We start from the raw sequence: 230,686 nt of genomic DNA on the forward strand, positions 1-230,686 counted from the left end.
ACAAGTCAGTCAAATGAAAAGCCGGATATATGTCAGCAACCAATACCTCATCATTGTTTACCCTTGCAATCTGGGAGGTGTTCATATATGTCCCGTTATTTCAACTGTTATTTCCTCAGTCAAACGGTTGACGTCATTTTTATACGCTTGCTAGGCTTTCTTTAGCTCAGAACAAGATTGCCCATTTAATTGGCTTTCTATTAGGAAGTTAATTTTTTTCTTTAACCATAAGGGGCCAAAATCAGCAATGTCGTTATGCTTCGCTTTGAGGATTTTTACGATACACCCATTAAATTTTTCTTGCTCTTTATCTGTTAGTAAAACACCCCTATCAGCAGGAAAATCACTAGCTCTAATAGAAAATACTTGAATATTTTTATTTCTAGGTAACGGTACACGCCTATGATCTAACGTTATAATTTTTCGAATATAAGCTTTCTCTTCATTACCTAGCCACGCTGAAATATCACCGCCATTAGAGTGACCAATTAGCGTTAGGGCTTCAAAGTTGTATTTATTGAAACGCTCACTCATTGCGTTTTTTAAGAAGTCTAATGTTTGGGCTCCACGACTCCAGTTTTCACTTCGTGTTTCAAATAGATTACCCGAAACTGATAAAGCAGGGTCATTAGGCAACTCATGTCCTACAGCAATGACTAAATATCCTAATTGATTAAATTGATTTGAAATAAACGTATATTTTAAATGAGATATGCCATAGCCAGCACTCAGAAAAGCAACTGGACATTTTGTTTTAGTCGTACATTTTTCGATATCGCCTGGAAATGAGATTTCAATTGGAATGGCTCTATCTCTAGATTTATCGTAGATAGTTTCTGCATTTACACTGTTCATCCAACACGCAATAAAAATTACGATTCCTTGTAGATACTTCATGACTCTCCTAAAAGCCGAACACTTTTTTCAGTAATTAATAAGATCTTGCGAGTATTGCTGCAAACTCTTGTTATGTTATACAGTCAATTCTTTACTAAGTTGTTCAATTATTTTCCACGCACACTTATCAGCATTTTCAATACAACCATCATTAGAAGTTACTGCAATAACCGTATCAATATCCGGCAAGATAACCAACAGTGCATACCACAAATTATTTGAGCCGTTGTGCCATAACCCTGAGCCAGCAGTTAATCCTTTCGGAAGCTCATCAACCCAACCGCATGCATAATTATCCATAATTGGATTGTGTAGGCGCTGAAAAGATTTTCTTGTAAGTAGTGTCCCTTTCCCTTTTGCTCCTAGAAGATGCTCGTTTGCATACAACGCCAGGTCCTCTAGGGATAAATGTATCGAACCTGCAGGCCCTATGATTGGTGAGTTATCATCTTGAGTGCCTGCAGCAAACTTAATACCGAATAAATTGTGATGCCCCTGAGGTTGGCTGAGTTTTTTTTCTTTATCTTGAGGCGGACCAAAACCACCACTATGTATTTTTAGCGGAGTAAAAACCTCCTGTCTGATGAGGGACTCCCACGATACACCAGTCACCTTTTCTGCCATAGCTCCAGCAATTGTGTATCCGATATTCGAATACATGAAAGTAGTACCTGGAGCGTTTTTGGGTACCTTTCCCAATATCTTTAAAACGGCACGCTCCCTTGCATTAAACCTATCTATACCTTCAATAGGTTTTTTGAAAGAGTCAAAATATGAAAAGTTAGACGGAGCTCCAGAGGTATGTGTGAGTAGTTGCTCTAAAGTAACATTTTGCCACTCTACATGAATCAAGTTAATATCGGAATACACTTCCTTTACAGATGTACTCCAGCCTAACTTCCCCCTCTCGATCAAACGAGCGATCATCGTAGCCGTAAATGACTTTGTAACAGAACCAATATGCCACTGATCTTTTTCAGACAAAGAAACTTTACTTCCTTTTTTACGCTCACCGCTTACAGAAGGGCCAATTATCTCTCCACTTTTAATAATTACCGCACCAAGACCAATTAACTCAGAGGATTCCCTTTGGACGTTAACTAGTCTAGTCAATAATAGTTCCATATCTTGCAAGTTTTTCATTACACATACCGTTTGAACGAAACGGCGGCTGCTAAGCTGCCGTCTAATTTAAGTGACTTGTTAGCAGTTCAGTTCTGTAATATGCCACATTTCGCCAGATGGCCCCCACATATAAATAACTTTACCCCAACGCTCTTCTTTAATGGGCTCATACTTTATGTTTAAGCTTTCAACATTCTCGATAGATCTAAGTGTGTCTTCGATGTTCGGGACTGACAGTTGAAACATGAAATTATTTTCTTGATTAGCATTATCGCTTGGGTATAGAAAAAACGTACATGTATCATTGCTTATCATTGTCAATTCACTTGTGGAGTCATTGCTTTTGAAGCCCAATGCCTCGTAAAATGACTTAGATAGGGTCAAATTCTTGACTGGAATAAATGGACGAATATCTCTTGTCTTCATGGTTGACTCCTTACAAACAGCTAACGCTTTGCTCAAAATTCTGCATGTTTTTTGTGCTGATATTTTGCTGTAACTTGTTAACTTTAACGATCATAACTCTAATACCATTGGGTAATAGGTAATTCCATTTTTCTGTTGACGAACATCAGTTAGTCGAAAACCAAACGACTTGTATACGGGAATCGCTACAGTTGACGATTTCACCCAATATCCACTCTTATTTCCCATTTTAAAACAATGCTCTTTGGCGGCTAGCCATAATTCCCTAGATATCCCCATATTTCTAAAAGAAGGATCTACAAAAAGTTGATCGAGTTTCTCATGCTCATGCATCGTTATTATGCCTACAATCCTGTCATCTTTGATGAAACACAAGGTCAAATAATTATCATCAAGAATTCTACTCTTTATTGCTGGCAGTTCATTCGGTTTATAAAATAGCTTTACACCTTCTTCATCAAAATCAGGGTTACTTTCAGGTTCTACTGCTCGCACAATTAAAGAGCGGATCTCTGTTACATCTTGAACATGTGCTTTTCGAATATTCATAAATGACTTATTAAGTTAACGCCCAGCTAAAACGCGCGCTTTTCAGCGTCACTTTTGAGTGGTTTGTTATGTCTTTCTTTATTGCTGGTTATCTCTGTCTTTTTGCCCAGAAAATCTTGAAAAAGGTTGCTATGTGCGCTGTATGAAAGAGAGTCGTCTCTTTCCATATATCCCGCAATCCAATCGAGTAGCATTGGCAGATTGTCATCTTGTGCTTCTTTGGATTCGTATTTATGAGGTTCCCATGGCCTGTTCCTCGCATTTTCCTGGCAGAGTTGGGTTGATAGATTCATAAAAATCGCTTCGTTTGCGAACGGCTTCACCAACTCGAGTAAATCCGCGTAGCAGCCCTCCACAACCCACTCATTACTTTTGCTAATGAAAGTCTGAATCTGTTCATGCGCCTGCTCTATCGGTTGCCGTTTGGGCGGATCCGACGGAAGCCAGGCCAGGATATCTAAATCGAGGTGGGCTAATCCTTCATCTCGAAGTTCTTTTGCCAATGTAGACTTTCCTGAACCCGAGTTCCCAAAAACAATTATTTTTCTCACAGATTCTCCGTTCTCGATTTAGACATAACGACTCAATAACCGGAAGCGTTGTGGCGAAGTTAATTGACTTGTTAAATGTATGACCACACCGCACCTATTATAAGCAGAACAATTATTACTACCTGAATTTTGTTGGCTTTACTTTGCTCAGTTTTAGCTTCAGGTGTATCAGTTACCCCTTCTTTATAATCAAAGCCACCTTTATCAAGCTCATCATTGAATATGATGAGACCATTAACTAAAACAGCGATCATTACAAGTAACGTTGCCGTTAGCCAGTTAAACCCCGTGAAGTACTGGATGCCAAAACCAATTAGGAGGCATACAGAAATCATTATTGCTGTTGGCTTTAGGTCAATGCTATTCACCTGCTGGTACATTTAACGCCGCTATAAACCGCGCGACGCTAGTAGCGTCGCGCGACCGAAGGGAGCGAATTTAATGGCCTTGTTATATCGCATGAGCTTCTAAAAAGTAAGCTTTATGAACAAAATCCCATTCCGGCTCTTTTTCCAGATACTTGGCGAGAAATTCAACATTGCACTCTTTTATTGGATAGCAATCAAACATTGGGCTTTCACTGTTTGGTTCACCGAACTCTATTTGGAATTCCTTTAGCTCAAAAGACCCAAGGTCATACTCGGCAATTAACTCATCCGTCTCTTCTGAAAACTCAGAGATGTATCTCCTAACTTTAAACTCCATATCGATCATGTTGTTGCCATATAACGTCTGGTTTCCTCTTGCGAGTGATTTCAGTCGCGAGCGATAAACCCATAGGAATATTGGGGCGGTAACTAAGAAACAGAACAACCACACCCTAAAACCAATCCAATAACTTCCATACTCCAGGCCTTTGATCACGCCGATAAAGAGGCAACCAAAGAAGGGAAGTGCCAAGGCATAAGCCAGTACTTGTATGAATTGCCGCCTGTACATTCTTGTTGCTTAGTTTTCAACAACTGATTGTATTCAGTAAATCACAATTAAATTCAAACATTTGTTTATATTTTACTGAGTTGTTTATTGTTTTCAGATACTCACCTAACTCTGTTAAGAAGTCAACGCTGTAACTCCTTAGCTTTGCTGCCTATAAACCCTGACTCACTTTTCAACCCCCTTCTAAATCAATAGCTTACAGATTCAAAGCGTCGTAAATACAAAAAAGCTAAGTTTATGTGTTTAGTCAGGAACAGAATAAGTACGCTGCAATATTCAAGTGCGGTAGCGCCCTTTAGAAAACGTTGAAAGAACTTGAACCTACACTTTAGTGAAAAGCTAGAGCGTTATCGAATGACAATTGTGTGATGTAAACTTTCCAGTTTAACTAATTATATTCCTGTACACTTCTTGATTATTACGCTCTTTACTTTTTATTTATTCGCTGTCTTCAGTTTGCTCCATCTCTTCTTTTTCAATTTTCTTTTCCAATAAATATTGCTGACCTTTTGTGAGTAGAATACCCAGCGATAACAAGCCAAATATAATTAACGATAAGGTCGGTAAAATAAAACAGGCGGCAAGCAATAACCAACCCGCGTGAATCAAATAACTGCCAACAATCTGCTCAACTTTTGGCTCGCTAATAATAACCGGCTGCCAGACAAAAAAGCCTTCCGCACCAAGCAACAGCAGGCTACCAATCATCCAGATGCCAAAGCCAAAGGCATTAAAACTCGCGATGCTCAACATTAAAATCGCCAGTATGCGAATAATACTCAGCACAATGGGATCGAGCTTAGTGGTTAATGCACTGTCTTTACTGATAAAAGCCATTAATGGATAGAGTAAAATAAAGCCGGCCGTTAGCGCTCCACCAAGCAGGGTAAGTAACCAATAGCCTGCTGCCATGGCCAATGACGAAATAAAAATACCTAATAAGCAAAGCAAAGCGCCCTGACTTTTAAGGAAATTTAAATTTTCAAGCTTAGGTAATAAACGAGAATAAGTTTTGCAGAGAACCGGTTTATCAAGGGTATTCAGGTCAATTTCATTCACCGTCTGCAAGGCTTGAAGTTGTTCCAGTGTTTCCAGATCTCGATTGTTTTCAATAACCACCCAGCTTTCATTTTTACTGGCAATCACCAAACCGCGCCCTGCTCGAGTTAATGCAGCCTGTATTCGGTTCCAGCTAAGCGGTCGATTTTGCGACACTTTTTCGATCAGTTTAAAAATAATCGCGCCACACTTATAAACACCAACATCATAACCGGTTGATGCGCGCGACTCTTGAGAACGCACCGCCGTTTGAGCCGACTCACTCGACGATTTACCGTTATTACCTACCAGACTGTAGTCAATTTTAAAAATGCTATTTTTATCAATTTGGGGGTGTTCTTTTCCGGTATACACAAAGGAAAGGACTTGATGACTGGTAACAGGATGCTTAACCATGGACTTGATCATACTTGCCGACATAATCCGGTTTACGGGCCAATATATAAAAGCCTCTTTCATATAGGGCTCGGCCACCATAATGCTTTTGCGGTTGCCAATACGCTCTGCGTCAACTTCAAGAAATGTTGGGTTGTAGCCATACTTCATGGCTGTGCGAGCAATACCTGCACGGGCGCTCGACTCTACTTCAAGTAAAACAAACACAGAGGTTACGCCAGCCTGGCTCATGGCCTCAAAATGCTGCTCGAGCAAAGGCCGTCCATTGACAGAAATCAGTAGTTTTTCACTGCCCGGTGTGATCAGCTGTTTTAAGTTTACAGTAGTGTCTAGTATACATTTCATGGTTCAATCTCCTGAGCACTGGAAGATACCACAGTGAATTATTCTATTTTGTGATTAAGTGCCAAGATTGTTTGTTCAACAGCAAACTTACTAATACTCAGGCTGTTGAATATACAACCTGAGATTAGCAACTGTCTTAGTGTGCAATCACAACATTGATGAGCTTTTCACGAAGTGAAGTTAACTCTTCAGATTTCATACCCCGTATCGCCGTGGCATAGCCGTAATATTCCGTGGCTCGATCGTAATTTCGATTATCGATAGCTTTATCCGCTAATGATTCGTAACGTTTATCCGGCTGCTGCAATAACTCATTTAGCTTATTACCAATATCAGTGGCGACAGCACTCGACAGCTTTTCCATAATCTCGATATCAGAAGGCAACTCGGGACGTTTAAACTCAAGTTTAAACTCACCAATGCTAACACCCTCATTACCTTCACCATCAAACGTCTGTTTTGAACGAGCTGATTCATTAATTAAAACCTGACCGGACTTTTGATCAATTAATCGATAGTTCACGGATAAAATTCCGGTCTTTCGAACATGAGTGGTACTAAAGGTCACATCTTCTTTTTTCTCGGTAATTAAAAACTCGGGTGGTGCAGGTTCTTTTGAATTATCGTCTTTCCATTCGGCATAAGCTGGATTTGGTTTTTTAATTGTTTCTGTGGTGACACGCATGGTCTTTTTGCTGTCACTGGACTCGGAATCAACTCCTGCCTGTAAAATATCCCCTTCAAGAGTTAACAGTCGTCCTGGTGATGACGTATCGGCTTCGGAAAGTTGTTTTGCTGAAACCAGTGCCACGTCACCGGTCATTTTATCAAACACCCAGCTGTACACCTGCTTTGCTACTGACTTACCGGCACTGTGATGGGTGCCCGTTTGTGAAAAATCCTGTACCAACATGGACGTAGCGGCGTACTCAACTATATTTTTTCTCGCCTGTTGAAGTGTTGTTTGAAGCTTTGGAAATTCAGGATTGAATTTATTTATAATTTCCAGATAAGCAATTTGTTCACCGTACTCGTTATTCGATTGTTTAACGGCGGCGAAATTAAGCAGTTTATTAAGATAATCTTGCTCAGCCTGATGTTGCGGTGGCTGTCCCATTATTGAGCGAATTTCTCGAGCTTTTAAAAAGTTTTTATAAGCGCCTTTTAATGCACCTTGCGATGAGTTTTGTAAAGCTCTATTAATAAAAAATTCATTTAACAATTGAATACTGCTGGCTAAGCTTGGTTTTACCTGCTCGAATAATGGTGACTTGGCAATTCGTCGTAACTCACTGAGAGCCAGCTCGGGCTTAGAATCTTCAAGTGCCTTTCGAAAAGATGTTTCGAAACCTTCCTGCTCAGAGATAGCCAGTTTTTCCATGGCTTCAACATTATCCGGATCAAGCCCTAGTACTTTTCTTAAAAAACTCGCCGCATGAGTGTATTTTCGATTGGATAATGCAGCATCTGCCTCGACCATCCAGTTGACAATGGTTTGTTCTTTTTCTGCGATGTAACTTTGATAATGCTGACTTTCTTTACCAGCAATGTTCGCCGCTATGCTCATGGCATTAATGCGTCTAACTTTATCGTCAACCGGCAATTTACTCACAGCCACCAACTGCTTGGATAATGCATCTTGAGCCATGGTTGACTCTGTCGTCAGTTTTTGTCGTGTTTCATTATACCTTGCCATGTCCCATTTTTTCATGGCTTCGGCTTTCTGCTTCAAAGAGTCAATTAATGATAGAGAAACAACCTGGGATGGCAGTCGATTGTCTTCCAATGTTTGATAAATATCACTTTGTAAATCTGCAGCTAACTGACGACCAATCTGATTCGATAATGTTTGCAACGAAGTTTTTGATGACCCACTGGCAACAGCCAGATCAGACTGCACTTTTTGATAAAGCTGAATCAAGGTGCCATTATTGCGTGCATCGGAAATCTGTTGCTGCGTTATAACCGGCTTTTTCGGGCCGCAGCCAGCCACTAACACAGATAATAAAATAGCACCTAATATATTTCGCTTGTTATGCGGCATAGTAAACCTCAATAAAGTTAGCAGTGGTTTTATTCTAGTTTTGATCCGTACCATCGTCTTCGGGCTTTTGTTCGGAGTCATCATCTTTAGCTTGTTTTGGTTTTTGAGCTTTCTGCTCAGGATCTGTCTTTTTAAGTTCTGTTTTTTCCGGCTCTGATTTTTTAGAGTCGGTCTTTTTAGAATTCGTGTTTTCAGAATCTTGCTTATTAGCATCATTGTTAACCGGCTCACTCTGTTCTGGCTTTTGGAGAACCGCTTGTCCTTGTTCAGTGTTGCCAGTTTCTTGAGCCGTTTTATCATCATTATTATCTGCAGTCATCGAATCAGTTTGTGTTGCAGTTTCTGCTGGCGATAATGATTTTGATGAAGGCGTATCACTGTTGGATTGTTCTGGCTGTAGCTCTATATCTAACTCTGAAATTTGCTGAGTAAACAGTGGAATATTGTCGCTGTCAGGAAAGTACTGTTTTAGTTTAGACAACCAGCTGTTTGCTGCAAGCTTGTCATTATTCTGTATGGCAGACTTTACCAAACCAGACAGTTTATCGTTAACCAGAGTAATGCCTTCTTTTGCTCTTTGGTTATCAGGATCAATGGCCAATACTTCTTTATATTTCGACAATGCATTATCGCTTTCGGGCTCAACAAGCCGATTTTCTGCGTAGGCACTGCGCGCTGAATTTAACTTGGAATTAAGCTTTAATTGAACCAATGGATCCGCCAGCATTTTTTGTCGTTCGGCTTCTTGCTGCTTTTTTTTCTGTTCGACGGCGGCAATTTTTCGCGCTTCATCCACCTGCTTTTTAATCAGCTTGTATTGATCTTTAAGTTCCGTCAGCTGTTCGCTTTTACCACTGATAGACTCGAGTTTATTAATGTTACTTAAAGCTAATTCCGGGTTTTTATTCAACAGCGCTTGCTGAGCCAACTTTGTGTACTTTTGCTCTATATTATTTAAACCCTGTAATGCCATTTCGTTTTGGCTATCGAGGGCTAGTACGGCGTTAAAATAATGATAAGCACTGGTTTGTTCTGGCGTGGTTAAACGATTTTCTTGCATCGCCTGTTCGGCCTGTTTTAACAAAGAATCAATGCGGGCTGCTTTTTCACTGACGGCAACCTGATTTTCCTGTTGCTGTTTAAACTGTGCGTATTGTTTTTGCAACGGTGCTAATACAGCATGTTCTGGTGCAGTTGCTTCAATCACCGAGACATACTGTTGATAACTGGCTTCATCATTGTTATTTAATGCATCCTTTGCATAATTGGCCGCTCTTTCAATGGCGTTTTGTTTGCCAGCAATGGCTTTTTGATTGGTTTCATCCAGTACCAACACACGAACATAATTCTGCAACAAGTTTCTTATTTGCGCCGGATCAAGATCGGTTAGAGGCTCCAGTGTATCGGCTTCAATTAATAACTGAGCAATTTGCTTTTGTTTCGCCTCTTCCTCTGCATCGGATATGGCGTTTTGTTGATCGTTCGATTGATTGGTTTGTGTTTCTGCAACAACATCTTTGCTGGTTTTATTACTATCGGCTTGTGTTGTTTCAGCCGATGACGGAGTGGATGGCTTTTGCGTTGAAGACGGTTGTGTTTGACCGGTTACCTGAAAGTACAGTTCTGTTGCTTTCGGCAACCATAATGCTTTTTGATAGTAGGCTGCGGCTGATGCAATCACCAAAACACCGATTACCCAGGGCCAACGGGAGGTTTTCTTCGATTCACGGCGGTTTTGATTTGAATATATTCGTTCATCAGCCACTATGTCATCGTCGTGATCAAAAATAGCGGTGTGATCATCGTCTCGACTGGCACGCATTTCGGCCGATGAGGTGTGTTGGGATTGTGTGATATCACCCGATAAAAAACGATCTATCTCACTGGCAAGTTTTTCACCATCATCAAATCGATCCTCCGCTTTTTTTGCCAACAGCCGATCCAGCAACCACTGATAATGTTTTTGCCGTGCCGATAATCTTGGAATAGGTTTAGTCACATGCTGCAAACAAACGGCAACCGAATCTTCACCATCAAAAGGAACTTTTTGAGTCAGCATTTCGTAAAGAATAATGCCGAGACTGTAAATATCCGATCGGCCGTCGAGTTTTCGACCGCGACACTGCTCAGGGCTCATATACTGGGGCGTGCCAATTAATTTGCCCTGCTGGGTCATTTGAGTCGAGGAGTTGGACGCTTTAGCGATACCAAAGTCTGTTAATACCGGCTCGCCGTCATCTCGAAACAAGATGTTTTCAGACTTTACGTCGCGGTGGATGTAACCTTTATCGTGAGCATAATGCAGCGCTTTGGCGACTTTCTGGATCACCACAAGAGCTTCTTTGGCTTTTATGCCTTGTGTAATGCGCGAGCGGAGGTCGGTTTCGGGCAAGTATTCCATCGCCAGGTAGTAAAACCCATCGTGCTCACCAACATCAAAAACGGTCACAATGCCCGGATGACGCAGTTTTGCGACAATTTTGGCTTCGCGGATAAACCGCTCACCAAAACTCGGATCCGCCGCCAACGCAGGCGACATAACCTTTAACGCAATTTCGCGCTCAAAGCCTTCCTGAATGGCCAGATAAACAGTAGCCTGGCCGCCAACACCTAATGTTTTTATTATTTTATAGCCAGGAATGCTAATTGCGCTCACTCACCAATACCCCAATACCCGAGTTATCATTATTTATACGGCTTAACGACCTATTATTCACTTCATAATAATAGATCTTGTTACAAAGTTATAGCAACTAATTGAATTATAAATGGTTTATAGCCGCAGAGATTTGATCAAAAAGAGAACGGCGATAAAGCTTAAATAAAGAAGAAAAAGCCCCAGAGCCGTCACTTAGGGGCATTAATAGGCATTATGACTCGTCCAGTCGGTTCACTAGTCGCTAGTCTTGTCTTGCTGTTTAGCGCTATCTGGCTTTTCTACCTTTTCTGACGGTTTGTGTTTGTCATAAAGCTTGGTCGCCCGATCATGAAAGGCTTCTGGCGACTCCGGCTCCGCCCAGAATACCGAAGGCGGCAACAATAAGCTGTCATAAAGCGGATAGCCGCGGAATCGTTGAGCATCAAATATTGGCGGTAGTAGATAGATTAGTACAACACCCCAGGCAAGCGTGTTTGACCAGATGATCCGGATCCCCGGTTTTTGTGGCAACGACAGGTAAAAGTTACTCCACAATAAAATCGAAAAAATAGCGCCATTAATAAAATAACGGATCTCCGTTAACCAGAGACCATACTGGCCATTGTAAGCCAGTATTTTCATCAGCATGGGTAACCATTGCAATAACATGGCCGCACATAAGGTAACGGCCAGCTGACTGTTAAACCGGCTTTCATGGCGAAGAACCCTTCCTCCCAATGACCAGACGGACGCCCAACCTAAAATGATCAACATTTCATAGACCATTTCATTAATCAGTTTTGATGTCGCCAAATCACGATAATTATTCATCACGGAAAACTGCCATTCGGCAAACAAAAATACACCAATTAACGACATTAAAATCCACGGCGAGCTGATGGTATGAAACACATCTTCCACCGAGTGCAATGGCCAGGCTTTTTCAACCGGATGATCTTCATTCCAGACACTGATATAACTTCGACCCAATAATAAAGTATCGCCTGAGTCTATGATCGAGCCATCGGGAATTTTCTTTCGGCTCTGCGAACGCACACCATTGCAACTGTCGAGATCATGTATTTGCCATTGCCCATTGTCATTTAATACCAGTTCCATATGGTAAGGCGAAACGTGAGGCTCGCTTAATATAATATCGTTATCCAGTGCTCGGCCAATAGTGATCTTTGATTGTGCTTTAAAACGATAACGCTGCAAAACTTTGCGGGAACGATTTATTTCTTCAACAACCAGATTCATTGTACTTGCTCCATAAATCGTTTAAGAAATTGTTCCGCCTGTTTTTGCTCGATACCTGAAATGGTGTAGTGACTGACTAATGCTTTTTGTTGCAAGTTCACCGTGGAGGATAAAAATAAAACATCATACAAACCCGGAAACTGCTTGTATTCACGAACACAATAAATGGTTTTACTGATGTGCTTAGAATTATCCGACTGAACAAATTCATCATCGCATGAGAACTCGGTAACATGTTCTTCTCCGGCCATATTGCCAGCACTGGCACTGGCAAAAGAATCGTTTAACATTTTATAAAACTGCCAGTTGGATAACTTTTCCGATTCATACCAGAAAAATTCCATTTCAATAATCCCGGTATAAAAATCGGGTGCGATATAAATATACTCGGAGTTCTTACAGCGTCGATACACTTCATTAAACTGTTCTTCGCGGCGTTTATTCGACTCACCCCAACAACTGATAAATCCCGTCAACTCGCCAATAACCTGTGCATCACCTAATGCCATGGGTTGCCACTGACCTTCAAACAGTCGCTGCATTAATAAGTTTTGATTGGTTTTTAATTGATCGTAAGCCTGTTCCGATAAGCTTTCTTCTGAAGATTTTCCGGTTTCAAGTAATTGCTTTAACTTATCAAGCGGCACCAGAAAACTGATTTGATTACCCGAGGTAGCGACATTAACCCCTATCACCTCCCCTTTATTATTAATAACAGGTCCGCCACTCATGCCAGGATTAACCGATCCCGAAAATAAAATTCGGCCATAATAGGAATGCGCCGTGCGGCCATTAAAGGTACCCGGAACTACCGTCATCCCCAAGTCTCGCGGATTGCCGAGAGAAAATATTTGCTCGCCTTTTTGAGGCTCACTGATAGCCAATGATAAAAAATCTTTTGAAATGGGACTGTCTAATTTAACCAGTGCCAGATCGTTAACCACATCAATAGAGATCACATCAATCGGTATTTTTTTCTTATCAAATGTTAAGGCTTCAAGATAATACTCATCAGGGTGCAAAATGTATTTAGACACCACATGATAATTGGTAGCGATAGTTCCTTCGCTATCTATGGCAAAACCAGACCCTATGGATGCTTTACTGCCCGAAGCAATATCGATGGTTCTAATTTGAAATAAACGATCCTGATAACTTTGAAATAACTGACTGGCATCCTGAGTCGACTGAGCCAATAATCCATTTGAAGAAACCAAAGCCATTAATAACAAGCCGCCCGTCAATCGTCGCAATTGTAAACGACATAACTGCTGAGCAACTTGCTGAAAGGACAGCGGACACAACTTTTGAAACCGTTGCGTTAAAAATGATAGTTCACGTTGTAATTGTCTCAACACCTAGGTCCTAAATTAAACTTATCTTTGTTAAGCAAAAGAATTGCCGCTTGTATTTAACACTGTATCATCAAGTGCAGCATTTAAGAGAGCTGCAAGCTAAATAATAACAATGCGCTACTACACATTTTGCCCGGCGACCCAGCCAGATGACCAGGCCCATTGAAAATTATATCCACCCAGATGACCGGTAACATCCACCGCTTCACCAATAAAAAACAAACCGGGAATATCGTTGCACATCATGGTTTTCGATGACAAGGAGTGAGTATCGATCCCACCCAGTGTCACTTCTGCTGTTTTATACCCTTCGGTAGCCTCAGGATACACTGTAAAATTATTCAGTGTATTGCCAATGGCTTCCAGCTCTTTATCACCCAGTTCAGCCATGACTTTATTATCGTCTGTATTTAACTTCAACCAGCTTGTCACCATATGAGCCGCCAGCCGTTTACTGAATAACTGGGACAACACGGTTTTTAGCTGAGACTTGGCCATCTGTTGCTTTTGTTGTTTTAACCAACTGGCCAAATCCATCTCTGGGGCTAAATTAAGAGTGATACTTTCACCGGGCTGCCAATAGGACGAGATCTGCAAAATGGCAGGCCCACTAAGCCCTTTGTGCGTGAGCAACACCGCTTCTTTAAAACTCTGGGCATGATTAGAGGCAATGGCATCAAAGCTGTTACCGGATAACTCTGCGGACTGTTTTTGCCATCGGGAATTCATCACAAATGGCACCAGCGCTGCTGAAGTCGGTAACACCGGAAGACCAAATTGCTCGGCTATCTGATAACCAAATCCGTGTGGACCCATTGATGGAATACTAAGGCCTCCTGTGGCAACCACAACTGCTCCGGCCGATAAAGAACGCTGGTTTACTGAGACGGAAAAGCCCGATGGCATCGCTTCGAGCGCTGTAACTTTCGACTCCAACTCAATAATGACGTTATGCTGATGGCACTCTTTGAGCAACAATTGAACAATGTCTTTCGAACTGTTATCACAAAACAACTGACCCAGTGTTTTTTCATGGTAAGCCACACCGTGCTGATTCACCAAGTCGATAAAATCCCACTGGGTGTATTGGCTTAGCGCCGATTTGCAAAAATGAGGGTTCGCCGATAGAAAGTTCTCAGGCTCGGTGTACATATTGGTAAAGTTGCAACGTCCACCGCCCGACATAAGAATTTTTCGGCCCACTTTTCGGGCGTGCTCAACCAGCAACACCGATTTATTGCGTTTTGCGGCTGTGATTGCGCACATCAATCCCGCTGCGCCGGCACCAATTATAATGACATCGTAGTTTTTCATTGAAACAACTGATTAACAACTAAGGCGTGGAGAATAAATCAAACCCAAGGGTGTCACAAGTGATCGGCTTATCAATCTAACTCGACTAACGACTTTTCTAATACATTTATTCTGAAATATGGCGTTTTAAAATCACTTATTATCCGAAACCAAGTCATAATATTCTGGATCAAAACGTAAAAAAGAGAGAGTGCTAAAAAGCATAACCTCCAGACGAGTATGTCCAGAGGTTATACGATAAGCATGAATTTAACTGGCAAAAATATTCTGCTGATACAAAGGCAGCTCTCTAAAGCGTTTACCAGTAGCCGCAAATATTGCATTACAGATGGCCGGCGCTATCGGTGGTACACCCGGCTCACCAACACCACCGGGAGGTTCATTGTTAATCAGCACATCCACATGAATATTTGGCACATCGGTTATTCTGGCAACACGATAATTATGGAAGTTTGATTGCTCAACCATGCCGTTTTCAGAAGTGATCTCACCGTATTTAACAATTGAAATACCAAATATTGCCGCACCTTCCATTTGTGAACGTACCCGCTCAAGGTTGACCACGGTGCCACTGTCAGACACCATCCAGATATTTTCCAGCTTAACTTTATTGTCTTTTGTTTTGCTCACTTCAACCACTGTGGCCACATAACTGGCAAAACTTCGGTGTGCAGAAATGCCCATAAAATGATTGTCTTTGCGTTTATTATCCCAGCCAGAATTTTCTGCGGCTTTTCGGATAACGCCTTTCAACCGGGCCGTATCAATTGGGTACTGTTTTATGTCTTCACCATAGTTACCATACTCAGCCTGTTCGGATAAATCGATATGACGATCGTCACCGATCATTTCCAGCAGAAAATCTTTTGGATCTTTATTTAAGTGATGGGCCAACTCATCGACAAAACTGCCGGCAGCAAAAATATGATTAACATTGGTGACAGAACGCAGCCAACCAATTCTATGATGCGCATCGGCTTCTCCACTGGCGCAGCGCACATTTGGAATATTATATGGCATATCAATCAGTCCTAAATTGGCTTCTGAGGTGATATGTTTTGCTTTTGCATTAAAGGTAGATCCAATGGGCGGTTCAGCCACATGATGCTGCCACGCAGTCACTTTTTGATCATCAATCGCGGCCGTTAATTGCTGATAACTTTCAGCATGATAATAACCGTGTTGAACTTCATCTTCTCGTGTCCAGATTACTTTTACCGGATACCCCTGTTTTTTTGCAAGAATAGCCGCTTCTACCAGAAAGTCGGGTTTTGATTTACGACCAAAACCACCGCCCAACAAGGTTACGTAAATCTTTACTTTATCTGGCTCAATGCCAGTCATCTGAGACACAGTACGTTGACTTGATTGAGGCGTTTGTGTGCAGGCCCAAACATGCATAATGCCATCTTTAAATTCTGCCGTTGCCATGGGCGGCTCCATCGGAGCATGGATCAAAGCCGGCGTATAATACTCGGCATGAATACGCTGTTTGGTATTGCCTAATGCAGCAGTTGTATCGCCTTTGTTTCTTAACACATTGGATGCCGTCTTACTGCTTTCTTTTAATGCCTGTTTTTGCTTTTTTGAACTGTGCTCACGGTGTTCGCTCCAGTCCCAGGTAATTTTTAATTTTTTGCGCGCTTCAGTGGCCGCCCAGGTATTATCAGCAATAACCGCAATGCCCCCTAAAGGTTTAAAAAATGGCGGTTCGGTCATATTATCAAGTTGAACAATATCCACCACGCCTTTTACTTTTTTTGCTTCCGTTGCATCAAACGATTTTACTTTGCTGGCAATCACTGGCGGTCGTGCAATTACCGCAACTTTCATTCCTTCTCTTTGAATATCAATACCAAAGGATGTGTTACCCATGGCAATGTCTTTACCATCGACTAGAGCAACCTGTTTATCCTGATTGATAAAATTAAATTGCTCGGGAGATTTAAAACTCAGGGATTCTTTTTTCGGAACTTCAAGATCCATGGCGTCATCAACCAGTTCACCAAAACTAAGTTTTCGATTGGAGTTTGAATGAACAATAAAAGAATTTTTCGCCACACACTCATTCACCGCAACCTTCCATTTTTTTGCGGCAGCCTGAGTCAACATGGTTCGTGCGCTAGCAGCGGCCTCTCTTAGTGGAGTAAAAAACCGGCGAACGGAACGTGAACCGTCAGTATTCTGACTACCGTACTTTGAATCACCCAGTGCTTGCTCCACAGCAATGTTATTCCAGTCCACTTCGAGCTCATCCGCCACAATCATGGGTAAACTGGTGCGTATGCCCTGCCCCATTTCAGAGCGATGTACGATGACGGTCACCGTATTATCTTTAGCAATTTTTAAATAAACGCTAGGACTGAAAACATTATCGGCAGCTGGTTTATCGGCCCATTTCATGGGAACGGCGCTTACTGCGGGTAACTGCAATCCTAATACGAGTGATCCTGTGCCAATGCCCAGGTTTCGAAGAAATGAGCGACGACTCACATTAAACAGATCATTTCGCTGTTTAAGTTGCTCCTGTAGGTACTCTGCATCGGTCTGGTTTATCTGTTCAAAGTAATTCATATTATCACCTTACCTGGAAAATGTGTTTGAGAAAGAGCTATGAGTTAACTGGCCGATTGTTTTTTGGCGGCCTGATGAATCGCTTCTCGAATTCTGGGATAGGTACCACAGCGACAAATATTTCCTTGCATTGCAGAATCAATATCGCCATCACTGGGGCTGGCATTTTTCGCCAATAATGCTGCAGCACTCATCATTTGTCCTGACTGACAATAACCGCACTGGGGAACATTTAAATCTTGCCAGGCTTGTTGCACAGGATGATCGCCTTGTTCGGAAAGACCTTCAATTGTCGTCACTGACTTATTTTTGGCTGCTGATACAGGTAATGTACAAGAACGCGTCGGCTCACCGTCCAGATGCACGGTGCAGGCGCCACATAACGACATGCCACAACCGTACTTTGTGCCTGTCATATTCAATACATCACGCAGGGCCCACAACAACGGCATTTCGGGCGCCACATCAAGCTGATGCTTTTTACCATTAATGGTTAAGGTTATCATAATGCTGTTCCTTGTTTGGCTTGATAATGATTAATTTGATTGAGATCTCCTGGCTTGTCGAGATCGAATTCTGCTTCAGGAAAAGGTTGCTGTATTACCCTTGAAGTATGGTTCTTTAATATTGAGTAAGCACCGCGTGTACCGCTCAATGCTTGAAGTTCGGGATAATAATGTTCAGGAAATATAACCGGTGGGCCAACACGATTGTTGTATTGCGATACCAGAATATAATGACTTTGTTGTGACCATCGAATAACAAAATCAAATAAAGATTGTTGTGTAAGACGCCATTGATCCGCCAACACCAGTAGACAGGCATTAATGGTTTTTGTTGACGTTAAAGGTCGTTCTGTTCGGTTTCGATGCAACCTTTTACTGACACTTAAATGATTATATCTCTGATCATCTGCAATGGTTTTTACTCCACAGGCAATCGAGCTGCCTAATCCAGATTGCCAATTATCGTTGTATACTGGTGTTACTTCATCAAAAGAGACTGAGTCGTATAGCTTATGTTGATCAAAACCGGTCACGCAATAAAGCTTGCTTGAAAACAGATTGTTTTCATCGGATTGTTTTAATTGCTGTTGCAAGCCTTTTAAATTATCAAAGCATCGCGCTAGCAACGCTTTATTATCAATAGATACCAGCTGTTTATTTTGGCCTAAACGTGATGAGTTTCCTGCAGCCAACACCATGATTGACAAGTGCTTATGAAACACACTTGAATCAAACAAATGATTTGGCTTATTAAACGTCATTCATCAACCTCTTGGGTGTTGCAAGTTTTACTTAAATGTCTGGTTGATTCTGCTAGCTTTTTATCGTACAGATCTTTACCAAGAGACTCTTTATCAGAAGGCTCTTTTTCAAGTAACTCTTTTTTAGAAAACTCTTTTTCAGGCAATTCTTTTTCAGATAAAGCTTTATCAAATAAGCCCATAAAAGGTTGTTTGCTGTAAAAGTGTTGCTGTAACTGAGCAACTACAGACAATGCGATAGACGCAGGAGAATTGGCATTAATATCCAGTCCTACCGGACCAAATAGACGACGGTTATATTTGCTTTCTATATTGCTTTCTATATCACACTCTAAATCCTCTACTTCATTAATAGAATCTAGCAGTTTTAACTTACGCTTAACCGGGCCTAATAAACCTATGTAGTCCAGATTGGATTTTAGCGCGGCTGTTAAATAATGTTTATCGTATTCAAGGTGATGACTCATGATCACCACTGCGTCCATTTTATTCATAAAAGAAGCAGAAATTGAGTGCGGCTTAATCAACTGCTTATCAATGGCATTAAAACAAGATTGGTTTAAGTAACCTTTACGATGGTCCCAGATACATAATTGCCACCCCAGCTCTTTAACCAGATTAATAAAGGGTAAAACATCAGGGCCAGCGCCACAAATTAATAAGTTAATCGGTGAACGTATTGGGATCAGAAGATCTTGGTTTTCATTAGGTTGATTGTCATTGTCTGAGGTTTTGCTGGCATTACCCTGACTCACATGATTTTCAGAACGCTTACTATTATTGCGATGACCGGTACTTGAATGCTTAAATGACGCAACACGAATACTTTTTCCAGATTTAATTAATTCACACTGTTGACTGGATAGTTTATCGAGTCGATTTATATCGGTTTCAATGCTTAAGGGTTTAACTGTTTTGCTATAAGGCGAGAGGGGTAATAGCCCTAAGTTTTGTTGACTGATAAATTCAAGCAAATCAGCAAAATTAAGATGATTGTTCTCAGGGGTTAATGGCTGCAGCAAAATATCAATCGCACCTTCACAACCTAAACCCAAGCCCCAAAGCTCGTCAGATTCGTTTCTTAAGTCGTAACGAATAACCTTCTGTTGCAAATTGGCTAAGCACTCAAGCCCATGAAGCCGAATATCTTCTTCAAGACAGCCGCCACTTAATAGCCCAAAACTGGTTTGCTCGGTGATCAACATCATGGCACCGGATTTGCGATAGGTGCTACCTTCAGTATTAATAATGGTCGCCAGTACGTAGCGATGTTCGGGGTTAAATACTCGTTTAAACAGCAACCAGTCCTGATTCATCTTGTACTCTCAGATATAAAAAGCAAAAAAGGCAAAGGTTTAGCACTAAAATATTGAAGTACACTAGGCATTGTTAACACCTAACTGTTGCTGAAATTGTGGTTCTAATTGTGGCTGTATTGATTTTAAAATGTTTTGCAGTGCCTGCCAGGGTAGTCGAGCGCATTGTGCACGCACCGGATATTGTTTTATTAATGAGAGCGCCGACAGCTCGGAAGGAAAATCAACTTGATTCTGCAAAGCGTCATTAAATTGACCTATAGTGCGTTTCACTTCTGTTAATGTTTTTTGCTCAAGTGATTGACACATGATTGATGCTGACGCTCGGCAGATAGCGCAACATTCACCAGAAAACTCTAATAAAGCAATTTTTGTAGAAACGAGATCAGAAGCTGAGGTTATATTTATGCCAAGCGTGATCTCATCACCACAAAAATGATTCTCCTGGGTTGATAAATAATCAGCATTCAATTGCTCAGTCCAGCCAACCGGATGCCGGTTATGCTGCTTAAGCTGTTCATTATAGAGCTGATGTTCCATTATTGTTGTTTCATTATGCTTGTTAAATACCGTATTTTGATTCGTTATATTAGGAAAAGCACAAGAGTTTTAGGCACTCAATAAAACTAACAGGATAAGCGTGCTTTAGCAAATGCTGTTACTGGACAAAACATTAGCATTAATCAGCCTTACACCCTCTTGATATCCAGTAACAATTTATTTCGACAGTTTTGGTTAATACAAAGTTTTCACTATTATAACAACACTATGAACACACAGAGTTTCGACCCGCTTCTTTACTTCGATACAATGCGCTGTCAGCCTTTGCCAGAAGCTCATCCAGCGACATATCGGATGAATAACCGGAAACACCAAAACTGGCCGTAAGTTTATTTACCTGACGTACTCTGATTGCCTCTATACACACTCGTAGCTTTTCAGCCAGCCTCAGCGTTTGATCCACTGATGTGCCTGGACAAATGATCAAAAACTCTTCACCGCCCCAGCGACCATATATATCGGTTTCTCGTATATTTTCCTGAATCACTTTGGCCACTTCAACCAATGCCACATCGCCCACCTGATGACCATAACTGTCATTAATTTGTTTGAAATGATCGATATCGACCATTATCACAGACAAGTAACTCTTGTAACGATTAGCACGCTGCACCTCATGCTTTAATGACTTATCCAGATAATTACGATTAAACACCTTGGTTAAGCCATCGGTAATGGACTGATATTTTAATAAACGGTTCTTGTCTTCCAGCAACTGCTGAGTATTAATCAGTTTTTTATGGGTTTGTTTGAGTTGCTTATTGGTTTTATCCAGTACACTGTTATAACGCTTAAGTTCGCGACTCCTTAACCAGTAGAAAAAACCGAAGCATAATGCTGAAGCACCTATAATCTCCTTATAATACACCTCCATAACACCAGACTCATGAAACATTAAAATAGAGTTCTCTGGCAATTGAGAAGGCTTTATTCCCCAACGCTGAGTCTCACGATAATCAAAAAAATGGTCATGAAAGACAGTCTTTTCAGGAATAATCATCGTCTTGGTCAAAAAATCATTGGCTAACATTTTAGCCACCTGTTCACCTACCCGCTCACCACTGAGCATATAGCCGCCTACAACGCCACTTCCGACCAACGATGTCCAGAAGCTATAAACTGGCACGGAGGCACTATCGCTCAAAACCTCTGCGACACGATAAGGCTTGTAATAAGTTCCCTGACTGTCCTGAAATACAAGTGCATAAACAATAATATAATTGGAAGGCAGTTTTGATGCTTTATCGGACAACTGTTTAATGGTTAAACCGGACCACTGTTCAATTTTTCGATTAGTCTTATGCAATTGGCCAATAATCATATTGACTCGTCGAATTGCTTCTTTGCCATCACCTGAAACGATCACTATGTTTTTATCAGGGTGTATTGTATTTAATAAGGGAGCGATGCCGGAATAATCAAAGTTTACCGGAACTAATGCCTCGACAGCGTTGCTGTTTTCAAATTCAAATTCAGGGTTAACAACAATCTTCTTGCTGCCAAACTCAGAAAAGTACGCCTGATTATCCAAATAAAATCGCGTGGCGTATTCGCTTTCAAAAACAATATAATCAAAATGATAGCCTCGGTATTTTTCTGAAATATAATCCTTTACCACCCCAGGGTTATCCAGCGTATTCAGTCGAGAGCCATCAAGGTATTCGTAGTAAAAATCAGTATCGATATTTTGAAAGCTAAAGTGTTTGTCAATACCCTGCTCAATTTCTTTTTGCCACGGCAAATCTTTATGCCATGAAAAGATCCATAATATATTAAGCGACTTTTTGCTATGAGAAATATCGGAGGCTAAAGCAGAGACAGGTGAAAACACACTTACTAATAAATAAAGTAAGAATAATCCTTTAAAGATTGACCCTTTACAATTTTCCATCTTGCTCCATTACTCATTGAAAGTAGATGACAGCAGTATCACATGATAAGCCTTTGGTTATTTAACTTGATCGCTTAGTTAATTTGACTATTTATTTAATTTGGTTAATCAATAGTCACCAAGCCGACATTTAGCCTTCACGAGATAATCTCATTTAATTATAACCACTTTGCACAGCAATTTGTAATTATCGATAAACTGATTGTATAAAGTATTAAGAGTAGTGTAATAAACCTAATATCGCTGACATTATTTTAATGTTAACAACCAAGTTTTTTATACACTTATAGACTTAACAGAAACCTACTTATAGTGTAACGTAACAATGAGACGGTTTATTCCTATGTAAATTATCATGGTTGAGCAGTTGAAATCCTCTGCAAATAAAATACACTGACCCAATAATATTTAACATTTCGATGGACATACTTAGAGGTTAGTTAATGAAGTACCTACATTCCATGATTCGTACCACCAATCCAGAAGCATCATTAAAATTTTACTGTGATGGTCTGGGTCTTAAATTAATTAAACAAAAAGACTACCCGGATGCTAAATTTAGCCTGTACTTTGTTGGAGAGTCAGATAACGGACCTATGGTTGAACTAACCCATAATCACGATGATCGCTCCTATAAAAATGGCGATCAATTTGGTCATCTGGCTTATGAAGTGGAGGATATCTATCAAATTTGTGAGCACTTATCATCCATGGGCATTACAATTTTAAGACCTCCTAGAGATGGCCGAATGGCCTTTGTTAAAGATCCCAACGGTATTTCAATTGAGCTATTACAAAAAGGTGAAGCACTCGAACAAAAGTCACCTTGGAAAGACATGGAAAGTCAGGGAAGCTGGTAAGACTATAATTTTTTAATACTGCATGACTAGATGCTTACAACTTTTCAGTGGTAACAATGCGTTAGTTTAAAACACTTAGCTTTTTACTCATCTGAAGCTTCAGATGAGTAAAAACTGTATCCATTTTTGCCGGCTCGTTTTGCTGTATACATGGCTTTATCTGAATGGCGCGATAACGTTGAGTAATCGGAGCCATCTTTAGGGTATATTGCAATGCCAATACTAAATGTCGCATCTATTTTTTGACGACTAATTTCAATAGGCTGATTTAATGCCTTTAATAATTGCTCCGCAACAGCTTTTGCATCAGACTTTGATTTAATATCGGGGATCCACACGGCAAACTCATCACCACCAAGTCGACAAATAGTATTCATGCCGCGTATTGCAGCCGTCATGCGCTGCGCAATTTCATACAACAGATGATCGCCTGCGGAATGACCGTAAGAATCATTAACTGACTTAAAATCATCCAGATCTAGAAATAGCATGCCATGACAATCACTAAAACCCGAATCCATTAAACTGCGATTGACAATGGCTTGAAACCGGGTGCGATTTGGCAGTCCTGTTAAAGAATCATAATTGGCCAGACGTTCTAAACGTTGCATAGCAATGGCCTGCTCGGTTATGTCTTTTATGGCTAAAATAATTGATGGTTTAAGATTAAGCGTGGAGTAATGACAGTGTATATCCACAAACTTTTCACTTTCCTGATGAAACAATCGAACATTTAACAGTTCGGATTTTTTCTGCTGAATCGCTTGCTCAATCAATACACATTCTTCAGAATTGAATAGCTGAGACAAATTAGCGCCCAAAATATCGTCAATGGAACGGCTTAATAGTTTTTCCGTTGCAGGATTAGCACTCATGACACGATCATCCTGTAAGGTAATAATTGCATCAAAGGTTGCATTACTCAGTTCACGCCAGCGCAGCTCACTTTCTTGCAATGTTTTTTCCACACGCTTGCGTTCTTCTATTTCTCGAGTGAGTTGCTCAACATTATCAGACAACTGCATCTGCATACCTTCCAGACGACGCGCATAAGCCAGCAACCTCTGTCGCATGGATGAGCGAAAAACAGCCTCCTCCTCACCCTGCCCAAATAACAAGTCTTTATCCACCTGAAAAGCCAACTGCTCATCGGCTACAGTAACTTCCGGGTGGTTTTCAAGATAATCTTGTATCTTTTGCTCAATTGAATCCGGTTGCGCCATTATAAACAGGCAATCATCACTGCCCTGGGAACGACATGTCAGCTCTCTTGCTTCAAGTGGTATATTAAAGCTTTGTTGACACCAGCCACTGGAATAACCAGCATTCATGATGCACACAGGATGATCTACGCTGCTGTCAGATGAGAGCCAGGCATCGCATTCAAACGAATAGGGATGCTTATAGATTAAACAAAAATTATCATCAGGACTTGGGTTTGACTCTTCTAGAATATTTACCGATGCCCAGCCTGAATAAGCAAAATGCACGGGACCTGCGGATAACTTTTCAACCGGATCACTCAACCCCATGGTTGAATGAAAATTTTTCGCATCGGAACGCCCAACCGCATGAGCCAACTCATACAGCAGACTGGACGAAAATAAATCTGCATCTTGCTGACTGTCTTCACCAAATATTTTTCGCACCAATTGAAAAAATTCAACAGAAAATGCAGCGCCACGTACCAGTACATAACGAGAACCATGAATGTCGATGGTGCCTTTTGTCGGCGAGGCATATTGCTCACTGAAAAACGCCTTTACCTGTTTTTCTGCTTGTTCGAATAACGCTTCGTACGCGCTTGGTACTTTGACCGTTTTTGGCATCGAACTACTCCATACATTTACAAGCTAAACCAGTTGTCGCTACTCTTCTGAATGAGTTAAGTATAGCCTCGTCATAAAATAGTTAAATAGCTTTCACTTAAGTGTCATAAATAAATGACAGTATTGGCGGCTAAATTAGCTAAAGATACATTTATTATGACAACCTATAAATTATTATTAACATCAATAATATCGCTGGCCCTTTTATCATGCAGCAACGAGCAGCAGCAAATACTAGCTGATGCCACGGGTTTGCCTGGTGTAGAATTAACCGACAGAGTGGCTATCAATGAAAAACAACTGCTTAATGCCGAAGCCACCGTTCCTCCCATGTGTTATACAAAAACCGAGCAAAAGCACAACCCTTGCTATGTCTGTCATCAAGCCTATCCGGAAAGCAATAATGCTAAGTCGCAATACCGTTACAACAAACTGAGTGACTTTGGCTTACAGGGTGGTTACCTGTTCTCGGAAGAAGGCACACAAAATCACTGGAGTAATCTGTTTATTGATCGCGAACAATGGGTCAATAATATTTCCGATAGTGCAATCATTGAATACACCAATCAGGATAACTACAGTGACCTGGCCAATCGGCTAAAAAAAATGGGCTGGCAAGGATACGTGCCCGATCTTAACAACTATCAAGATCCGGCATTGGCATTTGATGATAAAGGCTTTGCTAAAGACAACAGTGGCTGGGTTGCGTTTAACTATAAACCTCTGCCAAGTACATTCTGGCCCACCAATGGCGCAACGGACGATGTACTGATTCGCCTGCCTGCTAAGTTTCGTCAAAATAAACAACAGAACAATGAAGCCATCTACCACCTGAACCTGTCCTTGCTAGAACTCAACATCAAGCAGTTACCGACCATTTCCATCTACCCAATCAATGAAAAGCTTTTGAATCGCGATATTAATGATGATGGCATGCTATCAGAAATGGTCCAGACGCTGTCCAGGCAACCTCATTACTTTGGTGATGCCACCAATATTTCGGTTACGCCACAACAATTCCCCAAAGGAACCGAGCTGATGCATTCGCTACGTTATTTAGGGATAGATGAACAAGACAATATAACCGTTTCGCGACGCATAAAAGAATTACGTTATATGAAAAAATTCAAGTTATTGTCAGAGGCGGATATCGACAACCGTTTTCGTCGTGAGCGAAAAGAAAAAGTTGAAGAAGAACTGCCTTACTTTGTTAATCATAGAGACGAAGGATTTGAAAATGGCTATGGTTGGAAAGTTCATGCCTTTATCGAAGATTACAACGGAGAATTACGCCCACAATCCTTTGAGGAAAGAATGTTTTGTATGGGCTGTCATAGCGCGGTGGGAACCACCATTGATCATACTTTTTCAATGGCCCGTAAAGTCACTGGTGCTAAAGGCTGGGGGTATATCAATCTGAAAGGCATGAAAGATGCCCCTTCGATTAGTGAGCCAGGCGGTGAAATTTTAAATTATTTAAAACGCGTCAGTGGCGGTAATGAATTTCGCGCCAACCAGGAAATTCAACAAAAATGGTTTAACGATGACGGTTCATTAAAACTTGATGAAATTTCTTCATCGGATGTTTATCAGTTAATTACGCCTTCCAAAGAACGGGCATTAAAACTAAACAAAGCCTACACCCATATTGTAAGGCACCAGTCCTACATATATGGCCGAGATCCAAATATCAAACCTTTAAAAAACGTGCATAAAAAAGTAGATGAATCACAAGCTCCGCTTAATATTGATGCCCGTATTTCTGGCTGGGACATTCGTCTTGACTGGAATACGCCAGCTAAAACGAGCACAAAAAATCATCCTGATAAGTACGCTAAAAACAGTAAGCCATCACAAAAGTGACATGCTTCCGTCAAAAAATGTTAGCAAATCGTTTATAAATTTTTCATTTAACAAGATTAGAGTTTAACCCTCAACTCAAATAACGATACAAATGGATACTAAAATGAATTCAACCAAAAAATACACTTTAAGGTCAGCCGCCTTTTCCCGTTCAATTATGTCAATTGCAGTAGCATCAGCTTTGGTGTTAACAGGCTGTGCAGATGATGGCTCAACTGGTCCTCAAGGTCCACAGGGACCAACAGGGGCACAAGGTCCAACAGGTGACAATGGCAACGATTTAACCGCTGTAAAAAAGCTGACACGTATTGCCACGGTACCTACTGGTGCAGAAGTCACCGGAATGTATAAAACCGATAATGGTGAGTTATTTTTTAATGTTCAACACCCTTCCGACGACTTACCCGCTCCTGAAAACAATGCTGCCGTTGGTGTAATTACCGGACTGGATTTCGATAACCTTGATCCCCGACTGGAATCCATTGCAGTACCAACACCGGGTTCTGCAGAAGCACAAACCACTCAGGTTGTTGCTGGTAGTTATCAGGTGCTTGGTCGTGCCGACGACACATTGGGTGGAGCCGTACCATTTGGACTTGGCGGTATCATCAACGCTGCCAATGACACTGAGTTAAAGCAGTCGCAGGATCCTGACTTTAATGCCTTTATTCCATCCAATGCCGATGGCAGCTCAGGCTTTCTGTTTACCGCATGGGAAGATCGCCCAGGCTCAATGACACGCCTTGCCGTTGATCGCATGGACGATGGCAGCTGGAATGTTACAGACGGTATGAACGTAGATTTTTCACCGGTTGACGGAACACTTATCAATTGTTTTGGCAGTGTTTCGCCCTGGGGTACACCTCTCACTTCAGAAGAAAACTACGAAGCAGAAAATACCGCAAACTGGAATAATGTCATGTACACCTCCGGATACCCCAGTTATAACGACGTCAGTTTGCTAAAAGAATATCTGGGCAATCAATTTCCTAATCCCTATAACTACGGTTACATTGTTGAAATAACCAACCCAGCCGCCGACACACCAGTACCGGTTAAACACTTTACTCTGGGACGAATGGCCCATGAAAATGCCGTGGTCATGCCCGATCAAAAAACCGTTTACCTGACCGATGATGGCACCGATAAAGGCTTCTATAAATTTATTGCCGATACCGCCGGTGATTTAAACTCAGGTACCATTTACGCAGCAAAAGTAACACAGGATGCCACCAGTGATGTAGCGCGCGCCGGCTTTGATATTGACTGGATTGAACTGGGCAGCGCCAGCAATACCGAGATTGCTGGCTGGATTAGCGAGTACGATGGCATTGACGAAACAGACTATGTTGACGGACAAACCAATTACATCACCGATCAGGAAATTAGTGATTGGGCAACCAGCAATACCGGTGATGACCGCTACGCATTTCTGGAAACCTTAAAAGCTGCTGAAGCGAAAGGTGCAACTACCGAATTTAGAAAAATGGAAGGCATCATTATTAATTACAATGGCGCTGCCAACAAAACAGTGCCCTTTATGTACGCTGCCATGTCAGCAATTGAACGTGGCATGTCCGATGCCGAAGGCGATATTCAACTGGAAGAAAACAAATGCGGTGTGGTTTACCGCTTTGGGCTAGAAGCCGACTACAACGTAACACGAATGGATCCGGCTGTTGTTGGTGGCCCCTACGATGCCGATGCTGCAGAAAATCGCTGCTCGGTGGATTCCATATCCAATCCAGACAATTTACTGGTCCTGAACGATGGCCGCGTGGTTATTGGCGAAGACACCAGCAAACATGAAAATAATATGATTTGGGTTTACAACCCACAAGGCGAATAATTTTATAAATTAACTCGTTATTTCAAAAAAGGACTGCCATGCAGTCCTTTTTTTATTAGTGGAATTGATCTTATTCTATTTTAAATCGCTTAACCGTATCTCGTAATTCGGAAGAAATTTTATTCAAGTTGTTGGAGTCTTGATCCATAAGCCCAGAATGTTCAACCATCATTTCGGTCAGTCGATGGATCGAACCCAGATTTTTCTCGATTGATGAAGCAAGTTCTTCCTGCTCAAAAGTAGCGCCAGAAATATCTTGATTGACCTGCTTAACCTGTTCAACCGCTTCATTAATTTGATTAATAGCTTCTAAAACAAGTTGCACTTGCTTCTCACCTTTATCACTCATGCTGTCGGTTGTTTCCATTGAAGCTTTTACCTGCGCAGCCCCTGACTGAAGTTTTTCAATCGTGGTTTGAATATGATCCGTAGACTCCTGAGTTCGTGTAGCCAGTACACGAACTTCATCAGCTACAACGGCAAAGCCTCTGCCCTGCTCACCTGCTCGGGCGGCCTCAATGGCAGCATTAAGCGCCAGTAAATTGGTTTGTTCGGCAATATTTTTTATCACATCCAGTACAGCGCCAATTTGCTCAACGTCTTCATTTAAACTGGTAACCGCTTCGGTTGCATTGGTGATTGACTGGGAAACATCGCTGATCACCTGTTGAGTTTTATTCGAGTTTTGTGAAACTATGTCCACCGACTCACTGACCTGATTAACAACTTCATCAGCGGTTTGGGCATGGTGCTTGATACTGCCACTGACACTCATCATCTGCGAAACAGATTTAGAAACGTCATCCATTTGCCCCTGCTCCTGGATCACTTCCTGATTCAATTTGGAGGCCGTAGCAGCAACGCGGTCGGCCGTTTCGCTTACTTGATCGGAAGAGTGAGAGGCTCTGGCTATCAGCTCCTGAATGCGATCAGCAAAGCGATTGAACTGGGTTGCCATTTCGCCCACCTCATCATTTGATACCACTTTTAATCGCTTGGTTAAATCGCCGTCACCATGAGCAACTTCTTCCATGGTTTGTGCAATTTGTTTAACGGGTTTGATGATTCGCTGAGAAACCAGAAAGGTAATGGCCGTCAGTGCAACAATAATCATTAATATGGTCACTATGGAATAAAACTTTGCCGTGGCAATGGGTTCTTCGACTAAGTCTTGCGGCACTAAAATACCCACGGTCCAGTCAATGTAAGGCACATCTGAAGTAATAGGAACATAAAATACCTGATACTGCTGTCCATCCCAGGTCAAATTGAATCCGGAACCTTGTGGGTTCTTTTCAATTTCGCTGGATAATTTAGAAAAGCCCTGTGTCTCACTAAAAACACTATCCAGTTCAGCCAGTGGCTGATTTAATTCAAGCTCTACACCATCTGATGGGAAATATGCAATTTGTTGACTTTCATTTAATAAAAACGCCCGGCCCTGATCCTGGTATCGAATCTGCCCAATTAAATCACCAACGGTTGTGATTAAAATATCCACACCACCAATTCCAACCAATTTCCCTGACTGGTTGTAAACCGGCATCTGCAATACCGAGGAAACAGTTTTATCCGTAGCATCCACCTGTGGGGATGTAAGGTATAAGCGATCTTGAGCGATGGCTTCGTGCCACCAGGGGCGCTTATTGGTAAAGTAACCTTTCGAAATATCACCCGCTTCCGGACCATCTTCTGCCACACCAACCCGACCTTGATCATAAAAATACTCAAAGGTATTGGCTGATCCGACAAAAATGGATTTAATACTTGGGTCACTGCTGACCACTTGCTTAAAGGCATCATTCATTTGCTGATAGGTTTGATCGTTCGTTAATGATTTACCTCGCTGGGTATAATCAGTAAGCCAACGCGTTAAACGAGGATCATTTAAAAAGGTAAGCGGTACTCTGGCTCGCTCACTAAAAAAACCCTTCACTTCCTGAGCCTTTAATTTAATTAACTCTGCTACCTGAGCTTCGGTTTTTTCTCTTGTTAACTCAGAAATGTGCTGGGTTACAAAATAGCCGGCAATGGCCAGAAACAGAGTCAGAGCGCCAGAAATGGACAGAATGAGTTTTCGTTGAAGTGAGCCTTTGAGCTGCATAGATACCTTGCCTACGTTTCTTTTTTTAATAAGTCTAGACAATTTATCGGAAAATGCCGAACCAACTTTAGTAGAAAAATCAGTTCTTTAGTTATCGAATGACTTTTTTATCCTGCAAAGACTCTATTTCTTCTTCTGAATACCCCATAGAGAGCAGTAATTGCCGAGTATCTTCACCTAAAGTCGGCGGGGCTTTAACATAGTTGACCGGTGTTGCGGAAAACTTGACCGGATTAGCCACCTGCTTAACCTTCTCTCCTGAGTTATGCGGTAACTCAAACAGCATTCCTCTTGAAAGAACTTGAGTATTTTGAAACACCTGCTCAATATTATTAATTGGCGCACAGGGCACACTGACGTCGTTTAATCGCTGCAACCAGAACTCACTGGATTGCTCAAATAAACGGGCAGCAATTAACGGGATCAATGAGTCACGGTGCACAACACGCTGCTGGTTGGTTGAAAATTCTGATCGGTCAGAGAGTTCTGACAAATTCACTGCCATGCAAAAACGTTGAAACTGAGCATCGTTACCCACTGCAACCATTATGTGGCCGTCCTGAGTTACAAATGACTGGTAAGGAACAATATTGGGATGCTCGGTTCCCTGCCGCTGCGGCACCTCACCACCAACCAGATAATTCATATTCTGATTGGCAAGCCAGGCAACCTGTGTGTCGAGCAAAGCCAAATCAATATACTGCCCTTGCCCGCTTTGAGTCCTATAATATAGAGCCGATGTAATTGCTGTAACAGCGTATAGGCCGGTCATTAAATCTGACACAGCCACACCCACTTTCTGTGGCCCGGCACCGGGTTTTCCGTCACGCTCCCCGGTAATACTCATAAGGCCACCCATGGCCTGAATGATGGCATCGTAACCGGGTTGATTGGCCATGGGGCCGGTTTGCCCAAATCCGGTAATGGAACAATAAATCAAACTCGGAAATTCATTTTTAAGAGAGTGATAATCAAGCCCGTATTTTTTTAATCCGCCGACTTTAAAGTTTTCAACCAGAACATCGCAATCTTTCAGTAGTTGTTTTATTACCGCCTGACCAGCTGGCTTTGTAATATCAATCGCAATAGAAGCCTTACCGCGATTAGCCGACAAGTAATAAGCCGATTCTTCTGTATCCTGCTCTTGATGATCGTTTAAATAAGGAGGCCCCCAGCGACGTGTGTCGTCACCACCATTCGGATGCTCAACTTTAATAACCTCGGCACCATAATCCGCTAACATCTGCGTTGCCCAAGGACCTGCCAAAATACGACTTAAATCCAGAACACGAATACCCTTTAAAGGACCCGACATAAATTACGATTACCCAGTTAAAAACATACACAGACAAACAATAAAAGAAACGCTTGTAGAAAGAAACATTCACGCATAAAAAACAATGAAACTGGCTAGTGTCACCACAAAAGCCTACGCTATCGACATTGTTACAGAAACCGTTGCCACAGGTGCAGTTATTTCAATAGAAATAAGCCTGTCAAAAACTCATTGCTTTGTCTGGCAGCACGAAGCACACTGAACGATGGAGGGATCTATGAAAAACAATAAATCAACCTCGTTCGGACTCGCCATTACCACGTCACTGGTTATAGGGACTATGATTGGCTCTGGTATTTTTCTGTTACCAGCATCGCTCGCGGCCTATGGTGGTATTGGATTATTTGGCTGGCTGTTTTCTGCACTAGGGGCAATCTGTTTAGCCTGGGTGTTCGCCAAACTCAGTCAGTGGCAGCCCGGATTAGGTGGACCCTATCATTATACCCGGATAGGAATCGGAGAGTTTCCGGCCTTTCTTGTCGCCTGGGGCTACTGGATTTCAATTTGGACGGGCAACGCAGCCATCGCAATGGCTGCGGTTTCTTACAGTAAATTATTGTACCCACCACTTGCCGAATCGACGATGATGTCGACAAGTCTTGCATTGGCTTTTATCTGGTTGTTCGCGTCCATTAATTTACTTGGCGTACGAGAAGCCGGTTTAACGCAATTGCTCACCACCTGTTTTAAAGCGATCCCACTGATTGCTTTTGGCCTGATTGGAATATTTTTTATTGATATTGAACAGATAACTTTTGAGACAACCACAACTGAGTCACTGCCCGGCTCAATTATCGCCGCTGCTGCATTATGGTTATGGGCTTTCTTGGGCATAGAGTCAGCCAGTATTCCAGCCGACAATATTAGAGAGCCGAAGAAAACCATTCCCCGTGCGACGATTATCGGAGTATTACTGGTAGCGATTGTTTACCTGCTTGGATTTGTTGTGGTGTTGGGCGTTATCCCTGCTGAACAACTGGCGAAATCGGATGGCCCATTTGCCGATGCTTCGACGATTATTTGGGGAAGTTGGGCAGGCATTGCCATGACGTTTGTTGCGCTTGTCAGTACATTAGGTGCGCTTAATGGTTTAATTTTAATGGGCGGTCAAATGCCATTAGCGGCAGCAAGAGATAAATTATTCCCTAAGTTATTTGGCCGACTCAATCGTCGCTCTACACCTAGTTTAGGTATTATTCTTTCTGCCTTATTAACGTCAACACTGATTTTAACCACCGTCAGTAAAAATTTATTAGGGATTTTCAACTTTGCCATTTTATTATCAACAACCTCCATCTTAATCCCTTATGTGTTTTGTTCAGCCGCCGCTTTTCGATTTCAGGAATCTGGCAAACAAAAATTTAAAGCAGTATCCTTAATCATTATTACACTGGCTTTTCTTTTTTCACTTTGGGCTTTAGCAGGTGCAGGACAAGAAGCCGTCTACTGGGGATTCATCTTGATGCTTTTGGGCATACCCGTGTACACAGGATTAAAGATTGCTTCGGATAAACAATCACAACCGGATAACGAATAAGCATACCAGAGAAAATCATGCCAAATACAACCTTTCAAACCGATGTTGGTAAGATCAAACGAATACTATTAAAGCACGTAAAAGATGCATTTCGTAATGAACAACAAATTGAGCAAGAATGGAAAGCACTGCATTTTCTTGATAAACCGGATAGAAACAATGCCATTCGTGAATACGATGCACTTTGTGATCTGTTAACGGGATTTGGAATTGAGCTTGAGTTTTTGCCTGAAACCGAAAACACCACACTGGATAGTCTATACCCAAGAGACAATGCACTGGCAACCAATGGCGGAATGATTTTGTGTACAATGGGTAAACAAAACCGTCAAACGGAGCCTGAACATCACAATACTTTTTATGCTCAAACTCAAACCAATGTATTGGGTGAAATAACATCGCCCGGCTCGGTAGAAGGTGGTGATGTCGCCTGGTTACAAAACAATGTTCTTGCGGTTGCCAATGGCTATCGAACCAATCCTGCCGGCATTGCACAGTTAAAACAAATGGTTTCACCATTAGTGTCAGACTTTATTGAAGTGCCACTGCCGCATTTTCGAGGGCCGTCGGATGTTTTTCATTTAATGTCGATCATTAGTCCCATCGCCGATGATCTTGCGGTTGTTTATTCACCATTAATGCCGGTTCCATTTCGACAATATTTACTGGATACCGGTGTAAGGCTCGTAGAAGTACCCGAACAAGAATACGACAGTCAGGGCTGTAATGTGTTAGCGGTAGCCCCGGGTGTATGTGTTGCGGTTGAAGGTAACCCAATCACCCATCAGCGACTTCTTGATGCCGGAGCCGAGGTTCATACCTTTAAAGGAAAAGACATTTGCGAAAAAGGTTGTGGCGGTCCGACTTGCCTTACCCGACCATTGGAACGAGAAGTCTCTTGAGACTTTTATCATAGGTTTAATTAAAATGTGAAGAACACTGTATGTTAAAGAAGATTACTGTATTTTGAAAAAGAGCAGCTTATGTCGAAACGGTTAAACCAATACTTTGCAGCAACCACTCTGGAGCAAGCCGTTACATTACACGCGGAACTGTATCGTGGCGCCCAAGCATTTGATCTGGATAAAGACGCTATTTTCCTGCGCAGTTGGCAATGTATTGGCCATGTTTCACAATTTAAAAACAATGGCGATGTGATCGTTACCGAAGTTGTCGGCAAACCGGTTGTAATAGTAAAAGATCACGATGGATGTTTAAAAGCGTATTACAATGTTTGCAAACATCGAGCCGGTCCATTGGTATTGTATAATGGCAATATAAACGTTTTTAGCTGTAAATATCATGGCTGGACATATCGATTAAATGGTGAGTTGCGGACCGCCCCAGAAATGTCTGACACTCCTAATTTTTCCGCCTGTGATATTCATCTCGATAAAGTAAACATTGACACTTGGCAGGGTTTTGTTTTTATCAACTTATCGAATAACCCTTTGCCACTATCAAGGTACTTTTCAGGCATAGACTCGACTATCCAACCTATTAAATTAACCGAGATGCAGTTTCACCACCGAGATGAATACAAGGTAAACTGTAACTGGAAAGTGTATATGGATAATTATCTGGAAGGTTATCATTTACCTCATGTTCATCCCGGACTCAATAAACTTCTTGACTACAAGAGCTACACCACTGAACTATTCGACTGGTACTCTTATCAACAGAGTCCGTTAGAAAATACCAATAATTTTTATGGTGAAGGATCAGCTCATTACTTTTGTGTCTACCCAAACTTGATGCTCAATATTTTACCCGGTCGATGTCAGCTAAACATCATTGTTCCGACCGCTCCAAATCAATGCAAAGTATTTTTCGATTACTATTATACTGATTTGGCATCGACCAAAACCCAATCAATGATAAAACAAGATTTGGCGTTTAGTGATGAAGTGCAAGATGAAGATATAAGGATCTGCGAACAGGTACAATGCGGATTAGAGTCAGGTGCTTATCATCAAGGTCGACTCTGTGTTAAACGAGAACAAGGCGTATGGCATTTTCAGGAGTTATTGCGAAAAGCGTATCGTGAATTTGATAATTAACTAAATAAAACAGGGTAGTCATTATTAATGAGCTACCCTGTTAATAAGAAAAGTAGTACAGATTTTATCTTCTTATCGTTTACTCCGGCTTTTTAAACAACAAAGTGATTCTAGTCGACTCGCCGGTTTCCATCATTTGTTGTTTCAGCTCAGGATTTTCTTTGCTGGTGACCAATGATGGCGGTAGACGCCAAACCATATCTTTTTCAGTTGGGTTGTCTTTAGGATTTATATTCACATTACTGACGTCTACAAACTCAAACCCTGCATTGGTGATGCGTTCAATCAAAAAGGACTTTTTCAAATACCCATTTTGACCACCTGCCCACTCATCGGAGTGTGACTCAGGTGCCATATGTTGAACCACACCCAGTACGCCACCGGGTTTAAGTACCGCATGGGCTTCATCCAGTGCTGTGGTTAAATACTGACCCTGTTGTTCAAATCGTTTTAAATTATGCAGTGCGCGAATAAACAAAACTGCATCGGCGGTTTGTTTCATGTCATCTGGCATGGCGCCAAACTGAAACGCCGATAATTTGGCGCTGTCTTCACTGCGCCACTTTTCGGCACCGGCAACCCAATCTTTTACCCAAGTCTTTTTCGATGCAATAAACTCATCATCAAAAAATCCAAACAGTGGAAACATATCTGCCGCGTAGTCAGCGCCAATCAAAGTGCCACTTTCACCTAAATAAGGCAGCAGAATTTTACTGTACCAGCCGCCACCGGGCAAAGCTTCTACCACGGTCATACCGGGCTCTATGCCAAAAAAGGTTAAGGTTTGTTGAGGGTTTCTGGCAGCGTAACGATCTTTGACAGATTCAGGTTGCTTAGCCAGAATAGACGCAAGTTTTTGCTCACTGCTGGTTACTTCGTCTGGATTATTTTTAGTCTCAGTTTCTGATTTTTGTTCGGCTGCTTTAAGCGAATGCGTTTTTTCAGTTTTTTCTACCTTGCTCGTTTTCTCTGCCTTGCTAGCTTGCGCCGCATGATCACTGGACTCTTTATCACACCCGGCCAGTAACATTAATGAGGTGGCTGCTACGGATGTTAGTAATCGTTTTGAACCCTTAAACATTTTTATATCAATATTCATCTGTCCCTCCTGCTTTGCAGTATCAGTTTTTTATATCTCTGGTTTATAACTCTGGTTTATAACTCTGGTTTACAAGCTCATCATAGTATCGGTTGTAATTAAACCTAGTGTCTATTGATTATCTTTAATTTGTCGTGCTTATGTTTATTAATCTAATGCGCTTATTGTTGAGTCTTAAAAACCATTGTCGTTTTTAACTAAATAGTTTCGTTTTTAACTAAAGTAGTTGTTTTCAACTAAATAGTTTCGTTTTCAATTAAATCATGCTCAGCCTTGATACTCCGTGACGGATCCCTCACCATTAGCTGATGCCTGTTCTGTATAATTGTTAGAAAGTACAATTTAATACAGGATGTTAAATGTTAACCGCTGTTGCCTGATTTCAAACAAAACTCAAGCTTAAGCAGTCTCACTCAGATAAACAAAAAAGACAACTCTCTATGATAACAAACTCAGGATTTGCTCTGGTAAAAAGCGATAACGAAAAAACGCCGTTTAAACAACGCATCGATTATATCGACAAACCCATGCCCGAATTACAATCAGGCGAGGTGTTAGTGAAAGTGATGGCGGCGCCAGTTAACCCATCGGATTTGGTCTATTTAATGGGTAAGTATGGCGTGCCTCCGGTTGAAGGCGCCTACGCAGGCTTTGAAGCTTGCGGTATTGTCGAAAAAGCCAATGCCGGATGGTTTGGCCGATATTTAACTGGTAAGCGAGTGGCTGTGTTTGCTACGCCTGGCAAAGACGGTGTCTGGGCAAAATACGCCGCGGTTAAAGCGACTGCCTGTATGCCAGTACGAAAAGAGCTTTCCGATGCACAGGCCTCTACCCTACTGGTCAACCCGGCTACGTCTGTGTGCCTTGTCGAACGGGCCATTCAACTGGGTGCCAAGGCTGTGGTGCTGAATGCCGCAGCCAGTCAGGTGGGTAAAGGAGTGATCCGCTACGCACAACAAGTGGGCATCAAAACCATCGCCACGGTTCGTTCAGAATCAAATCGCGCCATACTGCAAGAAATGGGCGCAACAGAGGTGTTACTGACCACCGACGAACAGTATAAAGAGCAGTTAAAACAGGCGACTCAACAATATCACGCCACCGTATTACTTGACGCAGTAGCAGACTCCGACACCGCAATACTGTTAAATAATATGCCTGCACGATCCACTGCCATCGTTTATGGCCGACTGGCCGATACACACAAACGCTATGGCGGCACTTACGGTGTTAGTGATGTTATTTTTAGAGACGTTAAAGTGGAAGGATTCTGGCTCGCTCACTATATAAGACGGGCTGGCGCGTTAAAAACCTGGATGCTTGGCCGTAAAGTGCAACGCCTATTTGCCGAAGGCGTCTTCGACACAGATATCTATGGTCAATTCAACAACCTTGAATTTCCCGAAGTCATCGATCATTATGCGCAACACAAAAGCGATGGCAAAGTCATTTTATTACCCCATGCGGTATAATACGCCCTAATTTAAAATTGAAATGCTCGGGAGTACAGCAAAGCACATGAGTTTATTACCCCATATTGAAGTCGAAACAAATCCTTCTCCTGATGCCAGTGTGATCTGGTTACATGGCCTTGGTGCCGATGGCAATGACTTTAAACCCATAGTGCCAGAGTTAAAATTGCCACAAAGTGCAGCGGTTCGCTTTATCTTTCCTCATGCGCCTTCCATGCCGGTTACTATCAATAATGGTTTTGTTATGCCTGCCTGGTATGACATTACCGATATGAGTATTGATCGCAAAGTTGACGAACCACAACTCAGGCAATCTGCATCGGAAGTGGTTAAGTTTATTGTTAACGAAGTTGAACGGGGTATTAGCCACGAACGCATTGTTATTGCTGGCTTTTCACAGGGCGGTGCAGTGGCACTGGAAACCCTGTTAAGTTACCCAAGTAAATTAGCAGGGCTACTGGCTATGTCCACTTATTTTGCCACCAAAGACAGTATCAAATGGCACAATGCCAATCAGAGCACACCGGTAGAAATACATCACGGCATTTATGATCCTGTGGTTCCCGTCGCACTGGGTCAAACCACCTATCAGCAGCTTACCTCTAAGGGGTATAAGACGGAATTTAAAACCTACCCGATGGAGCATTCCGTTTGCCCCCAACAAATAGGCGATATCTCTCGCTGGTTAAGCAAGGTTCTTTCGTTATAAAGTTCTTTTTAATAAAGAGTCATCTTTCATAAACAACCTTCGCGTTTAACCAGGTTTTGAGCAGCTCTTATAAAGGCGGTGACAATGAAGCAACCCTCTTCTCAACTCGACCAGGCCTATCAATTGTTAACGAGTGAAGACGATGGTCGCGTTTGTCGGGATATTCCCGAATCCGCCTGTGAGCACCAACCGCGAAACTTTATTTTGCATATTCTGTCGCTCGCGGCAACCAAGTCCAGTGATGGCTTAATTGATCCAAAACTAATACTCAGCTGGTTGCTGGCCCAACTTGGTGCCTCTGCATTAATCATAGGGCAACTGGTTCCGGTACGTGAAGCAGGAGCTTTGTTGCCACAACTGTTTACCTCGGAATGGATCCGCAAACGGCCGCAACGAAAATGGGTTTGGGCAGCAGGCTCATTTGTTCAAGGATTGTGTGTAGCCGGAATGGTCATTTGCTGTTTTACATTAACCGATGATCGTGCCGGTCTGGCCATTTTAATTCTCCTGGCGATTCTGGCAGTGGCTCGCAGTTTTTGTTCGGTCAGTTATAAAGACGTGTTAGGCAAAACCGTATCAAAATCTACCCGCGGTACGGCCACAGGAACAGCAGGCACTATTGCGTCGGCATCGGTTATTTTATTTGCCAGCCTGCTCACGTTTAATATTATTCCGTTATCGATTTTTACATTATCCATCACGCTTTCTATCGCCTCAGGTCTCTGGTTAATCGCCGCAGCATTATTTACCCAATTAAATGAATCTTCTGGCGCAACCGATGGCGGTGAAAACGCAACGCGCGGTTTACGCGACAGATTGTCACTGATAGTCGCGGATAAACAATTGTTTCGTTTTATCACTGTTCGTGCATTGCTGGTATCAACAGCTCTTGCGCCACCCTTTATGTTACTAACCGGTACCGCCACAAAAACAAATGCCAATCAGCAATCATTAACGGCCTTAACCCAGTCGGGTACGGAAGGTTTTCTGTCTCAACTTGGATTATTAATCTTGGCTTCTTCTCTTGCCGGCTTTTCAAGCAGTTACATTTGGGGACGACTGGCGGATAAATCGAGTCGAAATGCGTTAATTGTCTCGGCATTAATCGCCGGGCTGACATTAGCGAGCACCGCTATTATTCACATAACTCAACCAGTCTGGTTAACCACTGTCTGGCTTCTGCCGATTTTATTATTTTTATTAATGATTGCTTATCAGGGTGTTCGACTGGCCCGCTCCACTCATCTGGTGGATATGGCGCACCACACACAACGCGCCAATTACACAGCGGTTTCCAATACCGTTATTGGTATCGTTCTGTTGCTGGGTGGTTTATTTGGTGTACTGGCCGAATTGTTTGGCGTTACGCTGGTAATAGGATTATTTGCGGCCATGAGTTTTATTGCCGCTGCGTTAGCCGTTAAACTGAAAAACGTTCAGTCGTGACAACAAGTTACAAAGATTACATTTAATTTAAAAGTTTAACTTTGATTAACGCTGCAGCTGGTTGTTGAATTTGTGTCTTTAACATATCGCATCTAATCAGTTATCCAAATCTACTCAAATGGCCGCGCCTGTTTTTCAGGATCTAAAATCGACTCCAGTTCTTTGCGCGAGATGTCGGTTTTTTCTTCGGCAACATCAATTACTGATCGATTTTCCTTTTGCGCAGTTTTCGCGATTTCGGCGGCTTTTTCATAACCTATTCGTGTATTCAGTGCGGTGGCTAAAATGGGATTCTTTGACAACTGTGCTTGCAAACGATTGTTATTCACGGTGATATCCACCAGTGCTTTATCGGCCAGAGCGTTTAGAGCATCGGCAATCAATTCCGATGACGCAATGGATTTATCGGCGATCAGTGGCAACATCACATTTAACTGAAAGTTACCCGACTGATTGGCGATGGTAAGACTGGTATCATTGCCCATTACTTCGGCCATCATCATGGCGACGCTTTCGGGAATTACCGGATTCACTTTGCCGGGCATAATGGACGAACCCGGCTGTAAAGCTTTTAACTGAATTTCAGCCAGTCCCACATTGGGTCCGGAGTTCATCCAGCGCAAATCGTTGGCAATTTTCATCAACACGGTTGCCAGCACTTTCAATTGCCCATGCACTTCAAGTGCGGGATCTTGCGCACTAATACGGCTGGCTAAATTGGCACAAGGTTTTATTGGCAACGCCAACTGCTCGGCTAAATGCTCAGCGGCCTTATCGGCAAAATCTTTGTGCCGATTTATTCCGGTTCCAATGGCCGTGCCGCCCAATGGAATTTCGGCAAGACGCGACAGTGAACTGACCAAACGTTCACGGCTTTCACTGATCTGATGTCGCCAGGTTAAAAACTCATCGGCCAGCGATAACGGCATGGCATCCATCAAATGCGTACGACCGGTTTTAATCACCGAATGATGCTTTTTGCTAAGTTCGCTCAGTTGATTAAGCAGATTATCAATGGCAGGAAATACACGTTCCACAACCGTTACCAGCAAAGCCAGTTGAACAGTGGTTGGGATCACATCATTGCTGCTTTGACCGTAATTCACATGATCATTGGGATGAACGGTGGCCTTATTTTTGTCACTGTTGGAGGATTGTTCGATCCGCTGTTTAGCCAAGGAAGCAATCACCTCGTTCATATTCATATTTGAACTGGTGCCTGAACCGGTTTGAAACACCGAAACTGGAAACTGATCCATGTGTTTACCTGAAATGATGGCATCACACGCAGCGATAATCGCCTGAGATTGTTCATGACTGATACAGTCCAAATTGGCATTTGCCCGTGCCGCAGCCTTCTTTACCTGAGCCAGACAAACGATAAACGGCACCGGTAATGGCCTGTTTTGTCTAAACATCTGATTTTTCTGGGAATAATCGAAATTATCTATCGCTCGTTGTGTTTGAGCGCCATAAAGGGCATCAACAGGGACTTTAACCTCGCCCAGACTGTCACTTTCTTTACGATAATCAGTCATTTCCATCTCCTAAAGCCGGCTCAGGTGGTTGAGAATCCGGTCAAACTTATCTACTCTGATATAGATAGACCGAACAATTAATGTCGCTGTATTGGCAGTTGTTAACCAAGGGATAGATAGACAATACCCTTTTTTATTTTTTACCGCTGCCAGATTTATTAATACATCGCAGAATAAATAACGAAGTGCAACGTTAAATCATTTCCTTTTAAATGACATTAATTTAAAAGGCTACTTTTAAAAGTAAACTTGGAGATTATCATGGCAAAGCAATTGCGAGACGTCAAAACGATTTCACAAGGTGATCAGTCCATTAAAATGATCAGCTTCGATAAAATTGCCAAGCAATACAATCTGGATCGCCTGCCCTACTCGATTAAAATTTTGCTGGAAAACCTGTTACGCCACGAAGAAGACCCCTTTGTCTCCAGTGATGATATTGAGCAATTAGCCAAATGGGATACCGACAATCCGGCCGATCATGAAATTGCCTTTGTGCCTGCACGGGTAATTTTGCAGGACTTTACCGGAGTACCGGCCATTGTTGATTTAGCGGCAATGCGAAACGCCATGAAACGACTGGGCGGCAAAGCGGAAAAAATCAATCCGTTTAATCCGGTTGAACTGGTTATTGATCACTCGGTGATGGTGGATCACTTTGCCACCGCCGACTCGTTTGAAAAAAATACCAAAATAGAAATAGAACGCAACGCTGAGCGTTATCAGTTTTTAAAATGGGGTCAGTCAGCGTTTAGTAATTTTAAAGTGGTACCGCCCGGACGCGGCATCGTGCATCAGGTTAATCTGGAGTATCTGGCGCGCTGTGTATTTAACGTCGAAAAAGACGGTGAGCGCTGGGCTTACCCCGACACATTAGTCGGTACCGACTCCCACACCACCATGATTAATGGTCTTGGCATACTCGGTTGGGGTGTTGGTGGTATTGAAGCCGAAGCCGCCATGCTTGGCCAGCCCGTAACCATGCTGATCCCGAAAGTGGTAGGCTTTAAACTCACCGGAAAACTCAAAACCGGCGTCACCGCAACCGATATGGTATTAACCATTACCGAACGTTTAAGAGAACATGGGGTTGTCGGTAAATTTGTTGAATTTTATGGTCCGGGCTTAAAACACTTAAGCACCGCAGACCGAGCCACTATTTCTAATATGGCTCCCGAATACGGCGCTACTTGCGGTATCTTCCCACTGGATGAAGAGAGCAATCGATACCTAAAACTCACCGGTCGCGACGATGAACATATTAAAATGGTCGAGTCATACGCCAAAAACCTGGGGATCTGGCACGATGACGACACCCCGGAAGCCAGCTTCCATGAAGATATCGAGTTTGATTTATCGTCTATTGTTCCTTCCATTGCAGGCCCTAAACGCCCGCAAGATCGCATCGCCCTGTCGGATGCTGCCAGAAAATTTGAAGACTGGCTTGAAGAGCGCATCAGCTTAATCGAATTACCCGAGCAAAGTGACTTTGCCGCCGAAGGTGGCAGTGCCGCTGATGATAACGCCAATAAACTGTCTCATCAGGGTGTCAGTGTTGATTTTAACGATCACAAATTTGAATTATCGCCCGGTGCGGTTGTGATTGCGGCGATTACCAGTTGTACCAATACCTCAAACCCTTCGGTTATGGTTGCAGCTGGTTTAATGGCGAAAAAAGCCCGCGAAAAAGGACTTATGACCAAGCCCTGGGTGAAAACCTCATTTGCCCCCGGTTCTCAGGTGGTTACAGAATACCTTAAAAATGCTGGCTTAATGGATGAACTCGACGGACTTGGGTTTAATCTGGTGGGTTATGGCTGCACAACCTGTATTGGTAACTCAGGTCCATTGCCCGAACCCATCGAACAGGCCATTCGCATTGGTAAATTGCCAGTCTGCTCGGTACTGTCGGGTAATCGAAACTTTGAAGGCCGTATTCATTCTGATATCGCCGCTAACTATCTAGCATCGCCACCTCTGGTTGTTGCCTATGCTCTTGCCGGTAATATGCAAATGGACATTACCAAAGAGCCGCTCGGTAATGATGACAAAGGCAATCCGGTTTATTTAAAAGATATCTGGCCCGATGAAAAAGAAATCAAAAAGATTGCCGATGAGTTTGTGTCGCAAAACCTGTTCAGTGAAAAGTACGCCGATGTCTACACCGGCAATAAAGTCTGGGATGATCTAAAAGTCTCTGACGACACTATTTATGACTGGCCTGACTCAAGCTACATCAAGCACCCACCCTTCTTTACCGAAATGGACAAAGAGACCTCGGACATAGAGCCGATTAAAAATGCACGTTGTCTGGTAAAAGTGGGCGACAGTATTACCACCGACCACATCTCCCCTGCTGGCGCCATTGCCGAGCATAGTCCGGCTGGCGAATACCTTAAATCGCTCGATATAGACGTTAAAGATTTTAATTCCTATGGCTCACGTCGTGGTAATCACGAAGTGATGATGCGCGGAACCTTTGCCAATGTCAGACTGAAAAACAAACTGGCACCGGGCACCGAAGGCAGCCATACCACGCACTATCCTTCCGGTGATGAAATTTCTATTTTTGATGCCGCGCAAAAATATCAGAACGATAAGGTCGCTTCCGTAGTGATTGCCGGTAAAGAATACGGCACCGGCTCGAGTCGTGACTGGGCAGCCAAAGGACCCAGCCTGTTAGGTATTCGGGCAGTAATGGCCGAATCTTACGAGCGTATACATCGTTCCAACTTAATTGGTATGGGCATTTTGCCATTGCAATTTAAAAATGGTGAAGGTGCCGATAAGTACGATTTAAAAGGTGATGAGTGTTTTTCTATTCCGGCTATTAAATCTGGCGATAAAACCGTTACGGTTTCAGTAACCGACGATGACGGCAACGAAAAACAATCCATTGAAATGATCATTCGTATCGATACCGAAAATGAATTTCAATACTTTTCAAATGGCGGCATTCTGCACTACGTTATTCGAAACTTACTGAATAAATAACCCAGAGTATCAACGCCCCTCTAAACTTAAGCCTAAGTTTAGAGGGGCGTTCAAATAATTTTTTTTAAATTCCCCCTCCACTGTAACAAACCATAAGTTAATCACTATATCTTGGTTTCAAGTATTTTAAACATCGGTGATTCCATTACCATCATTAGACTTGGTAAACTGGTAATATTAGATTATTCGTTTTTAATAACACAGATTATTTAACATAAAGAGATTTTATGACTGAACAAAACGAAACCCTGTTAAACCTGCGCGTGATCACACCCGACGATTACCCCGAGTTAGCAGCGCTAATGGATATGGTGTATCCGGATATTGGCGGCGCCTGGCCAAAAGCAACCATTCAGGCATTGGTGAATGCGTTTCCCGATGGACAGGTTTGCATAGAAGACAACGGCAAGCTGGTCGCTGCGGCATTAACCATTAAAGTGGATTACAATCGTTATGCCTCCAAACATACCTACAAAGATATTGTCAGTGATAAAGAAATTGCCAAACACAACGATCGCGGCGATGCACTCTACGGGCTGGATGTCTTTGTCCATCCAGAATATCGGGGATCTCGACTGGGCCGACGGCTTTACGAAGCAAGACGCGAACTTTGCCGCGCATTAAATTTAAAAGCCATATTAGCGGGCGGACGAATTCCTGGCTATCGCGATCACGCAAACTTATCGGTGAACGAATACATCGACAAAGTAAAGCGCAAAGAATTATACGATCCCATTTTATCGTTTCAGCTGGCCAATGACTTCGATATCAAACGTTTAATGCACCAATACCTGCCCGAAGATAAAAAGTCAAAAGGCTTTGCCACTCTGTTGGAATGGGACAATATTTTTTATGAAGAAGATACGGTTTCCATTCACGAAGCGGAAAAATCCATTGTTCGAATTGGGGTTGTGCAATGGCAAATGAGCACCGCTCGTTCCTTAGAAGATTTATTAAGTCAGGCCGAGTTCTTTATTGCTTCATTGGCCGACTATCAATCTGACTTTGCACTGTTTCCCGAATTTTTTAGTGCGCCACTGATGGGACTTGCACCGGAAAAATCACCGGTGGAAGCCATCAAGTTTCTTGCAGAATTCAGCGAAGACATTCGCAATCGCTTTTCACAGCTTGCTGTCACCTACAACATTAATATCATTGCTGGCAGCTTGCCGGTGCAGGAAAAAAACCGGCTGTATAATGTGTCCTACCTGTGTCATCGCGATGGCAGCATCGATGAGCAATATAAAATTCACATTACGCCACACGAAAAACGCGACTGGGTACTTGATGGCGGCGATACCATAAAAGTCATTGAAACCGATGCCGGTAAAGTGGGTATTTTAATCTGTTACGACAGTGAATTTCCTGAACTGGGAAGACTGCTCGCCGAACAAGATGTGCAAATTCTGTTTGTGCCCTTTTGGGTGGATACCAAAAATGGATACCTTCGTGTTCGTACCTGCGCACAGGCCAGAGCGATTGAAAATGAATGCTATGTCGCCATCGCAGGCAGCGTTGGTAACTTGCCCCGGGTTGATAATGTGGCCATTCAATACGCTCAGTCCGCAGTATTCTCCCCATCGGATGTTTACTTCCCACATGATGCCATCATTGCTGAAGCCACGGCTAATGCAGAAATGATGATATACGCCGATGTCGACCTCAATAAGCTAAAGCTGTTGAATACCGAAGGATCGGTCAATAACCTTAAAGATCGTCGTCTGGATATGTATCAGGTAAAAACTTTAAATAAATAGCCCTTTTTTACTTCAAAATCGAGAAAAAAAAGCGGCTTTATAGCCGCTTTTTACTAATATCATCTAAACCCTTCCTTGTTCACAATTTCATCAAAAATCAATAACATAACTTGTACTTTCAGGGCCTATGGCATATACCTTATAAATGAATAAAGTCCGTTTATAAGTTAGAGCGTGTTTATCTTTGGTTCTTTGAGATGCAGCCAGGGCAATCCGAAAGGATTTGAATCAAATTAAGCGTAAAAGTCGAGTCAAGTTATGAAGGATAAAGATAAAAACAGTAAAGTAGCTGACAAATCTTTTGCGGGTAAAAGCGTTTCGGATAAAGTAGACGCCACTCAAGAATCGCCAACTGATTATCCACACACTAATGAATTACAATCATTAACCGATAACTTTGAAAAAAAAATCCCGAGCTACCTAGATCGAATTAATGAAACCTGGGGCAGCCTGAACTATGTTCAATGGGATCCGGCAGTAGCAAAGTCTCTTCAACTGTTTTGCCATCGTATGACCGGAAGTTTGGCCACTTATGGCTTTACCGAGTTGAGCAACAAGGTTGAATCCATAGCAACTTTGCTGCAACAGGTATTGGATGATCGGCAAAAACTGACCGAAGATTTTTTCGACTCGATTAACCAGATCATTAAAAAACTTGAATTTACACCTGCCTCTCAAGAAAACCATAAATCTATCACACCGGCTAAAGCACAATCACAAATGGCGAAAGATAAACGCCCAATTATTATTGTCGATGACGATGAAGACACGGCACTCTACGTGCAAGAATTATTGCGTCAGTTTGGTTACCAATGTCATTATTGCTTAAGCATTAAAAACTTGATGGAAACAGTTAAATCCATTGAACCCAGCGTCGTTGTTATGGATATTAATTTTCCAGAAGGCAGATTTGCTGGCATTAAGGCCATTAAATACCTTAGGGACTCGCTCGGCTTTCGAGTTCCAGTCATTATGCATTCCGCTCGTGGCGATATTAAAGTGCGAATACAGGCCTCACACTATGGCTGTGACGGTTTTTTAAGTAAGCCGGTTAACTCGGAAGAATTAATTGCTGCTATTGACAAGGTTGTTGATATCAGTGGCTTCCATGATCGCCGGGTATTAATCATTGATGATGATCGCACCATTGCCATGTATTACCGCGCGGTGCTAAAAAAAATGGGAATTGAAACCAAACATATTGCCGATCCCATGAACTCAATTAAAGCCATCAGTGAATACCAACCACATTTAATCCTGCTGGATAATATGATGCCGGGCATTACCGGTGTAGAGCTGGCAAAACTGTTAAAACAGGATCCCCGACTGATGACCACAGGCATTCTGTTTATATCCGCGGATCATGACTTAACCCTATCCGATAAAGCTTTTTCACTGGGTGCAGACGGTTTTTTGCAGAAGCCGGTTTCTCAGGAGCAACTTAGTAATGCGGTTAGAGATTACCTAATCGCCAATCGCCGTAAAACAGCAAAGCTGGAACACATTGTAAAAACCAGTCATCGAACTCGACTAAGTACCCAAAATTATTTTTATACTCAGGCAGAAACTTTATTACTGCACGATCACAACAATTATCACGCACTGTTAATGATCACAATAGAAGGGTTTGACCGATATACTCGAGCAGTAGGAATGGCCAAAGCAAGCTTATTAATGGAAGATATCGCTTCCCATTTAAGTGATAAAATCAACTTGGCATTTAATAACAAAACCATAGCAACCCGACTTGGTGACAGCAGCTTTATTATATTAGTCACCCAAAAACATCTACATGATATTTTGGCTCAATGTGACAGTTTGATTAAAGAAGTTAATCTATTTTTCAAATCCTTGTCCGGCGATAAAGCTGATTGTCATATTAAATCTTCCGTGGCTCCGACAACGGAAGGACAAGATTCCATTGAATCACTTATATCTCGCTGCGAAAAGCAACTACAACATGCAAACAAAACAAACGTTAATATTTGCGATGAACCACTGATTGATAATCAAGCAAATAAATTATCAAGCACAGATTTATCCAATATTGAACAACTCTTAATGCAAAAGCAGTACTCACTGGTCTTTCAACCTATTTTATCCATAAACGCCCATCAAAAAGGTCAATACATTGTTGACTCTTTTGTCAGGTTGTCCGATCAGAAAAGCAAATATTATTCTCCGGCCCAGTTTTTTCCATTAATTAAGGATAAAACTCAGTTTACACAATTGGACAGGTACGTTATAGAGACGGTTATCGAACAGTTAAGTACAATGAACAAGTCCGTTCAACGAGAAGTATTTATTCAAGCACACCTAAGTGATTATGCGCTTAATAATCGCGACACCCTGCTTTGGATAAGCAACAGTTTACGCAACAAACGAATTTTAAATCCGGCCACTTTAGTTTTTGAGCTGTCTGAAAAAAGTGTACTCAGGTACAGTGATGCGGCTCAATATTTTTCTGAAAAAGTGCATCTGCTTGGTTGTCATGTCGCCATTAATGGCTTTGGAGAATCTAATAAATCCTATGCTTTACTGGATAAAATAAAACCAAACTCTATAAAGTTTAAAGCCGATATGCTGTGTCAAAAGTCGGCTAAAGACACCTCGCAATTGAAAGTACTTTCTGACTCAATAAGCAAAGCTCAGGAACAAAACATTCAGGTCATAGCCACCAATGTAGAAGATGCCAGCATGTTAAGTGAGCTGTATTCAAAAGGTATATATTTATTTCAGGGCTACTTTATAACCCGCCCCGCTGAAACCATTAATCTGGAATCAATTGAATCCTTCGATATTTAAAATATAAAGACACTTTTTATATTTTAATCTTTTTTACTTAACAAATACTTTCTTTCCGATAATTTTAAATGCGGGGGTTCCGCGTATCAGGGTGTCTCTGGCAAAAACCGTATCACATTCAGCACATGTCGCCGGATTAACCGTAAAATCCTTTGTAATGCGTTCTTTAAAACACTTGATCAAAGCACCTTTCCCACCTTTACGATATGTATAAAGCTGAGTTTTGCAGTGACTGCAATAGATATCAACAGTACGAGTGGGCCCTTTTTTATTTGGCTTTGCCATTTCTCCTCAATTTTTGTCACTATAAACGCCGCCGATGATAAACACTCTAGTGCAATCGTTCAATCACTTCCGGGTGATTTAAAAATTGATGTAACTCATCCTGCGCATTTCCAAATAAAGTTGCATTGCTGGCCAATACTCGTAAGGCTTCAGAGACATTATCTTTTTCGTCGTTGGTTTGATTCAATTGTTGAGCCTGTTTTTTATCGTTAGTTTTAATAAATGAACGAATAAAATCCATATCGATTAATCGCCCGGGACAGGTTTTTGAGGTTTTGTATTGAGCAGCCAGTTTATTTCGACTAATTAAATCATTCACTTCACGATGCCCAATTACAGAGTTCAGCGGTATTGAATAGTCCGTCATTAAGCGATGAACCAAATCCAGCAAGGTTAATAACTGGGCATTGGTAAACTTCTCCTTATCGCCATGACCAACGCAACATATGCCAATGGAGCGATTATTTAATCCTAAGGTATGAGCCCCCCGTTGACTGAGAGATCTGCCTGACTCTAACGTGCCATCTTTTTTGTTATCATGTCGATCATTAAGTATAACGAAATGATAACCAATACCATCCCAGCCTCGAGCTTTATGCCATTGATCGATCTTAGCGGCGTCACAATTGCGGCCGGAATAGGCTGCAGTATGGATAACAATATAAGATGGGACAAACGCATCATGACTCATAATAACCTCCTGTTATTAAACCTATAATTTATAAAGAATAATTAGAGTGAGTTATTTAGAAAGCTTGATATTAAGTATTCCTTACAATTTAAAATCTTCAGAAAAAACTGCTTGTGATACATGCAACAAATTTTGTTAAGCTTCTGCTTTCCTTACTTCTGCATTCTATCCAATGTTAACTTTAGCCAATATTAACTTTAGTCAATCACAGGACTAATACCATCTAATATTTGAGATAATGAGGTATCCATCGCCAAGGGAAGTTACTGAATAAAACGATAAGTTTTATTCAGTCGTCTTTTGATAATAAACACAGGGTGTATCACCCAATGGATCTTTGTGCAGGTACTTTTTTACAAAATCCATCCCTAGTTTTTTCATAATATGAATCGAGCCCAAGTTATTTTCATCGGCAACGGCTGAAAAATACTGAATGTCTTTATCAACGCTTAAGGTGTTCATAATCTGAGTGGCGGCTTCTGTGGCATAACCTTTACCCCAATGTGCTCTAAAAAATCGCCAGCCCAGTTCAAGATTATGATGTTCTGGCTGTTTCGAAAAAAACTGCATAGGTCGAACCAGTATCCAGCCAATAAACTCATTGTTTGGTTGTAAACCAACTCGCCACATCCCCCATCCTTTGGCAAAGTTGGTATAACTCATCAACCTTGGCATATAAACGGTTTCAATCTCTTCTCGTGAACTGGGTTTACCACCATTAATATAGCGCATCACTTCGGGATCTTGATCCAGCTGATAAAAACTGTCGACGTCTTTATCGGTCATTAGCCGATAACAAAGCCGTTCTGAAGGCATTATGTTTACTTCGTTTTGCTGGGTCACTGTAATATCCTTGATATAAAATATTTGCTTTCTATGCGTTGCACTTTGGAGTTGAATCTGCGCAATATAAATGCGAAAACTCTCATTAAAAACATTGTATCCATTAGTGCTAAAGTTGTCCCACATAAAATCATTACTGTCTCAAATAAAACCATTATTGTCTCAACTAAAAAATCAAGGCTGTCTCAAAATAGCCTTTCAAACTTACTATCTGCGTCTTTTACTTCTATAGAAAGCGTTAAACCGCCATCACATTATTTCAGATTAGGTGATTTCCCCTATCCGTTTTAAGGGTAATTACTCTTTCTCTTTTAGCCAAAATTCATAAGGATAGACAGCGCAAATGTTCTGCTCATGGCTACCGTAATTATATTAACGATAAACCTCGGTAAACAATACTGTGTCATTACAGTCGAGTTTCAACTTTCCTTGTTTTAACCGGGCGTGTTTGACTTGTCGTATTTTAACCAGAAAAGAGCAGAGCATTCTGGGAGCTAATCAAGCTAATCCATCAATAATAATGACAGGACCAAATTCATGAAACACAAAATACTGCACGCTGCCGTTGCCATGGCCTTAACCGTTCCATTGGCAGCTGTATCGGTTAATGCCAAACCAGCGGATCAATCGTCATTAAATTCCAAACTCACCGAAATGGAGTCTTTAACCGATCTGAACAAACATCGTATTCCAACCATAAACCAGCTTCAGGCCAATGATCTTTCTTTAGTACAGGCAACGGCTAGCCAACTGGCGGCAATAGATTCATTTAAACAGGTCAACCCATCGGCGCATATCAAACTGAATGCTGCAACCGGTACCATCGATTCATTGCACGGTATTGCCATAAGCACACAGGGTTCAACCCCGGAACAAGCTGCTAAAAATTTTTTACAGGATCATGCAGCATTGTTTGAAGGTTTATCCCTTAATCAATTAACAATCAATACCGGTAAGACCCGCTCAGCATTGGGTGGAGACCTGGTTCGCTTTGATCAAACCATTGACGGTATAAAAGTAATGAACAGTGGTTTGGGCATTATTATTGACGGTAATAATCGTGTTCGTGCAGTGATGGGCCCTTATCAAAAGAATTTAAACCTGAACACCGAGCCCGGTGTCAGTAGTGCCGCCGCCATTAGTGCTGCTGAAAATAATTTGACCAGTCATCAAAGAAACCTCTCCGCTGACGCCTTAGCCACTTTGCAACCGGCCTACGATCTTATTGGTGACAAACTGGGTGTATTTAAAACACCGATGCCTGAACTGGCTATTGTGCCAACCAAAAACGGTTCCAGATTAGCCTGGCAATTTATCTATTACTCTCAAAATCCTTTTGGTGTATTTAAATACGCCATCGATGCCAATACAGGCGATGTACTATACCGAGAAGATCAGGTGCGCACTGCTGAAGAATCAGAGCCAACGGATCAGTTTGCGGATTACTTCCCAACCTTTCCACCTATAACACCTGCCTTACAAAATGACTGCGCCATTGTTGATGCCAATGGGGGCGAAACCGGTCGTCCATTAGGAATGGAACGAATCAAGCTTCGCAAGTTTGATGACAGCAATCGGGCCACTGGTGCTAACGGAACATTAACCGGTACCCACGCTCATATCGAAAATGCATTGCCTACCAAATTACCTTTTGCACAGGCAGCTGCAGGAACCTATTACTTCGGTCAGGATAATCAACCGGTAGAAGGCCGCCCTGATGAGCGCAACCATTTATCTGAGCCAGCAGAGCACATCGATGGCATCAGTCAGTTTATCTACATCACCAGCCTGCTTGAATACCTCGATTACATTCATAAAGAAGGCGATGCCGTGCACAGCCGTGGTATCGGTTCCGGATCATTTCCAGATCAATACCCTAATGAATCCGTCCCTCTGTTAGGTGTGGTACATATACCGAATGTGCTGGCGCCGCCCGAAGACACTTCCGATCCTGAGTTTGTCAATAAGCTGCTTGGGCTGGATAACGCGTTTGCAGTTCCTCTGTCACAAGAAATCGCTGGCGAAGAAGTAGTGGTTAACCCTACGTTCTACGGTCATGGTTATGTGTTTAATGATCTGGCGGTCGACTTTAGTGTACCGATCCATGAAGGAACCCATGCCACCATCACCCCTATTGCCGGCTTTGAAGGCAGTCCGGAAGGTCCGGCACTGAATGAAGGTCAGGCCGATTTATGGGCGTACACCATAGGTGAAACGCCTGATCTGGGAACCTACCCGGTCAACTCCTGTGACTTAAGAGATTTAATCGCCAGCAGCGGCGGCGATCCAGACTCCTTTGAATTCATCCGTAGCGGTCAAAGCCAACTGCGTTACTCGCAACTGGGTACCCGCGATAATACATTTGAAGAACACAGAGACGGAGAAATTTACGCCGGAGCCATGTGGGATTTACGGGAAATCATGACCAGCATGTACCCGCAACAACAATTTAACCGCCCTAATGCAGTGACTGGCGAGCCTACCGACCCGGCCAGCCTGGGTAAAGAAATCTGGGAGCGTGTTTTCCTTGGTTCCATGTATGTTCTGGGTGTGAGTGCGCCAGATACCTTTGTTAAAACCCGTGACGCAACCTTGATCGCAGACGCTATTCTTTATCCGGAAAACCCGGTGGATATAAACTCAAAAGGACAGCACCATGCGTTAATTGAGCGCGTATTTGCAGCGCGAGAAATAGGCATCAATGCCGAAGCCCCTCTGGGCGGCGTGCAAGTTATTTCCAGCGCCATGAGTGAGTTTACCGCCAATCAGCCAGCCCCTGCGACACCGCAAAATGTGGTTGCCGATATTGTGGATCAAGACTCCATTAATGTCAGCTGGGATAAAGTGGATAACGCCATTGGTTACCAAGTCCTGAAACGCAAAGGCAACAATCCGGCACGTTTGTTCCCGGGTGTTGACGGTCGTGAATATATCGACGGCGATGCTTCGTTCAGCGGTTACACCCATGTGGAGTTTGTTACCGGAGCAGACACCACCCAGTATACCGATAAGGGTCAAGGATTTGGCCGAGGTGCCGGTCAGGGCATCGAAGCACTGGATTTCCAATATGTGGTTCGCGCCTTTGCCTTTAACAGTAATGATCAGGTGGGCTTTTCCGATCTATCAGGTACAGCAAAAACGGCGTTAGCCCGTGAAGATGTGACCGATCGGTTCGATACGGATATCAGTAATGTTTCATTTACTGGTGGTCAGTTTGCTTTTGATCAACTGCTTAACAACATCAGCAATCAGGATGTATACGGGCCCATCCACTTTGATATTGTCAGCATTAGCAGCAGCAATGTCACTGCCAGCAACGCCGATAATGGCGGTAGTGGTCAGTCTGGCGATAACGCTCGTTATACTTACGATGAATCGGTAGCAGCCGGTGCAGCTTCAGGCACTCGTTACTTGTCATTTAATAACCCGATGTCAGAACTGTTTACCTTTCAAGCCAAAATTTCAGGTCAACTGGAAGGTCAGGCAACACCCGCCACGGGCAGTCAGACAGCAACTGACACTTCCGAGGCAACCGATCGAGAAGTGGTGTTTCACAATATTGAACAACGTACCGGTCTGGTAGTGATAGGTTCCACCGATCAATATCTGGTGGACGGGGTTGATTATGTTGATGTTAACTTTACCGCTTTAGCCAGTGCCAAAAACGTTATCGCAACCTTATCGGCGGATCCCGATGTGGGCGGTGCCTACCCTGACCTTGATTTTGAATTAAGAGACAGTGATGGCAATGTTATGGCCACCTCTGGAAATCTTGGTCCAAATGAACAAGTGGGCGGTGTGATTGTTCCTGGTGAAAACTACACGCTTCGTGTTGTTGGCTGGGCCAACGGTCCTACACAGTTCACCGTAGTCATTGATCAAACGGTATCTGATGCCGCCGACGCTAACGACGGTTCCGAAAGTAACGCATCATCCACAACCGATGGGTTATTGATGGAGTTTATGGTTAATCCATTAACCGGTGAAGTAACCTCACAAATCTTGTAAAAGAAAGTACAAACATTGTTATCGATTTCAATGAATCTTTAACAATGACAGCTAAAAAAACGCCCGCAACTGCGGGCGTTTTTTGTCTAGATGATAATAACGTTTATCAATATTCTGACGATTACTTTCCTGTCTGACTTGCTGAAGGATCTGACTTGTTTTTCACATGCATATCCAGCCAGCGATCTTGCTCCCACAATAAATGCAAAATACTTTCTTTCGCACGATACCCATGACTCTCTTTTGGTAGCATAACCAGTCGTACAGGAGCACCTAAGCCTTTAAGTGCATTAAAATAGCGTTCACTTTGCAAAGGATAGGTACCCGAATTATTATCCGCCTTGCCATGGATCAATAACATGGGTGTTTTCATTTTATCCGCGTGCATAAAAGGTGACATAGTGTAATAAACCTCGGGTGCATCCCAGTAAGAACGTTCTTCTGACTGAAAGCCAAATGGCGTTAAGGTTCGATTGTAGGCACCACTTCTGGCAATACCCGCGGCAAAAAGATCAGAATGCGACAACAGGTTAGCCACCATAAAGGCACCGTAACTGTGACCGCCCACAGCAACGCGCTCTCGATCAATCAAACCTAAATTATCCACCGCATCAATGGCTGCTTTAGCATTCGCCACTAACTGGCTGCGGAAGCTGTCATTCGGTTCCTCTTCGCCTTCACCTACTATAGGAAACGCTGCATCATCGAGTACCACATAACCTTTGCTCACCCAGTAGATTGGCGAGCCCCAGTATGGGTAGGTAAACTCATTTGGGTTTTGGGTATTTTGTCCGGCGGTGGATTTATCTTTATACTCTCTTGGGTATGCCCAAAGAATCATCGGATAACGTTTGCCCTTTTGATAATCCGTAGGCAGATACAATGTACCGGACAGGGGTAATCCGTCGTCCCGTTTGTATTCAAGAACGCGCTTTTCAACATTTTGTAAACTTTTAAACGGATTTTCAAAGTGAGTCACTTGCGTTAATTGTTCATCGGCCTTATTAGATCGGTTAAGCTTTCTAAAGTAATAGTTAGGGTACTCACTTTTCGACTCAATTCTTGTCACAAGACGATCATTTTCAACATCAAAATCGATCAGATCCTCCAGCTTGTTGTCATAGGTCGACTGATACAAACGCGTTTTATCCTGAGTTTCCAGATTTAACTTATCCAAAAAGGGAAACTGTCCATTTTTGGTAAACCCATCACCTAATAAATAAACCGAACCTTCTCGCATATCCAGAACACTACGTCCTAATGCATTGCGCGTCATAACAAAATTACCCGGATCGCTGTAACGATCCTGATAATTACGATCATTAATTACCTTGGGTGTTTGCGAATTATCCGAAGGGTTAAACAGATAGGTTTTTAAGTTACGGGTATTCCACCAGTAATCCATTGCAATGGCTTTTGAATCATTGCCCCACATAATGGTGTAAAATCGATTGTTTGTTTTCAATAAGGTTTCAGGCTCACCATCAAAGGGTGCTGCCAATGAAAACACTTCATCTCTAAACTCAACGTCTACTTTAGGATCACCTTTATCCAGTGCTTTAACATAAACCAGTGTGGCAGGCTTATCATTGCGCCACTGAATATTTCGTTTGTGGGTAACCGTGGACATAAACCCTTTCGGTAATACTTCCGCTAAAGGCGCCTGTTCGATCACTCTTACCGGCTTTCCTAATTTGCTGTACACCTGAGTAACCGAAGGAAAACGGCTGTAAGTAACAAGGTAGGAAAAGGGTTTTTCAATGGTATTCACCAGAACATAGTCACCATTGGGTGATAAACTGACATTGGTGTACATGGCTGCAGGTAACCATTTTTCCGAATCCCCATCAATCGAAACCTTGTGCAGTTCAGAAAGCGCCAGCTGCTCAAAATTAAACTCATCGTCTTTATTTTTTAATAAATCCTGATAAGTTCTATTTTGTGCTTTTTCGCCCTTACTAACAGAAATTGTCGGCCCTTTAGGAATGGCTTGTGCCGTATCAATTAACGGCTTTCTATTTGAGGCCAGTGTTTTAATCAGCATTGATTCACTGTCAGCAAACCAGTTAATCACATCCCTTAAATTAGCATTTAACTTTGCTTCGGTAAGTTGCTTTGCTTTGGCGTCTTTTACGTTCAACAACCAAAGCTCTACCCCTTTCTCACTAGTGTGGGTCATTGCCATATATTGTTGATTCGGTGACCAGGTCAAATTGGTCAGCCGAGGATTTTCAGGTAATCCGGATACTTGAGTAAGCTCACCATTACCAGCCAAGGACTTCACCATTATATTTTTATAATAATTGATACGACTGCCAATATTTGTTTTCGGATCTATGCGTAATCCAGCCAGTCGCATTTCCTGTTGTGATAATTCTTCAATGGTTTTAAAACTGTCGCGGTATAAAAAAACCATGGTGCTTTTACTGTCGTCCAGTATCACTCGTGGCGCTAATTTAACATCCACCAAGTCCAGTATTTCTTTTGGTGGCTTCTGATAACCTTGTGATGTTGTTTTGGCGATAACAAATGCCGAAGACACTGTCATCAGCAACAGATAGAAACTCAATAAAATTCGATTCATTGATTTTATTCCTTTCAATAGTTAATGCATTAAACTTGCTTGTTGAAAAATCAATCAGTACGGAGCAAATTTAGTTTAAGTTGTATTGTGTTCAATCGGCAAATAAAGTAGCGAGATATAATTGGAGGGTCAAGCTTAATAGCGTTAATACTGGTTAGATGACTGAACAATCTAGGTTATTTAATGAAATGTTGGTTTGCCTATTTACATCATCATTTAGTTGTATACTTAAAGTATCTACCGGTACACCCCATATCTATTAGAGTTTTTCTGTTTCTGTTAATGTTTCTGTTAAAGGCTCCGCAGTATGGCCAGAAGCCACTGTTGTCCCTATGGCAGACGTGGTATTCTTTTGCTCACCCTACCATTAGCTTTAAATTTATATGAATAATCAATGCGTTGGCTGTAAGCGAGAAGTGTCGTGGGGGCAAAAGAACTGCCCTTTTTGCGGCGCAACACAAAATCACTTTCGTCATTACTTTAAAGTAACTTTAGTGGTTGCAGTACTGATTGCCGTGGGCGCGATTGCCGGGTTTCAATATTTTAAGATAAAAGCCTCTCAACATAATCAGGCCATTACCGCACAATTGGAATCTCGCCTGGCTGAATCCTCTCTGCAAATCGAGCAGTTGCAATCGCAAGTGACCAGTTTAAATAAACAGCAACAACAAGCAGAGCAACAATTGCAACAAGCGAAACAAGCTTCTTCGGAAAATGCTTCAGAGTCTGAACAACGAGCCAATGAATTGCAACAAAAGCTAACCAGTACAGAGCAAGAGCTCGAAAAACAACAAGGCCGGGCCAACTGGTTAAGTCGTGAAAATGGTCGACTTAAAACTGAGCTCGACAGCCTGAAAGCTCAAGTTGAAAACTTGCAGCAGCAAGCGCAGCAAAACAGTAATCCGCCGGTTAATAATACCCCGCCCGTCAACAACCCTTCTTCGGCCACTCAAAACTCGAATGGAACCACCCCTGCCGATCAGGACGACGACACAACGTCGAATCCTGATGACGATCAGCCAACAGACAATGACTAAAGAAACAATCGCTAAATATTGGTTAGCGAAGAAGGAGATGAGCAACTGAAACGCCTTCTCGAAACGATAGCCTATGAGTTCAGTTTCGGTTAAGGGCTAACGACTAAACTCATGTTAATGAAGCATTCTTTAATCAAACTCTTAACATTTAGAATTGTCGTTTTGTTGCTGACAACAGTTACCATCGGCTGCAGCCAAAAGCACTCACGATTAACAAACAATTCAACTCACAATTCTTCGTCTCAGAATCCGTCCTCTCACAGCGCTTCATCACAGCAGAATATTAATCCCAACAGGCGTCAAGCCATTAAACAACTGGATGCGTTTTTTCAACGCTGGATTGGTGTTCCCTATGCCATTGGCGGGTTAAGCCGTGCCGGTGTCGATTGTTCCGGTTGGGCAAAACTGGCCTACGCCAATGCCTTTGGCAAGCGTTTACCGCGTACCACGGCCCGACAGGTAACTACCGGCAACTGGATTGCCCGTTCGAACTTACAATGGGGTGATTTGGTATTTTTTAAGACTGGCGTAAAGGTTCGCCACGTTGGGATTTATATTGGTAATGATCAATTTATGCACGCTTCGACCAGTGTAGGGGTTACCGTCTCGAAACTCAGTAACCCCTACTGGCACTCGCGCTACTGGATGGCGCGGCGCCATAACTTTTAACAGACTGTTCAAACGAACTCTTCTAACAGACTGCTCTAAACTGGCTGGCAATAATTAACTTTAAAACTCAACCTTTACCGCGGCAGACACGCGTTTTGCTTTAGCCACGGCTTCTTCAATGGTGACATCTCGCGCCAGTGCCACGCCCATTCGGCGGCGTCCATTAATTTCTGGTTTTCCAAACAAACGGATTTGTGTATTGTCTTCTACCAAGGCATCGTTTAGCCCAGCAAACGAAGTTTGAGTGGATTGGCCGGTGGGTAAAATCACACTGGAAGCGGAAGGCCCATGTTGCACAATATTGGGAATCGGTAGCCCCAGAATCGCTCGAACATGTAACGCAAATTGTGACAAATCTTGCGAGATTAACGTCACCATGCCGGTATCGTGAGGTCTGGGTGACACTTCGCTAAAGAAAACGTTATCACCTTTTATAAACAGCTCAACACCAAAAATACCACGTCCAGTTTCGTTACATCCAGTATCACCACGTCCTTTATCTCTACATAATGCATCAGTAACTTTTGCTGCAATCGCTTGAGACGCTTGTAACGCTTTTGGGCTCATGGCACAGGGTTGCCACGACTGACGGTAATCGCCATCTTCCTGTACATGACCAATGGGCTCACAAAAACTGATGCCATTAACGTGTTTAACGGTTAACAAGGTAATTTCATAATCGAAATCCACAAAGCCTTCGATGATTACTTTGCCTTTACCCGCTCGTCCGCCTTCTTGCGCATAATTCCAGGCCGCATCTATGTCTGACTCGGTTTTAATCACACTTTGACCTTTGCCCGATGAACTCATAATGGGTTTTACCACACAGGGCATACCAATGGTTTCCACCGCTTTGACAAAGGATTCTTTTTCATCGGCAAAAGCATAGGCTGATGTTGGAATGCCCAATTCTTCCGCTGCCAGCGTTCTTATGCCTTCACGATTCATGGTCAATTGCGTAGCGCGAGCAGTGGGAACTATGGTCACCCCTTCTTGCTCCAGCTCGGCTAAGGTATCGGTGGCAATGGCTTCTATTTCTGGCACAACAAAATGCGGTTGTTCTTGCTCAATAACTTTTCGAAGCGCGTTACCGTCCAGCATATCCACCACATGACTGCGATCGGCAACTTGCATGCCTGGCGCATGGTCGTAACGATCCACGGCAATCACTTCGACACCTAGTCGTTGTAATTCAATAATGACTTCCTTACCTAACTCTCCGGCGCCACAAAGCAACACACGGGTTGCCGTAGATGAAAATGGAGTGCCTATGCTGGTCATAAAGTATCCTGTTTTAATATCTACTAAATTTGCTGGAATTATACGGTTTTAGCGCTAACTTACCAATTGTTCGATGACCCATTGCGCGGTTACATACAAAACCAACCTTCGTCAAATTGACGAATAGTTAACAACTTTACGCAAATCCTTCCAACAAAAACAGATGAAACGCGAAACATGATTTCGCCTTTAAATCTCTTTATGTAAGCGACAGTCGCGACCTAAGCAGCAAGTTACTATAATCAGCTATTTCTGGCACAACATTCGCACTGTTATTCGAAATGTACTGATCCGTTAACCAATTATTGAATAATTTGAACCATTGAGGAATAAATAATGAAATCTTATATGACTGTCATGCTTATAAGTGCAACGGTGCTTCTAATACCAAACACTGTACAGTCCAATAATCATCAAGCATCCCTGTATCAACAGTTACTTAACATGGATCAAATACTGTTTGAGCAGAGTTTTAATCGGTGCAAACAAGACGTCCTTGAACCTGTTATTGCAGAAGATTTCGAGTTTTATCACGATGTGGCCGGTGTACAAAATCGCGCCGAATTTTTAAAAGCCGTTGAAAAGAATATATGCTCAACGCCTGACAGAAAACCCATTCGTAAACTCGTAAGCGACAGCCTTAAAGTGTTCCCACTAAAGAACAACGGAAAACTCTACGGCGCCATCCAACAAGGCGAACATGAATTCTTTATAAAAGAACCGAATAAAGCACTGTATAAAACTTCAGTCGCGCGTTTTACTCATCTCTGGGTGTTAACAGATGATCAATGGCAACTGAAACGTGTATTAAGTTACGATCATCAGAGTCCTGAATAAAAGTAAAAAAATATCATTAGTGGAGATAAGCGTATTGCAAAATTAAAATCCGCCGTAATTTATAACAAACAGAGTTATTAAGCTGTAGATTTTCGAGATAATTTATAAGCTGACAACCTTAGTTTTAGCTGCTATCTTGAAACAGAATTAAACCAATCTTCCATAAAGATTTAAACATCTATACTAAGCTAAAATAAAAACTAATCCATACGATTAAAAAATGGAACTGACACATTATTTTATTAAGGAAAGTTATCACGAATACAATAGCCTCTAGAAATCTTAATCTATTAATTACCCATGACTAAGAAGTGGTGCAAGTTTTATTTCGATATACACGAAGACGCTTAATAACTAAAACACCAAGCCCCATAACATTAAGTGAAGGAAAACTATAATGAACAAATTAAATTTCAAGTCAACAGAAGACGGCATTCATTACCTGCTTGATACGGCAACAGAAAAAGAATGGGGTTATATTGTTGAATCTCTTAATACAGCTAGAGATAAAGCGTCTGAAAGTTTAAACCAAAACCTGTATGACTCTTTAGAGTGGCCAACAAACCAGCAGGCATATATCAACTACTTAAATCAGTTTGTACTTTGGATCCCTCAACAAAGCGGCGGAGCTGCATGGCAAGATCCAACAACATTACATAGCCAGGAAGTATATGATCGACTCTGCCATTATTATTACCTAGTCGATCAAAAAACATCTATTGGCGTTCTGGCACAAAACATACCTTGGTTCAGTCAATTTCTTGTATCTTATGCCAACCTCTGGGGTAAATTTTTAAATACTCCAGAGTCTTTTAATAGCACTATTTTAAAATCATTTATTCAATTTTCACCACAATACAGAATTGAAGATTCTATGAATGATGGCATCCCTAATGCTAACTGGAATACATTTAATGAGTTTTTTGCCAGAGAATTAAACCCTTATTTACGACCAATTGATAACCCTGGTAACAATAAAACCGTGGTTATGCCTGCCGACTGTACTTACAGAAAAAAATATAACATCAGAGCAGATTCAACTATTGAAGAAATAGTTATCAAGCAAACCCATACTTATGCCAATATTGCCCAGTTACTTGAAGGCAGTGAATACGCTCAAAGTTTCGCGAATGGAACCTTTATACATTATTTTCTTGCTCCCTACTCCTATCATCGTTTTCATGCACCGGTATCGGGTGTAGTACAAGACTGCCGAGCTGTTCAAGGGCTAACCTTTTTACAAGTTGAGATTCATGAAGACGGGCCAAAGAAAGGCCAGTTTAATGCGCCCGACGATGCTGAGAATGGTTATGAGTTTTTACAGGCGAGAGGTATTTTAACTATTGACACCACTAATTCACCCGATGGTGACATAGGCGTTGTTGCAGTGATCCCGGTCGGGATGTGTCAGGTATCGTCAGTACATATGCAAGCTCTATCCGGAAAAAACATTAATAAGGGTGATAAGTTTGGTTACTTCATGTTTGGTGGTTCAGATATTATTATGCTCTTCCAGGAAGGAAAACAACCAGTTCTTAATGAACAGACATCTTATCGCCACTATGGAACTTCAACAGCTATATCACCAAGTTATGTAGTCGCTAAATCTAAGTGGCAAAATACAAATATTAAAATCACATCCGGCAATCCTGCAACAATTTCCTACATTAACGGTGAGTGGACTGCAAACCCTAATGACAACAATGGCAAGCTTTATGGGCCTAATGGTAACCCCAATTATATTAAAGCTAAACCAGGATACACTATGCCGAATGAAAATGAAGGCGCCCTTATCGGAAAAGTAGGAGACAGTATTTTTCTTGTAGGAGAGAGTTGCACCATCCCGTCAAATCTGACCGGTGATTTAGAATTATGCATTAACGATGATTTAAATGGCGAATACGGTGCTGGCTTTACAGATAACCTAGGAATTATGGTTGTCCAAGTAAGTATTGGATAGTCCGTGAATCAAAGTTATGCGCAAAGTAATTAAACGAGTAACCGGAGGCTTTGGCCTCTGGCACTACCCATAGATGGATTAAGTATTGCTGCATTAACTGCATTCACTACCTCCATGTAGTTCAGCCAAAAAGAAGGCACAAATTCGTCGGGAACGAATTTGAACAGCGTTAGCTGGCCTGAAAGGTGGAGGGCAGGATGCCCGGAATAAAAGGCCCTACGCTCCAACAATTAAGCCCTGCGGGTTCCTCAAAATCATTCATACCTGTCAACACACCGTTATTGACAGCCTTCCATGGCTGATAATAACTTCCACTGGCGTCCATGCCAGTGGATGTGTGCGGCATGAATGATTTTGAGCTTAATTGAGTCACTCTAAAGCCAGAAGCACCAATTATGACAAAGTTATACTGTCTGTTTGCTTAGAACTATTTTGATTGGCACTGTAATAGCAAGTCTAAATTTTTACAAATAAATATGTTAACACCAAGCGACTTTGTCGTGCTCTAATTACCAGGCGATTCTGTCGTAATCGCTAATTACCAAGGGAATTTGACGGTTATCTTTAACCGTGCTTTTTAAATAGTTATTTGAGTATTTAAAGGGTGCTAAGGATGATCATGATGAATTCCAAAGCTCAGTTGGCTGTTGATGTTATTGCCAAAGTAGCTGAAGGTCGCTTAACCATTGCCAATACCACTAAACTTCTTAATAAATCTAGACGTACCATTGAACGTTATCTTCAGAAATATCGAAAAATAGGAGTTCAATTCATTGTTCATGGCAATACAGGTAAAGCTCCTGCTAATAGAACGCCAGACCAGTTAAAGCAAACAGTGCAGCAACTTATTCGTGAGAAATATTATGATCTTAACCTACTTCATCTTGCTGACACGCTAGAAACTAATGAACATATTGTTGTAAAACGAGAAACACTAAGAGGTTGGGCTCATGATATCCATCATGTAAAACGAGCTAAACGTAGGAGGAGTCGAGTGCATAAGCGCAGAGAGCGGATGGAAGCTGCTGGCTTAATGCTACAAATGGACGGTAGTCCACACCGTTGGTTTGGGAATAAGAAGTCTTGTTTGATCGCTGCGATAGACGATGCAACGAGCGAGCTATTTGCAGAGTTCTTTCCGTCGGAAACAACAGAAATAAGTCCGGCGGGTGTTCGCTATATCTGGTTAAGGGAAAAAATGAATACTGCTGCACTAAGGTTGGCAAAATTAGAACTGCTTCCCAAGTCGGCGTGAGTTGCCAACTTGGGTTGAGGCTGCTAGTGTTGGTACGACAAAGTCGCTCGGTAATTATACCGTCAGACCCCCTTGGTAATCACATTTTTACAAATAAATATTACACATTATATCCAATCCACTTGGGTTATCAATACCCTGCTATACTGGATTATCTTTAAGCTCAAACAAATTCTTTTGTATTAAATTCAAGATATCTATATCAAACTCAACTGCGATTGCCTAGTGGCTATTGAAATATGGCTTACACATGTGACGGTGATGGACTGACAGTGTTAAACTTAATACCACAGTTTATGATCGTAAAATTCACCCGTGTTCGGCATAAACCCCTATGCATTATTTTAATCCCAAAGCGTTTTTAACGCTCACTAGCTCAGTTGTTCGTCAAAATTGAGTGCTTTTATAAATTCGGTTTTATCTTCTGGTGAAACCAAAACCCGCTTACCATTACTGTAGGTAATTAGCAGTCTGTCGAATGACAACGCAGGCCCAGATATCGGGCTTGAAGATTCACGAAGATCTTTTATGTCGTTTAGTGGTATTCGCCACCGAAAAGGACCACTTTTAATCACTAATATTTCTTGATCGACACAGTAACGAGTCGATACTGCGAGCCAAACAGGTAAACCACTCCCCAATAGCACAACAAAAACAGCCACTAGTAAGGATTCTATGGTGAATGAATCAAAAGCGATAAAACTGGCTGTAGCGAAACAAAATAACGCCGAGAACACTAATATAATCATTATCGATAAATCAACTTTTGAATCAAACTGTTTCATGTGCCCCTCTACTATTAACGTTTGTTTTTAGTGAAGTCTATGATCAATCGAAAAAGTTTTCAAAATGCTTCAGTTCGATTGAATCAATATAAGCTGTTGCTGTGGCTGAATTAAATATTCGGCGCCCGACTCGGTAATTACAGCCATCTCTTCCACCGAGATGGTTTTAAATGTTCCATCGTTGCGCTGCCAACTGTGGAAGCCATCAAAAGCAAACACCATTCCGGCTTTCAGCGTTTTATGGGCAGCCGGTCGCACCGTGGCCCCGCGAGAGCCACCCAGATTAGGCCCGGTATCGTGAGCCACATACCCTACCGGATGACCAGTGCTCCACATAACAGGCTCTGATCCATTTTGTTTCATCAGTTTGCTTTGTGCGGCGTCAACATCTATTCCACGCACACCCGGCTTCATGGCTTTAAACGCTGCCTTACCGCCTTCTCGAGCGCTTAACCAATAATGCTTAATATCCTCTGGCGCTTCGGTTTCTCCCGCAGCAAGCACGTAAGCAAATCGTTGTATATCACTGATCCAGCGATCATACAGCTTGATACCAAAGTCAATCTGGATCACATCACCCGGCATAATCACTTTATCCGTTGCGTGTGAATGTCCGCGATCCGGCCCCGAATTAACATTTGGGTTTTGATCCGGTGCCCAGGCATCGCCCACACCGTGCTGTTTCATTTTAGTTTTTAAAAACGCGGCCAGAACCGCATCGGTGGTTTTACCTGGCACAACGGTTTTATAAGCTTCAATTTGCCACTGAGCGGTTAGCTTTGCCGCCTCGCGCATAATCTCAACTTCTGCAGGTAATTTAATAGATAACCACTCATACACCACGTCATCAGCCGACACCAAACGCTTCGAAAAGCTATTACCAAGTGCTTTCTCTAACGTCATACGCTGGGTGTAGCTCAAACCATCAGCCTGAGCATTATTTGGCGAAGAATTAATGGCAATACGCTCAAAGTTTTGTTGTTTCATAAATTCAGCCACTTTTTCAATCGCCGACTCACCACGGGGGACTGCTATCACTTTATCGTGGATATTCAGTTCAGACAGCGCTTTTGATTCACTCGAAGGTGAATACACCAGAGAATGAAAACCTTTGTCGTTTTGATAGAACAAATACGCCGCAGATGCCCCGGCATTTTCACACCCAATATGATCCGCCAATGGATCATTATTATTTTCCCGACAAACAATTAACCAGGCATCAACCTCGGCAGCTTTCAAAGCATTGGGCAGTAACTGATTAAGCCGTTGTTTACGGATCTCCGGCCAGGGGTTGGTTTTATTGACGAACGATTGCGCCATTGCATTAACGGTCAGTATTGTAAGTCCGAGAATAGATAAATGTTTGAGTAACTTTTCCATACTACTTTGGCGATTAAACATTCTTATGCCCTGTGAATTTTTATTAATCTATAAAAAGCTAAGAGTCTTTCCTGTAACTTTTAAAAAAATTAGTGAGATAGAATTTCTAAAAAAGATTACTTAATGGTTTATCTCTAGCAATACTTAATAGTAGTGCTCTAGAAAACCTTTATCCCATCAAACTAGTTTGCAATAACCGTATTATGACAGTCATATTTATACTACTAAGCCTTCTGAGTACTATGAGGTTTATTCATAATGTATTGCTTAAACACATACCCCCATGGCATCGCAATGATAGGTAATACCACAAGCACGAATGGAAAAATCATACCGTCTGTCGTTTCACCGGACAAGTTACCTGCTTGCCAAAGTGGTAGGGCAACTAAAAAAAGCCAAATAACTTTATAAACAATTTCTAACAGTAGAATTGGTATCATTTGCACTGTCCGAAAAACTCCTAATAAAGCAAATAAACTAAAAGCACCCCAAACGCTCCAGTCCATAGCATCACTTGGATCCCATGTTTTATCATAGGTAAAAATATGTCCCCAGACATCTTTACCGAGGAATATTGCCATCAGTATGTAAACAATTCGCATAGCATAAATATTAATTGGTCGAATACCCTTATATTTATTTTGTTCTGGCTTAAATACATAGCTAAAAATTTTCATAGTTCTTCTCACTTAAGCTTTATTGTTTAACTATCGGCAATGTTATTTGCGAGGGATACTTTGGTGAGTGATAAATAACATTGTTGGCCACAACCGCTTCGATGGCCAGAGCATTATTTTCTCCGGTATTTAAATTTCTCATATACTGGGGAAATTTACTCGACGACACTTCAACCCGAATACGGTGGCCTTTTTTGAACACATTACTGGTGGTTAATGGCGTAAAGTTAATGCTATAAACTTTTCCTTTTTCCATTAACTCAGGCTTATCAAACCCATTACGGAATTTTGCGCGATGAATGGTATCGTCCACATTAAACGCTCTACCATCTGGGTAAACATCCACCAGTTTAATAGTAAAGTCGGTGTCTTTTGCGCTTGAGCTAACAAACAATTTAGCAACAATATCACCGGTTACTTCCGTATCCTGCTTTAATGGTTCCGAGGTGTATACTAATACATCATGTCGCGCTTCAATGGCGCGCTGATCGAACGAGCCGCCTTTCGATAGACCACCGCTACAACACACACTGCCGCCAAGTGATGGAACTGGGTTCATCGGATCGTAGGTAAATTCATCCTGATTACTTTTACTAGGCACAGACGATGTTAATTTTCCATCACCAAACAAACTATTGGCCGACTCCTGACTGCTTAAATAAAAAGTTTGATACTCCACCTGTTTCGGCGGCCATGTTTCTGATTCCTGCCATTTATTCTCACCCATGGTGAAGTACTTTACTTTCGAATGATTTTTCTTAAAGTCACTTTTATCAGACTTCATCCAGTAATCAAACCATTCAATAATAGACTCATTAACATCCAGTTTAACGCGCCCCATATTTCGTTCGCCCACTATCAAATCTTGATGCTTTGGAATACGCCAAAATGAGCAGTGCAGTGTGGGTGCCACTATCGCGTATTGATTCTCTCTAACTTCTTTATCACTTGCGTTATTGCTCACATGATTAAACAGCTCCATGTTCGGACCAATAGAAACATCGTACCAACTGTTTAACCATAATGCGGGAACGCCAAAATCTTCATTGTCGTGATATAAGCCACCTTTAAACCAGTCGGGATGATTGGGCTCGCGCACGGCAAAATCTTTAAAGGGTCCCTTATTGCCAGCTATGTCATCAAACCATTCCACCATAGGTAAATTTTGCGTTTGTTTTTTCCAATCGATTTTTGGCATTTTGGCGGCTAAATCGTAACTGTAACGCAATCGGTTCAAATCCTGCTCCGACATGTCTTTAGGAAATCTTGGATAAACATCTTGCTGTACCGAATACAGCCAGGTGGCAAACAAGGTTTGAAACACGCCGCCTTTGTACCAGTTACCCTGCTCCTGAAACCGTCCAACTCGCCCTATTCCGGCACCCGCTGCTGCAGGCACCATCGCTTTATGAGCCGGATGATCTTGAGCCGCTAGCGCCAGTTGCCACTCAGCCGACGAAGAACAACCAACCGTGCCAACCTGTTTATCGGACCAGCCCTGTTTTGCGATCCAGTCCAATGTATCCACACCATCGGTGCGAGGGTTGCCTAAAATTTCCCAGTCGCCTTCGGAATAATATCGGCCCCGTTCGTTTTGCACGACAAATGCATAGCCATTATCCACGGCCAATTCAGCAAACTTTAACGTTGTGCCATTTAAAGCGTTTTCGTTATACGGAGTCTTCCAGAAAATAGCCGGAACTTTATCAGCACGTTCTTTCGGTAAATACACATCGGTTGCTAAGCGGACACCATCACGCATTTCAATCATTTGCGAACGATAAACATCGGCTTTATTAGTAAAAGCATAATAACTGTCGCAAGCTTTTTTATCTTTATGCACAACATTGGGTAGGTCACAGGTACTGGCGTTTGCCAATAGCGGTGTTAAACAGAAAACAAACAAGCTTCCCAATAAGCGGAATCGTTTTAACATGGTCAATATCCCTAAGTTTTTTATTTTTAATTGTAAATAATATTGTTATATCGTGAGAAATCAGAATTTCTGGATTAACAATGACGGATTAACACTGTTGAACCAACAATGCCGGCTCAACATTATTGAATAAACAGTACCGAACCCGTTTTTTATAAGTGCTACTCTTATACTAGCCCTATGATATTTTGGCAAGCCGACCACTATACAACCTTGCTTTCAGCCTCATGTAATTTCTAATTAAATCAATCTTTGAAAGGCTTGTTTTAAAACATACCATTAAGTTTATCCAGTCACTGGGTTTCATTGGCAACCATGGATCCCCAACCATCGTATGACACAGAAAAATGCTGCGATAAAATGGTCATTAACACACTGGTCTTAGATACGTTATGAAACTCGGTACAATCAATGCTGGTGCACTCAAGCAAGTAATAGTGCTCGTCCTCTGGCTGAAACAGTTTTATATTTGAAAAGTCCATTTTTATCAGACAATCTGCCAGTTTTTCTAATGCCTCTTTTGAATCAGCAGTAAAACTGTGATCGATTAATCGCACCAACTGATCGTCATCCCCCGCTTGTTTAAGTTTATTCAAAGTTGCTTTGTCCAACTCGACACGTTCGTCAATTAATTGCATGGTGTTTAAAGCCTTATAAAGAAGAGGTTTTGATTTGTAACAAATTATTGAGGTTTCATTTGGAATTATCATAATGCATCAATTTATCGTTAACCAACTTTGTTTTTGATATCAAAGATCCTAGAGCGTGTTTATCTTTCGTTCTAGTAACACAAAAAATAATCAATATTTACCGTAACTCTAACCTTGATGTACAAATTACAAACAGCCTTTAAATACGATGCCCTGAACCGATAAACGCCTGGCTAATTTCGCCTTAATTTAATAATGATGGTAGAATTTTCGCTTTTTGTAACCTTAGGCGATTATAAATGACCAGAGAATCAGTGCCTTCAGAGCATAAGAGCGGTTGGTTTAACCGTTTTTTATCGACTGTCGAATTTTTAGGCAATCTGCTGCCCCATCCCATTACCCTATTTGCGTTATTTTGCTTATTTATTATTGTTTTCAGCGGCATAGCCGACTGGATTGGCCTAAGCGCAATCGATCCCAGACCAGAAGGATCATCCGGTCGTGATCCAGATGGCGTCATAGAAGTGGTCAGTTTGCTAAACGCTGAAGGACTGCAAAAAATTGTGACGGGGCTGGTCACCAACTTTACCGGATTTGCTCCTTTAGGCACCGTTCTTGTGGCCCTGTTAGGGGTGAGTGTTGCCGAGCATTCAGGTTTATTATCGGCGGCTCTGCGCCGTATGGTTATGGGTGCTTCCAAACGGTTAGTCACCTTTATGATTGTTTTTTCGGCAATCCTGTCGAATACCGCTTCCGAGCTTGGCTATGTGGTACTTATTCCACTCGCTGCAATGATCTTTCATAGCCTGGGTCGGCATCCTTTAGCGGGTCTGGCCGCTGCCTTTGCCGGTGTGTCTGGCGGCTACAGCGCAAACTTGTTGCTCGGTACTATTGATCCACTACTCGCGGGTATCACCACCCCTGCCGCGCAATTAATCGCGCCAGAGTACGAAGTCGGACCCGAGGCCAACTGGTATTTCATGATGATCTCGACGCTTTTGATTGCCCTGCTGGGTACGGTGATCACGGAAAAAGTGGTTGAGCCCAGATTAGGACCCTATAACGATTCGGAAGCCAGTGAGCCACTTAATGTTCATATTGAACAATTGTCACCCATTGAACGCAAAGGATTAAAGTACGCTGGTTTTACCTTTTTAGCTCTTGGGTTGTTATTGGCACTCACCATTGTTCCTGAAAATGGCATTTTAAGAGATCCCGAAACGGGACTGGTAAAAGGTTCACCATTTTTAAAAGGTATTGTGGCCTTTATTTTTGTTACCTTTGCGATCCCTGGTTTTGTTTACGGCAAAGTTGTCGGCACCATGAGAAATGATCGCGATGTTATTGATGCCATGAGCAAAAGCATGAGCTCACTGGGTATGTACATTGTACTGGTATTTTTTGCGGCGCAATTTGTTGCCTTTTTCAAATGGACTAATTTAGGCACCATTTTGGCGATCAACGGAGCAGAACTTTTACAGGCCATGAGTTTGACCGGCCCAGAAGTATTCATCGCCTTTATCTTAATGTGCGCACTGATCAACTTAACCCTTGGATCATCCTCAGCACAATGGGCAGCCACAGCACCAATTTTTGTTCCCATGCTGATGTTAATTGGTTACGCGCCAGAAACCATTCAGGCAGCCTATCGAATAGGCGACTCGGTAACCAACTTAATAACACCCATGATGAGTTATTTTGGTTTAATACTGGCCGTTGCTACCAAGTATAAAAAGGATATGGGAATAGGCACACTGATTGCCACCATGCTGCCCTACAGTCTCGCGTTTTTAGCTGGCTGGATAATTCTATTTTATGTTTGGGTATTTGCCTTTGGCTTACCGGTAGGCCCAGGCGCTGAAATTTATTATCAGCCTTAGTTTTTTAGATGAGTTAAATAGATTCCTGTTTTTCCGTGTTAGATTTTTTATAGGGTAAAGCAGGAATCTAAGTTTTTTTGGTTAGGTTAGATTCAAATAGAAGCAAGTGTACTCGGGATATAAATCAACCGTTACTTACACTAAGAAGATGTGCCTGTAGTATCTATGGCTCCCACCAAAGACCTTTTAAGCTTGCTTAAATGACTTACCAGCGTGTTCGTTCATCGGTGAAAAAATACGCTGCCATAATAACGGGTATCAACCAAACCAATATAATTTGTATTACTTTCTGAATCCAAGTCTAAACTCTTAGATAAAACGAATATCTACTTTGGCTAAAAAATGTAAGACATAAAAGTCAACTGTAAATTAATCGTTTAAATGACATGTTATTAACTTTTACAATTGCTTGTTTCTTATAAGTCAACACCTTTTATGTCTATGTTTTTTATCTTAAGTTTAGTCAGAGCAACAGATATAAATGCTTTATCCACAAGTAATGCAACGAGACATTTAGCAAAATATGTTTCTGGAATCAAAAAACCGCTGATGCTACCAACAGCGGCTTTAAACTTTCAAAAACAACTTGCGTTAAAACTTTACTGACGACTTACATCTGGCTTAATTTTGTAAGCCATCGCATAAAGTACCGGCACCACTATAAGTGTAAGGATGGTAGCAAAACCTAAACCAAACATAATAGTTACCGCCATGGATTTAAAAAACACATCAAACAATAACGGAACCATACCGAGAATGGTGGTAATGGCTGCCATAGCCACCGGCCGCACACGGCTGACGCCAGAATCGATAACCGCCTGATAAGCCGGTTTTCCGGAGTCCAGCTCTATATTAATTTGATCCACCAGTACAATGCCGTTTTTAATAAGCATACCGGATAAACTCAGTAAGCCAAGTAGCGCCATAAAACCAAACGCCGCGTTCATGGCGAGTAAACCTGCAGCAACACCAATGATTGCCAGTGGCACTGTTGCCCAAATGACCAGAGGTGCGCGTATGGCGTTAAACAAAAACACTGTGATCATAAACATCACCAGATAACCCAGCGGCAGCGAACCAAAAATCGCTTTTTGTGCTTTAGAAGCCGACTCAAACTCACCGCCCCACTCCAGTGCGTATCCTCGCGGCAATTCAATGGACTCAATCGGTTTTTTAATCCGCGACAACACCTGCGCGGCGGTTTCATCACCCAGTACATTATGATCCGCTTGAACGGTTAAGGTGCGTTTTCGATCGCGCCTTAAAATGAGTGCGTTTTCCCAGGCCACTTCAAACTCACTGACCACCTGAGTGATGGGAATATAAACATTCAACACGGGACTGAAAATCTGCAACTCGTCCAGACTATCCACTGATAAACGTTCCTGCTCTGGTGCTCGAGCAATGATCGGCAGCATGTCGGTGCCTTCGCGATAGAGGCCAACCTGTTTGCCCGAGAAATTGGTGAGTAACAATTGATCAAGATCCGACTTGCTGATACCAAGCCTACGAGCTACAGATTCATTAAACTTTGGTCGAATAACTTTGGTTTTTTCCTGCCAGTCGTGTCGCACATTATACGCGCCGTGATCGGCTTTCATAATGGCTTCTGCTTGTTGCGCCAAATCACGTAAAACGGAAGGCTCCGGGCCACTAAACCTTGCTGCAATTTTCGCATCGGTCGATGGGCCTATTTCCATAGGTTTAACTTTCACCATGGCATTTAAAAACTGTTCTTTGGCAAATGCCCGAACATCGGCCATGGTGGTTTTTACCTGATCGCGATTGTTAACCCGAACAATAAGCTGTCCAAAACCTTTATAAGTTTTTTGCGGCGCGTAAGTCAGCATAAAACGGGGCGCGCCCTGACCAACCGTTGAAGACACTTCTTCCACTTGCGGTTGATTCAGCAGATACGCCTGCAATCGACTTAAATCATTTTGTGTTTCACGAATATCCGATCCTTGATAGCGCCAGAAATCAACGTAAAACATGGGTGTGTTCGATGCCGGAAAAAATGCCTGCTTAACATTGCCAAAACCAATAACCGATACCACTAATAGCACCAGCATGGTCAACATAGTGATCGCTCTGTGCTGCATGCACCAGTGCAATAACTGTCGGTACATTTGAAATAAAATACCTTGGTATGGATCATCCCCTGTTGAATGACTTTTTTCTTCTGAAGAAGCCGTTTGCTTTTTGCTTTGTTCTTTAAAAAGTAAATCAGCAAAAAATGGCGTTAGTGTAATGGCCGTGATCCAGCTTAATAATAATGAAATCAACAACACATAAAATAAGCTGCCGGCAAATTCGCCGGTTGCATCGGCCGATAAACCAATGGGCGCAAAAGCGGTGATCGCTATAATGGTTGCACCAAGTAATGGCCATTTGGTTTGTGTAACAATAGCAACCGATGCTTCTACTTTTGTTTTGCCTTTTTTCAAGCCCACCAAAATACCTTCGGTGATCACAATGGCATTATCCACCAGCATTCCCAGTGCAATGATCAAAGCGCCTAAAGAAATGCGTTGCAGATCGATGGCAAAAAACTTCATAAAAATAAAGCTGCCAAGAACGGTTAATAACAAAATTAAACCAATCAATAATCCGCTGCGTAAACCCATAAACAGCAACAACACCACAATGACAATGGCAACCGCTTGAGCCAGGCTAACAATAAAGCCCGAAACAGAATTTTCCACTTCTTTCGGTTGTTGATAAACGGGATTTATGGTCATGCCCACAGGTCTTAAATATTCCAGTTCATCCAGTCGTTTATCAATGGCGTAACCCACATCCACCACATTCACGCCACTGGCAAATGAGACGCCTACAAACAACGCTTTGTGATTGTTGTAACTGACAATGTGATCGGGAACTTCAACGTACTCTTTACTCACCGTTGCCACATCACCCAGATAGATCAGTTTGCTGTCGCCCGGCTTTGATATTAATAAAGTTTCCAGTTCTTTAACGTCTTTAAACTCACCTGTGGGATGAAAACGAATCGACTCGGATCCCACTTTTACCCGACCGGCATTCGACACGGTATTTTGAGTAGCGAGTAACTGGAAGATGCGATCGAACGAAATACCGTAAGCCGACATTTGCTGACTGGAAACTTCCACCACCACTTGCTCCTGACGATTGCCGGCAACCGTTACCTTGCCAACGCCCGGCACCAACACCAGTTCGCGTTTTAAATAATCCACATAATCGTTCAATTCTTCGAAGTTATAGCCTTCACCAGTAATGGCATAGAGCACACCGAACACATCACCAAAATCATCGTACACCAACGGCTGACCAACCCCACTTGGCAGTTGGCGCGATTGATCGTTTACTTTTCGTCTTAACTCATCCCAAATTTGTCGCAGCTCCTGCTTGCGGTAGGTGCTTTTCATTTCGACAATAATTTGCGACAAACCATTGGATGAAATGGACTGAACAAAATCCACGTAGGGTAACGATTGAATGGCGTTTTCGATGGGAAAGGTAACTTCTTCTTCCACCTGCTCCGGACTTGCCCCCGGATAACTGGTGATCACCATCGCCTGTTTAATGGTAAATTCGGGATCTTCCAACTGTCCCAAATTTAAGTAACTGATACTGCCGCCGACCAATAAAATTAATGCCATCATCCAGCTGATGACTTTTTTATCCATCGACCATTCTGCAACACTCATTTAAAGACCCCGCTCTTTATTCCAGGGTTTTACTTTCATGCCTTCTTTTAGAGAATGAACACCAGCTGTCACCACCTGATCGCCAACTTCGACGCCGGTTAAAATTTCAACGCCCTGTTGATGCACCTGACCCAGAGTGACTTTGTGCAATGACACCTGTTGACTGTCACTGTCGTACTTCCAGACATAGCCTTCATCGTTTGAGGTTGTTTGCCCTTCTGGAGCAAATACCGCTTCAACGGGCAACACTATCTGGCTTGCTTTGGTATCGGTAATTTGACTTAAATCAATATGCACCTGCGCCGACATACCCGGCAATACGTTTATTTGTTCTGGAGAGGGCAACGAGAAAACCACTTTATAGGTCAGCGTTATCGGATCGGCCTGTGTATCCCATTCTTTTACCGTTAACAGAAACGGCTTATCTGGCAAAGCATCAAAAGTAACACTGGGCTGATAATTAGAGCCGCGTTTTACCCGCGCAAAAATATGTTCCGGCACCTGAATGCTAATATCCACCCGATCACGATTCATTAATCGTAGGATGTTTTCCTTCGCCTGAATATTTTCACGATTTTTAACGTAGGTTTTAGAGATGGAACCGGCATACGGCGCTCTAAGTTCGGTGTGCTTTAAATCGGATTCGGCGCTATCCAGCTCTGCCTGGGCAATAAGCAAATTGGCTTTTGCTTCATCAAGCTGAGCCTGTGACGCCAGATTCTTTTCTTCTAGCACCTTTGCCCGCTCATACTGGGCTTTGGCCAGCTCAAAGCGTGCTTTACGATCATTTAAGCGAATTTTAAAATCTTCATCGTCGAGCCGCACCAATAACTGCCCTTCTTTTACCTGCTCACCGGGTTTAACCAAAAACGCTTCTATTTCACCGCTCACACGAAACGCCAGCGTCGCTCCCTGATTCGCCTCAACAGTGGCGGGAAACTTACGGATGGCCGTGTCCGACTGATTGGTTACCTGAATAATTTTGGCAGGACGAATAACTGGCTCAGGCGCTGTTTGTTCAGCAGGCTCGCAGGCCATGAGTAATGACACTAACGCGATAGGCGCTGTCTTTATAAACAATCGCATCATAAAAACTTTCTTCATTAGGAGAGCGGAAGGCATGGGGTTCATTATTAACCTCAATTCAAGACTGGATTTTGATTGCGGATCATACTCGCATATCTGCTAAAATAATATTTAACTTATATTTACATCTCATTAAATATTATTTATATAGTAAGCATTATTTATACAATAAGTACCAACTGCTAACGCTTATCAGTACAGGGTTAAGGGTTATGAGTACAGGGTTAAGAGTACACGGATAAGCATACATTGAGTATTTCGTACCCTCCCGATACTCGACAAAAACAGGATAACGACCAGTGAATGTCGAACAACTTAAGATCCTTCATTACATTGTAGAAGATGGCAGCCTGAAAGCCGCATCTGATCGTATGAGCAAAACTCAACCGGCACTGTCCATCGCACTAAAAAAACTTGAAGCCGATGTAGGCTTTGCCATTGTTGATCGCAGTGACTATCGATTAAAGCTCACCGCACAGGGCAGCCTGTTTTACCGGCAAGCAAAGCAGGTACTGCGCGATATGGACAGACTGACCACTCTGAGCGATCAACTGGCACAAGGTGATGAACCCGAATTGACCATTTTGTTTGAACTTGCCTGCCCGCCATCACTCTATCTGGATGCCTTTTTAAAAACCCAGCAGCGGTTTACCGCCACTCAATTTAACTTCAACAGTGGTATTCGCTTTTCGTCCATTGAGTCGGTGCAACAAAATAATGCGCAACTGGGCATTGGCCCCTGGTTTCATATTTTTCATTCCAGTGGCGATTTTCAGACGCTGTCTCTTGGACACTACCATCTGGTGGTAGCAGCCTCGCCCAGATTACTCAGCGGCCAGTCGTCCCATCACTTATCAAAACTGAGCCAGTATCCCATTATCACAACACGAGAGAGCGAGCTTAATTTTGATAATGAAAAACTCTCCGCTTTTAAATCCGGCAGCCAGCAGTGTCGTGTTACCGATCCGGAAACCGCCCGGCGCCTGATGCTCAATCATATGGGCTGGGGAATGATACCGAAACATTACATAGAGCAGGATCTGCAGGAAAAGCGATTGATTCAACTTGAATTAAAAGATTTTGAATCGGAATTCAGTGGTGAAATAAGAGCCTTTCGACGCAACGATAAAACGCACGGCCCGGTTGCCGAATACCTGTGGCAAATGCTAAAAGACAACACAGATTAATGATCCACTAAAAGTTGATACCCCATTAAAGGGTAAAGCCCCGGTAAACAGGATTACAAAACACCATGACATTATTTTTGCTTTCTGGCGCTGCCGTCAGTCTGACGGCCTTACTCATCGCCGATGCCGTAAAACAGCCAAAACTATCCGCAGTTTTAAAAGTTGTCACTTCAGCATTACTGGTGATTTACTGTTTTCATATCTACTTTCAGCAACCATCAACCTATGGGGTATTGATTGTTATTGCCATTACTCTGGGTGCGCTGGGCGATGTGTGTTTAATATCAAAACAGAAACTCTGGTTTGTCATTGGTTTATCCGTATTTTTGCTCGGTCATCTGGTATTTATTGCTGCGTTTTTACAGTACGACTTTAATCCTGCAGAAAGCATGGCCGGTATGATTGGTATTGGCATAGCCATGTACGCGGTGTTTAATCACATCAAAAGCAAGCTGGAAACAACGGCCATGAAAGCCGCGGTGATAATTTATATGCTGACCATCGCCATAATGGCAGCGATAGCCTTAAGCATTCGTGTGGAGGGTGAGCACACCTTAATCGGTTTAGGCGCTATTTTATTTCTGCTGTCGGACTATTTTGTTGCCAATAATCGATTTAATAAAACCAGACTCTACAACCGTGCAATCGGTTTACCGCTCTACTACTCGGCTCAATTTATACTCGCAACCACTATTATCACGCTACAAACCAATAGCCGTTGGCTGCCAGTGTAAATAGCCAATAGCTGATACTCCCCAGGACGGCTGTTTGCTAGAGTGCTTTTGTGCATTTTTTGCTCATCTACAGCAAGAATAAGCACAACCACAAGGAAGGTTTAAGCATATATAAGTGGTTTTGCTCACCTTAAAACCTATTAATGGCATTAATTTAACCTGGAGGGATCCCATGAAAAAAGTCGTGACTTTAATTTTTGTACTTTTACTGTGCGCGTGCGGTGGCTCAGGCGGCAGCACCTCAAACGATGATCCACCTGAAAACAATACGCCACAAAATAATTGGGACAATATGAACTGGGACGACGGAGAATGGGCATGATTATGAATATTGATTTTAATAAGGATAAACCAACAAAGTCCTACAAAGCACTGATAGGCGGTCTAATAGTCGCCACTTTTGGCCACAACATTGCCACGGCTTCTGAACTTACCATTCCAAACAGCTTTACCGCAGGCACTCCTGCCAGAGCATCGGAAGTAAACCAAAACTTCGATGCCACGGCTACTGCAGTAAATGATAACGACTCTCGTATTACAACACTGAGTGGCAATCTTGAGACAACTAATACCACCATCACTGATAACATAAGTCGTATAGCAGCGTTAGAAGCTGCCCTTACCGCGTTAACGCAACGTGTCGATGAGTTTGAGAGTAGTCAGCAAAATGTTATGTTTTCATCCGACACACATTACGCAACCGACTTGGTGTTTTTATCAAACGATGCCGACGGCTCTTTTATAATTCCGGTTACAAACGGGAATCAATCTGAATCCAGCGTGATAGCCACCAATTACGAATATCACCCGATGCCTGGGCTGGATACCGTCAGCTTCAACGTGGCCGAAGATGATACTACCGTTATTATAGAAACTAGCGGAGAAGCTTATCTATCACAGTGGAATGCCTACAGCAGATTAAGTGTTGCCATCCAGATCGACGGCATTATTCCGACATTGGGCGCACAGAAAACCTTACGCATGGTCACCGATGATAATATCTCCAGCGGCGGCAGTTCTTGGACTGTTCGATATCCCGTTCAAATGGATGCTGGTGATCACACTTTTTCTGTCATGCTTAAGGCAGGCAGCCAAAATCAAAGCAGTGTTGGGGTTGATGGTCGATCCATCGAAGGCCATAACGGCAGAATTAAGGCAACTGTTATGCAAGTGCATACCGGTAGCGAATGATAATGCCTGATTTAAATTTTCGATGATTGTAAGTTTAGAAGAATGAAATTCAGCGGTGTGCTCTGTCCGTAATTAATAGTTCCTTATTAATCAACACCGCTGCTTTCGATATCCATACTAAGAAAATGAGCCGATGAATGCTTTCAAAATACGGCCAAATCATTGCAAAAATCGGTCAAATTCAACAAAAACAACCCAGATTGCTTAATTTTTGTTCGCTTCAATATAGTTTTTTGGTGTTAAGCCAAAGTAGGCTTTAAAGCAGGTACTAAAATAACTGCCCGACGAGAAGCCAACATCAAAAGCAACTTCAGAAGCAGAATGATCCTGTTTTAACTTTTCTGCGGCTATTTTCAGTCTATAATTTCTCAGGTATTCGCTAAACGACTGGTTAAGTAATGACCGAACTTTACGTTGCAGTTGTTTTTCACTCATATGCAATGCTGCTGCCGCAACAGGCATTTGTAACTGGCTGTCATGGTAATGATCAGCAACATAACTTTCGAGGGAATGAATAAACTGTCGGTCTTTTTCTGGTACACCAGCCAAATGCTTTTGGCTAGCATTTAAGCCTTCAGCCGCAGTTCCCTGGGTAGAAACAGCAGCAGACGCCTTTAGTCGCTCACTTAATAATTGACGAATACTTAACAAGTTACGGCAACGGGCAATCAGTTCCTGATGTTCAAAAGGCTTGGCGATAAATTCGTCAATATCACTTTGCCAAGCTTTGTGTCGCGTGTCTATATCGCTCTTCGCTGTCAGCAAAATGATCGGTATATGCGAGGTTCGCATATCGGTTCTAAGGGTTCTTGCCACTTCAATGCCATCTTTATGGGGCATCATTAAATCGCTAATGATCAAATCGGGCACCTGCTCCAACGCTATAGCGGTTCCTTCGAGCCCATCTTTAGCCGTTAAACAATGAAAGTCTCCTTCCAATATATCGACAATAAAACGCCTGAGCTCATTATTGTCCTCAATAACCAGAACCTGAGGCCGGGACTCTTGCGCACCGACTGAACGACTCTCGTCTACTGACTGAAGATCAATTGAACCCGATTCAATTGAATTTGATTTGGTAGATGCTGGTTTTTCTTCAACAAAGTCAGTCATCGTATCGGCTGTAACTAATCCTGGCCTGGAACCCATTTCATCCAGTGAACCGTGCTTCCCATTTAAACTTATCGCGCTAACTGCATTATCATTGTAAGTGGCAAGAGGAAGAGTCACCTTAATCAGGCAGCCACCAAGCGATGAACTACGACTGATGTCGACTTCACCCTGCAGCGACTCAACGGTTTCTTTAACCAATGCCAGTCCAAGACCAGTACCTTCTTTATCCTGATGTTGTTCGAGCCGTGTAAATCGCTCAAACACTTTTGAGCGCTCAGCTTGCGGGATCCCTTCACCCGAGTCTTCTACGGTTAACAACACATCATCTTTAATGACTTGAATCTCCAGATGTACATCACCGCCTTCTGGTGTGTACTTAATGGCATTCGATAACAAGTTATACAGCAAGATCTCTATGGACTCTTTGGTAGCCAGAACACAAACACTTGATGAGCAACTGGCTTTCATATTAATTTTTTTCGATTCTGCCAAGGAGTGAAATTGTTCCACCGCCAACTGTGCAAAACTCGAAAGCTCTATAGTGACTAACGATGTATCACCTTTCATTTCGAGCCGGGCAATTTCCAGCGACTGTTCAACCAGATGATGCAATCGTTGAGCATTGGTGAGAACGGAATGCAACAGAGTAGTCGCCAGCTTCCCTTTAGGTTCGCTCAAATAGGCTTTAATCGGGCTTATTATCAAAGTGAGCGGTGTTCGTATTTCATGACTGATATTGGCGAACATTTTATTTTTACGATCCAGCAACTGTTCAATGGTTAACTTCTGTTGCTGCACCTCTTCTGTTCTTAATGAAATTTCATGTTCAAGTTTTTCAGCGCGTTTTTCCAACGTTCGAGTGCGCAATCGAACAATGCCATACACCATGGCTAAAATTGAAATCACATAAATACAGTAAGCCCACCAGGTTAACCAAAATGGTGTTTCAACAGAGAATCTTAGTTTTGTATTTGCCACCCAAGGGCCACCATTAAAAGAAGCTTGCGCTTCAAATAAATAATCATCAGGCGGCAAACTGACAAAGGTAACTTCGTACTTTTCTTTAGTTGCTGTCTGCCAGTCATCTTTATAGCCCTTTAATCGATACCTAAACTTAATATGAACATCATCGTAATAATTAGGATTCGTCAACTTGAGTTTAACCAACTCATGCTCATAAGGAACAAGTTGTTGTACATTGGCCGTATTATTATAGTTATCCGGATTTATATCATTTGTTAGCCTCAGCTTTTCATCATCAACCTTAAAATCCCTTAAGTAAATAAACTGGTTTTGAATGGGCGTATTAAGAATATCGAGATCGACATGGGCAATGCCATTGCCGTAGGCTAATGCGAAGGTATTGTTATCGAAAAAAACGGGTTTTGAGAAATAATCCACATGACCAAAACTATAAGGTCTCAAGTCTATTGAAATATACTGGTTGTTCTTTAAAGAGTAAAAATCCAGCTTGGAGTCAAAAGGAGAGAGGTAATAGCCATCAAGTTCATAAACTTGTCTCAACTTAGCTATACTATCTCGTAGATAGGTCAGAGCATTCCCATCGTATAAAAAAAACTCACTATTAGTGTTAACCAAATAGTTACCTGACCTCAATTTGAGCACCCCTAAGCACCCACCAGTTTTTCTTAACTCTGAGTTAAAAGCTGAGCTTGACTCTAATTTACCCGAGTTTCTAAACACAAATTTACCGCTAAAATCACAACCAACTGCACCATCAGATTCAAAATCATCAGCAAGCATAAATAGAGCATTGTTTTTCTCTAAGTTTAAAAACAAACGAGCATCTTTTTTGGTTTTCAAGTCATATTTAAATAATTCCCCATCTGAATTATAGATAACGCCATCATCAACAACCTTTACAAAAAACAAAACCTCCCTTAATAGCTGATGATTTTCAACCTTATTACTTTGAATGTTTTCCTCAATTAGCAAGCTTTCATCTAAAACTGAAGTATAGAAAAATGATTGATCAGAACTTGTATATTTTGTCGTCGAATCATGAGTATTGATTTGGACAACGTCCCCATTCTCTTCAAGTTCCAACAAGTGCTCGCGAGATAGAATATAGATTCGACCATCGTCTTTCTGCATCAACAATGAGAAAAGCTGATAATTATTTGACTTATATAACACAACGCTTTGCATAAACGGAGAGATATACTGAACTCCTTCACTATGCAAAAACAAAAGTCCACCAGATATATCAGAAATGAATTTTCGACCAGATCGGATTTTTTTAAATGCTGATTTATTCTCAATAAAGTATCGACTAACAGTTTTTCTTTTAGGATCAAATACACATACACCAGAAAATTGAGAAGCAAACCAAACAAGCTCACCTATAGCTATTGCATCCTCAACCTTTCCTATACAACCATCCTCGCCACCAAGTAAACTAACACTACTTAAATCACTGACAAGACCATACAATATTTCGTAACTTGAAAAAAAATAATTCTGTCCGTTTACCTGCTCAAAATGATAAAACGTTTTATCTGATACCTTTTTAAACTTCCTATCATCGGTTAGTACATACAAACCCTGTCTGGTGGCAAAATACACTTCATCACCCAACAACCCAAAGTGAATAACAGACTCGTTTAACTCATATTCTTTTTTAAGAATATTTTTCTTTTGATCGATTTTAAATACTATATTTTCGTGTACAGCATAATAATCACCTTCTACCTTAGACAGTTGAGTCACTTTAACTTTATCTGAGTAATTGATTTCATCTAACCTCTCTTCATCAATAAAATACTGATACACTCCCATGCTCGTACCAATATAAATACTTTCTTCATCGTAAGAGTATTCAAAATCCCAAATAATTAGTGAGTTAAACTCAGGATGTTTTTTCGAGTTGAATTTATTTAAATCATTATTATCGTAATAGAAGAGACCTGATTGAGATGCTAACCATAATCGTCCTGTTTTATCTTGAACAGCATCGAGATAGCTTTCATCATCCAAATACTTTCCTTGAATCTTAGAATAATTCAAAGGCATGGCACCCGCTTTTGCCACAATCAATAGGAAAAATAGGAATATGAGCTTTATAAAACTAAATAAACTTCTTTTCATTTTTCGAAAGTGTTGCTCGCACTGTTCCTTTCATAAGCAAAAATAATTATGCAGGCACTCTATCAGATGTTCATTGAGACAGAAATATAAAGTTAAACACCTTTAGCTGGCCGATAAAGGTGTGTTAATAATTGTTTAAAGTTCTAACCCAACTCGATAAAGCACCTGATCGTGATATCCCGTGGTTATGGCCTTGGCGCCAGCGAGTTCATCATCCAGCTCGGGATCGCCTGTATCAACAATAAGCGGCCGACCATTGAGTGCTTTAAGTTTGGCTTTAGTCGCAATGATGTGGATATTATGCCAACCGACATGTCGAATCAGTTTGGCCGAAATCTGTTGGTTTCCGCGTCCTAAAATATGTCCCTGACCACCTATCAATGTCAGTATTACCTGCAGCTCATTTCCTTGCTCAACAAGATCGAGTAAATCGGCTGCGGAAACATCAGCAGCAATCAACTCATTATTCCGTATTAAATCGACACCCAGTAATGTATTGGCAAGCCCAAGTTGCTCCATCACCACTGCACAGGTTGATCCGGAACCAATGGCGTAATAAATATCGGGTTCCATATTTTCAATCACATCGGCTGCAATATCATCCAGTACCAGCGCTTCAACTTCTTTGCCGCCTTCCTTGGTGGCCTGAATAAATTGCAATGCATCGGGCACTCGCATGCTGCCAAAATTTTTCGCGCGAACCGTGCCCGCACGGAACGCCTGCTCATCAATGTCCATTACCGAGGCTTCCTTTAGCGACAACAATTGGCCAGAAACCAGTTGCTCAATGACGTGCCCCGCCGCTCTGGGCGTTACAGCGTAAACGCCAGAATGAATTTTACAGCCTGCCGGAATGCCTAACACCGGAATATCAAGATCCAGCGCCGCAAAAACATCTCGAGCTGTACCATCACCGCCGGCAAATAAAATAGTATCAACGCCTTGCTGCTCAAATAGCTTAACCACGCGTTGCGTATCGCTGGCGCTGCTTGGCTGCTCAATATCTACTAATACAGTTGGATGAAAACCACAGGCTTTTGCACTATTCTCGCCCATTTCTCCGGAAGCCGTGACTAATTCGATTCGCTTGGCAACCTGATTACTGATTGCTGATAGCGCCTGCTCCGCACGGATGGCCGCCAGCTTTTGAGCGCCTCGCTTGAGTGCTTCATCTCGAATTTCTTCACCATCGCTGCCTTTTAACGCAACACTGCCGCCAATACCGGCAAAAGGATTTACCAGAAGTCCTAACTTAAAAGTTGCCGACACTTACACTTGCTCCAGCAGTTGATGAGTTAAAAGAGGTTGTTTGCCCTGACGAAATACGCCTAACAGCGCCTCAAATAATTGTTGAGCACGCTCCGGCAGGCCATTGTGCCAGTATTCTTGCAACTGGGCGACTACCGCCTGGTGAAACGACTCGGAAGGTTTAGCTTGTTGCCCTAGATTATCGGCCGACAGATGAAAGCGATGACAACAGGCAATGGCCAATGCCCATTCGACGGCTTGTGGCTTCACTTCAACTTGCTCAAACAGTGCCTGCTGTTGGTTGCTGCGACCATCCGGCTCATACCAATAACCAAAGTCATCCTGCAGACGACGTTGTTTTCCGGCAATACACCAGTGTGCGATCTCATGCAATGCACTGGAGAGGTAATCGTGACGAGACATAATTTGCGCCGGATGATGGGCATCAGCGGCTTTATAAAAGGGTTCTTCAGCGCCGTAAACCAGACAGGTGTTTAAAGACGGCATAAAGAGGTCATCAAACAGTGTTTTGATCTGCTTTAATTTGTCGATTTCACTCATTGACGGCCCAATAACCCCTTTGTGCTTAAAAAGCTGACCATTTTAATTCAATCGACAAAAAATAGCAGCCAGATATTGAAACAATTGCTCGTAAAAACATCAGCTTATGGGGTCTAAAATCAAGCTACATTTTGGCTATCAAAAAGTGCCAAATATCTCAATAAAAATAATTTATTTTCGTCAATCTGTCCAAAAAGCCCATATATTCAAAGATATAGCGAAGTTTGTGCAGGACAGCACCATATCTAGTGTATTTTTTTGTTTGTCAGAGAAAAAATCTTGCTATATATTGTGTTCATCTCTTGGAAATCCACCATATCTAGTGAAAATTTTATTCAAAATGACTAACGGGTTTTCCACAAAAAGCACTCAATTTATTAACAGATTTATACACAAGGCGAAGGGACGTAACCACTATGACTGCGCTAAAAAAACAAATAGAAGCTAGTAACTTTGATATTGAACTCCAGACCACTTCTGTGGATATCTGGGACACCAAATATCGACTAAAAGCCAAAGACGGAAAGCCAGTTGATCATACCATTGATGAAACCTATCAACGTGTTGCTCAGGCATTGTCTCAAGTAGAAGCAAAAGACAAGCAAGAAGAATGTTACGAGCAGTTTTTATGGGCATTACGCCACGGCGTGATCCCTGCGGGTCGAATTATGTCGAATGCTGGTGCTTTGGCTCATAAGCCAGCTACTTCAACCATTAACTGTACCGTATCGGGCACCATCACTGATTCCATGGATGGCATTTTAGAGAAAGTACACGAAGCCGGTTTAACCCTTAAAGCGGGTTGCGGCATCGGCTACGAATACTCCACCTTACGTCCAAAGAATGCTTATGTATCGGGCGCTGGCGCTTACACCTCGGGCCCACTGTCGTTTATGGATATCTACGATAAAATGTGTTTTACCGTTTCCAGTGCAGGCGGTCGCCGTGGTGCTCAAATGGCTACCTTTGAAGTGGGCCATCCTGATGTGATGGACTTTATCCGTGCAAAACGTGAAAACGGTCGACTGCGTCAATTTAACCTGTCGCTATTGATCACCAATGAATTCATGCAGGCGGTAATTAACGATACCGACTGGCCGCTGGCATTCCCTATGACAGAAAAAGAAGCCGAAGCCGATAATGTTGATCTAAAAAATGAAGAACAGGTTATCTGGCGTGAGTGGCCGGTTAAAGACGGTTACATTACCGATAAGCAAGGATTAGTCGCCTGCCGCATCCAAAAAACCGTGCGGGCGAAAAACTTGTGGAACATGATTATGTCGGCCACTTACGACTACGCTGAGCCCGGCTTTATTTTGATTGATGAAGTGAACGAAAAGAATAACAACTGGTTCTGCGAAAACATTCGCGCAACCAATCCATGCGGTGAACAGCCATTACCCCCTTACGGTTCCTGCTTATTGGGTTCGGTTAACCTCACCAAATTTGTAAAACATCCTTTTACTGACAAAGCCGAATTTGACTGGCCTAAGTTCCGCAAAGCGGTCAACATTTTCACTCGTATGCTCGACAATGTTGTAGAAATTAATGGCTTGCCTCTTGAAGGTCAGCGCAATGAAATTTTAAGCAAGCGTCGTCATGGCATGGGATACCTAGGCTTAGGTTCAACACTCACCATGCTGTGTCAAAAGTACGGTTCCGACGAATCCGTTGAATTCACCGAACAAGTAACCAAAGAACTGGCAATGGAAGGCTGGCGTGCCGCATTGGAGCTGGCAAAAGAAAAAGGCGCCGCCCCTATTATGGATGACGACTTTAAAGTCACCGGCGAAATGTTACGCAAACGTCCAGAAATGAAAAAAGACGGCATTAAAGTTGGCGATAAAATTAAAGGCAAAGTATTGCACGCAAAATACAGCCGCTATATGCAGCAAGTGGCAGCGGAAGATCCCGAGTTGGTAGAGCAGCTGGCCGAAGTGGGCGCACGTTTTACTCACCACTCATCAATTGCTCCTACCGGTACTATTTCACTGTCGTTGGCGAATAACGCCAGTAACGGTATTGAGCCAAGTTTTGCGCACCACTATTCTCGAAACGTTATTCGCGAGCGTAAAAAATCGAAAGAAAAAGTTGATGTGTTTTCGTTTGAATTATTGGCGTACCGCGCCCTGGTTAATTCAAAAGCGATGCCGTTTACCGACAAAGACGAAGAGCGTTTACCGGAATACTTTATTACCTCCGATGATATTAAACCTAAGCAACACGTTGATATTCAAGCGGCTGCTCAAAAATGGATCGACTCATCCATTTCGAAAACCGCCAATGTACCAACGGACTTCGATTACGAAGACTTTAAAGATATTTATTTGTACGCCTATAACAAATGTTTAAAAGGTTGCACCACATTCCGATTTAATCCGGAAGTATTCCAGGGCGTACTGGTTAAAGAACAAGATCTGGAAAACACCACTTATCAATTTACATTAGAAGATGGCAGCACTCTCGAAGTGAAAGGCAACGAAGAAATTGAATACGACGGTGAAACACATACCGCCGCCAATTTATTCGACGCCTTGAAAGAAGGCTACTACGGTAAACTTTAATCAAACATAAGATTTCGAGAGAAGGAAATAATCATGTCACACAAAATCGAAAAACCCATCGTAGACTTTAAGGTCAAAAAAGACGATGCAGAAAGCAAAGACGTTGCACCAGCGGCTCAAGAAACCAAAAGTGCAGAAATCGTACAAATGCATGAAAGTGTTGAACGTCCGGAAATGTTACTGGGCTCAACCTATAAAATTAAAACGCCACTTTCTGAGCATGCGTTGTATGTGACCATTAACGATATGGTTTTAAACCCGGGAACAGAGCACGAACTGCGTCGTCCATTTGAGATTTTCATCAACTCAAAAAATATGGATCACTTTCAATGGGTGGTTGCATTAACACGAGTTGTTTCTGCAGTATTTCGCAAAGGCGGCGACTGCACTTTCCTGGCGGAAGAACTGAAAGCGGTATTCGATCCTAAAGGCGGTTACTTTAAACGCGGCGGCCGCTTTATGCCGTCACTGGTTGCGGAAATCGGCGAAGCCATTGAATCTCATTTAAAAATGATTGGCCTGTTAAAAGACGACAGTCTCGACGAGCATCAAAAAGCGCTAATCGCTGAGAAAAAGCAGCAGTTTGAAGACGCCCAGTCCAAAATCACACATCCCGACTCTGAATTTCCAGAAGGCGCGCAGTTGTGTAACAAGTGCATGGTAAAAGCTTCAATTATGATGGACGGTTGCATGACCTGCCTGAATTGCGGCGATTCCAAGTGCGGTTAAGAGTCTAAAGAAAAGGAACCTACTTAATAATAAGACTTCTTCAATTTCTTACTAATTCCCCAATAAAATCCCTTGTAAGCTTAAGGGGCTTTATTGGGGAAGTTGGATCTAAAAAATGCTTCTTTAGCCTTTTACTTCCTTGCTACCTAATAACAACCTTCACATGATTAAACAAAAAATAATTGAATAAGTATCCATAAAGTAGGGCAAGCAATTACAGCTCTTGAGCTTGAATTAGGTTAACCAATAAAAATTTTATTCTATCCAAAGCTAATCTGTTTTAAACTCAAAAAGCTTTAAGTCGCCTTGCATCGCCCCATACTCACTAGAAACAACGCTTTGAAAGTCATCTGAGAAACTAAATCTTTTCCCACTAAAAACTGCATTTCTAATTATGATAGATTGAAACTTACCGTCTAAATCATACCGATAAATCCCACTCTCTTCCAATAAACCTCTTTCAATATAAATAGCGTCACCATGCAATTGCCACCAAGGATAATCTTGTCTTGGCTCTTGAGTTATCACTGGCTCTGTTGAATTGAGCAGGATATTTTTTCGCCATACTCCTTTATCATGATATTTTGTAAAAAATAACTGTTGATGATTATCATCAAACTTTCCGTAGAACCCACCTGAATAGGTTAGCCGTTGTAAATTGTCACCATCTCTATCAATTGCCCAGATTTCCCAGTCACCACTTTTATTACTACCAAAGGTAATTAGGTTTTCGCTAGTACTAAACACTGGAAACATGAGCAATGATTCTGATTCAAAAATCATCCTAAATGTATTTTCCTCAAAATCGAATACCCATATTTGGTTTCTATCGAGCTCCCAAGCAATTAATTGTTTATTCTGAGCGGACCAATCCAATGAGAAAAAACTATAATCATTCATAACGTCTGTCAATTGACGAATGATTTCGCCATTAGCCTTAGCAATCCAGATTTGTTGCTTGCCAGTACGATCGGACACAAAAGCTATCTGTTTTTGGCCGGTGAGATAAATTGGTGCTCGATCTAAACTATCTGTATCTTCAAGCTTTCGATTTTTTCCTTCTTGGACACTATATGTCATGAGGTCAGCTTGCAGCAGCTTTTCTACGACAACTACCTTCCCGGAATTCGTATCAGCAATCGCTTGATCTATATTATTGCCTACAAAAACTGACTTAGTGATTAATTTATCTAAATCCAGTGTAGATATCGAGTTTTTACTTGCGAGTAATAAGCTTCGTTCCTTTTCTAACCAAGAAACTGATTTCGTACCCCATACATTAAGGGGTATTTCTTCTAGGTTTTTGCTTTTGGGATCAAGAACAAATAGTTGTTGTTTGTAAGGACTTTTACGTAAAAACGCAACTTTTCCATTTTGTTTGTTAACATCAAAATAAGTGTCACCCCAACTTGAAGAGGCCGGAAATGTAATCGGAGTAGAAGTACCTACATTTAAATTTACTTTAACAATCTGATTAGGCGCTTCAACCGCTGCTTCTTGTGCTATAAATATTGTAGAGTTTTCTGCCCCCCACTTAAAACTAACTGGAGGAAGCTTTGGATCGCATTCATACAAAGTAGTAGGTATAAATTTCTTATCTTTAATATCATCAACAGAAAGTTGAAAGATTGCACAAGAATCATCAGATGACTTTATAAAACCAATAGATTGTGAGTCAGGAGAGAATGCAGGAGAAAATAAATTAGAAGAATCTGAATCAACCTTCCAACTAACTTCATGGCTAATAGATTTTACGTAAAGGTCAGCATATGCGGTTTCTGGTTTTTTAGACAGATACACCAAGTATTTACCGTCACTCGAAATATCAACATCGTACTCGTATCCTTTCTCGTGAGTCAGCTTAACAACCGGGCTTAGTTTCTTTGATTGTCCGTCCCAAGCCATATTGTATTGGAATATAGTAAAAGCTATGGCAATAAGGAAAACTACTCCCATCAACCAAGTTAGCTTTTCACGATAAGCGAGAACAATTCCTAAATCCGTTCTTAAGTCTTTCGCAGCTATTTTTGTAACAGGTTGAAGTAAACGGTAGCCTTTCTTATGAATAGTTTCAATTAACTGTGAATTCTTCGCATCATCACCTAGTATCTTTCTCAGTTGAGCAATTATTCTGTTTACCGAGGAATCACCAACAATTGCACCTCTCCAAGCTTCCTCAATCAGTTGCTCCCGTGATACAACTAATCCATCACTTTTTAACAAGACAGCGAGCACAGCCATCGCTTGAGGCTCTAGATTAACCAACTTTTGATTAGACCTTAGTTGATTACTTTCCGTACAAATCGACCACTTATTAAATTTGTAAACATGCGACATATATAAACTGATAATTGTTTTTATTAAGGCCATGATACCGAATATTGTCAATTATCACGAGCCTCATAACACTATCCGAACAAAATCCGAACATTATCGTAACGACTCCTTTTAGTAATTTGCTGAGAATATAACTTGCTGATATTTATGAGCTTTTAATTCTCATAACTATTTCAAACCCAAAAACGTAAATATAAACTGAAGGGGAAACCATGAAAACATTAAGATATTTGATAGTTACATTATTGCTCTCAAATTTACTAACCATTTCGGCAGTTCTAGCAGCTGTGCCAAACACAACTAAATCAGCTAATAAGGAAGCAAATGAAGTAGTACAAAAGTGGCTAAGTTCCTGGGATAACAAACAGTATGATAAAGGTAGAAAATATGTTTCAAAGAGTATGACTAAAGCGGTGTCATTCAATGATATTAAATCAACTCTGACTCAACGCCGGGCAGTGCTGGGAAGTGTTGCAAGCCGAAAACTCGTCAAGGTAATTCCTCATAAGAAAATTTACAGTTTTCCTGAAGCGAATTACATAGCATTTATCTTTGAGTCTGAGTACTCAAATAACGAATCAGTAAGGGAACTAGTGCGTGTGATAAACGAAAACGGTCGATGGCTCATATTTAGTGATTTAATGCTCAAAGAAGGCCAATATGATTAGATAATTAAATTAAACATTAAGAAAGCAAAGCTCTAATACTGATTCTTTGCTTTCTTACTTTTTTGTGAACGTCCGCTTTCGAGTGGCACTTTATGAAATATGCGATTAGCGACCGGCTGCAATGTGATGTTTTGGGACTTTTACTCCCCCTAAAACATCTCTTTACTTGTGATCTTAAGTATTAAACTCACCGGCTATCCTATAAAGTTTTCCTTTCAGATCAAAAATCTCCATTTGATATATTCAGTTTTCCTCGAAAATAGGCTATAATCTAACCGTTTTATCAGTCAATCTAATCAGTACCATTAATTTAGTACCTCAAGAAAAGTCAAAGTAATCAGTCAACATGCCAGCTCATATTGTTAAAGTCGTTCCAGCTCGTCTGGATAAAGATTGTATGGAAGTTACCCTGCGTCTATTACCGGGTAAAATTGGCCAGTGGATAGGTCGTAAAGAAAAAACCATTACCTATAAAGGTCAGGGTAACGATTGGTATCGCTATCCCTGTTACACCCCTGCTTCGGGCAAAATGGCGAAGTTTTTAAAATCGATATACCGAGGATGGGAATATCGGCACATCCAGTACCGATTTAAACAGAGTGTCCGTAAAGCGGGCTAAAGTTTTCTAGTCCTGTTTTATAACTTAACTTTCTCTAAGCTAACTTTATTTTAATTCTTCCGAACTGATTTCTCTGCGCAACTCTTTTGATCAGGGCGTGATGGACTTTGCCTGGTATTAAAAATACTGAATTGTTTTGCTCTCTATAAAGAGACGTTAAGTACCTATGAAAAACGACTCTCTACAAAAAGACATTGGCTCACTAGAAAGACGCTTGCTGCAATTGCTCTTTCGTTAACAGAAAGACGCCGTCACCACCGCGTTCAAACTCCAGCCATTGAAACTCAACGTCCGGATAGGCTTCTTGCAGTGCAGGCCAACTGTTGCCGACCTCAACCACCAGAACCCCCTGCTCCGATAAATAATCGTTCGCCTGTCGCAGAATCTTTCGGGTCAAGTCCAGACCATCAATCCCACTGCTTAACCCCAGTTCAGGCTCTTTACGAAACTCTTCCGGGATATCCGCCATATCTTCTGCATCTACATACGGCGGATTGGATACAATAATGTCAAACGGCTGCTGAGGAATACTGTCAAAACAATCGCTCTGTAATAATCCCATTTGTTCCTGCAATCCATGTTGCTCAATATTAAATTCGGCAACTTCAAGGGCATCGGTTGAAATATCACTGGCTGCCACAAAGGCCTCTTCAAAATAGGTTGCGCAAGCAATGGCAATACAGCCGCTGCCCGTGCATAAATCCAGAATCGAATGTACCTGAGCAGGATCAATAAACGGCGCAAACTGATTTTCGATCAGTTCGGCAATGGGCGAACGGGGAACCAATACTCGCTCATCCACATAAAAGGGTAACTGACAAAAATAGGCCTGATTGGTCAAATACGCCAGAGGGATTCTATCGTTGATCCTTGCTTGTAAGCGTTCCGTAATCAGCTGTTTTTCAACCTCCGTCAGACGGGCATGATAGAGTTGATCGGGCAAATCAAACGGTAAATGCAAAGATTGCAGCACCAGCGCCACTGACTCATCCCAGGGATTATCGGTACCATGGCCTAAGAATACATCGGACTGCTGCAATTGGCTGGTGCACCAGCGAAGCCAGTCCGTAATAGTCTGTAACTGGGATCTGGCGTCGGCACAGGTTGTATTCTCTAACATTATTTAATGTCCTGTTTCATGTCGCTGTTTAGAGAGCCGTCATGACTTGCGGCAATTGAGTCAGGCTTTTTCTCATTGGTAATGTTCTGAGGCAAATCACTCACAATTTCAGGCTCCAGTAGTGATTGCATCTGATCTCGAACAGCATCCGATAAGGCTTTTCGGGACTCAATAGTATACTCGCTGGCATCAATCGCATTACCAACTCGAAACTCAATGGTCTGGTTAAAATTCATCCGAAAACGTTTGGCTGGCAATACCCGATGAATGTCCTTAATGGCAACCGGAATGATCAAAGCCTGGGTTTGTATCGCCAGATGCATGCCGCCTTTTTTAAAGGGTAATAGTTGACCATCCGCAGAACGGGTTCCTTCGGGAGCAACCCAGAGCATGATGCCATCTTCCATTTTTGCTTTAGCCAGTAACAAATCCTGCCGGGCCTGTTCTTTATTTTGCCGGTTAATTGAAATAAATTCGCTTAATCGCATTGCCCGACCAAATAGCGGGATTTGAAATAACTCTTTTTTCGCCAGCATCCGCAAACTACCAGGGATCGCAAGAAAACTGACCGGAATATCATAGGCACTGGAATGACTGCACATAACGATGCAGGGGCGGCTTTCATCACGCTCAAAGTTGCCTTTAACCACCACCTTCAGGTTGATAAGGGAAATCAGTCGGCTCGACCACTGACGGATCACCCGATCGATGGTCGGTCTGGGGTTTGATGAGCTCATCACAACAACAATGGCTTTAAAACTGTAATAAAACGTAATTGCCCATGAACTAATTGTAATCAGTAAGGTTCGAATCAACCCGGCCCGTTGGCCTCGGCTTTTGCTCAAAGAAAGGTTTGAATGTTCCAAAGTGGTGGATCTCAACTCACAAATAAGGTCGCGATTTTACAATCAATCCAGTTAGATTGCCACGCGACAAATAGCTCAAACACCAAGGTGCTAATGATCAGGCGAATAAATGGCTGCCAGTTGCCAATCCCCGTCATCCGCTTTAATGCATTTGACGATTTGAGCTGTTTGATAACCAGCCACTCTTTCATCGCCGGTTAATTGCTTGGTTAATCGCCCGACCAGTGGCATATGGCTCACTAACATTAACTGTTTCGACTCAGTCGCGTTAATCAGTTCAACTAACATATCTGGGTCACTGTCGGGCGTTAATAATGGCTCTTCTATGGCGTGGATCGGCTTTTGCTGTAAATGCTCAGTCAATTGTTCACAGGTCTGTTGAGCGCGAACAAATGGGCTGAACCAGATATCAAGCGGAAACTCCAAATCAAGCTTTTTCGCCACTGAAGCAACCTGCTCAGTGCCAGACTGACTTAATTGACGTTCTCTATCACTTGGTGCATCCCATTCAGCATTACCATGACGCATGATCCACAGGCTTCTCATATTAGAGCTCCTTTAAAAAGTCTCTGACTAATATTTGCCCTTCGGTTGATAAACGAGGACCGAATTCCTTAACCAGCCGCGCAGAAGCAAAGCTGGCTAATTGACCGGCTTTTTCAAAACTTAAGCCGTGGGTAATTCCAAATAAAAAGGCTCCGGCAAACAAATCACCCGCACCATTGGTGTCAACGGCATCAACCTTATGGGCGGCAACTTCTATTTTGCTCTCACCATCCCAGATAACAGCCCCTTTGGCGCCATTGGTTATTGCAAATGTTTTTGCGTGATTTTTAAGCGCTTCGAAGGCATCTTCCAGAGATTCTTGTTCGGTGAACATTAAAGCTTCATCGTGATTACAGAACAAAAGATCGATATTGTCACCCAACATTTCTTTTAAGCCATGATGAAAGAACTTCACCATATTGGGATCGGACAAGGATAAGGCAGTTTTGACCTGATTATTTTCGGCAAACTGACGAGTGGCAATGGCTGCCTCTCTGGCCGAATCCGTGCTGACAAGATAACCTTCTATGTACAACCATTCCGAGTCGGCTAATGCCTGTTCATCAACCTGTTGATAACCCAGTTCGCCGGTTATGCCTAAGTGCGTATTCATGGTTCTGTCTGCATCAGGTGTCACCATTACCAGACATTTACCCGTAACGCCTGATTCCAGCGTCATATTATTCAAATTTGAAACCACACCTTCCTGCTCAAGATCCTGAGCATAAAACCGGCCGGTTTCATCATCAGCAATTTTGCAACTGTAATAACAATGCGCACCCAGTTTTGCAGCACCAATGACTGTATTAGCCGCCGAGCCACCACAGGCACGGTTATGGTGCTGACCGGGCAAAGCATCGAGCAAATAAGCCTGACGTTGTTCATCCACAAGTGTCATGACACCCTTTTCTATCGCCAGATTTTGCAGCTCTTCATCGGTAACTTCTATTTCAATATCAACCAATGCGTTGCCAATACCATAAATGTGATATTTCTTCATGCTTATGTGCCTTGTTATTCCGCCAATGTGTTAAAATCTGGCCTATATTTTTAAAACTTAACGCGCATTAAACAGGCTGAGCCTAATAATTTCAAGCTATGACGACTTTATTTGTTGAACAACTGACCGTAATTGATTTTTCATACTTTGATCCTGATCGAGGAATTGTTGGTGAAAGCTGGATACTCGATGTCGAACTGGATGGCTCTCTTGATGATAATGGAATGGTATTTGACTTTACCCATGTAAAAAAACAAATCAAACAGTATGTTGATCAACTGATCGATCATAAGTTTGTTGTTGCCAATCATTATAAAAACCTTAAAACACAACTGGAATCGGATCAGTTAACCTTGGAGTTACACACCAACAACAAGGATTATTATTGTCACAAATCACCTGTACAAGCCGTCACCTTTGTACCGGCCGAAACTATTTCAATCGAAACGGTATTACCCTTTTTACAAGACAGCATTAAATCCATTTTACCCGCCAATGTTCACGACCTTAGAATTCGTTTAAAAGAAGAGTCTATCGAAGGCGCTTTTTATCATTACTCTCATGGACTTAAAAAACATTTTGGCGATTGCCAACGGATCGCTCATGGTCATCGTTCAAAAATTATTGTTCATCGTAATAATAAACGTGATGAAAGTCTCGAGCAAAAAATAGCCGAAGAGTGGCGAGATATTTATCTTATTACCGAAGGTGATATAACCTCACGGCAAAATCTAAATGAAAAGCCCTATGTAACCTTAGGCTATTTAGCCAATCAGGGAAGCTTTGAGTTAACATTACCAGAAGACGTTTGTGATACGCTGGAAACAGATTCAACCGTCGAACTTATTGCTGAGCATCTCGCCCAAAAGCTCAAACAGGAAAATCCAACGGATACCTTTTCTGTTCGAGCATTTGAAGGTGTTAAAAAAGGCGCTATTGCAAAAGCCTAGAGCGTGTTTATCTTTCATTATTTGAGATGCAGGTGGTTATTTTATGGCACAACAAGGTAGAGGGAGTGGTGAATAGTTATTCTCCACTTTGTCTCCTGAGTCGTTCTACCTCCTACGTCCTGTAATCGTATTTGAATGACCGATAACGCAGTTGTGCCATAAAATAACCCCTGCCCGAAGGGTTGAGGCTAAAATTAAGCCACTCTTTGTTGAGAATTTCTTATTTAGAATAACTAAACCTTAAAATTCACGCCTCGATTGGCTTAATTTTAACTCTCAACATCTCAAAGAATGAAAGATAAACACGCTCTAAATATCAAACTCACTCCAAATTGGACAATGATCAGATGGTTTTTCCATTGCCCGAATATCATAATCTATTTCGGAAGCTATACATTTATCGTACAAGCCTTTGGTCGCAACAATTAAATCAATTCTTAACCCTCGTCTTGGATCATCATCAAATCCTCGGCTACGATAATCAAACCAGCTATAACGATCGGAAACATCAGCATGATGTTTTCGGAAAGTGTCATAAAAACCCTTCGACAATAAAGAGTTCAGCCACTCTCTTTCTTCAGGTAAAAAGCTGCACTTTCCGGTTCTTAACCAACGCTTTCGATTGGCATCACCAATACCTATGTCAATATCCTGATGCGAAATATTGAAATCACCAAGTATTACAAATTCATCGCAATCAAGTTCACCCACCATGGCATTCAAATCTTTATAATACTTTTCCTTCGCTGGAAACTTTGTTTCATGGGCTCGATTTTCACCTTGTGGGAAATACCCATTAAACACGCCAATGGTTTTTCCATTGACCTCATAAAAAGTAGTAATAGCGCGACGTTGAGCATCAGTCCCGTCGGCTTTAAACCCTTTAAGGACATTAACCGGTTTTTGTCGAGAAAAAGTTGCCACACCGTAATGACCTTTCTGACCATGAAAATCCACGTGATAACCAAGGTTTGAAACTGCATCAAGTGGAAAATCCTCATCGGATACTTTGGTTTCCTGTAAACAAATAACATCCGGATCGAGTCGTTCTATAACGGCTTCAAGCTGGTGAATACGTGCTCTTAAACTGTTTATATTAAAAGATACCAGTTTCAAAATTGTTCCTCTTCTTTCTCTGTATAAATACTTAATTGATAGTCAAGTTAATTAAAGCCATTTTTTAACTAAAGCCACTTTACTTGAGCTGACTCAAGAGAATCCGACGCGATCAATTGACAGGTATTCTTTTCTGCCGGGGGCAACTTAACATTATGTACCATAAGTTCATCTCGCCGAAACGCATGAATGGTGATTTCATCGGCAACCTTATATTGACTGATACATGACTCTATTGAAGCTGCGTCAACTTTAATACCATCAATCGCGATAACAATATCGCCAGTGGACAGCCCTGCCAAATGCGCGGTACCACCATGATACACACTGACAAGCTCTGCACCCAGTGGATTAGACTTAACAGTGGCCGCAAGATTAACATCTGAGCCAGGCTCTTTGGCCGTCATGTTTTTATAACTGCTGGTTGTGTACCACTCAAGGTTTACACCTGCCAGATTCAAGCAATTGTCTAATGGCAACTCTTTGGTTGAATAGACAGCATCATTAAAAAATTCTTTCAGATCTAACCCAAACTCGTCAGTGATAATCTGCTCAAGCGCCTGCTCTTTTAGGCCAATTTGTTTTACCCCATAATTATTCCACAGATATTGCATAACATGATCCAGACAATGTTTATTGTTGGATGCTTGACGAATTAATATATCCAGACAAAGGGCTATCAACTTACCTTTGGCATAATAACTGACAATGGCATTTGGGGCGTTTTGATCCTGCTTATAAAACCTTGTCCAGGCATCAAAACTTGATTCTGCAGCCGACTGCAATAAACGTCCACTTCCACGATGAACACGAGTGACTATTTCAGACACTAACTGTAAGTATTGCTTTTGATCAATAACACCCGACATATAGGCAACTCGATCTTCATAGTAAGAGGTAAAACCTTCAAAAATCCAGAGCTGCTGAGTATAGGACTCACTTTGCAAACCATAAGGCATAAATGCTTCTGGCTTTATCTGCTTGATGTTCCAGGTGTGAAAGTATTCATGACTGCACAGGGTTAAGAAGCCAATATAATCATCTGTCATTTTTGTCATATTGGCCGTTGGTAAATCTTGACGACTGCAATGCAAAGCAGTTGAACTGCGATGTTCCAGTCCGCCATACCCATTACCCAGCACAGTGACTAAAAAAACATACTTTTTAACACAGCCCGGTAACTCACCGAACAAGTTAATTTGCCACTCACAGATCTTTTTCAAATCCGCCGCCAGTCTATCTAAATCGGCGTTATGTTTACCATACAAAGCAACCTGATGAGGCACACCTTTTACGTCAAATTCACAAGTTGTTAACTCTGCAATTTCAACAGGGTGGTCAATTAATGTTGAATAATCTTCACAGCAATAATAACCCCATAAATTATCATCAATAGGGTTAACTTTGGAATCAGAGTACTCTGGCATGGATGTGGCTATTGACCATTTTTTTGCGTATTCAAACGCAGGTCGATAAATCATTAGCGCACAAGGACTGTCCGATAACTCAACAGGCTCAAGAAACAAACTGGTACCATTAAAAAATGTGTGAGTTTGATCAAGATGAGCACCTCGCACTGACAAGTCCCAGGCATAAACCAATATATCGACAGAAATCAAACCCGGTGTATTTAATACTTGCCACTTAGACTTGGATAGTTTTTTTATTTCAAGATCGGAACCACTGCTATCCTTTGCAGATATAGATACGATATTTCTGGCAAAATCACGGATCATATAACTACCAGGGATCCAGTCGGGCAATTGCAACAACTGATATTTTTTTGCGTCCGATAACGTTAAACGGACTCTAAATATATGAGCCGCAGCATCTTCAATCCACACCTGATAACACACAGGAAATTCTGTAACCAATTTTTTATTTGTCATAAATCTCTATCTATAAAATCTTATTGAGTAATGTAGTTTCAATCCACTTTAAATCGATTGTTTTTCAATAACTCTTTAAACTTGGACAGCTCACAAGGTCGACTAAAATAGTAACCCTGTGCATAATCACAGTCATGTGAACGCAGATAATTCAATTGAGTTTCAGTTTCTACACCTTCCGCAACAACCTTCATCCCAAGGCTTTTAGCTAAAGCCATAATGGCATTAACTACTTTTTCTTCCGTAGAGGTATCAACAATATCGGATATAAATTCTTTATCAATTTTTAGCTCATCAATATAAAACCTTTTTAAATAACTTAGCGATGAATACCCTGTGCCGAAGTCATCTACCGAAATGGTTAAACCAATCTCTTTTAATTGCTTTATGACTTCTGATGTCTGGCTTGCATTAGTCATCAACAAACTTTCTGTAATTTCAATTTTAAGTTGTGACGGTACAATCTTATACCGTTCCAAACATTCTCGAATGCTACTCACAAAGCCTTCATGCATTAACTGGCGAACTGATACATTAACTGCAATAGTAATATTGGCATTGTTAAAACCATTTAACTCCTTACAAACGGTTTCTATTACAAAGCGACCAATTTCAATAATATAACCAGTCTCTTCAGCCAAAGGTATAAAATCACTTGGGTAGACTTCACCAAGTGAAGCATTATGCCAACGAATTAAAGCTTCTGCAGATACGATGGACTGAGTTTGAACATCAACAATAGGTTGGAAAAGCACTACAAATTCATCATTTTTAACAGCGTCTCTTAAGTATTGCTCAATATTCAGTCGGTGAATTAAGTTGCTGTGCATTTCATCCTGATAAAAATAATATGCGCCTTTTCCCTGATTTTTTGCATAATACATAGCTGTGTCAGAGTATTTCATAAGTGACTCAGGCTCATCTGAGTCTTTAGGAAACTGACTGATACCAATACTGCAACTGATAACCACTTGAGTTTGTCCGAGATCAATCGGTTGTTCTAACAGTTCCAATATTTTATCCGCAACAACCGATAACTGTTGTTCAGACTCATATTCTTCAATTATCAATAAAAACTCATCGCCACTGAGTCGGGCCAGTGTATCTTCACTGCGAATACAGGCACTAATAATTTCTGCGGCTTTCTTTAATAAATGGTCCCCCACCTGGTGTCCAAACGAATCATTTACTTTTTTAAAACCGTCCAAATCGATAAACATAACGGCTATCTTATGAACATGCCGACGTGCTAAAGCTATAGCGTGTTGTAATCTGTCTGAAAATAAATTTCTATTAGGTAAGCCCGTTAAAGAGTCGTAACGCGCCAGGTAGCTTAACTTTTCTTCAGCCATCCGTTTTTCAGTGATATTGGAAAATATCAACACACTTAAATGTTCTTCCAGCTCATCATCATCAATATGAAAGGCTTCCAGCGAGCAGAGTATATTCTTGCGCTTTCGGTTACACATCCAGAACTCACCAAACCAGGTGCCTTTGCTTTCAATATCGCGCCACAGTTTCCTGTAGAATTCACTCGAATGTTTATCGGATCGCAAGCTGTCTAAATTACTTTGCTTTACATCTTCAAGACTGTAGCCGGTAATTCGACAAAAAGCAGGGTTAACAAAGGTGACTTCACGATCTTTATCCAATACAACGACAGCTTCCGTCATGCTTCGGATAATTTCGTTAGACAACACACTTTCTAACTGTGCACGTTTTAAATGAGTAATATCAGTATAGGTGCCTGTAGCACGAATAATTTCACCCGATTTATCATACTCTATGACTTTCCCTTTATCGTGGATCCACCGCCATCGACCTGAGTCCGACATAACACGATACTGCACATCAAACTCATCCTTGTCCTTTAAAAAACGTTTTCGCTCTTGCTGCACACTCACTTTATCTTTCTCATGAACAATATTATCAATAAAATCGAAACGAGATGAGTCAGTAGTGTCATTAAATAAATGCTTAACATTAAAACGAAATACTTTATCTTGTGCTTTTATCCAATCCCACAAGCCTTGTTCACTTGCGGTTAAAGCCATCTTTAGCCGATCTTCACTGGACTTTACTCGCTCAAAGGTAAGCTTTCTTAATCGCCTGCGACGCACTTCCTGATAAACAATGATCGACAGAAAAACGATAACTATTAATGCATATATAAGTTTTGCCCATAGAGTCTGATAAACACTTGGAATGATAATTAACTCAAGTTGATTTTTAGCTGCCTGCCAATCACCACCATCCACTTTTGCTTGCAATTCAAATGAGTAACTATCAGGCTCAAGACCTGCAAGAACCACATCATCAGAACCACTGATATGAACCCAGGGCTGTTCATTTAATTTATAGCGAAATACCGTATTTACATTAGGACTTAAGTGACTACTACTGAAACTTAAGTTAATGACATTTTCATCGTTATGAAAATATTGTTTACCTTCAGGAAAATAAATGGTTTTAGAGAAATTTTCACCAAATCCCAACCTCGTAATCCAGACAGGTTTACGAATAGAATCACTACTACCCATTTCCGATAGCCAGGTTATTCCTCTGACGCCACCAAAATACAAAGCATCTTTTGACTGAAACTTCGAAGCACCATTAAACTCCAATTGGCCAAGGCTATTCACGTTATCGTAATTGATAATGGTGTTTTCATTACGATCCAGCACGCTAAGTCCACGATTAGTTGATAACCAGAAATAACGATTGGCTAATAAACTTACAGAATAAATCGTATTATCAGATAGCCCATCTTTTTTAGTATAAAACCTTATATCGTCAAGGTTTAAATTTTTCACTTTTAACTGAGCCAGACCTGAATGAGTACCAATAAAAAACTCATCGTCATTCACCGGAATTATGTCTCGGATAATTGTGTTATCCATAAGTTTATTAAAATCACTTAATATAAGCTGCTTATCATTAACTTGAAGCTGTGTCAGCCATAAGGATTTAAGCGTTCCAATCCATAACCTTTGATGTTTATCAACCAATACCTTAATTAACATAGTGGGCTGTAGAGTTAAGGTACTTGATTGTCCATTTACCTTTTGCTCACTTACTTTTTGTGAACTTTCATTTTCAGACGACTCACCACTTAGATAAAGTTGTTGTTCAATTTGTTCTGTAAGGCTATTTAAAACCAACAAGCCTTGAGAGTTGGTAGCAATGATTAGATAGTGCTTAAACGTAGAAAGCGAGCGGATAAAAACATTATTCTTTTTTAACCCATGATTCTCTTCTAAACTATTATTCTCTTCTAATCTACTATTGTTTAAATCCGATAACGTTAAATTTACTTTGCTGACCGTTGACTTTGACTTGTCGTATAAATACAAACCATCTCTTGCACCTATCCAGATACTGTTTTCATCTTTATTTTCAAAGGCCATAATGCCCGACATAGGTACAGTCGCAAGACGCTTCTTACTTCGTTTATCCAGTTTAACTAAGCCATCGTTAGCACCAACGATTAGGTTATTGCTATCTTCAATAATCGCTCTTATATTATTAAACCCAGCTTGTTCCGGTGCTTCTGGTTGGTGAAAACCGAATAATTGACCCAGCATATCGAAGGATAAAATACCCTCGGAAAATGTCCCAACCCATAACAAGCTATCACTGCTTATATACAGCCGTTTAATTCGATTATCTGAAAGTGTTGAATTGTTATTGTTGTAGTGATTCATCACGCTATTGGTTAAATCAAGGGTAAAGATTCCTTCACCATTGGTTGATAGCCACAAACGATTTTTTGAATCCAGAGTAATGTCTGTTATTACCTCTTTATCAAAATCGGGAATTGCCATGATGGATTCCCAAACTTGATTTGGGTTTAAGCGAATGATCTGCTCATCAGCAACAAAATAATGTTCACCATTTCTTATGACACCTTTTATTAGCTTTCCGGAATATTTTGCTGGAACCAGTTCTTTTGTATTATCGGTGGCTGAAAAGATTATCGACTGATCTATGATATAACTGGATGAGACGTTGTCCGTCTGACTGGAAACGTTTTTTATTTTCTGAATGGATGAACTGTCAAACAATACCTGGTAGCGATTATCAACAACAGAATATCGCCCTATTTCCTGACTGGTCACTATATAAAGCGCTTGCTGCTCCGACAGATATTCGATATCCCGTATAAACCCATTGGCTTCAAGCTCTTCGTAACTCACCACCTGCTTAAAGCTCATGGTCTGCCGCTCAAGCACACTCACACCGTTTAGCGTAGCAACCCAAACTTCACCTTCTGGCGAAGAACTGATGCTAACCACAAAACTGTCGAACAGTCCATTTGGTGCATCAATACTATGTTGGAACAAGGTCAAGTGGTCACCATCGTATAGATGCAGACCACTTTGGGTGCCTATCCACAAAAATCCATAAGCATCTTCATGGATGGCTTCAATACTGTTTTGATTAAGTTGTTCGGCTGACTTTATTGGGTTCAGCAGCAATCGCTCGGGCAAACTAGCGCTTGCTGAGATAAAAGCAAAAACCACAATAATAAGAGCGAAGAGTCGATGCAAAATAATTAGTTTTGTTATTTATTTCAATTATTTAGAGTATAGTCAAAATTAGACGTCTGTTCATCGTAATTTAAACCGACTATTACATCCTATCGTAAGCCGCCGATAAGATATACCGCAGCCTTTTGTATTACTGATTTCAACGCAAAGGCGAGTTTATCTGGGACTTAATACTTGAAACCAAGATTAGAATGAGAAATAAAAAATCTGCGACTCATAAGCCACTGTTAAACACGGACAAAGTTAACCCGAATAAACGTATCAAGCTATTGAGTCTGAATAGAGAGAATATATTAAGAATGGTGCCCGGGGCCGGAGTCGAACCGGCACGGTGTTGCCACCGAGGGATTTTAAGTCCCTTGCGTCTACCAATTTCGCCACCCGGGCATTACTGCGATGCTTACAGAAAAGCATATAAAAATAAATGGAGGCTGGGGTCGGAATCGAACCGGCGTACACGGAGTTGCAGTCCGCTGCATGACCACTCTGCCACCCAGCCCTAATTCAGGGTTCGACTATCTGACTAACAGCCCTGAGTCAAAAAAACCTCGAAACTCATGAAGTCCGAGGTTTAATCTTAATGATAACGAAAACTGTTCGTTATCATTTAAAGCCTTGATTTGAAACAACTATCCGAATCAATGCTATTAACAATCTGGAGCGGGAAACGAGACTCGAACTCGCGACCCCAACCTTGGCAAGGTTGTGCTCTACCAACTGAGCTATTCCCGCGTCGTTAAGTGCGGTGCATTTTACAGTGTGAAATAAATCTGTCAAGCACCAATTTTATTTTTTTCTTTGATTCCCTTTTGCGTCTATTTTTTGTTCAAAAACAAGCTGTTACGTGGAATCAGAGAAACCGGAATTATCCTTATAATTCTTTCGATGTCAAGTAGGGCCAAGCCGCTTTTATGTAGATATACATGGACCATAATGTTAACGCTACCGAGACATACAACGAGAAATACCCCAGTATTACAAACAACGGATAACCAAATACATCGACTAACGAGGGTTGAGCGCCACCAAGAATTAAAAAGAATATAGCACCCAGTTGCCATAGCGTTTTTACTTTACCAATAAATGACACTTTCACATTAGCACTTTTACCGTACTCAGCCATCCATTCCCGCAAGGCTGTTATGGTAATTTCACGACCAATAATAACCAACGCAGGTACAGCAACCCAGGGTGTCTCATAAAGCTCAACGATAAGCACAATGGAAATAACCACCATTAACTTATCCGCCACCGGATCAAGAAACGCACCCAGTGGCGAAGTCATATTAAAACGCCGTGCTATATAGCCATCAAACCAGTCGGTCCATCCTGCAACCGCAAAAATGATGGCTGCGCCCTTATAGTTCCACTCAACTGGCAAATAGAAAACCAGTACAAACACCGGGATCATTAAAATACGGAACGAGGTCAGGATATTAGGAATATTCATTAATTGATCAGTTTTCTTTGTATTTTGTTAGAGTATAGAGAGATGCCAAAGCTTACAAAGCATGTCACTGATGCTTCTTGATGGCGATCACATTTGGCGGACAAATTGTTATAAGCATGATATTAAAATCCTGTTGCTTAAACTGCCCTCAGTTTTCATGCAGGTAATTATAAATCTTTTCAGCCAGATGTGTATTAATTCCATCAACCTTTTTTATATCTGCCAGTGCTGCGGCTTCAATGTTTTGCAAACCACCAAAATGCTTTAACAAGGCCTGGCGCTTTTTAGGCCCAACACCGGGGATTTCTTCAAGCCAGGATTTAGTACGCGCTTTACCCCGCCGGCCACGATGACCTGCTATTGCAAATCGATGAGCTTCATCTCTAATGTGCTGGATCAAATGTAGCGCCATGGAATGTTCAGGCAAAACCTGAGCAACGCTTTCCCCCGGCCAAAAGATTTGTTCCATACCCAGCTTGCGCTCCACACCTTTGGCAACCCCAATACAAACAATCTCTTTAAGGCCTAGCTCATCCAGTGCTCGTTGAGCAGACTTTAGCTGCCCTTTTCCGCCATCGATTAATACCAGTTGCGGCAATAACTTTTCTTCTTTTAATAATCGTGCGTAACGGCGAGATACCGCTTGCTCTATCGCCGCATAATCATCACCTGGGGTTATCTTGGTAATATTAAACCGACGATACAGGCTGGTCTCTGGCGTACCCTCTTTAAATACCACACAGGAAGCCACGGTTCCCTCTCCCATGGTGTGGCTAATGTCAAAACATTCCATATGAGCAGGTCGTTGCTTTAACTTTAACGACTTTTGCAGTTCCAGTAACTTCTGGCTTTGCGCTGATTTCTGACTCAACCGGCTACTTAACGCCTGCTGACAATTGGACTCCGCAAGCTTTAACCAGTCGGCACGATTGGTACGTACCTTATGGGTGACTCTTATCCGTCGATCGGCCACTTCGTTTATGGCTGCACTTAACAATTCGATATCGCTGTCGGGATGACCAACAATAACTTCTCTGGGAATTTCACGATTAGCCAGATAAAACTGAACAATAAAGGATTCCACTAACTCACTTTCTGAATTAATGCTGCTGAATTTTGGAAAAAACTGTTTGCTTCCCAGTACTTTCCCCTGTCGTATAAACACCACCACCACACAGGCAATACCGGCTTTAACCGCAAAAGAAAAAATATCCACATCCGCATTGGCACCAGAAATCACCTGTTTCTCGACCACTTTGCGCATATTTATGATTTGATCGCGAAATTCTGCCGCCTGCTCAAACTCAAGTTGCTCCGAGGCGAGTTCCATTCGTTGTTGCAATTGCTGCATTACCTGTTCGCTTTTGCCCTGATAGAACAAACGTGTCAGCTCCACATCCTTATCGTAGTCTTGCTTCGATATATAACCAACACAAGGCGCCGTGCAGCGCTTAATCTGATATTGCAAGCAGGGCCTTGAACGATTTTTAAACACCGAATCTTCACATTGACGAACTTTAAACAGTTTTTGCAATAAGGATAAACTTTGTCGAATAGCCCCCGAGCTGGGAAATGGACCAAAATACTCGCCCTTCTCTTTTTTTGCCCCTCGATGATAGGCAAGCCTTGGGTAATCTCCGCCGGATAGAAAAATATAGGGATAAGTTTTATCGTCCCGAAATAGCACATTGTATCGGGGCCGAAGCTGTTTAATATAATTATTTTCCAGTAACAGGGCTTCGGTTTCAGTATTGGTCACCGTAAATTCAATACTGCATACTTGCTTCACCATCACCTGAGTTTTGATCGACAGATCAGATTTATTAAAGTAACTGGTGACGCGTTTTTTCAGATTCTTCGCTTTGCCAACGTAAATGACCTGCTCATCAGAATCCAGCATTCGATAAACCCCTGGCAAAGGCGTTAACTGCTTAAGGAAAGATTCTATGTCAAAGGCAGGATCGTTACTGGATGTCATAAGATAAGAGAGTATTTAAAGAAGGCAATTTGAGAGTAAATACTAAAAAGCCATTTTAGTCGCAACATGTCTTTTCTTTAAAGACAGATGCTCAACCGACATTCAATCAAGCATCAATCAAAATAAAGAAAATCCATTATTTCATATTTTCGGCACTGATAAGGCCATGTCGGATCGCCAGATGGGTCAACTCAACATCATTATCCACGGATAACTTTTCAAACAATCGATAACGGTAACTGTTGACTGTTTTAGGGCTTAAGCAAAGCTTATCGGAAATTTGCTGCACCTTTTGTCCCTGGGTAATCATCATCATTACCTGCATTTCCCGCTCCGAAAGAATATCAAACGGATCTTCGTCGTTATCATCGAACCGTTTTAAGGCCATCTGTTGGGCAATTTCAGGGGTTAAATAACGCTTTCCACGAGAAACCTGACGAATGGCAATAACCATTTCTTCTATATCTGCGCCTTTGGTGAGATAGCCTGCAGCACCCGCCTGCATAAAACGTGAAGGATACGGCTCATCAGCATGCACACTCACCACAACAATTTTAACATCCGGATCATATCGAATTAGACGTCGGGTGGCTTCGAGTCCACCTATGCCCGGCATATTGGCATCCATTAAAATCACATTAGGGTTTAACTCACGAGACTTAGAGATAGCATCTTCACCATTGGCGGCTTCACCTACCACAGAAATCCCTTGAATATCCCCTAACAAACGGGTTATCCCTGTTCGGACCAGATCATGATCGTCAACAATCAGTACCTTGATCAACTCTCCACCTCATTCTTATTAATTATGCTTGAGTTAAAATCCTTCTGACACTTCTTACCTGCCTGTACCGTAGAAAACATCTATTTAAACAAAATGCCTACTGTAAAAACCGGTTTCGCCAGTATCGTTGGTAAAATAAGCTTACCACTTTCATCCCATAAGGCAATCAATAAAAGTCAGATATTAGTGCTGCGTCAAACTAAAAATATCCTATATATCAATAGTCTGAATAATATTGCGACAATTTTGCCATACCCGCCAAGCAGCTCCCTGCATTCCGTTTGCATCAGTGCTTTCCTTTAGACATAAAAAAAGCACCTGTCATAGGTGCTTTTTTTGAAATTAGTGGCGGAGGGATAGGGATTACTCCGCGCATCCTGCGCTACGCCCTGCGGGCCATCGTCGTGCCTCCGATGTTCAAAATTGTTCCCGACAATTTTGTCGAACCGGCCAGGCTTCTCACCCCTATCTATTACGCCTGTGCTTTCCTTCAGACATAAAAAAAGCACCAGTCATAGGTGCTTTCTTGAAATTAGTGGCGGAGGGATAGGGATTACTCCGCGCATCCTGCGCTACGCCCTGCGGGCCATCGTCGTGCCTCCGATGTTCAAAATTGTTCCTGACAATTTTGTCGAACCGGCTAGGCTTCTCACCCCTATCCATAACGTCTGTGCTTTCCTTCAGGCATAAAAAAAGCACCTGTCGTAGGTGCTTTCTTAAAATTAGTGGCGGAGGGATAGGGATTACTCCGCGCATCCTGCGCTACGCCCTGCGGGCCATCGTCGTGCCTCCGATGTTCAAAATTGTTCCTGACAATTTTGTCGAACCGGCTAGGCTTCTCACCCCTATCCATAACGTCTGTGCTTTCCTTCAGGCATAAAAAAAGCACCTGTCGTAGGTGCTTTCTTAAAATTAGTGGCGGAGGGATAGGGATTCGAACCCTAGATGGGCTATTAACCCATGCCGGTTTTCAAGACCGGTGCATTCAACCGCTCTGCCATCCCTCCGCGAGGAAGCGAATAATACTAGAAAAAAGCTCAGAATCAAGTACTTCACTAAAAAAAATTTTAAATAGCTAACAATTGAATAAGCTTTATTCAATCCCAATATTAAAACAATGTGAAACACAATTGTTCTTGTTCGGGAACAATAATTTGATATATTAGTCTTAATATTCAATTAAGGTTTTGAATTTTTGGAGAAAAACCCTATGGAACACAATGTTAATACGCTTGATCGCTCGGCCTCGAGTGCCATTGAAGTCAACAAAGTTTTAAAGAACACTTATATGCTACTGGGCTTAACGCTTGCGTTTAGTGCCTTCGTTGCTTACCTAGCTGCGGTTATGCAATTACCTCACCCGGGAATAATTATCACTCTGGTTGGTTTTTATGGGCTTCTATTTGCTATCCATAAAACCCAGAACAGCGGTGCGGGCATTGCTCTGGTGTTCTTATTAACGGGTTTCATGGGCTACACTCTCGGGCCAATCATAGGCTTTGTATCCGCTAATGCCCCTCAAGTCTTGATGACGGCACTGGGTGGTACAGGTTTAACCTTCTTCGGTCTATCGGCCTATGTGTTGATCACTCGTAAAGATATGAGCTTTTTGGCAGGCACATTGATGGCCGGTTTCTGGGTGTTGATTGTCGGTATGATTGCTAACCTTATCTTTAACATTCCAGCACTTAGTCTGGCTATATCGGGTGCTTTCATTCTGTTTTCATCCATGATTATCATGTATCAAACCAGCGCTATTATTCACGGTGGTGAGCGCAACTATGTGATGGCAACCGTTACTCTGTTTGTCTCCATTTACAATATTTTTGTCAGTTTACTGAGCATATTAATGTCATTTTCTGGCGACGATTAATTCTACCCAAAATCGTACAAAGCCCGGCTTTATGCCGGGTTTTTTGTTCCTGCCAATATGGTAAACTGCGCTCACTCTTTTGTTTATCAACAGCCTCTCTCGATGACACGCTCAATGACGACACGTTTTTCAATTTTGGTGACCGGCTCGCCCTTCACGTCTCAAGCACATCACAGTGCACAGTGTTTTGTCGATGCGCTCTACAGCAAAGGGCATCAGGTAACATCTGTGTTCTTATACGGTGATGGCAGCTATGTTGCCAATCAACTGATGCATCCTGCGAATGATGAGTCACACCCCCACCAGCACTGGCGAGAACTGGCACAGAAGCACGGCTTTAAACTGCAAGCCTGTGTCTCTGCCGCTGCAAAGCGTGGCATATTGAGCAGAGAAGACAGCGAACTCTCCGGAAAGTCGTCATTTAATGTCACCAGCCCTTACGAAATTGCCGGACTTGGCGCCTGGGTAGAAGCCGTTGCCAATTCCGATAAAAGTCTGCACTTTTCCTGAGTGATATCGAGCCCAATGAATCTATTATTTATTCTGAACAAACCGCCCTATAGCAGTGATATCGGAAAAGAATCCCTCGATATGGCCCTGGCACACGCAACATTTGATGATACTGTCAGTCTACTGTTTACTGGCCAGGGTGTATGGCAGTTAAAAACCGATCAATTTGCCAAGCTGGCAGGGTTAAAAGAATTTACCAGGCTCTATACCGGGCTTGATTTATACGATATTGATCAACTTTTTGTCTCCGAAAATGCATTAGACACAGAGCAATTAACCAGAGATCAGCTAATGGTAGAAGCCTCAGTACTGAACGACGAAGCAATATCAAGGTTAATCAACCAGCAAGATAGAGTATTTTGCTTATGAGTTGCCTGCATATTATTAATCGCCGTATTAATCAACAAACCCTCAATGAGCAAGCCAAATGGTTTAGTGAAGACGACGCGATATTACTCATTGAGGATGCTCTTTATCTGGTACATGCCCTGTCACTGGAATCATTAGGTTACCCAGTATATGCATTAAGCACCGATGCTAAAGTAAGAGGCGTCGAAACAACCAGCAAACAGGTAGAATGGCTGAATGATTATGAAGCAATGGTGGATATAACAATATTGTTTGATAAATCCATCACATGGACAACTCAACAAGTCTGAGCAATCACAAGAGCAGTAACATGACCGATGACATAAGCCAAACCAATTTACCCGCTCATATAAAGGTGGATAAAGAAGGCTATTTACTGAATGCTGATAACTGGTCAGAAGAATTGGCACCTGTTATTGCCGCAAATGAAAATATTGAGCTAACAAGCGATCATTGGGAAGTGGTTCATTACGTTCGACGCTTTTATGAAGCCTACAACACCAGTCCCTCAATTAGGCCTCTGGTAAAATACCTGGCTAAAGAACTGGGCGCAGACAAAGGCAACAGTCTTTATCTTTATAAACTATTCCCAAAAGGTCCGGCCAAGCAAGCGACCAAAATAGCTGGTTTACCTAAACCTAAACGCTGTATTTAACGATTGTTCAGCTTGAATTAATAAAAATCACTTTAATATGCCGTATAATACCCCACATAAACAATATAAAACCGTTTAATACTCAAGGAAACACCATGAAATACATCGTTAACTCTGTTGTTGCTTTATTACTAACCGTTACAACAACCTTCGCCGATGCGGCAACCGACCCCAAAAGCATGCTGCAAGAGGTCGCCAATAACATCACCAATTACTTGTCTGAAAATAAGGATAAAGTGGCGAATGACCAAAGCATCGCTCTAAATCTGGTGAAAAATGAACTGGTACCCTTTATCGATCAAGAAGCATTAGGACGACGTGTACTGGCAAGAGAGTGGAATAACGCAACCGCTGATCAACAAAAGATATTTGTAGAAAAGTTTGTTGATCTGGTTATCGATACCTACGCAAAAGGCCTGGCACAATACGACGGTCAGACGTTCGAGTTTGAAGATACTGAATACAACAAAGCAAAAGACGCCGCCCGAGTCAAAAGCCAGATGAAGCAACAAAAAGGCGAGCCGGTAAAAATTGATTACTATCTGAAAAAACCTAAAGGAATGGACGAGTGGCGTGTTGTTGATGTACGTATTGAAGGCATCAGTATGGCTACCAGTTATCGCAACCAGTTTGCACAACAAATTAAACAGGAAGGCCTTGATTCCGTCATTAAAAAGCTGGCCAATAATGAAATTGAGTTAAAGTAATCATTCAGATTTGATGAATAGCCAATAACAAAATAATCAGGAAAAATTATGAGATTCATCACTCTGGTCACATTGTTGTTATTTGGATCGGTTGCAAAAGCTTCCGATCCTCAGCAATTATTGCAACAAGCCGCCGACAATATAATTGAGTTATTGGAGCAAAACAAACAACAGCTGGCGGTTGATGAAACTTTGGCCCCTGCTATCGTGCGAGAAAACTTGCTACCACTGGTAGACACTCTGGGACTTGGTAAACGGCTGCTTACACGAAAAGTCTGGCCAACCTTAAGCGGCAGTCAACAACAAAGATTCACCGATGCGTTTGTTGATCATTTAATCAACACTTACGCCAACGGGCTCGCAAATTATGACGGCCATAAATTTCATTTTATAAAAACCAACTACTCAAGCTCTGGCAAAACAGCCTGGGTGTACAGTGAATTGATTTCGAAACAACAGGAACGATTCAGTATTATTTACACGCTTAAGTTAATGGATCATTACCCTGACTGGCGAGTGGTTGATGTCTCCATTGAAGGTATTAAAATTTTACAGAACTACCGAGAACAATTAAAAAGTGTTGATGTATCGGAAGGCTTCGATGCACTGTTGGCTAAAATTGAAACCAAAACGGAATCGACACCTTAAAATATTAAAGTGTTAACTCTTCAATTTATAGGCTAGTTTTTTTTAAAACGCTTATCCATTACTGTTCCCTATCCATAACTGTTTAATTGATGACAGTTTTACCATTTATAAGCTTCACTAATCATATAAAAAAAGCGCCGTTGTAAGGCGCTTTTTTTATAATCATCGATTCAATAAATGCAATCCATTAGATTGAAACATCACCACCCAGATAAGGTCGCAAAATTTCTGGCACTTCAATAGAGCCGTCAGCCTGTTGATAGTTTTCCATGATGGCGACTAATGTACGGCCAACGGCAAGACCCGAACCGTTTAATGTATGCACCAGCTCAGGTTTGCCCGAATCACGATACCGAGCCTGCATACGTCGCGCCTGAAAATCACCCAAATTACTGCAAGAAGAAATTTCACGGTAAGCTTGCTGACCCGGTAACCAGACTTCAAGATCGTAAGTTTTGGTGGCACCAAAAGTTATGTCACCCGAACACAAAATCACTGTTCTGAAAGGCAATCCAAGTAGTTTTAAAATATTTTCAGCGTGGCTGGTCAATTCTTCCAGCGCTTGCATGGAGTTATCCGGATGGACAATTTGCACCAGTTCAACTTTTTCAAATTGATGCTGACGAATAAGTCCTTTAACGTCTTTTCCATAAGAGCCGGCTTCTGATCGAAAACAGGGTGTATGCGCCACATAGCGCAGCGGCAAAGATTTTAAGTCAACAATTTCATCGCGTACCAAATTCGTCACTGGCACTTCCGCCGTTGGAATTAAATACAGCGGACGGTCATCCTGAGTGCTGCCTTTCACGGCAAATAAGTCTTCTTCAAATTTTGGTAGCTGACCCGTGCCCATTAAACTGTCACGATTAACCATATAGGGAACATAGACTTCCTGATAATCGTGTTCTCTGGTATGCACATCCAGCATAAACTGGATCAGCGCCCGGTGCAGTCGTGCCATGCGGTGACGCATAACCACAAAACGGGAACCGGTTAACTTAGCAGAAGCAGCAAAATCGAGTCCTTTATCCATTTCGCCCAGTTCAACATGATCCTTAACCTCAAAGTCGAATTGTCGAGGCTCACCCCAACGCCGGACTTCCTGATTATCGTCTTCATTATTGCCATCAGGAACTGAGTCATCAATCAGATTAGGCGTTGAATAATGAATATCGCTCAACTTTTCCTGAACCAATTTAAGACTGGCTTCAGCTTCTTCGCGCTGTCGCTTTAAAGAGGCCACTTCATCAAGCACTGGCTGTGCATCTTCACCTTTGGCTTTAAGCTGACCAATCATTTTCGATTTCACTTTGGACTGGTTCTGCAGCTCTTCGGCTTTAATCTGAATCGCTTTTCGCTCTTGTTCAAGACTGATTATTTCTTGTTTATCAAGTGCAACACCACGACGCGCTAAATTTGCCGCTACCGCATCGAGATCATTTCTTAACAATTTTGGATCGATCATGTGAAACCTTTGGTATTTTTATCTGAAATTATTTTAACGGGTAAATCGTGTTTCAGGCTTGCCCTATTCTACCACCAATCCAGGCACCTAAAAAAACCGCAATTAAGCTTAAAGACATATTTAGTGCAATATTTAACAGTGCCTTGAGTAGTTTTTGCTGTTCTATTAACAATAAGGTATCCACCGAGAAGGACGAAAAAGTGGTTAAGGCACCTAAAAAGCCAACCATCAGTGCGGCTTTTGCCACCGGCGACACCATGGTTTGTTGCCAATAGCTCAATAAACAACCGGCCACTAAGCAACCGACAACATTTACGATTAAGGTACCGTATGGAAAACTTGATGAGAACCAATAAACCGACCACTCCCTGACTAAATACCGCAGCACTCCTCCAGCGGCACTGCCGATGGCAACAGCTAATAATATAATACCCTGTCCGCTCACTTACCCTTACCTTTGGCAGACGCTTGCTGTTGCGCCAAGTTTTCCAGCTTTTGTTTTATCTGGATTTCCAACCCTCGATCAACCGGTTGATAAAATGACTGTTCGGGAACGTCATCTGGCCAGTAGCGTTGACCGGGAGAAAAGGCTCCTGGTTCATCATGTGAATAACGGTAGGCGACACCATACCCCAGTTCTTTCATTAATTTTGATGGCGCGTTTCTTAAATGCACTGGAACATCATGACCGGCATCGTCCAGAACGAATTTTCTCGCCTGGCCGTAGGCTTTATACACGGCGTTACTTTTGGCAGCGCTGGCGGTATAAAGTATCGCCTGAGCAACGGCCAACTCACCTTCTGGTGAACCGAGTTTTTCTTGCACTTCCCAGCCGTTCAATGCCAGCTGCAGCGCTCTTGGATCAGCATTACCAACTTCTTCGCTGGCCATTCGAACAACCCGTCGGGCAATGTACAAAGGATCACAACCCCCATCGAGCATACGGCAAAACCAATATAATGCCGCATCAGGATCTGAGCCACGCACCGACTTATGTAAGGCCGAAATCTGTTCATAAAAAACATCGCCCGACTTATCAAAGTGACGCACCCTATCACCAATGACTTCAGCAATATGCGGTTTATTAATTTCAACCGGTTGCGTATCACCCACAAAATCAGACGCTATTTCAAGAAAGTTCAATAGCTGACGGGAATCACCACCACAGGCTTTGATCAGTAATTCTCTGGCATCATCTGCGATTTGAATGTTCAGGGAACCCAGTCCGCGATTGTCATCGGTCAACGCCATATCCACCAACTGACTCAACTCATCGTCCTGTAACTTGGTGAGTCTATACACCCGGCTTCGAGATAACAACGCATTATTCAGCTCAAAGGATGGGTTTTCTGTGGTCGCTCCGATAAATACAAAAGTACCGTCTTCCACATAAGGCAAAAAGGCATCTTGCTGAGATTTATTAAATCGATGTACTTCGTCGACAAACAGTAACGTTTTATTGCCGTGCCCCTGCGATTGACGCGCTTGCTCAACCGCAGAACGAATCTCTTTTACGCCACTCATGATGGCAGACATGGCTATAAAATTTGATGCGGTTTCTTCAGCAATCAAACGAGCTAATGAGGTTTTTCCTACCCCCGGAGGCCCCCACAAAATCATTGAATGCAATTGATCATTTTCAATGCTTTTACGCAAAGGCTTACCCTCGCCCAGTAAATGCGATTGACCAATGTATTCATTGAGCTTTTGCGGACGCATTCTATCGGCCAAGGGCCGATAAGGTTGCTGTTGTTGGAACAGATCATTCATAGGAGTTTGGAATTAACAATAACTTTTTTAATAACGCTGTGGATATCAACTATAACGCAAACTAAGGAGCTTCTTTTTGCCTGGAGTCCACTACATCAACACCTTCAGGCACAGTAAACTCGAAAACGGAAGTATCAAGAGCTTCATTTTGAGTGGATTCGGAAAACTCAACAATGGTTTTCTGACCTAAAGTGTCTAACAATAAAATCTCTTTTAACTTACCCTGTTTAAACAACACCAGCATGCGCTCAAAAGCATACCCCTGCTCAACCGGCGTTAACTCAAAGGTTTTTGCTGCATCATCGCCGCTGACTAACTGCTTTACGTTAAAGGTTTTTTGCAAGGTCTCAGCGTTTGCGCCAAGTAAAAATACTGGAGTATTACCCATGGCTTTATTCAATGTTTGAATATTGACCTGATCCAGATCCTGATCAAAAGTCCAAAGCGTTTCACCATTGGAAACGATTTTTTGCTCAAACGGTGATTCTGTTTGCCAAACAAACTTAAATGGCTTTTGAATGATAAAGTGACCGGAAGATTTATCTTTGCTATTGCCGAACTGGTCCTGAATATTTTGTTCAAACTTTGCCTGATAATTCTCAATAGCCCGGGTAATTTCAACCAGAGCTTCCACATCGGACGCTTTAACACTGAAAGAAAAACTCATCAACAGTAAAGCTTTTAACAACAAAGGTTTTAACAGTAACTTTTTCAACATTAACTTTTTTAACATTATCGTCTCAATTCACTAAAATTAATTCGCATCAACAAATGGAATCATTAAACTTTTGGCGGCGGTGGTGCAATAACTTCTCGCATACCGTTTGACTGCATTTCGGTCACCACACCAGCCGCTTCCATTTCCTCAATCATTCTGGCTGCCCGGTTGTAACCTATTTTTAACCGGCGCTGTATGCCAGAAATAGAAGCGCGTCGTGACTCGGTAACAATTTGCACAGCTTGATCATAGAGTTCGTCCCGCTCGGCAGATGCTTCTTCTTCACTGCCTTTTGGAATGCCCATCATTTCCGTTTCAGACACGCCACTGGTTATTGCTTCTTCAAAGTCGGGGTCGCCACGTTTTTGCCAGTCGGCTACTACTCTATGAACTTCATCATCGTCGACAAAAGCGCCATGAACCCGCTCAGGAATATTTTTGCCCGCGGGTAAGTACAACATATCCCCCTGACCTAACAGATTTTCCGCCCCCATCTGATCGAGTATGGTTCGTGAATCGATGCGTGATGAAACCTGAAAAGCAATTCGAGAAGGTACATTGGCTTTTATTAAGCCGGTAATAACATCAACCGAAGGTCGTTGTGTTGCAAGAATCAGGTGAATACCTGCCGCACGGGCTTTTTGCGCAATACGGGCAATCAACTCTTCAACTTTTTTACCCACTATCATCATCATGTCTGCCAGCTCATCAATGACAATGACGATTTGCGGCAGTGTTTCTAACTCTGGAGCTTCATCGAGCATGTCGTCACTTTCTGTCCAGATAGGATCTTTAAGTGGCGTACCCGCCTTTATCGCGTCCTTCACTTTGCGATTAAACCCAGCCAGGTTTCTCACCCCCATGGCGGCCATAAGGCGATAACGTCGCTCCATTTCGGCGACGCTCCAGCGCAACGCATTGGCGGACTCTTTAACATCGGTTACAACTGGGGCCAACAAATGAGGAATACCGTCGTACACCGACAATTCCAGCATTTTGGGATCGATCATAATAAATCGAACATCGTCAGGCGTTGATTTATACAAAATACTCACCAGCATGGCATTCAGCCCCACCGACTTACCTGAACCTGTGGTACCAGCCACCAACAAGTGCGGCATTTTTGCCAGATCAATCACAATGGGATTGCCTGAAATATCCTTACCCAAAGCCATACTTAAGTTTGAACGGGATGAATCAAATTCTTTCGAACCAACCACTTCTTTTAATCGCACCATTTCGCGATTTTCGTTCGGCAATTCAATTCCGATATAAGGCTTGCCGGGGATCACTTCAACCACACGAACACTGACCGAGGCCAATGCTCTGGCTAAATCTTTCGACAAATTGGTAATTTTGCTGACTTTCACCCCTGGAGCCAAATCAAGCTCGTAACGGGTAATAACAGGGCCAGGATTTACCGCGACCACTTCAGCCTGAACACCAAAATCAGCAAGCTTCAGTTCCACCAAACGGGACATGGCCTCCAGCGAGTCTTGTGAAATGGGATGCTTAACCGGCTCTGGTTCATCGAGTAAGTCCATTTGTGGCAATTCGCCGACCACGGGCTCATCAAACAACTTTTGCTGCTTTTCTTTTACCGCGCGACTGCTGGGCTCAATTTTGCTGACCACCGGCTCAATTCTGATGGGTTTACGCGACTCCTGCTTTTCTTTCGATACCTGAATGGCTTTTTTACGGGTTTCCTGTTTTTCCTGATAAGCTTTTTGTTCGCTGCGCTTATCTCTAAAGGATTCCCAGCACGCCATCAGATAAGCCAGACTTCGCAACACGCCACTGCCAATTTGATCCATTAACCGAAACCAAGACAAGCCGGTAAATAAGGTAAAGCCCGTTAAAAATAACGCCAGTAAAATCAGAGTTGTGCCCAAGGCATTAAACGCACTGAATAATGCATCGCCCACCAGCTGACCAAATACACCACCGGAGGTATAACTGGGCTGAATTAACGGATCCTGAAAATTTAGGCTGGCAATGGCTGTTCCGGCTAACAGGGTAATTAAAAACCCACTGCCGCGTAATAACCAGTAATGAAAGTCATGCTGCTCTATCAGTTTACGTTCCTGAAAAATCAGAAACGCCATATAGATCACCATAAACGGGAATACATAGGCGAGATAACCAAATAATTGTAAAAACACATCGGCCAGCCAGGCACCGGCTCTACCAGCAGAGTTTTGTACCACGTCACCACTGCCAGTATATGTCCAGCCCGGATCTTGATGATGGTAGGTTGCCAGCGCTAACAATAGAAACAACGCAAGGGCGCCAAGACAGATCACCACCGCTTCACGAATGCGTGCGCTGAGTGGACTGGCCAGCCGGGCCGACGATTCCGTCATAGCGGTACTGTTTGAGGATTGTTTGTTAGCCAACTTAAATTACCTTTTTTACTTTTATGGCAATAAATTTTTTTTCTGTATGGTTTCTTATATTTTATTAATTAAGCCAGGTTCGCTGAACAGACGCTTAAGCAACACCTAACTGCTTATATTTCAATCAATTATAACGAGTTTAATGCCAATATCATAACACGCTCTTGGCATTCACTCCGTAAATCATTCTCAGCTTAGGCAATATGAATTTCGGAAGATTCCTTAACCTCTTCCATCACGACGTAGGTTCTTGATTCGCTTACACCAGGCAGTGTCAGTAAGGTTTCTCCAAGCAGTGTTCGATACGCCGCCATATCCACGACTCTGGCCTTAACCAGATAGTCAAAATCACCCGAAACCAGATGACACTCCAATACTTCATGTAAATCTTTGACGGCACTTTTAAATTCAAGAAATACATCGGGCGAAGTCTTTTCCAATGTAATTTCCACAAACACCAGAAGCCCGTACTTCAACTTTTGTGGGCTTACTCGAGCTGAGTAACCCGTAATAAAACCTTCCTGCTCCAAGCGCCGAACCCGCTCAAGACAGGGCGTAGCGCTTAGGCCAACTCGTTTTGCCAGCTCAACATTTGCCATTCGTCCGTCTTTTTGCAGTTCCCGCAAAATAGAACGATCAATTCTATCGAGTATTCGACCATTATCAGACATATAAGCAGTTTAATTATCTATTTAGAAAGCCATATTCAATATATTACACCATTATTTTTAAAATTAAAGTGAACTATTTTGTTTAAAAATAATTATACTTCCGCCTTCGAAATTCAGGTTCAGTCATTGGAGACTTGTGATGTTAATTGGTGTACCTAAAGAGATAAAAAATCACGAATACCGTGTTGGTATGGTGCCAGCGAGTGTGCGTGAGCTGATTGCTCATGGTCATGAGGTAATCGTTGAACATAATGCCGGCATCGGCATTGGCTTTACCGACAGCGACTACGAAGCCGTCGGCGCAAAAATTCGTCAAAAAGCCACCGAAGTATTCGCCGAAGCGGATATGATCGTCAAAGTAAAAGAGCCTCTGGCTGAAGAGCGCAAGCACATTCGCGATGGTCAAATTCTGTTTACCTATCTGCATCTCGCACCAGATGTGCCACAAACCGAAGACTTAATCAAAAGCGGTGCGGTTTGTATCGCCTATGAAACCGTAACCGGTCCATCGGGTGGACTACCTTTGCTCGCACCTATGTCTGAAGTGGCGGGTCGTATGTCTATACAGGCCGGTGCTCAATGTCTGGAAAAAAGCCGACAAGGCCGTGGCATGTTGTTAGGCGGCGTTCCTGGTGTTTCTCCTGCTAAAGTGGTCATTATTGGCGGCGGCGTTGTGGGCAGTAACGCTGCACAGATCGCTGTGGGTATGGGCGCGCAAGTTGTTATATTAGACAGAAACATCGATGTTCTGCGTCGTATCAATGTTCAATTCGGCAGCTCGGTAGAAACCGTATTCTCAAGCAAAGACGCTTTGGAACAACATGTCCTTGAGGCCGATCTGGTTATTGGCGGCGTATTGATCCCGGGCGCATCTGCACCGAAACTGGTAACTAAAGAAATGGTTCATCAGATGAAACCTGGTGCTGCAGTCGTTGATGTTGCTATCGATCAGGGCGGCTGCTTTGCAACATCAAAAGCCACCACGCACGACGATCCTATCTACATCGTTGATGATGTTGTGCACTATTGTGTTGCCAACATGCCGGGTGCCGTACCTTATACATCAACCTTTGCGCTGAACAACGCCACCTTGCCGTACATTATCGCGCTGGCAAACAAAGGTTACAAAGCAGCCTTGGCGGATGATGTTCATCTGCGCAATGGCCTTAATGTCTATCGTGGTAAAGTGACGCACAAAAGCGTTGCTGAAAGTCAGGATCTGACTTTTGTAGACCCTATGGAAGCGCTGGGCATTTAATGTCACTCATAAATTGTTTAAACATAAGTTGTTTATACAATAGCGATTTATGCAAAAAATTATGAATCGTTGGAGCGCACTACGTCTCCCCAAAAAGCCACCTATACCGGTGGCTTTTTTGTAATCGATAAATTTCATAATAGAAATCGCTGGTTTGTGATTGTCGATTGCATCTGAACTCATTACACTAGCCAGCATTCAACAAAACTGTTTGGAGCAATCAATGAGCGAAGTACAGCATCACAAACTGCTGATATTAGGATCGGGCCCCGCGGGTTATACCGCTGCGGTCTATGGCGCACGTGCAAATCTTGATCCCGTCATTATTACCGGTATGCAACAAGGTGGCCAATTAACCACCACCACCGATGTCGATAACTGGCCAGGTGATGATGAAGGGGTTCAGGGACCAGAACTGATGCAGCGTATGGAACGTCATGCTCAGCGTTTTGGTACCCAGATTATTTTTGATCACATCAATGAAGTTAATCTGAAGCAGCGCCCTTTTCAGCTTAAAGGCGATTCGGGCAGTTACACCTGTGACGCCTTAGTGATAGCCACTGGCGCATCAGCAAAATACCTGGGTCTTGAATCGGAAGAAGCCTTTAAAGGCAAAGGTGTCTCAGCCTGTGCGACCTGTGATGGTTTTTTCTACCGCAACCAGAAAGTGGCGGTGATCGGTGGTGGTAACACCGCGGTTGAAGAAGCGCTTTATCTTTCTAATCTGGCTTCGGAGGTCCATCTTATCCACCGTCGTGATGATGTGCGTTCAGAAAAAATTCTCAGAGACAAACTGCTTGATCGCGCTGAAAACGGCAACGTGATTTTACACTGGAATCGTACATTGGACGAAGTTCTTGGCGATGCCAGCGGCGTAACCGGCGTACGCATTAAAAGCACCGAAGATGATTCAACCGAAGAGCTGGATGTTCACGGTGTGTTTATTGCTATTGGCCACCAGCCGAATACCCAGATGTTCGAAGGTCAGCTGGATATGAACAATGGTTACATTAAAATTCAGTCAGGTCTTGACGGCAACGCAACACAAACCAGTATTGAAGGTGTGTATGCGGCTGGAGACGTGGCCGATCATGTGTATCGTCAGGCCATTACTTCTGCAGGTGCAGGTTGTATGGCAGCGCTGGATGCCGAGAAGTTTCTTGATTCACAGAACTAACTGCATAAGCTGCTAGTTCTTAACGTTTACTGTTTAAAGCAAATGCAACGATCGTAGAATTTCCTGATACACATACGCTTTAAGCAGTAAACGATCTTCATCATCGGTAAATACAAAGTGGAAGCCATACCAGTAGGTGCCGCTGTCATCTTTTGCCGTTTCTTGTTTTGCGCTATTGGTTTTTTCCGACTGTTGTTTTCGGGATTGTTGTGTTGGAGACAATTCTTGTTGAGTCGGCTCACTACTTTCTGAACCAGCACTCTGCTTAGCCGCCACATCATCTTCACCGGTTTGCTCAACCAGTTTACCCTTGTTATTGACCCGGCAGTCTAGAGTTACCACTTTTTGAATATCATCCAGCTCAAGGGTCATGGTCAAACTTAACTCATCATCCACCAGTGCCAGTTGTTCGCGGCATTCAAATCGTCCGCCAAGTACACTTAAGTTAGTGACAATCACCCGCGCCGGATGGGTGTTTTGAGTTTGATTGGTCAGGGTTGCTGCAATGTCGCAATTGACTCTGACAGCGGAGCGAACCTCTACCGCTTCCACCTGTTTTGGCATGGCCAGATGAATATAGGGCGACGGTGAAGTGCGCATCACCAACACTTTGGCCGAAAATCCACTGGCAACATTATTCACCACAAAACGTAAGGTCACCATTTGATCTTCTCTAAGAAACACCACTTTTTTTTGTTTCTCGACAGGCGCAGAAATAATGACACTGCAATCAGGTAAAAAGCCAATCAGTTTCACCGGATAACGGGCGTCTGAATCCGGTGAAATCTGCAACTGCATAATATCGCCCATTTTTAGGCCAAGATCTGAAAACCGCATTGGTATAATAGAAAACCTGTGTTAATAAATACTTATAATTTAGTGTAGCTGTTTTAAATACTGATGAGTTAAAAATGTCGTTGGAATTACCCTTTATTGAACAACCCGATGATTTTCCTGATGTTACGCAGGCGTTGCACGATCCTAATGGTCTGCTTGGGTTTGGTTGTGTGTTATCCAATGAATTACTGATTAATGCTTATTATCAGGGTATTTTCCCCTGGTTTAATCCTGGTGAGCCAGTATTCTGGTGGAGTCCCGATCCAAGAGCAGGCTTTTTTCCGGAGCACAGCAAACCGTCTAAAAGTTTGCGAAAAGTATTACGACAGGCAAACTTTAGAGTAACGTTGAATCATGATTTTCATGGTGTGATCACGGCTTGTGCCGAGACCGCACCAAACCGCCCTGCCACCTGGATCACACAAGAAATGATTGCCGCCTATGGTAATCTGCACGAAGAAGGCGTAGCCCATTCAGTTGAAGTCTGGCAGCAACAACAATTGGTCGGTGGCCTTTATGGCCTATCACTGGGTCAATTATTTTTTGGTGAGTCGATGTTTCACAGAGCCAGCAACGCATCAAAAGTAGCGCTATTTTACTTGATGCAACATTGCCGTTCAGCGGGATTTCCACTGATTGATTGCCAAATGCCAAATCCTCATCTGATGAGCCTTGGTGCCAAAGAGGTTTCCCGAACAGAGTTTCTGAGCTATCTTAAACAATACAGAGATCAAACCGTGCCTCCAAATTTCTGGCAACCTTCAGAATTATCGGAGCTGTATAATTTTTAGATGGGTGGAATCTGGTGCAACAAGATCCAAACGACGAATTACTAAAACTGACTTTTTACGCAACCCCGGCGCACAGTTGCTCTTATCTTAGTGATGAGCAGGCGACCACGGTTTTTCTTGATCCGGAAAAACGCATCAGTCAAAAACTCTACACCCGGCTCAGTGAAACAGGGTTTCGTCGTAGTGGCAATCACATCTACCGTCCTCATTGCGAAACCTGTCAGGCTTGTGTGCCCGTCCGAGTGCCGGTAAATCTATTTAACGCCAATCGTTCACAACGTCGCTGCCTAAAAAAAGCACAAAGATTTCATTATCGATTTGAACCCGCTACCTACAGTCAGGAGCACTATCGACTTTACGAAGCGTACATCGGCGAACGTCATGGTGATGGCGATATGTATCCACCCTCTGAGCAACAATACAAAGACTTTTTGCTTAGTCCCTGGGCTCATACCCAATTTATGTCATTTTATGATGGTACTCAGCTCATTGCCTGTGCGGTGGTGGATCTATTGGATAATGGATTTTCTGCTGTTTACACTTATTACGATCCGGAATACGCCCATTACAGTTTAGGCAAATTTGCAATATTGAGTTTGATACAGGAGGCTCAGTTGCGACAGCTTAAATACGTCTACCTGGGGTATCTGGTAAAAGACTGCCAAAAAATGAAGTATAAATCAGAATACCGCCCGCTCGACTGTCATATCGGAAACCGCTGGGTTCGTTTAAATTAAAGCCGGTATAAATTAATAGACTGGCGACGGCAGAATTAACGCTCAATCGACTTAATTTTGGCACGAAATCTGGTTAAATAATTTACAAATGATTAATTTGTTTTGATTATTCCGACGCATTAAGGCATCATTACGCGCTCAAATTTTAAAGAACTTATAAGATAAGGTTTTTTATCTCAATGGCGAAAGAAGATCACATTGAAATGCAGGGTACTGTTCTGGAAACATTACCCAATACTATGTTCCGGGTAGAGCTGGAAAACGGCCACGTTGTTACTGCTCATATCTCTGGGAAAATGCGTAAAAACTACATTCGAATTTTAACGGGTGATCAGGTAACCGTAGAAATGACACCTTACGACTTATCAAAAGGTCGTATTATTTTCCGTTCTCGATAAATACGTAAAATACCGCTATCCGGTAAATTTATCTTTTCGAATCGTTACGCAACAGGCGATTGAAACGATAAATTCGAAATTGCAAAAAATAAGGCCTGATTAATCAGGCCTTATTTTTATGGTTTTCTAACGCTTATTTACGCAATCCAAATGATCAGGTCTACTGATGGCCAGCTCTCGTGATAGCCTGTTCTCCTGATAATCAGGTCTACTATACGAGTAGTTATACAGCCACTATTAGAATAATAACCGGGCACTAACTTATTATCATTAGCTATTACCATTAACTATTACCACCAGTTACCTTTATTCGGTGGTTGCCATTTCTTCTTTCGCGATAATTTCAAACGACAGAACCTGTGCGCCATCGGTGTGATTCACTTTCACTTGACCGCCATTCGACAAACGCCCAAACAATAGCTCATCTGCCAGCGGCTTTTTAAGCTCTTCTCGTATCACTCGCTCCATGGGTCGAGCGCCCATATTGGCATCATAGCCTTTCTCGCATAACCATTTGCGCGCCACTTGCGATACTTCAAGATTGACATGCTTATCATCAAGCTGGGTTTGCAGTTCAACAATAAATTTATCAACCACCGACAGAAGAACTTCTTCTGACAATCCTTTAAACCAGACAATCGCATCGAGACGGTTTCTGAACTCAGGTGTAAAGGTCTGATTAATGACTTCGATGTTGTCATTCTCTTTATTATTTTGCTGGAAGCCAATGGAAGGCTTAATCAACTCAGCGGCGCCAGCATTCGTAGTCATCACCAGAATAATGTTTCTAAAATCTGCTTTTCGGCCGTTATTGTCGGTTAACGTGCCGTGATCCATAACTTGAAGCAATAAGTTATAAACATCTGGATGGGCTTTTTCAATCTCGTCGAGCAGCACCACGGCATGGGGGTTTTTATTGACCGCTTCGGTCAGTAAGCCCCCCTGATCGTATCCAACATAGCCCGGAGGCGCACCAATCAAGCGAGAAACCGTATGCCGCTCCATATACTCCGACATATCAAAGCGGATCAACTCGATTCCCATAACCTTGGCCAACTGCCGGGTTACTTCGGTTTTACCTACTCCGGTTGGGCCTGCGAATAAAAATGAACCCACCGGCTTATCTTCAATACCCAATCCGGAACGGGACAGCTTGATTGCGTTTGATAAGGTATCGATAGCTTCGTCCTGACCAAACACCACCATTTTCAAATTGCGTTCGAGATTTTTTAGAGAATCTTTATCCGACGCAGAAACCGTCTTAGGTGGAATTTTAGCGATCTTAGCGACAATACTTTCAATATCATGCACACCTATCAGTTTTTTGCGCTTCGAGGTGGGTTGTAAACGTTGATTCGCGCCAGCTTCATCAATCACATCAATCGCTTTATCGGGCAAATGACGATCATTGATATAACGGGCCGATAATTCCGCCGCCGCTTTTAAAGCCGGAGATGAATACTTCACATCATGATGATTTTCATAACGTGACTTCAGCCCCTGTAAAATCTTTATGGTTTCCTCAACGCTTGGCTCATTAATGTCTATTTTCTGAAAACGACGCGCCAGAGCACGATCTTTTTCAAAAATGCCGCGATATTCCTGAAATGTAGTGGATCCCATACACCGCAGCTCACCACTGGCTAACATGGGTTTAATCAGGTTTGAAGCATCCATAACACCGCCAGAGGCCGCGCCTGCACCAATAATGGTGTGGATTTCATCAATAAATAAGATCGCATGTTCCTGCTTTTTTAAATCCGCAAGCAATGCTTTTAAACGTTTTTCAAAATCGCCCCGATACTTGGTGCCAGCCAGCAGAGCACCCAAATCAAGCGAATACACAGTGGCATCGGCAATCACTTCTGGCACATCTTCGTCGACAATCCGTTTCGCCAGGCCTTCAGCCAGCGCAGTTTTACCCACTCCAGCTTCACCCACAAACAAAGGATTATTTTTACGACGACGACACAACACCTGCACTGCACGTTCCAGCTCAGGACCCCGGCCAACCAGAGGATCGATGTGGCCTTCTTCCGCCTGTTCATTTAAGTTTGATGCATAAGCTTCAAGCGGAGAGTTGCCAGTCGATTCCTGCCCAACCTCTTCTTCAATATCCGATGTAGTATTGGGATCGGCTTCGTCTTCGCCGACTTTGGAAATACCGTGTGAAATGTAATTCACAATATCCAGACGGGTAATTTTTTGCTGCTGCAGGAAATAAACGGCCTGACTTTCCTGCTCACTGAAAATAGCCACCAGAACATTGGCACCGGTCACTTCTTTTTTACCTGAGGACTGCACATGAAATACCGCGCGCTGCAATACCCGCTGAAAACCTAAAGTAGGTTGTGTTTCACGACCTTCATCGTGTTGCGGAATAAGGGGGGTGGTTTCGTCGACAAACTCGGTCAGCTGCTGCTTGAGTGATGACAGATCCGCACCGCAAGACTGAAGTACATTGGAAGCAATCAAGTTATCCAACAACGCAAGCAATAAGTGTTCAACCGTCATAAATTCATGACGTTTATCTCGCGCCTGCTTGAAAGCAAGGTTTAGCGTTAATTCGAGATCTTTACTTAGCATAACAACACCTTTTACAGCTGGAAAAAAATAATGCGGCGTATCAAAACGAGACGAATCAGTTATCGCTCAACTCTATTATCTCTCATAAGCATTTATGATCGACGTTGAACACCGGCTATGCTTCTTCCATCACACACATCAGCGGATGGTTATTGGCTTTCGAGTATTCATTGACCTGAACGACTTTGGTTTCTGCGATTTCGCTGCGGTAAACACCGCACACGCCTTTGCCATCGTAGTGAACCTGTAACATGATTTTAGTCGCCTGCTCTCTCTGTTTGCCAAAAAACTTCATAATAACTTCAACCACAAAGTCCATGGGTGAATAGTCGTCATTCAGTAGTACAACTTTGTACATTGGCGGCGGTTTTACTTCGGGCTCAGATTCTTCTACCGCAATCCCGTGATCGATTTCCCAATCGTTCTGATCTTGATGACTCATAATTTAAATATAGTTTACCGAGAAAATTTTGCTTGAAAATGTGACATTGATTGGAGAATACCACACACTGATTATTTATGGTGATTATGGGTTCGAAAATGATATTTTCAAGCTCACAAAAATGGCCAAAACTTGACAATGCTCATTATTTGTGCAAATTATTGGTCTGGTGCTTCAAATTGCAGAACAATCAAAAACTTATAGCGATTTGAGATGTAATCACTGTTCAGGATAGAGGAAAGCAGTTATGCCTATGGGAACCGTTAAATGGTTTAATAATGCCAAAGGGTACGGATTTATTCGATCCGAGCAAGGTGACGAAGATATTTTCGTTCACTATTCTACAATCAACATGGACGGCTATAGAAGCCTGAAGGCTGGACAGGAAGTTAAATTTGAAGTTAGTGAAGGGCCTAAAGGCTTGCACGCATCGGACATAGTTCCTGCGGAAGCTAACTTAGAAGAGTAAAATAAAAAAGGCTCCGTTACGGAGCCTTTTTTATTACTGTTTATCTAACGATTTACAATTAAATACTGTCCAGGATCTTATTTAAGGTTTCACTTGGACGCATAGCCTGTGATGCCAATTTTGGATCCGGCTTAAAGTAACCACCAATATCCATCGCTTTCCCCTGCACACCGTTCAATTCATCAACAATCACCGACTCCTTTTCCAGCATCTCTTTCGATACAGAAGTAAAGCGTTCTTTTAAGTCTTGATCGTCTGACTGGTTTGCCAATGCTTCTGCCCAATACAAAGTCAGGTAGAAGTGACTGCCACGGTTATCCAGCTCACCCACTTTACGTGAAGGCGATTTGTTATTCAGCAGGAACTTGGTGGTTGCTTCATCGAGTGCTTTACTCAAGGTTAACGCACGCTTGTTATCGTACTTTTTGCTTAAGTGTTCCAGTGAAACCGATAACGCCAAAAACTCACCCAGAGAATCCCAGCGAAGATGATTCTCTTCCTGGAATTGCTGAACGTGTTTTGGTGCAGAGCCACCAGCACCTGTTTCAAACAGCCCACCGCCATTCATCAAAGGAACGATGGATAGCATTTTAGCACTGGTCCCCAGTTCAAGGATTGGGAATAAATCCGTAAGATAATCGCGCAGTACATTGCCCGTCACCGAAATAGTGTCTTTACCGGCTTTAGTACGCTCCAATGAGAATCGTGTTGCATCCACGGGTGACATAACATGAATTTCCAGACCATCGGTATCGTGCTCTGGCAAATACTGCTCAACTTTTTTGATTAACTCGGCATCGTGCGCACGGTTTTTATCCAACCAGAACACCGCAGGATTACCGGTATCACGTGCCCGGCTCACCGCCAGTTTAACCCAATCTTTAATCGGCTCATCTTTTACCTGACACATTCTGAAAATATCACCGGCATTTACCGACTGTTCCATAATGGTATTATCGCTGCTATCGACAACACGGATCGTGCCTTTGGCTTTGGCTTCAAAAGTTTTGTCGTGAGAACCGTACTCTTCAGCCTTTTGTGCCATCAGGCCAACATTGGAAACGCTGCCCATGGTGGTTGGATCAAAAGCGCCATGCTCTTTGCAGAAGTTAATAGTTTCCTGGAAAACACCGGAATAACAACGATCAGGGATAACAAACTTGGTGTCTTTTAACTGACCATCAGGCCCCCACATTTGACCGGATGAACGAATAGCGGCTGGCATAGATGCATCAATAATAACATCACTGGGTACATGCAGGTTGGTAATGCCTTTATCCGAATTCACCATGGCCATTTCGGGACGTTGTTGGTACACCTTCTTTAAAGTCGCTTCAATTTCTGCACGCTTTTCATCAGACAGGCTTTCAAGCTTGCTGTATAAGTCACCAATGCCATTATTAACATCAACGCCCATTTGCTCAAGAACGTCACCATGCTGCTGGAACACATCGTCATAAAATGCTTTAACAGCGTGACCAAACATAATGGGATCAGACACCTTCATCATGGTGGCTTTTAAATGAAGCGAGAATAAGATGTCTTTTGATTTAGCGTCTTCTATTTGCTCTGCAAAAAACGACTGCAATTGCTCACAGCTCATGCGCGCAGTATCGATCACTTCACCATCAAGCAGTTTAATGCCGCTTTTTAATTGAGTGACTGCACCCGCTTCATCAACAAATTCTATTCGTGCTTCATCATTTTGAGTGACGGTGTAAGATTTTTCACTGCTAAAAAAGTCACCATCGGTCATACTGGCAACATGAGATTTGGAATCAGAAGACCACTTACCCATTGAATGAGGATTGTTTTTGGCGTACTGCTTAACCGCAGAGGGAGCACGGCGATCCGAGTTACCTTCACGTAATACCGGATTTACCGCACTGCCTTTAATTTTGTCGTAACGCGACTTGATATCTTTCTCTTCGTCATTGGCAGGCTCTTCCGGATAATTCGGCAAGTCGTAACCTTTGCTCTGCAATTCTTTAATGGTCGCGTTTAATTGTGGAACAGATGCACTGATATTTGGCAGTTTAATGATGTTGGCTTCCGGCTTTTTCGCCAGCTCGCCTAAAAACGCTAAATCATCCGATTGGCGCTGATCATCGGTCAGTCGCTCGGGGAAGCTGGCAAGCACACGACCAGCGAGAGAAATATCACGCGTTTCAACTTCAACGCCAGATACCTTGGTAAATGCTTCAACAATCGGTAAAAACGAATAAGTTGCTAAAGCTGGGGCTTCATCTGTCAACGTATAAATAATTTTGGATGTTGTCATTGCCTTTCCCGTTACTGTTGGTACAGAGCCGTTCTCACCAATGCCCTGTATCGATTAAACTAATGGTATTGTTTTAAAATTCAGTGATTAAGCGGCGCGTATTATACGCTAAATCAAATTCATCTGCACTGCACAAAAAGTCTTATAAAGGTACAATAGCGGCCTAATGCAGGGGTGAGCCAAAGTATAGACCATAACAGGCATCTAACAGACATAAGCCCAGTCTGACTTTAAGCCCCATATTTAGTGGCATGATAACAAGCAAGAGTAAAATGAATCCTAAACCACAGCGTAACAATCAACCAACCAAAGTGGTGTTATTCAATAAACCCTTTAATACTCTGTGCCAGTTTACCGGAGAGCCCGGCGACAGTGTTCTGGCCGACTATATTCCTATTAAGCAGGTGTACGCAGCCGGACGTCTGGATAAAGATTCGGAAGGCCTGCTGTTGCTTACCAACAATGGCAAGCTGCAGCATAAAATTACTGATCCTCGCCATAAACAGCAAAAAATCTATTGGGTGCAGGTGGAAAATATACCCAGTGATCAGGCCATAGAACAGCTCTGCTCAGGTGTTCAACTAAAAGACGGTATGACGCAACCGGCTTCTGTTTCGCGGATTTCTGAACCCGATGTCTGGCCTCGAAATCCACCGGTTCGAGAACGACAGAATATTCCAACCTGTTGGCTGGAGATAAAATTAACAGAAGGCAAAAATCGTCAGGTACGCCGAATGACAGCAGCGGTTGGCCACCCTACTCTGCGCCTGATCCGCGCACAAATTGGCCAGTGGAGTTTAGGTGATTTAAAACCGGGCGAGTACAAGCTGGTGTAATGTAATCATCAGCCTCCCAAATAAAACTCAATCATTCATGCGTTATTACAATAACCTACAATCCTCAGGATAATTCATAATGTCATCCATACATGTCACGGTAGCGGCCATAATTGTTAAAAAAGACGATAAAGACCATCAATACCTGATTGTCGAAGAGCGTAACTCAAAGGGCAAAACCGTCTACAATCAGCCCGCAGGCCATGTGGAGCCAGAAGAATCCATTGAGCAGGCGGTGATCCGTGAAGTGTATGAAGAAACCGGGCTTAATTTTACGCCTCAATTTCTGGTCGGAAACTACTTTTTAAGTCCGGCCACAAATGGCAAACATTATTTACGCTTTTGTTTTTATGGTGAAGTAGAGGACTGCTCAAAGCTCGCTCCGCAAGATGACGATATTGTCGCCGCACACTGGATGAGCCTTGAACAAATTGTCGGCCTGGGACGACAACTGCGCAGTGCACTGGTGCTGCAATGTTTAAGTGATTTTCTTGATAATAAACGCTACCCATTGTCGCAATTTCACTTTACTTCAAATGAGCTCGAGCTGGCCGATTTATGCTATACTCGCCTGCCTTCAAATAAGGACGGATAATCCCACCTTATTTCAAAAGATTGATAGTAAAAAATTCGTTTGAATATACTGTTTAATAAAAAGACTGTTTAAAAGGTTTATAGTTTTATGAGCAATCCAGCAAAAGTCATCGTTGGCATGTCGGGCGGTGTCGACTCCTCGGTATCGGCTTATCTGCTGCTTCAGCAGGGCTATCAGGTGGAAGGCTTGTTCATGAAAAACTGGGAAGAAGACGACACCGACGATTACTGCAGCGCGGCTGAAGATCTGGCCGATGCACAGGAAGTGTGTGACCGTCTGGGCATTGAACTGCACACCGTGAATTTTTCTGCCGAATATTGGGATCGTGTTTTTGAGTATTTTCTTGAAGAATACAAAGCCGGTCGTACGCCGAACCCGGATATTATGTGCAACAAGGAAATCAAATTTAAAGCCTTCCTCGACTTTGCCATGCATCTGGGTGCCGACTATATCGCAACGGGACATTACACCCGCCGAGATGAAAAAAACGGCAAAGTTCGTATGCTTCGAGGCCTCGATAACAATAAAGATCAAAGCTACTTTTTATACACGCTGGGTCAGGAGCAATTGGCCAAAACATTATTCCCCGTCGGTGAACTCGATAAAGCAGAAGTAAGAGCGATTGCCGAGCAACAAAACTTTATCAACGCCCGAAAAAAAGACAGCACCGGCATCTGTTTTATTGGCGAGCGCAAGTTTAAAGATTTTCTGGAACAGTTTATTCCGGCACAACCCGGTCCTATTTTAAAAGATGATGGTGAACACATTGGTGAGCATCAGGGTTTAATGTTTCATACACTGGGTCAACGTAAAGGCCTCGGCATTGGTGGGCAAAAAGACGCACAAGACGACCCCTGGTATGTAGTGGATAAAGATGTCAGCAACAACACATTAATTGTTGGCCAGGGACACGATCATCCGCTTCTGCTCAGTGACAGTTTAGAGTGCAATCAGCTGCACTGGGTATCTCGTGAAACACCAACCCAAGCATTTCGCTGTACGGCGAAAGTGCGATACCGTCAACAAGATGTTCCTTGTGAAGTTATTCCACAGGGTGATGACGAATTTAAAGTGGTGTTTGAATCCCCACAAAGAGCCGTCACACCGGGTCAGTCCGTGGTGTTTTATCAAGACAACGTTTGTCTTGGTGGTGGCATCATAAATCGCATTAATAAAATTAATTCCTAATCGATTAAAACAAAGGTTACGCAAATTATGGAAAACGTTGTATTGGCACTTGCAGCAATCTCGCAAGCCATTGAGCAGGTACAAAAAATTGCATGGAAAGGCAAAATGGATGATGCCGATGCAATGCCTTTAATTAAAAGTATTTTTAATCTGGAACCTGAATCGATTGTCGATCTTTATTCCGGTAGCGCCAGCTTAACATCGGGACTTCGTTTATTTCGTGCACAGTTGCAATCGGGTAATCAGGAACGCAATGCTGAGTACGGTAAATACCTGGCCAATATATTAACGCTGCAAAAACAATTTACCAAACAACCGCAAGTCCAGGAAGTTTTAACCTCACGTATCGAACACACTCGGCGCCTACTCGATTATGACGACATAATGTCACCCAGTGTTTTATCGTCAATTGCTGACTGTTACAGCCAGAGCATCAGCAACCTTCCGTTACGCATTCAGGTGCAAGGCAGCCCAGAGGTTCTTCAAAACAAACACAATCAGGATAAAATTCGCGCCCTGTTATTAGCTGCAGTAAGAGCCGCCGTACTTTGGCGTCAATTAGGCGGCAAGAAACGACAGTTTTTATTCAAACGCCAGCAACTTTGTGATGTGGCGAATCAACTATTGAAACAACCGGTTTATTAGTTTGCAGAGTCTGCACAATCATTAATGCTAATTTAGCAAGTCATTTACACCATACAACTCGAAGAAAAAGGCCAGGTATCCAATTAATAATCCCATAGCCACAAAAAAGTAATATTCCCCAAATTTATCGATGTATGTGAAGAATTGCGCGAATACGATTATCAAGATAAATGAAAACAAAAATATCAAATTTTGCGGCATTAATCTCCCAATAACCGCACCGACTATAAGCGCTATTAAAAATGAAATTAATCGTTTCATGCTTTATCGTTAAAGAGACCTTAAAGCCAACATACTCTTATAGGTAAATTACTATAGAATGATCTGCTTTACCTCATTTCAATGCGTAACCATGTTAATACTTTAGCTTTTGAGCGCACTCAACATTACTTTCTCATAAAACAAAAACAAGTAAAGAAACAAGGCAAGCAGCAATCCCGCTGGAATCAACGAGTCTTTAAAAACGTATAGTTTTGCTAAACCAATTAAAACTGATGCAGTCTGAATTGCCCAAAACATATACTTAAAGGACCTCTCTGACTTAATCATCTTAATTATAGCGATATAATTAAGGAACAGCCAAGTATTAACGCATAAGACAATTATTACCGGTATAAATAAGCCCTTAGTTAATAAAACACCTGGTAGTGTCATAAGAACGATTAAGCCAAAAACTAATTTTTTAGGATCGATATTATTCATTTTTTGTTAGCACCAAAATAATTCATTCTTTTAAACTGTATAAAATAGACCAACTCCCATGTTCACTTTCTACACCAAACCAGTCATTTTCTACTAAAAATTAGATTTATATTCTTTAAACTTACAAATAACACTTTTTAAACCTTGTTCATTTTTTTGATAAAAAATGTATTCTCTATCAACTGGCTTAGCAAATACCCTACCATTTGGTCGCTCAATAAGCTCTATAATAAAGTGACCATATCCATGACTACAGTGTTTTGAAGTAGCAATCGAAACAAATGGAATGCTGAGTTTATCCATATCCATTTCAGCGTGCTCTTTTACTAGATAAAGCTTTGCTATGCCACCATCACTTTTCAAATATGCGCTTACAGCGATTTCATAATCCAAATAATCTTCAGTCTCCATTATTAATTCTAAAAAGTTCAACCCAATTCTTTTTTCTGCACATGCACTTAGTGATAACACTAATAAAAAAGAGGTAATTAAAGCCCTACTAATTCTCACAAAAGTCTCCTTAAAGTTAAATAATAAAACAAAGATGGTCTTCCCCCGTTCCCAAGCTAATCTGCCATTATTTAAATCCAATAGGACTACATATAGTGTCCAAAAGAAAAACCTTATCGAAAGTCTACCAAAGCACTTTACACTGCAAGCTATACGGTTAGCCGAATCGAGAACAAAGCATCTACCCCAAATTTAAAACGAGCTCGACATTCGCGTCAATCGAATCTATAAATGGAATAAACGATTAAAAAAACAAGGGTAATCCTTTAAACTAACTGTAATTACTAAAGAACAATTCTTTCAGCCTTAGCATGGTCATCTCAAAAGCATTTCAAATTAATTTTTAGATACCACCTCAAAATCAACTGCAATGGTTGCCGTGTACTCTATCTCATCGAATGTCTGCTTTCTGTTCAAAATTGGATTAATATCGGCATCTCCTCGCCGTTTAATTCGAGAGCCAGTAATGACAATGCGCTCAGAGTAATCTTTTGCTCCTTTAGAACCTGTCTGCACCACATCAAAGTCACGAAAAGCAACTGGCTTCAGCGCCAAGCCCAGTGTCGTTTCATAAAAAGATTTTTGTTGCATCACTTTATCCAACGCTTCTTTTTTGACTTTTTGTTCAAACTCATCTTTCGATGTATGCTCAAAATCCATGCTGGATAAGCTCACTTCTTTTTTAGAGTCTGTTATTTTAGCAATAGCATTAAGTTGTTGCTCACTATAAATATTCACTGCGATTCTATTTGCAACCTTAAAGCTATCAGGATCATCACCAAACCACCCATATTGAGGAGAGGTTGAAAATTTTGAGGTGTTTATATCATCGTGTTTTACGCCCGATTCAACTAATGCTTCTCGAATAAGTTTTCGTACACTACTGTTTTTGGCAACGGCATCGGAGAGTTTATCTTCTTCGGTTAAAACCAGTAAATTAACGATGGCTTTATCCGAGTACGCCTTTTTCTCCACACTGCCTTTAATTGTGACTGTATTTTTACTTGGGTATAAAAAAGCCTTTAATTCATTTGGACTTCCTTTCAGCTCTGGTGAGGAATGTGTTGCAACACAAGCCAAAGCGAAGATCACTAAAACACTGAATTTATCCATGTTAATACCTCATAAAAATTTATTTTTAAACTTAAACTATTGATTTTAAATCGTTTCGCAGGCATTACACAGGATAAATTGCCGGACTGCAATATTTGTCCATGACTTAATGGTTTTAACTGGTGAGGTAACAGTATGAAAATGAAATTATTCATACAAGTAACAAGCCTCAAGAGAAGGGTTTTTAAGCACGATGTCCTTTAATATGTCGCACATAAAAAAACAGCCTTCAAATGAAGGCTGTTAAAAATTGCAAAAGGGAGCAGTTTGAATAATCGTCGTCCGACCGATTCAAACACTTTATTGGTTTTTGCAGGCCAACAAAGCTGCGCCTATTATTCTATATTTGAGATATAATTCAATGGTATTATTTCACAAGTTCCATTTACCCGCCCTGCTTCTTTCCAGGATTAAACGGCTTGATATTTGAGTTTCAACTGCTGATGAAACGCTTGCCACTTTTCCCGTTGCTCCTGAATATGCTCACATAACTCCTGATATTTATGAACAATTTCTTGAGCTTCCGGGCTTTCCAGCAATTGCTTTTTATGGGCATTTACCCACTGGCGCTTAACGTCGTAAAAATCCATTAGCTGCTGAGTGTAGCTGTCGTATTCCGCTTTTAGCGATTCTAAAAGGGTGTCTTTGTCTGGCAGGTTAATATTCGCCAGCTGCTGAGATGCTTTTTGCATAAGCGTTTCGGCTTTAGCCAGTTCAATTTTTGTGTCGTCGGATCGTTTTAAGTTGTTTGCAAAGCCGATAACACTCAACAGTCGGATAAGCCACTTGGTGGGATCAAATTGCCACCATTTGATGCCATTACGATAATCATTTTGAAAGTGGTGATGGAAATTATGGTAACCCTCACCAAAGGTAAACAGCGCAATAAAGCCATTGTCGCGAGCGGTGTTTTTAACATTATAAGGCTGGCTGCCCCATATGTGCGCCAATGAGTTTATAAAGAAAGTAACGTGGTGGCTGATCACCAATCGCAAAAATCCTGCGGTCAGTAACATGCCCCAAATATCGCCATGGATCACGCCTATCAATAAAGGAATACCAAAGTTGGCCGCCAGAGTCAGCACCAGATAATGTTTATGCTGCCACATCACCACAGGATCGCGCTGCAAGTCTTTAACATTGGAATAATCCTGATAACGATGAGCTTGATATTCACGCAGCATCCAGCCGATGTGGGAATACCAGAAACCTTTTTTCGCTGAATAGGGATCTTTGTCGTTGTCGTCCACATGACCATGGTGCACCCGATGATCCGATGCCCAGTGTAACGCACTGTTTTGTACGGCAAACGCCCCACCAATGGCATAAATCACTCGCACCAGTGCATTGGCCTGATACGCCTTATGGGACCAAAGCCGATGGTAACCGGCAGTAATCGACATACCGCAATAACCGATACACAACACAGTTGCAATGAGATGCCCCCAGTCGTAACCGTAAAAATAGCCATACAAAGGCACGCCAATAAGGGCAACAGTGGAAGTAATGATAAAAACAAGAACATTAAGCCAGATAATTTTAGGCTTCTTTGAAGGGGTGTCGAACGACATAACTTACTCTCTAAAAACTTTCTACAACGCCTCTTGGTGATACGGTTCAATTTAAAGTATTCACTTAAGAGGTACATATATGGGCAGCTCACCTGCCCTGGCAATCACTAGTCGCCAATGCGACAAGGGTTACCGCCTATCTATTCAGCGTACATGTGTTCGCTGATAAAGATTATAGGTGCTGTTTAACCATTTTACAATTCGGCTAGCTTTGTTTTTGCAAAAGAATATTTCCTGTTAATTTTCAATGGGCTGCATTATGATCACAGCTCAACTTTAAGGTTTTATGACAATTTATGAGCGGAATTCGTGCACAACAGAAAGAAAAAACTCGGCAAGCCATCATAAATGCCGCGTTAAATCAGCTCAGCGCCAATCAAAGCTTTGTTAATTTGAGCTTACGTGAAGTGGCCAGAGAGGCCGGCATAGCACCAACCTCCTTCTATCGCCATTTTAAAGATATGGAAGAACTCGGTTTATCACTGGTGGATGAATGCGGCGTCACCTTACGCCAGTTAATGCGCAGCGCACGCAAACGCTTTGATGACAACACCAGTATTATCGCCGTTTCCGTTGAAACCTTTATGGAATTTGTCGAACAAAACCCTAATATTTTCCGCTTATTGCTACGGGAACGCTCAGGCACATCTAAGCTGTTTCGCGATGCCATTGCTCGTGAAGTCAAACACTTTACCGAAGAACTTGCCGACTACCTGCATCAATCCACTGGTCTTGATATCGCCATGTCCGAAATTCAGGCTGATGCGCTGGTAACCATCACTTTTAATAACGGTGCCGAATATCTGGATGCTTCTGCCGCCAAGAAACAACGCTTAATTAAAAATACCATTATTCAATTGCGATTTATTGCCCATGGCGCAGCCAGTTATGTAAAACAATCCGAATAACCTTTGCTCTGAATAATGGATTAATCCACCGCACTTGATCCTTCGTATCATTAATGTTCACCGCCCACAAAGGGTTCAAAAAACAAAACGCTATGCTTCCAAAAATATTCTTTATAAAACAACATCAAAACCGTCCAATAAAACACCTTACGCTTTTATTGATTGGTTTATTCTGCAACTCATTATTGGCAAGCGGTTTATCTGACACAGTAAGTTCAACAGAAAAAACCACTGAGCCAACGACTAACCGCCATATAGCCACGAGCAGTAAAACAGCAAACCAGAGTTCTGAGAATGAAAGCTCAAACAACAGCAATGCCAATATTAAGGATGCCGTAATTATTGTCACTGGCAAACGCCGAGCCCATCCTCTACTGAATACGCCGCAAAGTATCACCTCGATTAGTTCTGATACCATCGACTTTATACAGCCAACTCACAGTAATGAGTTATCTTCGTTTGTTCCGGGTATGTGGATCAGCCGTGGCAATGGGCAAGAGCATTTAACCGCCATACGATCGCCGGTTTTTACCGGTCCCGGTTCCTGCGCCGAGTTTTTAATCATGGAAAACAATATTCCTGTAAGAGCCAAAGGTTTTTGTAATGTCAATCAACTGTTCGACGCCAATATTGCTCAGGCCTCATCGGTTGAAGTATTGCGCGGTGCTAACTCTGCGCTTTATGGATCCGATGCGATACATGGTACGGTTAATGTCATTACGACAGAATTTGATCGAGCATTACCGGCAATGTCCAGTGCTCAATTATCCGCAGGAGAAGATGATGATATAAGCGTTTCAAGCCAGATTGTTTCGCTCTACGATCCGGCTGTAACAAAACGTCATAAATATGCGTTAAAGTTTCAAGGTACACACGATAATGGCTTTAAACACGCCGCGGGGTTTGATCAACAAAAACTGTCTGCCGAGCATCTATTCATTGGAACAGATTATGATATTCATACCCTGTTCAGCGCCAGCAATTTAAATCAGGAAACCGCCGGATATTTGCAGCAAGGTGAAAACGCCTACCGCAATGACGCTTTCCTACGACAAAATGACTTTCCAGAAGCGTTTCGTGATGCTCGTTCGTTTCGCTTGCAGAGCAACATTAAACCTTCGTCAGGCAGCTGGGAAATTACGCCTTACGCTCGCGCCAATGACATGACTTTTCTTATGCATTTTTTGCCTGGGCAACCTGTTGAAAAAAATGGACATGACAGCGTTGGGATTCATTTTCAATGGATACCAATAGAGAGCAATAAGTTGACGCTTCAAACGGGATTCGACAGTGAATTGACTCGAGGGTATCTAAACCAGTACCAACCCGCTCCAACAAATACTGGCAGTGCATTTCTCAACGAAGTATTGCCACAGGGTCAACACTACGATTACACCGTTAACTCGAAAAGTGCAGCAGTATTTACTAACGCTGACTTTCAACTGAGCGACACGATTAATTTTTCGACGGGTTTAAGGCTGGATTACATTTCATTTAAATACAATAACCAAATGCAAAATGGCAATAGCCGCGACAATGGGACAACTTGCGGATTTGGTGGTTGTCGCTACACCCGCCCTGCTGATCGCAGTGACAGTTTTACTGAACCTTCAGCATTTATTGCAATGAACGTTTCACTGGATAATCAACAACAGTTTTTTGCCAAGCTCGATACGGCGCACAGAACGCCTCAGGCAACCGAACTTTATCGCCTGCAGAATGGTCAGTCATCAGCGAATATTGAACCACAGTCGGCAACATCATTAGAGGCCGGCTATCGCTCACGTAACGATGGCGATGCATTTGAAGCCGTCGTATTTTCGATGCGCAAACGACATGTGATTTTTCAAAACAACCAGCGTCAATGGGTTAATGGCGCTAAAACAGCTCATCAAGGAATTGAATTTTCTTGGCAACAAAGGTTGAGTGACCAATGGTCACTCAAAGGTGTCGCGACTTACGCAGAACACACCTATCAAAATAATCCAGATTTACGTGGCAGTAACCAGATGAACATTAACGGCAATGATATTGACACAGCACCAAAATTTATTGCAGCCATGCATCTAAACTGGAGACCCACGCCCGATATACGCGCGGCTTTAGAGTGGCAACATTTATCAAGCTATTATTTAAACCCAGAAAATACTGAACAATATTCCGGACATCAACTGTTTCACTTTCGCCTCGCTCGTCACTTAACTCCAAAGACTCGATTATTAATTCAGGTTAAAAACATAACGAACAAAAACTACGCCGAACGCGCTGACTTTGCGTTTGGCAATCACCGCTATTTTGTTGGCGAGCCAAGGCAATTTTACCTGACCGTAGAACAAGTATTTTAAGTTTTTTAGTTTTAAGTCTCGAAAAACAGAAAACTATTTATGAGTGGCCTAAGATGACTGCATTAAAATCAGACAACATCACTCAGTGCATTAACCGTTTGGTGACAGCGCCTTTCGTGTTGCTCGTGCTAGTGACTACGGCAGGCTTGAACAAACTGTCAGCGAATGAAAATGATTCGAGCTTTAATTTTTTTACCGCAACCTTCGAGAACGATTTATTCGTTGGTGAAGATAACGGATACACCAATGGCTTTGGCTTAACCTTTGCCACAGGTCCTTTTGATGAATTTACTCAAGACAATACGCCGAGCTGGTTGCATCGAGTGATTGAACCCATATACATCAATACTCTACCTGATAAGCAACGAGGCATTGCGCATATGTTCTTTCAGCGTATGCAAACACCCGATGACATTGAGCAAAGAGAATTGATTAACGATGACTTACCTTACGCAGGTTTACTCGCCTGGCAAGGGATTTTTTACGCATGGGATGATCACGTGGCCGATCAGTTGTCATTGTATCTTGGTGTTGTTGGCCCTGCTTCTTACGCAGAAAAAACACAAAACATCGTACATGATGTATTAGGCTCCGATAATCCTAAAGGTTGGGACAATCAAATTGGCAACGAAGCCGTGTTTAAAGTAGAAGCGGATAGGGTTTGGAATATTTATCGTACTGATGGTGCTTTACAATACGATGTCATTGGATTTTCTGGCGCGGCCATAGGCACCATGGATTCGCACATAAAATCGGGCATTGCGATCCGACTGGGTAAAAACCTCGATACCAGCTTCCCGACCTTTTCACTGCAAACCGATCGTCAGGTTAATCCACTGGCCATGACCGATGCAGCAGATTTCTATCTTTTTGCCGGCGTACAATTAAAGTATGTATTTAATGACATCATGATCAACGGCAATACGTTTAAGAACAGTCATTCAGTCCCTATCAAAAATACGTTAAACCAATTTTCATTTGGCGGTGTATGGAGCATTAATAGCATTGCAATTGTGTTCCAGTTTTCGACACTATCGTCACGGACAACAATATTGGACGCCCGTGAAAAATTTGGTGCGTTAAGTATTACCTATCAATATTAATAACGTATCAAATTATGATTACATGTTACAGACATAAAAAAGCCCGCATAAAGCGGGCAAAAACTACCGTCAGGACCTACGTAACTAGAGCGTGTTTATCTTTCATTCTTTGAGATGTTGAGTGCCAAAATTAAGCCAATCGCGGCGTGAATTTTGAAGTTTAGTAGTTCTAAATAAGAAACTCTCAACAAAGAGTGGCTTCATTTTAGCCCCAACCCTTCGGGCAGGGGTTATTTTATGGCACAACTGCGTTATCGGTCATTTAAATAGAATAACTATTCATCACTCCCTCTGCCTTGTTGTGCCATAAAATAACCACCTGCATCTCCAATAATGATAAATAAATACGCTCTAAATTTTTAAATTTAATAATTAGAACTGGTAGCCTACGGTCAGGGAGATAGTACGCGGATCCCCATAGTAACCAATCAAAGTATTGTCACCGCCTAATCCTGGTGTGTACAAACTGACGTTGGTTGGGTCGGAAGGATCCGGTGTAACAAACTGGTAACCACCAATTTTATACTCTTCATCAGTCAGGTTTTTAATGTGTAAACCAGCTGTCCAGTTACTGGTGTAGCTGTACCAGTTAACACTGAAATTAACCAGACCGTAACCGTCTTGAGTCAACAGCGAATCTTCTTCAAACAACACATAGTCATCACGATAGTAATAACTGGTGTTGAAAACAAAATCACCCACTGACGATTCCATGGTGTACTTTGCCCCCAAGTTAAAGGTTAACTCGGGCGTATTCGATATGGTAAATCGATCCGATTTATCAAAAGTTTCTCCGGTTACCGGATCCGTATCCAGTACTTCTTTAAAGTCGGAATCAATAAAGCCGATGGCTGCATCAAACGTTAAATTACGAGAAGACACATAGGTTAACTCGGCCTCAATACCAGTCGACTCCGATAAACCAATGTTACCCAGTCGTTGATTTAAGTCAGCCGAGGTTTCGCCGGGCAGTACCGAAATGTATTGACGATCTTTATGTTCCAGTGCAAATAACGTCACGTTAGCACGGAAGTTTCGTCCCCAGTCGCTCTTCATACCAATTTCAAATGAATCAACCACTTCTGGATCCGCCGCGGGTTCAGCCGTGGAAGCACGAGGATTAAAGGTGCCCGACTTAAAGCCTTCGGCGTAGCTGGCAAAAAACATCACGTCTTCGTTGTAACTGTATTCCACACCAATTCGCGGCGTAAATCGTGACCAGTCTTCGGAATCGTTCAACACAACGGGAACCAGTTCGCCCTCAGGTCTTGTATAACCGGGTACCCAGTTGCTCCAGGGATAAACCGTATCGAAGATCAAACCATTGCGAACCACTGCGTGTTTTTCATCGTTGGTGTAACGTACACCCAGAGTCATCGACCAGTCTTGTGATAAATCAAACGAGCCCTGTGCGTAAGCAGCGTTGCTTTGTGAATGGCTGCAACCGGATACTTCACGGGTTAATCCCGGTAAGCTTAGTGACTGACCAAATTCTTCTAAAATGGCATCAAACAAACCGCAAGACTCTGCGTTTAGGTAGTAATAACCGGCAACAAAATTGTAGCCATCACCACTGTGGTTTAATTGAATTTCTTGAGTTTCCTGCTTATCGTCGTACACCGCTGGCACATCGAAAATTCGAATAGCAGTATTATCAAAATCGATATTGGTTGGTGAGTAATTATCGCGCGAAGATACCACGTATTTTAAGCTGGTATTTTCAGTTAAGTCCCACTGTGCAGTAAAACTGACGCCTTCTACTTCTACCAGATTCCAGGTGGGCAAACTGGTGTAAGAATCATAAACACTGTCTGGCACAGGCGCATTGGTTAAAATACTGGGCAGTAATCGATAGCCGCCTTTTGAATTGGAGTCGTCTTCTGTTTTATCCCACTTAAAGCGGAAGAAAAATTCATCCGATGGTCGGTATTCCAGAGTTACTCGAGACGCAAACACATCTTTGTTGTAATTTTCGCGATCCTGATTAGGAATATCCGATTGCAAAAACTCACCAAAGCCGTCGCGTTTTAATGACGCTGCACCAAAGCCAACATACAAAGAATCAGTGATCGGATATTGACCGGTTAATTTTACATCTCGCTGATTATAACTTCCGAGTGTTGTTTTAAAGCCAAGCTCGGCATCGCCGGTCATTTCTTTGGTAATGTATTTAACCGCACCACCAATGGTATTTTTTCCGTACAAAGTGCCTTGCGGGCCGCGCAAAACTTCCACACGTTCAATATTTAAAATATCCAGCACCGCTCCCTGTGGTCTGGCGATATAAACATCATCAATGTAAATACCAACTCCGGGCTCGTATCCCCATAAAGGATCCTGCTGACCCACACCGCGAATAAATGCGGTCATGGTGGAGTTAGTGCCACGACTTTTTTGCAACGTTGTATTTGGTGAATATTGTTGAACTTCAGTGATCAGCTCAATGCCTCTCGCTTCCATTTCCAGATTGTTTAATGCGGTTACCGCAACCGGCACTTCCTGTAAATTTTCCGATGTTTTACGAGCGGTAACGGTTATTACCGGTACACCGTCGTCTTCTGCTTTTTCTTTATCGGATGCTTCTTCTGCACTGTACACAGCCCCTGAACAAGCAGCGGCCACCGACAGGGCGAGCAGCTTCATTCGAAACGATTTATTATTATGCATAGCTTTACCTTGTTGATCCTAGAGTTAAACAGTTGCGAACCAATGTAACTCAACTCGAATAAAATGTGTTCTGTACCATAGTACTATAGGTATCAATAACCGCTTGCTGCAGACTTTAACCTTATAATCACATCTGTTGAGGTCTATTGAATGTTAAGCCTGATTGGATTAATTGGCGGATTACTGCTGCTTATTATTTTAACCATTCGTGGAATGAACCTGTTAATCGCAGCGCCCCTGTGCGCCATTATTGTTGCCGTTACTGGCAGCATCGATTTATTTGCAGTCGATGGTCCCAACTTTATCAACAGTTATATGGGCGGCTTTGCCAGCTTTGTTCAATCCTGGTTTTTAATGTTTTTACTGGGCTCACTGTTTGGCAAAGTGATGGAAGACACCGGTTGCGCGCAAAGTGTCTCACACTATCTGGTTGAAAAACTCGGTGCCAAATTTGCCGCGCTGGCGATTGTGTTATCTTGTGCAATATTAACCTATGGCGGCGTCAGTCTATTTGTTGTGGCATTTTCTGTCTACCCGATGGCACTGGCTTTGTTTCGCGAAAGTGATTTACCACGACGATTTATTCCGGCCACCATGGCGTTCGGTTCGGTAACCTTCACCATGACCTCGGCAGGTTCACCAGAAATTCAAAACTGGATCCCGATTAAATACCTTGGTACCACTCACTTAGCCGCCTGGGAAGTTAGCCTGGTGGTGGCTGTGTTTATGGCCGTGTTTGGTTACTGGTGGCTCAATCGCATGATCAAAAAAGCCATAGCCAAAGGCGAATCTTTTGAAGCGCGCGAAAACGACCCGGCTGCGCGAGAAAAGTCAGTGCCTCATCCAGTAAAAGGATTGATCCCGCTTATGGTAGTGCTGGTGATTTCATTTATCTTTCACGATTCGTTAAAACAAAATGCTTTGATTCTGGCCTTACTCGGCGGCACCTTAACCGCATGGTTAATCAATCTTAAATTCATTACTAATTTAAATCACGCCATTGGCGAAGGTACCACTGGCGCTTTGGTCGCCATAGGCAATACCGCTGCGGTGGTGGGTTTTGGCAGCGTCGCCAAAGCATCGCCTGCATTCGCCGTCGCGGTGGAAACCATGACATCGATACCCGGTAACGAATTGATTGGCGCCGCCATTGCAGTAAGTGCCATTGCCGGTTTAACCGGCTCGGCCTCGGGTGGACAGGCCATAGCACTGCCCGTGCTGGCTCCGCACTATATTGATGCCGGTGTTAATCCTGAACAGCTGCACCGGGTGGTGGCCATTTCATCCGGCGCGCTCGATTCATTGCCTCATAATGGTTATGTGGTAACCACCATTCGCGCTATTTGTGGCGAAACCCATAAAGCGGCTTATGGTCCCATGGCGGCATTAACCGTGATTACTCCATTAATTGGACTGGTGCTTGCAATCACCTTATTTATTCTTTAATTTTGTTTAAATGACTCTGCCTGTCTCTACTTCGGATTCAGGCAGTAACAGAATAAAAATACAATAAGGTCTGCTTCTCTTTTGATTTCAAGCTGGTTAATCATTACCTGTTCATTAATTTACGTCGCCATTTTATTTGCGATTGCCTACTTCTTTGAACATCGTAAAACCTCCGCCAGAGCCAATACATGGGTGTACAGTTTATCGTTGGCGGTCTATTGCACCAGCTGGGCATTTTTTGGCACCATTCAACAGGCCGCTGTAACCGGCTGGTTTTTTGCGCCAACTTACGTGGGCACAATCTTATTGTTGTTTTTTGGCTGGCGATTTCTTCGTAAGCTGGTCAGTGTCAGTAAAGCTAATAACATAACTTCTATTGCAGACTTTATTGCCTCACGTTACGGAAAATCACAACGACTTTCCGGAACCATTACCTTTATCGCGTTGATCGCATTAATCCCTTATATTGCGCTTCAATTAAAGGCTCTCACCACCAGTTACATACTAATGACTTCTGGCACCATCGGCCAAATCACCCAGTCGCCTTCGATCATGAGTGACTCTGCTTTTTACATCACATTATTAATGGCTTTATTTTCTATTATCTTTGGTACCCGTCGTGTCGATGCTACCGAACATCAAACCGGAATCATTTATGCCATCGCGTTTGAGTCGGTTATAAAGTTGCTGGCCTTTTTAATAATGGGCGTATATATCTGCTATTACTTTTTTGATGGCGTAGTGGATGTCGCGAATAAAGCGCAAAATATTGCCTCCATCAAAACATTGTGGCAACAAAACTATTCGCCTCTGCTTTTCTGGACCCACGCCCTGCTCGGCCTGTTAGCCATAATATGTTTGCCCCGTCAGTTTCATGTGTTGGTGGTGGAAAACAAACGCATAAATGATGTGAAGTCAGCACGCTGGATTTTCAGTGGTTACCTGTTACTGATCAACCTATTCATATTACCCATTGCACTGGCTGGTCTGGTTTATTTTAATGGTATGAATGTTTCGCCAGAAATGTTTATTTTAGGCTTTCCACTGAGTGATAATTCAGCGTTGTTTTCATTAGTGGCCTACATTGGGGGATTTTCCGCTGCCACCAGCATGATCATTATTGTCAGTATTGTTCTCAGCACCATGGTGTCTAATGACATAATTATTCCGCTGTCGGTGCATTATCAATGGTTAAGAAAAGAGCGCACTAATAATGTACAACAATGGCTGATCAATATTCGGCGTCTGGTCATATTATGCATTCTACTATTGGCGTTTGTTTATTACCGAACCATTGCTACCACCTCCGAGCTTGCATCAATCGGTTTATTATCTTTTTCATTGGTCGCACAGTTTGCACCGGCTATTTTTGGCGGGCTCTACTGGAAAAAAGCCAATAAAAAAGGCGTAGTAGCCGGGCTTATCTTTGGAATTTCCATCTGGCTTTATACTCTGTTAATTCCGGCACTTGTTAGCGCAGGTTACATCAGCTCAAGTATTTTATACGATGGATTGTTTTCCGTTTCCTGGTTAAAGCCACAGGAGTTATTTGGTCAAAGCAGTTTTGATACTATGACTGTTGGTGTTTTCTGGTCTCTATTATTAAATACACTGGCTTATGTGTATGTCTCCCGGATAACTCATGCCTCAACACTGGAGAACTTACAAGCGGCACGCTTTGTATCGCCTAAAGATTTAAGTTATCGCGAAGATAAACTTAAAATAAATGACAGAGTTACCGTGGGAGATTTGTACGAACTGTGTGAGCGATTTATCGGCAGCCATAAAACCGACTTGTTTTTTACCGAAGAGCTTGGAATTGAAACAATAAGTAACGCCAAATCGGAACTTGCTACCTCACAACAAATCGACACCTGCCAAAAACGTTTAAGCCGGGTGATTGGTGGTTCGTCCGCCCGTATCGTGATGGACTCGTTAACCGGCAAACGCGCTATGCCCTTGTACGATCTGGTGAACATTGTCGATGAAGCCAGTCAGATGTTTACCTTTAATCGGGAGTTGCTGCAGTCGGCGATGGAAAATATCAGTCATGGCATCAGCGTTATCGATAAGGATTTAAAACTGGTCGCCTGGAATCATCAATACCAGTCGCTTTTTAATTACCCGGATGAACTGCTCACGGTAGGCCGCCCTATTGCTGACTTAATACGCTTTAACGCCGAGCAAGGCGTGTTTGGCAAAGGCAATATTCAGCAGCAGGTAAACAAACGACTCGATTATTTACGCCAGGCCAGCCCCCATACTTTTGAGCGTTATCATACGGGCGGCAAAGTATTAAAAATTCAGGGCAACCCTATGCCCGGCGGCGGTTTTGTTACCGTATTTATTGATATTACCGAACTTCGACAAAAGCAGCAGGAGCTGGCAAAAATAAACGCCACTTTAGAAGATCGCGTTAATAGCAGAACCCAGGAACTGCTAACCATTAATCAACAACTGGACAAAGCAAAACAAACCGCAGACGAAGCCAATAAAAGTAAAACTCGTTTTTTGGCGGCGGCCAGTCACGACATTTTACAACCGATTAATGCAGCATCTTTGTTCACTCAGGCATTATTAGAGTCCAACGACAATCAAAAAGTGAACAGCCAGCTTGAACAAATTAAACGAGCACTGCATTCTGCGGATGAACTGTTAACCGATCTGCTCGACATTTCCAAATTTGATGCCGGTGTGGTAACACCCCACATTAAACCGTTTCCTTTGCAACCTTTATTGCTGGAGTTGTATCAAGAATTTTCGGTAATCGCGCAGCAAAAAGGCGTGACATTAAAATTGCAACCGACAAAAGCCATTGTTAAAACCGATGCAGCATTGTTACGACGAATCATACAAAATTTTATCAGCAATGCGATCCGTTACAATTCACACGGTAAAGTGATAATCGGCGTTCGAAAAGCAGGGGAAAATTTACAGCTACAAGTGTTGGACAATGGCATAGGCATCAAACAAAACGAGCTCGAATCAATATTTAATGAATTTACCCGAGTTGATCAACACAGCAGCAATACCGGACACGGACTTGGTCTGGCCATAGTGCAGCGCTGTTCCCAACTGCTTCACTTACCCGTTAAAGTGGCTTCTACATTTGGTAAAGGCAGTTGCTTCTCGATTACCATACCGGTAACGTCTTACGATTATCAAGCTAAGTCATTAGCTAATACCGATGCAGAAAAACCGTTAATGTTTGATGGCATCCATATACTTTGTGTCGATAATGATCCGGCTATTCTTCAGGCCATGGAAAGCCTGCTGTCACAGTGGGGGATTACCTGCTCAACTTTCCAAAGTCTGAATGAAGTAAAAGCATTACCAACTTATAATGAGTTTGACGCACTTATTGTCGATAATCATCTCGATAATGGCGATACAGGGTTTGATGTCATCCATCATATTCATAACACTCACCCACTGCCCACCATAATCATTTCAGCCGATCGTAGCCAGGCATTAAAAGATTCGGCGCAGAACGAAAACATCCCACTGTTGTACAAACCAGTAAAAGCCATAAAATTAAGAGCCTTATTAAAAAAGATACTGAGCCGTTAAAGTTAATTTAAATAAAGCCTTAAAAATCAACTGGTAATCAATGGTCAATATTCATTGTGTGCAGAAATCCATTAGTTTTTAACAGCCTGATGTTTTTCAGAAGCCCAGTGTTTTGCTGCATCAACATCTTCGAACGAAAACGTTTTTACTTCAGCCTTCACAAAATGATTAGCAAGCGACTCCGCTACATTGCCCGTTTTAGAGTCGGTTGATAGAGCCACCCGATCTATCTCGGTATGATGCTGTTTTACAAACTTCAAATGAGCCGTTAAAGCGCCAAACGAATCCCACCCCGGAAAGTCCTTTGTATGAATAACCAGACCACTCAAATGGCCATTTTCCTCAATATAAGGATCTATCGTATTTGAAATGGATGTAAAATCATCCTTGGATAAAGCACCGTGAGGAACAAGCGTTGCAATGCTGCTTTGTTTGTCAATATTTACGGTAATCATAGTTCGTCCTCCCGTTAGAAAATACACACCTATTTAGATTAGCACGTGCAGTGCATTTGCAAAGTGGTCGGACTGGGTTTTAGGCAGGCGAACTCAAAATTAATGACTATCTCAAAACTTATATTCGTAAAGGTTATCATCAACACCATTCATATTAACAATACCTTTAAAAACAAAACCGAGTCGTTTAAGCAAACCATTGGAACTTTCATTCTGCTGAGAAGTAAATGCAAGAATATTCGTTAACTTATGCTTTTCATGTCCATTTTCCATAACCGCCAGGGAGGCTTCTTTCGCATACCCTTTAGAACAATACTCGGGTAGTAATGCATAACCCAAATCAGGGAAATCAAGTTGTTCGCGCTTTAATAAACCACACATACCAATAGGCTCGCTGGTATCTTTTAGAAGCACAATATTAAGACCAAAACCATATTGCTGATAGCTTGCTATCGGGCCGTTATTTAAATACTGGATTGCATCGTCATTATTTCGAACCTTTTTATCACCAATATTTTTAATAAAAGACTCATCATTCAGGAGCTTCAAAACAAATTTAGAATCACTTTCTTTAAAGTGTCTGATAATGAGTCTCTCTGTGTTGCATACAATCATAAGAAGTACCATCCATTATCAACACTCAAAATTACGTTAAGAGCACTACTGTATAATCTATCCCTAAGTGCTTAAATAGTTAAATTAACCATCGTTCAGACCTGAGCTGACCGTCTATTGTTATCAGCTCGGTCTAATGTCAAACATTACTGCTCTGTTCTTAGCCAACAGTGGGTATTATGCATGCAATAATAAACACGCTCTAGCATGAGTTAATCATAATTAGTAATGGCTTCACCTAAAGTTATGTCACGACTGACATACCAAACGCCCTGTTCATTGCGCTTTGGATGGCTTTCGCCGCAACCGCCACGACAAGTTTTTTTCTGCCGAGACTCAGCCGTTAGCAAAGGATCATCACTAAAAGTAACATCATCAATATAATAGGTTCCTTTATTTGGTTCTATGATATGCAGGTGAATATGCTGTGGAATGTCACGCCCAGGGTAAGCTTGCGGTCGAATAGTTTTAAATTGGTACCACCCTTTCTGGTCTGTAACGGCCCATCCGCGCAAACTACCATGTTGAGTGGATCCTGATGGGTATTTGCCATTTGCGTCAGTTTGATACGCATAAACAATAATATCAGAAGCAGGCGTTTGATCTGAATTATAGACAATACCACTGAGTACAAGCGGTTCTCCCTTCTCATCCGCGGTTCCAATCCTTGAACTCGTTTTTAGTTGGGCTGGCATGCCAACAAACACCAGTTCACACCCTTGGCATGGCCCCCCTATTACCGGTTCCTGCGCAGAAAGGTTCTTAAAACTCATCATTAAAAAGAATGTAAACAACATAAATTTAGCCATGATTGATTCCTTGTTATAGGGTATTAATTAACTGTTGAGAGATGTCATCTTATGGATGGTTTTATCCCTTTTTATAAAATGGTGGTACAAAGCCGCCAATACGTGGCCTAATATCAACAGCCACACAACCCATGCGCCCAGGTAGCTATGAATAAGCTCGGCAGGATCTTCTAACGCTTCAAGTGACACGCCAAAGAAATTAAAAAGGTGAAAGTCGGGAAAGTGAGTTATATCAAACAGTAAAAAATAAGTAATGCGACCTCCCCCACTCGATAAATAACTGGCAATCGATAAATAACCGCTAATCGGCATAATGAACATAATCGCATACAAGGCGTAATGGCCAGTTTGTACTGCAATTTGTTGCAACCTGACTGCTGATTGTCGTTCTGGCGAGCAGTTTAAAAGACGCCATATGATTCGAAGCGTAACGAGTACTGCCAACGTTATACCGATCGACAAGTGCAGTTGAATAGAAATCCAATTTTCGAATTCACTTTCGGCAAACCATTCGCGGTAGTAAATGGCGCAATAAGAGGCAAGAAAAAGTACTGCTGTAGACCAGTGGAACCATTTTGCAATTGGGCCGTATGCTGCCGCTGTGTTTTTCAAACTCATGTGTTGACCTAAAGCTATCTGATGAAATGTCTTTTCAAATTCCCACTTAGGCCAAGGGGAGTCAACGGTCAATCATCTAACATGATGAGATTATGGTTTAAGCTGTGGGCTGGATTGAGTCATAACAACGCCTGAAGTCGTTTACATAATTTCTACTTAGGCGAATCTCTGTGTCATCTTGGAGCACTAAATCATAGTCGCCATTTAATCTTGACTTGTACGACAGTACTTTATCCATATTAACAATAGTTGAGCGATGAACTCTGATGAACCGGTGATCCAATTTTGTTGCCATTGACTTCAATGATTCCGAGTGCAGGTATTCTTTATCTGTCAACTGAATTGCCACATATGGCGTTGCTGCTTTAATGTACAGAATGTCACTGAGATCGAGCCGCGTGCTATTTTTACCAGAACTCACCATCAAGAACTGAGTCGAAGATGGTTGTTTTACTGGCTCTTCACTTGGGCGTTTATATGCAAGATACTGTAACCATCCTATGAATGCACTGTAAATCAATAGCAGCTTTACAAGATCGTTTGACAAGGTAAACGTGAGCGTTTTAATAATCCCATAGGATTGTTCACGAAAAATTGAGGATAAGCACCAAACGGTTATCGGTACTAGTATTAGATGCGCAAGTGCCGGGATAATGACAGCTAAACATATTTGAGAAATGGTTTTTAATTGCCTTTTTTTTAATTCTCGCCTTAGAACAAACAATATTGGCGGAAAATAAAACCAAAAAGTCTTAAATAGAAGAGACTCATGAAAATAGAACGAGCGGCCATATCTGATGGAATGCAGATAATCCTGAAATATGGCCAGAGATACTATCTCTAGAGTCACAAATAGAAATAAGATGAAAAGCCTTACTTCATCGGACAACCTTGTGTGCTGTTTTATTATGTTTATCATTTATGATCTTTGAAGGTTTTTGCCTTGTTCACAGATTATGCAACTCCATCTATATTCATGCATAATATTTTCCAAACTAATTTTTTAGATATAATGGAAGTCCATATTTCTATTAACTATAAGTCACTAGCTACTTTAAAAATAAACTCTCATCATTTAGAAGTTGTCCGAAATATCCTGCTTGCCAAGTACTCGCATAATTTCAACCACTCCATTATTAATCTGATAATAAATACTATCAACTCCACAAACACTTCGACGGTAGCCATCCCTAATATGGTCAACCGCTTGATATTTGTATGGTGATTCTGCAATGTCATTAAATCGTTGAATCAGTGTATCGAAATACCGTGTGGCTTGAAGCTCACCAAATTCTTTTTCTCCGTGCCAATAGATACGCGCCAAATCCATTTTAGCTTCATGGCTAATCTTACATTGCATTACGCCCCAGTCCTTGTTTAATTTCAGTCAAAATCTCTTCAGGACTTTGATCGGTAAATCCATTTTCTTCAGCTTTAATTAATTTAGCTCGGATTGCTTCAACTTCTCGATTCGCTGCTTGCTCCCGTAACTGGCGCTCACGAATCAACTCTCTAACAACTTCACTTTCATTACCATAATGCCCCATCTCAATTTGGGCTTTGATCCAACTGTCCTGCTTATCGGTTACGGTAATACTTTTCTTAACCATAGTCACTTTTGTTACCCCGCTTTTCAGCAATATACTACTTAGTAGGATAATATACTCCAAGGCAGACTTCTAGTGAAGCCTGCCGCTCGAAAGTTGCGTTAATGAAATAGGGTAAGCCAGTTGGCTTTATAGATAAAATGAAATGTGAATAGGCTGCAAACACTAAGCGGGTGAAGAGCGTCACTGGATGATACCCCTTAGAAAAAATACCCAATACCAAGTGCTTCATCAACTAGGGCGACATGATGCCATTGTTGAACTCACCACAACGCCACAAGCCCGTCAGAAATGGAAGTGTTTACCTGAAACCATACAAGCCCGATTAATCACTAAAACAGTTAAGGGTAAGCCAGTTCAAATATTAACATCGATGACCGATGCCAAGCGCTATCCGGGAGCGGATATCGTCGACTTGTATGCCCATCGTTGGGAGATTGAACTGGGATTTAGAGAAATGAAACAATATCTTCTGCACAACAAATTAACCCTACGAAGTCAGCAGCCAGAACTCATTAAACAAGAGTTGTGGGGAATGTTACTTGCCTATAATCTTATTCGTTACAAAATGACACTGATGGCAAAGTCACTTAAAGGTATCCACCCTAACAAACTCAGCTTTCACCATGCTTCATTGCATATTATCCATAAGCTAACTCAGTTACCCTATGTGACACTGGGGAACATTCCAAAGTTCGTTATGGATATCGAAAAAGATGCTCAACTGTTTGTACTCGAACATCGGAGAGAAAGAAGTTATCCCAGACTCATTAAAGCTTCTAAAAATCGATACCCTATTAAGAAGAAAAATGCCGCTCACTCGCTTAAGTGAACGGCATTAGACCATAAGGTCACTTATTTACTAAGTTAGAAATACTTAGAATGTCATACTTGCTGATACCCGTAAATACCGAGGTGTTTGGAAAGAAGTAGGTAGCATATATGTTGGATCAGCTACACCTGACTCTTGCTCAGCAGTCTCAACAACTTCTCGGACATTATTAGCATTGAATAAATTAAAAACATCTGCTTTTAATGTCAATGGGTATCCCATTACCTCAGTGTCAAAGTTCACACCGAAATCAAATTGAGAGATTGCAGCAGTACGTCCACGAGAGCCACGCTTTACTAGCTCGCCATCTTGATAGAAAGATTCTGCACCGTAAGCAGCAGCAAATTCATCAGTAGGATGCACTCCAAAAGCATTCACTGGACGACCAGATTCATACAAATAGTTCATACTAAGTCGAACAGCATCCGTCACTTGATAAGCGCCAAATACTTTCAAAGAATGACGACGATCATTTGGTAGGTAACCAAAAGCACCATCCAACAAGCCAGGCTGATCAAACAAAGTTGTCAAGCCAGCGTCATCTTGACCATTATCAGAACGTACATAACCTTCGTTGTTACCATAGCTTTGCGACCATGTGTATGACGCATTGACAGCCCACAGGCCGTCCCACTTTTTATCAAAAACAAGATTAAAAGCATTATAACGACGCTCAGACTCAGGATAGTTAAGAACGTCTGCAGATAACTCCGCAAACTGCTCAAACTCAGGAAGCCAAACCCGCATGTCTTGTCCTGGATTCGTCAAAACATACTGATGGAAACCTGTCCATACGTCTGCAGGAGCTTCACCATCAACAGTTTGTGTCAAACCATTTTGAGCGGCCCATTGCAAAACCGCAGCATCGATTGCAACATCTTCAATAGTAGCTTTTAGATCACGATGTATAGCACGCATACTCATAGACCAATCGTCACCTAAAGATCGCTCATATCCCAAAATAATTTCATCTTGATACATAGGGCCAATATTAGCGTCTTTCACGGCTCTAGTATCTGGCACAGTTCCATCACCAAAAACTTGCTGATCAATGACGTTTGCAGGATCAAATTGTGGAGTATCATCAGGGTTTAAGCCATCTAGCTGATAAAAATCTTGAGTAAACAGTTCAGCTCCTGCCAAACGAATGTTTGTATTAGCTGCTATAGGAAGATGGTAACGACCGAAGTTAGCAAATAGCTTTTGTTCTCCATCACCATTCAAATCATATGCAGCACCAATACGGGGCGCCCATTGATTATCGATTTTAATAAAAGACTGTGCGTTAGCATTTTTGTTATCGAATGATTCATTACGAATACCTAAGCGCAGAGTAAGGCGGTCATTTACGGTCCATGTGTCTTCAAAGTAGTAAGCAGATGAAATAGTCTCAAACTCACCACCGCCTTCAAAAACGCGAACACGTACCGATTCACCTGTATTCGAACGAGTATCATCGAAATAGCGGTAATATATGTGACCAGAATAGAAAGAAGAATCTTCAGCAGTATTCACTTCTCTGTCAATACCAAAGCGCATTTCATGATCACCCATAAAATAATCGAAATCTAACCGCGTCGCTTCTCGAGTATCAAAACCAGCACCCGCAACAAGATTGACCCAATCACCCAATGCTGTCAAACCACCACCACGAGAATCATAAATGGCAGGATTTCCATCAAGAGGAGACTGTGCAGTTCGGTCATACTCAGATTCACCCCACATAGCTGAAATTGTAAGATCAGAAGTTACATGACCGGTATATTTTAAAATAGTATTTGACCCACCAGTTTTTGTAGTAGTTTCACCAACAAAACCAGTTCCACTTCGGGTAGCAAGATCATAATTGTAGGTTAATGTTGAATTTTCATTTTCATCTGAAAACGCAGTTAACTCTATCAAATGATTTGAGTTAATGTTCCAGTCTAATTTAGCACCCCAAAACGCATCATCATTATTCGACTGGTCGTAACGTGAACCACGTGAGTATACATAATCTTGTTGACTAAACCTTGGGTTATATAACACATAATAAAACAGTTGGTTTTCGATCAATGCGCCACTTGCGTGCAGGTTGATACTGGTTTCTTCGTACTCATCTTGATCATTAATTATAAAACTTTGAGTATCAGTTTCGATTACAGGATTCCCACTGCCATCTAATACAGCGTTTGGAACCGAGTAAACAACATTAGGAGCTTGTTCACGACCTTTGTTAGGGCTATGAATAATATTAAAACCAGCTTCAAAATCATTCGACCCTGATTTGGTTACACCATTAATGACCCCACCTGTTGAACGACCGAACTCTGCAGAATAACCACCTGTTTTAACCTGAAACTCTTGATAGAACTCAAATGGAACGGTTGATCCACCGAGGCCATTACGAAAATTCGTCAGGTTCATCCCGTTGATATAATAAGCATTTTCGCCAACTGAAGATCCACCAAACGAAGCTAAGTTACCAAAAGCTGCATCTCCACGAGTTGTACCTGGCGCTAAAAGAGCAATAGCAGTTGCATTTCGAGCAACAGGTAGCCGATCAATATCTTCCTCTGACATAACCAGAGCCGTTTCTGCAGAAGTGGTGTCAACAGGACTGACTGCACCACCAAGAATTGTTACGGTTTCACCAGTTGCTGCAAGAGTGATGTTAAGAGAAGTCTTTTGACCTATTGTAACTTTAACACTTTCCTGACTATATAGCTGAAAGCCTGATTTAGCAGCAGATATCTCGTAGTTACCGATAGGTAAACGTGGAAGCTGAAAATTACCCCCCGTGTCAGTTTCTAGTGTTCTAACAATACCTGTATCGACGTTTTTAATTGTAATTGTCACACCACTAATGGGCTGCTCAGCTGAAGACTTCACTTCACCAGAGATCGCACCAGCAGTATTCGATGCAGCATGAATTCCGGCAGACCCTAGACCCATTGCAGTAGCAATTGCTGCTGCGGTCAAAGTTCGCCGGAAGCTTTTGTTGAATGTATTCAATTTTGTATCTCCCCGATTGAAACAGTGTTATAGACTTTATACTTAAATTTATGTCTCTTGGTTTCGGACAATAACTGCAATGACAATAACTGCAATTTCCAAGAGAAAGTGGCGAGCTGATATAGTTCGTCATTTTTCTCGCCAAAGGAAAATGCCAAATAAACTACAGGCAGCTGACCGAAAATGAACGATACCAGATATACATATTAAATAAAGCGAAATGTTACCGCGGAAAGTTACGTTAATGAAATAGGTAACTAAGTAAGCCAGTTGGCTTTATAGATAAAATGAAATGTGAATAGGCAGCAAACACTAAGCGGTTAGCAGCTCGCTGTCAGTATTTATGGCTCGTTGATAGATCAATCCGGCCTGAGTGCGGTTGTATACGCCCAGCTTCTTTAAAATGGCCGAGACGTGTTGTTTGATGGTGGTTTCCTGAATGCTTAGTTCGTAGGCGATTTGTTTGTTCAGCTTGCCATCGGCAATCATCGCCAGAACGCGTTTTTGTTGAGGAGTCATCTGACTGATGGTGAGGCAGGTGTCTTGATCGAGCGATACGTTGGTTTCGTCAAAGTCCAGACTCCAGTATTCGCCTTGTTCTATCACCTGATTCAACGCCGATACAAGCTGCTCCAGTGAAGATGATTTGGTAATAAATCCTGCTGCACCCATGGCTTTTACACGCGCCATGGTCTGTCGGTCGTCGTGGCCCGAGACCACGGTGACGGCAACATCGGGGTGATTGCGACAAATTTCCGATAAATGCAGCTGCCCCTGATCGCCCGGCATATTTAAATCTATCAATGCTAAATCAAAATCGGGAGAAGCTAAGGCCTCCAGTGCCTCGGTATAGCTTTCGGCCTGCACTATTTCACATTGCTCATGGCATTGGTTTAATGCCTGGATCAGTGCCGACCGAAATAACGGATGATCATCAGCCACCAGAATCTTTAAATCACTCATTGTTGACACCTTTTATTAACTGGCTTCTTAATTAACTAACTTTTTATCACGGGCTTTTTATTCGTGAATCCGAGTCTAGTCCGATTTCAAAGTACTTATACAACAGAGCACTTACTCATCAGATCAACAGACTACTTATACAACCCCTCTATGATCCATTCTCTACAAAGTCTGCACCATAATCAATTATTGCTGACAGTACTTTGGTACTGCTTTGATTAAACTGAGCGCTTATTTGGATATCAAACAGATGAGAATTTAATAACAACCCTCTCCTACACACCAGACAATACATTCAACTCACAATCTGTCTGGCTGAGATAAAATTGTAATAAAATTACACAGAATCAAAGCGGCCTTTCGTCTATATCAACCTCAAAAGCAAGCCTCTCATTCGCCACATTGATAAAAAATTAACCTTTAATAATAGCGAGTTAAGGCTTATTTAATTGGCATTATCTACCCTTACATGAAATTATCGAATATTTAATCAGTAATAGCGAAGCTTAAAATACTGTAAATAAATTACAAAAAATCAACTGTAAGCCACTGTTTTATAATAGATTTTCAAAATAAAACACTCGATTTACGCCAACCCTTCTGCTACAATCGCGCGCACTTTTTAGCCTAAAATTCTTAATTGATACACGTCCCGAGGAAGTAGTCACATGACACAAGCTAAGGTGCACCTTAATCTCTCCACTGATGAACTGGTCAAAAAAGCCGTCGAACGCGGCGAAGGTCAAATTGCCAGCAACGGCGCTCTTTCTGTAGAAACTGGTGAACGAACAGGCCGTTCACCCAATGATCGCTTTATTGTTAAAGAATCCACCACAGAGCAAGACATCGATTGGGGAAAGGTAAACCGCCCATTTGATGAAGATAAATTTAACGCTTTATGGGATCGTGTTGAAACGCACCTGGAAACACAAGACGAATACTTCCAGTCTAAATTGCATGTTGGCGCAGGTGACGAATACTTCTTACCAGTAAATGTACGCACAGAAACAGCTTGGCAAAATCTGTTTGCCCGCAATCTGTTTATTCGTACCGAAAACTACAACCCGGATAATCGCGGCGAGTGGCAAATTCTCAACGCTGCCGGTTTTCGTTGTGATCCAGAGCGTGACGGCACCAACAGCTACGGTTGTGTCATCATCAACTTCAAACAGAAAAAAGTATTACTGGCCGGCATGCGTTACGCTGGTGAAATGAAAAAAGCCATGTTCTCGGTACAAAACTTCTTGTTGCCGGCGAAAGATGTATTACCCATGCATTGCTCGGCCAATACCGATGGCGAAGGCGACGTTACTTTATTCTTTGGTTTATCGGGCACCGGTAAAACCACACTTTCAGCCGATCCTTCTCGCTTTTTGATTGGCGATGACGAACACGGTTGGGGCGAAGGCACTGTATTCAATATTGAAGGCGGTTGCTACGCAAAATGTATCGATTTAAGTCAGAAAAATGAGCCAGTGATCTGGAACGCTATCCGTCACGGCACTATTATCGAAAACGTTGTTTTAGACGACGAAGGCACACCGGATTACACCGATGTATCGTTAACGCAAAACTCTCGTGCCGGTTATCCGCGCGATCACATTGAGTTAAAAGTCGATGACAATGCTGCTGGTGAACCTAACGCCATTATCTTTTTAACCTGTGACCTGACCGGTGTTTTACCACCTGTGTCTATTTTAAGTAAAGAAGCAGCGGCCTATCACTTCTTAAGCGGTTACACGGCAAAAGTTGGCTCTACTGAAATTGGCTCAACCGCTGCGATTGAATCGACTTTCTCAACCTGTTTTGGTGCGCCCTTCTTCCCACGTCCTGCAGGCGTTTACGCTGAATTATTAATGAAGCGCATTGCAGCCAACAACGCAAAAGTCTATCTGGTTAACACCGGTTGGACCGGCGGTTCTTACGGCGAAGGCGGCACACGCTTTAGCATTCCAACCACACGTGCGGTAATTAATGCCATTCAGTCAGGTTCTTTACGTGACGTTGAAACACAGACCATTCCACATTTAAATCTGGAAGCGCCTGTTGCGGTTGAAGGCGTTGATGAAAAATTATTGAATCCTAAGTCAACCTGGAAAAATCCTGAAAACTTCGATGATGAAGCAAAAAAACTGGCACAGTTATTCGTAGACAACTTCAAGAAATTTGATGTATCTGAAGACATCATCAAAGCTGGTCCAAGCGTTTAATAAAACCATTGGATTTAGATTTAAAAAAGGGGCTATCAAGTCCCTTTTTTTATGGTTTAACGAATGGTTTGTATCACCCGGATCATCTCGGCCATGATATCGTTTTTACTGGTCAGTAAATGATCAGGATCAAGCTTTAATCCGGTAATGGCGTCATGGGGCATTGAGTTAACCTGTGATGAGTTTCTATAAACCCGACTGAGCCAGCGTGATACTTCCATAATGTGTAGATAACTTGCCGCCTGAGAATCGCTTGCTTTTGCAACCACCGCCTGTTGAATTGACGTAGGTAACTCCCAACTCGCTGCCACTCGCTCGGTAAAGTCCTGTTGCCCCATCACCACCAGTGTTTTTTGTTCTTTTAAGGTTAACGACACTTCCGTTGTATTAGCCAGCCAGCTGATAATAACCAAAGCCCCCACATTATGCAGCAACCCACATAGCAATGCCGTAGGTGCATCTTCAAGCTCAAAAATTTTTGAAACCGAGTAGTTTAAGCCGGCAATCTCCAAACTGCGATTACGAACAAATAAAGACAGCTCTTCAACCTTCTTTAACTTTCTTGCGCTATAAAGTTGAGACAGGCAATAGTTGTAAACAATACTGCGAATGGTGTTCAGCCCTAACATTCGTAAAATGCGAAACAGAGTTAAATTTTCGGTATCCAGAGAAAATGCTGCAGAACGCGCCAACGAATAAAATCGGTTCACCAATGTGGCATCGTGATGAACTATCCGTGTCAGTTGCTCAATGGAAATATTAGGATCATTGAGCGCCATTCGAATCTTTATCAAATTGCGAGGAAATGATGGTAACCGTAATCGACCTTCATCAACCTGTAGATGTATATCATCAAATATGGCTTGTTGCTCTGGCGTCAACTCAAATGCCTCAGAGGATCATTGAATACCTATAAAACTAGCCTAATTTGTGTATACGGTAAATAAATTGTTGATTTAAACTCAGAATTAACTTTAATGAGAACGCTTTCTATCGAATAGAAATTCTCAAAAGAAAGCGTTAAACATAATCGATTAATTAAAAAATCAATCCAGATCCTGATGTACAACAGCAAGCCATTTGGCATCTGGACTGATGGCAAGCCGAGAAATATTAGTGAGTTTAGTGTTACTTCGAGTGGGCAGTGAACTCCATTGCTCATAAGGTGCTAATGAGAAAAACAGCCTCGAGCCATTACTGTGGATCAAACCAATCTCAGGGTGATATGCAAAGTCTTCATTGTCATCAAATAGAGTAATCACCTTATTGGCTTTACCTTGCTTTAATGAATAAGAGTATATGGCTTTTGAACGCTGCTGATTTTGTACAAAGAAAAACTCGTCACCATTATTTTGGCTAACCAGACAACGACCAATATCTTTAGCCACAACGTCATAATCATCATTGCCTAGTGTATAGAGCACCAGCTCATGAGGATTGGACAGTCGGAACATCGCCAATTGTTGTTGATTTATCCAGGCGTGATAACCAACCGGTGTAATGGGACCACTCAGTTTTTCAGCAGGTTTATCGTGATTATAGCGCCACAACGTTTGTTGTTTATCATTGGCAACCACAGCAGAAAACATTATCTCTCTGTTTGATTTATTAGTACCTGATTCGTTAGTCTTTAATGCATTAGTGTCAGGTGTATTAGTCTTTGATGCATCAGTGTAGGCTCGATAAAGTCCGGGGGTTGCCGAGTATTCGCTTTCCGGGGTTTGAGTAATGGCTCGCGGTTGCAAGAAAACTTCTTTACGAGTTGCTTTATCCAGCTCTTTTTGTTCAAGTACTTTGGTTTTATGTTCTTTGACTTCAGCCTCTGTATTATTGTCCTCACTCCCTAAAACGTCATTGACAGGCAATGGCACCAACCAGATGTCCGTTGCATTCTGTTCCATGCGCGTATACACCATTGCCGATGAATCTTCGGTAAACGCCGGTTGATTGTCATACCCTTTACGTTGAACCAGTGTTTTTTCAAACACCAGAGATAAAGTTGCACCGTCATTTAAAATTCGAAACAGGGATATGTCGGTACCCGGTACTGCATGCAGTTTACTCGATGCAATGATACACAGCGTTATTACTGTCAATACAACCCACTTAAAACCTAGCATTTATCTTCACCCTAATAGCACTACTCTGCTTTATTATTTGTCTACTTTTCTTGTCGTTATTCTTGTTTCGTTATTCTTGTCGTTATTTTTTAATTATTATTCAGTTATCGTTTTTAACTATTCGCATTTACGACGTTTATTATTAAATAACTTATTGCTTATAATTTAAATAAGCTACTGCTCAAACACTTTATAATAAGCTTTTTTTCATGGTCACACGGTAACAATGCACCAGCTCACCAGCGCGTAAATTACCAACGCCTTTTTCCAGTTTCACTGAACGTGGCTCAAGCATAAAATAGTCTTCCTGCCGACGAATATGATGCCACACTCGCTCAGAGACCAATACTTCATCCACGTTGGCCAGACATTCAAGGCGTGCTGCAAAATTGACTGCTTCGCCAGACAAATCCGTTTTATCGGTGACTTCATTATGCTGCAAAGTCACTTCGCCAAGATCAATGCCTATACGACAAGGAAAGCCAGCAGCGTCCAGTACGTTACGAATCATACAGGCACATGCCACACCCACCGATGCATTTTGAAAACTGGCACGAAGTGAATCCCCTTCCATATTCGGATAGGTGGCTTTCCAACGCTTTAAAATAGGTTTAATTAAGCCACGAAACAAACTGAGCTTTTCATTCAGCTCGTCACCTTTCCAGCGAGAAAAACCTTTTAAGTCCATCAACATGACCGTAAACACTCTCATTTGACCGACTTCATTTTCGGCGGCCATTTCAAGCAGCTGCGGCCAAAAATGATTTTTCACCTGAGCAATTGACTCTTTAAATTCTCTCAACAGTCGATGATCCCGACGCATGGTAATTTGAGCGGCTAAAAGATGACTCGCTTCTTCTTTTAAATCCTGCTCCAGCATTTCAGCGTTATGACCACCAGTATCTTCCACCACAATTTTAACCCGGTTACCGCCCGCTTCTTCTTCAATGGCTTTAACCCGTAACTTGATGCCCCAATGCCGCGCTTCCAAATGCTCAATTAAAATGGGCAATGAACTCATTTCGTGTGGCGCCAAAAACTTTTCATACCTCAAATCGATAACAATGGATTCCGAGTAAAGCTTTTCAAACTCATTACTGCGATAACGAGTCGCAATAATTCCTTCATTATCCCAGAACGCCTGCTCGCACCGAATACTTTTAATGCTCCAGCCAGAAATCATAACCCCGTGAAGTTTTACACCGTTTAACAAGGCGTTATTTAAGCTGGCATTTTCCAGGTTAGTAAACCGAAGATCGCAATGCTCCAAATTTGCACCGGCCAAGTTGGCATTAGATAAATCCTTATTGGATAAATCGGTGTAAGACAAATTAACCTCTTTCAATAATGCCCCATGCAACGAACACTCAGTTAAATTTGCACCCGTCAAATTGGCACCTTGTAAATTAGCATCTTCTAACGTGGCTTCGGTAAGATCGCATTGGGATAAATCCGCCTCGGCAAAATTCATTGATTTTAAGGTTTGATTCCGCAAAACAGCACCACTTAATTTAGCGCGGCGAAAATCCATCCCCTGTAAACTGTGACCGGTAAAATCAACGTAAGAAAAATTACAATGGGCCAACTGTGCAGTTAAAAACTTGGCGCCTTTAACAATCGCCAGTGTTAAATCAGCATGAGCCATTTCGGTGGCAATAAAGTTTGCGCCGCCTAAATTGGCAAAATTAAATAACGCATGCTGCAAATTTGCCGATATAAAGTTAGCGCCCTCAAGATCGGCTTTAGAAAAGTTACAGTAGGATAAATTGGCTTCGGTAAAATCGAAGCCAGAAAGATCTTTATTTGAAAAGTCGGCACCGGTTAAATTGATGCTGATGTTGGCATTATCATTGCGCCATTGATTCCATGCGTCTTTTCCCAGTTCAATTAAGTCCCAGAGCGTTGCCTGTTCCATTAATAATATTCCTTTTACGAAAGTTCGTTTAGTGCTTTTTTAACGTATTGTGGCAGAGCAAAACACCCAACATGTATGTCCGCATTATAATATCGGGTATCAATACCACTTTGCTTGATGCGCTTTTCAATAACGGCTTTGGGCTGCTTATTTAACTCAGGATCATCCGTTGCCCATGCCAGAGTCATCACTCCGCCAATGTAGGTGGGAACGGGTGACGTATAAAAAGTTTGAGATTTATATAACGGCCCCATGCGTTTCGCTGTATTAATCACTTCATCCATCTGCATAAAACAAACGCCATTTTGCGTCACCATTATGCCATTGTCATTTAAGCACTGTTTTGCCAGACGATAAAAGTCATTTGTGAATAATACCTCTCCAGGGCCAATAGGATCCGTTGAGTCCGAAATAATCACATCAAAGGTTTCATTCGCCTGTCGCACATAATCTATGCCATCGGCAATCACAATTTCTGCACGCTCATCATCAAAAGCACCATCACTGTGTTTTGGGAAGTATTGTTTGCACATGTCGATGACCGACTGATCAATTTCCACCTGCACCACCCGTTCAATCGCTTTATGTTTCAGAACTTCACGCAAAATCCCGCCATCACCGCCACCAATGATCAGCACTTTTTTCGGTTCAGGATGAGCAAACAGAGGCACATGGGTCAGCATTTCATGATAGATAAACTCATCTTTCTCAGTGGTTTGAATAATGCCATCCAGCGCCATGACATGGCCAAATTGCTGGTTGTTAAAAATAATTAAATGTTGGTGGTCGGTTTTATTTTCAAATAACACTTCATCCACTTTAAAATACTGTCCATAGCTAGGGTAAAGCACTTCATAGAACTTGTCGGTCATTGCGAAAGGCCTCTGGAATCATCACCGGAAATAATGCCGTCATTGTAATGCAGCTCAACAGGGAAATACAGGGCAAACCCAGTGTGAATCCATGTTCAGCAATGTGATAGTAGACTCTAGAGGATTGTTTACGGATAACTGTTTTTAGAATCACTCACTACACACTTATTTTAAGCGAATTAAGCAATGGGCTGATTCTGATAATAAGGGGAATAGACCTGGTAAGTGGAAAATGCAATTATCGGCGAGTTGCAAAGGCTTGCATACGCTTTAAAACTCTTTAAACGCTTTCAAAATCGGGCAATAGCATGCACCCCATCAATCATGCGCCCCATCAATTATGAGGCGCACAGTTAAGGTTAGAGCGTGTTAATCTTCGTAGTGACGGATTACTTCACCAACGGTTGCACCCTTTTCAATGGTCAGGTTCGCCTCACGATATAAGTGAATGGTGCCATTAACCCGGCTGTTGGCATCTATCACAATGTCTGGCTTGTTATTGGATGAGTGTTTAAACATACCTTTATTTTTTCGGACAGTAATATCACCAGCTACTTCAGAACCTTCTAAATGAATGTCGCCATTGTGGATTGATAAACTACCACCAACAGTGGTTTGCTTAAGTGAAATGCTGCCATTAACGGACTCGATGTCTCCATTAACCCGACCATTAGATGCCACACGGATACTGCCATTCACCGTTTCCAGAGATTGATTAACAATAACACCCTGTTCAGCCGTAATGCCGCCATTCACCGTAGATGCGGAATCGATTGTCACCTGTTTGCCCAGACGTACCTTGCCATTAACCGTGTCGATGTCTTCTGCTTTGGCGTTATCCGCTAACACCACGCCACCGTTAACCGAGCTAAGATCGCCCACCACTTCGCCACCGCTGATGTTAATGCCGCCAAGTACCTTACTGATGTCTTTGGCGCTAACCTGACCCACCAATAGTCCAAAGGCAGCCACGCCTGCAACAATATATTGGTTAACTTTTTTCATTTTTCTCTCCATCTGTTTGTCTGAAACTGCTATTAATGGCAAGTACCAGCCTTCATTAAACATCGACCGAATAGACTCACCAAATGAAATTCAACTGACTTGCGTAATAATCTCTTCGGATAGACGACTCTGTAACGCAAAAGGTTTAAAAATAATTTAATCCCGATTAAAAGGAGCCGTTATGCAATGCCATAAAGTTGATTATGAAATCATTGGACACGATATGCAGCTGGTTGAAGTAGAACTTGACCCAGGCGAAACCGTGATAGCTGAAGCCGGAGCCATGAACTATCTGGAAGCCGGCATTGATTTTGAAGCCAAAATGGGTGATGGCTCCAATCCTGACGAAGGCACCATGAGCAAGCTATTTTCGGCTGCAAAACGCAAGCTAACCGGTGAAAGTCTGTTTACCACACATTTTACCAACCGCGGGCACCAAAAAGCCCGGGCAGCCTTTTCCGCCCCTTATCCGGGCAGCATTATTGCATTGGATATGAACACCATAGGCAACAGGTTAATTTGCCAAAAAGATTCCTTTTTAGCTGCCGCCTTAGGCACCAGGGTTTCCATTACGTTAAATAAAAAACTGGGCGCGGGATTTTTTGGCGGCGAAGGTTTTATTCTGCAAAAGCTCGAGGGTGATGGCATGGCGTTTATTCACGCTGGTGGCACCTTGATAAAAAAAGAACTTAAAGGCGAAACCTTGCGAGTGGATACCGGTTGTATCGTCGGATTTACCCAAGGCATTGATTACGATATTCAACGCGCCGGCAACCTGAAATCCATGTTATTTGGCGGTGAAGGTCTGTTTCTGGCGAATTTAACGGGGCATGGCACAGTCTGGTTACAAAGCTTGCCTTTCTCTCGTCTGGCGGATCGAATTTTTGAAAGCGCCCCCAGTTACGGTGGCAGTGATAAAGGTGAAGGCTCCGTGCTTGGCGGGCTGGGTCGCCTGATTGATGGTCGGTAAACCGTCGATAAATCACCTTGTTCTTTTAACGCACACTATCTAACAAACAATACCGAGTGAAATTTAGTTTATAACCTTTGCTGTTATCAATTAAAATTTAGAGCAATAGACTGAGTATAATTCTGCTGTGATACTGGTTTTCCATACCCCTATTGCACTAGAATCCTTAACAGGGCGCAGAAGCCTACGTATTGTTTGCTGCGCCCTGTTATTTTAATATTTTTAATACCCCACTAACATCAGCTGGAACCTTAATGAGCACACTTGCTAACTCCGCCGATTTATCACTTTACGCCAACGCCTTTGGTTTTTTACGTCAGCCGCTTAACTTTAATCCGATGAACAGTCAGGCCGATGTGGTTGTCCTCGGCTTTCCATTTGATATGGCCACTACCGGACGCGCAGGCGCACGCATGGGACCGGGTGCGATCCGCCGCGCCTCAACCAATTTATGCTGGGAAGAAAAACGTTGGCCCTGGTCATTTAAACTGTGCGATAACTTAACGATTGAAGACGCCGGGGATCTGGTATTTGAGCCCGGTGATGCAGAGGCTTTTACCGAACAGGCCGAAGCGTTAATCACACCCTGGATCCAGTCGAATAAAACACTGCTTAGCCTTGGCGGCGATCATTTTATTACCCTTCCTCTGTTACGGGCTCACCATAAAATGCACGGAGAAATGGCGCTGATACACTTTGATGCACACACAGATACCTACAGTCAGGGCAGCCGGTTTGATCACGGCACCATGTTTTACCATGCGCCGAAAGAAGGCTTAATCAGTACTGAGCACTCTATACAACTGGGCATTCGAACGGAGTACGATACCAGCGACCATGGCTTTAAAGTGCTCAGCGCCGATCAGCTAAATGAATTATCCGTCGATAGCATTATTGAGCAAATTAAAACTCGTGTTGGCGATAAACCAGTTTACCTGACCTTCGATATAGACTGTCTTGATCCCGCCTTTGCACCGGGCACCGGCACACCGGTTTGCGGCGGACTGAGCACCAATAAGGTGTTGCAGATCATTCGTGGTCTGGTAGGCGTTAATCTGATTGGAATGGATGTGGTAGAAGTCTCACCGCCTTATGACAGTGCCGATATATCAGCCTTGGCTGGCGCCACCCTGGCATTAGAAATGTTGTATGTTGTAGCTAGGAATAAACAGTCCGTTTAATAATCACACTGTTGTTTTTGATTCTTTTTAAAGCTGCCAATTAAATCGTTCAATTCCGATGAACAGCCATAACCAATTGGACTAAGTAAGGGTAAAAATCAGCCGCCTTCAACAGTTTGTATTGATCCCGACAAACCCGCTGTGGTACAAGACAGCTGCCTAATAAAGGTTAATAAACTCAACACCTTTCAACACCGTTTAGCAAACATACAACCTCGGTATTGAAAACATCGCATACCATCAGGAGTAACCCTTATGCCTCATCCCTTTGAAGAATTTAGAGCCAAGCGACAGGCAGGAAACGATAAAGCACTGGATACTGAAAACTTGCTAACCAAGCGTTTTTTTTCGCTGGATAAACAGGCCTATGGTGATGGCGCACTCGACAGCAAAACCAAAGAACTGCTGGGGCTTGTGGCATCAATGGTTTTACGTTGCAACGATTGCATCGACTATCATCTGGAAGGTGCCGTTAAAGCAGGATACAACAAACAGGAAATTGACGAAGCCATGGGCGTTGCCATGCTGGTGGGCGGCTCTATTGTGATCCCACACCTGAGACACGCGGCAGAAAGTCTGGAGTTTTTATTTAGCGAACACTCGGCCAGCTAAGCTATAAACCCAATACGTCTTTCACAAAGGGTACGGTAATTTTACGTTTCGCCACCAACGAAGCTTTGTCGAGTTTATTCAGAGCCGACATCAAATAGCGCAAGTCCCGTGAACTGCGGGACAATACAAACTGCGCCACTTCCGGCCCAAACTCAATGCCTTTTGCAGCAGCTTTTTGTTGCAGCAAAACCTGTTTATCGTTATCGGACAATGACTGAATTTTAAACACCGTCATAGCGGTTAAACGCGACAACAAATCTTTAAGAGTAATAGATAATTCGGTCGGAGGCTTACCACTGCTGATTAATAAATTACAGCCATTGTCTTTTAACTGATTGTATAAATGAAACAGCGCTTCTTCCCATTGCCGATCCCCCGCCACTGCATCTATATCATCAATGCAAACGTAGGAAAACGCACTCAATCCCTGCAACATTTCTGGAGCCAAACCGACTTCTGATAATGGCAGATAAATCACCGACTCTGCCGGATTTTGATTCGCCACCGCTTGCAACAAATGCGATTTCCCGGAACCTGGCTCACCCCAAAGATAAATAAACTCTTCCGAATGAACCGTTGTGAGCTGGCTTAAATATTCCAGTAATACCTGATTCTTACCCACTAAAAAGGATTCTGTGGTCACTTCCTGATCAAGCTTAATATTGAGCGGTAACTGCTGCATAAAAAATCTTTAAAATTTAGTTATTGGATTTATCGGAAGACGTTTTATTATCCGTCTGCTCAAGATTATCGCTAAAGGATTTATTGTCGTTTTCGTTTGAATCAGCAACTTTAGTATCCGCTTCATCCGCATCCGTTACTTTTGAATGCAGTGTTGAGGCATCACCCGCCAGATTAATTTCCGATAAGGCGCCTTCCGGCACTGGGCCACCATAAAGCACGCTATTAATGTATTTATCGTGCGCATGACGCAACAACACCATAATAACGGCAGCAATGGGTAGCGCCAATAATATGCCCAGAAAACCAAACAGTTGACCACCGGCTAATACCGCAAAAATAACCGCAACCGGATGCAGACCAATTTTATCGCCCACCAATAACGGCGTTAATACCATACCTTCGAGCATTTGGCCGATGGCGAAAACCAGCGCAATCCAGATCAATATTTGCGGATCACCAAATTGAATTAAGCCGGCAATAATGGCAAAAATAATTCCAATGATAAAACCAAGATAAGGCACAATACTCGCCAGCCCGGCAATCAGCCCTACCAATAAGGCCAAATCAAGTCCAACAAACCACAGCCCTACGGCGTAGATAATTCCAAGGGCAAACATTACCATCAGCTGACCGCGTACAAATGCACTTAATACTTCGTTGCACTCCACCGCCAACTTTTTTGCAACCGGTGCCGCGTGGCGAGGAAACAAAGAGTAAACTTTTGCCACCAGCAAATCCCAGTCACGCAATAAGTAAAAGGTAACCACCGGGATCAGCACAAGATTGCCGAGCCAGCCAAAAATGGCAAGCCCTGAAGAAGTTATGGAAGACATGACTTTGGCAATGGTGCCGGTATTGTCCGACAGTTGCGCTCGCAGGCTTTTTTCAATGGCACTAATGTCAACACTGCCCGGCTCTGCGCCAACCTTATCGAGGATCCAGGGATAAGCCTGATTTTTAAAAAAGTCGATCACCACCGGTGTCTTATCGGATAGCAGTTCAAACTGTTGCTTTAACATGGGGATCATCATCAATATGGCTAACACGCCCAGTAATGTAAACAGAACAAAAACAATGACCACCGCAAAGGTGCGATTCAGCTTTTTACTTTCCAGCCAGTCGGCTAAGGGATCGCCTAAATAAGCAAAAGTCGCCGCCAAAAAAAATGGCGTTAATATAGGACTCAATAAATAAATAAAGCCGGACAGGGCCAATACAACACCCAGCCACCACCAGCGTTTAATATCAGTCATTATTGGTATCCTTTGTTATTTTATTTCGACGAGAACTATTTCTACGAGAACTATTTCTACGATACCGACCACCCCAAAGCATAATGTAATGTGCGCCACTTAAAAATGTCGACACATACACAAGCACCAACACGGCGAGCATGTACCAATGAGGTAAAGTATAAAGTCCCAAGTTTACCAACAGCGACACCACAAGCAGTATTTGCAAAAAGGTATTGGATTTGGACAAGCGACTCGGCTGCATTTCGTAAGGCCCTAAAGCACGATGATAAACAATAGCACCAGAAACAATGATCAAATCACGTAATGTCACCAAGGCAAATAGCCACCAGCTTAACTGTTGGTTTAAACTTAACATTAACATGGTACTGACCAATAAGAGCTTATCGGCCAGGGGGTCAAGAATCGCGCCGAGCCGTGACTTCCAGTTAAATTGTTTGGCTAAAAAGCCATCCACACCATCGGATAAACCGGCTATAAAAAATATCCAGATGGCGGTGTAATAATCTTCTTTCGCCAACACATAGATTAAAGGTCCTACTAAAAGGATCCTCAATACGGTGATGATGTTAGGCAGTTGTTGCAACATTTAAGGACGCCACAGATAAACCAGAATTTTTTGCTCGGTCTGTTTTTCGGCTTGAAACGGAGCAGTATTCGTTTGTGAGTTGACCATAGGGGTTAACCGGTTCTTATTAGAATTATCAGAGTTACTAGAACTATTAGAGTTATCAGAATTACCGGCAGACTGTCGATTTAATTCATCTTGATTGTCAGCGTTTCCATTTAAAGGGTTTTCTTTAAACGGATCGTCAGAATTCATCGGCGCAGCTTTTTTCATAAAGCTTATGGCTTGTTGAATTTCAAATTGATCTTCAACCGGAACCAGATTTCGATCCAGATCAATCGCCTGTATCAGGGAGTCAATTTCGCCAACCAAATCCACTGTCACCATTAATGAGCGACCTTTGGTCTTACTCACTTCTACTTTGCGAATGGCCGAAAGTGACTCAAAGTAATCCATCAGTTTTCGGTAAGAATAAAAGCTACCGACATCCTGAACAATCACCTGCCACTGATTATTCACACTGAAACTCTCGGTAACACAAAACACCTGACACAACTGCTCACCGACCCAGTCAGACAACTGCCGCATTAATTCCGCCTGCTCTGCGGCTTCAAAATCCATGTAATGCTGTTGATCGTCAACCTGCAACATAAACCGCCCTTGCCAGCTGTCGGATTGCTGCAAAACACGACCGGCGACAACCGAGTCACTGCCGTAACGACTTGATGCATTGATAACCGGCTCGGGAAAACGTCCCCAGATATCACTGGCAGAAACACGCATTTCATCTTCCAGATCCATCAAGGGCAACACCACAGGCAATCCACGGCGATGCATTTGTTGCACCAAGTTATGTTTTACCGGCTGATCCATTGGGGTACTGGTTGCTACCACCTGCCGATTATAATCCTGCTCGTAAGCCAACCACATTAAGGTTACCGGTCGACTGCCACTCCACATGGGTACGGCTGCATCCTGCAATAAGCGTTGAACCGCATTGGCATCAAACTGAACCGCCAGAAACAATTGAGTCTGCTCTGACTGTTCGCTGGCGTTTTCGCTGTCAGAAATCGGAATGTCCCGGCTTTGATATTCGTAGGTGCGTACAAATGATGAAACTTTTTTATAGCTTTCCTGCACATAAAAGGCATCCAGAGCCTGTTCCGAACCACTGGCCCGAACGATCACTTCTTTAAAGGCATCAACAAAGGCTTGCTGCTGAGTAGAACGGCTGCGATCAGACACCGGCCAGTCAACTTGGAACAAGTCACTTTCCTGAGCGTGAGTCGGTAACGAACACAGTAAGGCACAAAGACAAAGGCTGGTAAAAAAGCGCATTAAGTTTCCAGAATGAAAATATCAATAAATAATAATGGCTTATCATAATCGAAGGACTTAGGTTTACCAAGTGTTAGCGGGCTTGCAAGCAGCATAAAATAAGCAGATGGGGGCAAGGATCACACTTTCACGACGCTAAAATGCCCCCAATCCAAAGCAGCTCGATCAAACACAGCCGTTTAAAGTACCCAAACCTCAATCCGACGATTCACCGCTTTACCCGACGCAATGTCGTTATTTTCAATAGGCAAAAATCCGCCCTGCACTTCCCAGGGTTGGACTTTGTAGTTGATCAACTCCTTCTTTAGCAGATGCATCCACTGTTTCACCTGCTGCTGACTGCTTTCAGTGAATTCCGGATCATCCCAGAATCCAGCCAAAACCATCCTGTTATGTGGATTTTGTTCTTTATAGCGTGCAATTCGCTGCAAATCGCGACGAACTTTCGCATCTACCTGGTTATCTTCCAACCGCAACATAACCGATAACCGACGACCAAAGGTCACCAGATTGGCGTAGGGTTTGAGCAATTGCTGACCTTTAAACGATGGCCGGCTGCCAGTGGGGAAAAATGATATCAGGTCGGCCTGTTTTGCCAGTCGCTGCCCGCTTTCTGACATGGCAAATTCAACAAACGCCTGTGCTGCAGTCAAATCTATTTCGGTTGGCCAATACAGATACAGTTTACGAGATAAGGGATAATCTTCGGTACCAATAGTAAATTTATCCGGCTTAATGCCCGATGCACCCTGCTCGGTTGCGATCGACAATACTTTATTATTACCGATGTGGGATATGCCAACAAATCCAATGGCATGACTATCCGATTCAACGGTATCAGCCAGTTGTTTCGACGATTCAAAACGTTCGGCGGATTCAATTAACGATTGATCAAACTGTTTTAATACTAAGCTTTTAAACGTGTCGAAGGTTCCCGAGTTATTATCACGGGCCAATACCCTTATAGCGCCCGGCTCTGCGCCTAATTCACTCCAATCGGCGATTTCACCAGAAAAAATGGCGGCGATTTGCGACAGGGTTAACGTCTCCACCGGGTTATCCGGATGCAACACAATGGCCAGTGCGTCGTAGGCGATGATGTGTTCGGCATCACCGCTGGCAAAAGACGGATAAATTGCCGCAAGCTGCTGTTGCTCTGTTGGTTTTATTTTTCGTGATGACATGGCAATATCCGTTTTGCCGGCCAGTAAATCTTTAAAACCGGTACTGGAGCCGTGTGCGTGAAGCTCTACGTCAATCCGTCGATTTGCCTGGCTTATTGTTTCGATATCGATTTCGATATCGGTTGCCAATATCGTCTGTTCCACCGCGATGTTACTTTGCCGCGTTTCGATTAACGCAAAGCCCTGTTTCTTTAAAAACTCGGAAATAAGCAGAGGTGCGTATTTTTCACCCACCGTATTCGATCCATGTATTCTTAATTGGCTGACTTGCCAGTTAGCATCCTGCTGAGCACTCACCTGACTGTGTAACAATCCAGTCATTAAAAGCATCAAGGTCAGTTTTACTCGCAGTTTAATCATCGTTTATTGAACTCCCCAAACATTTATCGCTGTCCCATTACGGGCATAACTCTTTACAGGAAATGACCCTTTACAGGTAATAATTCCCTGACAGACAATATTCCAAGCTTGCCTGCAGAGCATTGCAAAAGAGGTGCTAATATATGACGTTGATATGACAGTAATATGTCACTTTACAAACGTTTAGAACAAATCGTCATAGAGAGTTGTGATCAAGCGGGGTTACAACAGAAGAGAGCAACCTGATGCCATAAAAGCTTCTTAACAAGGCTGCATGAAAGGCGTGAAAGCGGCTCGTATAGGTCGACATTGCGTGATAAAATGCCGCCAAATTTTTCCACTCACAGTGAGAGTCAACGTGTCTGAACAAAACAAGCCTTCTTTAAGTTATAAAGATGCGGGTGTCGATATCGATGCTGGCAATGATTTGGTCGAACGAATTAAGGGTGTCGCTAAGCGCACTCGTCGTCCTGAAGTCATGGCTGGACTGGGCGGCTTTGGTGCCCTGTTTGAAATTCCGAAAGGTTACCAGGAGCCGGTACTGGTTTCCGGTACTGACGGGGTTGGCACTAAATTACGACTGGCGATGGACGCAGGCATTCATGACACCATAGGTATCGACTTGGTAGCCATGTGCGTTAACGATTTAATAGTGGGTGGCGCAGAGCCGTTATTTTTCCTCGATTATTACGCCACTGGCAAGCTCGATGTGGACATTGCTGCCGATGTGGTAGACGGCATAGGTAAAGGCTGCGAGCAATCTGGCTGTGCCCTGGTAGGCGGCGAAACCGCTGAAATGCCCGGCATGTATGAAGGCAACGATTATGACCTGGCTGGTTTTTGCGTAGGCATCGCCGAGAAAAGCAAACTGATCGACGGCAGCAAAGTGCAAACCGGCGATCATATTATTGGTATGCAATCGAGCGGCCCTCACTCCAACGGCTACTCACTTATCCGCAAAATCATTGAAGTGTCCGGGGCCGACTTAAACCAGTCTTTTGAAGGGACAACATTGGGTAAAGCCTTATTAGAACCCACTCGCATTTATGTAAAACCACTGTTAGAAGCCTTTAAACAGTTTGATGTACACGCCCTTTCCCATATTACTGGCGGCGGCTTCCTGGAGAACATTCCTCGAGTATTGCCTTCTAATATTCAAGCCACTATCGACACCAAAAGCTGGTCTTTACCACCAGTATTCAAGTGGTTACAGGACAATGGCAACGTAGAAACCACCGAAATGTATCGCACCTTTAACTGCGGCGTGGGCATGGTTTTGGTTGTTCCCGCCGAGCAAAGTGATGCGGTCATCGAGTTTTTAAACACACAAGGTGAATCCGCCTGGTTGCTGGGTACAATTGAGCAACAATCCGGTGATGAACAGGTCGTCATGAATTAAACAAAGCTCAGGATTTCTTTATTGTTATGGGCAATATTTTATGACCAATGTTTTATGACCAAACTTATGACCAAACAAACCTGTCGGGTCGTGGTGCTTATTTCCGGCAATGGCAGCAACCTGCAAGCGCTGATTGATCAGCAGGCCGCAGGCTTGCTGCCCATCGATATTGTTGCAGTGATCAGCAATCGCCCAAATGTTATGGGTCTTCAGCGAGCGGCTAAAGCCAACATCCCCCATCAGGTAGTGGATCATACCGAGTTCGACAGCCGGGAGCTGTTCGATACAGCGCTGCAACAGTGCATCCAGCAATTTACGCCCGATCTGGTGGTACTGGCGGGTTATATGCGCATTATGACGGCCGATCTGGTGCGCCGTTTTGCCGGAAAAATGCTCAATATCCACCCTTCTTTGCTGCCCAAATATCCCGGATTACACACTCATAGACGGGCATTGGACAATAAGGATCTGCAGCATGGATCTTCGGTTCATTTTGTTACAGAAGAGCTTGATGGTGGTCCCGTTATCGCCCAGTCACAATTCGATATTCAACCCGGCGACACAGAAGACTCTCTGGCAATTCGCATCAAACAGCTTGAGCACAAACTATACCCGAAAGTGGTTGGCTGGTTTGCCGAAAACAAAATAGCGTTACAGGGCAATCAGGCGCTGTATAATGGCGAAAAGCTTTTGCAGCCAAAAATGATTCAGACAGATTTATAACGGGCTAAAATTAATGCGGGTGTTTCGATTCAAGGGTGTTACGATTCAAGGGTATTTCGATTCAAGAGCATCGATTCAAGAGTATTTCGATTCATCAGCGGTTAATCTTGCTTTGTTAAGCTGCAATCACAAAAGAAGTCATTAGCAAACAGTAAACAGTAAACAGTAAACAGTAAACAGTAAACAAACACATTAAAATTATTAAGGGTTCATTTTAAAGTAAACCGCTGTCACGCCTTAAGCGACTGCAAACGTTCCATCAAAGAATCAACATCGGGAAGCGCAATATGCATCACGGCTCAATCTTACACTTGTTAAAGCGAACACGATTGAATGCCGGCCTGCCGCTAATAAATCAACAACAGGTACTGCCCATTAAAAAGTCACTCATCATTAAATCTTTTACTCATAAATCATTTATCATTAAGTCATTCAACAATAAATTGTTAACCATTCTGCTATCCGTTTTTTTCTCTGCATTCACCTTCTCTAATGAATTATCGAACGTTTTAACGAATGAACCAGCGAATGCCCCAGCAGAAGAATTGGTAAGTGAATTAACAAACGAACAATCCAATCAAACGATCAGCGAACAAGAAAACGACAAGAGTTCAGAATCCGCCAAGCCAGTATCGAGCGATAATCCTCAATCGAATCCACCCGGCATTAAGCTGATGCCATACGAAGCCAGATACGACATACTCGACGGGAGTGATCCTGTGGGCACCGCTGATCGCACTTTAACACTCAGCGACAATACCTGGCGTCTTGAGCAATCCACCAGCATCAAGCGTTGGTATTATAAGTACGAGTTTACCGAAAGCAGCGAATTCATAATACAAAACGAAACTCCCCTGCCACAACAATACGCGTCCATTACCAAACGCTCCTTTAAAGACAACCGTATCATTAAAAGTCAGTTTAACTGGGATAAAAATATTGAAACAGGAAGCCGCAATGGCGATACCTGGACACTTGAACTCGCCAAGCCGGTAGTTGACCATCTAAGTTATCAAATCGCTCTGCGATTAAAGGCCGATCAACAAAGACGCAAAGAAACCTTCCGCGTCAGTTACAAGGGTGAGCTGGATACCTATCAATTTATTAATGATGGCGAACACACCATTAAGACCGATTTAGGTGATATTAAAACCATTTTATGGACCCAGAAGCCGGACAATAAACACGATAAAATCATGTTAATCTGGCTTGCACCGGAACTTCAATATATGCCAGTGCAAATGGCGCAATATCGTAACGGCAAAGCGGAAGGTACCATTAGATTAAAGTATTTAAATTGGCTTTAGTGCAGTAGCTTTAAATACTATCGTATTGGTTGAAGTATCAGGATACTCATCAAAAGCACCGTCTATATGTACGAAGGTATTCAAGAATAATTTTTTAATTCTCTTTACGCGACTTATAGATTTACTCCATTTAACGCTCAAATCATGCGAGTGTAGTTATTCGCGTGCATTTTTTTGTTATGAGTTGAAAGTTTCATTGATATAAGTTGCTACCTTTGTTGCTAAAGGCTCAGCATTCTCACTTTGAGCATTTACGATGTAGCCCGACCAATTATCCCACTCCAACCCTATTATTTCATCGTGAAGTCTAAAATTTTGAAATACTTCATCTAGTCCTTTCGTAATCGTTGATTCCGCTTCAAGTCCAAATTGAGCCACAACCATGTTGGTTATTTTCGAATACATTCCAGACTCAATTTTATCGAAGTCGAAAGTAAGTCGATTGCTTGCATCTCTATGTTCGTTCACTCAATGGCCTCGGTACTCATAACACTTTAAAGCAGTGGCAAATAAACGCAACAAGCTGTTATTTTTCCTGCTGACTTTGATTGTTATCTTTACACTTTTTAATATTGTATTTGCGTTGTTGATGTTTAATATTGAAGTACATTGTCGACTCGAAGTCTATGGGTTTCAAAGCATCACAATGCTTATTAGATATTTCGTTTTTCTCTGTCGAGTTTCCAACAATATGATAGCATCCACCAGCAACACTATTACCTCTACCTTGCTTAGTGCAATTGGCAATAGCTTTCCAATAGTTAGCAACACGAATAGACTCTTTACATTTAAAATACTCGCTTTTTGAGCCAATCAAGCTTTCTTTAACATCCTCGACCAAATTGGAGTATTCTTTTGTATACTCGCACTCTTGAGCGTAAACGATATTCATTGCAAATGCCCAAGATACCGCGATTAATAGTTTCAACTAAATCTCCCTAGAAGATAACGCCTGTAGCTGCGGCAAATAACGAGCGAGTAATTTGTCCGACAGCCTACATTTGTTAGGCAGCATCAGAACTCTCTATAAAATCCAGCAGTTCTGATATATTGAAACTGCACTGCCTACCTATAAGAAACCTGCCCGCGAATCTATCGTTCAGGCTTTGATCTGGGCGCAAGCCATCTTTCAGAATTTTTCTGACTTTCTTCCGGTTTTCCGCCGTATTTTCCATTCCTTGCGACATTATTTCAGTTAGCAGCTTCTCTCTGCGAGCTGCGCCGCCTTTACCTTTACACTGCTGAGAAATATATCGCGCAATGACTATGAAAAGCATTTTTTCGCAGTGGTAAAACTTAAACTCTTCAGATATGTGATGGGTAAATGCCGAATCTATAGATCCAAGCTCAAATAGACTGCGATAAAAGCTGGGAATGTTTTTTTCGAGGAAACCGACAGACACCTGTTCCTCTGGCGAGAGTAGAAGATAAAATGGTGTTGCGGTGGAAAGCGTAATGGGTTTTATTGCATGAAGGCCATAACAGGTTGCGCCTACCACAGCGAGATTATTTCCAGTGTGAATATTTATAGCCCTGAGCTTCTTAGAAAGACTATTCCAGTCAATAAAAACATTCTCGCCGTCAATATATAAACCGTCATCCTTGTTCCCATGCGTATCGAAATGTAATAATGGCTTCATGTTGTTAACTTTTGCGTGATGCGCTAGCTCATCAAGTAATTTTACAAGTTCATTTTGGCTTTTTATTGGTACATGCTGAAAACCAAAGCCCAAATTTCTCGAATGATCCTCCATAGCGGAAACCATTCGGTTGGTAGGACCCATTTCTGAACTTTGAAGGCTGCTGATCCAGATAACTGAATTGCACGAAAATATAGAAGAAAGCCTCATACACTATTGCCTAACAATATATTATATTCACGAAAGCTCAAATAAACCGCTTTCAATTTTTGCCTATAAGCCTACAGACCTTTAACAGTAAGCGCTAGAGCAAAAGTTACTTTTTCTATTAATGCTGTATAGATCGCTCAATAGCATATAAGTCCATTATACGCGCCAGTCTATTGTCAATAAATTCAATATGTTAGCGACTTATCCACAGACATATATCCGCAAAAGGTATTACCCACCAGCGATTAGCACTCTTTTTGCTTTAGCCAGCGATAATGGCGTTTTTTCTGTCGGTACTTGGTGTTTCTAAACTTTTCGCGAGATTTTGCTTCGTAATATTTAACTTTTTTGGTTAAGTACTCGCAGCGCTTTTGTTTCTGTTGCAAGTTGCCTTTTCCCTTGGCGGCCTTGCGTTTAGGCGTTTGCTTTACCGTTGGAGTTTCTTGCCAATCTATAGCGGTAACGCCTTCAACACTAACTTCCTCGACAGCTTGAGTATTGACAGGTTTATCGCTGTAGTGCCAACGACCATTTTTGTCTTGCCACTTATAAACTTGTTCGGCTGCCAGTGCTGAAAAACTGATCAATAATAAAACAATGAATCCGTATCGCATGGTATCTTCCTATGACTAAAATATGTTCAATCCTTTTTCTCTTCACTATTAAAGCCTATCGTCTTTAAACCCACTCCTTGTAAAGCCAGTCGTCTTAAATAGCCTGCCGTCAGTCTACCTTGTCCTTTTGTGGATACAATCGAAAATGCCCAGTTATCGATTGCGAGATAATCCATTCTCTTAATGAGATTAATTTAGTTTTAACATGTTATCCACAGGCTAATCACAGAGCTATGCCTTGTGATTAAAATAGGTTAGCAGTAAGTTATTAAGGACTTGAGGTCGAGCGAAAAGAAAAAAGCGCTGTTAAAGAGCGCTACCAGCGACGCATTTAACAACGTATCTAAGTGCGCAAAAAGTACCTCGCATTATTAGCAACACTCAGCATTTAGCTTCGACAGCAACAGCCAAGACGAATAATTAATATTACTGTGTAATACGACAGAATCGCCAGCAAGATTAAATTGCAGGCCACCGACTTCGGGGTGTAACAGGGAGTAAACGCAAACCGGAGAACAATAAAAAGAAAATTCCTCTCCATACGTTAAGAGCGCCATTTGGCGCTCTTTTTATAGCTGACTATCTTATAGCTAACGACCTAATATCGTCTACTTAATAAATATTTCATCAATTGAGCCTTGGGCCAATGGGTGATAACCACTACGGGCTTTCTTATAAATTTGCTCGGCCCACTTTTTTCGCTCCGGAGAATGATTCGCCAACGCTTTGTAAAGCGGAACAATAAATTTACGCCGACCAATGGATGATAAATAAGATTCCAGCGGTTGCTCAACGACCCAATAATCGCTGTTAATCGCCTGCATGTACCAGGCAAAACTTATTTCGGAATTACTACTTTTGGTCAGCCCGAAGGTATTATCGAGTAACACCATATTTTGTTTCGATAAGTCTTCCGGCAGTTGCTCCAAGAAATACAGCCACTCATGCACCGACCAGTCATTTTTCTTAAGCTCATCAATTGCCAGCTCTCCGGATAACCAGCTGTCCAGTTTCTGTTTTACTTTGGCAAAGGCATCACTTTGAGGATCCGGTGCATCCGCTGTCATACCCGGCTTATGGATCCATTCGTGTACTTTTTTCTTGGATACCACACCTGGGTGTTTTTCAATAAGATGTTTATTTAAATAAGCTTCAAACTGCGCAGTGGTCAACGACTGGAACGCAAAATGATTAAAGTACTGTTTAACAAACGCATCAAACTTTTCTCGGCCAAACTTTTCTTCCAGATACATCAAGAACAACTGCCCTTTTACATAGGGTACATTGGAGAAAGCATCATCTGGATCGCGACCATTCAGCGGCAGATTTAAAATGGTATCGTTTTTAGGTAAGTCGGCTAAATCGCTTTTAAGACTGGCCACACCTAACCACTGCTCCATAACCGCCCGTTCTTCACCAAACACTTCTTCCATAACCCGGTTTTCCACATAACTGGTAAACCCTTCGTTTAACCATAAATCACGCCAGGTTGCATTGGTAACCAGATTGCCCGACCAGGAATGCGCCAGCTCATGGGCAATAAGATTAACCAGACTTTTATCTCCGGCAATCACCGTTGGTGTGATAAAGGATAAGCGTGGATTTTCCATACCACCAAACGGAAACGCTGGCGGTAAAATCAGCAGGTCATATTGACCCCAACGATACTCGTCGTACAACTTTTCATTGGCTTCAATCATCGCCTGGGTATCGTCAAACTCGGCAACGGCAGAGGCCAAAATACTCGGCTCAGCATAGACGCCCGTTTGTGATGACATCGACTGATACGCTAAATCACCCACACCAATGGCAATCAGATAAGGCGGGATCGCTTGTGGCATTTGAAATTGGTAATCACCATCTTTTTTATTTAAATTTTTAGAGTTGTCGGCACTCATAACCGCCAACAGATTTTTTGGCGTTTGAATATGCGCACTGTAAGTAACACGCATGGCCGGGGTATCTTGTACCGGGATCCAGCTACGGGCATGGATCGCCTGAGACTGACTGTACATAAACGGTGCTTTTTTACCGGCGGTTTGTACTGGCGTTAACCACTGTAATCCAGAAGCAGTCGGTGACGTTGTATAATAAATACGAACTTTGTCGGGTTGCTTTGCCAGATCAATACTTAGCTTTGAGCCCATCACATCATCATGCGGGAACAATTTAAAGTTAGCTTGTTTCCAATTATCGCCTGAGAAAAAAGTCACTTTTTCAATAGTTAGGTCACGGGTATCCAGTACTAATTTGTTGGCGGCTTTATTTTGCCAGTTTAATTGATGCTCAACATAACCGGTTAACTGTTTGGCTTTAAAATCAACCGATAATTCCAGATGCAAATGAGTGGAAACGACATCACGAATATTACCGTAAGACACCTCATCGGTTACCGAATACGCCCATGTTGAAGCGAACAACCCCACAGTCAGAAAACTACGGATTAAGAAATTACGAAGCATAGTGACTTCCCCTAAATGAATGCGATGAGTGACAAAATCACTCAAATAATAGTTATATTTGATAGATATATAAAATTGATATTAAACCAGCTCATAACACGGATGGTATGTTTTTCCGTCTAACTTCATTCGTTGTTGCTCAACAAATGAACGAAGCAAATGATCAAGTGCGTCCATAATAAATCGTTCACCTTTTAACTTAAAGGGGCCTTTGGCTTCAATCGCGGCTATTCCATCCGCTTTAACATTGCCTGAAACAATTCCAGAAAAAGCACAGCGTAAATTAGCGGCCAAATTGTGAACAGGCTGCTGAGAAGATAGGTTCAATTCAGACATATCTTGATGAGTTGCTTCAAATGGTCGCTGAAAATCATAGGGAATATGCAAACGCCAGTTAAAATAAAAAGCATCCGAATTTTCTTTTCGATATTCCCTGACCTTTTTGACCTCTTCATTAACACGAATGGCCACTTGCTCCGGATCATCAATGATAATGTCATAGAGTTTTGTCGCCCGCTTGCCCAAAGTTGCTTCCACAAACTGATTAAGCTGATCGAAATAATTCCTGCTGGATTTTGGCCCGGTCAAAATTAAAGGAAACGGCATATCTTTATTATTGGGATGCAGCAATATTCCCAATAAATACAACAATTCTTCTGAGGTACCAACACCACCAGGAAAAATCACTATCGCATGGGATAAACGGGCAAAAGATTCCAGTCGTTTTTCAATATCGGGCATGATGATTAGTTTATTAACAATCGGATTAGGTGCTTCTGCTGCTATGATCCCGGGTTCAGAAATGCCAATAAATCTTGAGTCCACCATACGCTGCTTTGCATGAGCAACCGCACCGCCCTTCATGGGACCTTTCATCGCGCCCGGACCGCAACCGGTACAAATATCAAAGCTCCTTAATCCCAACTGGTAACCAACTTCTTTGGTGTAATCGTATTCCACACGATTAATCGCATGACCACCCCAGCACACCACCAGATTCAGATACTTCACTGGATTTAACACACCAGCGTTTCTTAAAATATGAAAGTTGGCGTTAGTAATATCATCGCTTTCGGAAAGCTCAAAATGCCCACTGTTTAAAATTCGATTGTGCGCATATATTAAATCTCGTAAGGCAGAAAACAGATGTTCCTGTATGCCTCGAATCATTTCACCATCAACAAAAGCGTTCGAGGGTGCGTTGATGACTTTCAGTTTTACACCACGATCCGTTTGTAAAATATCTATATCGAAATCTTTATGCTGTTCAATGATGTGCTTACTGTTATCCGAATCATTACCGGTATTTAAAACCGCTAATGCGCAAAGCCGAAAAACCTGTTGCAGTTGTTTATGTTTCGAGTCAGTTAACTGACTGACTTCATGCTTGGAAAGCACATCAAGGCTGCCTACCGGGTTCACATAAGCCGTTACTTTATTGGTCATTGAAATACTCTTATTTTGGTGGGTTACTCTAGTCTGTTTTATTCTTCAAACTGATGAGTTTACGATTCGTTTTAAACGACAATCGTTATAATGCATAAACAATGTCAATATCGCATTTTATAAGGGTAAAAGGCAATAGAGCATGCAAGAATAGACTGCTTTGCTCTATTAAAATGGCAGGTGTAAAAAGAAGAGTTAAGACGCAATATTGGTTTGGTTTCTGCCACCTTCTTTACTTTGATAAAGAGCCTGATCGGCCTGCTCTATCCATTTTTCATGGCTCGGCAAATCTTTATTAAACTGACAAATACCCAGACTGATAGTGAATTTTATTTTTTTATCATCATGAGTAACGGTAATAGCTTCAATTTTTTTACGCAGCCGTTCGGCAAATATTTTAGCTTTCCCTGAGTCGGTATCGGGCAAGAAAACCACAAACTCTTCACCGCCATAGCGACCCGCCACATCGGTTTTACGCACCATGTCTAATAATAATGATGACGTTTGACGAATCACTTCATCACCCGCCTGATGACCATAGGTATCATTAACATTTTTAAAGTGATCAATATCAAAAATCAGGACACTGGAATTATTGCCATAACGCTTACACCGCTCATACTCATTTTCAAAACACTCTTCCCAGTAGCCTCTATTAAACAAACCTGTCAGCCGATCGGTTCGGCTTAGTTTTTCAAGCTGGCTATTTAAACGTGTCTGTTCTTTTTTACTGGTAGCCACGTCCGTTACATCATAAATTAACAGGCAAACATGGTTCACTTCACCATCGGACGACATAATTGGGATCATGGTTGCATTTTGATACATGGTTGCTTCGGTGCTGGTAATAGGCCGGTAATTTTTAAATTTAAATAAGTAAGGTCGCTGTTCCCAGGTAGAAAAAGCCCTACTTTTTAAAGTAAATACAGAATCAATTTTATGTTTAAACCAGGCCTCTGGAACTTCAGGAAACACTTCAAAAATACTGTTATTTTTAACTTCACCATCGGATTTTCCACTGTGATCTTCCATAAACCGGTTCCACATTTTTATGCAGTAGGCCGAATCAAGCACAATTAAGCCGACATCCACATTGGTGAGCATATCCATCATCCAATGGAGTTCATTTAACTCTTGTTTTTCTATTTCTTGGTTATTCATGAGGAATAAAAAGATACCCTGTGGTTAAGTTCTTCGATGGAGTCTTCACTGAATAAAATCAATAAATCACAATTAACATTGTAATTTTCAATGGTGTAATGAATTTCAATGGCCAAAGTTTCTTTCCAGGTGACATTATCGGCATGGATCAAGTCCGCTATATTACAATGACGACCTAATATTTTAGGATGGCCCTGACTAAAATTAATATCCAGTTGATCGGCAAATGTTTTTAAGAATGCGCCGGTTAAAATACTGCCAATATCCATTAACAATTCCAGCTCAACATTTTCATCGACGGTGCCTTCAAACCGCATTAACTTGGCAATATCGGAAAAGCTGGAGTCATTAAAAATAAGTAAGGCTTCACCCGCAACACCATTGCCAATAAACCCCTGACAAACGGAAGAGACGGTGCTTTGACTTTCTATGGCGTGCAATGCCATTTGTAGATCACTGACTTCAATGGTGTTCACCGAAGGGATCGGTAACACAATAAAGGTGTCCAGCAGTTGTGCCAGAAGCTCAGCCGCTTTACCCATAGCCACGTTGGCTATTTCCTGATAGCTGTCTCTTAAAGGGATTTCAAGGTTTGTAACTTCTTGCAATGAAGTATTTGGCGCATCCGTGGTTTCGCTGAGCAATCCATACTCTTCCAGCAACATGGATATCTGATCGTTATCGGCGGGTTTCTTGATAAACGCCAATGCACCTAACGACATCACCCTTTCTCGGGCTTCCTTTTGAATATCACCTGAAACGACAATCACCATGGCGTTCAGCTGCTGATGAAATATTTGCTCCAGCACCTGATAACCATCCATCTCCGGCATGGTTAAATCAAGAAAGAGCACCTCCGCTTTACCATCTTTAACCGCCTGCAGTCCTTCCACACCATTGGTGGCAAAAGTAATGTCTATATCCCAGTTTTTCGGTAGACTGCGGGCAATCTGTTTTCTGGCTAACGTTGAGTCGTCACATATGGTAACCGGTATTGTCATAGTATGAGGTGGCTTTTAAGTTAAAATCGTTCACTTTGATTACAATAAATGTAGGTCTAAAATACCAATAAATCAAAGAGATAATGAAAACTGGATAGAATGATAAATTAGACTAAAAAATCATCAAAAAATCGGGGCAAGTCAATATTAAGGTTTTCGGCACGACGGCCTCGCTCTATTTCATCGGTTTCATAGCTGCGCCCCAAATCGATATCTTTTGCTTCAATAAAGTGCTCACCGCGCAAGTTGTAAAACACTTTTATCATTGGCCTTAGCGGATTGCGCTTATTGGCACGCAATACCATTCCCAGTCGGCCGCTTTTAAGCTCCACCAGAGAGCCTACCGGAAAGACTCCCATGCATTTGATAAACTGCCCCACCAGCTGGTAGTCAAAATGAGTACCGGATTCGGCGAGTAATATTTTAAAGGCCTTGGCCGATAACTCACCGTCTTTGTAGCAGCGATTGGCGGTAATGGCATCATAACAGTCCACTATGGTCGCCATTCGGCCATATTGATTGATATCGTCCGCCGGAAGCTGTTTTGGATATCCATCGCCACTGAGCTTTTCATGGTGGAGCGCAATCACCTCTCGGGCAATAGGCGGTAATCCAGCCAGTCCTTCAACGGCTTCCAGTCCATATTCAACATGCCGTTTCATTTCATCAAACTCTTCAACGGTCAGTTTGCCGGGCTTCATTAAAATGGCGTCGTCCACTTTAATTTTACCGATATCGTGTAAAAAAGCGCCCAGAGCCAAATCTCGAATGTCTTGCTCGGGTAACTCAAGATGTCTGCCAAATGCTGCCATTAAAATAGAAACATTGATGGAATGCTCCAATAAGTACTCGTCTTTATTTCGGATCATGGTTGCGCACAAGATGGCATCCTGATCACTGAACAGGCTATCCACCAGACTTTCCGACATTTCTTTAAACGAGTCTAAGTTGAGCGCTTCATCCTTTTGCAATGCCCCCATGGCCTGTTTTTGCAACTCCTTTGCCCGATTATAGAGCTCACGTGCTTTTGAGACATTTTCAGAAAATGAGGCCAAACGTTTAGCGTCAGACATCGATGTCTGCTGTTGCGTTTTACTGCTCGGTTGATTTGAAACAAGTTCAGAATCTGGCGACTCGGATTGTTCGCGAGTTCTTGCTGTATCGATAATCACACTGATTACACCGGCCTGTCGCAAGCGTTCAATGCCTTCGTTTGAAGATATGTGCCCCTTTTGCTTTAACCGCTCCTTGCCTTTCTGATCAGCAATAGCTTCCACATGCATACCAGGACGCAGTTTATCGATGGGAATTTTTTTATACATGATTCAGACTTACAACGACTTATGACAGGGAATATCCATTAAGTGTAACAAACATTTTGAAATTCGCCTGCTTATCGCCTTACCAGAGCGGGAAAAGCATATTAAGCAGTTAAGAAGAGATCTATTGGGAAAGGTCAATTGGAAGAGATTAATAAAGCAGGTGCTAAAACTATAGCACCTGCGCAATTTATGATGTTGAGAATACTTGAAACGTTAGAGGAAGTTATAAACCAGATTAACCGTGGTAATGGTATCGGTTTTTTCGGTTCCTGCAGCGATATCTTCGGCAGTCAAATCAGAGGTATGTTGAACTTCATAACCAACGCTTAACGCCATGGAACTATTAATATTGACGGTTAGCGCTGTATTTGATTTATAAACATCGAAAGCCTTACCAAACTCAGTGATTAATTCTTGAGAAAAACTGGCGTTATCGGAAATTTTAACGGAGTACTTACCCGCTAAACGAGCCACTTCTTCTTCTTCCGCAATAACCTCATTACGATTTTGAAAACGACGTAAACCGTAACCGACTTCAGCTTCCAGCTGTTGATCTTTTTGCTTTATAAAGGTTCGACCATAACCAATTGAAAAGTTTCCAATGTAGTCTTTAGAAGTAAAGGTTTCGTCCGCGTAATCCAGTAACGCATAGGCGTAGGATTTTTCAGAGTACTTATAATCACTTTTAGAATAAAAATAAGTTCTGTCGGCGGTTTTTTGGGTGACTTCCTGATTATTGTCATCGACAATTTCAGATTCAGCCTGATGGGTTTCCAGACGAAATTCCTGACGCCACTTTTCTGCTTCATAAATAAGATTAATTTTACCATTGGTAGAACTGGTGTTTGAGTTCCCCGAGGTATTCACAATACCTAATTCCGCTTTTCCCTTCCAGGTTGGAATACCTTCGTCAGGAGTTTCTTCAGCCATGCTGGCCAGTGGCAATAAAAGCGCAGCTGAAATCAAGCTGCGTTTAAAATTAGAAGCCTGTAAAGTCATTACGATACCTTTAATTGAATTTGACGCTATAGTAACAAATTCACCCCTGCTATGTTAATAACATAGTTTGCAAATAGTGCGCTTGTTAGCAGAAATGATATTCTTTATGTAACCGCTCGGCTTAACGATTTTACTCAATAGCATTAGTTAATATTAAATCTGAAACGCATAACTGAATTTGGCAAATAGCGAGCGCTGGTCCTGCTCGATACCCGATATATCATCATCTTGATAACCGTGCGTTGAGTAACCCACAAACACCAGTGTTTGAGGATTAACCTTGTAAGAATAGAGTAACTGCAGCGCCAGATCTTTCGAACGCTGATTGGGCTGTTCGATAAAATATTGCAAAGGATCAGCGACCACCCGATAACGATCACCATAGCGTTCCGGATTACGTTCAATATCAAAATATTGTGCGGTTAACTTGATTCGCTGCCTGACATTCTGTTGATAGGTCAGTTTAAAATTGACAATTTCTGCATTAAACAGTTCCCCCCCATCAACGTTTAACCGATTATGGGTGTAATTGATACCCAGTTTGGCATTGCGATTGATAAGCCACTCAAGTTCCGGACTTAATTCGTACTGTTTACCTAACTGCACATTTCGAACATCAATACGATCACCAAAGTTTCCTCTGAATCCGACTTTTATGTGAGCAACTGGTCGAATAAACAGGCCTGTTGAATAAAAGGTTTCGTAAAAGGAATCACTGATCGTAAACTGATGGAACTCGGGTTGATAATCTGGCGCATCGCGATCGACACCATCAATAAATTCCAGCTCAAAGTCCTGGGTAATAAATCGTTCACGTCGACCGCCACCAAACCAACCTTCAAATTGATGCTGGCCACTAAAGTTAAACCAGACTTCAACTTCTTCTTCCAGTAACTGACCATGTTGATCTTTGGTAATGTCGTAATCACTGTGAATGTTCATTCGGGTTAAAAAGTCGTCGCCAGAAAAATACCAGAAGCGCCGTGCTCCGATTAAGCTTCTTGAAAAATCAACCCGTGTAATAAAACCAAGATCAGCTCGAAAATCTTCATCAAAATCCACATGATGCACAAACCAGCGCCAGTCACGATCTTGATGTTCATACCTTAAAGTAACACTTTGCCCAGAGGTATTAGCGATATCGTTTTGTTCAGAGTTCGAATCTGAACCTGAGCCTGAATCTGAGTTAGCTTCCGGCGTTTTGCTGCTGGTATGGGTTATTTGCCATTCAAGAGAGTCATTTTCTGTAAACCAGTAAAGACCATCAACGGCAACAACCTGATTGCGATAATCATTGGCGGAGCGATGAGTCACCAAGCCGCCTATGCTGTGCCGCTCGCCAATATCGCTGCGCCAACGTGAAATAAACACATCGCTTTCGCCTTCCAGTTCAACCACTCGCGATCCCTGACTGCTTGGCGAAATAAACTGGGTCTGGCTATCGTTAGCAGCAATTACCCCGTAGGTATGTGAATTGGATTTTCCGGTTAACTTAACGCCATAGTCAGGTGTCGCAATATTACGGGTATAAACCAGTTGATTTGGCGTATTGAAGTAATCGGCACCGTCAAGAAAGAAGGCTCTTTTCTCGGGGAAAAACAGTGAGAATGTATTATTAACCGATAACTTTGCGGAATCCGCTTCAACCTGAGAAAAGTCAGGATTAATAGTGGCATTAAGGTATAAGTCCTGATTAATTCCCCAGCGAATATCAGCACTCAACTCGCTATCGACGCCATCGGATTGCCAGTTTGATTGATTAACGTCGTCCCGGGTTTCCGTTTTTAGAGTGGTTAATGAGGGCACCAGGTTTAAATTACGGTTTGAGATAATACTTTTAAAGCCAGAAATTTTATCCAGCTGACACAGGTTACAGGCTGAGTTGCGATCCCTTGGCATACTGGACAGGCGGTAACGTTTTTCCCGAGGGTAAAAACGAATAAACTCAATGCCCCAAATTTGCTGTTTTAAGTTTTCATTAAATCTTAATGCACGCAATGGAATAGCCATTTCGACCGTATATCCGGAATCATTGATTGCACCGGCACCGTCCCATATAGCATCCCAGCTGATGTCTTCATTTTTATTCACATCATCAATAATACTGTCGGATTGCACGCCCAGAGGATTAAGAAAAAACTGATAGGCTCGACGCTCATCATTAAAGGTATCAACAATAATACTGACCTGATCATCGTTCCAGGAGCCGTCCCGGTCATTGAAATTGGCGCGAATGTTATCGCCCGGAGGGGTTTTGGCATCAAAGCCGATGTACAGGGTTTCGCCGTCTTCAAAGTAATAAGCGGTGGTTTTAACCGGCGCAGGTGTATTTTCACCCGGATCGTTTTCGTAACGTAACTCAACCGTATTGGCTTGCTGCCATACGGCCTCGTTTAATTCACCGTCGAGCTCTATAGAATGCGTTAAATTAGGTAAGTCAAAATGCTGTTTTACCTTGCTTTGGGGTTGCGCAGAAAATACCGGGCTGCTGAAGCCCAAAATAGCGGTAAAGAACAACGCTACAACATTTTTAAACTGTTTTTTCCGGTTTTGCCCACCAGGATGGCAACTAGGTTTAACGACCAATCGAGATACAACACTTAGCGGCACAATCACCAGCCTCTTTTAGACACGACAAAAGAACCGGCAAGTTTAAACATCTGACAAGAAATCGCGACTCGAAATTGTTTCTAATTGTGTAATATTCACATAAATTATGTCTTGTGTCGCCTTTGGTAACTATTATTGTGTCGCCAATGGTAACTAAGAAAGAACAAAGAGATTGAAGCTTTCAAAGTCACCCGATTAAATTAATCTATCTGCCGAACCGCGCCTTTATCGGCGCTGGTGGCCATGGCGGCATAAGCGCGTAATGCGTTAGACACTTGACGCTCACGCGATACGGGAGACCAGGGTGCAGATCGCTGCTCTTGCAGTTGCCGACGTTCGGCTAACTCGCGTTCCGATAACAGAACTTCTATTTGCCGACGTTTAATGTCGATATGAATGTTATCGCCCGCCTGAATTAACCCGATGCAACCTTTGCTGGCGGCCTCTGGCGAGACATGCCCAATAGACAACCCGGATGTGCCACCCGAAAACCGGCCATCGGTTATTAGCGCACACTCTTTATCAAGCCCTTTCGATTTTAGATAGCTGGTAGGATAAAGCATTTCCTGCATACCCGGACCGCCCTTTGGGCCTTCGTAACGAATAATGATCACATCTCCGGGTGTAATCTTGTCGTTTAAGATAGCCGCAACAGCTTGATCCTGACTTTCAAATACCACGGCCGGCCCCTGAAACGTTAAAATAGACTCGTCCACTCCGGCCGTTTTCACGATGCAACCTTGCGGAGCCAGATTACCGTACAACACGGCCAGTCCACCATCCTGACTGTATGCTTTATCGTAGCGTCGTATGCAGCCGCCTTGTCGATCATCATCCACCGATGGATAAAACGTATTCTGACTGAATGCCGTCTGGGTGGGTATGCCAGCCGGGCCAGCGGCATAAAACTCACGCGCCTGCTCATTAGAAAACGTAAAACGGTCAATCTGTTGACCCATTGTGCCGCCAGCGACAACTTGTTGTTCAAGCGTGAGCTTCCCTTGCGCTGCCAGCTGCTCCATGATGGCCATAATCCCACCGGCACGATGAACATCTTCCATATGATATAACTTGGTAGCCGGAGCAACTTTGCATAAATGCGGTGTTTCACGAGACAAGCGATCCACATCATCCATAGTAAAAGCTACTTCACCTTCTATTGCCGCTGCCAATAAATGCAACACGGTATTGGACGAGCCACCCATTGCAATATCCACGCGCATGGCATTTAGAAATGAAGCTCGATTGGCGATTTCTCGCGGTAACACCTTGTGATCATTAGCCTGGTAATAAGCCTTGGCCAGAGCAACGATGCGTTGACCTGCCTGCTGAAACAACCCTTTACGCAGCTGATGCGTGGCCAGCAAACTGCCATTACCCGGCAGAGCAAGACCCAGCGCTTCTGTCAGGCAATTCATGGAATTTGCCGTAAACATACCAGAACAGGAGCCGCAGGTAGGACAGGCGCTGCGCTCAATGGCGTCACTGTCTTGCTGCGACACCCTGTCATCCGCCGCGGCTACCATGGCATCCACCAAATCCACCTTGATTTGCTGTTGTGCCAGTTTTGTTTTACCAGCTTCCATTGGCCCGCCTGAGACAAAAATAACCGGTATATTGAGTCGCATGGCGGCCATCAACATGCCGGGTGTTATTTTGTCGCAATTGGATATACATACCATGGCATCGGCGCAATGGGCATTCACCATGTATTCAACGGAGTCTGCGATCAGCTCACGCGACGGTAAACTGTACAACATGCCGTCGTGTCCCATGGCAATACCATCGTCCACCGCAATGGTATTAAATTCTTTTGCGACACCGCCCGCCTGCTCAATTTCACGAGCAACCAGTTGCCCCAAATCTTTAAGATGTACATGCCCCGGCACAAACTGGGTAAACGAGTTGCACACGGCAATTATCGGCTTACCAAAATCACCGTCGGTCATACCGGTGGCTCGCCATAAGGCTCGTGCACCCGCCATATTTCTTCCGTGAGTTGATCGTTTGGATCGATAATCTGGCATGAATCAGTCTCGCTTAAGTTAGAGTAAATTTATGTCTATTTATGGTTTCTTTATAAAAAATAATTAAAGGCCAATCCTGTAAACGCTAACCTTTTAAGCGCTATATAACTCGCAGGGCTGCTTAAGATAAATGCGTTCCAGCCAGCCCCACTCATCAGGTGTTGTGCCATCAAATAAGCCAAAAAATAATGATTGCAACTGTTCGGTTACAGGGCCCCGGCAACCGGCACCAATAATCTGCCCATCAACACTGCGTACCGGAACGATTTCGGCAGCGGTTCCGGTCATAAAAATTTCATCCGCCAGATACAAGGCTTCACGGGCAATATTGGTTTCAACCACAGAAATACCTTGTGCTTCTGCCAGTGTGATAATGGAATCACGGGTTAATCCGGGCAAGATAGCGGCAGTGGCAGGCGGCGTATAAAGCTTTCCGTTGCGTAACAGAAAAATATTTTCGCCACTGCCTTCACTGATATAACCCTGAGTATCCAGCGCAATACCTTCGGCGTATCCATGACGACGTGCTTCCTCAACCACCAATTGCGACGATAAATAGTTTCCACCCGCTTTTGCGCCAGTCGGTATGGTATTTGGAGCTGAGCGATTCCAACTCGACACACCAACATCTACCCCCTGAGCCAAACTGTCTTCGCCCAAATAAGCACCCCACTCAAAAGCAGCAACCGCAACCTCAACCGGATTATCAAATGGCATCACACCAATAGAGTTATAACCGCGAAACGCAACAGGTCGAATATAAGACGCGGTCAATCGATTTTCAGTAATAACATCACGACAGGCCTGCTCTAAACTTTCTAAAGTGAAAGGTAATTCCATACGATAAATTTTTGCCGAATCAAATAATCGTTTTACATGATCCCTTAGTCGAAAAATCGCAAGACCATCGTTAGTTTCATAACATCGAATGCCTTCAAAAACCGAAGAGCCGTAATGAATGGCGTGACTCAACACATGAACTTTTGCATCGTGCCAATGCACCAGATTGCCGTTAAACCAGATTAATTCAGGCTGCTTGATCGCCATTGCTTGCTCCTTTAGTTTTTGAGTTGCGGGTTGTAAAATCATTGTATTCATCAGTAAATTCCGACTCGCCTGATTTCTCAGAATCTGAGCCTGACCCTCCGGAATCTAAACCTGAATGATTCAGCGCTTGCCGAGTTGTTTTTGCAGTGACACATTTTCCAGTGACAAACTCCCCAGTAACAAAGTGTTGAATAAAATATTCAAGTGAGTCGCATAACGCTTGTCGGCTCGCGTCAATAATGCTGGTGGAACAACCAATCGTCTGCCAGACATTCTCCCGAAACTTCGATTCAATCCAGACATGAGTGGTTGCAGCCGTTGCAGATTCGGGATCGAGAATTCGAACCTTGTAGTCGGTTAATTCAATTTGATGCAGTTCTGGCCATTGATGATTAAGCGATGCTTTTAATGCTTTGTCGATGGCTTCAACAGGCCCATTACCTTCAGCCGCAGACCAGAAGCTCTGCTCTGCAACCATTACTTTAATTGCCGCATGATGCAGTAGATCAGCTGAAGCATTACCCAGAGACCGGGTTAACGTTGAGGAAATCGATCTGGATGCACGACTCGACGTAGTCACCGAAAACTCCTGTACCGCAAACGGTGACACATAATGTTCATCCATGCGTTTTAGTAACAACGCCAACGATGCATCACCTTCTTCAAACTGATAGCCACACGCTTCTTTTTGTTTGATCAAAGATAGCGCCGAGGGCAAGTTATCAACGGTGCAATTTAAGGCTTCGACTTTTTGTTTTAAATTGCTGCGACCCGCCTGATTCGACACCAGAATTTTTCGATGATTGCCGACTAACTCAGGATCAATATGCTCATAACTTTGCCGGTGCTTATGCATAGCAGATGCATGTAAGCCAGCTTTATGAGCGAACGCAGAATCCCCAACATAAGGCGCAAAGGCATCAAACATTTTATTACTGCGTGATGCGACAACTCTCGATAGCTCTGTTAATTTTTTTAAATCAATATTGCGTTCGTCAAATTGTTCAAGTTTTAACTGAAGCGTAGGTATCAAAGAAATCAAATTGGTATTGCCACACCTTTCACCGTAGCCATTAATAGTCCCCTGAACCATACTGGCACCGGATTCAATTGCAGCCAAAGCATTGGCCACGGCAAGTTCGCAATCATTATGAGCATGAATCCCTACGGCACAGTTTAACTGTCGCTTGACAAAGGCAACCACTTCCGACACCTTGGACGGTAAAGTTCCGCCATTGGTATCACAAAGCACCACACCATCGACACCAGCATCAACCGCCGCTTTCAGACATTGCATGGAAACCGAAGCGTCAGATTTAAAACCATCAAAAAAATGTTCCGCATCGAGCCAGACTTCTTTGCCCCTGCTTTTGCAATGAGCCACAGAGTCAGTAATCATACGGATATTTTCGGTCACAGTTGTTTCAAGAATTTTTTCAATATGAAATGTTGAACTTTTAGCAACCAGAGTTACCACCGGTGCGCCTGAATTAAGCAACGCCGATAATTGAGGGTCTTCTTTAGCATCAATGCCAGGCTTGCACGTTGCACCAAACGCCACCCATTTACTTTTTTGTAAAGGATGACTGGCCAACTGTTCAAACACTTTATCATCCACCGGGTTAGCACCGGGCCAGCCCAACTCAATGTAATCAATGCCAAAGCGATCCAGTGTTTGTGCAATGGCCAGCTTATCTTGTGCTGAAAACTGTATCCCTTGCATTTGGGCGCCATCACGACAGGTCGTGTCGTAGAGTAATGCAGTATCTTTTTTCATAACTTACTCATAATATTTTGTATTGATTAATGCCATACCTGACTCTTTCATCACGCTAAAACTGGTTTAAGCCGAATTCGCGTAATGACTATCAAGCTTATTAAGCGGGTTATTACCTGCATTGAAAGCCTGACTATTAACAGCTTGTTCGTTAACGCTTAAATCATTCACATCAACCAACTTTTTCAATTGTTTGGTGAGAAACGATAAAGGCCGCTCGCCAGAAACCATAACCATCAATGAAAATATTTGATTATCCAGAGAGCCATTCACCGTTAAATCCAACAAATTAAATCCTCTATGTCGAATTACTCTTAACACTCGCTCCAAGCTTCCGGGTTGTTGCATGACTTGCATTTTTATAACGGACACAATGCTCTCCTTTAATGTTTACGTTTTCGTTTGAAATAATTTTCAATGACATTTTTCATTGATAACTTAACCATCACTTTGAACCATCATCTCAGAGTTATCCGCACCAGGAGGTACCAATGGCCAAACGTTTTGTTCGTTGTCAATGCAAACCTGTAACAAACAAGGCCCTTTTTCACTGAATAACCAATCAATACCTGCCTGTTCTTCATGCTTATGAGTTATGCGCATTGACGACAAGCCAAATGCCTGAGCAACCTGTACAAAATCAGGGTTGTCGGATAGATCAATTTCACTGAATCTATCTTTAAAAAACAAATGCTGCCATTGTCTAACCATGCCTAGACTTTGGTTGTCGATTAATAAAATTTTCACCGGTAATCGATAACGGACCAGCGTGATAAGCTCCTGTAAATTCATAGCGAAAGAACCATCACCACACACATTGATGACACAGCTGTCAGGCTCCGCAAATTGCGCACCGATAGCGGCCGGCAATCCGTAGCCCATGGTTCCTAGTCCGCCAGACGATAAGTGTCGATTGACGGCGCTAAACTGGCAATGTTGCGCCACCCACATTTGATGCTGTCCAACATCACAGGCGATAACTCTTTGTTCATCTTTTGTTTCAGTTAAATACTTAAGTAATCTGGGCGCATATATACCGTTACCAGGAGGGTTGTATTGCCATTGAAAATCTTTTTTTTGTTGGCGACACCATTCTTTCCACTTACCCCAGTCTGGCCGCTCACTCGACTCTTGACGATGATTAACATTGTTCAACATAAAGAGCTCTGAAAACGCCTTCAAAGTATCTGTTAGATTTCCAACGATGGAGACATCCGCGAAACGACGCTTATCCACTTCCGCATCATCGATATCAAAGTGAATGACTTTGGCGTTTGGTGCAAAGCGTTCAAGATTACCGGTTGCCCGATCGTCAAATCGGGCGCCAATAACTATTAACAAATCACAATTTTGTACCGCTAAATTTGCAGCCTGATGCCCATGCATGCCAAGCATGCCAAGTCCGAGTGAATATTCGCCATAACACCCAATGCCTTTCAATGTTGTAATGGCTGGAATGCTCGTTTGATGCAATAACTGTCGTAATAATGACTCACACTTTGCAATGCCTATTCCACCACCTAAATAGAACAGTGGCTTTGCCGATAATTCTAATAAAGACTGAACTTGCGTCATCAACGCAGCGTATTGATCAATCGAGTGAACCTTAACTGCATCATTTTCAGTTTTGTTTTTTGATTCATTAACATCACCTAACTCTGTTGAATGAAGTGAACTTATTAAATTAAATTCCGTAACCTGAATGTCTTTGGGAATATCCACCAAAACAGGGCCCGGTCTGCCCGACTGAGCGATGGCTATTGCCTTGGTTAATATTTCTGGTAGCGACTCTGCCGACTGCACAAGAAAACTGTGTTTCACCACAGGCAATGTCATTCCAAAAATATCGATTTCCTGAAACGCATCAGTCCCTATTAATGACGTGGCAACCTGACCGGTTATCGCCAGTACAGGCACAGAATCCATATAGGCATTGGCAAGCCCCGTAATAAGATTGGTTGCACCGGGTCCGGAGGTTGCCAAACAAACACCAATTTCACCACTGACTCTGGCGTAACCATCCGCCGCCAACGATGCCGCCTGCTCATGTCGACACAGGATATGGTCAAGCTCACTGTCTACTAAGGCGTCATAAACAGGCATAATCGCACCGCCAGGATAACCAAATATTTTTTTAACACCCTTATTTGCCAGCGCTTTAACCAAATACTCAGCACCTGTCAGATAAGAATTACTGTCCAACGGAATCATCTGGCAAGTCTCTCCAAAATGGACTTCGCATCACTCTCAAACTCATACTTAACTTTTGCGTTTAATAAAGCTTGCTGTTGCAAACGCTGGTAACTTTTAATACACATTTCCATCTCGTTTTGTCGATTCGTTTTATAAGCGCAAAAAAAACCCCCGGACCTTTCGGTGCGGGGGCTTTTTAAAATATTATTTTTTGTTAATACAAAAGCAATCCCCGCGGAGCTCTAATGAGGACCACGATAATGACGTTAATAATGCTGGATTGCGTGTATAAGTTCATATATTCTCTAGTTTTACTAATAATTCTATGAATAGTTTTTTTTACTGTTTAACCAATTAACTGCTTTTATTAACTACCTTTATTAATTAACTATCTATATCAATTCTCTTTCTATATAAATTATTTTTCCAGATAGCTTTTTTACAGGCTTTATTTATAGCCTACGCAATTACTTTATAGCACTGAGTTTGTATGAGAAATACAATTTAGTTATATAAGACGCTTTATGAGTGCAGTCATTAAAAACGGACTGTCACAAAAAGAGGCGGTATCTAAACCGCCTTTTTATTACCGCTAAAATTCTGCCAGTAAACCAAAATGATTAAGATAACCACTTGCGACGACTAACACCAAAAACAGCAAGTAGAGCAATTAATACTGACAGGCTACCGCCACTTTCATAACTGGTACTGGAACCACCACCACTGTGACTACCACCACTATTACCCGAGTTATAGCTATTGTCTCTGTCTGCAGATTCCAGAGGTACTTCATTAAGGGCGTAGAACTCACTGTAAGTTTCTACCAGCTGTTCGTTTGAGTAGCTATCACGAATTACAATTTTGAAGTCGTAATAACCGGTTGGATAACCCGACTGCCAATCAAACTCAAGATGCTGAGTATCGGTTGTTGAGTTACCTAGCAGTGTTATATCCGAAGAACTGTACTCAAGTTCCCATTGTCCCTGTTCATTCAGAAAAAATATTTCTGCGTAAACATCGGCACTGGCATAGTCAGTATCAACATCAAACGACAATGCAAACTCACTGTAGAATCCATCGTTATCATAGTCAGTAATTAAATCCGTTGTGATATCGTAAAACCAGAATCCTGACTGATAGTTGGTTTCATGATCTCTATCTTCAAGCGGCAAATAACTCAGATCAATGTCGTGCTCTGAACTTAAGGTTGCAACAATCCCTGAGTAACCGTACTCATAAAGATCAATCAAAATGTCGTAATCACCCGTTGGATAATCAAAATTTAATACCGTTGTTACGGAGTATTCATCGGCGTTGCTGCCATGAATTTCGAATATATCAGTGGTGTAATACTCTTCCCAGGGCCCACCATTACGGCTGATATATAAAACCGCGTACACTTCTGCCCAGCTGTAAACAGTGTCGGCATCAAACTCAATTTCAAACTCACTGAAATAACCATCACCATCTATGTCATGGATCAGATAACTGTTGGCGTCATAAATTTCAAACTCATGGCTTTTTTGCGACAAGGCAGGACTTTTACCCCGTACAGACTTATCAGCAATCAAACGCTTGCGCTTGTCGGTTTTAACCGATGATTTGTCATTCTCGGACAGCGCCTGCTTATCAATAACAGCTCTAACTTGGCTTTGACGGGTCGCGTTTTTATTAACCCGATTATCTGAATGATGCTTTGCTGAGTAAGTTTTCGCTTTAGCAGCGCTTTTTGCAGACTCACTCTTCTTGTTTGCATCGGTATTCTCTTTCGCACCAGCATTCTCTTTTGTATTAGTAATACCTTGAGATTTGGCCGGACTTTTGACCGTACTCTTGGCCGTATTATTAGAATCACCAACGCTACTGGTCGCAGCAATACCATCTGCAATGTGCGAATTATTAGCGGCCCAAGATGCGGATACAATCAATGATAACAATGATGCAAATACGATTTGTTTTTTATTCATAACAGTATTCCTGTTAACCTGATGAATGACGTTAACGACTATTTAACCAAAACAAAACTGAACCATTGCTTAACTTCTTTGATCCGTGAAATTGATTGTTATAAAGCCAGTTGAGCAAACACAATATCAGGGGCAAATTGCTATTGTTCCCGGCATTCACGCAGACATTATTTCAAATCGTTAAAAAACGACTAAACTTAATATTGATAAATAAATAACGAATAAACAGGAACTTAACCGCTTTATGCATCATGCAATCTACGCTCAGGTATTGGTATCTCTGGCGAGCAGTGTGTTACTGGTTGCGCTGTTTCGTAGGCTGCAACTCCCCACCATTCTTGCCTATCTGGTTGTAGGGCTATTTATGGGACAGCTTGGACTGGAGTTTTTTGCGCCGGATTCCAACGCCCATATTATTGCTGAAATTGGGGTGGTATTTATGCTGTTTACGCTTGGACTGGAGTTTTCGGTACCCAGAGTGATAGCCATGCGCCGGCAGGTGCTGGGCTTGGGCTCGCTACAGGTAGCCCTTTGTGGACTGGTATTTTTTATTGCGGTATCACTGTTTGCGGTACCCTGGGCGGTCGCGCTGGTGATCGCAGCCGCGCTGGCCATGTCATCCACCGCTATTGTCACCAAACAGCTGGATGAGCAAAATGAAATAAATCATCGACATGGCCTGCTATCCATTGCCACCTTGTTATTTCAAGATATGGCTGCGGTCCCATTTTTAATTTTGGTGCCTATATTGGCTCATCCAGAGCCAGAGCTGATTGCGTCAACCATGTCGATAGCACTGGTCAAAGGCACTCTGGCCTTTTTGGTGATTATTGCTGTTGGCAAGTGGTTTTTACCCAGACTGTTTCAGGAAGTGGCCGCCTCTCACAGTAATGAATTGTTCGTGATGACCAGCCTCACCGTGGCGCTGGTAGCGTCATGGTTTACTCAGTGGTTGGGCTTATCAATGGCTTTGGGGGCTTTTCTTGCCGGTATGTTACTGGCAGAGTCTCAGTTTAAACATCAGATAGAAACCGAAATTAGACCCTTCCGAGATATTTTACTCGGACTGTTTTTTATCACCATTGGCTCCTTGATCGATCTGCAAACATTACTGGATCACTGGCTACTCATAACCGGATTATTAATCGGCTTTATGCTGAGTAAGTTGCTGATTGTTTTATCCATAGCCACCATGATGAAAGAGAAGTTTGAGGATGCGTTTAAAGCCAGCTTGATCCTGGCACAGGCCGGAGAACTTGGATTTGTGCTTATCGGTATTGCCCGCCAGCAAAACATTATCGGTGACAAAATCGCATCCATAGTACTGGCAGTGGGTGTACTGAGTATGTTTATTTCACCTTTTCTTATTCGTTACTCCGATCAAATCAACCGCCGATTGTTCAGTTTAAAGCTGCATTCCAGACAGCAAAGTTCCAGCAAACACCTGATCAGTGAAGCGGTTAAAGATCTTAATCAACACGTTATTATTTGTGGCTTCGGTCGAAACGGGCAAACCATAAAGCGGTTTCTCGATAAGCTCGACATTGCATCGGTGGTACTCGATCTTGATCCGGTGCGGGTTAAAGAGGCTCGAACGGCAGGAGAAGCGATCTTTTTTGGTGATGCCACACGGCGCAGTATTCTTCATGCGGCTGGGATCAATCAATCGCGTTTAGTGGTCGTTACCTTTGATAATAAAAAATCAACCATGGATCTGCTGTCGTCCACTCGCAACTTCTATCCTCATATACCCGTAATGGTTCGTACCAAAGATGAAAGCAATCTGGAAAGTTTTTTACACAACGGCGCCAGTCAGGTTATTCCTGAATCGTTAGAGTCCTGTCTGATGCTAGTGGGACAGGTCATGTATACCCTCGGACTACCACTGCGTAAAATTATCGATGAGATTCAAAAGGTTCGAGATGATCGCTACCATCTGCTGCAAAGCTTTTTCCATGGTGCTTCGTCCGACCTGATGCGCGTGCTGGAAAATCACCATGAACGGCTGCATGCAGTGGTTCTCAATGGAAATGCCCACGCCATTGGTGAGCCTATCAGTCGTATTCAATTACCGGAAAGGATTTATATTGAAGCCATTAAACGGGGCGCCACCTCTTACACCCCGCCCAGTCGGCACATGATATTGCAGATGGGTGATATTGTGCTGTTATCCGGTGAGCCTGATTGTATTGAACGCGCCGAAAACACCTTACTGAGCGGTTAGTCAAACGGCTCTGGCCGTTAAAACGAGAGTCTGTTAATCATCCATGGAGTGCACTTCAGCCAGCTTGGCCTGAATGTACTCGCTGTGCCGTAAGTGCAGCAGATCAGCTATTCTGCGAATAAGATGTTCTTCATAAGCATGAACTTTGCCGTCGGCAAGCGCCACTTTCCACAATAACCGGATCAGTTTTATTTTTTGCTCGATGGAATAATGATCATTTAACAGCCGGGTAAACTCATGAAAATCAGTAGCAAATAACGATTTGTCGGTTGCCACTTCGTACAATGACTGAGCTTCATCATCGGTAAGCTCAAACTCTTGTTTTAACAGAGCCAAAATTTGATCTTGCTCTTCGTCCTTAATTTCGAAGTCCATTTTCATCACTTCGATCATTAACACGGCAGCGGCAATTCTCAGCGAGTGTTCAACATCCTCTGCTGAAGATTCATCCACATTCAGGTGCTTATCAAAAAACTGCTTTAATTTGTCTAACATAATTTAACTGCTATTATTGAATGAGTATCTATAGGGACAATATAGTTGGTTTTATGATTAGACCGCAAGTGGCGATTAGCAGTTGTTTAATGGGAGAGCGCGTTCGTTACGACGGTCAACACAAACGTTCTGCCTATTTAGTCGACCAGTTTAATCCATTTATAGAACCATTATCGGTGTGCCCAGAAGTCAACTCAGGCATGAGTGTACCCCGTACGCCCATACAATTGCGTAAAACAGACTTTAATATTGTTTTGCAAGATGTCGCACCACCCCATCATGATCATACTGCCAGTATGCAGCGCTTTGTCCTTAAGCTGATTGAACAAAGTCCCTATATCTGTGGCCTTATCACAAAAAGTAAATCGCCCAGTTGTGGTGTGACTGACACCCCCATGATTCGGGATAAAGATAACAGTGTGCATTATGGCAGCGGATATTATGTTCGTTTAATGCGACGCGAATGCCCTCACCTGCCGGTGATTGATGATAAAGCCGTTTTACATCAGGATTACCGACACCGATTTCTTCTGCATTGCTTTACACTGGGTCGATTCTATCAACAGGTAAAAATCAATCCTGAAAATGGCGCCCGCAGCTTCCACAATCAGCACCATTTACTGTTTCAATCCATTGATCCGATGAAATCTAAAGAGCTTAAGCAGGTTCTGGAACTCTGGGCCAATGGTAAAGCCACTCAACAAAATTACTTAACCTATCTGGCCCATTTATTACAAAAGCCATTTAGAGTTCATCATGCCTTTAAAGCGCTGGAACTTTTTATTAGTCAGCAAGAGAAATCATTACAATCGTCGCTGAGAGTGTTATTTAAAACATTAAGACGACAAGACAGCGATCAATGGATTTCAGCATTGTTTGCCAAACACATCAGCCAACTATCCAGTCAGTTAACCCTCGACCAAATTGGCGATAATCCATTTTTTATGCCCTATCCTATTGAGTTAATGGCTGCCGCAAACTGATTTTAGAGAGATTAAAGTTTAAGCACCCGACATACATTTGCCGTCATTGGCTCTACTTCCTGATACACCTGAACCCTGCTATAGTTGCCCTGTCTTTAAACCATATTTAATATCAAACAATAAGCGACATTCACAACCGTGACAAATCGCATAAAGTTAGTTGGGGATTAACCATGAACTTAAAATATTTATCGATTGCTTCTGCAATCACTCTTGCCTTAATGGGCTGTCAAAAACAGGACGCTGAAACAGATAAAGTGGCCGAAAAAACACAAGCCGCTGAACAGGCCGATACAAAAAGCCAGGCTTACCAACCCATCAGTACTGATCGCTTTGGCATATACACAGATTTCACTCTAACCGCGGATCTTTCTCACCTGTCTTCCAATCAAAAAGAGATGATCGCCGTTTTAATTGACGCCAGTAAAATTATGGACCAACTGTTCTGGCAACAGGCCTATGGCGATAAGTCTGAGTTATTGAGCAAAATCTCTCATGAGGGTGCCAAAGCATTCGCCGATATTAACTACGGTCCATGGGATCGACTCGAAGGTGACAAACCATTTTTAACCGGTGTCGAAGAAAAACCCTTAGGTGCTCAGTTTTATCCTGAAGACATGGAAAAATCAGAGTACGAGCAATGGCAAAAAGATAACCAGGCGTTTCTTGCGAATAACCGTGACGCAGAACTCTACTCAATGGTTGAACGCAACGACAAGGGTGAGTTAACGCTGGTACCCTACAATGTTAAATACAAGGCATCGCTGGAAAAAGCTGCACAGTTATTAAAACAGGCGTCCGAACTTGCCGATAATAAAGAGTTTAAAAACTACCTGAAGATGCGCGCTGAGGCATTGCTGAGTAATCAATACCAACCGTCCGACTTTGCCTGGATGGACATGAAAACCAACCCTGTAGAATTGGTTTTAGGTCCTATTGAAACTTATGAAGATCAGCTGTTTGGCTATCGCTCTGCTTTTGAGTCTTACGTATTGATTAAAGACTTACAGTGGAGTGAGCGACTGGCAAAATTTGCTGCGTTTTTGCCTGAGTTACAACAAGGCTTACCGGTCAGTGAAGAATATAAGCAAGAAATGCCTGGCACCGATGCGGATCTAAATGCTTACGATGTTGTGTATTACGCCGGTCACAGTAATGCGGGTTCAAAAACCATAGCCATCAATCTACCCAATGACGAAGAAGTTCAACTGGCAAAAGGCACGCGACGTCTGCAACTTAAAAATGCCATGCGTGCCAAGTTCGATAAAATTCTTGTGCCTATTTCTCAATTATTAATCGCCGATGAACAACAACAATTCATTACCTTTGATGCATTTTTTGCCAACACCATGTTTCATGAAGTAGCGCACGGACTGGGCATTAAAAATACCATCAATGACAAAGGCATGGTTCGTACAGCCCTTAAAGAAACAGCTTCGGCACTGGAAGAAGGTAAAGCCGATATTTTAGGTCTTTATATGATTACCGAACTGTTTAATAAAGGTGAAATTACCGAAGGCAAGTTAATGGACAACTACGTGACATTTCTTGCTGGTATTTTCCGCTCAGTTCGCTTTGGCGCGTCTTCTGCGCACGGTAAAGCCAATATGATCCGCTTTAATTACTTTAAAGAAAAAGGCGCATTTGAAAAAGATTCGGCTACAGGCAAGTTCCGAATCAATTTCGATAAAATGACCACCGCCATGAATGATCTGTCAAAGTTATTACTGACATTACAAGGTAATGGTGATTATGAAGGTGCTAAGCAGTTACTGGCTAGCAAAGGCGTTATCACTGATGAGCTTCAATCTGAACTGGATAAACTAACCGAAGCCAATATCCCTGTGGATATCGTATTTAATCAGGGTAAAAAATATCTGGATTTAAAGTAATCTCTCTGCCTTATTCAGATGAGTTTTACTCAATCCGTTTAAAACTAAGGTATTTAAGCTAATCGTTTAAATACCTTAGTACCCATTTTTTCTTTATTTTTGGTGCCAAGCGAAAAAATCACTTAATACTAATTAAGCGTTCACTTTCCACTTTCAATTTAAACGATTGCTCGTATAACCATACAAATCCAACCGGAAATACACACAAAGCATTGCTATAAAAATGTCATTCACAAAACTGGAAAAGACAGATTGATCCAGCTATCATCACTTTATTGCAGCGCACAAATTGCATATTCTATAAAAAAGTACAGACACTAAAAAGTTTACTATGATGACATTGAATCACAAGATCATTGCCGTAACAGGCGCTGCCCAGGGGCTTGGGCGCACTATTAGCACCTCACTTTGTGAGAAAGGCGCCATCGTGGTGTTGCTCGATATCAACCAGACTGCCCTGCAAAATACAGCGGAGCAATTGAAGCAGCGAAATTTTCAAGTACACCATTATCACTGTGATATCGCCAATGAACAGCAGGTTCGTGATGTATTCCAGCAAGTTAAACAGGATGTCGGTGATCTTGATGGACTGGTTAATAACGCTGGCGTCACTCGTGATGGCTTATTGGTTAAAGCCAGTGAAGATGAAGTAACCGATGGTTTAAGCTTAAGCCACTGGCAACAAGTGATTGACATCAATCTTACCGGTGTATTTTTGTGTGGCAGAGAAGCCGCCAAAGCCATAATTGCAGCGGATAAACCGGGGGTTATCGTTAATATATCCTCTATTTCCCGACACGGTAACCTTGGCCAAAGTAATTACGCAGCCGCCAAAGCTGGTGTCGCGGCATTAACCACCACCTGGGCCAAAGAGCTGGCCCGATATAACATACGCTGCGCGGCTATCGCCCCAGGGTTTATAGAAACCGAAATGACTCAAGCTATCAAACCGCAAATCTTGGATAAAATAAAACAATCCATACCGCTAAAATCCATGGGACAACCAGAACATATTGCTCATTCGGTAGTGTTTATTTTTGAAAACGACTATATCAGTGGTCGGATTATTGAAGTGGATGGTGCTCTGAGACTCTAGAACTAACAGAAGCTCTGGATAATATATCTCAATTGAGACACAGGATACGTCTTGTTACTTTTTACAATTGCCTTTTAGCAACTGATTGTGCTTGAATAGCATAACAGGTAACAGCCTAGATACTGTCAGTTGCCCTTGTTTCAACGATTAACGACCACAAATCAGGTGTTAATCTCTGAAGTAACCAGAATAAGGATATACCATGGGAATTATAGTAGTTATTGCACTGATTTTAATTTTTATATTCAGCTAAGTCCGTTTCCTAAGCTGTTAATCGTTTATAAATAAAATCGAAAGCTCTTTCTTGATCACTTAAATGTTTTAGTAAGATAAATATAGAGGGAACGTTTTTAGAAAAGCATAATTAAAAGAACACCATAAAAAAGCACCTTTAAACAGGTGCTTTTTTATTTTGGTATTTTCTTTATCTTCTAAGCATCTAGCCATTAAACTCAATTGTTTACTTGCAAGCATACTCTCAAATTAAGCCATTCAGCTATGATGTTTATCTAACCACTGCTTTAATTGAAATACGTACATAAACCAGGTTAAGCCCACGGCCATTGACTTGTTGCTGCTATCCACTTTTTGTCCCTGAAGTTCATAACGCCACTGATTAGCTTGCTCAATATCTGAGAAAAAACGCTCAAATAAGGTTTCACAAACATCTGGGTTTTGCAGTTCTTGCGGAATCCACTTTTTCTCAAACGCATAACTTACTGACGCTTTTAAGCTTGAGAACTGCTCTCCCAGTTCTCTCAACAACATGTCTTTCACATACAGAGCAAATTCGGTTTTTAATAACGGAAACTCATCCGGAATGACGGCATTAACACCTAATATTGGCTCGTCCTGCTGATGAGCTTGTGAGTCTGGCGTATCTACAACCTCATGTTCAGACGTATCATCACTCGAGGACATTTGTTTGGATTCATCGACCACTTCATCGAGATTTTCTACCGCTGACTGATGGATTTTATCGCCGTACTTTTTTTCCATCTGGGCAATCAGCGCCAAGTCCTGCTCAGTAAGCTCGGTAAAATCGCCTTCGGTGTTATTAAGACGTTCGCTTAATTGCTCAAACAGTTGTAAGTCTTGCTCAGACAACAAGTTTTTAAGACGCTCAAGGTGGGACTGTAAAGACATAATATATAGGTTCTTCATTGAATAACGCTGTTGTTTAATGCCAGCGCTATCGGGTTAGACAGCCGCGATACTCAACCCTTTATCAACGTAATCTTGCAAATCGATGCCAAAGGCATGGTTGGGGATCGCTTTAATAATACGGTATGTTTGGGCAGAAGCGTCTAAATCAAGCTTTGACATATCAATTATTCGTTCTTTTCTGCGCTTTTCTTTCAGTTCGTCCAACACCATTAGGATTTTTGGACGTAATTTGTAGCGCTTATTGGTGGCTAACACGATCCCAACTTCACCATTTTCCATTTCAACAATGGAACCCGGAGGATAAATACCCCGCCATTCAATAAACTTGGTCACTAACTGAGCGTCAAAATGGGTGTCTCTCGCCTGCATTAATACTTTGTAAGCATCTAATATTGAGCGAGAACGATCGTAACAGCGATCGGATGTAACCGCATCAAAACAGTCGACAATGGCAATCAGACGAGCGTAATCGGATATTTGATGGCCTTCCAAAGCTCTAGGATAACCTTCACCATCCAACCGTTCATGATGGGAATAAGCCACATCGACAGCCGACGCTGCTACATCCTTTTTACTCAGTAAAATTTCATACCCCAACTTTGCATGTTCACGCATGATGGCCATTTCTTCAGTGGTCAATTTACCCGGCTTGTTTAAAATTTCATCAGGGACTTTGACTTTTCCAATATCATGCAGCATTCCGGCCAGACCAATTTCTTCAAGTTGATCGCGCTCATAGCCAAGAAATTTTGCAAAAGCGATGGATAACACGCCCACGTTAAGACAATGCTCGGCGGTGTACTCATCTTTATGTTTGATTAATGTCATCATCAACATGGCATTTTGATTTCTGACTATGCTGTCAACACACTCTTTGACATGCTTTTTGACGGCCGCAATTTCAAAATTTTCGCCAAGCATCACACGATCTAAAATACCTTTTATCACGCCTTTAGAATGCTTATAGGCTCTCGTTGCTGGGCGAATTTCTGCTTTGATGCTTGCAGCACTGAGCTCTTTATCGTATTGCTCTTTGAGTGTTTTAGAGACGGTGGTTTTGGCGCGAAATTGCTTGTAGTCATTTTCATCAGAAAAATCGATGTACACATATTCGCATTGCTTCTGTACGGACTGTACATCATCTTGATCCTGAAGGGTGAATCCCTGAAGCAGAAAGCTGGTTTCACTCCAGTCTCGGTCAATATCAGATACAAACATACCGACCTCTAACTGGTTAGCGAACACTTTAACTCGTTTAATATGCGACAAAACTACTAAATCCTTTTCCATGCTCTGTTATAAGGATAATAAACTTTTCATACATTTGCATAATTTTTATCGCGTTTTAGCGATAGACAACTCGTTAGAGACGTTGATTAAACTTTCCACCATTTCTTGCAGTACGGGAATAACTTGATCGGCTTTTGTTTGGTCATAACCAAGTGTCTGTTCATCCATATAAGTTGCCTGCGACAATTCTAATTGTACAGTGTGTCGATTATACGCCGGATTTGCGTATTGACGGGTAATATACCCGCCTTTAAAGCGTCCGTTTATCACCTTTGTGTAACCTTTTGTATCAAACGTTTTTAATCGCTCTGTAATGATAGAATCACAACTCTGGCCTAAATTGGTGCCAAAGTTAAAGTCCGGTAGCTGGCCTTCAAAAAAACGCGGCACACGTGACGCAATCGAATGAGCTTCAAGCAACACAGCGCCACCAAAACGCTGCTCCATAGCCGCCATCGTTTGTGACAACTTATTATGGTAAGGCTCCCAATACTGATGAGTTCGACGTTCAATCTCTGACGCATCCGGCTGCTTTCCATTTAAGTACAGTGGCTGAAGATCAAAAGCCGTCGTCGGGCAAAGTTCCGTATTATTGGCGCCCGGATACAACTCAGCACCATCACTCGGACGATTCAGATCAATCAAATACCGGGAGTAAAGTGGACTTATCAGATAACACCCGTTTTCCAAAGCAAAGTTATAAAGCACTCTTAAGTACCAGTCGGTATCTTTAACTTTTTGCGCCTCATCGGACATATTGCTGGCGACTTCAACAGGTAGACAAGTGCCGTTATGAGGCATACTGATTAATAAGGGGACACGCCCTTCAATCCACTCAAAATCTGGCGAATACACATCTGCAACATTCCTAAACGGCGTTATATCAGGCATCAGCCAGCGCTGCTTGGCGGCATCGGTGGATAATAAAAAGTCACTGTAATAACGCTTGATTTGTGTTTCGGAAATAACATCCGATGTTTCAAATAAATGCTGAACGGCCTGCCATTCTTTTGCTTCAGGCATCTGCTGTAAGGCTTCACAGGTCAAACGATAACTGGCGTAGGTTACGGTAGCATGGTATTTATCCGTTGCGCCCAAAGATTCGGCAAGCCTGCGAATGGACTCAGCTACTTTATGCAGCCCCTTGTCAAATCCGTGCTGCCAGTAGTACAGACAGGCGAGTCGAATGTGCGCCTTGTGATCAAATGCATCCCCTGGAATTTCGCAAGACTCTACTTTTTGTAAAAAATCAATGTCGTTCAATAATTGGTAATTTTGCATAATTCCACTTTAGTGATTGCTTCGAGGGAGACTATTTTATACGATCACTGCCCCAAAATCTTGTCTATACAATTAGTAGTTAATCATGCAGAAATCTGAATCCCGATATTTAAAAGTTAAGCGCCATATTATGGATGGTATAAAAAGTGGCCAGTGGAGCGCTGGTCAACAAGTACCCTCCGAAAATGAACTGGTGAAACTTTGTCAGGTCAGTCGCATGACCGCCCGACGAGCTCTGGAAGAGCTGGACTCGGAAGGCATACTGGTTCGAGTCCGCGGTAAAGGTTCGTTTGTTGCCGAAGATAAACATCAAAGCTCTCTGTTAGAAATTAAAAACATCAAGACAGAAATCACCGAGCAAGGGCACACTCATAAAGCCTCATTAATAGAAATGAGTGAAATACCCGCTTCGGTAGAAATGGCGCAACTGTTTGAACTGCCAGAACAAAGCAACCTATTCCATTCAATTATTGTGCATTATCAGGACAAAGAACCTGTACAGGTTGAAGAGCGATTTATTAACCCGTTGGCAGCTGAAGACTACTTAAAACAAGATTTTAAAGCCATTACCCCCAATGAGTATCTAACGCAAATTGCCCCGGTAACAGAAGCCGAACATATTATTGAAGCAATGGTGCCCGAAAAGCAGTTTTATAATCTACTCAATCTGGAAGATGATGAAGCAGTGTTGTTATTAACGCGTATTACCTGGTCGTTTGACAAAGCCATCAGCTACGCCAAACTGTACCATCCGGGAAAACGATACCGTCTGGGTAGTCGTTTTCATCCAAAAACCTGAAAAAATTATCCCATAGACAAGTATTGCCGTGTTTGAAATCTTAAGTTTAGACACGGCACTCTCAGAGAGCTCATCAAGCTCTCGACAAATCAAACAACCAATTTTTGATCACTAGACAAGCCGTTAAAGCTGCCTTAAATGGTAATATTTTGGTCTCCACACACTTGTCTATACAAGTATTTTAAGTATAATTTCTGCTATAACTTACCGGTTTAAAACACTGTATTTAGTATTTACTTTAGAACAAGAGGTTGATCAATGGACACCAATCGAACGGATCCCAATCGAGTCATTCGCGCACCACACGGCAGTCAGTTATCCACCAAAAGCTGGTTAACCGAAGCGCCGCTTCGAATGTTGATGAATAACCTTGATCCTGATGTTGCAGAACACCCTCAGAGTTTAGTGGTTTATGGTGGCATTGGTCGTGCAGCCCGTAACTGGGAATGTTTCGATCAAATTATTACCAGCCTGAAGAATCTGAATGATGATGAAACACTATTGGTGCAGTCGGGCAAGCCGGTCGGTGTATTCAAGACTCACATAGATGCCCCAAGGGTTTTAATTGCCAACTCAAACCTGGTTCCCGAATGGGCCAACTGGGAGCATTTCAACGAGCTCGATAAAAAAGGCTTAATGATGTACGGCCAGATGACAGCAGGCTCCTGGATCTACATTGGCAGTCAGGGAATTGTTCAAGGCACCTACGAAACCTTCGTCGAAGCAGGTCGACAGCACTTTGATGGTGATACATCGGGCAAATGGATCTTAACCGGAGGCCTTGGCGGAATGGGCGGTGCCCAACCACTGGCGGCCACTATGGCAGGCTACTCCATGATTGCGGTTGAATGTGACGAAACCCGTATCGATTTTCGAATGCGTACCCGTTATGTGGATAAAAAAGCCACCAGCATCGATGAAGCCATGACCTTATTAAAGCAAGCTCAGGAACAGGGAGCACCCGTTTCCATTGGTTTGCTGGGTAATGCCGCAGAAATTTTTCCACAAATGCAGCAGCAAGGCATTAAACCGGATCTGGTAACGGATCAAACCTCAGCGCACGATCCAATAAACGGTTATCTGCCCATCGGCTGGACCATCGAGCAATGGCGAGAAAAATCTCAAAGTGAACCAGAAACCGTATCCCGAGCGGCACGTCAATCGATGGCGAAACAGGTAGAGGCCATGGTGGCCTTCTGCCAATCAGGAATTCCAACGGTGGATTACGGTAATAACATTCGCCAGCAAGCATTTGATGAAGGTGTTAAAAACGCCTTTGAATTTCCCGGCTTTGTGCCCGCTTATATTCGCCCGCTTTTCTGTCGTGGTATAGGCCCATTTCGTTGGGTAGCACTATCCGGCGATCCGGATGATATCTATAAAACCGATCAGAAAGTAAAAGAAATCATCAATGATGATCCTCATCTACACAACTGGCTCGATATGGCGCGAGAAAAAATAAGCTTTCAAGGATTACCCGCCCGTATTTGCTGGGTTGGCCTTGGCTTACGTCACAAACTGGGACTTGCCTTTAATGAAATGGTCCGAAATGGCGAGCTGAAAGCGCCCGTTGTGATTGGTCGAGATCACCTCGACTCAGGTTCGGTCGCCAGTCCTAATCGTGAAACCGAAAGCATGCAAGATGGCTCAGACGCCGTATCCGACTGGCCATTATTAAATGCCATGTTGAATGTTGCCAGTGGTGCAACCTGGGTGTCATTGCACCACGGTGGCGGCGTGGGTATGGGCTACTCACAGCACTCCGGCATTGTTATCTGCTGTGATGGCAGCGAACAGGCAGATAAACGAATTGAGCGTGTATTGTGGAATGATCCGGCCACCGGTGTTATGCGACACGCCGACGCTGGTTATGACATTGCCAGACAGTGCGCCAAAGAACATCAGCTCAACTTGCCCATGATTCAATCGTAAGGATGTTAACTATGCGAACGTTAAAAATTATCCCCGGCCAGTTAACACTGGATGACTTACGCCTGGTGTTTGAACAGCGCGTCAAACTAGAACTTTGCGATTCTGCCATTAATGCAATTGAGCAATCGGCACAAACGGTACAAAACTGCATCGACAACAATGAAACCGTCTATGGCATCAACACAGGCTTTGGCCTGTTAGCGCAAACGCGTATACCCAACGATAAATTAACCTTGTTGCAGCAATCATTGGTACTGTCTCATGCCGCAGGCTTGGGCGACCCACTGGATGAAGCCACGACCCGCCTGTTGATGGCATTAAAAATTAATTCATTAGCGCAGGGGCATTCCGGTATTCAGTTGAGCACGCTAAACATGCTAATTGAATTATTTAATCAAAATGCTCTGCCTGTTATTCCAGAAAAAGGCTCGGTGGGTGCATCGGGTGATCTGGCTCCTCTGGCGCATATGAGCGCAGTGTTACTGGGCGAAGGACGCATCCTTCTCAACGATCAGCAATTACCAGCGACGGAAGCTCTGACCTCCATTAATCTGAAGCCCATCGAACTTGCACCAAAAGAAGGCTTGGCATTATTAAATGGCACTCAAGCATCCACGGCATTAGCACTGAAAGGTCTGTTTCTGGCAGAAAATAATTTTGCCGCGGCCATGGTAGTTGGAAGCCTCAGTGTCGATGCTTTAATGGGCAGTGTCACGCCTTTTGATCAGCGCATTCATGCCGTAAGAGGACATAAAGGACAAATTGAAACCGCTGCTATCTATCGAGACTTGTTAGCTGGCAGTCAAATCAACCAGTCTCATGAAGATTGCGATAAAGTGCAAGATCCTTATTCACTGCGTTGCCAGCCTCAAGTTATGGGCGCCTGCCTGGATCAATTACGCTACGCCGCCAATACATTATTGATTGAAGCCAATGCCGTCTCCGATAATCCCCTGGTATTCAGTGACGATGGCGATATTTTATCGGGTGGAAACTTCCACGCCGAACCCGTTGCGCTGGTTGCTGACGCAATAGCTGTCGCCGTTGCTGAAATAGGATCTATTTCAGAACGTCGAATCGCAATCTTTGTGGATAAAAATATGAGCGGCTTACCGGCTTTTCTGGTCGAGAACTCTGGTGTGAATTCTGGCTTTATGATCGCTCAGGTAACCGCAGCAGCTTTAGCCAGTGAGAACAAAACCTTTGCTCACCCGGCATCCGTTGACAGTTTACCCACCTCTGCCAATCAGGAAGATCACGTCAGTATGGCAACCTTTGCCGCTCGACGCTTAACGGATATGAATCAAAACACGGCGGGTATTTTAGCGGTTGAATTATTATGTGCCGCGCAAGGCATCGACTTCCGATCACCTCTTAAAACATCAGAGGTTTTACAAAAGGCTCATAAGGCCATTCGAAACAAAGTCAGTCATTACAGTGAAGATCGCTATATGTCTGATGATATGGCAGCCATTCAAAATGATGTTTTAAACGGCGATTATCGCGTTTTTGTACCTGGCGTTATTACCACAACACCTGCTGCGTAATAACTGAGAAAATAACCGAGGGAAAATTACTTTCCTTCGGTTTTTGATATTGCTTTGTTCTATAAAATCAGTTTTTAAGAATAATACATCCAGATTTGTTCATTTCTTTATTAACTCTTACCACTAACTCTTTGTTAACTCACTGTTTTTTGTAATATAAACAGCCTAAATTGACAAATGTTTATTTCAACTATACTCAAGTTGGGTTACCAAAAACATACGTCTGATTTCAGACACGACAACATTTTGTTGGATTGCCTGAGTACTCAATTTGATGCATGTACGGGTTTCCCAGTCTTGGTTGTTACATACATTTATTCCATCCAGTTATGGTATGCCCGGTTCCCCGCCGGGCTTTTTTATTGACTTTGAAAAAGCCAGGCATTACTTTGAGTACATGACTCAACACGCAGCTTTCTATTTTTACTTTTTTCACCTGTAAACATCGGGAGGCTGATCATCGTTTAAAAAAACCTCCCCTCTGGGAGGTTTTTTCGTTTTCAGCTCTTCAAAAAAATTAATTACTGGTCAACCCAACAAACGGACAAATATAATGTTAACCGATAGCGCACTGGAACAACTGAGACAAGCCATTGATCACATCGATATTGAACTTTTAAACCTGTTAGCCAAACGATCTCAATATTGCAATCAAGTGGGTGAACATAAAGTTTCCGCCAATTTACAAACGCGCGATCTGGACAGAGAAAAAGATTTAATTCAAAAGAAAATAACATTAGGTAAACAGCTCGGGTTAAATGAGTTTTTTGTTCATCAATTATTTGATCTGATTATCGAGCAATCGGTAAAGCATCAATACCAGATGAAAATCAAAGCAAAAAATCCCGACAAACCTCGAGTTGCTTATCTCGGTGATCAGGGCTCCTATTCACATCAGGCATTAAACAAATATTTTTCACAGCGCTCATCTGCACCGGCACCATTTGCCTATAAAACTTTTAAAGATATTTTAACCTCGGTTCAAGACAACACCATGGACATTGGTATATTGCCCATAGAAAACACCACCTCCGGTGCAATTTTGGAGGTGTATGATTTATTACAAGGTTCAGGGATCCATATTATTGGCGAAGAAATTTTAGAAATACGTCATTGTCTGGTCGGTCACAAGCACAGTCATAATCAAATCACTACCGTATTAGGTCATCCGCAAGCAATCACTCAATGCAATGATTTGATTCAATCAAACTCCAACTGGACAATTGAATATTGCGCCAGCAGCGCTGATGCTCTGGAGCAAGTCATTAAGCGTAACGAGTCAGGTGTGGTTGCCGTAGCCAATGAGTTTGCCGCCGAGCTTTATCAGCTGGATGTCATAAAATCCAATACCGCCAACAATCGCAATAACTTCACCCGCTTTATTGTTATTGGCAAACAACCTGATCACATTCCGGAGGAAGTTCCCTGTAAAGTATCGATTGTTTTTGCCACACGGCAAAATCCGGGCGCACTGGCGGATGTTTTAAACGAGCTTAAGCAACAGAGTATTGTGCTAACAAAATTACAGTCACGCCCCGTGCCAGAAAAACCATGGGAAGAATTATTCTACGCCGATCTCGAAGGTCACTTGCATGATCCAAAATTAAAGCAAGCTATTAAAAATTCTGAAGAACACTGTCAATACTTAAAAGTCTTAGGATGTTATCCGAATTGTCAGTTAGAAAAACCAACTTTATAAAGTATCTGTGCCCCACAGATGTCCCGGAACTCCTCTGATATTTCAGAGTCAGTTTTTTATAGATCAAATCATGCATAGTTGAATTTAATAAGAAACAGTATGACTTGCACATTGATTAAACAATGATTTTTATTGAACTACTCAGAGAGTAATTCACCCGCTTTATATTAATACATTGTTCATTAATTGCTTTATTTATAAGGGAGCGTCAAATAGGCACTCCCTTATCGAGTTAAAATTGGAGCGAAGCTGATATATTTAATTGCTCTTCATCAAACTCGTCTTCACCAAATGTTTCGATAGGTCTCTTTTGAAAATTAACTCTCAATCCAAAGTTTTTATTAAAATAGTGTTCGGCGCCAAAAGATACAGACTTATGATCATCATATCCAAGAGAGACCGATGTATAATTAGAGAAAAAGTATTCTCCACCCACGCTCCAGTAATCCTTTGAACTTTGAATTAAATCATCTTTAGAATAACTCAATGTTAGAGCTATATAATCGTCGTTTTCCAGTTTGGTAAAATACTTGGTTGACAGTTTTTTGTAATCAAACTGCTCTTCTGCGTAAAGTGTCACTCCCAAATAGTCGGTATCATTAATTTGATGGTTATAGGACGCTGTTAAGGATGTTATATCATAATCATCATCAAGCCCACCTCTCTCCAACTGAACCTTAAAGTTATCCGAAAAGAGATATCCCAGGCGGACACTGCTATAACCTGAACTTAAGTCACCCTCAGTTACCGTTGCACCAATTATAAAGTTCGAATAAAACCAGTCGCCCGATAGACCATAGTCACTTGTATCCTCAGAAAGATTTGACAGATAACTTACATCGAGATATGACGTTTTATTGATGTACTCGAACTCGCTTAATGGCCCTAATGATTGCTTTTTAGAAAAGTAGTAGCGACCATTTAATGAAAATAACTCACTATAGTATTCATCTGCTTCTAATTTTTTATAATTTGAATCAACAAAGAACTGATAATCTTCAGCATAAGATAAATTTAAAGAAATAATAAACCCGAATGATAGGACTGCCTTTTTAAACATAAGTTTCCCTTAGTTTTAATTTATTAATAAAAGCACTTCGACATACCATAGATAGTACGCCCAACCGAATAGTCGGACTAAAGGTAAAAAGATAAGTTCCCTTTCTCTGAAAAATTGTACTTATTCGGAAACCAAGGAATAACCCGAAGTTTTAATAAATAAAGTTATACAGTGAGAAATGCTCTACAAGTCCCAAGGGTTTAGATAATCGATTCCCATATAATCTATCTTGGTTTCTAGTATATAAAAGATTTAGTTGCACGAGCCCTTACCAGTGCTTTCCATCATAGATTCAGGATCAGTAACGAGTTTTTGATAGGTTTCAATCAGCGAGTCGCCACATTTATCAAAGTACTCTAAGGTTTGCTCAACACATTGCTCGGGAGTAGTTTCGAACCGTTGGGAAAACCCGGGTTGTTGACAAACAATATTAATGGCTTTATTGAGTGCCTGATTGACTTCTTTCTGAGAAAAGTTTTCCAGTGATAATTGGTCCAATGAAAAATTTTCTAATGACTGATTTTCCAGCAACTGAGTCGACATCTCGGAGCTATTGTCTGAAAGTTGTTGAACGGTTTCATTCCACTTTTTAATCACTGGATTTTCTTCTGAAGCATTGAATAGCTTCATACTCGGGTGCTGTGATTCCTGCTTAAAAAACAGAGGCTCAATCCAGAAAAACCAGCTGATGGCGGCAATGATGGTTCCGACAATGTATTTAAACACGCTATACGACTCCTTATTAACTTAACCTATTATCACGCCAAGTTTGTTGTAAATCAATTCACTTTGGTGCAGGCTTAACGATGACCTGCAACCCATTAACACTTAAAACGAAATACAGTGATTCAAAACATGAGCCAAGCGTTTAATAGCCTCACACCGGAATATCGTCAACAGCGACAACTGGCACACCAGCGTTGCCGTACCTACTCCCGAGATCCCAGCAAAGGGCATTTAAAACAACTCAAACAGTTGTTTTCCTATTGTGGTGAACTGGTTGTTATTGAACCCGGCTTTCATTGTGACTATGGAAAAATAGAGTTAGGTGATCGCGTATTTATTAATATCAACAATACATTTTTAGACGGCGGTCTCATTAAACTCGGTAATGACTGCTTAGTTGGCCCTAACGTACAAATCCTGACGGTTTCTCACAGTACTGACCCGACAGAACGGCTCAATAAATCCAATTACGCAAAAGATGTAATCATTGGCAATAATGTCTGGATTGGCGCAGGGGCTATTATTTTACCGGGTGTTGCCATTGGCGACAATGCTGTGATTGGTGCAGGAAGTGTTGTTACTAAAACCGTTAAAGAAAATCAGATAGTTGCAGGAAACCCTGCAATGATTATCCGCGGCGTATAAACACAAAGCGACTTAACACCGCGGAATACAAAAATAATCCTTTAAAACAGTCGATTCAATCCATTTAACGCAGCCACCCGGTAAGCTTCTGCCATCGTTGGGTAATTAAATGTGGTGTTAACAAAATAATCGATGGTATTCCCGCCATTGGTTTGCTGCATAATAGCTTGCCCGATATGAATAATTTCAGATGCACGCTCACCAAAACAATGGATCCCTAAAATTTCTTTGGTTTCACGATGGAATAACAGTTTTAAACTACCCACGGTTGTGTCGGCAATTTGGCCTCTCGCCAAATCTTTAAAACGGGCTCGCCCCACTTCATAAGGAACTTGCTCTTCAGTTAGTGCCTGCTCGGTTTTTCCAACGGAGCTTATTTCCGGAATAGTATAAATGCCCGTGGGTATGTCTTCGATAAGTCGAAGATGACACACTTCTTGTAAGATATTGGCGGCCGCAATACGTCCCTGATCCAGTGCAGCACTGGCTAACGATGGATAACCGATCACATCGCCCACGGCGTAAATGTTTTCAACATTGGTTTGATAACAGCCGTTAACTTCAAGTTGTCCACGACCGTTTGCTTTTAATCCAACTTTATCCAGATCCAGGGTATCCGTATTACCGGTACGGCCATTGGCAAATAATAAACAATCGGCCTTAATTCGCTTGCCTGATTTTAAATAAAGTACAACGCCATCCGGGTGAGCTTCTACACGATCGTACTCTTCATTATTTCGAATAATGACACCACTGTTCCAGAGGTGATAACTTAAAGAGTCGGTGATTTCTTTATCAAGAAATGATAGCAGTTGGTCACGCATGTTTACCAAATCAACTTTTACACCAAGCCCGCGAAAAATCGATGCGTATTCACAACCGATAACACCCGCACCATAAATAATGATATGCCGTGGATTACGTTTTAATGACAAGATGGTATCTGAGTCATAAACACGTTCGTGATTAAAATTTATATCGTCCGGTCGATAAGGTCGAGAACCTGTGGCAATAATAATATTTTCTGCAGTAACTTCATTAATGCTGCCATCCGCTTCGTTAATCGCAATGGTATGTTTATCGACAAAACGCGCTTCACCATAAAAAAGCTCAACACGATTTCGTTCATAAAAACCCGATCGCAATGAAACCTGCTTTTTAATCACTGACTCGGTATGTCGCTGAATATCGGAAAAGGTTAACGTTGCCGGGTGCTCCAACTCTTGGAATAAAGGATGAGAGTTGTACTCAACCAGACGGGCAACACTGTGCCTTAATGCCTTTGAAGGAATAGTGCCCCAATGAGTACAACCGCCACCGACTTTTTTATAACGTTCAACCAAAGCAACTTTTTGTTTATTTTTGGCCAGATTCATGGCCGCCCCTTCGCCACTGGGTCCGGAGCCTATCACTATGGTATCAAAATCGTATTCAGGCATATTTTTTCGCTCTTTTTATCATCGATTAACTGAAGCAACCGCAGCTAAATTTATAGTCAGGCTAGTGGTTAAACAAAAAAGCACCGCGTTTTCCGCAGTGCTTTTCTTTAAAACCTATCAATAGCAGCCTCAGGTTTTGGGTAAAGTAACACCGGTTTGCCCCTGATATTTGCCACCCCGATCTTTATAGGATGTTTCGCACACTTCGTCTGATTCGTAAAATAACATTTGCGCCACGCCTTCATTGGCGTAAATTTTTGCCGGCAGCGGTGTGGTGTTTGAAAACTCCAGAGTAACATGACCTTCCCACTCAGGTTCCAAAGGTGTGACATTAACAATAATGCCACAACGGGCATAGGTTGATTTACCTAAACAAACCGTTAATACGCTGCGAGGAATTCGAAAATATTCAACCGTACGAGCCAGTGCAAATGAGTTAGGCGGTATGATACAAACATCGGATTTCACATTAACAAAACTCTGCTCATCAAATGCTTTAGGATCAACAATTGCGGAGTTAATGTTGGTGAATATTTTGAACTCATCGGAACAACGAACATCGTAACCATAACTCGATGTACCGTAGGAAACGATTCGTTGGTCATTGGCGTATCGTACCTGCCCCGGTTCAAAAGGTTCGATCATGCCATCGCTTTCAGCCATCCGGCGGATCCATTTATCAGACTTAATTGACATTCGTCACCTCAACGTACTGTTTGCCATTCTCGGCAATGGTTAATGTTACAAATTTTCGTTTGTTAATCTTCAATTTATTATTGTAGCGGCTTTCACTGTCCGCTCATTTTGCTACTGATCAGTCGTTGGTAATGGATATTTTTGGGAACGACTGTCCGTAATCTTTGCTCAACAGTGAAAGTCTGGCACTCATAGTGCGAGCAATGGTGCGATAAATGCTCGCCACATCGCCCTCTGGATCGGCCACTACACTGGGCTTACCTTTATCGGAGTCATCACGTATTTGTTTGGTTAATGGCAAACTGCCCAAAAACTCCACATGACTGTCGCTCGCGAGATTCGAACCACCGCCTTCACCAAATATATGTTCCTGATGACCGCAATTGGAGCAAATATGCATGCCCATATTTTCTACCACACCCAGCACCGGTACCGATACTTTTTCAAACATGGAAATGGCTTTTACGGCATCCGCAAGCGCCAGATCCTGAGGTGTGGTCACAATAACCGATGCAGTCACCGGAACTTTTTGCGACAGGGTCAATTGAATATCACCAGTACCCGGTGGTAAATCCACAATTAAATAATCCAGATCTTGCCACTGGGTATCATTAATCAGTTGCTGTAATGCACCGCTTGCCATTGGCCCTCGCCACACCATCGCTTGCTCGGGATCAATTAAATAACCAATGGACATGGTTTGTACACCGTGAGTTTTCACCGGCAAAATGCGCTTTTGATCGATGGTTTCGGGCCGGGAGTCTTTCATCCCCATCATAATGGGCTGGCTTGGGCCGTAAATATCAGCGTCTAGCAGGCCTACTGAAGCCCCTTCAGCCACCAACGCTAATGCCAGATTGGCAGAAGTCGTCGACTTACCAACACCGCCTTTACCCGAGGCCACTGCAATAATGTTCTTTACACCGCTTAATGACTTAACCCCAGCCTTATGGGCATGGGCAGCCACTTGCCAATTCAATTCAACATCTGCCTGGCAGTTCAAATCGGTGTTAAGTTGCTCGGCAATTAAAGCAAGGTAATGCTTCTTTTGCTGCTCACAGGGAAAACCTGCCATCAGTTTAATTGACACACCGGCTTCCGATATATCGATGGATTTCACCCAATTGGCCGACACCAGATCTTTGCCCAGCTCAGGCAGTTCAATGCGCGATAAACTCTGTTTAATGCTTTGCTCTGTAATTGTCATTAATTCCTGACCAAGTATTGCCGTTAGACATTAATAAATGTGCCGCGATTATAACCAAATCGTTGCCTCATTAATATGCCCTGAGGCTATGCAGTAGATATATTTTAACCGTAAGATTTGCTATAGTTCGCCGTTTGCGGAATAAACGCCTAATTGCAGGCAAAAAGCGCCTTTTTCTGGGTTAAACAGGTTAAAAAATGAGCCGAAAAATATTAGTCACCAGTGCCCTTCCCTACGCCAATGGTTCCATTCATATTGGTCATATGCTTGAGCATATCCAAACCGACATTTGGGCCCGCTTCCAAAAGTTGCGCGGGCATCAGTGCATCAGCGTTTGTGCCGACGATACCCACGGCACTCCGATAATGCTAAAAGCGCAGTCAGAAGGCATAACACCTGAACAGCTCATTTCCAAAACACGCGAAGAGCACCTGAAAGATTTTCAAGACTTTCATGTGGATTACGACAATTACCACTCGACTCACTCGGAAGAAAACAAAACCCTTAGTGAATTAATCTATTCCCGACTGGATAAAAAAGGCCATATTGCCAAACGCACCATTTCCCAATTATTCGATCCAGAGAAAAAAATGTTTTTGCCGGATCGATTTGTTAAAGGCGAATGCCCGGAGTGCGGTTCGGAAGATCAGTACGGTGATAATTGCGATAATTGCAGCGCCACCTACAGTCCGACCGAGCTAAAAAATCCCAAGTCAGCGGTTTCTGGAGCAACGCCGGTGTTACGCGATTCCGAACATTACTTTTTCAAATTGCCTGACTTTGAAAAGATGTTAAAACAATGGACACGTAACGATCACGTCCAGGAGCAGATTGCCAATAAACTCGACGAGTGGTTTGATGCTGGATTAGAGCAATGGGATATATCGCGCGATGCCCCTTACTTTGGTTTCGAAATTCCCGGTGCACCCAATAAATACTTTTATGTCTGGGTTGATGCCCCCATTGGATATATGGCGAGTTTTAAAAACCTGTGCGATAAAACCGAAGGTTTAGAGTTTGACGAATACTGGAACAGCAACAGCGATGCTGAGGTTCATCACTTTATTGGTAAAGACATTGTGTACTTCCACACGCTTTTCTGGCCAGCAATGTTAGAAGGAGCTGACTTTCGAAAACCGACCAAAGTTCATGCCCATGGTTTCTTAACCGTCAATGGCACAAAAATGTCAAAATCAAAAGGCACTTTTGTTAAAGCCAGAACCTTTTTAAATCATCTTAACCCTGAGTTTTTACGCTACTACTTTTTGGCCAAGCTAACCGGACGTGTGGATGACTTTGATTTAAGCTTTAGTGATTTTATTGCTCGGGTAAATTCTGATCTGGTTAACAAGTACATCAACATTGCCAGTCGCTGCGCCAACTTTATCAGCAAAAAGTTTGATGGCCATCTGGCCAGTGGATTAGAAGACCATCCACTGATTAAAGAGTTCCAGCAATCCGCTGACACCATTGCCAACTATTACGAAAATAAAGAGTTTGGTCGAGCGGTAAGAGACATAATGGGATTAGCGGATAAAGCCAATAGATACATAGACTCTGAAGAGCCCTGGGTTAAAATTAAAAGCGAAGCAACCGCGGCACAAGTGCATGAAATCAGCTCGGTTGCCATTAACCTATTCCGTATTTTAACCATTTACTTGAAACCGGCACTGCCCAAAATCGCTGAGCAGGTCGAAGCTTTCTTAAATGTAGAGCCGCTAACCTGGCAAGACACACAAAGTGTATTGCAAGGGCACGCTATTAATCGCTTTAAACCCATGATTAAACGAGTAGAACAAAAGCAGATTGACGATATGATTGAAGAATCGAAACAGGAAAATGAAGCCGCTAACCAACCGCAACTGGCGGAGCCGCTTAAAGAAGAAATTCAGTTCGCAGATTTTGATAAAATCGATCTGCGCATTGCTAAAATCGTCTCGGCCGAACATGTCGAAGGCGCTGATAAGTTACTTAAATTGAAACTTGATCTTGGCGGTGTCGTCAAACAAGTATTCGCAGGTATTAAATCGGCTTATAACCCTGAGGAACTGGAAGGTAAGCTAACCGTTATGGTGGCTAACCTGGCACCCAGAAAAATGCGTTTTGGTATGTCAGAAGGTATGGTTCTGGCGGCAGGTCCCGGCGGAAAAGATCTTTGGATACTGAATCCCGATGAAGGTGCCGAACCCGGTATGCGCGTTAAGTAAGCTAAGCAGGTTATACTAAGCCAAACCCGGTCAAGCATTCGAGAGTATATAAGAGAGTAATCTTTATGTTATTAACTGGCGATCCCTTTGCGCTTTATCAGGCAACCTGGTGGAGTTATATTGGTTGCGGCGTATTGTTTCTGCTGTTGGTATGGTGGAAAGTTCGTCAGTGGAACTTTTATGGTCAGTGGGCGTTGTTAAGCTTTTTTGCCGCAGGTGCTTTTAGCTTTACTCAGGTGCCCGATGCAACCAGCTCGGCTCCGGCGGCCATTGCCTTTATCCTGGAACTGGAAAACGAAGGCGCTGCCGGTGAAATCGCCATGTTGTCACACATTGCTATCGTCTGGGTTTGCCTGTTTTTACTGGCTGTGATTACGCGAGTAGTATGGCATCAGTATTTTAATCAAAACTCTTCTGGTGAAACATCAGCCAACCACCAGCACCAAACTCAGGAACCCAAATTGCCAGAAGACAATCGCTAATGGATTAAATTGTTAATCCGTTAATGCGCTTAACTCCCATACCCTTGACTCAACAGACTTTAAGCGAAAAAACACTTAAATATCACTCACTTGAGAGACAGTGTCAGAAATAGGATAATAACCGCTTGCGAAACCAAGCAAGTCAGCAATAGGCCGTCAGGTGACCGAATATTTTTTACTCCTGGTAAGTACAGTTCTGGTAAACAACTTTGTGTTGGTCAAGTTTCTTGGCCTGTGCCCTTTTATGGGTGTTTCAAGCAAAGTTGAAACCGCTATTGGCATGTCATTCGCCACCACCTTTGTCCTAACACTGGCGTCCGCCTGCTCATACATTGTTGATACTTTTTTACTCACACCGCTTGATCTTGAGTACCTGCGAACACTTTGTTTTATTCTGGTCATTGCGGTGGTTGTGCAGTTTACAGAAATGGTCATCCACAAAACCAGCCCGGTGCTGTATCGCTTGCTGGGTATATTTTTACCCCTGATTACCACCAACTGTGCGGTGCTGGGAGTCGCTTTACTGAATACCAACCAACAGCATAATTTTGTTGAGTCCATCGTTTATGGCTTTGGTGCGGCGGCGGGGTTTTCGCTGGTCCTTATATTATTTTCATCCATGCGTGAGCGCATTCATGTGGCGGATGTTCCGGAGCCCTTTAAGGGACCGGCCATTGCTTTGATTACCGCCGGCCTTATGTCGCTGGCGTTTATGGGCTTTACCGGGCTGGTTAAAATTTAATGAGCAGTTTAACCGCAGTCCTTATTCTGGTTTGTCTGGCCGGCGTTTTTGGTGCACTGCTTGGCTATGCGGCGATCCGTTATCGGGTTGAGTCTGATCCCATTGTTGAACAAATTGATGAAATTCTGCCGCAAACCCAATGCGGACAGTGCGGTTATCCGGGTTGCCGCCCTTACGCAGAAGCCATAGCGAATGGGGACGATATCAATAAATGCCCACCTGGTGGTGAAGCCGGGGTTAAAGCCTTGGCCGATTTGCTGGGACGCGATATAAAACCACTCGATGATACGCTGGAAGAAAGCCAGCCGACGGTCGCCTATATCCGGGAAGACGAATGCATCGGTTGCACCAAGTGTATTCAGGCCTGCCCGGTAGACGCTATTGTCGGAGCACCAAAACTGATGCACACCGTTATCATTGACGAATGCACCGGTTGCGATTTATGCGTAGCGCCCTGCCCGGTTGATTGCATTGATATGCTGCCATTAGAGCAAGACGTACGTCAGTGGCAGTGGCCCAACCCGGCCAATGACACGGATGACGATAATATTATTCCCGTGCGACAGGTATCCTGATATGAACACCAATAACAATTCGGTTCATTCAACGGAACTTGCCGGCCGAAGCCTTGACGAGATTGTCTACTTTTCGCAACACAAGTTTCATGGTGGTGTTCACCCGGAAGAACACAAAACTCTGTCGAATCAGAGCAATATTCAAGCTTTGGCAATACCACCCGAACTGATTATTCCGCTCAATCAACACAGTGGTCGACAAGCCATGGAAGTGGTTGCTGTTGGTGAGCAGGTTAAAGCAGGGCAATTAATTGCTGCTGCAGAAGGCGATTTATCGGCGAATATTCATGCCTCCTCTTCTGGCAAGGTTATCGCCATCGAAGATCGCCCCATTGCGCACCCATCGGGCATGCGTGATCGCTGCATCGTTATTGCCACCGATGGATGTGATGAAGCCGAGTGGCTGCCACCTATTGAGCACCCCTTTAAAGCCGATAAACAACAGCTGCTTCGTCGCATTCAGGAATGTGGCATTGTCGGTATGGGAGGCGCCTCATTTCCCAGTCACATCAAATTAATGCCGGAAGTCAACAAACTGGTCATCAACGCCGCAGAGTGTGAGCCTTACATCACCTGCGACGATCGACTGATGCGAGAACAGGCCAATACTTTGATTGCCGGAATACAATTGGTGATGCATCTATTAAATGCATCCGAAGCAATTATTGGTATTGAAGACAATAAACCAGAAGCCATTGCCGAATTAAAAAAAACCATCAAAGATGCCCAAACAAGCGCCTCTGACAAATTTGCGCAAAACACAAGCGATTTAAAAAACTCATCCATTAAAATTTGCGTCGTACCGACAAAATATCCCAGCGGTGGCGAAAAACAGTTGATCGAGCTGATAACGGGCAAACAGGTGCCAAGCCAGCAACTGCCATTGGCTCTTGGTCTGGTAATGCACAATGTGGCAACCATCTACGCCATTTATCAGGCCATTACTCAAGGTCGTCCTTTAATCTCACGGATTATGACCATTACCGGTGATGCCGCGCAATTGAAAGGCAATTATCTAACACGCATTGGTACTCCCATATCATTTGCATTACAACAAGCGGATGCCGAATCTTGTGACAAAGTCATTATGGGTGGCCCCATGATGGGCTTTGAAATATTCGACACTCAGGCACCGGTGATTAAATCGAGCAATTGTCTTATTGCAGCAGGTAAAGGCGAGCTTAAGGCAACCGATGCAGCATTAGCCTGTATCCGCTGTGGTGAATGTGCCGATGCCTGCCCCGCTTCATTATTGCCACAGCAACTCTACTGGTTTGCCCGCAGCGATGATTTGGAAAAAGCTGAGCAATACAATCTGTTCGATTGCATTGAATGCGGTGCCTGCTCTTATGTTTGTCCCAGTGATATTCCATTGGTGCAATATTATCGATACGCCAAAAACGAACTGGTGCAACGCGCCGAAGAAAAACAGAAAGCAGCGCACGCCCGTGAACGTTTTGAATTTCGTGAGTATCGAAAAAAACGCGAAAAAGCAGAACGCGCCGAACGGCATAAAAAAGCAGCCGAAGCTCGCAAAAAAGCAGCGCATCAAAAAGGTCAGACCGATGAAAAAAAAGCCACCATTGCTGATGCCGTTGCCCGTGCAAAAGCTCGCAAAAAGAGCTCTGATTAGGAATGAGACATGAACACGTTCAATAATAAAACTGAAGCTAAATAATGCTTAAGTCGTCGCCTTTTAAAACATCGAGTAATTCGGTAAGCCGTTTAATGCAAACCGTTGCTCTGGCGACTCTGCCCGGCGCACTGGCACTATTTTATTTTTTTGGTTGGGGTGTGATATTTAACCTGATCACCTGTATCAGCGTCGCGCTACTTTGCGAAGCTGCCGTTCTAAAACTCAGACAACGC

General features: G+C 42.5%; 183 protein-coding genes, 4 tRNA genes and 2 pseudogenes (1 of these 189 cut by a window edge). 74 read left to right on the forward strand and 115 right to left on the reverse strand.

Going from position 1 to position 230,686, the window contains the following annotated elements:
• Positions 1 to 150 precede the first annotated feature (150 nt).
• The 19 genes from C8D97_RS04085 to C8D97_RS04175 form a co-directional block, all read right to left on the reverse strand.
• Complete coding sequence (locus C8D97_RS04085) at positions 151 to 897, reverse strand: alpha/beta hydrolase (RefSeq protein ID WP_109762239.1); 747 nt, start codon at positions 895 to 897, stop codon at positions 151 to 153.
• A gap of 75 nt (positions 898 to 972) precedes the next feature.
• Entirely contained in the window at positions 973 to 2,040 is a 1,068-nt protein-coding gene (locus tag C8D97_RS04090) for a serine hydrolase domain-containing protein (RefSeq protein ID WP_109762241.1), read from the reverse strand.
• Between the two features lie 60 nt (positions 2,041 to 2,100).
• Positions 2,101 to 2,448, reverse strand: a complete 348-nt coding sequence (locus tag C8D97_RS04095) for a VOC family protein (protein ID WP_109762243.1) — start codon at positions 2,446 to 2,448, stop codon at positions 2,101 to 2,103.
• 90 nt (positions 2,449 to 2,538) lie between these two features.
• Positions 2,539 to 2,997, reverse strand: a complete 459-nt coding sequence (locus C8D97_RS04100; protein WP_109762245.1) for a GNAT family N-acetyltransferase — start codon at positions 2,995 to 2,997, stop codon at positions 2,539 to 2,541.
• 26 nt (positions 2,998 to 3,023) lie between these two features.
• Positions 3,024 to 3,548: an AAA family ATPase gene (locus C8D97_RS04105; RefSeq protein WP_109762247.1), complete on the reverse strand. Its 525-nt coding sequence runs from the start codon at positions 3,546 to 3,548 to the stop codon at positions 3,024 to 3,026.
• Positions 3,549 to 3,619: 71 nt separating this feature from the next.
• A complete protein-coding gene (locus C8D97_RS04110) occupies positions 3,620 to 3,928 on the reverse strand; it encodes a hypothetical protein (RefSeq protein ID WP_109762249.1) in 309 nt (102 codons plus the stop codon).
• A 70-nt stretch (positions 3,929 to 3,998) separates the two neighbouring features.
• Entirely contained in the window at positions 3,999 to 4,487 is a 489-nt protein-coding gene (locus tag C8D97_RS18415) for a DUF7683 domain-containing protein (RefSeq protein WP_245411392.1), read from the reverse strand.
• A 438-nt stretch (positions 4,488 to 4,925) separates the two neighbouring features.
• The gene (locus C8D97_RS04120; protein ID WP_109762251.1) at positions 4,926 to 6,287 is read right to left on the reverse strand and encodes a hypothetical protein; all 1,362 of its coding nucleotides are present in this window, start codon (positions 6,285 to 6,287) and stop codon (positions 4,926 to 4,928) included.
• Positions 6,288 to 6,423: 136 nt separating this feature from the next.
• Positions 6,424 to 8,331: a tetratricopeptide repeat protein gene (locus C8D97_RS04125; protein ID WP_109762253.1), complete on the reverse strand. Its 1,908-nt coding sequence runs from the start codon at positions 8,329 to 8,331 to the stop codon at positions 6,424 to 6,426.
• A gap of 34 nt (positions 8,332 to 8,365) precedes the next feature.
• Positions 8,366 to 10,987: a serine/threonine-protein kinase gene (locus C8D97_RS04130; protein ID WP_109762255.1), complete on the reverse strand. Its 2,622-nt coding sequence runs from the start codon at positions 10,985 to 10,987 to the stop codon at positions 8,366 to 8,368.
• Between the two features lie 237 nt (positions 10,988 to 11,224).
• Complete coding sequence (locus C8D97_RS04135; protein WP_109762257.1) at positions 11,225 to 12,229, reverse strand: FHA domain-containing protein; 1,005 nt, start codon at positions 12,227 to 12,229, stop codon at positions 11,225 to 11,227.
• Positions 12,226 to 13,584, reverse strand: coding sequence for a S1C family serine protease (locus C8D97_RS04140; protein ID WP_109762259.1), 1,359 nt, complete (start codon positions 13,582 to 13,584; stop codon positions 12,226 to 12,228). Before C8D97_RS04140 ends, C8D97_RS04135 begins: the two co-directional genes overlap by 4 nt.
• Positions 13,585 to 13,704: 120 nt before the next feature.
• The gene (locus tag C8D97_RS04145; RefSeq protein ID WP_109762261.1) at positions 13,705 to 14,898 is read right to left on the reverse strand and encodes a BaiN/RdsA family NAD(P)/FAD-dependent oxidoreductase; all 1,194 of its coding nucleotides are present in this window, start codon (positions 14,896 to 14,898) and stop codon (positions 13,705 to 13,707) included.
• A gap of 249 nt (positions 14,899 to 15,147) precedes the next feature.
• Positions 15,148 to 17,472, reverse strand: coding sequence for a xanthine dehydrogenase family protein molybdopterin-binding subunit (locus tag C8D97_RS04150; protein WP_109762263.1), 2,325 nt, complete (start codon positions 17,470 to 17,472; stop codon positions 15,148 to 15,150).
• A 44-nt stretch (positions 17,473 to 17,516) separates the two neighbouring features.
• Positions 17,517 to 17,978 carry a (2Fe-2S)-binding protein gene (locus C8D97_RS04155; protein WP_109762265.1) on the reverse strand — a complete coding sequence of 154 codons (462 nt, stop codon included), beginning with the start codon at positions 17,976 to 17,978 and terminating at the stop codon, positions 17,517 to 17,519.
• Positions 17,975 to 18,739, reverse strand: a complete 765-nt coding sequence (locus C8D97_RS04160; protein ID WP_109762267.1) for a nucleotidyltransferase family protein — start codon at positions 18,737 to 18,739, stop codon at positions 17,975 to 17,977. The genes C8D97_RS04155 and C8D97_RS04160 overlap by 4 nt, the downstream gene beginning before the upstream one ends.
• Positions 18,736 to 20,055 carry an XdhC family protein gene (locus C8D97_RS04165; RefSeq protein ID WP_109762269.1) on the reverse strand — a complete coding sequence of 440 codons (1,320 nt, stop codon included), beginning with the start codon at positions 20,053 to 20,055 and terminating at the stop codon, positions 18,736 to 18,738. Before C8D97_RS04165 ends, C8D97_RS04160 begins: the two co-directional genes overlap by 4 nt.
• A 63-nt stretch (positions 20,056 to 20,118) precedes the next feature.
• Positions 20,119 to 20,595 (reverse strand): iron-sulfur cluster assembly scaffold protein, encoded by a 477-nt coding sequence (locus C8D97_RS04170; RefSeq protein WP_109762271.1) that lies wholly within the window; start codon positions 20,593 to 20,595, stop codon positions 20,119 to 20,121.
• Positions 20,596 to 20,821: 226 nt separating this feature from the next.
• Positions 20,822 to 22,507 (reverse strand): GGDEF domain-containing protein, encoded by a 1,686-nt coding sequence (locus tag C8D97_RS04175; protein WP_109762272.1) that lies wholly within the window; start codon positions 22,505 to 22,507, stop codon positions 20,822 to 20,824.
• A 443-nt stretch (positions 22,508 to 22,950) separates the two neighbouring features.
• Between C8D97_RS04175 and C8D97_RS04180 the strand changes: the two genes are divergently transcribed.
• Entirely contained in the window at positions 22,951 to 23,367 is a 417-nt protein-coding gene (locus C8D97_RS04180; protein WP_109762274.1) for a VOC family protein, read from the forward strand.
• Positions 23,368 to 23,450: 83 nt separating this feature from the next.
• Here the strand turns inward: C8D97_RS04180 and C8D97_RS04185 are convergent, their stop codons facing one another.
• On the reverse strand, positions 23,451 to 25,196 hold the full coding sequence (locus tag C8D97_RS04185; protein WP_109762276.1) for a diguanylate cyclase domain-containing protein: 1,746 nt from the start codon (positions 25,194 to 25,196) through the stop codon (positions 23,451 to 23,453).
• Between the two features lie 156 nt (positions 25,197 to 25,352).
• Between C8D97_RS04185 and C8D97_RS04190 the strand changes: the two genes are divergently transcribed.
• Both C8D97_RS04190 and C8D97_RS04195 read left to right on the forward strand, forming a co-directional pair.
• Entirely contained in the window at positions 25,353 to 27,059 is a 1,707-nt protein-coding gene (locus tag C8D97_RS04190; protein ID WP_109762759.1) for a hypothetical protein, read from the forward strand.
• Positions 27,060 to 27,162: 103 nt separating this feature from the next.
• Positions 27,163 to 28,908 (forward strand): PhoX family protein, encoded by a 1,746-nt coding sequence (locus tag C8D97_RS04195; protein ID WP_109762278.1) that lies wholly within the window; start codon positions 27,163 to 27,165, stop codon positions 28,906 to 28,908.
• 70 nt (positions 28,909 to 28,978) lie between these two features.
• Here the strand turns inward: C8D97_RS04195 and C8D97_RS04200 are convergent, their stop codons facing one another.
• A complete protein-coding gene (locus C8D97_RS04200; RefSeq protein ID WP_109762280.1) occupies positions 28,979 to 31,012 on the reverse strand; it encodes a methyl-accepting chemotaxis protein in 2,034 nt (677 codons plus the stop codon).
• 91 nt (positions 31,013 to 31,103) lie between these two features.
• Positions 31,104 to 32,327, reverse strand: coding sequence for a CaiB/BaiF CoA transferase family protein (locus C8D97_RS04205; protein ID WP_109762282.1), 1,224 nt, complete (start codon positions 32,325 to 32,327; stop codon positions 31,104 to 31,106).
• Positions 32,328 to 32,412: 85 nt separating this feature from the next.
• Between C8D97_RS04205 and C8D97_RS18100 the strand changes: the two genes are divergently transcribed.
• The 4 genes from C8D97_RS18100 to C8D97_RS04220 all read left to right on the forward strand — a co-directional run bounded on the left by C8D97_RS18100 (position 32,413) and on the right by C8D97_RS04220 (position 35,945).
• A complete protein-coding gene (locus tag C8D97_RS18100) occupies positions 32,413 to 32,550 on the forward strand; it encodes a hypothetical protein (protein WP_170115132.1) in 138 nt (45 codons plus the stop codon).
• A gap of 15 nt (positions 32,551 to 32,565) precedes the next feature.
• Positions 32,566 to 33,885 carry an amino acid permease gene (locus C8D97_RS04210; protein ID WP_170115133.1) on the forward strand — a complete coding sequence of 440 codons (1,320 nt, stop codon included), beginning with the start codon at positions 32,566 to 32,568 and terminating at the stop codon, positions 33,883 to 33,885.
• Between the two features lie 17 nt (positions 33,886 to 33,902).
• Positions 33,903 to 34,787, forward strand: a complete 885-nt coding sequence (locus tag C8D97_RS04215) for a dimethylarginine dimethylaminohydrolase family protein (RefSeq protein ID WP_109762286.1) — start codon at positions 33,903 to 33,905, stop codon at positions 34,785 to 34,787.
• A gap of 81 nt (positions 34,788 to 34,868) precedes the next feature.
• Positions 34,869 to 35,945 (forward strand): aromatic ring-hydroxylating oxygenase subunit alpha, encoded by a 1,077-nt coding sequence (locus C8D97_RS04220; RefSeq protein WP_109762288.1) that lies wholly within the window; start codon positions 34,869 to 34,871, stop codon positions 35,943 to 35,945.
• 79 nt (positions 35,946 to 36,024) lie between these two features.
• On the opposite strand, the gene C8D97_RS04225 is transcribed toward C8D97_RS04220, so the two are convergent.
• Entirely contained in the window at positions 36,025 to 37,044 is a 1,020-nt protein-coding gene (locus C8D97_RS04225; protein ID WP_109762290.1) for a class I SAM-dependent methyltransferase, read from the reverse strand.
• Between the two features lie 440 nt (positions 37,045 to 37,484).
• Between C8D97_RS04225 and C8D97_RS04230 the strand changes: the two genes are divergently transcribed.
• The 3 genes from C8D97_RS04230 (at position 37,485) to C8D97_RS04240 (ending at position 40,671) form a co-directional block, all read left to right on the forward strand.
• On the forward strand, positions 37,485 to 38,516 hold the full coding sequence (locus C8D97_RS04230; protein ID WP_109762292.1) for a zinc-binding dehydrogenase: 1,032 nt from the start codon (positions 37,485 to 37,487) through the stop codon (positions 38,514 to 38,516).
• 46 nt (positions 38,517 to 38,562) lie between these two features.
• Complete coding sequence (locus tag C8D97_RS04235; RefSeq protein WP_109762294.1) at positions 38,563 to 39,225, forward strand: alpha/beta hydrolase; 663 nt, start codon at positions 38,563 to 38,565, stop codon at positions 39,223 to 39,225.
• Positions 39,226 to 39,309: 84 nt separating this feature from the next.
• On the forward strand, positions 39,310 to 40,671 hold the full coding sequence (locus C8D97_RS04240; RefSeq protein WP_109762296.1) for an MFS transporter: 1,362 nt from the start codon (positions 39,310 to 39,312) through the stop codon (positions 40,669 to 40,671).
• Positions 40,672 to 40,781: 110 nt separating this feature from the next.
• Here C8D97_RS04240 and C8D97_RS04245 read toward each other — a convergent pair whose 3' ends face one another.
• A complete protein-coding gene (locus tag C8D97_RS04245; RefSeq protein WP_109762297.1) occupies positions 40,782 to 42,209 on the reverse strand; it encodes a class II fumarate hydratase in 1,428 nt (475 codons plus the stop codon).
• A gap of 261 nt (positions 42,210 to 42,470) precedes the next feature.
• Between C8D97_RS04245 and acnA the strand changes: the two genes are divergently transcribed.
• From acnA to C8D97_RS04260, 3 genes are all read left to right on the forward strand, one after another.
• Complete coding sequence (gene acnA / locus C8D97_RS04250; RefSeq protein WP_109762299.1) at positions 42,471 to 45,203, forward strand: aconitate hydratase AcnA; 2,733 nt, start codon at positions 42,471 to 42,473, stop codon at positions 45,201 to 45,203.
• 227 nt (positions 45,204 to 45,430) lie between these two features.
• Positions 45,431 to 46,960, forward strand: a complete 1,530-nt coding sequence (locus C8D97_RS04255; protein WP_109762301.1) for a bifunctional GNAT family N-acetyltransferase/carbon-nitrogen hydrolase family protein — start codon at positions 45,431 to 45,433, stop codon at positions 46,958 to 46,960.
• 258 nt (positions 46,961 to 47,218) lie between these two features.
• Complete coding sequence (locus C8D97_RS04260; protein ID WP_109762303.1) at positions 47,219 to 49,765, forward strand: response regulator; 2,547 nt, start codon at positions 47,219 to 47,221, stop codon at positions 49,763 to 49,765.
• A gap of 33 nt (positions 49,766 to 49,798) precedes the next feature.
• Here the strand turns inward: C8D97_RS04260 and C8D97_RS04265 are convergent, their stop codons facing one another.
• The 3 genes from C8D97_RS04265 to C8D97_RS04275 all read right to left on the reverse strand — a co-directional run bounded on the left by C8D97_RS04265 (position 49,799) and on the right by C8D97_RS04275 (position 51,584).
• Complete coding sequence (locus C8D97_RS04265) at positions 49,799 to 50,050, reverse strand: hypothetical protein (RefSeq protein ID WP_109762305.1); 252 nt, start codon at positions 50,048 to 50,050, stop codon at positions 49,799 to 49,801.
• 46 nt (positions 50,051 to 50,096) lie between these two features.
• A complete protein-coding gene (locus C8D97_RS04270) occupies positions 50,097 to 50,741 on the reverse strand; it encodes an N-acetylmuramoyl-L-alanine amidase (RefSeq protein WP_109762307.1) in 645 nt (214 codons plus the stop codon).
• Positions 50,742 to 51,026: 285 nt separating this feature from the next.
• A complete protein-coding gene (locus C8D97_RS04275; protein ID WP_210204845.1) occupies positions 51,027 to 51,584 on the reverse strand; it encodes a GNAT family N-acetyltransferase in 558 nt (185 codons plus the stop codon).
• A 537-nt stretch (positions 51,585 to 52,121) separates the two neighbouring features.
• Here C8D97_RS04275 and C8D97_RS04280 point away from each other — a divergent pair.
• Positions 52,122 to 55,592, forward strand: coding sequence for a M36 family metallopeptidase (locus tag C8D97_RS04280; RefSeq protein WP_210204846.1), 3,471 nt, complete (start codon positions 52,122 to 52,124; stop codon positions 55,590 to 55,592).
• A gap of 121 nt (positions 55,593 to 55,713) precedes the next feature.
• Here C8D97_RS04280 and C8D97_RS04285 read toward each other — a convergent pair whose 3' ends face one another.
• Positions 55,714 to 58,176 carry a S9 family peptidase gene (locus tag C8D97_RS04285; protein ID WP_109762309.1) on the reverse strand — a complete coding sequence of 821 codons (2,463 nt, stop codon included), beginning with the start codon at positions 58,174 to 58,176 and terminating at the stop codon, positions 55,714 to 55,716.
• Between the two features lie 383 nt (positions 58,177 to 58,559).
• Here C8D97_RS04285 and C8D97_RS04290 point away from each other — a divergent pair, with 383 nt between their 5' ends.
• Together C8D97_RS04290 and C8D97_RS04295 are read left to right on the forward strand one after the other, a co-directional pair.
• Entirely contained in the window at positions 58,560 to 59,213 is a 654-nt protein-coding gene (locus tag C8D97_RS04290; protein ID WP_109762311.1) for a hypothetical protein, read from the forward strand.
• A 162-nt stretch (positions 59,214 to 59,375) separates the two neighbouring features.
• The gene (locus C8D97_RS04295; protein WP_210204847.1) at positions 59,376 to 59,882 is read left to right on the forward strand and encodes an NlpC/P60 family protein; all 507 of its coding nucleotides are present in this window, start codon (positions 59,376 to 59,378) and stop codon (positions 59,880 to 59,882) included.
• A 60-nt stretch (positions 59,883 to 59,942) separates the two neighbouring features.
• Here the strand turns inward: C8D97_RS04295 and purT are convergent, their stop codons facing one another.
• Positions 59,943 to 61,163 carry a formate-dependent phosphoribosylglycinamide formyltransferase gene (gene purT / locus C8D97_RS04300; protein WP_109762313.1) on the reverse strand — a complete coding sequence of 407 codons (1,221 nt, stop codon included), beginning with the start codon at positions 61,161 to 61,163 and terminating at the stop codon, positions 59,943 to 59,945.
• 336 nt (positions 61,164 to 61,499) lie between these two features.
• Here purT and C8D97_RS04305 point away from each other — a divergent pair, with 336 nt between their 5' ends.
• Both C8D97_RS04305 and C8D97_RS04310 read left to right on the forward strand, forming a co-directional pair.
• Positions 61,500 to 62,000, forward strand: a complete 501-nt coding sequence (locus C8D97_RS04305) for a nuclear transport factor 2 family protein (protein ID WP_109762315.1) — start codon at positions 61,500 to 61,502, stop codon at positions 61,998 to 62,000.
• Positions 62,001 to 62,397: 397 nt separating this feature from the next.
• On the forward strand, positions 62,398 to 63,960 hold the full coding sequence (locus C8D97_RS04310) for a phosphatidylserine decarboxylase (protein WP_109762317.1): 1,563 nt from the start codon (positions 62,398 to 62,400) through the stop codon (positions 63,958 to 63,960).
• A 169-nt stretch (positions 63,961 to 64,129) separates the two neighbouring features.
• Here C8D97_RS04310 and C8D97_RS17995 read toward each other — a convergent pair whose 3' ends face one another.
• Positions 64,130 to 64,333, reverse strand: coding sequence for a hypothetical protein (locus tag C8D97_RS17995; protein ID WP_146196073.1), 204 nt, complete (start codon positions 64,331 to 64,333; stop codon positions 64,130 to 64,132).
• Between the two features lie 240 nt (positions 64,334 to 64,573).
• Here C8D97_RS17995 and C8D97_RS04315 point away from each other — a divergent pair.
• Positions 64,574 to 65,116 (forward strand): annotated as a pseudogene (locus C8D97_RS04315) (helix-turn-helix domain-containing protein); the annotation flags it as partial.
• A gap of 470 nt (positions 65,117 to 65,586) precedes the next feature.
• Here C8D97_RS04315 and C8D97_RS04320 read toward each other — a convergent pair.
• From C8D97_RS04320 to C8D97_RS04340, 5 genes are all read right to left on the reverse strand, one after another.
• Positions 65,587 to 66,000, reverse strand: coding sequence for a PH domain-containing protein (locus C8D97_RS04320; RefSeq protein WP_109762318.1), 414 nt, complete (start codon positions 65,998 to 66,000; stop codon positions 65,587 to 65,589).
• Positions 66,001 to 66,069: 69 nt separating this feature from the next.
• Positions 66,070 to 67,401, reverse strand: a complete 1,332-nt coding sequence (locus tag C8D97_RS04325) for a M24 family metallopeptidase (protein WP_210204849.1) — start codon at positions 67,399 to 67,401, stop codon at positions 66,070 to 66,072.
• Positions 67,402 to 67,604: 203 nt separating this feature from the next.
• Positions 67,605 to 68,057, reverse strand: a complete 453-nt coding sequence (locus C8D97_RS04330) for a hypothetical protein (RefSeq protein ID WP_109762320.1) — start codon at positions 68,055 to 68,057, stop codon at positions 67,605 to 67,607.
• 19 nt (positions 68,058 to 68,076) lie between these two features.
• On the reverse strand, positions 68,077 to 69,993 hold the full coding sequence (locus C8D97_RS04335; RefSeq protein WP_210204850.1) for a CocE/NonD family hydrolase: 1,917 nt from the start codon (positions 69,991 to 69,993) through the stop codon (positions 68,077 to 68,079).
• 293 nt (positions 69,994 to 70,286) lie between these two features.
• A complete protein-coding gene (locus C8D97_RS04340; RefSeq protein WP_170115134.1) occupies positions 70,287 to 70,631 on the reverse strand; it encodes a ribonuclease E inhibitor RraB in 345 nt (114 codons plus the stop codon).
• Positions 70,632 to 70,942: 311 nt separating this feature from the next.
• Here C8D97_RS04340 and C8D97_RS04345 point away from each other — a divergent pair, with 311 nt between their 5' ends.
• Entirely contained in the window at positions 70,943 to 72,523 is a 1,581-nt protein-coding gene (locus C8D97_RS04345; RefSeq protein WP_109762324.1) for an AbgT family transporter, read from the forward strand.
• A 599-nt stretch (positions 72,524 to 73,122) separates the two neighbouring features.
• Here C8D97_RS04345 and C8D97_RS04350 read toward each other — a convergent pair.
• Entirely contained in the window at positions 73,123 to 76,212 is a 3,090-nt protein-coding gene (locus C8D97_RS04350; protein ID WP_109762325.1) for an efflux RND transporter permease subunit, read from the reverse strand.
• The gene (locus C8D97_RS04355; RefSeq protein ID WP_109762327.1) at positions 76,213 to 77,301 is read right to left on the reverse strand and encodes an efflux RND transporter periplasmic adaptor subunit; all 1,089 of its coding nucleotides are present in this window, start codon (positions 77,299 to 77,301) and stop codon (positions 76,213 to 76,215) included.
• A 296-nt stretch (positions 77,302 to 77,597) separates the two neighbouring features.
• Here C8D97_RS04355 and C8D97_RS04360 point away from each other — a divergent pair, with 296 nt between their 5' ends.
• The 4 genes from C8D97_RS04360 (at position 77,598) to C8D97_RS04370 (ending at position 80,410) form a co-directional block, all read left to right on the forward strand.
• Entirely contained in the window at positions 77,598 to 78,485 is an 888-nt protein-coding gene (locus tag C8D97_RS04360; RefSeq protein ID WP_109762329.1) for a LysR family transcriptional regulator, read from the forward strand.
• 65 nt (positions 78,486 to 78,550) lie between these two features.
• Positions 78,551 to 79,219, forward strand: coding sequence for a lysoplasmalogenase (locus tag C8D97_RS04365; RefSeq protein WP_109762331.1), 669 nt, complete (start codon positions 78,551 to 78,553; stop codon positions 79,217 to 79,219).
• A gap of 172 nt (positions 79,220 to 79,391) precedes the next feature.
• Positions 79,392 to 79,541 (forward strand): hypothetical protein, encoded by a 150-nt coding sequence (locus C8D97_RS18105; protein WP_170115135.1) that lies wholly within the window; start codon positions 79,392 to 79,394, stop codon positions 79,539 to 79,541.
• Positions 79,542 to 79,543: 2 nt separating this feature from the next.
• Entirely contained in the window at positions 79,544 to 80,410 is an 867-nt protein-coding gene (locus tag C8D97_RS04370; RefSeq protein ID WP_210204851.1) for a hypothetical protein, read from the forward strand.
• 204 nt (positions 80,411 to 80,614) lie between these two features.
• Here C8D97_RS04370 and C8D97_RS04375 read toward each other — a convergent pair whose 3' ends face one another.
• The 3 genes from C8D97_RS04375 to C8D97_RS04385 form a co-directional block, all read right to left on the reverse strand.
• Complete coding sequence (locus tag C8D97_RS04375) at positions 80,615 to 84,550, reverse strand: hybrid sensor histidine kinase/response regulator transcription factor (RefSeq protein WP_170115136.1); 3,936 nt, start codon at positions 84,548 to 84,550, stop codon at positions 80,615 to 80,617.
• Between the two features lie 216 nt (positions 84,551 to 84,766).
• Positions 84,767 to 85,900, reverse strand: a complete 1,134-nt coding sequence (locus tag C8D97_RS04380; RefSeq protein ID WP_109762336.1) for an ATP-NAD kinase family protein — start codon at positions 85,898 to 85,900, stop codon at positions 84,767 to 84,769.
• On the reverse strand, positions 85,901 to 86,440 hold the full coding sequence (locus tag C8D97_RS04385) for an elongation factor P hydroxylase (protein ID WP_210204852.1): 540 nt from the start codon (positions 86,438 to 86,440) through the stop codon (positions 85,901 to 85,903).
• 416 nt (positions 86,441 to 86,856) lie between these two features.
• Between C8D97_RS04385 and C8D97_RS04390 the strand changes: the two genes are divergently transcribed.
• Together C8D97_RS04390 and C8D97_RS04395 are read left to right on the forward strand one after the other, a co-directional pair.
• The gene (locus C8D97_RS04390) at positions 86,857 to 89,004 is read left to right on the forward strand and encodes an adenosylcobalamin-dependent ribonucleoside-diphosphate reductase (protein ID WP_109762338.1); all 2,148 of its coding nucleotides are present in this window, start codon (positions 86,857 to 86,859) and stop codon (positions 89,002 to 89,004) included.
• A gap of 33 nt (positions 89,005 to 89,037) precedes the next feature.
• Positions 89,038 to 89,733, forward strand: coding sequence for a TSCPD domain-containing protein (locus tag C8D97_RS04395; protein WP_109762340.1), 696 nt, complete (start codon positions 89,038 to 89,040; stop codon positions 89,731 to 89,733).
• Between the two features lie 270 nt (positions 89,734 to 90,003).
• On the opposite strand, the gene C8D97_RS04400 is transcribed toward C8D97_RS04395, so the two are convergent.
• Positions 90,004 to 92,121: a winged helix-turn-helix domain-containing protein gene (locus C8D97_RS04400; RefSeq protein ID WP_146196074.1), complete on the reverse strand. Its 2,118-nt coding sequence runs from the start codon at positions 92,119 to 92,121 to the stop codon at positions 90,004 to 90,006.
• A gap of 161 nt (positions 92,122 to 92,282) precedes the next feature.
• Here C8D97_RS04400 and C8D97_RS04405 point away from each other — a divergent pair, with 161 nt between their 5' ends.
• Both C8D97_RS04405 and C8D97_RS04410 read left to right on the forward strand, forming a co-directional pair.
• Positions 92,283 to 92,738 carry a DUF4019 domain-containing protein gene (locus C8D97_RS04405; RefSeq protein WP_109762344.1) on the forward strand — a complete coding sequence of 152 codons (456 nt, stop codon included), beginning with the start codon at positions 92,283 to 92,285 and terminating at the stop codon, positions 92,736 to 92,738.
• Positions 92,739 to 93,084: 346 nt separating this feature from the next.
• Positions 93,085 to 93,357, forward strand: a complete 273-nt coding sequence (locus tag C8D97_RS04410) for a hypothetical protein (protein ID WP_109762346.1) — start codon at positions 93,085 to 93,087, stop codon at positions 93,355 to 93,357.
• Between the two features lie 202 nt (positions 93,358 to 93,559).
• Here the strand turns inward: C8D97_RS04410 and prmB are convergent, their stop codons facing one another.
• From prmB to C8D97_RS04430, 4 genes are all read right to left on the reverse strand, one after another.
• Positions 93,560 to 94,477, reverse strand: coding sequence for a 50S ribosomal protein L3 N(5)-glutamine methyltransferase (prmB, locus tag C8D97_RS04415; RefSeq protein WP_109762348.1), 918 nt, complete (start codon positions 94,475 to 94,477; stop codon positions 93,560 to 93,562).
• Positions 94,477 to 95,322: a lysophospholipid acyltransferase family protein gene (locus C8D97_RS04420; protein ID WP_109762350.1), complete on the reverse strand. Its 846-nt coding sequence runs from the start codon at positions 95,320 to 95,322 to the stop codon at positions 94,477 to 94,479. The genes prmB and C8D97_RS04420 overlap by 1 nt, the downstream gene beginning before the upstream one ends.
• Positions 95,323 to 95,433: 111 nt before the next feature.
• Positions 95,434 to 95,889, reverse strand: a complete 456-nt coding sequence (gene sixA / locus C8D97_RS04425) for a phosphohistidine phosphatase SixA (protein WP_109762352.1) — start codon at positions 95,887 to 95,889, stop codon at positions 95,434 to 95,436.
• A gap of 1 nt (position 95,890) precedes the next feature.
• The gene (locus C8D97_RS04430) at positions 95,891 to 96,889 is read right to left on the reverse strand and encodes an adenosine kinase (protein WP_109762354.1); all 999 of its coding nucleotides are present in this window, start codon (positions 96,887 to 96,889) and stop codon (positions 95,891 to 95,893) included.
• 98 nt (positions 96,890 to 96,987) lie between these two features.
• Between C8D97_RS04430 and C8D97_RS04435 the strand changes: the two genes are divergently transcribed.
• Positions 96,988 to 97,839, forward strand: coding sequence for a 6-carboxytetrahydropterin synthase (locus C8D97_RS04435; RefSeq protein ID WP_109762356.1), 852 nt, complete (start codon positions 96,988 to 96,990; stop codon positions 97,837 to 97,839).
• A 309-nt stretch (positions 97,840 to 98,148) separates the two neighbouring features.
• On the opposite strand, the gene xthA is transcribed toward C8D97_RS04435, so the two are convergent.
• The 10 genes from xthA to C8D97_RS04495 form a co-directional block, all read right to left on the reverse strand.
• Positions 98,149 to 98,955, reverse strand: coding sequence for an exodeoxyribonuclease III (gene xthA, locus C8D97_RS04440; RefSeq protein ID WP_109762358.1), 807 nt, complete (start codon positions 98,953 to 98,955; stop codon positions 98,149 to 98,151).
• A 68-nt stretch (positions 98,956 to 99,023) separates the two neighbouring features.
• Positions 99,024 to 100,844: a M61 family metallopeptidase gene (locus tag C8D97_RS04445; RefSeq protein ID WP_109762360.1), complete on the reverse strand. Its 1,821-nt coding sequence runs from the start codon at positions 100,842 to 100,844 to the stop codon at positions 99,024 to 99,026.
• Between the two features lie 38 nt (positions 100,845 to 100,882).
• Positions 100,883 to 105,334 carry an EAL domain-containing protein gene (locus C8D97_RS04450; RefSeq protein WP_109762362.1) on the reverse strand — a complete coding sequence of 1,484 codons (4,452 nt, stop codon included), beginning with the start codon at positions 105,332 to 105,334 and terminating at the stop codon, positions 100,883 to 100,885.
• A gap of 360 nt (positions 105,335 to 105,694) precedes the next feature.
• Positions 105,695 to 105,781 (reverse strand) — tRNA-Leu (locus C8D97_RS04455).
• 38 nt (positions 105,782 to 105,819) lie between these two features.
• Positions 105,820 to 105,893: transfer RNA gene (locus tag C8D97_RS04460), tRNA-Cys, on the reverse strand.
• Between the two features lie 157 nt (positions 105,894 to 106,050).
• Positions 106,051 to 106,126: transfer RNA gene (locus tag C8D97_RS04465), tRNA-Gly, on the reverse strand.
• Positions 106,127 to 106,265: 139 nt separating this feature from the next.
• On the reverse strand, positions 106,266 to 106,844 hold the full coding sequence (gene pgsA, locus C8D97_RS04470; RefSeq protein ID WP_109762364.1) for a CDP-diacylglycerol--glycerol-3-phosphate 3-phosphatidyltransferase: 579 nt from the start codon (positions 106,842 to 106,844) through the stop codon (positions 106,266 to 106,268).
• A gap of 148 nt (positions 106,845 to 106,992) precedes the next feature.
• On the reverse strand, positions 106,993 to 108,822 hold the full coding sequence (gene uvrC, locus C8D97_RS04475; RefSeq protein WP_109762366.1) for an excinuclease ABC subunit UvrC: 1,830 nt from the start codon (positions 108,820 to 108,822) through the stop codon (positions 106,993 to 106,995).
• 136 nt (positions 108,823 to 108,958) lie between these two features.
• A complete protein-coding gene (gene uvrY / locus C8D97_RS04480; RefSeq protein WP_109762368.1) occupies positions 108,959 to 109,606 on the reverse strand; it encodes a UvrY/SirA/GacA family response regulator transcription factor in 648 nt (215 codons plus the stop codon).
• Between the two features lie 916 nt (positions 109,607 to 110,522).
• Positions 110,523 to 110,613 (reverse strand) — tRNA-Ser (locus C8D97_RS04495).
• Between the two features lie 203 nt (positions 110,614 to 110,816).
• On the opposite strand from C8D97_RS04495, the gene C8D97_RS04500 reads away from it, so the two are divergent.
• From C8D97_RS04500 to C8D97_RS04530, 7 genes are all read left to right on the forward strand, one after another.
• Positions 110,817 to 111,479, forward strand: coding sequence for a Bax inhibitor-1/YccA family protein (locus C8D97_RS04500; RefSeq protein WP_109762374.1), 663 nt, complete (start codon positions 110,817 to 110,819; stop codon positions 111,477 to 111,479).
• 114 nt (positions 111,480 to 111,593) lie between these two features.
• Positions 111,594 to 111,989, forward strand: a complete 396-nt coding sequence (gene tusD, locus C8D97_RS04505; RefSeq protein ID WP_170115137.1) for a sulfurtransferase complex subunit TusD — start codon at positions 111,594 to 111,596, stop codon at positions 111,987 to 111,989.
• A 15-nt stretch (positions 111,990 to 112,004) separates the two neighbouring features.
• A complete protein-coding gene (gene tusC / locus C8D97_RS04510; protein ID WP_109762378.1) occupies positions 112,005 to 112,358 on the forward strand; it encodes a sulfurtransferase complex subunit TusC in 354 nt (117 codons plus the stop codon).
• Positions 112,355 to 112,648: a DsrH/TusB family sulfur metabolism protein gene (locus C8D97_RS04515; protein WP_109762380.1), complete on the forward strand. Its 294-nt coding sequence runs from the start codon at positions 112,355 to 112,357 to the stop codon at positions 112,646 to 112,648. Before tusC ends, C8D97_RS04515 begins: the two co-directional genes overlap by 4 nt.
• Positions 112,649 to 112,668: 20 nt before the next feature.
• Positions 112,669 to 113,013, forward strand: a complete 345-nt coding sequence (locus tag C8D97_RS04520; protein WP_109762381.1) for a TusE/DsrC/DsvC family sulfur relay protein — start codon at positions 112,669 to 112,671, stop codon at positions 113,011 to 113,013.
• A 95-nt stretch (positions 113,014 to 113,108) separates the two neighbouring features.
• Entirely contained in the window at positions 113,109 to 113,720 is a 612-nt protein-coding gene (locus C8D97_RS04525) for an MlaC/ttg2D family ABC transporter substrate-binding protein (RefSeq protein WP_109762383.1), read from the forward strand.
• Between the two features lie 48 nt (positions 113,721 to 113,768).
• Positions 113,769 to 114,368, forward strand: a complete 600-nt coding sequence (locus C8D97_RS04530; protein ID WP_109762385.1) for an MlaC/ttg2D family ABC transporter substrate-binding protein — start codon at positions 113,769 to 113,771, stop codon at positions 114,366 to 114,368.
• Between the two features lie 187 nt (positions 114,369 to 114,555).
• On the opposite strand, the gene serS is transcribed toward C8D97_RS04530, so the two are convergent.
• The 6 genes from serS to lrp all read right to left on the reverse strand — a co-directional run bounded on the left by serS (position 114,556) and on the right by lrp (position 121,388).
• Positions 114,556 to 115,833, reverse strand: coding sequence for a serine--tRNA ligase (serS, locus tag C8D97_RS04535; RefSeq protein WP_109762387.1), 1,278 nt, complete (start codon positions 115,831 to 115,833; stop codon positions 114,556 to 114,558).
• Between the two features lie 52 nt (positions 115,834 to 115,885).
• The gene (crcB, locus tag C8D97_RS04540) at positions 115,886 to 116,278 is read right to left on the reverse strand and encodes a fluoride efflux transporter CrcB (protein ID WP_210204853.1); all 393 of its coding nucleotides are present in this window, start codon (positions 116,276 to 116,278) and stop codon (positions 115,886 to 115,888) included.
• Positions 116,275 to 117,603 (reverse strand): replication-associated recombination protein A, encoded by a 1,329-nt coding sequence (locus C8D97_RS04545; protein WP_109762389.1) that lies wholly within the window; start codon positions 117,601 to 117,603, stop codon positions 116,275 to 116,277. The genes crcB and C8D97_RS04545 overlap by 4 nt, the downstream gene beginning before the upstream one ends.
• A 61-nt stretch (positions 117,604 to 117,664) precedes the next feature.
• Entirely contained in the window at positions 117,665 to 118,336 is a 672-nt protein-coding gene (gene lolA / locus C8D97_RS04550) for an outer membrane lipoprotein periplasmic chaperone LolA (protein WP_109762391.1), read from the reverse strand.
• Between the two features lie 47 nt (positions 118,337 to 118,383).
• A complete protein-coding gene (locus tag C8D97_RS04555; protein WP_109762393.1) occupies positions 118,384 to 120,684 on the reverse strand; it encodes a DNA translocase FtsK in 2,301 nt (766 codons plus the stop codon).
• A gap of 227 nt (positions 120,685 to 120,911) precedes the next feature.
• Entirely contained in the window at positions 120,912 to 121,388 is a 477-nt protein-coding gene (gene lrp / locus C8D97_RS04560; protein ID WP_109762395.1) for a leucine-responsive transcriptional regulator Lrp, read from the reverse strand.
• A gap of 139 nt (positions 121,389 to 121,527) precedes the next feature.
• Here lrp and ald point away from each other — a divergent pair, with 139 nt between their 5' ends.
• Together ald and trxB are read left to right on the forward strand one after the other, a co-directional pair.
• A complete protein-coding gene (gene ald, locus C8D97_RS04565; protein WP_109762397.1) occupies positions 121,528 to 122,646 on the forward strand; it encodes an alanine dehydrogenase in 1,119 nt (372 codons plus the stop codon).
• A gap of 223 nt (positions 122,647 to 122,869) precedes the next feature.
• On the forward strand, positions 122,870 to 123,823 hold the full coding sequence (gene trxB / locus C8D97_RS04570) for a thioredoxin-disulfide reductase (protein WP_109762399.1): 954 nt from the start codon (positions 122,870 to 122,872) through the stop codon (positions 123,821 to 123,823).
• Positions 123,824 to 123,856: 33 nt separating this feature from the next.
• Here the strand turns inward: trxB and C8D97_RS04575 are convergent, their stop codons facing one another.
• Entirely contained in the window at positions 123,857 to 124,660 is an 804-nt protein-coding gene (locus C8D97_RS04575) for a flagellar brake protein (protein WP_109762401.1), read from the reverse strand.
• 74 nt (positions 124,661 to 124,734) lie between these two features.
• Here C8D97_RS04575 and aat point away from each other — a divergent pair, with 74 nt between their 5' ends.
• From aat to infA, 3 genes are all read left to right on the forward strand, one after another.
• Entirely contained in the window at positions 124,735 to 125,451 is a 717-nt protein-coding gene (gene aat / locus C8D97_RS04580; RefSeq protein WP_109762403.1) for a leucyl/phenylalanyl-tRNA--protein transferase, read from the forward strand.
• Between the two features lie 14 nt (positions 125,452 to 125,465).
• A complete protein-coding gene (locus tag C8D97_RS04585) occupies positions 125,466 to 126,188 on the forward strand; it encodes an arginyltransferase (RefSeq protein ID WP_109762405.1) in 723 nt (240 codons plus the stop codon).
• Between the two features lie 179 nt (positions 126,189 to 126,367).
• Positions 126,368 to 126,586, forward strand: a complete 219-nt coding sequence (infA, locus tag C8D97_RS04590; RefSeq protein ID WP_109762407.1) for a translation initiation factor IF-1 — start codon at positions 126,368 to 126,370, stop codon at positions 126,584 to 126,586.
• A gap of 306 nt (positions 126,587 to 126,892) precedes the next feature.
• Here the strand turns inward: infA and clpA are convergent, their stop codons facing one another.
• Entirely contained in the window at positions 126,893 to 129,172 is a 2,280-nt protein-coding gene (gene clpA, locus C8D97_RS04595; RefSeq protein WP_109762409.1) for an ATP-dependent Clp protease ATP-binding subunit ClpA, read from the reverse strand.
• Between the two features lie 115 nt (positions 129,173 to 129,287).
• Complete coding sequence (gene clpS, locus C8D97_RS04600) at positions 129,288 to 129,614, reverse strand: ATP-dependent Clp protease adapter ClpS (RefSeq protein WP_109762411.1); 327 nt, start codon at positions 129,612 to 129,614, stop codon at positions 129,288 to 129,290.
• Positions 129,615 to 129,861: 247 nt separating this feature from the next.
• Here clpS and cspD point away from each other — a divergent pair, with 247 nt between their 5' ends.
• Positions 129,862 to 130,083 carry a cold shock domain-containing protein CspD gene (gene cspD, locus C8D97_RS04605; protein WP_109762413.1) on the forward strand — a complete coding sequence of 74 codons (222 nt, stop codon included), beginning with the start codon at positions 129,862 to 129,864 and terminating at the stop codon, positions 130,081 to 130,083.
• A 58-nt stretch (positions 130,084 to 130,141) separates the two neighbouring features.
• On the opposite strand, the gene C8D97_RS04610 is transcribed toward cspD, so the two are convergent.
• Positions 130,142 to 132,364 carry an NADP-dependent isocitrate dehydrogenase gene (locus C8D97_RS04610; protein ID WP_109762415.1) on the reverse strand — a complete coding sequence of 741 codons (2,223 nt, stop codon included), beginning with the start codon at positions 132,362 to 132,364 and terminating at the stop codon, positions 130,142 to 130,144.
• Positions 132,365 to 132,636: 272 nt separating this feature from the next.
• Here C8D97_RS04610 and C8D97_RS04615 point away from each other — a divergent pair, with 272 nt between their 5' ends.
• From C8D97_RS04615 to hflD, 4 genes are all read left to right on the forward strand, one after another.
• The gene (locus tag C8D97_RS04615; RefSeq protein ID WP_210204854.1) at positions 132,637 to 133,200 is read left to right on the forward strand and encodes a pseudouridine synthase; all 564 of its coding nucleotides are present in this window, start codon (positions 132,637 to 132,639) and stop codon (positions 133,198 to 133,200) included.
• A 79-nt stretch (positions 133,201 to 133,279) separates the two neighbouring features.
• Complete coding sequence (locus tag C8D97_RS04620; RefSeq protein ID WP_109762419.1) at positions 133,280 to 133,795, forward strand: NUDIX hydrolase; 516 nt, start codon at positions 133,280 to 133,282, stop codon at positions 133,793 to 133,795.
• An 87-nt stretch (positions 133,796 to 133,882) separates the two neighbouring features.
• The gene (gene mnmA, locus C8D97_RS04625; RefSeq protein ID WP_109762421.1) at positions 133,883 to 134,983 is read left to right on the forward strand and encodes a tRNA 2-thiouridine(34) synthase MnmA; all 1,101 of its coding nucleotides are present in this window, start codon (positions 133,883 to 133,885) and stop codon (positions 134,981 to 134,983) included.
• Between the two features lie 27 nt (positions 134,984 to 135,010).
• Complete coding sequence (hflD, locus tag C8D97_RS04630) at positions 135,011 to 135,628, forward strand: high frequency lysogenization protein HflD (RefSeq protein WP_109762423.1); 618 nt, start codon at positions 135,011 to 135,013, stop codon at positions 135,626 to 135,628.
• Between the two features lie 363 nt (positions 135,629 to 135,991).
• On the opposite strand, the gene C8D97_RS04640 is transcribed toward hflD, so the two are convergent.
• The 4 genes from C8D97_RS04640 to C8D97_RS04655 form a co-directional block, all read right to left on the reverse strand.
• The gene (locus C8D97_RS04640) at positions 135,992 to 136,330 is read right to left on the reverse strand and encodes a hypothetical protein (protein ID WP_109762427.1); all 339 of its coding nucleotides are present in this window, start codon (positions 136,328 to 136,330) and stop codon (positions 135,992 to 135,994) included.
• 93 nt (positions 136,331 to 136,423) lie between these two features.
• Positions 136,424 to 136,840 carry a hypothetical protein gene (locus C8D97_RS04645; RefSeq protein ID WP_109762429.1) on the reverse strand — a complete coding sequence of 139 codons (417 nt, stop codon included), beginning with the start codon at positions 136,838 to 136,840 and terminating at the stop codon, positions 136,424 to 136,426.
• Positions 136,841 to 137,176: 336 nt separating this feature from the next.
• Positions 137,177 to 137,953, reverse strand: a complete 777-nt coding sequence (locus C8D97_RS04650; RefSeq protein WP_109762431.1) for an SIMPL domain-containing protein — start codon at positions 137,951 to 137,953, stop codon at positions 137,177 to 137,179.
• A gap of 410 nt (positions 137,954 to 138,363) precedes the next feature.
• Positions 138,364 to 139,524 carry an acyl-CoA desaturase gene (locus C8D97_RS04655; protein WP_109762433.1) on the reverse strand — a complete coding sequence of 387 codons (1,161 nt, stop codon included), beginning with the start codon at positions 139,522 to 139,524 and terminating at the stop codon, positions 138,364 to 138,366.
• A gap of 296 nt (positions 139,525 to 139,820) precedes the next feature.
• On the opposite strand from C8D97_RS04655, the gene fabR reads away from it, so the two are divergent.
• From fabR to C8D97_RS04670, 3 genes are all read left to right on the forward strand, one after another.
• Entirely contained in the window at positions 139,821 to 140,432 is a 612-nt protein-coding gene (gene fabR, locus C8D97_RS04660; protein ID WP_109762435.1) for an HTH-type transcriptional repressor FabR, read from the forward strand.
• Between the two features lie 92 nt (positions 140,433 to 140,524).
• Positions 140,525 to 142,777: a TonB-dependent receptor gene (locus C8D97_RS04665; RefSeq protein ID WP_170115139.1), complete on the forward strand. Its 2,253-nt coding sequence runs from the start codon at positions 140,525 to 140,527 to the stop codon at positions 142,775 to 142,777.
• Positions 142,778 to 142,830: 53 nt separating this feature from the next.
• Entirely contained in the window at positions 142,831 to 143,880 is a 1,050-nt protein-coding gene (locus tag C8D97_RS04670; RefSeq protein WP_109762438.1) for a lipid A deacylase LpxR family protein, read from the forward strand.
• A 372-nt stretch (positions 143,881 to 144,252) separates the two neighbouring features.
• Here C8D97_RS04670 and C8D97_RS04675 read toward each other — a convergent pair whose 3' ends face one another.
• On the reverse strand, positions 144,253 to 146,547 hold the full coding sequence (locus tag C8D97_RS04675; RefSeq protein WP_109762440.1) for a TonB-dependent receptor: 2,295 nt from the start codon (positions 146,545 to 146,547) through the stop codon (positions 144,253 to 144,255).
• Positions 146,548 to 146,697: 150 nt separating this feature from the next.
• Between C8D97_RS04675 and C8D97_RS04680 the strand changes: the two genes are divergently transcribed.
• Both C8D97_RS04680 and C8D97_RS04685 read left to right on the forward strand, forming a co-directional pair.
• Positions 146,698 to 147,993, forward strand: a complete 1,296-nt coding sequence (locus C8D97_RS04680) for a GntP family permease (RefSeq protein ID WP_109762442.1) — start codon at positions 146,698 to 146,700, stop codon at positions 147,991 to 147,993.
• Positions 147,994 to 148,074: 81 nt separating this feature from the next.
• The gene (locus C8D97_RS04685) at positions 148,075 to 151,563 is read left to right on the forward strand and encodes a PAS domain-containing hybrid sensor histidine kinase/response regulator (RefSeq protein WP_109762444.1); all 3,489 of its coding nucleotides are present in this window, start codon (positions 148,075 to 148,077) and stop codon (positions 151,561 to 151,563) included.
• A gap of 71 nt (positions 151,564 to 151,634) precedes the next feature.
• Here the strand turns inward: C8D97_RS04685 and C8D97_RS04690 are convergent, their stop codons facing one another.
• The 7 genes from C8D97_RS04690 to C8D97_RS04720 all read right to left on the reverse strand — a co-directional run bounded on the left by C8D97_RS04690 (position 151,635) and on the right by C8D97_RS04720 (position 155,670).
• Positions 151,635 to 152,018, reverse strand: a complete 384-nt coding sequence (locus tag C8D97_RS04690) for a SpoIIAA family protein (protein WP_109762446.1) — start codon at positions 152,016 to 152,018, stop codon at positions 151,635 to 151,637.
• Positions 152,019 to 152,129: 111 nt separating this feature from the next.
• A complete protein-coding gene (locus C8D97_RS04695; protein ID WP_210204855.1) occupies positions 152,130 to 152,645 on the reverse strand; it encodes a GNAT family N-acetyltransferase in 516 nt (171 codons plus the stop codon).
• A 200-nt stretch (positions 152,646 to 152,845) separates the two neighbouring features.
• A complete protein-coding gene (locus C8D97_RS04700) occupies positions 152,846 to 153,442 on the reverse strand; it encodes a dioxygenase family protein (protein ID WP_109762449.1) in 597 nt (198 codons plus the stop codon).
• A gap of 27 nt (positions 153,443 to 153,469) precedes the next feature.
• Complete coding sequence (locus tag C8D97_RS04705) at positions 153,470 to 154,060, reverse strand: cytochrome b (protein WP_109762451.1); 591 nt, start codon at positions 154,058 to 154,060, stop codon at positions 153,470 to 153,472.
• Positions 154,061 to 154,157: 97 nt separating this feature from the next.
• Positions 154,158 to 154,979 (reverse strand): LytR/AlgR family response regulator transcription factor, encoded by an 822-nt coding sequence (locus C8D97_RS18565; RefSeq protein WP_109762453.1) that lies wholly within the window; start codon positions 154,977 to 154,979, stop codon positions 154,158 to 154,160.
• Between the two features lie 156 nt (positions 154,980 to 155,135).
• Positions 155,136 to 155,420, reverse strand: a complete 285-nt coding sequence (locus C8D97_RS04715; protein ID WP_109762455.1) for a type II toxin-antitoxin system RelE/ParE family toxin — start codon at positions 155,418 to 155,420, stop codon at positions 155,136 to 155,138.
• Positions 155,410 to 155,670 carry a type II toxin-antitoxin system ParD family antitoxin gene (locus tag C8D97_RS04720; protein ID WP_210204856.1) on the reverse strand — a complete coding sequence of 87 codons (261 nt, stop codon included), beginning with the start codon at positions 155,668 to 155,670 and terminating at the stop codon, positions 155,410 to 155,412. The genes C8D97_RS04715 and C8D97_RS04720 overlap by 11 nt, the downstream gene beginning before the upstream one ends.
• 181 nt (positions 155,671 to 155,851) lie before the next feature.
• Here C8D97_RS04720 and C8D97_RS04725 point away from each other — a divergent pair.
• Positions 155,852 to 156,499 (forward strand): annotated as a pseudogene (locus tag C8D97_RS04725) (IS4 family transposase); the annotation flags it as partial.
• Between the two features lie 45 nt (positions 156,500 to 156,544).
• Here C8D97_RS04725 and C8D97_RS04730 read toward each other — a convergent pair.
• Complete coding sequence (locus C8D97_RS04730; protein ID WP_146196075.1) at positions 156,545 to 159,493, reverse strand: TonB-dependent receptor; 2,949 nt, start codon at positions 159,491 to 159,493, stop codon at positions 156,545 to 156,547.
• A 312-nt stretch (positions 159,494 to 159,805) separates the two neighbouring features.
• Positions 159,806 to 160,456, reverse strand: coding sequence for a response regulator transcription factor (locus C8D97_RS04735; RefSeq protein WP_109762459.1), 651 nt, complete (start codon positions 160,454 to 160,456; stop codon positions 159,806 to 159,808).
• 668 nt (positions 160,457 to 161,124) lie between these two features.
• Here C8D97_RS04735 and C8D97_RS04740 point away from each other — a divergent pair.
• Complete coding sequence (locus C8D97_RS04740; RefSeq protein ID WP_109762461.1) at positions 161,125 to 162,666, forward strand: phosphoenolpyruvate carboxykinase; 1,542 nt, start codon at positions 161,125 to 161,127, stop codon at positions 162,664 to 162,666.
• Positions 162,667 to 162,722: 56 nt separating this feature from the next.
• On the opposite strand, the gene C8D97_RS04745 is transcribed toward C8D97_RS04740, so the two are convergent.
• The 5 genes from C8D97_RS04745 to C8D97_RS04765 all read right to left on the reverse strand — a co-directional run bounded on the left by C8D97_RS04745 (position 162,723) and on the right by C8D97_RS04765 (position 168,578).
• The gene (locus tag C8D97_RS04745; RefSeq protein ID WP_109762463.1) at positions 162,723 to 163,547 is read right to left on the reverse strand and encodes an HDOD domain-containing protein; all 825 of its coding nucleotides are present in this window, start codon (positions 163,545 to 163,547) and stop codon (positions 162,723 to 162,725) included.
• Between the two features lie 165 nt (positions 163,548 to 163,712).
• Positions 163,713 to 164,786 (reverse strand): hypothetical protein, encoded by a 1,074-nt coding sequence (locus tag C8D97_RS04750; protein WP_109762465.1) that lies wholly within the window; start codon positions 164,784 to 164,786, stop codon positions 163,713 to 163,715.
• 190 nt (positions 164,787 to 164,976) lie between these two features.
• The gene (locus C8D97_RS04755) at positions 164,977 to 166,701 is read right to left on the reverse strand and encodes a pentapeptide repeat-containing protein (RefSeq protein ID WP_109762467.1); all 1,725 of its coding nucleotides are present in this window, start codon (positions 166,699 to 166,701) and stop codon (positions 164,977 to 164,979) included.
• 14 nt (positions 166,702 to 166,715) lie between these two features.
• A complete protein-coding gene (gene speE / locus C8D97_RS04760; RefSeq protein WP_109762468.1) occupies positions 166,716 to 167,573 on the reverse strand; it encodes a polyamine aminopropyltransferase in 858 nt (285 codons plus the stop codon).
• Between the two features lie 369 nt (positions 167,574 to 167,942).
• Positions 167,943 to 168,578 carry a DUF4097 family beta strand repeat-containing protein gene (locus tag C8D97_RS04765; RefSeq protein ID WP_109762470.1) on the reverse strand — a complete coding sequence of 212 codons (636 nt, stop codon included), beginning with the start codon at positions 168,576 to 168,578 and terminating at the stop codon, positions 167,943 to 167,945.
• A gap of 181 nt (positions 168,579 to 168,759) precedes the next feature.
• On the opposite strand from C8D97_RS04765, the gene C8D97_RS04770 reads away from it, so the two are divergent.
• The 3 genes from C8D97_RS04770 to C8D97_RS04780 all read left to right on the forward strand — a co-directional run bounded on the left by C8D97_RS04770 (position 168,760) and on the right by C8D97_RS04780 (position 171,341).
• On the forward strand, positions 168,760 to 169,548 hold the full coding sequence (locus C8D97_RS04770) for a TIGR00266 family protein (protein ID WP_109762472.1): 789 nt from the start codon (positions 168,760 to 168,762) through the stop codon (positions 169,546 to 169,548).
• 254 nt (positions 169,549 to 169,802) lie between these two features.
• Entirely contained in the window at positions 169,803 to 170,729 is a 927-nt protein-coding gene (gene speB, locus C8D97_RS04775; RefSeq protein ID WP_109762474.1) for an agmatinase, read from the forward strand.
• 255 nt (positions 170,730 to 170,984) lie between these two features.
• Positions 170,985 to 171,341, forward strand: coding sequence for a carboxymuconolactone decarboxylase family protein (locus C8D97_RS04780; RefSeq protein ID WP_109762476.1), 357 nt, complete (start codon positions 170,985 to 170,987; stop codon positions 171,339 to 171,341).
• 1 nt (position 171,342) lies between these two features.
• Here C8D97_RS04780 and hda read toward each other — a convergent pair whose 3' ends face one another.
• The 5 genes from hda to C8D97_RS04805 all read right to left on the reverse strand — a co-directional run bounded on the left by hda (position 171,343) and on the right by C8D97_RS04805 (position 176,728).
• Positions 171,343 to 172,023, reverse strand: a complete 681-nt coding sequence (gene hda, locus C8D97_RS04785) for a DnaA regulatory inactivator Hda (RefSeq protein WP_109762478.1) — start codon at positions 172,021 to 172,023, stop codon at positions 171,343 to 171,345.
• 16 nt (positions 172,024 to 172,039) lie between these two features.
• Positions 172,040 to 173,278, reverse strand: coding sequence for an AI-2E family transporter (locus tag C8D97_RS04790; protein ID WP_109762480.1), 1,239 nt, complete (start codon positions 173,276 to 173,278; stop codon positions 172,040 to 172,042).
• Positions 173,271 to 173,867, reverse strand: a complete 597-nt coding sequence (locus C8D97_RS04795; RefSeq protein ID WP_109762482.1) for a CDP-alcohol phosphatidyltransferase family protein — start codon at positions 173,865 to 173,867, stop codon at positions 173,271 to 173,273. The genes C8D97_RS04790 and C8D97_RS04795 overlap by 8 nt, the downstream gene beginning before the upstream one ends.
• Complete coding sequence (locus C8D97_RS04800; protein ID WP_109762484.1) at positions 173,868 to 175,184, reverse strand: DUF2066 domain-containing protein; 1,317 nt, start codon at positions 175,182 to 175,184, stop codon at positions 173,868 to 173,870.
• Between the two features lie 179 nt (positions 175,185 to 175,363).
• Positions 175,364 to 176,728, reverse strand: coding sequence for a substrate-binding domain-containing protein (locus tag C8D97_RS04805; protein ID WP_109762486.1), 1,365 nt, complete (start codon positions 176,726 to 176,728; stop codon positions 175,364 to 175,366).
• Between the two features lie 358 nt (positions 176,729 to 177,086).
• On the opposite strand from C8D97_RS04805, the gene purM reads away from it, so the two are divergent.
• The 3 genes from purM (at position 177,087) to C8D97_RS04820 (ending at position 180,157) form a co-directional block, all read left to right on the forward strand.
• Positions 177,087 to 178,127: a phosphoribosylformylglycinamidine cyclo-ligase gene (gene purM, locus C8D97_RS04810; protein ID WP_146196076.1), complete on the forward strand. Its 1,041-nt coding sequence runs from the start codon at positions 177,087 to 177,089 to the stop codon at positions 178,125 to 178,127.
• Between the two features lie 66 nt (positions 178,128 to 178,193).
• A complete protein-coding gene (gene purN, locus C8D97_RS04815; RefSeq protein ID WP_109762768.1) occupies positions 178,194 to 178,850 on the forward strand; it encodes a phosphoribosylglycinamide formyltransferase in 657 nt (218 codons plus the stop codon).
• A 287-nt stretch (positions 178,851 to 179,137) separates the two neighbouring features.
• Positions 179,138 to 180,157 carry a DUF3108 domain-containing protein gene (locus C8D97_RS04820; RefSeq protein WP_109762490.1) on the forward strand — a complete coding sequence of 340 codons (1,020 nt, stop codon included), beginning with the start codon at positions 179,138 to 179,140 and terminating at the stop codon, positions 180,155 to 180,157.
• Between the two features lie 177 nt (positions 180,158 to 180,334).
• Here C8D97_RS04820 and C8D97_RS04825 read toward each other — a convergent pair whose 3' ends face one another.
• The 17 genes from C8D97_RS04825 to C8D97_RS04905 all read right to left on the reverse strand — a co-directional run bounded on the left by C8D97_RS04825 (position 180,335) and on the right by C8D97_RS04905 (position 202,633).
• The gene (locus tag C8D97_RS04825) at positions 180,335 to 180,625 is read right to left on the reverse strand and encodes a hypothetical protein (protein WP_109762492.1); all 291 of its coding nucleotides are present in this window, start codon (positions 180,623 to 180,625) and stop codon (positions 180,335 to 180,337) included.
• A 58-nt stretch (positions 180,626 to 180,683) separates the two neighbouring features.
• The gene (locus tag C8D97_RS04830) at positions 180,684 to 181,085 is read right to left on the reverse strand and encodes a hypothetical protein (RefSeq protein ID WP_109762494.1); all 402 of its coding nucleotides are present in this window, start codon (positions 181,083 to 181,085) and stop codon (positions 180,684 to 180,686) included.
• A gap of 76 nt (positions 181,086 to 181,161) precedes the next feature.
• Entirely contained in the window at positions 181,162 to 181,911 is a 750-nt protein-coding gene (locus C8D97_RS04835) for a hypothetical protein (protein WP_146196077.1), read from the reverse strand.
• A gap of 341 nt (positions 181,912 to 182,252) precedes the next feature.
• On the reverse strand, positions 182,253 to 182,621 hold the full coding sequence (locus C8D97_RS04840) for a DUF4124 domain-containing protein (RefSeq protein WP_109762497.1): 369 nt from the start codon (positions 182,619 to 182,621) through the stop codon (positions 182,253 to 182,255).
• A gap of 608 nt (positions 182,622 to 183,229) precedes the next feature.
• A complete protein-coding gene (locus C8D97_RS04845; protein ID WP_109762499.1) occupies positions 183,230 to 185,083 on the reverse strand; it encodes a M1 family metallopeptidase in 1,854 nt (617 codons plus the stop codon).
• An 81-nt stretch (positions 185,084 to 185,164) separates the two neighbouring features.
• Positions 185,165 to 186,529 carry a nucleotide 5'-monophosphate nucleosidase PpnN gene (ppnN, locus tag C8D97_RS04850; RefSeq protein ID WP_109762501.1) on the reverse strand — a complete coding sequence of 455 codons (1,365 nt, stop codon included), beginning with the start codon at positions 186,527 to 186,529 and terminating at the stop codon, positions 185,165 to 185,167.
• 195 nt (positions 186,530 to 186,724) lie between these two features.
• Positions 186,725 to 187,690, reverse strand: coding sequence for a sensor domain-containing diguanylate cyclase (locus C8D97_RS04855; RefSeq protein ID WP_245411394.1), 966 nt, complete (start codon positions 187,688 to 187,690; stop codon positions 186,725 to 186,727).
• Positions 187,687 to 188,691: a response regulator gene (locus C8D97_RS04860; protein WP_109762502.1), complete on the reverse strand. Its 1,005-nt coding sequence runs from the start codon at positions 188,689 to 188,691 to the stop codon at positions 187,687 to 187,689. Before C8D97_RS04860 ends, C8D97_RS04855 begins: the two co-directional genes overlap by 4 nt.
• A gap of 107 nt (positions 188,692 to 188,798) precedes the next feature.
• A complete protein-coding gene (locus tag C8D97_RS04865) occupies positions 188,799 to 190,013 on the reverse strand; it encodes an HD-GYP domain-containing protein (RefSeq protein WP_109762504.1) in 1,215 nt (404 codons plus the stop codon).
• Positions 190,014 to 190,226: 213 nt separating this feature from the next.
• On the reverse strand, positions 190,227 to 191,012 hold the full coding sequence (locus C8D97_RS04870; protein WP_109762506.1) for a DUF481 domain-containing protein: 786 nt from the start codon (positions 191,010 to 191,012) through the stop codon (positions 190,227 to 190,229).
• A 153-nt stretch (positions 191,013 to 191,165) separates the two neighbouring features.
• Positions 191,166 to 193,622: a carbohydrate binding family 9 domain-containing protein gene (locus C8D97_RS04875; protein WP_170115140.1), complete on the reverse strand. Its 2,457-nt coding sequence runs from the start codon at positions 193,620 to 193,622 to the stop codon at positions 191,166 to 191,168.
• 200 nt (positions 193,623 to 193,822) lie between these two features.
• Positions 193,823 to 195,649, reverse strand: coding sequence for a dihydroxy-acid dehydratase (ilvD, locus tag C8D97_RS04880; RefSeq protein WP_109762510.1), 1,827 nt, complete (start codon positions 195,647 to 195,649; stop codon positions 193,823 to 193,825).
• Positions 195,650 to 195,742: 93 nt separating this feature from the next.
• Positions 195,743 to 196,696, reverse strand: coding sequence for a branched-chain amino acid transaminase (locus C8D97_RS04885; protein WP_109762512.1), 954 nt, complete (start codon positions 196,694 to 196,696; stop codon positions 195,743 to 195,745).
• Positions 196,677 to 198,473 carry a citramalate synthase gene (gene cimA / locus C8D97_RS04890; RefSeq protein WP_109762514.1) on the reverse strand — a complete coding sequence of 599 codons (1,797 nt, stop codon included), beginning with the start codon at positions 198,471 to 198,473 and terminating at the stop codon, positions 196,677 to 196,679. Before cimA ends, C8D97_RS04885 begins: the two co-directional genes overlap by 20 nt.
• A gap of 66 nt (positions 198,474 to 198,539) precedes the next feature.
• Positions 198,540 to 198,845, reverse strand: coding sequence for an acetolactate synthase 2 small subunit (ilvM, locus tag C8D97_RS04895; RefSeq protein WP_210204858.1), 306 nt, complete (start codon positions 198,843 to 198,845; stop codon positions 198,540 to 198,542).
• Between the two features lie 66 nt (positions 198,846 to 198,911).
• Positions 198,912 to 200,684, reverse strand: coding sequence for an acetolactate synthase 2 catalytic subunit (ilvG, locus tag C8D97_RS04900; protein ID WP_109762516.1), 1,773 nt, complete (start codon positions 200,682 to 200,684; stop codon positions 198,912 to 198,914).
• Between the two features lie 602 nt (positions 200,685 to 201,286).
• Positions 201,287 to 202,633, reverse strand: coding sequence for a choice-of-anchor H family protein (locus C8D97_RS04905; protein ID WP_109762518.1), 1,347 nt, complete (start codon positions 202,631 to 202,633; stop codon positions 201,287 to 201,289).
• Between the two features lie 244 nt (positions 202,634 to 202,877).
• Here C8D97_RS04905 and C8D97_RS04910 point away from each other — a divergent pair, with 244 nt between their 5' ends.
• Complete coding sequence (locus C8D97_RS04910; RefSeq protein ID WP_109762520.1) at positions 202,878 to 204,857, forward strand: monovalent cation:proton antiporter family protein; 1,980 nt, start codon at positions 202,878 to 202,880, stop codon at positions 204,855 to 204,857.
• Between the two features lie 33 nt (positions 204,858 to 204,890).
• Here C8D97_RS04910 and C8D97_RS04915 read toward each other — a convergent pair whose 3' ends face one another.
• Positions 204,891 to 205,352: a tellurite resistance TerB family protein gene (locus C8D97_RS04915; protein ID WP_109762522.1), complete on the reverse strand. Its 462-nt coding sequence runs from the start codon at positions 205,350 to 205,352 to the stop codon at positions 204,891 to 204,893.
• Between the two features lie 53 nt (positions 205,353 to 205,405).
• Here C8D97_RS04915 and C8D97_RS04920 point away from each other — a divergent pair, with 53 nt between their 5' ends.
• The 3 genes from C8D97_RS04920 (at position 205,406) to C8D97_RS04930 (ending at position 209,323) form a co-directional block, all read left to right on the forward strand.
• On the forward strand, positions 205,406 to 206,335 hold the full coding sequence (locus C8D97_RS04920) for a DUF523 and DUF1722 domain-containing protein (protein ID WP_170115141.1): 930 nt from the start codon (positions 205,406 to 205,408) through the stop codon (positions 206,333 to 206,335).
• Positions 206,336 to 206,508: 173 nt separating this feature from the next.
• The gene (locus tag C8D97_RS04925) at positions 206,509 to 208,227 is read left to right on the forward strand and encodes a dipeptidyl-peptidase 3 family protein (RefSeq protein ID WP_109762527.1); all 1,719 of its coding nucleotides are present in this window, start codon (positions 206,509 to 206,511) and stop codon (positions 208,225 to 208,227) included.
• 331 nt (positions 208,228 to 208,558) lie between these two features.
• Positions 208,559 to 209,323 (forward strand): SDR family oxidoreductase, encoded by a 765-nt coding sequence (locus tag C8D97_RS04930; RefSeq protein WP_342587781.1) that lies wholly within the window; start codon positions 208,559 to 208,561, stop codon positions 209,321 to 209,323.
• 492 nt (positions 209,324 to 209,815) lie between these two features.
• On the opposite strand, the gene C8D97_RS04935 is transcribed toward C8D97_RS04930, so the two are convergent.
• From C8D97_RS04935 to hutG, 3 genes are all read right to left on the reverse strand, one after another.
• Entirely contained in the window at positions 209,816 to 210,469 is a 654-nt protein-coding gene (locus C8D97_RS04935) for a hypothetical protein (protein WP_109762531.1), read from the reverse strand.
• A 54-nt stretch (positions 210,470 to 210,523) separates the two neighbouring features.
• Positions 210,524 to 211,759, reverse strand: a complete 1,236-nt coding sequence (locus tag C8D97_RS04940) for a cyclic di-GMP phosphodiesterase (protein ID WP_170115142.1) — start codon at positions 211,757 to 211,759, stop codon at positions 210,524 to 210,526.
• A 66-nt stretch (positions 211,760 to 211,825) separates the two neighbouring features.
• Positions 211,826 to 213,061: an N-formylglutamate deformylase gene (gene hutG / locus C8D97_RS04945; protein WP_245411395.1), complete on the reverse strand. Its 1,236-nt coding sequence runs from the start codon at positions 213,059 to 213,061 to the stop codon at positions 211,826 to 211,828.
• An 85-nt stretch (positions 213,062 to 213,146) separates the two neighbouring features.
• On the opposite strand from hutG, the gene hutC reads away from it, so the two are divergent.
• The 4 genes from hutC (at position 213,147) to pheA (ending at position 219,038) form a co-directional block, all read left to right on the forward strand.
• Entirely contained in the window at positions 213,147 to 213,860 is a 714-nt protein-coding gene (gene hutC, locus C8D97_RS04950) for a histidine utilization transcriptional repressor HutC (protein ID WP_109762535.1), read from the forward strand.
• A 258-nt stretch (positions 213,861 to 214,118) separates the two neighbouring features.
• A complete protein-coding gene (gene hutU, locus C8D97_RS04955; RefSeq protein WP_109762537.1) occupies positions 214,119 to 215,792 on the forward strand; it encodes a urocanate hydratase in 1,674 nt (557 codons plus the stop codon).
• A gap of 11 nt (positions 215,793 to 215,803) precedes the next feature.
• Positions 215,804 to 217,339, forward strand: coding sequence for a histidine ammonia-lyase (hutH, locus tag C8D97_RS04960; protein ID WP_109762539.1), 1,536 nt, complete (start codon positions 215,804 to 215,806; stop codon positions 217,337 to 217,339).
• 553 nt (positions 217,340 to 217,892) lie between these two features.
• On the forward strand, positions 217,893 to 219,038 hold the full coding sequence (pheA, locus tag C8D97_RS04965) for a prephenate dehydratase (protein WP_109762541.1): 1,146 nt from the start codon (positions 217,893 to 217,895) through the stop codon (positions 219,036 to 219,038).
• A gap of 232 nt (positions 219,039 to 219,270) precedes the next feature.
• Here pheA and C8D97_RS04970 read toward each other — a convergent pair whose 3' ends face one another.
• On the reverse strand, positions 219,271 to 220,098 hold the full coding sequence (locus C8D97_RS04970; protein ID WP_109762543.1) for a putative porin: 828 nt from the start codon (positions 220,096 to 220,098) through the stop codon (positions 219,271 to 219,273).
• Between the two features lie 252 nt (positions 220,099 to 220,350).
• A complete protein-coding gene (locus C8D97_RS04975; protein WP_109762545.1) occupies positions 220,351 to 220,824 on the reverse strand; it encodes a hypothetical protein in 474 nt (157 codons plus the stop codon).
• 129 nt (positions 220,825 to 220,953) lie between these two features.
• Between C8D97_RS04975 and C8D97_RS04980 the strand changes: the two genes are divergently transcribed.
• Positions 220,954 to 221,469, forward strand: a complete 516-nt coding sequence (locus tag C8D97_RS04980) for a sugar O-acetyltransferase (protein ID WP_109762547.1) — start codon at positions 220,954 to 220,956, stop codon at positions 221,467 to 221,469.
• A gap of 41 nt (positions 221,470 to 221,510) precedes the next feature.
• On the opposite strand, the gene sthA is transcribed toward C8D97_RS04980, so the two are convergent.
• The 3 genes from sthA to apbC form a co-directional block, all read right to left on the reverse strand.
• Positions 221,511 to 222,908, reverse strand: coding sequence for a Si-specific NAD(P)(+) transhydrogenase (gene sthA / locus C8D97_RS04985; RefSeq protein ID WP_109762549.1), 1,398 nt, complete (start codon positions 222,906 to 222,908; stop codon positions 221,511 to 221,513).
• 129 nt (positions 222,909 to 223,037) lie between these two features.
• Positions 223,038 to 223,604 (reverse strand): dCTP deaminase, encoded by a 567-nt coding sequence (gene dcd, locus C8D97_RS04990; RefSeq protein ID WP_109762551.1) that lies wholly within the window; start codon positions 223,602 to 223,604, stop codon positions 223,038 to 223,040.
• Between the two features lie 118 nt (positions 223,605 to 223,722).
• Complete coding sequence (gene apbC, locus C8D97_RS04995; RefSeq protein ID WP_109762553.1) at positions 223,723 to 224,811, reverse strand: iron-sulfur cluster carrier protein ApbC; 1,089 nt, start codon at positions 224,809 to 224,811, stop codon at positions 223,723 to 223,725.
• Positions 224,812 to 225,008: 197 nt separating this feature from the next.
• Between apbC and metG the strand changes: the two genes are divergently transcribed.
• The 6 genes from metG to rsxD form a co-directional block, all read left to right on the forward strand.
• On the forward strand, positions 225,009 to 227,018 hold the full coding sequence (metG, locus tag C8D97_RS05000) for a methionine--tRNA ligase (RefSeq protein ID WP_109762555.1): 2,010 nt from the start codon (positions 225,009 to 225,011) through the stop codon (positions 227,016 to 227,018).
• Between the two features lie 65 nt (positions 227,019 to 227,083).
• Complete coding sequence (locus C8D97_RS05005) at positions 227,084 to 227,500, forward strand: hypothetical protein (protein ID WP_109762556.1); 417 nt, start codon at positions 227,084 to 227,086, stop codon at positions 227,498 to 227,500.
• Positions 227,501 to 227,660: 160 nt separating this feature from the next.
• Positions 227,661 to 228,242, forward strand: a complete 582-nt coding sequence (gene rsxA, locus C8D97_RS05010) for an electron transport complex subunit RsxA (protein WP_109762558.1) — start codon at positions 227,661 to 227,663, stop codon at positions 228,240 to 228,242.
• A complete protein-coding gene (rsxB, locus tag C8D97_RS05015; RefSeq protein WP_109762560.1) occupies positions 228,242 to 228,817 on the forward strand; it encodes an electron transport complex subunit RsxB in 576 nt (191 codons plus the stop codon). The genes rsxA and rsxB overlap by 1 nt, the downstream gene beginning before the upstream one ends.
• Before the next feature lies 1 nt (position 228,818).
• A complete protein-coding gene (gene rsxC / locus C8D97_RS05020) occupies positions 228,819 to 230,450 on the forward strand; it encodes an electron transport complex subunit RsxC (RefSeq protein ID WP_109762562.1) in 1,632 nt (543 codons plus the stop codon).
• A 44-nt stretch (positions 230,451 to 230,494) separates the two neighbouring features.
• On the forward strand, positions 230,495 to 230,686 hold the 5' end (the start) of the coding sequence (rsxD, locus tag C8D97_RS05025) for an electron transport complex subunit RsxD (RefSeq protein WP_109762564.1). It continues 855 nt past the right edge of the window; 192 of the gene's 1,047 nt are visible here — the first part of the coding sequence; it begins with the start codon at positions 230,495 to 230,497; its stop codon lies off the right edge, out of view.

Origin of the sequence: Pleionea mediterranea (assembly GCF_003148745.1) — a bacterium.
In the GTDB taxonomy this organism is placed as follows: domain Bacteria; phylum Pseudomonadota; class Gammaproteobacteria; order Enterobacterales; family Kangiellaceae; genus Pleionea; species Pleionea mediterranea.

Coding starts and splice junctions, on each gene's coding strand:
- C8D97_RS04085 (WP_109762239.1), bottom strand. CDS start 897: ATGAAGTATCTACAAGGAATCGTAATTTTTATTGCGTGTTGGATGAAC.
- C8D97_RS04090 (WP_109762241.1), bottom strand. CDS start 2,040: ATGAAAAACTTGCAAGATATGGAACTATTATTGACTAGACTAGTTAAC.
- C8D97_RS04095 (WP_109762243.1), bottom strand. CDS start 2,448: ATGAAGACAAGAGATATTCGTCCATTTATTCCAGTCAAGAATTTGACC.
- C8D97_RS04100 (WP_109762245.1), bottom strand. CDS start 2,997: ATGAATATTCGAAAAGCACATGTTCAAGATGTAACAGAGATCCGCTCT.
- C8D97_RS04110 (WP_109762249.1), bottom strand. CDS start 3,928: ATGTACCAGCAGGTGAATAGCATTGACCTAAAGCCAACAGCAATAATG.
- C8D97_RS18415 (WP_245411392.1), bottom strand. CDS start 4,487: ATGTACAGGCGGCAATTCATACAAGTACTGGCTTATGCCTTGGCACTT.
- C8D97_RS04120 (WP_109762251.1), bottom strand. CDS start 6,287: ATGAAATGTATACTAGACACTACTGTAAACTTAAAACAGCTGATCACA.
- C8D97_RS04125 (WP_109762253.1), bottom strand. CDS start 8,331: ATGCCGCATAACAAGCGAAATATATTAGGTGCTATTTTATTATCTGTG.
- C8D97_RS04135 (WP_109762257.1), bottom strand. CDS start 12,229: ATGAATCTGGTTGTTGAAGAAATAAATCGTTCCCGCAAAGTTTTGCAG.
- C8D97_RS04145 (WP_109762261.1), bottom strand. CDS start 14,898: ATGAAAAACTACGATGTCATTATAATTGGTGCCGGCGCAGCGGGATTG.
- C8D97_RS04150 (WP_109762263.1), bottom strand. CDS start 17,472: ATGAATTACTTTGAACAGATAAACCAGACCGATGCAGAGTACCTACAG.
- C8D97_RS04155 (WP_109762265.1), bottom strand. CDS start 17,978: ATGATAACCTTAACCATTAATGGTAAAAAGCATCAGCTTGATGTGGCG.
- C8D97_RS04160 (WP_109762267.1), bottom strand. CDS start 18,739: ATGACGTTTAATAAGCCAAATCATTTGTTTGATTCAAGTGTGTTTCAT.
- C8D97_RS04165 (WP_109762269.1), bottom strand. CDS start 20,055: ATGAATCAGGACTGGTTGCTGTTTAAACGAGTATTTAACCCCGAACAT.
- C8D97_RS04170 (WP_109762271.1), bottom strand. CDS start 20,595: ATGGAACATCAGCTCTATAATGAACAGCTTAAGCAGCATAACCGGCAT.
- C8D97_RS04175 (WP_109762272.1), bottom strand. CDS start 22,507: ATGGAAAATTGTAAAGGGTCAATCTTTAAAGGATTATTCTTACTTTAT.
- C8D97_RS04180 (WP_109762274.1), top strand. CDS start 22,951: ATGAAGTACCTACATTCCATGATTCGTACCACCAATCCAGAAGCATCA.
- C8D97_RS04185 (WP_109762276.1), bottom strand. CDS start 25,196: ATGCCAAAAACGGTCAAAGTACCAAGCGCGTACGAAGCGTTATTCGAA.
- C8D97_RS04190 (WP_109762759.1), top strand. CDS start 25,353: ATGACAACCTATAAATTATTATTAACATCAATAATATCGCTGGCCCTT.
- C8D97_RS04195 (WP_109762278.1), top strand. CDS start 27,163: ATGAATTCAACCAAAAAATACACTTTAAGGTCAGCCGCCTTTTCCCGT.
- C8D97_RS04200 (WP_109762280.1), bottom strand. CDS start 31,012: ATGCAGCTCAAAGGCTCACTTCAACGAAAACTCATTCTGTCCATTTCT.
- C8D97_RS04205 (WP_109762282.1), bottom strand. CDS start 32,327: ATGTCGGGTCCTTTAAAGGGTATTCGTGTTCTGGATTTAAGTCGTATT.
- C8D97_RS18100 (WP_170115132.1), top strand. CDS start 32,413: ATGAAACTGGCTAGTGTCACCACAAAAGCCTACGCTATCGACATTGTT.
- C8D97_RS04210 (WP_170115133.1), top strand. CDS start 32,566: ATGAAAAACAATAAATCAACCTCGTTCGGACTCGCCATTACCACGTCA.
- C8D97_RS04215 (WP_109762286.1), top strand. CDS start 33,903: ATGCCAAATACAACCTTTCAAACCGATGTTGGTAAGATCAAACGAATA.
- C8D97_RS04220 (WP_109762288.1), top strand. CDS start 34,869: ATGTCGAAACGGTTAAACCAATACTTTGCAGCAACCACTCTGGAGCAA.
- C8D97_RS04225 (WP_109762290.1), bottom strand. CDS start 37,044: ATGAATATTGATATAAAAATGTTTAAGGGTTCAAAACGATTACTAACA.
- C8D97_RS04230 (WP_109762292.1), top strand. CDS start 37,485: ATGATAACAAACTCAGGATTTGCTCTGGTAAAAAGCGATAACGAAAAA.
- C8D97_RS04235 (WP_109762294.1), top strand. CDS start 38,563: ATGAGTTTATTACCCCATATTGAAGTCGAAACAAATCCTTCTCCTGAT.
- C8D97_RS04240 (WP_109762296.1), top strand. CDS start 39,310: ATGAAGCAACCCTCTTCTCAACTCGACCAGGCCTATCAATTGTTAACG.
- C8D97_RS04245 (WP_109762297.1), bottom strand. CDS start 42,209: ATGACTGATTATCGTAAAGAAAGTGACAGTCTGGGCGAGGTTAAAGTC.
- acnA (WP_109762299.1), top strand. CDS start 42,471: ATGGCAAAGCAATTGCGAGACGTCAAAACGATTTCACAAGGTGATCAG.
- C8D97_RS04255 (WP_109762301.1), top strand. CDS start 45,431: ATGACTGAACAAAACGAAACCCTGTTAAACCTGCGCGTGATCACACCC.
- C8D97_RS04260 (WP_109762303.1), top strand. CDS start 47,219: ATGAAGGATAAAGATAAAAACAGTAAAGTAGCTGACAAATCTTTTGCG.
- C8D97_RS04265 (WP_109762305.1), bottom strand. CDS start 50,050: ATGGCAAAGCCAAATAAAAAAGGGCCCACTCGTACTGTTGATATCTAT.
- C8D97_RS04270 (WP_109762307.1), bottom strand. CDS start 50,741: ATGAGTCATGATGCGTTTGTCCCATCTTATATTGTTATCCATACTGCA.
- C8D97_RS04280 (WP_210204846.1), top strand. CDS start 52,122: ATGAAACACAAAATACTGCACGCTGCCGTTGCCATGGCCTTAACCGTT.
- C8D97_RS04285 (WP_109762309.1), bottom strand. CDS start 58,176: ATGAATCGAATTTTATTGAGTTTCTATCTGTTGCTGATGACAGTGTCT.
- C8D97_RS04290 (WP_109762311.1), top strand. CDS start 58,560: ATGAATAATCAATGCGTTGGCTGTAAGCGAGAAGTGTCGTGGGGGCAA.
- purT (WP_109762313.1), bottom strand. CDS start 61,163: ATGACCAGCATAGGCACTCCATTTTCATCTACGGCAACCCGTGTGTTG.
- C8D97_RS04305 (WP_109762315.1), top strand. CDS start 61,500: ATGAAATCTTATATGACTGTCATGCTTATAAGTGCAACGGTGCTTCTA.
- C8D97_RS04310 (WP_109762317.1), top strand. CDS start 62,398: ATGAACAAATTAAATTTCAAGTCAACAGAAGACGGCATTCATTACCTG.
- C8D97_RS04320 (WP_109762318.1), bottom strand. CDS start 66,000: ATGAAACAGTTTGATTCAAAAGTTGATTTATCGATAATGATTATATTA.
- C8D97_RS04325 (WP_210204849.1), bottom strand. CDS start 67,401: ATGTTTAATCGCCAAAGTAGTATGGAAAAGTTACTCAAACATTTATCT.
- C8D97_RS04330 (WP_109762320.1), bottom strand. CDS start 68,057: ATGAAAATTTTTAGCTATGTATTTAAGCCAGAACAAAATAAATATAAG.
- C8D97_RS04335 (WP_210204850.1), bottom strand. CDS start 69,993: ATGTTAAAACGATTCCGCTTATTGGGAAGCTTGTTTGTTTTCTGTTTA.
- C8D97_RS04340 (WP_170115134.1), bottom strand. CDS start 70,631: ATGCAATTAATTGACGAACGTGTCGAGTTGGACAAAGCAACTTTGAAT.
- C8D97_RS04345 (WP_109762324.1), top strand. CDS start 70,943: ATGACCAGAGAATCAGTGCCTTCAGAGCATAAGAGCGGTTGGTTTAAC.
- C8D97_RS04350 (WP_109762325.1), bottom strand. CDS start 76,212: ATGAGTGTTGCAGAATGGTCGATGGATAAAAAAGTCATCAGCTGGATG.
- C8D97_RS04355 (WP_109762327.1), bottom strand. CDS start 77,301: ATGATGCGATTGTTTATAAAGACAGCGCCTATCGCGTTAGTGTCATTA.
- C8D97_RS04365 (WP_109762331.1), top strand. CDS start 78,551: ATGACATTATTTTTGCTTTCTGGCGCTGCCGTCAGTCTGACGGCCTTA.
- C8D97_RS18105 (WP_170115135.1), top strand. CDS start 79,392: ATGAAAAAAGTCGTGACTTTAATTTTTGTACTTTTACTGTGCGCGTGC.
- C8D97_RS04370 (WP_210204851.1), top strand. CDS start 79,544: ATGAATATTGATTTTAATAAGGATAAACCAACAAAGTCCTACAAAGCA.
- C8D97_RS04385 (WP_210204852.1), bottom strand. CDS start 86,440: ATGAGTGAAATCGACAAATTAAAGCAGATCAAAACACTGTTTGATGAC.
- C8D97_RS04390 (WP_109762338.1), top strand. CDS start 86,857: ATGACTGCGCTAAAAAAACAAATAGAAGCTAGTAACTTTGATATTGAA.
- C8D97_RS04395 (WP_109762340.1), top strand. CDS start 89,038: ATGTCACACAAAATCGAAAAACCCATCGTAGACTTTAAGGTCAAAAAA.
- C8D97_RS04405 (WP_109762344.1), top strand. CDS start 92,283: ATGAAAACATTAAGATATTTGATAGTTACATTATTGCTCTCAAATTTA.
- C8D97_RS04410 (WP_109762346.1), top strand. CDS start 93,085: ATGCCAGCTCATATTGTTAAAGTCGTTCCAGCTCGTCTGGATAAAGAT.
- prmB (WP_109762348.1), bottom strand. CDS start 94,477: ATGTTAGAGAATACAACCTGTGCCGACGCCAGATCCCAGTTACAGACT.
- sixA (WP_109762352.1), bottom strand. CDS start 95,889: ATGAGAAGCCTGTGGATCATGCGTCATGGTAATGCTGAATGGGATGCA.
- C8D97_RS04430 (WP_109762354.1), bottom strand. CDS start 96,889: ATGAAGAAATATCACATTTATGGTATTGGCAACGCATTGGTTGATATT.
- C8D97_RS04435 (WP_109762356.1), top strand. CDS start 96,988: ATGACGACTTTATTTGTTGAACAACTGACCGTAATTGATTTTTCATAC.
- C8D97_RS04445 (WP_109762360.1), bottom strand. CDS start 100,844: ATGACAAATAAAAAATTGGTTACAGAATTTCCTGTGTGTTATCAGGTG.
- pgsA (WP_109762364.1), bottom strand. CDS start 106,844: ATGAATATTCCTAATATCCTGACCTCGTTCCGTATTTTAATGATCCCG.
- uvrC (WP_109762366.1), bottom strand. CDS start 108,822: ATGACATCCAGTAACGATCCTGCCTTTGACATAGAATCTTTCCTTAAG.
- C8D97_RS04500 (WP_109762374.1), top strand. CDS start 110,817: ATGGAACACAATGTTAATACGCTTGATCGCTCGGCCTCGAGTGCCATT.
- tusD (WP_170115137.1), top strand. CDS start 111,594: ATGACGACACGTTTTTCAATTTTGGTGACCGGCTCGCCCTTCACGTCT.
- tusC (WP_109762378.1), top strand. CDS start 112,005: ATGAATCTATTATTTATTCTGAACAAACCGCCCTATAGCAGTGATATC.
- C8D97_RS04515 (WP_109762380.1), top strand. CDS start 112,355: ATGAGTTGCCTGCATATTATTAATCGCCGTATTAATCAACAAACCCTC.
- C8D97_RS04520 (WP_109762381.1), top strand. CDS start 112,669: ATGACCGATGACATAAGCCAAACCAATTTACCCGCTCATATAAAGGTG.
- C8D97_RS04525 (WP_109762383.1), top strand. CDS start 113,109: ATGAAATACATCGTTAACTCTGTTGTTGCTTTATTACTAACCGTTACA.
- C8D97_RS04530 (WP_109762385.1), top strand. CDS start 113,769: ATGAGATTCATCACTCTGGTCACATTGTTGTTATTTGGATCGGTTGCA.
- serS (WP_109762387.1), bottom strand. CDS start 115,833: ATGATCGATCCAAAATTGTTAAGAAATGATCTCGATGCGGTAGCGGCA.
- C8D97_RS04545 (WP_109762389.1), bottom strand. CDS start 117,603: ATGAATGATCTGTTCCAACAACAGCAACCTTATCGGCCCTTGGCCGAT.
- lolA (WP_109762391.1), bottom strand. CDS start 118,336: ATGTTAAAAAAGTTAATGTTGAAAAAGTTACTGTTAAAACCTTTGTTG.
- C8D97_RS04555 (WP_109762393.1), bottom strand. CDS start 120,684: ATGACGGAATCGTCGGCCCGGCTGGCCAGTCCACTCAGCGCACGCATT.
- lrp (WP_109762395.1), bottom strand. CDS start 121,388: ATGTCTGATAATGGTCGAATACTCGATAGAATTGATCGTTCTATTTTG.
- ald (WP_109762397.1), top strand. CDS start 121,528: ATGTTAATTGGTGTACCTAAAGAGATAAAAAATCACGAATACCGTGTT.
- trxB (WP_109762399.1), top strand. CDS start 122,870: ATGAGCGAAGTACAGCATCACAAACTGCTGATATTAGGATCGGGCCCC.
- C8D97_RS04575 (WP_109762401.1), bottom strand. CDS start 124,660: ATGCGGTTTTCAGATCTTGGCCTAAAAATGGGCGATATTATGCAGTTG.
- aat (WP_109762403.1), top strand. CDS start 124,735: ATGTCGTTGGAATTACCCTTTATTGAACAACCCGATGATTTTCCTGAT.
- infA (WP_109762407.1), top strand. CDS start 126,368: ATGGCGAAAGAAGATCACATTGAAATGCAGGGTACTGTTCTGGAAACA.
- clpA (WP_109762409.1), bottom strand. CDS start 129,172: ATGCTAAGTAAAGATCTCGAATTAACGCTAAACCTTGCTTTCAAGCAG.
- clpS (WP_109762411.1), bottom strand. CDS start 129,614: ATGAGTCATCAAGATCAGAACGATTGGGAAATCGATCACGGGATTGCG.
- cspD (WP_109762413.1), top strand. CDS start 129,862: ATGCCTATGGGAACCGTTAAATGGTTTAATAATGCCAAAGGGTACGGA.
- C8D97_RS04610 (WP_109762415.1), bottom strand. CDS start 132,364: ATGACAACATCCAAAATTATTTATACGTTGACAGATGAAGCCCCAGCT.
- C8D97_RS04615 (WP_210204854.1), top strand. CDS start 132,637: ATGAATCCTAAACCACAGCGTAACAATCAACCAACCAAAGTGGTGTTA.
- C8D97_RS04620 (WP_109762419.1), top strand. CDS start 133,280: ATGTCATCCATACATGTCACGGTAGCGGCCATAATTGTTAAAAAAGAC.
- mnmA (WP_109762421.1), top strand. CDS start 133,883: ATGAGCAATCCAGCAAAAGTCATCGTTGGCATGTCGGGCGGTGTCGAC.
- hflD (WP_109762423.1), top strand. CDS start 135,011: ATGGAAAACGTTGTATTGGCACTTGCAGCAATCTCGCAAGCCATTGAG.
- C8D97_RS04640 (WP_109762427.1), bottom strand. CDS start 136,330: ATGAATAATATCGATCCTAAAAAATTAGTTTTTGGCTTAATCGTTCTT.
- C8D97_RS04650 (WP_109762431.1), bottom strand. CDS start 137,953: ATGGATAAATTCAGTGTTTTAGTGATCTTCGCTTTGGCTTGTGTTGCA.
- C8D97_RS04655 (WP_109762433.1), bottom strand. CDS start 139,524: ATGTCGTTCGACACCCCTTCAAAGAAGCCTAAAATTATCTGGCTTAAT.
- fabR (WP_109762435.1), top strand. CDS start 139,821: ATGAGCGGAATTCGTGCACAACAGAAAGAAAAAACTCGGCAAGCCATC.
- C8D97_RS04665 (WP_170115139.1), top strand. CDS start 140,525: ATGCTTCCAAAAATATTCTTTATAAAACAACATCAAAACCGTCCAATA.
- C8D97_RS04670 (WP_109762438.1), top strand. CDS start 142,831: ATGACTGCATTAAAATCAGACAACATCACTCAGTGCATTAACCGTTTG.
- C8D97_RS04675 (WP_109762440.1), bottom strand. CDS start 146,547: ATGCATAATAATAAATCGTTTCGAATGAAGCTGCTCGCCCTGTCGGTG.
- C8D97_RS04680 (WP_109762442.1), top strand. CDS start 146,698: ATGTTAAGCCTGATTGGATTAATTGGCGGATTACTGCTGCTTATTATT.
- C8D97_RS04690 (WP_109762446.1), bottom strand. CDS start 152,018: ATGATTACCGTAAATATTGACAAACAAAGCAGCATTGCAACGCTTGTT.
- C8D97_RS04695 (WP_210204855.1), bottom strand. CDS start 152,645: ATGGTACTTCTTATGATTGTATGCAACACAGAGAGACTCATTATCAGA.
- C8D97_RS04700 (WP_109762449.1), bottom strand. CDS start 153,442: ATGGCTAAATTTATGTTGTTTACATTCTTTTTAATGATGAGTTTTAAG.
- C8D97_RS04705 (WP_109762451.1), bottom strand. CDS start 154,060: ATGAGTTTGAAAAACACAGCGGCAGCATACGGCCCAATTGCAAAATGG.
- C8D97_RS18565 (WP_109762453.1), bottom strand. CDS start 154,979: ATGATAAACATAATAAAACAGCACACAAGGTTGTCCGATGAAGTAAGG.
- C8D97_RS04715 (WP_109762455.1), bottom strand. CDS start 155,420: ATGCAATGTAAGATTAGCCATGAAGCTAAAATGGATTTGGCGCGTATC.
- C8D97_RS04720 (WP_210204856.1), bottom strand. CDS start 155,670: ATGGTTAAGAAAAGTATTACCGTAACCGATAAGCAGGACAGTTGGATC.
- C8D97_RS04735 (WP_109762459.1), bottom strand. CDS start 160,456: ATGAGTGATTTAAAGATTCTGGTGGCTGATGATCATCCGTTATTTCGG.
- C8D97_RS04740 (WP_109762461.1), top strand. CDS start 161,125: ATGACACAAGCTAAGGTGCACCTTAATCTCTCCACTGATGAACTGGTC.
- C8D97_RS04750 (WP_109762465.1), bottom strand. CDS start 164,786: ATGCTAGGTTTTAAGTGGGTTGTATTGACAGTAATAACGCTGTGTATC.
- C8D97_RS04755 (WP_109762467.1), bottom strand. CDS start 166,701: ATGGAACAGGCAACGCTCTGGGACTTAATTGAACTGGGAAAAGACGCA.
- speE (WP_109762468.1), bottom strand. CDS start 167,573: ATGACCGACAAGTTCTATGAAGTGCTTTACCCTAGCTATGGACAGTAT.
- C8D97_RS04765 (WP_109762470.1), bottom strand. CDS start 168,578: ATGAAAAAAGTTAACCAATATATTGTTGCAGGCGTGGCTGCCTTTGGA.
- C8D97_RS04770 (WP_109762472.1), top strand. CDS start 168,760: ATGCAATGCCATAAAGTTGATTATGAAATCATTGGACACGATATGCAG.
- speB (WP_109762474.1), top strand. CDS start 169,803: ATGAGCACACTTGCTAACTCCGCCGATTTATCACTTTACGCCAACGCC.
- C8D97_RS04780 (WP_109762476.1), top strand. CDS start 170,985: ATGCCTCATCCCTTTGAAGAATTTAGAGCCAAGCGACAGGCAGGAAAC.
- hda (WP_109762478.1), bottom strand. CDS start 172,023: ATGCAGCAGTTACCGCTCAATATTAAGCTTGATCAGGAAGTGACCACA.
- C8D97_RS04790 (WP_109762480.1), bottom strand. CDS start 173,278: ATGACTGATATTAAACGCTGGTGGTGGCTGGGTGTTGTATTGGCCCTG.
- C8D97_RS04795 (WP_109762482.1), bottom strand. CDS start 173,867: ATGTTGCAACAACTGCCTAACATCATCACCGTATTGAGGATCCTTTTA.
- C8D97_RS04800 (WP_109762484.1), bottom strand. CDS start 175,184: ATGCGCTTTTTTACCAGCCTTTGTCTTTGTGCCTTACTGTGTTCGTTA.
- C8D97_RS04805 (WP_109762486.1), bottom strand. CDS start 176,728: ATGATTAAACTGCGAGTAAAACTGACCTTGATGCTTTTAATGACTGGA.
- purN (WP_109762768.1), top strand. CDS start 178,194: ATGACCAAACAAACCTGTCGGGTCGTGGTGCTTATTTCCGGCAATGGC.
- C8D97_RS04820 (WP_109762490.1), top strand. CDS start 179,138: ATGCATCACGGCTCAATCTTACACTTGTTAAAGCGAACACGATTGAAT.
- C8D97_RS04835 (WP_146196077.1), bottom strand. CDS start 181,911: ATGGAGGATCATTCGAGAAATTTGGGCTTTGGTTTTCAGCATGTACCA.
- C8D97_RS04840 (WP_109762497.1), bottom strand. CDS start 182,621: ATGCGATACGGATTCATTGTTTTATTATTGATCAGTTTTTCAGCACTG.
- C8D97_RS04845 (WP_109762499.1), bottom strand. CDS start 185,083: ATGCTTCGTAATTTCTTAATCCGTAGTTTTCTGACTGTGGGGTTGTTC.
- ppnN (WP_109762501.1), bottom strand. CDS start 186,529: ATGACCAATAAAGTAACGGCTTATGTGAACCCGGTAGGCAGCCTTGAT.
- C8D97_RS04855 (WP_245411394.1), bottom strand. CDS start 187,690: ATGAATAACCAAGAAATAGAAAAACAAGAGTTAAATGAACTCCATTGG.
- C8D97_RS04860 (WP_109762502.1), bottom strand. CDS start 188,691: ATGACAATACCGGTTACCATATGTGACGACTCAACGTTAGCCAGAAAA.
- C8D97_RS04865 (WP_109762504.1), bottom strand. CDS start 190,013: ATGTATAAAAAAATTCCCATCGATAAACTGCGTCCTGGTATGCATGTG.
- C8D97_RS04870 (WP_109762506.1), bottom strand. CDS start 191,012: ATGACTTTACAGGCTTCTAATTTTAAACGCAGCTTGATTTCAGCTGCG.
- ilvD (WP_109762510.1), bottom strand. CDS start 195,649: ATGCCAGATTATCGATCCAAACGATCAACTCACGGAAGAAATATGGCG.
- C8D97_RS04885 (WP_109762512.1), bottom strand. CDS start 196,696: ATGGCGATCAAGCAGCCTGAATTAATCTGGTTTAACGGCAATCTGGTG.
- cimA (WP_109762514.1), bottom strand. CDS start 198,473: ATGAAAAAAGATACTGCATTACTCTACGACACGACCTGTCGTGATGGC.
- ilvG (WP_109762516.1), bottom strand. CDS start 200,684: ATGATTCCGTTGGACAGTAATTCTTATCTGACAGGTGCTGAGTATTTG.
- C8D97_RS04905 (WP_109762518.1), bottom strand. CDS start 202,633: ATGAATAAAAAACAAATCGTATTTGCATCATTGTTATCATTGATTGTA.
- C8D97_RS04910 (WP_109762520.1), top strand. CDS start 202,878: ATGCATCATGCAATCTACGCTCAGGTATTGGTATCTCTGGCGAGCAGT.
- C8D97_RS04915 (WP_109762522.1), bottom strand. CDS start 205,352: ATGTTAGACAAATTAAAGCAGTTTTTTGATAAGCACCTGAATGTGGAT.
- C8D97_RS04920 (WP_170115141.1), top strand. CDS start 205,406: ATGATTAGACCGCAAGTGGCGATTAGCAGTTGTTTAATGGGAGAGCGC.
- C8D97_RS04925 (WP_109762527.1), top strand. CDS start 206,509: ATGAACTTAAAATATTTATCGATTGCTTCTGCAATCACTCTTGCCTTA.
- C8D97_RS04930 (WP_342587781.1), top strand. CDS start 208,559: ATGATGACATTGAATCACAAGATCATTGCCGTAACAGGCGCTGCCCAG.
- C8D97_RS04935 (WP_109762531.1), bottom strand. CDS start 210,469: ATGTCTTTACAGTCCCACCTTGAGCGTCTTAAAAACTTGTTGTCTGAG.
- hutG (WP_245411395.1), bottom strand. CDS start 213,061: ATGCAAAATTACCAATTATTGAACGACATTGATTTTTTACAAAAAGTA.
- hutC (WP_109762535.1), top strand. CDS start 213,147: ATGCAGAAATCTGAATCCCGATATTTAAAAGTTAAGCGCCATATTATG.
- hutU (WP_109762537.1), top strand. CDS start 214,119: ATGGACACCAATCGAACGGATCCCAATCGAGTCATTCGCGCACCACAC.
- hutH (WP_109762539.1), top strand. CDS start 215,804: ATGCGAACGTTAAAAATTATCCCCGGCCAGTTAACACTGGATGACTTA.
- pheA (WP_109762541.1), top strand. CDS start 217,893: ATGTTAACCGATAGCGCACTGGAACAACTGAGACAAGCCATTGATCAC.
- C8D97_RS04970 (WP_109762543.1), bottom strand. CDS start 220,098: ATGTTTAAAAAGGCAGTCCTATCATTCGGGTTTATTATTTCTTTAAAT.
- C8D97_RS04980 (WP_109762547.1), top strand. CDS start 220,954: ATGAGCCAAGCGTTTAATAGCCTCACACCGGAATATCGTCAACAGCGA.
- sthA (WP_109762549.1), bottom strand. CDS start 222,908: ATGCCTGAATACGATTTTGATACCATAGTGATAGGCTCCGGACCCAGT.
- dcd (WP_109762551.1), bottom strand. CDS start 223,604: ATGTCAATTAAGTCTGATAAATGGATCCGCCGGATGGCTGAAAGCGAT.
- apbC (WP_109762553.1), bottom strand. CDS start 224,811: ATGACAATTACAGAGCAAAGCATTAAACAGAGTTTATCGCGCATTGAA.
- metG (WP_109762555.1), top strand. CDS start 225,009: ATGAGCCGAAAAATATTAGTCACCAGTGCCCTTCCCTACGCCAATGGT.
- C8D97_RS05005 (WP_109762556.1), top strand. CDS start 227,084: ATGTTATTAACTGGCGATCCCTTTGCGCTTTATCAGGCAACCTGGTGG.
- rsxB (WP_109762560.1), top strand. CDS start 228,242: ATGAGCAGTTTAACCGCAGTCCTTATTCTGGTTTGTCTGGCCGGCGTT.
- rsxC (WP_109762562.1), top strand. CDS start 228,819: ATGAACACCAATAACAATTCGGTTCATTCAACGGAACTTGCCGGCCGA.